Source organism: Pleomorphomonas sp. PLEO (assembly GCF_041320595.1).
GTDB lineage: Bacteria > Pseudomonadota > Alphaproteobacteria > Rhizobiales > Pleomorphomonadaceae > Pleomorphomonas.
Genome location: NZ_CP166625.1, coordinates 3,854,767 through 4,085,452, shown reverse-complemented (window position 1 = coordinate 4,085,452; position 230,686 = coordinate 3,854,767). Strand labels below are relative to the sequence as shown.

The window sequence follows — 230,686 nt, the reverse complement described above, 5'->3', positions numbered from 1 at the left end:
GGATCCGCGTGTTCCCGGACGTTCCGGTCACCGCTAAGCCGACCGAAGTCCGTATGGGTAAGGGCAAGGGTTCACCGGAGTTCTGGTGCGTCCGCATCAAGCCCGGCCGGATCATGTTCGAGCTCGACGGCGTGCCCGAGGAGGTTGCCCGCGAGGCGCTCCGTCTCGGCGCGGCCAAACTTCCGATCAAGACGCGCTTCATTCAGCGCATTGCCGAGTGATCCGCAGGGCGCCCGCCCGGAAGGTCGATAACCTTCCGGCAAGCGGGTGCCGATCGGAAGACCGGCCCTACTGTTAGGACGAGAAAACGATGAAGGCGAACGACGTTCGGGCCATGACGCCCGACCAGCTCGAGGACGAGATGGCCAAGCTGAAGAAAGAGCAGTTCAACCTGCGCTTCCAGAAGGCTACGGGCCAGCTCGAGAATACGTCCCGCGTGCGGGTCGTGCGTCGCGACATCGCCCGCATCCAGACGGTTCTGCGCGATAAGCGCGCGATTGCGAACGCTTAAGGAGAGACGAGTTGCCGAAGCGCATCCTGCAAGGCGTCGTCGTCAGCGACAAGACCGACAAGACGGTCGTAGTTAAGGTGGAGCGTCGCTTCACCCATCCGGTGCTCAAGAAGACCGTGCGCCGGACGAAAAACTACCAGGCGCATGACGAGACGAACCAGTACAAGGTCGGGGACGTGGTTTCCATCGAGGAAAGCAAGCCCATTTCCAAGACCAAGCGCTGGGTTGTGCTCTCCACCGCAAGCGCAAGCTGAGCGGGTGAGATAGCTGCCTCCGGCACCGACCGTGGTGTCGTGCGAGGTGGAAAGCTGCCAGAGACGGGCGCTTTTGGGCGATTGTCTCTAAATAGCATCCCCGGGTCATTGACTTCCGACTCGGAGAAGCTTATGCGGCAGACGCTAGTTTCAGAACGGAATGGCAGTCTATGCCGTTCCGTTTCGGATTGTTTAGTCGGGTAGCCTGAGGGCGCCACGACCTGACGGCGAAAACGAGACATCTAGCTTCGTTTTCCTGTCGCCCTAAGAGGCGGTGGGGTAGGAGCTAGGCCTCCCAGGCTGCGGATACGGCCAGGGACTGGGATGAACTCGAAAATGAGGGTCCGGCACGCCGTACCCCTATTTTCCGAGTTCCAAAACAAAGTCGCTGTCCATCTGCGTCTTCCGGCGCCGGTGGGCGCATGCATCAAGATAAGGCGGCCAAGTCATGATTCAGATGCAAACCAACCTCGACGTGGCGGATAATTCCGGCGCACGTCGTGTTATGTGCATCAAAGTGCTCGGCGGCGCGAAGCGGCGGTACGCCTCGGTGGGCGACATCATTGTCGTCTCCATCAAGGAAGCCATCCCTCGTGGTCGCGTGAAGAAGGGCGACGTGATGAAGGCGGTCGTGGTCCGCACGGCCAAGGACATCCGGCGCACGGACGGTTCGGTCATTCGTTTCGACAAGAATGCCGCCGTTCTCATCAATAACCAGAAAGAGCCGATCGGGACTCGTATCTTCGGACCGGTTCCGCGCGAACTTCGCGCCAAGAACCACATGAAGATCATCTCGCTCGCCCCGGAGGTTCTGTAACCATGGCCGCCAAGATCAAGAAGGGCGACAAGGTTGTGGTTCTCACAGGCAAGGACAAGGGCAAGACCGGTGAGGTCATTGAAGTCCGTCCGACCGAGAATCGCGCTTTAGTCCGTGGCGTCAACATCGTTCGTCATCATCAGAAGCAGTCGGCCAAGTCCGAGGGTGGCATCGTCGCGAAGGAAGCGGCGCTCGACCTTTCGAACCTCGCTGTTGCCGATCCCAAGGACGGCAAGCCGACCCGCGTTGGTTTCAAACTGCTCGACGACGGTCGCAAGGTCCGCTTCGCCAAGCGTTCTGGAGATGTGATCGATGGCTGATGCGGTTTACATTCCGCGCCTCAAGCGCACCTACGACGAGACCATCCGCGCGGCTCTCATCGAACAGTTCGGTTACAAGAACACGATGGAAGTGCCCGTCGTCGAAAAGATCGTCCTGAACATGGGCGTCGGCGAGACGGTTGCGGACGGCAAGAAGATCAATTCGGCCGTCGGCGATCTGACCCTCATTGCCGGCCAGAAGCCGGTGATCACCAAGGCTCGTAATTCCATCGCCACGTTCAAGCTGCGCGAAGGAATGAATATCGGTGCCAAGGTGACGCTTCGCCGTCAGCGCATGTACGAGTTCCTCGACCGCCTCATCACCATCGCCTTGCCGCGTGTGCGTGACTTCCGTGGTCTGAACCCGAAGTCCTTTGACGGCCGTGGCAACTTTGCCATGGGCATCAAGGAGCACATCGTTTTCCCCGAGATCGAGTACGACAAGGTCGATCAGGTCTGGGGTATGGACATCATCGTCTGCACCACGGCGAAGACTGATGACGAGGCGCGCGCGCTTCTCAAGGCCTTCAATTTCCCGTTCCGGCAGTGACGAGAAGGGTTCGGATTTAAATGGCTAAGAAGAGCGCCATCGAGAAGAACAAGCATCGCCAGAAGCTGGTGAAGCAGTTCTCCGCCAAGCGTGAGGCCCTCAAGGCTGTCGCGGGTGACAAGTCGCTGTCGATCGAGGAGCAGTTCGCTGCTCGCCTGAAGCTCGCCGAGCTTCCGCGCAACTCGTCGCCGGTGCGTGTCCGCAACCGCTGCGAAGTCACCGGCCGTCCGCGGTCCTATTATCGCAAGCTCAAGATGAGCCGTATCGCCCTGCGTGAGCTGGGGTCGCTCGGTCTCATCCCGGGCCTTGTGAAGTCGAGCTGGTAAGGAGAGCGGTCCCATGCCGATGACCGATCCTTTGGGTGATATGCTCACCCGCATTCGTAATGCCCAGATGCGCAAGATGTCGAAGGTGTCTACGCCGGCCTCCAAGCTGCGTAAGAACGTCCTTGATGTCCTGGTCGCTGAGGGTTTCCTGCGCGGTTACGCCGAGGTTGATGCCGAAGGCCGTACCGAGTTCGAGATCGAGCTCAAGTACTATGATGGCCTTGGTGTCATCCGTACCATCGAGCGCGTCTCCAAGCCGGGCCGCCGCGTTTACGCTTCGGTTAAGAACCTCCCCCGAGTTGCCAACGGCCTCGGCGTGTCGATCCTCAGTACCCCCCGGGGTGTGATGGCCGACCACGACGCTCGTGAGCAGAATGTCGGTGGTGAAGTTCTCTGCCGCGTCTTCTAACCTTCGACTGGAAACGGGTTAAAAACCATGTCGCGCATTGGCAAGAAGGCTGTTCCGGTCCCTTCGGGGGTCACGGCCGACATCGCTGGGCAGACCGTTTCGGTCAAGGGACCGAAAGGTACGCTCACTTTCGCTCTGAACGAGCATGTCAACGTCGTTAAGACGGAAGACGGTTCGATCAAGATCGATCCCAAGGACGAGTCCAAGCTGGCTCGCGCCAGCTGGGGTATGTCCCGCACGCAGATCGCCAACCTGATCAAGGGTGTGACGGTCGGCTTCGAGAAGAAGCTCGAGATTACAGGCGTTGGCTACAAGGCGGCGCTTCAGGGCAAGACCCTGCAGCTCTCGCTGGGCTATAGCCACGACGTCGCCTATCCGGTGCCGGAAGGCATCGCGATCGTCGTTCCGAAGCCGACAGAAATCGTCGTCTCCGGTATCGACGCCCAGCGCGTCGGTCAAGTCGCCGCCGAAATCCGCAAGTACCGTCCGCCGGAGCCCTACAAGGGCAAGGGTGTAAGGTACGCGGGCGAGTTTATCGTCCGCAAGGAAGGCAAGAAGAAGTAAGGGGACGATCATGGCTCACCTCACCGGCAACGATCGCCGCCGCGCCCGCGTGCGCCGCGCGATCAAGGCGGCGGCCAACGGTCGCCTCCGGCTCTCCGTGCACCGCTCGTCGTTGCACATCTATGCTCAAGTTATCGATGACGTTCAGGGTCGCACCCTGGCGTCCGCGTCGACTCTCGACAAGGACGTCCGCGACGCTCTGAAGACCGGGGCCAACGTGGCCGCGGCCGCCGTGGTCGGCAAGCTCATCGCAGAGCGCGCCAAGGCGGCGGGGGTGACTGCGGTCATCTTCGATCGTGGTCAGTTCCTGTACCACGGCCGCATCAAGGCGCTGGCGGATGCCGCCCGCGAGGGCGGACTCGACTTCTAAGGCCGGTCCCGATCGAGAGAGACAAAGACAATGGCTGAACGTGAACGCAACAACCGGGATCGCAACGACGAGCGCGACAGCGAGTTCGTCGATCGCCTGGTCCATATCAACCGCGTCGCCAAGGTGGTGAAGGGTGGTCGTCGCTTCGGCTTCGCCGCGCTCGTCGTCGTTGGCGATCAGAAGGGCCGGGTCGGCTACGGCCACGGCAAAGCGCGCGAAGTGCCCGAGGCCATTCGCAAGGCGACGGAAGCCGCCAAGCGTGCCCTCGTGCGCGTGCCGCTCAAGGAAGGCCGGACGCTGCACCATGACGTCGCAGGGCGTTGGGGTGCCGGTCGTGTCTACGTGCGCACCGCTCCGGCTGGTACCGGCATCATCGCCGGCGGCCCGATGCGCGCCGTGTTCGAAACGCTTGGCGTCCAGGACGTGGTGGCCAAGTCGCTCGGTTCCACCAATCCCTACAACATGATCCGCGCTACCTTCTCCGCTTTGGCGAACGAAGATAGTCCGCGGTCGGTTGCCGCCCGCCGTGGTCTCAAGGTTTCGACCTTGCAGTCCCGTCGTCGCGACATTGACCCGGAAGCTGCGGCGTCGGCCGAAGGCTGATGGATATCGAACGGGGGAGGGGGATCTCTCCCTCCTCATTCGTAAACTGGCTTTCGTAAGGTGAAAACCATGTCGACCAACAAGAAGTCGGGCAAGACCGTTACGGTCGAGCAGATCTATAGCCCCGTCCGCCGTCCCGCTGATCAGCGCGCGACGTTGGTCGGTCTCGGTCTCAACAAGCTGCATCGCACGTCGACGCTGGAGGATACTCCTTCGGTTCGCGGCATGATCGCGAAGGTCCAGCACCTCATCCGCGTCGTGGACGAGGCCTGAGATACCCGCCGGTCGAAAGGATCGATGAAATGAAGCTCAACGAGCTCAAGGATAACGAAGGCGCGACCAAGCCGCGTATGCGCGTCGGCCGTGGCATCGGCTCGGGCAAGGGCAAGACCGCCGGTCGCGGCGTCAAGGGCCAGACCTCGCGGTCGGGCGTTGCCATTGCCGGGTTTGAAGGCGGTCAGATGCCTCTGCATCGTCGTCTGCCCAAGCGCGGTTTTACGAATATTTTCGCCCTCGATCTCAACGAGATCAGCCTGACGAAAGTCCAGGCCGCCGTCGACGCTGGTAAGCTCGACGCCAAGGTGCCTGTGACTGTCGAGGCTCTGGTTTCGGCCGGTCTGCTGCGCCGTACGCTTGACGGCGTGCGGGTTCTCGGCGGCGAGATCAAGTCGGCGCTGACCTTCGAGGTCGTCGGTGCTTCAGCGCCCGCGATCGCGGCGGTCGAGGCTGCCGGTGGCAAGGTCACCGTGTCGGTGGCTGCCAAGAAGGCGTAAAGACAATGCCCCCGGGCAGATGCCGTCTTCACGTGATCGTTTGCGCGACGCGTGGGATTAGGTGTCTCCCGGGGGCTTATTTCGTCCGCGACTTGGGTCTATATAGCGGACGTTTGGATTAGCTTGTGCGCGGTTTGCCGCGCTTTGGCGGTCCGAAGCTGGAACAAGGCGCTTCAGCGAATCGCTCGAAGGCGCTAAGGCCAGCGGTATGAAGGGTGGAACGGTCTCGCGGCATGCGGGGCGGTGCGCCCCGAGGTTCCCCATTCGGGCGGAGTGAGACATGGCCTCTGCGGCAGAACAACTCGCTGCAAATCTGAATTTCGGCGCGCTCGCTAAGGCGGAAGAGCTCAAGAAGCGGATTTGGTTCACCCTTGGCGCACTTCTGGTGTATCGCCTCGGAACCTATATCCCGCTGCCGGGCATCAACCTGCAGGCGCTTGCCGATGCGTTCAAGCAGCAGAGCCAGGGCATTCTCGGCCTGTTCAACATGTTCTCCGGCGGCGCCGTCGGCCGCATGGCCATCTTCGCCTTGGGCATCATGCCCTACATCTCCGCCTCGATCATCATTCAGCTTTTGACGTCAGTCATTCCGGCGCTGGAAGCGGTGAAGAAGGAAGGCGAGTCAGGCCGAAAGAAGATCAATCAGTACACCCGCTACCTGACTGTGCTGCTCGCCGCGGTTCAGTCCTATGGCATCGCCGCCGGGTTGCAGGGGCAGGGTTCGATTGTTCTCAATCCCGGGCCGACTTTCATCATTTCCACCGTGCTGTCGTTGATGGGCGGCACGATGTTCCTGCTTTGGCTTGGCGAACAGATTACGTCCCGCGGCATCGGCCAGGGTACGTCGCTGATCATCTTCGCCGGCATTATCGCCAATCTGCCGCACGCCCTTGTCGGTATGCTGGAGCTCGGCCGTCAGGGCGCCCTTGCCACGCCGATCATCCTGGCCGTGCTGGTGCTGGCCGTGGCGGTCATTGGCGGCATCGTGTTCTTCGAGCGCGCCCAGCGCCGGTTGCTCATCCAGTATCCGAAGCGCCAGGTCGGGAACAAAATGTTCCAGGGCGAGTCGAGCCACCTGCCGCTGAAGCTCAATACGTCTGGTGTCATTCCGCCGATCTTCGCCTCGTCGATCCTGCTCATCCCCGGCACCATCACTGGCTTTGCCGGTGCCAACGCCGCAGGCGGCTGGCTGCAGACCTTCGGTACGCTGATGGCACACGGTCAACCGCTTTACATGCTGTCCTATGCCGCGATGATCGTGTTCTTCGCCTTCTTCTATACGGCTATCGTGTTCAACCCGACCGATACCGCCGAGAATCTCAAGAAGCAGGGCGGCTTCGTTCCCGGTATCCGACCGGGCGAGCGTACCGCCATCTACATCGACTATGTTCTGACCCGCATCAACGTCCTCGGTGCCATCTATCTCGTCGTTGTTTGTCTGCTGCCGGAGTTCCTGATCTCCACCACCGGTGTTCCGTTCTACTTCGGCGGCACGTCGTTGCTGATCGTCGTGTCGGTGACCATGGACACCGTGTCCCAGATCCAGGGTCATCTCCTCGCCCATCAGTACGAGGGGCTGATCAAGAAGAGCAAACTTCGGGGGAAGCGTAGATGAGGCTGATTCTTCTCGGGCCGCCGGGCGCCGGCAAGGGGACGCAGGCGCAGAAGCTGGTCGATCGTTACGGTATCGTCCAGTTGTCGACCGGTGACATGCTGCGCGCGGCTGTCGCTGCCGGCACCGAGATCGGCAAGAAGGCCAAGGCCGTGATGGACGCTGGCCAACTCGTTTCCGACGAAATCGTCATTGGCATCGTCTCCGACCGAATCGAAGAGCCGGACGCCAAGAACGGCTTCGTGCTGGATGGCTTCCCGCGCACCGTCGCTCAGGCTGAGGCGCTGGACAAGCTGCTGGCTGACAAGAAGCTCAAGCTTGACGCCGTGATCGAGTTCAAGGTCGACGCTGAAAAGCTCGTCGACCGGATCGTTCGCCGCGCCGAAGAAGCCAAGGCGGCCGGGCAACCGGTGCGCAAAGATGACAATCCGGAAGTGTTCCGCAAGCGTCTGGAAGAGTTCCGCGCCCTGACGGCGGCGCTGACGCCTTTCTATGCCACGAGCGGGTTGCTGAAGCCGGTTGATGGCATGGCGCCCATCGAAGAGGTTGCCGGCGCGATTCGCGCTGCCCTCGAGTGAGACGGACGTCCGGCGAGGAACGAGCGTTCCAAAGCTGGGCGATCGGTCGCCGACCGGGCTTTCCGGCGGCGATTTCGGCGACAAACCCGTGTCCGAAAGGTTGACGGAGAGGCCGGTTCCGGCTATTAACCGCCACCTATCCACGGGTTCTTCGTGCGATGGCCTGTATGCGTTTGCCCATGTTGGACGGAGCGCCATGGTTGTCGCGAAAATAACCCGGCCGGCGCCGCCTATGGAGCCGCCGTCTAGACACCGACCTCCACGGCTCGAACGGGGGAGGGAGCGATCCAAAAGGATCGCGACGACAGGAGTGAAGTGAAGTGGCCCGTATCGCTGGCGTCAATATCCCCACCGCCAAGCGCGCCCTGATCGCGCTGCAGTATATCCATGGCATCGGCCCGAGGTTCGCCGAGGAAATCCTGGGCAAGGTCGGTATCGATCAGGCCAAGCGCGTCAATGAGCTTTCGGATGCCGAAGTTCTGCAGATCCGCGAAGTGATCGACCGCGACTACGTCGTCGAGGGTGACCTTCGCCGTGAGACTGCGATGAACATCAAGCGTCTCATGGACCTCGGTTGCTATCGTGGTCTGCGTCACCGCAAGGGCCTGCCGGTCCGTGGTCAGCGCACGCACACCAACGCTCGTACCCGCAAGGGTCCGGCGAAGGCGATTGCCGGCAAGAAGAAGTGATTCCATTTCGTCGGTCCGGCGGTGCGTCGGTCCGGCGAAAAGGTTCGGTCATGGCGCCGGTTCCGTGAGCAATCGCGGACGGCGCTTTGTCCATGGCGGAAGGTCCGGCAGGACCGTTCGCCAATTTGGGGGGAAGGGCAGGGTGCTCTTCTCCGAAGTCGTTCCGGTGCGCTGAGTTTCTTTTGAAGGCGTGCGCTCCGGTGTAGCCGCTGGTATTACGGCGGTGAAGAGATCGAAAGCGAGAGAGTTAGAGAACATGGCCAAGGAAGCCGCAGGTCGCGTCCGCCGGAAAGAACGCAAGAACATCACGTCAGGCATTGCCCACGTGAATTCCACCTTCAATAACACGATGATCACCATCACCGACGCGCAGGGCAACACCATCTCCTGGTCGTCAGCCGGCACCATGGGCTTCAAGGGTTCGCGCAAGTCGACTCCGTATGCCGCCCAGATGGCCGCCGAGGATGCCGCTCGCAAGGCTTCCGAGCATGGCGTCAAGACCCTGGAAGTCGAAGTCTGCGGTCCGGGCTCCGGTCGTGAATCGGCGCTGCGCGCTCTGCAGGCCGCCGGTTTCCTGGTGAGCTCCATCCGCGACGTTACCCCGATCCCGCACAACGGTTGCCGTCCGCGTAAGCGTCGCCGCGTCTGACGCTCATCCGCGAACGTCCGGTGGCCGGAAAGGCGCCGGGCATGGCCCGTCAAGGCGGTGGTCCCTGCGGGGGATGCGGCCCGCGGCGAACCGCTTCACATGAAAGGGTATCAACGTGAGCATCCAGAAGAACTGGCAAGAGCTCAAGAAGCCGAACAAGCTCGAGGTCATCCCGAGCCGCGATCCGAAGCGCTTCGCGACTGTCGTCGCCTCGCCGCTCGAGCGTGGCTTCGGTCTGACGCTCGGCAACGCGCTCCGTCGTGTCCTCTTGTCCTCGCTGCAGGGTGCGGCGGTGACGGCGGTTCAGATCGACGGCGTGCTGCACGAGTTCTCCTCGATCGGCGGCGTGCGTGAGGACGTCACTGACATCATCCTCAACATCAAGGAAATCGCCGTCCGCATGCAGGGCCAAGGCCCGAAGCGGATGGTCGTGCGCAAGCAGGGTCCGGGCGTAGTTAGCGCCGGTGACATCCAGACCGTTGGCGACATCGAGATCCTGAATCCCGAGCTGGTCCTCTGCACCCTCGACGAGGGCGCAGAGATCCGCATGGAGTTCACGGTCGATACCGGCAAGGGCTACGTCCCGGCCGACCGCAACCGTCCTGAAGACGCTCCGATCGGTCTGATCCCGGTCGACAGCCTCTACTCGCCGGTTCGCAAGGTGTCATACAAGGTCGAGAACACCCGTGAGGGTCAGGATCTCGACCTCGATAAGCTGACGCTGACCGTCGAGACCGACGGCTCGGTGAAGCCCGAGGACGCCGTCGCCTATGCCGCTCGCATCCTGCAGGACCAGCTGGCGATCTTCGTCAACTTCGAAGAGCCGCAGAAGGACACCAAGGTCGAGACCGTTCCGGAGCTTGCCTTCAATCCGGCGCTGCTCAAGAAGGTCGACGAACTCGAGCTGTCGGTCCGTTCGGCCAACTGCCTGAAGAACGACAATATCGTCTACATCGGCGATCTGATCCAGAAGAGCGAAGCGGAAATGCTCCGCACGCCGAATTTCGGCCGCAAGTCGCTCAACGAGATCAAGGAAGTGCTGGCGCAGATGGGGTTGCATCTCGGCATGGAAGTCCCGAACTGGCCGCCCGAGAATATCGAAGACCTGGCCAAGCGCTACGAAGACCACAACTACTGAGCCGAAAAGCTCGCCGGAGGGCCAGGCTCTCCGGCTCGTTCTAAACAATCCTGCCCGGCGTGAGCCGCGCGAAGACAAATAGGAGTAGGCCATGCGTCACGGTAATGCGGGCCGTCGGTTCAACCGCACACAGAGCCATCGTAAGGCGATGCTCGCCAACCTCGCCATCTCGCTCGTCGAGCATGAGCAGATCGTCACCACCCTGCCGAAGGCGAAGGACCTGCGTCCGATCGTCGAGAAGCTGGTGACCATTGCCAAGAAGGGCGACCTCGCCGCTCGTCGTCAGCTCGCTGCTGAGCTGCAGAACAACGAGATCGCCGCCAAGAAGCTGTTCGACGTGCTCGGCCCCCGCTACAAGGCCCGCGCCGGTGGTTACACCCGCGTGCTGAAGGCTGGCTTCCGTCAGGGCGACTCGGCCGCTGTCGCCGTGATCGAGTTCGTTGATCGCGACGTCGCTGCCAAGGGCGCTGCCGACAAGGCCCGCCTGGCTGCCGCTCCGGCCGAGGCCGAGACGGTCGCCGCCTGATCGGTAGGCTTCGCTGAAAGTTGAGCAAGGGGCGGTCCATCGGGCCGCCCCTTGTTGTTTGAGCGTCCTTCCGTTGCCATATTCGGCGGCGTAAAAGAACGGCATGTCGACTGTGCGCTCTTGGAGTTACGCGATGCGACCGAACGGACTGTCTCGCCTTATCCTGGCTTTCGGCTTTGTGGCTTGCGTATCAACGGGGATGGCAACGGCGGCCGATCGGGCATTGCCGACCTCGGAGGCGCAGGTCAAATTGTCCTTCGCACCGGTCGCCAAGGTTGCTGGGCCGGCTGTGGTCAACGTTTATTCGACCAAGACCGTCAAGGTGGCCTCTTCGCCGCTGATGGACGACCCGTTTTTCCGTCAGTTCTTCGGCGGCGATATTCCCGGCATCGGTGGACAGCGCGAGCGGCACCAGCAATCACTCGGCTCCGGCGTCATCGTCGATCCCTCCGGCCTCATCGTGACCAATAACCATGTCATCGAGGACGGTGACGACGTGAAGGTGGCACTCGCCGACAGGCGCGAGTTCGAATGCGATGTGGTGCTGAAGGACGAGCAGCTCGATCTCGCCGTGCTGAAAATACGCAACCCCAAGGGTGAACTGCCGACATTGCCGCTGGCTGATTCCGATCAATTGCAGGTGGGGGACCTGGTATTGGCGATTGGCAATCCCTTCGGCGTCGGACAGACGGTGACGCAGGGCATCGTCTCGGCGCTGGCGCGCAGTCAGGTTGGTATTTCAGATTATCAGTTCTTCATCCAAACAGATGCCGCCATCAATCCAGGTAATTCCGGCGGTGCGTTGGTCGATATGGACGGTAAGCTGGCCGGCATCAACACGGCCATCTTCACCCGCGGCGGCGGCTCCAACGGCATCGGTTTCGCCATTCCCTCCAACATGGTGAAGGTGTTCGTCGATTCGGCCCGTCGCGGCGGCTCCGCTGTCGAGCTGCCGTGGATCGGCGCTGAGCTGCAGCCGGTCACCTCCGACATCGCCGAGAGCCTCGGCCTCGATCGGCCGTCGGGCGTGCTAATTACTTCGATACTGCGCAAGAGCCCCGCCGAGGAAGCCGGCCTCGACGCCGGCGACCTCATCGTTGCCGTCGATGGTGTCGAGGTCAGCGATCCGCGCGTCTTCAATTATCGTTTGGCCACCAAGGGCGTCGGCAACGTGGCCAAGCTCACTCTCAACAGAGCGGGCAAGCTGATTGAGGTGTCCGTGAAGCTGGTGACGGCGCCGGAGACGACGCCGCGCGAAACGCTGACGATCGATGCGCGTTCGCCCTTCCAGGGGGCGACCGTCGCCAATGTGTCACCCGCTGTCGCCGCCGAGATCGGGCTCGCCTATCGCGGCCAGACCGGTGTGGTGATCACCGCCGTTGCTGCCGGCTCTCCGGCCGATCGCATCGGCCTGCAACGGGGCGACATCGTGGTGTCGGTCAACGGTAGCGACATTACCGCGACAAAGGTCTTGGCCGACGTCGCCGGCTCCGATCCGATGTTCTGGCGCGTCGCCATTGATCGCAACGGCCAAGTCCTGCGCATGGCCTTCAGATGAGCGATCTGTTCGGTTCCAGCACGACGGATAATCGCGCCGGCCGTCCGCTGGCCGATCGTCTGCGTCCGGCCAACCTGTCGGAAGTGGTCGGTCAGGATCATCTGGTTGGGCCGAGTGGCACCATTACCCGCATGCTGGCCTCCGGGTCGCTCGGTTCGCTGATTCTCTGGGGGCCGCCCGGTTCGGGCAAGACCACCGTTGCCCGCCTGTTGGCGCATGAGACCAATCTCGCCTTCGAACAGGCCTCAGCCATCTTCACCGGCGTTGCCGATCTCAAGAAGCTGTTCGAGGCCGCTCGCCAGCGACGGGCGCTCGGCCGTGGCACGCTTTTGTTCATCGACGAGATCCATCGCTTCAACCGGGCCCAGCAGGACAGTTTCCTGCCGGTCATGGAAGACGGAACGGTGACGCTGATCGGCGCCACCACCGAGAACCCGTCTTTCGAACTCAACGCCGCCCTGTTGTCGCGCGCCCATGTGCTGGTCTTCAAGGCGCATGATGAAACCTCGATTGGCCAGTTGCTGGACCGCGCCGAGGCGGTAACCGGCAAGCCGCTGCCGCTTGACGGGGAGGCGCGGGCGGCGCTCGTTCGCATGGCCGACGGCGATGGCCGCGCCGCGCTGACGCTCGCCGAGGATGTCTGGCGGGCGGCCGGCGAGGATGAGGTGTTCGACGCCAAGACGCTGCAGGAGATCGTCCAGCGGCGGGCGCCGGTCTACGACAAGGCGCAGGACGGTCACTACAATCTCATCTCGGCGCTGCATAAGTCGGTACGCGGCTCCGATCCGGACGCGGCGCTCTATTATTTCTGCCGCATGATCGATGCCGGTGAGGACCCGCTCTACGTGATCCGCCGGGTGATCCGCATGGCCGCCGAGGATATCGGTCTTGCCGACCCGCAGGCGCTCTCCGTCTGCATCGCCGCTCAGGGCGCCTATGAAATGCTCGGCTCGCCGGAAGGCGAACTTGCCATCGCCGAGGCGGTCGTCTATGTGGCGACCGCGCCGAAGTCGAACGCTGTCTACACCGCCTTCAAAACCGCGATGGCGGCGGCCAAGGAATTCGGCAGCCTCGTACCGCCGCGCCGTATCCTCAATGCGCCCACCAAGTTGATGAAGGGCGAGGGCTATGGGGAAGGCTATCGCTACGATCACGATGAGCCCGACGCCTTTTCCGGGCAGGATTATTTCCCAGAGAAGATGGGGCGCCGGGCCTTCTACCAGCCGGTCGAGCGCGGCTTCGAACGAGAACTCAAGAAGCGGCTCGACTACTGGGCACGCCTGCGTAAGGAACGGCAGGGCGAGAGCTGACAGTGTTGTTTCCGCCCATCATCCGGTTGGAAGGGTGCAGAGGCGAGCAACGAGCTGCCGGACGAGCGGCGCCAGCACCAGCACCACTGGAAAGGCGACTGGCCAGGAACTCAGCCAGGCGGCGAACCAGTGGCCCGGGAGGTCAGGTGACAAGCCGGTCGTGCGCAAGGTAGACACGCCGGACACGACGAGCGACATCAGGCCCGACAGGACGAGGCCGAAGAGAAAGGGCGCAAAGCGCGCCGAAATGCGAAACATGGAAAGCTCCGTTAACGTCATGGGCCACCAAGACAGGCATAGAGGCCCTGTGGCGCGTTGGCTGACGTTAACGCTTACGGCTGCCGGGGCACCGACAGTCACGATTTAGGTGCCGTTCTTCCGCTTCGATGTCAAGATGGCAGCCTCGTTCGCCGCTTTGATGAGCGCCGGAGCTTGCGGAATTGGATCATTAACCATCTGTCTTCAGAGGTTTTTTAACCGGTTCCCTTAAGCTCGAAGTCGGAATTGTGGTGTAGCCTCCCCATAAGGGTAAGCCACTGGGAGCGGGGATCATGACCGACAGCGGAAAGACGATAGCGCCAGACGCCGCGCCGCTCGACGCTGTCGCTCTTTTGCGGGCCTCCGTTTATGCCGACGGCGCCGTCGATGCCGAGGAAGTCCGCCGTCTTTGCCGTCTCGCCGCCGAGGAGGGCTTCCCGACGGCGACCGGTCGTCAGCTCTATACTGAAGCTTTGACCGATTATGTCGCCCTGCAGACGGCTCCGAGCGGCCATGTCAGCGAGGAAATGGCCCGCTGGCTGATTGGTGTGCTCTCGGCCGACGGCATCACCACCGATATGGAAGTCGATCTTCTGGTCAACATCATGCGCCGGGCTGATTCGGTGCCCGTGGAGCTTTCCGCCTTCGCACTCGCAGAGGTGTCGCGGTCCGTACTGACTGGCGCCGAGGGTGGCATCATCTCCGCCGCCGACGTCGAACGCCTGCGCTCGATTCTCTACGCTTTCGGCAGCGAGCGGTCCGTCGGCATCAGCCGCGAAGAAGCGGAAGTGCTGTTCGACCTCAACGATCATAGCCGCGAGGCGGAAAACGATCCCGCCTGGTCCGATCTATTCGTCAAGGCGATCGCTTCCTTCCTGATGGCGGCGCGCGGCTATACGCTGCTATCGCGCGAGGAAACGCTCAGCCGCGATGCCTGGCTCGATGCCCCGACCGGCGGCGTCACCGCGCTGTTTGGCGACATGCTCTCGAGCATGCTGTCCAATGGCCTGCGGGGTGTCTGGTCAGCCTGGCGTCAGCAAGACGACACATCCTCAATGCTAAATGAGGCCGATGAGACCCGCATCCGCCAAGCGGAAGCGGTCACCTCGGAGGAAGTGAAATGGCTGGCTGATCGAATCGGCCGCGACGGGGTGATCCACGCCAACGAAAGGGCGCTTTTGAAATTCTTGTCCGAGGAAAGTCCGGACATCCATCCATCGCTGCGTACTTTGCTCGACACCGCTGCCTGACCCGGTCAAGAGCGCTTCCCCTACGCAGCGCCCTGCGCGCGGCGCCCGGACATCCCACCGGGCGCCGCGAAAATTTATGGCCCGCCGTCTTCTCTTGTTTCTGTTCTGGCTGCATTTTCGCTGGCAGTGGGCGAGACTTCTGGCCTCTCTTCGCCGGATATCCGGCGATCGAATTTTCGTTTCCATGACGCCTTGACTTGCCCCACCGAGGGCCCTTATATCGCGCCACCGCATCAAGGTTCGGGCGCGTAGCTCAGCCGGAAGGCACTTCGTTCAGACAAGTGTTCTCTTGCTTGAAAAACGTAGTCTCAGACTGTAGTAGGTTGGTTTAAGGTCGCTTAGCTCAGCGGGAGAGCATCGCATTCACACTGCGGGGGTCGTAGGTTCAATCCCTACAGCGACCACCATTCAACAAAAGGCTTAGCTGGTGACAGCTAAGCCTTTTGTTTTTTAAGCCTTGGCGGACGGATCAACAGCTCAACGCACGAGGCCATGTTGTGATGCCGGGCGGTCATTTTCGCCCTTTGTCTTCTACATGACAGACCCAGTCACCAATTCGGCGCGATGATCTCGACCGACGTTTCCCGACATCCGGCTGGATGGGAAGGAGCAGGAAGTGGAGGTCGTGATGGATGAAGTAACAGCGACCGTTCGCGATTATTATGGGACTCGGCTCAAGGGGCGAGACGACCTCAAGACGGGCGCCTGCTGTTCCACCGAGCCACTTTCTCCGAGACTACGGTCGATTCTCAATACCATCCATCCCGAGGTGTTGAACCGGTTCTACGGCTGCGGCTCGCCGATTCCGGACGATGTCGACGGCCTCACCGTACTCGACCTCGGTTGTGGCACAGGGCGCGACGTGTTCATGCTGTCGGCTCTGGTCGGGGAAACCGGTCGGTCGATCGGCGTCGACATGACCCCCGAGCAACTGGCGGTCGGCCGTGACCATCAGGCGGAACAGGCGCGCATCTTTGGGCACAAAGCATCCAACGTCAGTTTTCTCGAAGGTCGGTTCGAGGATTTGTCGGCTGTCGGTGTCGCCGATGGATCGGTCGATGCGGTGATCTCCAACTGCGCCCTCAATCTGTCTGCCGACAAGGCAAGGGTATTTGCCGAGATACGGCGGGTTCTGAAGCCGGGTGGGGAGCTGCTGTTCTCCGACATCTTCGCAAGCCGTCGTCTGCCGGCCGACGTGGCCGCCGACCCGCTGCTGGTCGGCGAATGTCTTGGCGGGGCGCTCTATGTGGAGGATTTCCGACGCCTGATGGCAGTTGCTGGCTGGCTGGATTTTCGATTGCTCGCCCGGCGAACGATCGTCCTCGACCACCCTTACATCGAGCTGCTGGTCGGTCCGACGACCTTCTCGTCGATGACAGTCAGGGCCTTCAAGCTCGACAACCTCGAAGACTGTTGCGAGGACTACGGTCAGGTGGCGACCTATCTTGGCACCGTGCCCGATGCCCCCGCCGGTTTCGTTCTCGACGATCATCATCGCTTCATCGCCGGCAAACCAATGCTGGTCTGCGGCAACACGGCCGCCATGGTCGGGGAAAGCCGCTTTAGGCGTCATTTCCGTGTCGATGGCGATCGAACCACGCATTTCGGTCGGTTCGAGTGCTCGCCATCCGGCTCGAGCGCTCAGACCGGCGGCGCCCCGATCTCGGGCTGCTGCTGAGCCCACCCTGTTTATCGTCATCAAGTGAAAGGTATTCGCGATGATCCCGCAAAAGGTTACGGACGGCATTTTCTCATATCGGGCGATCGACTGGGATCGTGAGCTCTTCGATGAGTTGGTTCCCCTGCCGGAAGGCACGACCTACAACGCCTATCTGGTCAAAGGCAGCGAAAAGACGGCGTTGATCGACACCATTTATCCGCCGAAAACAGCGGAATTCATCGCCGCGCTCAAGAAGTCCGGCATCGAGCGGATCGACTATATCGTCGCCAATCATGCCGAGCAGGATCACTCCGGCTCCATTCCCGCCGTCCTCGAGCTCTTCCCCGACGCCAAGGTGGTGACCAACGCCAAGTGCAAGCGCTTCATCCTCGATACTCTGCCGGTCAGTCGCGATGCCTTCATCACCGTCGGTGATGGCCACACCCTGTCGCTCGGCGACAAGACGCTGCAATTCCTGATGACCCCTTGGGTCCACTGGCCCGATACCATGGTCACCTACATCCCGGAATCGCGCATCGCCTTCACCTGCGACTTCCTGGGCGCCCACCTCGCCACCACCGATCTTTTTGCCGATGACGAAGCGCGGGTCGAGACGGCGGCCAAGCGCTACTATGCCGAGATCATGATGCCCTACCGGAGCTTCTCGAAGGAAGCTGGCGACAAGGTCCGGGCGCTGGAGCTCGACTTCATCGCCCCCAGCCATGGCCCGATCTACGCCCGTCCGCCCTTCATTCTCGACCTATATAGGTCCTGGACATCCGACGAGCCCAAGCCCTTCGTGGTCATCCCCTACGTGTCGATGTACGAGAGTACGGCGCTGATGGTCGGCTACCTCACTGACCGACTCATCGAGCGTGGAATCGGCGCCAAGCCGATCAACGTCGTCGATCTCGATACCGGCGAGTTCGCCATGAGCCTTGTCGAAGCGTCGACCGTGGTGTTCGCCTCGCCGACGGTGTTGTCGGGACCGCACCCCAGCGTCGCCTACGCGGCCCTCCTCGCCAACGTGCTCGGCCTCAAAGCCAAGTATGCGGCGGTGATCGGCTCCTTCGGCTGGGAGGGCAATCTGCCGGAGATCATCCAATCGATGCTGCCGAAGCTGAGTGCCACCTTCTTCGAACCGGTGATGGTCAAGGGCTTGCCGCGCGAAGCGGCGTTCGCCGAGCTCGACCGCCTCGCCGACGATATCGCCGCCGCGCATGCCGCCAAGCAGGCCGCGGCCTGATCGGCATTGCCGGAAGTCGGAGGAACCGATGGAAACGCAGCGCCGAGAGGTCCGCGTCGTCTATTTCGCCTGGGTGCGCGAGCGCATCGGTCTCTCCGACGAGCATCTGAATCTGCCTGACAACGTCCGGACAGCCGGTGAGTTGATCGCCTGGCTGTCCGGATGTGGCGACAACTATGCCTATGCGCTGGAGTCGCCATCGACCATCCGTGTCGCCGTCGACCAGTTGCATATCGAGCAGCACGAAGCACTCGGAGACGCGCGGGAAATTGCTCTCTTTCCGCCCATGACCGGGGGCTGAGGCTCATCTCCTGACGCACTTACGATGAGAGCGTGACGGCCCCCAATCATACTGTCCCACCTAAGCGGCCGCCTTGAACAAGGCGAGCCGCTTTTTCATATCAGCCGCGTACCCGTCATCCACGACCTTTCGAAGAGGCAAACAAGGTTTGTCGCCTATCCCATGCGTGATCATACGCATGTCGCTTCCTAATTGGGCGCTGGTGCCAGTAAGTCCCGGATTTCTGGCATTTTCGTTCGGTTCATATCGTTTGAACCGCCCAAAATCGTCGTGCAGGTGACAGCGATTTTAGGACCACGAGTCCTGTACCGGACAGATTTTCCCCTCGCATCGGCAGAGTCTCCTCAACATGGACAGGCCGCCACTCGCCGCTACCCCGAGGAGGAAAATCGGGTTTGGCAGGGGAGCAGGAGAGGGCGGCCGGTCGAGATTACAGCGTCTGCAGGCCGCCGGAGGACAGCATGGATATCTACAAGGAACTCATCCGGGAGCGCGATGCCGGTCGCCGCGCCGCGCTGGTTTCCATTGTTACCCAATCGGGGTCTACGCCGTCGGCGACGGCCGCCAAGATGCTGGTACGAGCCGACGGCACGATCGCCGGTACGGTCGGTGGCGGAGCCGCCGAGGGCAGGGCGATCATGATCGCCCGCGAGGTCATCGCATCAGGCCTGTCGCAGATGCTGGCCATCGATCTTCACAAGAATCCGACGCTCGATCTCGGCATGATCTGCGGCGGTAAACTGCAGTTTTACATCGAGGCAATCATGCCCAACCGGACCGTCTATATTTTCGGCGGCGGTCATGTCGGCCTGATGACGGAAACGATCTGCCGGACGCTGGGTTTCGAAACGGTGGTTGTCGACGATCGTGTCGAGTTCGCAAATGCCGAGCGCTTTCCTGCCGCCAACAGCACCCATGGCGGACCACTCGCCGAGACCACCACGCATCTGTCGCCCAACGCCTCGTCGCTGGTGTTCATCGCCATGCGCGGCCATGCCCTCGATCAGGAGGCGCTTGCCTGGGCGCTTGGCACGCCGGCTGGTTACATCGGCATGATCGGTTCGAAGCGCAAGGTGCTCACTGTCTACAAGAATCTCGTTGCCGCCGGCTTTGCCCCGGAAGCGTTTGGACGCGTCCACGCTCCCGTCGGTCTCGAGATCGGGGCCGAAGGGCCCGAGGAAATCGCGGTCTGCGTGACCGCCGAAATGATCGCCCACATCCGAGGTGTCGACAAGGCATGCCCGCTGACGCGGACCATGGACTGGTGTGGGGCTGTAGAGGAGGCGGCGCCTTTCGCTGCCGCCAGCTGAGTGCGGACGTCGGAACAGACAAGACGGCCTAGGAGGAAGACATGAAACGCATTTCTCTAAATGTGAACGGCGTCGAACGCTGGGTCGTTGCCGACCCAAAGCGTTCGCTCGCCGACGTGCTGCGCGAGCAGATGATGCTTACCGGCTGTAAGGTTTGCTGCGCTGACGGCCAGTGCGGTTCCTGCACGGTGCTGATCGACAGCAAGCCCATCCGTGCCTGCGTGACGCCGATGGAGAAGCTTGCTGCCGGCTCGAAGATCGTCACCATCGAAGGCATCGGAACCCCGGAGAATCTTCATCCGCTGCAGGTCGCCTGGATGGCCCACGGCAGCGCCCAGTGCGGCATCTGCTCACCCGGCTTCATCATGTCGGCCAAGGCGTTGCTGGACAAGAACCTCAACCCGACCCGCGAGGAAGTCCGCGCCTGGTTCCACCGCAACCGCAATCTCTGCCGCTGCACCGGCTACAAGCCGCTGATCGACTCGGTGATGGACGCCGCTGCCATCATGCGCGGTGAGAAGACCATTTACGACGTCATGCCGAAGGCCAAGGAAGACGGCTCCATTCTCGGCACCGAGTACATCCGTCCGTCGGCCGTCGCCAAGGTCACGGGTACGTGGGACTTCGGAGCCGACGTTGCGCTCAAGATGCCGGCCGGCACGTTGCGCCTCGCGCTTGTCCAGGCCGAGGTCAGCCATGCCCTCATCAAGGGCATCGATACGGCGGAAGCCGAGAAGATGGTCGGCGTCGAGCGGATCATCACCTGGAAGGACGTGGGTGGCAAGAACGCCATCACCGGCCTCATCACCTTCCCGACCAACAAGGGTGACGGTTGGGATCGTCCGATCCTGTGCAAGGAGAAGATCTTCCAGTTCGGCGATGCCATTGCCATCGTTGCCGCCGACACTGAAGAACACGCCCGCGCCGCCGCCAAGAAGGTCAAGGTCGACCTCGAAGTGCTGCCGGCCTATATGTCCGGTTTCGCGGCTCTCGCGCCCGACGCCATGGAAATCCACCCCGGCGTTCCCAATGCCTATTACGAGCAGGGCGTCGTCAAGGGTGCCGACACCAAGCCGCTGATGGCCAGCGCCGCCGCGGTCGTCGACATCACCACCTACTGCTCGCGCCAGCCGCATCTGCATCTGGAGCCTGACTGTGGCGAAGCCTTCGTCGACGATGACGGCGTGCTGACGATCCTGTCCAAGTCGATCGGCGTGCATCTGCATCACGCCATGATCTGCCCCGGCCTCGGCATTCCTCCCGAGAAGCTGCGGCTGATCCAGAACCCCACCGGCGGCACCTTCGGCTACAAGTTCTCGCCGACCATGGAAGCCCTGCTCGGCGTCGCCGCTCTCGTCACCAAGAAGCCGGTGTCGCTGGTCTACGACCAGTTCCAGAACATCACCTATACCGGTAAGCGCAGCCCGGCCAACATCAACATCCGCCTGGCCTGCGACAAGAACGGCAAGCTCACCGCCATGGAAACCGACTGGTGGCTCGATCACGGCCCCTATTCGGAATTCGGCGATCTGGTGACCCTGCGTCAGGCCCAGTTCACCGGCGCCGGCTACCATCTTGAAAACATCCGCGGCAAGGGCAAGACGGTTGCGACCAACCACGCCTGGGGCTCGGCTTTCCGTGGCTATGGCTCGCCGCAGGCCTTCTTGGCCGGCGAAATCGCCATGGACATGCTGGCCGAGAAGATGGGCGAGGATCCGCTCGAGTTCCGCTACAAGAATCTCTACAACGAGACGTCGACAACACCGACCGGCCAGAAGCCCGAGGTGCTGGTTCTCAAGCAGCTGTTCGACATGATCCGGCCGAAATACCTGGAAGCCAAGCAGCGGGCTGCCAAATTGTCGACGCCCGAGACCAAGCGCGGCGTCGGCATTTCCCTCGGCATCTACGGCTGCGGTCTCGACGGTCCCGACAGCTCGGAAGCTCGTGTCGAGATGACGCCGTCCGGCTTCATCGTCCATTCCGGTTGGGAAGACCACGGCCAGGGTGCCGATCTTTCCGCCCAGACCATGGCGCATGAGGTGTTGCGTGTGGCCGGCGTCAAGCCCGAGCAAATCGGACTTGTCATGGCCGATACCTTCGGGCCGAACGGCGGGCCTGCCGGTGGTAGCCGCTCCAACGTCTTCTGCGGCAATGCCATCCGCGTCTCGGCCGAGATGATGCTCAAGGCCATGACGAAGGCCGATGGCAGCTACCGGACCTACAAGGAGATGGTGGCCGAGAACATTCCGCTCGCCTACGACGGCAAGTGGGTGGCGGCGGCCTGCACCGACTGTTCGCCGGACACCGGCCAGGGAAATCCCTTCCCGATCTACATGTACGAAGTGTTCATGCCGGAAGTCGAAGTCGACGTGGAGACCGGCAAGGCGTCCGTGGTCAAGCTGACGACGGCCATCGACGTCGGAACCATCATCAACAAGGCCACTGTCGATGGTCAGGTTTATGGCGGTCTTGCTCAGGGTCTTGGTCTTGCCCTGACCGAGGACTTCGAGGATCTGGAGCTGCACACCACGCTCAAGGATTGCGGCATTCCCTATCCGAAGGATGTGCCGGACGATATCGAGATCCTCTATCTCGAAACCGCCCGCCCGCTTGGTCCCTTTGGTGCGGCAGGTGTCGGCGAAGCGCCGCTGACTGCTCTTCATCCGGCGATCCTCAATGCCATCTACAACGCCTGCGGCGTGCGGATATTCCGTATTCCCGCTCTGCCAGAGGCGATTAAGATGGGGCTTGAGGCGCAGGCAGGAGCGGCCGCGGCCAAAAAGGATCTCCAGCACCACTGAGGTGACATAAACGGGGAGCTTTCCCGCCCACTCCCCGAAATGCGGGCGGCCCGTCCTCTCCCGGGCCGCCCGTACCCAATTCGGGTCAATGACAACGTATCGAGACCATCATGGATGGCGATCAAATCAAGGCATGGGAAGCGCTCTGCATCGAGGAACAGCCACCGGCATGCGCCGCTGCCTGTCCACTTCGCGTCGATGCGCGCGGTATGGCCGAGAAGATGGCCGCCGGCGATTTCACCGCCGCCATGGCACTTTATAGTCGCGTTGTTCCCTTTCCGGCGATCATCGCTCATATCTGTGAACACCCGTGCGAGGCTGTCTGCCGCCGGACGGAGGCAGGCGGAGCCGTCCGCTTGGGCGCTCTCGAACGAGCGCTCGTCGAAGATGCCTATCCGACAATTCGCCGCACGGCCCAGCGGGCGCGCAAGCCCAAGACGATCGCCATCATCGGTGCCGGCCTCGCCGGCCTCACGGCGGCTTTCGACCTCGTCATGAAAGGCCATGCCGTCACCGTTTTCGAAGCCGAGGCACGTCCGCTCGAGCGACTGCGTCACGACATTGATGAAGCAACGCTACCGCCCTCGGCGATCGACGCCGACCTCGGCGCGCTCACCTCGCTCGGCGTCGATGTCCGGTGTCGGCAAAGGGTGACCGGTGGCGCCGGTTCGCCTGCGCTCGACGAGCTCATTGCCGGTCACGATGCCGTTCTTCTGGCGATCGGTCCCGGCCCGGCCAGCCAATTTGCCGGAACGCTCGGTCTTACCTCCGCCAATCGGCTCGATCTTGATGCGCTGACGCTGGCGACGTCGCGGCCAGGTGTTTTCGGCAGCTGCCTCCACACTGGCGATGTCGAAACCTATTCAGCCATCCTCTCGGTCCGCGATGGCCGACGGGCCGCCGTCTCCATCGATCGCTTCCTGCAGGGCGCCTCGCTGACGGCGAGCCGCGCCGACGACAATGCCACTGGCACGTGTCTTTACGTCAACACGGCCAGCCATGCTGTCGTGGCGCCCGTTCAACCATCCGACCCCGTAGCTGGATACAATCGCGCCGAGGCGATGAGCGAAGCGGCGCGCTGCTTTCCTTGTCATTGCCTCGAATGCGTCAAGGCGTGCGCCTATCTTGCCCACTACAAGACCTATCCCAAGCGGGCGGTGCGCGAGATCTACAACAACGACTCGATCATCATGGGCAATCGCAAGTCCAACCGGATGATCGATAGTTGCGCCCTGTGCGGACTTTGCGAGACGCTCTGCCCGAACGATCTCGCCATGGGCGATGTCTGCCTGGACGCACGGCAGAGCATGGTCGAACGCGATCACATGCCTGCCTCCCATCATGATTTCGCGCTGCGCGACATGGCTTTCAGTCGTTCCGACGAGGTCGCCTTCGTTCGCCATCAGCCGGGACATGACCGGAGCGCCGTGCTGTTCTTTCCCGGTTGCCAGTTGCCGGCCTCAGCGCCAGGGCAGGTCGAGGCGGTCTATCGCCACCTCTCGGAGCATCTGCCGGGTGGCGTCGGCTTCATGATGGATTGCTGTGGCGCTCCAGCCCACTGGTCGGGGCGCAAGGCGCTGCACAGGGAGGTGCTCGATCACCTTCACGCCGTCTGGGAAGAGCAGGGGAGGCCGCGCATCGTCACGGCCTGCTCGACTTGCCTCAAGCAGATCGACGAGTTCCTGCCGGACATACCGGTTTCGTCGCTCTGGACGGAGCTTGTGACGATCGGCCTGCCAGACGTCGCGGCACCGAGATCCGTCACCAAGCCGCTCGCCATCCACGATCCCTGCACTAGTCGACATGCCCATGATGTTCAGGCGGCGGTGCGTTCGATCGCCGCGTCCTTGGGAGCGGAAGTTCGAGAGCTGACGGGCGCCGAGAAGACCACCTGTTGTGGCTATGGCGGGCTGGTCTCCTTCGCCAATCCCGAGGTCGGAAACGCCTTCGTCGACCGGCGGATCGAGGAGAGCGAAGACGACTACCTCGCCTATTGCGCCATGTGCCGCGACAACTTTGCCCGGCGGGGCAAACGCGCCCTTCATCTCATTGACCTGATCTTCCCCGACGCCGACGATCCCGCGGCTCGCCCCGACCCAGGCTTTTCGGGACGGCGCGACAATCGACTACGACTGAGCCGGCGCATGCGGCGTGACCTCTGGGGAGAAAGTATGAGCGATCCCGCTTCATCCGTCACTCTCATCATCGTTGATGCCGTCCGGGCCGACATTGAGCGCAAGCTGTTGCTGGTCGACGATATCGCCGAGGTGATCGCAGAGGCGCAGCGGACTGGCAGTCAGTTCAAGGACCGGGTCAGCGGCCATTTTACCGCCTCTGGTCGCATCGGTACGGTCACCACCTGGGTCGAATATGAACCAACCGAAGCTGGCTTCATCGTTCATCGCGCCTATGGTCACCGCATGCAGGTCGAGGTGAAACCATGACCGGTACATCCGCCGATATTCCCGATCTGGTCTGTGCCCGCTGCGACAAGCCTTTGGAAATGCGGAAGGTAGAGGCGAGCTATCTTGGCCAGACATTCCCGGTCGAGCTTCCGTGCTGCCCCTCCTGTGGTTTTGTCTATGTCTCCGAGGAGCTTGCGTACGGCAGGATGCTCAAGGTCGAACAGGCTCTGGAAGACAAGTGATGGCGAAGTCCTCCCCGCTCCCCGGTCTGTTTGGTAGCGGTTGCGTCGAGGACGCCACCGGCGAACGGCTGCGGCCAGGCGACGGGGCGATCGTCAGGGAACTGTTCGAACGGTCTGGCCTGCGTCTCGGTGAGTTGGTGCTGGATGTCGGATGTGGCGCAGGTGAAAGCCTAGCTTGGCTTGAAAAACACGGCTTCATCGGCATCGGCGTGGACCGCGACGCAAGAACGCTGGCGATCGCTGCCTCGCGGGTCGTCTCGGCGCTGTTTCATGGCGATGGCGCGCGCCTGCCATTTGCCGATGCCTGCTTTGACGCGGTCCTCTCCGAATGCAGCCTGTCGCTGATGCCAGATCGTCGTGCGGCGCTCGTCGAATGGGCCCGGGTGCTGAGGCCGGGCGGGCGTTTGCTACTCGCCGATGTCGACTGGCCGTGCCGTGATGGGCGAGACGAGCTTGGCGAGGACATTTTGGCGGCCGGCTTTGCCATTCTTCGCGATGAAGACAGATCGGACGTGCTGGCTGGCTTTGTCGCACGCTTCATCTTTCACTACGGTTCGCTCGACGCGTTGTGGGGCGATTGTGCCTGCGCCGGGCAAACGGCCGGTCGGCCACGCTATCGGCTGATCGTTGCTGCGCGATCCGCCGAGCCGACGCCATCGAAAGGGAGCGCAAACCCATGAGCGAGGAGTCCTTCCGCGTTGCCGAGTTGCTGCTCGACGACTTCAAATGCAGCCACATCCTGATGCGGCTCGCCCTGGAGGCGCAGGGGCGCGACGATCCGGACTTGGTCCGGGCCATGTCCGGCCTCTCCCTCGGGATGGGACAGGGTTTCAATTGTGGCGCTCTATCCGCTGGCTGCTGCGTCATCGGCTATTATGCCGGACGTGGCGGCGATGGTGAAACCGAACACCCTGAGCTGGGGGGCATGCTCGACGACTTCGCCGGCTGGTTCAGCGCCGCTGCGACTGGCCAATACGGCGGCATCAATTGTTCCGACATCATGAAGTTCGACGAGTCCCTGAAGCGGCAACGTTGCCCGGCGTTGATCATCGCCACGTGGGACAAGATCAAGGAAACGCTCGCCGATCACGGCGTCGATATCACGGCTATTCCACCGGAGGAGAAGCCGTGAGTGATCCGGTCGAGGCGCCGCCGCCGAGCATTGCCGTGGTGATATTGGCGGCGGGCTGGTCGTCCCGCATGGCGGCGTTCAAGCCGCTGTTGCCCTTTGGCGATGACACCGTGCTCGGGCACGTGATCGCGACCATCACCGAGGCCGCCATCGGCAAGGCCTACGTCGTCGTCGGCAATGAGGCGGCCCGCATGGTTCCGGTCGTCGAGGCCCACGGCGCGGTGGCGGTGTTCAACGCGGCCTTCGCCGAGGGCATGATGTCCAGCATCAAGGCCGGGATCGCCGCGCTGCCCGAGACGGTCGAGGGCGCGATGATCCTACCGGTCGACATACCGCTCGTCAGGGCAGGCACTCTGGCGCAGATCGCAAGAAGCGTCGGGGAAGGGGAGGCCTTCGTTCTTCGCCCGACTTTTCGCGGACAGTCCGGTCACCCGCCTTTCATTCGTCGGCAGCTCTTCGCCGAAATCCTCGCGGCGCCGGCCGAGGTAACGCTGCGCGACATTCTTGAGCGGCACCAACGGCACGCCCAGTCCATCCCTGTCATTGACAGCGGCGTGCTGCGCGACATGGACTATTCCGACGACTACCGCCGTCTCACAGCGCTATTGCCGCATCGTCGCTATCCTGACGCGGCGGAGTGCGAAGCGATGCAAGATGCCATAGGGGCACCGGAGCCGACCCGCCGCCATTGCGCCGCCGTCGCTCGGCTGGCTCTGGAGATAGCCGAACGCCTGATCGCCAAGGGTCTATCGATCAATGCCGATGCCGTGCGGGCCGGTGCGCTGCTTCACGACATAGCCAAGGGCGAGCCTGATCACGCGGTCGCGGGGGGGCGGTATGTCGCGGCATTCGGCTTTGCCCATGTCGCCCAGATTGTCGCGACCCACATGGAAATGACTTTTGAGCCGGGCCAGCCGATCGACGAACGGCACTTGGTGTTTCTCGCCGACAAGCTGATCAAGGGTGAGCGACGCGTCGATCTCGAAGAACGCTTTGCGCCGGCCTTGGCCGCCTTTGCCGGGGATCCCGCCGCATTGGCCGGTGCGCAACGTCGACGCGCCGCCGTCGCAGCCGTCCTTTCCGCCGTCGAGGCGGTGGTCGGACCGCTCGGTCACATACCGGTGGCCGGTAGTCCCGCAGTACCGGTGGGAGGCTGACGATGACCGGCCCCGTTCGCCTGTCCCTTGGGCGTACCCTTAGCGTCTGTCCGGAGTGCCTCAAGACCATTCCGGCCGAGCGTTTCGCCGTCGGAGACACGGTTTATCTCGACAAGACCTGTCCCGAGCACGGTCACGTTGCTACGCCGGTATGGAGGGGGCTTCGCAGCTACGAGATCTGGTCTCGCAGTCCTCGCGCCACATCTCTGCCGGTCAGCGTCAAAACGGACATCGCCGAAGGCTGTCCCAGGGATTGCGGGCTCTGCGCCGATCATCGCCAGCAAGGATGCTGCGTGCTGATCGAGGTGACGTCGCGTTGCGATCTGATCTGCCCGGTCTGCTTCGCCTCTGCTGGTCGGCATGGCGTCGACATGCCGATCGACGAAATCGGCGTTGCCCTCGACGAGCTGAGGTCAAGTAGTGGGCAGGTGCATATCCAGCTGTCGGGCGGTGAACCCACGGTTCGCGATGATCTGCCTGAGATCGTCGCCTTGGTGCGGGGCAAAGGGTTCGATTTTGTCCAGCTCAACACCAACGGTCTCAGGATCGGCCGCGAGCCCGATTATCTCGCGGCTCTCGTCGATGCCGGTCTCGATTGCGTCTTCCTGCAGTTCGATGGTGTCAGCGATGCCGTCTATCGGCGGCTGCGTGGCCGCAACCTGTTGGCGGCAAAGCGCCTCGCCATCGCCAGCGCGCGTGCCGCGGGTATCGGCGTCGTGCTGGTGCCGACGTTGGTTCCCGGTGTCAATACGAGCGAAATCGGTGCCATCGTCGATTTCGCCAAGAACGAGATGCCGACGGTTCGGGCCGTCCATTTCCAGCCGGTATCGTATTTCGGGCGCAATCTCGGGGCTCCGAGCGACGAGAACCGCATAACCCTGCCGGAGGTGATGCAGGCGCTGATCGATCATGCTGGCGGCGCCATCAGGCTCGAGGACTTTCGTCCCGGTTCGGCGGAAAATCCCTTCTGCTCCTTCAGCGGTCGCTTCGCTGTCGATCGTTCAGGTCGATTCCGGTCCGATCCGGAATCCGGGGCCGGTTGTTGTGGTCCCGATGTCGAGAGTGCAACGAGCGAAGCGGATTGTTGCGACGTTTCGACGCGGCGCTCACCGACTGTTTCGCGCGCCCAGCGTTATGTCGCGGGCCAATGGACGAAGGCGCCCCAGGGGGCAACGCCGGTTACCGGCCTTGAGGCTTTCGATGTGTTTTTAGAGCAGCGGAGCCAGCGCCTGTCACTGTCCGGAATGGCCTTCCAGGACGCCTGGACGCTCGACCTCGATCGCCTTCGCCAGTGCCATATCCACGTGGCGAAGTCGGACGGCCGCGTTATCCCGTTCTGCGCCTATAATCTGACCGACCTCAAGGGGCGGTCGCTCTACCGCGAGCCGTCGACATGAATGGGTTTGGAACACTCGACGCTTGGGTGGGGCGGACGATTGGCCTTGAACACCTGCCGAGCCGTGCCGATATCGACGCCTATCAGCTTCGTTGCCTCAACGAGACGATCGCCTATGCGCGCTCCCAAAGCCCCTTCTACCGGCTGCGAACCACTTGGCCGGAGCGGCACGATCTTGTCAAACTCAGCGACATAGCCCGGTTGCCTTTGACGACGGCCGACGACCTTGTGCGCAATGATCCGTCCCTGATCGCCTTACCCATGCGCGACGCGGTGCGTCTGGTGACCATTCCGACGTCCGGCACCTCGGGCAGGCAGAAGCGCCTGTTCTTTACAGAAGCCGATATCGAGGCCACCGTTGCCTATTTCGAGCATGGCATGGCAACCATTGTTCGGCCTGGCAGCTGTGTGGCGGTGGCTTTTCCCGCCCAGCGGCCGGACAGCGTCGGCGATCTGCTGATGCGAGGCTTGACCCGGCTTGGCGCTTTTCCCGTGGCTTTGCCCGTCGATAGTTCGCTGGATGTGCTGGTGAGCGCGTTGCGCGAACTGCAGCCGGCCGCGATCGCCGGGATGCCCGTGACGCTCGGTGCCGCCGCCCGTCGGATGGAGACCGATGGTGGCGGGCAGCTCCGGATCGAGACGGCGCTGGTCAGCGCCGATAGCGTTTCGCCGAGCTTCAAGGCAGCGCTGGCCGTCCTTTGGGGAACCGAAGTTTTCGAACATTGGGGCATGACGGAGACAGGGTATGGCGGCGCGCTTTCCTGTGAGGCGCATGACGGTTTGCATATCCGGGAAACCGACCTTTATCTCGAGATTGTCGACGCCAATACCGCCGAGGTGTTGCCGGCCGGTCGGCAAGGCGAGATCGTCGTCACGTCTTTGCGGCGTCGCGGCTTGCCTCTCATCCGCTATCGCACCGGCGACAGTGGGTGCATCGCAGAAACCCCATGTCGTTGTGGATCGGTACTCCGCCGGGTGCGCCTCGGTGGGCGGATTGGCGAGCCGATCAGCTTCGGAGAGGGCGCGCGCTTTCCCGCTGATCTCATCGATGATGCAATCTTCGCGGTTGATGGCGTCGTTGATTTCTCGGTCGAACTGAGAACGGGTCGGCAAGCGTGTCTTGCGATCCATGTCATGGCGGAACCACGGACAATCGAGGATGTTCGGTCCGCACTTGTTCACCACCAGATTGTCGGCCCCTGGTTGCAGTCGGAAAAAGTTAACATTGCTGTTGAGTTAGCGTCTGGGTCAACTTTGTCTCTCTGTCGTAAACGGAAAGTGATGGTGACCCATGGGGAGGAATAAGTGACTGTAATAAAAAAACAAACAGGACCGCTATATAGTATCAGGTTATATCGACTGAAGGATCATAACGATTTAGCTCGGCAGAGCTTATGATCGAATTCATGACAGGAAAGCCCACTTTTACCTGAAGTCCGGTCTCGCTGCCGGGTGGCTTGTCTGAGGTGGTCTCGTCGCGAAAAAAACGCGAACGATGTCTTTGATACTTCAGCGGTGGATGCACCTGGAGGGGTGCTGAAATGGTCCTGCCTCAACGGCTCGATGCCGATAAATGTGCGATTCCGACGGGCGGACCGACCGCCTGCGGAACCTGCAGAACCACATCCGGACGACATGAGCGCGGTGCGCGGGCCTCTTCCCTTCCTGATCAGGGAGGGCTGCTGGCCGTTCGCTCGAAGTTCATGTCGGATGGTGTTGTGCCCGAGGGCATTCCGCTGCCGATTTTGCGCTCTTGGGAGCGCAGCGGCATGCACGGCTTGATCGACGGTACGCCGCGACGACACGAGGCGCGGCTGACGGAAACCGGCCTCAAGGAACTGAGGGAGCGTAACGAGGAGCTTCTGGTTTCCGCTTGGGGCGAGATTGTCACGCTCTGCCGCGAAACACAGCCGCTGGGTGGTGTCGTGGTGTTGACCGACCCCAATGGCGTGGTGCTGGTTCGCCTTGGCGACAACAACTTCAGCGACGAAGCGGAACGGCTCGGCCTGTGCGCCGGAGGTGACTGGTCGGAACAGGCCAGGGGCACCAATGCCATCGGGACGGCCGTGTCCGAGCGTTTCGCCCTGTCCGTGATTGGAGCCGAGCATTTCTGCAACGGCAACACGGACATCAGCTGTTCGGCTGTGCCGATCATCGATCCATGCGGCGCTCTGGCTGGCGTTATCGATCTTTCGACCTCGGTGACGGTTGCGCATGACTATTCGCTGCCGCTTTTGAAGCGCGCGGCAAATGAAATCGAGCGGCGATTATTTGAGCGCCGCTACGGCCGCTTCGAACAGATGCATCTGCATTCGAACCCGCGCCTGCTCGGTAGCCCCAACGAGGGGCTGTTGGCTTTCGACAGCGATCGCCTGATTGGAGCCAACCGCATGGCCATCGAGCTGATCGGCCTCAGCTGGTCGGCAATTGGCGTCGTGCATTTTCGGCAGCTTTTCTCGGTGCAGCATGCCAGCGTGACGCGGCAGGCCTCCACCGATGAGTGCGTGGTGCAGTCCGCCCAGGGATCGACCTTCTTCGCCCGCATGCAGATGCCGCGCAAAGCCCAAGGCGGCGCGGAGCCGAGTAGAACCATCGGGCCAGAACCGGTCCGGCCGGCGCTTGGTGAACCGGTTGGCAAGGATGCGCTGCCGCACGTGGTGCTCGAGACGCTGCAAACCGAAGGCGGCCCGAAGCTGCGCAAGATGAAGATCGGCCAACTCGTCTACGGCGCCAATCTGATGGATGAGATCGGCGAAGCCATCCTCATCGTCGCGTCAGGCCGCTACCGCTGCTTCGCCTCCCATGAGGGCAAAGAGCTCACGCTTTTCACGCTTGGCCCGGGTGACGCGGTGCCGCTCCAGCCGGAGATGGTGGTGGAGGTCCGCAAGGAGGGCGAGGCGGCCGTGATACCGCGCGCTCTGTTCCGGCGGCTGACCCGCGACCATCCTGAGTTCGGCATGTGCATTCTGCCGGCCGTCGAGAAGATGCTGAACCGGTCGCTCACCATGGTCGGCGAAATGGCCTTTCGCAGCGTTCGCTATCGGTTGATCCGCTATCTCTGCGAGATGGCCGAGCACGATGGCCGCCAGACCACGGCTGGAGTCGTCATCGACGCGGCACCTCACGGCGATGACCTTGCCATGGCCATCGGTGCGGCGCGTCAGTCCGTGTCGACGGTACTGGCCGAGCTTATCCGAACGGGCGACGTCCAGCGGCCGACGCCGCGCACCTTCGTCATCCCGGATATTGAAAGTCTCAAGGAGGAGCTGCGAGTTTTGCGCTGAGGCACAGACTATCACCGCCAGCCGCGTCGCGATGAGCGGCGCGCTCCTCCAACCGGCAACAACGGGCCGGTTCCAAGATAAGTTCAAGGCGTAGCAGCAACGATCATGAGCGTTTTTCTAACCGACGGCTATGGCCGAACCATCCGTTACCTTCGCCTGTCGGTGACTGATCGCTGTGACCTTCGCTGCGTCTATTGCATGACCGATGATGTCGTTTTTCTACCGCGGCGCGAACTGCTCAACTTCGAAGAACTCGACCGGTTGTCGTCGGCATTGATCGAACGCGGCGTCGACAAGATTCGCATCACCGGTGGTGAGCCACTGCTGCGCAAGGACATCCTGCAACTGTTCCAAAGCCTGGGGCGCCACCTCTCCAGCGGGGCCTTGCGCGAGCTGACGATGACGACCAACGGTACGCAGCTTGCCCGTTTTGCGCAGGCGCTGGCTGCCGCCGGCGTGCGGCGGATCAACATATCGCTCGATACCCTTGATCCAGCTCGCTATGCGGCCATCACCCGGCACGGCGATCTCGCCAAGACACTCGCCGGCATTGAGGCTGCACAGGCCGCCGGCCTCAAGGTCAAGCTCAACGCGGTGGCTTTGCGCGGCGTCACCGAATACGAAATCGATGACCTGATCGCCTTTGCTCACGGGCGGGGCATGGATCTCACGCTGATCGAGACCATGCCGCTCGGTCATCTCGACGTCGATAGAGCCGACCAATATCTGCCACTCGATGAACTGCGCAGTCGTATGGCAAAGCGCTGGACACTCGCCGAGGTCGATGAGCATACCGGCGGACCGGCCCGCTATATGCGCGTCGGCGAGACCGGCGGCCGCATCGGCTTCATCACGCCGATGAGCCACAATTTCTGCGAGACCTGCAACCGGATCCGCGTCAGCGCCACTGGCAGGCTCTACACTTGCCTGGGCGAACATGGAGGCGCCGATCTCCGCATGGCGCTCCGAGGTTCTGAAAGCGACGACAAACTGAACGCCGCCATTGATCGCGCCATCCTGCGCAAGCCGAAGGGGCACGATTTCGAGATCCGGCGCCATGGCGAGCCCGCTCTTGAAAGGCCGATGTCGGTTTTGGGTGGTTGATGACCGGCGATCAAGACCGGCCGGCCGCCATCTCAGGCGGCACCTGCGAGCAACATGTCGACAAGGCATTGCACGCTTTGTCCGGACTCTCCAGGGAGCACCAGATCGGCGGTCGCCTTCAGTTTTGGCGTGGCGTTGCCGACGGCCGCCTTGAGGGCGCAGCCGCTGAGGAGGTCGATGTCGTTCTCCTCGTCTCCGACCGCGACCACTTGGTCGCGTCGCAGTCCGAGGTCGGCGAGGGCGTAGGAGAGGCCGCTGCCTTTATTGACCCCGGCGGGCAGGACCAGCACTCGGCTGCCGCAGCCGACGATGTCGAGATGATAGCCGCCATGCGCGATCATCGTCTTGATGCGAGGCGTGTTCTTGGCGCCGATCGCGGCCATCGATCGTCCGACAAACAAGGGCTCATCCGGAAACTCCCGCTTGATGTCGTCAACGAAACGTTCGTCGAGTGGCGGCGCGATCAACTGCTCGGTATCGGTCGCCGGGCAGAACGTAACCGCTCCGTTTTCCAAAATGACCGCGTCAAACAGCTCGAGTACCCCGCAGATCTGCCGGATGTTTTCGAGCCGTCGGCCCGACACCAGGATCAACCGGAAACCGATGCCGCGCAACGACCGCAGCGCCGCTTCTGTCGCCGCGCTCATTCGACCATGTTCGGCGATGGTGCCGTCATAGTCGGCGGCAAGAACCCTAAGATTGGCCAGGACGTGCCTATGCGGGCTCGGCGGCGAAGGCTGGTACGGAATGTCTGTCACCGGCATTTCATTTGCTCTCGTTGCCTCAGCGTTCTCGAGCTAGAGGCCTACAAAATGGCATTGCCTCGAACCCGAGCCTGAGCCTCGATGGAGAAAAGCACATCATGAAGGATGGTCTCAGTCACCTGGACGACAAGGGCGCTGCCCATATGGTCGACGTGGGGGAAAAAGGCATTACGCAACGCGCTGCGACCGCCAGCGGTCGGGTCATCATGACGGCCGAGACGCTGGCGCTCATCGTCGACGGTCGGGTGCCAAAGGGCGATGTTATTGCCACCGCGCGGTTGGCCGGCATCATGGCGGCCAAGAAGACCGCCGATCTCATCCCTCTCTGTCATCCCCTGGCCTTGTCCGGCGTCGTGCTTGATCTTGAGCCGGATCCGGCATTGCCGGGTATCGCCATCTCCGCAACCGTGCGCTGCACGGGCAGGACCGGCGTTGAAATGGAGGCGCTCACTGCCGTTTCGGTCGCTTGCCTGACCATCTACGATATGGTCAAGGCCGTGGAAAAAGGCGTGTGTATCGAGGCCATCCGCCTCGTCGAGAAGAGTGGCGGCAAGTCGGGTCACTGGCTGGCCAATGCCTGACCTGTTTCAAAGACGTCGACAGGAGTTGTCATGACGCTGATTTCCGTTGAGGCCGCGCAGTCCGAACTCCTTTCAGCCCTCAAGCTAACGGGCGGTGAGCGGGTGCCGCTGAGCGAGGCGGGTGGTCGTGTGCTGGCCGCCGATCTTGAAGCACGCCGGACGCAGCCGCCCGTTTCCCTGTCGTCGATGGACGGCTATGCCATACGCGCGGCGATTTCGACCCGGGACGTCTGGCTTCGCGTTATCGGGGAATCGGCCGCCGGGCATGGCTTTGCCGGGGCGGTGAACGAGGGCGAAGCAGTTCGTATCTTCACCGGCGCACCGCTGCCATCGGGGACGGATTGCGTCGTCATCCAGGAGGACGCCGAACGAGACCTCGACCGTGTTCGTTTCAATGGAGTTTCCTCTCCTGGTCTTAACGTTCGACCGCGTGGCTTCGATTTCAACGAAGGGGACATCGGCCTTCAGGCTGGGGTACGCCTCGGCTTTGCCGCGCTTGGGCTGATTGCCGCCATGAACCACGAAAGCCTGTTGGTGCGGCGCCGGCCGCGTGTTGCGCTGATTGCCTCTGGCGACGAACTCGTGCCTCCTGGAGGTGACCCGCAGCCGAACCAGATTATCGCTTCGTCATCGGTCGCGCTCTCCCACTTGGTTCGGGAGGCGGGGGGAGAACCGATCGATCTCAGCATTGCTCCCGACGATCTCGGGCTGTTGCGCCGGCGTATACGGCGCGGCCTGGACGACGGCGCCGACATCGTGGTGGTGATTGGAGGCGCATCGGTTGGCGATCATGACTACACACGTGCCGCGCTCGAAGCGGAGGGGGCGGCGATCGGCTTCTGGAAGGTTGCCATGCGTCCGGGCAAACCGCTGATGCACGGCCGCATCGGAGAGTCCGAAGTGCTCGGCCTTCCGGGTAATCCAGTGTCGACGCTGGTCTGCGGCGTGCTGTTTCTGGCGCCGTTGATCCGCGCCATGCTGGGGCGGAACGACATTTTGCCCGAGATATCGGCTGCTATCGTGGAAAAAGCTCTCCAACCCAACGACATGCGGCGCGACTACCTACGCGGTCAGGCGCTGATGAAGGATGGACAGCTCCGCGTGACGCCACTCGCACGCCAGGACTCGTCCCTGATGAGGACTTTGGCGGCGGCCAATGCGCTGGTCATCCGGCCTGAATATGCACCCGCCATGTCAGCCGGGGAAACCGCTGACATAATCCGGCTCTAGGGCATCTAGGCGACCGCGTTTGCCTGTCGGCTAGGCAGCACCGGGGCCATCGTGTCGGGTCGCCGGCGGTAGCCGATGGTGTCGAACTTCATATCGCGGATGTCGACCATCAGCAGACGTCCGATCAGCGGCTTGCCGACGCCGGTGATCAGTTTCAGCACCTCGCAGGCCGCGAGGGTGCCGAGCACACCGACCACCGCACCAAGAATTCCAACTTGGGAGCAGGTCGGCACGTCGCCTTCAGGCTCGTGTGGCATCAGGCAACGCCAGCTCGGCGCGGGCTTGCCGTCGTCATCCAGCAAATACGGCTGAAGCGTCGTCACCGAGCCGTAGAACTCCTGAACAGCGGCCGAAACGAGCGGCTTTTGAAGCGCATAGGCGGTGTCCGCCACTAAAAAACGGGTCGGGAAATTGTCCGTTCCGTCGACGATGATGTCGAAACGACCGAAGATGTCGGCGATGTTGCCGCCATCAAGGCGAACAGGAAACAGCTCGGCTGCCACATGGGGGTTCAAGGCCGCGACCCGCTCGGCGGCGCTCTCGACTTTGGGTCTGCCAACATTGGCCGTGGAGTGAACGACCTGCCGCTGCAGATTGGAAAGCGACACCACGTCGTCATCGACCAGCCCGAGCGTGCCGACGCCGGCGGCGGCCAGATATTCGATGATGGGAGAGCCGAGCCCACCCGCTCCGACACACAGGACCCTGGCCGTCTTGAGCTTCTGTTGACCGGGACCACCGATGTCCCGCAGCAGCAAATGACGCGAGTAACGGCGGATTTCGTCCTGGCTCAGAGTGGGAGACATTGACGGCATTCCTTGATGGGCTTTCCTGGCAGCGCAGCCTGCATAGCCAAATATGGTTGCTCTGCTTACCAAATTGGCGGTCGCTTGACGGTAGGATCATCGCGTATCGGCGCAGGGGTTTCCAGCCCCATGATGATGGCCCTTCAAAGACGCGCGCCGTCACGATACTGGAGATGCTACAGGGCGAAGGCGGTGTTCGTGCAGGCCGCGCAAAAAAGCCCGCGGGAAACCTTTCGGCTTCTCGCAGGCCTTCTGATTTTTAGTTCGCCTCAGGCAGCTCGGACGGTTGCCAGGAAGCTTCTCACCTGTTCCTTCAACATTTCCGACTGCTGCGACAGTTCCGCTGACGAGCTCAGAACCTGCTCGGCCGCGGCGCTGGTGGCAGAGGCCGCTTGCGTGACCAGTACGATGTTCCGGGATACGTTGGTCGTACCAGTCGACGCACTCTGGACGTTCTGGGCAATGTCCTGTGTCGTTGCCGCCTGTTCTTCAACCGCCGCGGCGATCAGCGCGGCGATCTCGTCCATCTTCTCGATCGTCTTGGAAATGCTGTCGATCGCCGACACCGCCGTTCCGGTAGACGCCTGGATGCCGGAGATCTGGGCGCTGATCTGAGCCGTGGCCTTCGCCGTCTGGTCGGCAAGGTTCTTGACCTCGGAGGCGACCACGGCGAAGCCCTTGCCGGCCTCTCCGGCGCGGGCGGCCTCAATGGTGGCGTTGAGCGCCAGGAGGTTTGTCTGGCCGGCGACATTGCCGATCAGGTCGACGATCTCGCCGATACGCTGAGCGGCCTCCGACAGCTCCTTCACCGTCTTGGCCGTTCCGCCGGCTTCCTGCACGGCACTGGCCGCCATTCTGGCGCTTTCGGCGACCTGACGGCTGATTTCCTGCACGGAAACTGCCATTTCTTCGGATGCCGACGCTACCGTGTTGACGTTGGCAGAAGCTTCTTCGGACGCATGAGCGACCTCGGAGGAGCGCACCGAGGTATCCTCGGCGGTGCTGGTCAAGGTCTGGGCTGCCGACTGAAGCTGGGTTGATGCCGAGGAGACCGAACCAACGATGGCACCGACCGATCTTTCGAACTCATCGGCCATGCGGTCCATTGCAACCTTTCGCTCAGCGGCAATGCGCGCATCGTTCGCGGCGGACTGTTCGCTGGCGGCTCTGGCATCGACGACGGCATTCTCTTGGATGACGCCGACGGTCCGCGCCATGGCACCAATCTCGTCCTTACGGTCGGTGCCGGGCACGACGATTCCGGTCTTGCGACCCGCGAGCCCTTCCATGGCGGCCGTCAGACGCTGAATGGGCTTGCTGACCGACAGCGATACCATCCACATCACGATGATGCCGGCAAAGGCAACCACGATCGACACAAGGATTTGGTTGCTGGTGCTGTTGTTCTGCGCCGCGGCGGTTTCGGTGGCCAGCTTGGTAACATCCGACATGACCACGGCGCGCGGAATTCCGATAATCACCGACCAGTTCGTGCCGGTTCGGCCGAGTGGCACGGGGGCGAACACGCGCAGACGATCCGATGACTGATCGTAGTTGATCGCTTGTTTGCCGGTCGAGATTGTCGTCATGTCATCTTGCCAAGCGGTGTCAATCTTCGACAGAGGCCCGCCGATCGACGTGGGATCGAGGCTGGAAGCGACGATCAACCCCTTATCGGTCACGATACTGACTGCGCCCTCGCCGCCATAAATCTGACCGTCGACCGCTTCGGCCAGTTTCTGGATGGCGGCCAGATCGAAGTCAGCTCCGGCGACGCCGAGGAATTTGCCATTTACGGAAATCGGCACCGACATCGTGGACAAAAAGACCGCTTTGCCCTGAACGATATAGGGCAGGGGGGCGAGGATACTTTCCTTGCCCGTTTCCTGTGGGCCGATGAACCAGCCACCTTTCATGAGGCCATTTTCGTGGCTCTCGCGGCTATCGTATTCGACGAGAGGCTGAAGCGCGATCTTGCCGGCACTGTCGCGCGTCCAATATGGCAGGGCGCGCCCGGTTTGATCCGAGCCAATGTTCGCCTTGCCCTTGAATGCGGCGTCGTTGCCGTCGAGGCCGTCGACGACCCAGGCACTGTAGGTACCGTTGAAACGGGGGTTATCCTTGAGCACGTTGAGCAACGTGTCATTGAGCTGCGCCCTGCGCAGTTCGACCGGTGTTGGGGATTGGCCTTCGCCAGTCATCACCTCGAAAGCACGCGCCATGTTGCGGGCCGCCGCGAAGGCAGTGTCCACTTCAGCGCGAATGTCTCCGGCCTGGGTCGTAGCGATGGCCTGCAGGGCCTCTCGGGACTTGGCGTCAAGCAGTTGGGAGACGCTCTTGTCTGTTTGCTCATTGACCTTTTTGCTGGCGAACACGCCATAGCCAACGACGGCCGCGACGGTCGTCACGAGACAAACGACAGACAACGCGACGATCTTGACTTTAATCGATTGAATGTTCACCGGAACCCCCAGCTTTATTATCGCTGTCACAGAGGGCAGCCTCTTTTATCTAGTCGTGACCCGTTAACAACGCGAAAATATTTTCCTAGCAATAACCCTCATAGTCTTCGCTTAGACTATTGGCGTAACGGTACTGGTGCCCTAAGCAAAAATGGGTATTATCTCTTTGCTTTTTCTTGATGGATTTTACCAGTTCACTCGGGATTTATGCCGAGGTAAATGCGTACTAAACATTGATTGACGGGCGATGCCGCAATTTTTATTTGTGCAATCATGGCGCGTGTCTTTTTATCAATGCGTCGGCGGGAGTTTTTGAGCGGCATCACGCCAAGCCGAATCATTCGCGAGTCGGTATCTGTAAAGACCGTATGCGCCCCGCCCGGAACCGTTGCCCTGCCGGAACCTTGTCTACGAGGAGCTTCCGGAAAAGGACAATGCCGCAAAGCGTAATCAAGGAATTCAGCTTCGAATTCCCCCCGCCGATGGAGAGCTTGCTGATCAGAGCGCTCGGTGCGGCCTTGTTAGCATGTGGCTTTCCGGTGCCATCGGCCTCGCCGGCGGCCTTGGGATATGGTTCGTCGCGTCGGTTGCCAGTTTTGCCGGCGGTGTCGTTCTCTGGCTACTGCGCCATTTGCAGTATTCAGCTGGCCTCAAGAACGACTGGGGGGCGGGCTGATGCCCTATCGGTTCACCCTGCTTGGGTGATCGTAACGTGAGCGCCAAAGAACGGCTGATAGAACTTGGCGCATCCGCTAGCGGTTTTCTCGCCTATCTTGTCAGCAAAAGTGCTTCGAGGACTTGGTCCAGTTCTTCGTAATGGCTAATGACGGCGTCGGCGCCAAACTCGATTGCCGGGCGACCACCATAGCCGAAATCCACGGCGATTACCGGTACGCCGGCGGCTCGCGCGGTGGCAATGTCAGTCTCGCTGTCGCCAACCATCACTGCCATATCTGCTCGGCCGCCGGCCAGCGCGATTGCTTCCAGCAGCGGGCGTGGATGCGGCTTGTGCTCGGGCAGGCTATCGCCGCCGACCACGGCGGAAAACAGGGGGGAAAGGCCAGTCCCCTTGAGCACCGCATGGCTTAGGTCTTCTCGTTTGTTGGTGCAGACCGCCAGGCCAAAACCGCGGAGGGAAAGGCGCCTGAGCGCCGCAACGAGGCCAGGGTAGGGCCGCGTCTCGACAGCGATCTCGGCTGCGTAAAACGCCACGAATCGCTCGACCAGCTCTGGTAGCCGAACAGTGTCGAGCGGTCGGTTACCTATACGAAACCCTTCGCCGATCAGGGCTCGAGCCCCATGGCCGAACAGCCCCGCCACGTCGGCGCGCTGGACCGCGCAAAGGCCCTCATCGCTCAAAATCTGGTTAAGTGCCCGCAAAAGATCTGGTGCTGTGTCGAGAAGCGTACCGTCAAGATCGAAAACCACAACCGGACGCATTGGTCGCCCCGCTTTTCCTTAGGCTATATCGGGGGGTGTAGCACGCCGCTGGAGATAAGCCAGGGTCACTTGACCTTACCGACACCTGACACAGGTCGACCAAGGTCTCGTCTCTACGCAACGGGCTTGCGGCATCGGCCAGTTTGCGGCAAACCAGCGGGGGCCGTTTCCGGGGAAATGGGGCTTGATCGCGGCGGGCGCATCATTTCGCCAGAATTCGGTTTCACAGGCTGGGGCGACGACGCTTTCGATACGACTGGCACCGCCAACGATTCCATGATGGAGTGGAGTTGGCGCTGTGGTGGTCGTGCTGAAAGCTTGCCCTTCGGGACCAATGAAGCCAACGACGAAGTCGATATCGGAGATTTGTGTATGCACCGGACCCTGAACCTTCTCCGCCGTCCGCTGGCGGCGGCCATGGTGATCGCCGCGCTGGCGTCTCCGGCATTTTCTGAGGACTTCACCGAGTCCCACATCGCCGCGGCTCGCGAGACCATCGCCGCTGCGCATGCTTCCGAGCAGTTCAACGAAATTCTCATTACGCTTGCCGATCAGACCAAGGCGCTGTTCCAGCGCTCCAATCCTGGTGCCGCCAAGGATATTGAGGATGTCGTGAGTTCTGTTGCTCTCGACCTTGCCAAGCGCCGCCCAGAGCTCGATCGCGAGCTCGAGCGCGTTTGGGCCGGCCGCTTTAGCGAGGACGAACTCAAGCAGATCTCGGCTTTCTTCAAGTCGCCGGTCGGTGAGAAATACGGCCAGCTGGCGCCGGAGATCATTCAGGACTCGATGCGCTCTGCCGGCATTTGGCGCGACGCCATTTCCACCGAGATCGTCACCCGGTCGCGGGATGAGCTGAACAAGCGCGGCTATAACTTCTAAGTGACGCTGCTGGTTGCCACTATCGGTTCACGTCGTGATATGAGGACGGTGGTTCCTCGATACGGCGGTTGGTGATGGCATCCTTCGATTATGATCTCTTCGTCATCGGCGCGGGCTCCGGCGGAGTTCGCGCCGCTCGCATTTCCGCTGGGTATGGTGCTCGTGTCGCCGTCGCCGAAGAATCCCGGGTCGGCGGCACCTGCGTCATCCGTGGTTGTGTGCCGAAGAAGCTCCTGGTCTATGCCTCTCGATTTGCCGGCGAGTTCAACGACGCCGACGGTTTTGGCTGGACGGTTGGCGACCGGACCTTCGACTGGGCAGCGCTGAGGACGGCCAAGGAGCGGGAGATCACCCGTCTCGAAGGCATCTACATCGGCAATCTCCAGAGATCCGGCGCGGAGATCATCCGCGACCGCGCCGTCATCACCGGTCCCAACGAGATCCGTCTGGTGGCGGAGGGACGAACGGTTACCGCCGGCCGTATCTTGATCGCCACCGGCAACCGCCCCGTGCTGCCGGAGATCCCCGGCATGGAGCATGCGGTCACTTCGACCGATATGTTCGATCTGCCGGCGCTGCCGGAAAAGGCTGTGGTGGTGGGAGGCGGCTACATCGCCCTCGAATTCGCGTCGATTCTCAATGGTCTCGGCGTCGCCACCACCGTGCTTTATCGCGGCGAACAGGTTCTGCGTGGTTTCGACCGCGAGGTCAGGGACAAGCTCGCCGATGCCCTCAGAGGCCGTGGCGTTGATGTGCGTGTGAGCGTGCAGGTGCAAAAGATCGACAAAACGGCGGCGGGTCTGGCCGTACAGCTCGTCGACGGCGCCAATCTCGACACCGACCTCGTCCTAGCGGCCACGGGCCGCCGGCCCAACACGACGGGACTAGGCCTTGAGGCGCTGGGCGTGACGCTCGATCAGGACGGCGCCATCATCGTCAACGCGCTGTCGGAAACGTCAATACCCAACATCTACGCGGTGGGCGATGTCACCAACCATGCCCAATTGACACCGGTGGCAATCCGCGAGGGCCATGCCTTCGCCGACACGGTGTTCGGCGGCAAGGAGAGTTTCGCAGATCTCTCAGTGATCCCGACGGCGATTTTCACCACGCCGGAGGTTGGCACGGTGGGGCTTTCCGAGGAAGCGGCCTGCGCCGCCTACAAGGCGGTCGACATCTACAAGACCGAGTTCCGGCCGATGCGCAACATTCCCGCCGGCCGCGACGAGCGTACCTTCATGAAGGTGGTCGTCGATGCCATCACCGACCGCGTACTCGGAGTCCATATCATGGGCCCCGAAGCGGGAGAGATGATCCAGATCGTCGGCGTTGCCATGACGATGGGTGCGACGAAGCGTGACTTCGATCGCACCATGGCCGTCCATCCCACTGCCGCCGAGGAACTGGTGACGCTGCGAACACCCTCCATCCGGCACAGATAGGACCGGCGCCGCTCGGCGGCGGGCGACGCCGGATCTCGGTCAGGCGAGAGGGATCCAGATCTCTACCGTTCCGCTGCCGGTTTTCGGATCGAAGCGGTCATCGTAAAGCTCGAAGTCCGGCGTCTTGGCCGGCTTCAGGCCGGCATCGGGCAGGGCCTTGTTCCAGATGGTGTAGACGGTCTTGTTGAACGCCGAGATATGGCCGACGTGCTGGAAGACGGCATATCGGCTCGCCGGAATGTTCACGGCATCGAGCGCGTCCGGAACATACGCCGCCCTGGACTCCAGCCCGGCGACATAGCGGAAGTGGCCATCCGCCTCCATATCGCAGCACACGCCGTAGTACACATCGGGCACCGGGGAGGGCACCTCGTCGCTGCGCAGGTCGAAATCCTGCCATAGGCGGGGGATTACCACATTGGTTTCGAAGGTGCAGCGCGTCGAAAGACCAGTCACCTGGAAGGCTCCGCGCTCCCGAAACTCGGGGGCGCCAATGTCGACGATCATGTCCTTGTTCATGGTCCACGGCTCCATCAAAGAGAGATTGCAGGTCGTACGGGCCTGCCGGACTGTGCTCGGCAGTACGCCGAAACAGCCAGCAAAGGCTCGGGTGAACGCTTCGTGAGAGCTGTAGCCGGCATCGAGAGCGATGGGCAGGATCTCCTGCTCACCCTCCGCCAGCGTCTTCGCGGCGACGGTGAGCCGCCGCGCCCTCAGATAAGTCATCGGAGCGAGGCCGATGGCACCTTGGAAGAGACGCGACAGATGCCATGGACTGACGGCACAGAGGTCGGCGAGTTCGACAAGCGTCAACTGCCGTCCGATGTTCAGTTCCAGGTACCAGATCGCCTTTTCAAGTGCGCCCATGTCTTCCTCGCGACGTTGAGAAGCATCCCCTTCATGCCCGAGCCCCGAATTCGCCGCTTGATCGGGTTTGCCTGATTGTGCGCCTTTTGTGGAAACGGAAACGCCGCCCGAAGGCGGCGCTCGTGAAGCTTGTCAAGGAAAAGTCACGCGGCGATCGTTCTGCCATTCTCGTCGAAACGGTGAATCTTGGCCGCATCCGGCGTCGCATAAACGATATCGTCGGGCGCATAACGGTGCTCGCCGAATAGCCGCACGGTGACGAGGCCGGCTGTCTCGGTCTCCAGATAAAGGTTGGTGTCGGCACCAAGATGCTCGGCGTGAATCACCTTGCCACGGAAGCGTCCTTCTGATGGCGACACGCTGAGGTGTTCCGGCCGTATGCCGATGGTGGCGCCCCTCTCGCCCACCGGCGCGGCCTCGATGAAGTTCATCTGCGGCGAGCCTATGAAGCCTGCGACGAACGTGTTGGCGGGCCGATTGTAGAGCTCCATCGGCGAGCCGATCTGCTCGATGACGCCACCGTTCAGAACCACGATACGGTCGGCCAGCGTCATAGCTTCCACCTGATCGTGCGTCACGTAGATCATGGTGGCGCCGAGCCGCCGGTGCAGGCGGGCAATTTCGACGCGGGTCTGAACGCGCAGCGCCGCGTCGAGGTTGGACAGTGGCTCGTCGAACAGGAACAGCTCGGGCTCACGGACCAGCGCCCGGCCGATAGCGACGCGCTGACGCTGGCCGCCCGACAGTTCCGATGGCCGGCGCTTCAGATAGGGCTCCAGCGACAGCATTTCCGTCGCCTTGGCGACACGGAGGTCGATCTCGGCGGTCGGTGTGCCGGCCTGCCTGAGACCGAGCGCCATGTTGTCGCGCACGCTGAGGTGCGGATAAAGCGCGTAAGTCTGGAAGACCATGGCGATGCCGCGCTTGGCCGGCGGCGATACGGTCACGTCCTGGCCGTTGATCAGCACGGCGCCCGAGCTGACGTCCTCAAGGCCGGCGATCGAGCGCAGCAGCGTCGATTTGCCACAGCCGGAGGGGCCGACGAAGATGACGAATTCGCCGTCCTTTACCTGCAGGTCGATACCTTTCAGCACGTCCTGCGCGCCGAAGGACTTCCTGATGTTCCTGAGTTCCAGAGATCCCACGGGCCTGCTTCCTTACAGCTTGACCGGCTTGCCGGTACGAACGCTCTCGTCAGCGGCGAGGCAGACGGCCAGCGATTTCAACGCGTCGTTCATGTGTTGGGTCAGGTCGATATCCTCGACGATCGCCTTGAGCATATAGGCCTGCTCAAGCTCGCAGAGTTCCTGGTGCCCCGGCTCGCCAGCCATCTTGTGATCGACATCAGGCGCCAGAAAAGCGCCGTCGGAGCCAGTCGCTGCGCGGTGGATACGGATGGTCGAGGTACGGGTGTGGGCGTCGACGTCGTCCGACTTGCCTTCCTTCATGACGATGGAGGCCGAGCCGTTCGGGGAGATGATGTCTTTGACGAAGAAGGCTTGCTCCGACATCATCGGCCCCCAGCCGGCTTCGTACCAACCGATCGAACCGTCGGAGAACAGCACCTGCAAGTGGCCGTAGTTGTACATGTCGGGCGCGATCTCGTTGGAAAGCCGAAGCCCCATGCCCCGCACCTCTTTCGGCTCGGCGTCGGTCACCTGACACATGACGTCGATATAGTGGACGCCGCAATCGACGATCGGCGCCGTGGTGTTCATCAGCGCTTTGTGGGTCTCCCAGGTCTTGCCGGAGGACTGCTGGTTGAGATTCATGCGGAAGACGTACGGGCCGCCGAGCGCCCGTGCCTCGGTGATGAAGCGCTGCCAGGAGGGGTGGTGTCGCAGGATATATCCGACGACCAGCTTGCGCTTGTTGGCGATGGCGCAGTCGATGATGCGTCGGGCGTCGGCAACCGTGGTGGCGAGCGGCTTCTCCACGAAGACGTGGCACCCCTGTTCCATCGCCATCAGCGCGTAGTCGGCGTGGCTTTCAGAATAGGTGCTGATCGACGCCATGTCCGGTTTCAGCGCCTTGAGCGCCTCCGGAAAGGACGGGGCGATCTCATAGCCCTCAAGTTCGTCGGGCACCGCCACCTTGGTGCGGTTGACGAGACCGACGAGCTCAAAGCCCGGGTTGCGATGATAGGCGAGGGCGTGGCTTCGGCCCATGTTGCCGAGGCCGGCGGAAAGGACGCGAACCGGCGATGTCATTTGACCGCTCCCGAAGTGATGCCGCGGATCAGCTGTCGCGAGAAGATGACGTAGAGAACGAGCACCGGGAAAATGGCGAGCGATAGCGCCGCCAGCACGGCGTTCCAGTTGGTGACGAACTGGCCGATGAACAACTGCGCGCCGAGCGTCACCGTCTTGGTGCTCTCACTGGGCGCCAGGATCAGCGGAAACCACAGGTCGTTCCAGATGGGGATCATGGTGAAGACGGCCACCGTCGCCATGGCGGGCCGCACCAACGGCAGCACCAGGCGGAAGAAGATTGCGTATTCGCTGAGGCCATCGATGCGGCCGGCGTTCTTGAGGTCGTCCGACACCGTTCGCATGAACTCCGACAGGATGAAGATGGCGAGCGGCAGTCCCTGTGCCGTGTAGACGAGCACCAGCGCAGTCAGCGTGTTGACGAGGCCCGATGCTACCATGCCCTGCAGCAGCGCCACCGTGCCGAGGCGGATCGGAATCATGATACCGAGGGCGAGGTAGAGCCCCATTACCATGTTGCCACGGAACCGGTATTCGGCGAGCGCGAAGGCGGCCATGGCGCCGAACAGCAGCACCAGGAAGATCGACACCACCGTGACGATGGTGCTGTTCTGGAAGTAGGTGACGAAGTCGCCCTGTTTCAGCACTGTTTCATAGCCGATCAAGCTGAAGGTCGAAGGGCCGGGCAGGCGGAGCGGCTGGCCAAAGATCGCCTGCTTGCTCTTGAACGAGTTGACGATGGTGAGAAACACCGGAAACAGCGCCACCACCGTGTAGGCGATCAGCGCCAGATGAACGAGGCTGGTGCGCAGCGTCGATTGTCTTGCCTTGGACATTCCCCCGCCCTCCGTCAGAACTGGTAGCGGCGGATCCGCCGCTGGATACCGAACAGGTAGATGCAGACGCCGGTGAGAATGATCAGGAACATGATGGTGGCGATGGTGGCACCCATCGACTGGTCGCCGAGCTGCAGCTGGAAGCCGAAGAAGGTGCGGTAGAGGAAGGTGCCCAGGATATCGGTCGCCCCGTTCGGTCCAGCCAGCGCACCCTGCATGGTGTAGACGAGATCGAAGGCATTGAAGTTGCCGACAAAGGTCAGGATCGAGATGATGCCGATGGCCGGCAGCACCAGCGGCAGCTTGATCTTGAAAAACTGGCCCCAGCCGGTGATGCCGTCGATCTCGGCGGCCTCGATCACCTCCTCGGGAATGCTGAGGAGCGCGGCGTAGATCAGCATCATCGGAATGCCGATGAACTGCCAGACGGAGACGAGCGACACGGCGATCAGCGCCGAGCCGGGCTTGCCGAGCCAGGGTCCGAACGCGGCCTTCAGTCCGACGAGGTCCATCAGCCAGGGTGCGACGCCCCAGATCGGCGACAGAATCAGCTTCCAGATGAAGCCGACAATGACAAAGGACAGCAGCGTCGGGAGAAAGAAGGCCGTGCGATAGAAGGCGGCGAACCGAAGGCCTGGCAGTGATAGCAGCGCGGCGAGGGCGACGCCGATCGGGTTCTGCACCGCCATATGGATCACAAAGAAGATGAAGTTGTTGCGCAACGCGTTCCAGAAATCGGCGGACCAGCGCGGGTCTCCGAACAGTGTCGCGAAGTTCGCAAAGCCGACGAAGACGTGCTGGTCGTTCACGGTATTGAAGAAGGACTGCCGAAGCGTCTCGACCAACGGCAGGATCATCACCGCCGTGTAGATGACGACGGCGGGGGCAAGGAAGACGAGGATATGCCAGCGGCGCGGCCGCGAAGCTTCCCCGCCCTGTTCGGGTGCAAGGTCGGTCATGTCGATCTCTGTGGCGCCGGCAGCCTGTCGGCGAATGGCCGATGGGCGGAGGAGACGGCGGCGCGGAAGACCGCGCCGTCGCCGCGTTTCACATCACTTGGCCGGCTTGTACCAGCTGTCGAGGCCGTCTTGCAGCTTCTTGGCAGCAGCCTCCGGCGTATCGGTGCCGTTGATGACGTTGGCCGATTCCGTCCAGGTCTCGTTCTCGAGGTTGGGCGTGCCGCGCGACAGGATCTGGTAGGTCGAACGGATGGTCGGCTTGCAGGTCTCGCGCCAGGAAACGAATTCCTTGGCCAGCGGGTCGGTCATGTCGACGGCCGTCGAGTTCAGGCTGAAGAAGCCCGGCAGTGCGTTGGCGTAGATCGAGGCGAACTCCGGCGAGGCGACCCACTCGAGGAACGCCTTGGCCTCTTCCTTGTGGGCGCTGGCCGCGTTGAGGCCCATGGCGATGTCATTGTGGTCGGAGATGTAGCAGGCGTCTCCGTCCTTGACGACCGGCGGCGGGAAGGCGCCGAGCTTCAGGCCGGCGGTGTTGAACAGCGAGATCTCCCAAGAACCAGCCGGGTAGATGGCAGCACGGCCGAGCGTGAACAGGTTCTGGCTGTCGGGGTAGGTCTGCGCCTCGAAACCATCACCGAGATACGGCTTCCACTTGGCGAGCACGCGGAAGGGTTCGACCCACGGCTCGTCGGTCAGCTTCTGGGTGCCGGCGATCAGCGCCTTGCGGCCTTCTTCGCCCTTCCAGTAGGTCGGGCCGATATTTTGGTAGGCCATGGTGGCGGCTTCCCACATGTCCTTGGTGCCCATGGCCATGGGGATGTAGGTGCCGTCGGCCTTCAGCTTGTCGAGCACGGCGAAGAACTGATCGACCGTCTTCGGTACCTCGGCGCCGACCTTCGCGAAGGCGTCCTTGTTGTAGATGAAGCCGTGGATAACTGACGCCATCGGCACGCAGAAGGTCTTCTTACCGTCGTCGGTGCTCCAAGCGGCCTTGGCGACTTCGGAGAAGTTCTTCATGCCGGCGAGGCCGGTAAGATCCTCGAGTTTGCCCTTGTCGAACAGCTGTAGCGAGGTATCGAACGGCCGGCAGGCGACGAGATCGCCGGCAGAGCCCGCGTCGAGCTTGGCGTTGAGCGCGGCGTTGTATTCGGTCGGTGCGCTCGGCGAGAAGGTGATCTTGATACCGGGATGCTTGGCTTCAAACGCCGGAATGATCTTTTCTTGCCAGATCTGAAGGTCGTCGTTGCGCCAGCTCTCGATGTTGAGCGTGACGTCGGCCGCCGCGGCCGCGCCAACGCCGGCGAGAATGCTCGATGCCAGCAGGATACCCTGCAACGTGGTGCGATACATCGTCCGTCTCCCTTGTTCGCGCGCGAAGATGCGCGTTGAGAACCCCGATTATGATTTTGCGACGAACGACATCGCCCGACGCAGGTTTTGGCCGGCCTCGACGAGAGCGGCGTCCGCCGCCTCGATATCTCCCGCGCCGGCGGCGAGCAGAATGGCGTGTTTGACCGAGCCACGGCTCTCCCGAAGGAGTCCTGTTGCCGCCTCAGTCGTAATTCCTGTGATGTCAGTCACGATACGGGCAGCGCGTGCCCGGAGTTTGTCGTTATCGGCCCTGACGTTGACCATGTGGCCGTCGTGAACGTGGCCGAGACGAACGGCCATCAGCGTCGACAGCATGTTGAGCGCAATCTTCTGCGCCGTGGCGGCGCCCATGCGGGTCGAGCCGGATATCACTTCGGGCGGCGTCCTCAGCAGCACCGCCACGTCGGCGGCGAGCAGGAGAGGCGCGTCCTCGTTGTTGGCGATGCCGACCAGCGATGCACCGCGCGCCTTGGCGGCCCGAGCGGCGGCCAGCGTATAGGGCGTCGAGCCCGACGCCGAAACCGCGATCACGCAGTCGCCCCGTCCAATGCCGGCTGCTGCGAGGTCGGCGGCACCGGCCTCAATGTCATCTTCGCCCGCTCCCAGCATATCGACGAGGCTGTCGCGGCCGCCGGCCAGGATGACGATGGCCTCCTCGACACCGAGGCCATAGGTGCCTGGCAGCTCCAGGCAATCGGCAAGTGCCATCAGGCCGGAGCTTCCGGCGCCGACATAGGCAAGCCGATGGCCCGTCGCCAGCGCTCTGGCCGCGAGGTCGGCAGCCTGCGCAATGGCAGGAATGGCTGCCTCGACGCTATGGGCAGCAGCAGCCTGGGCGGTGGCCAGCACCTCGAGTATCCGCGTCGGCGGCAGGGTGTCGAACCCTTTCGCATGGCTATCGCGATCCTCGGTGCCGAGCCTTGCCGTCATCGTCCCACTCCCCACCATGCAATAATGCCAAAAAGCTACCACTTGTCCAGAGGTGTGATCATAATTCATTCATTTTTGCGAAAGCTGCGTCTGGGGAGCGTGTGTTAGGTGCGATTAATGTGTGCAATTTCAGCCAGATATTTTGATTTTCTCAAAAAATCAGAGAGTCCTACCAACATGCTAGTTGGCAAATGGTATTTTTTTGGTACTGTCGAAGGAAGGAGGGGCGATGGTGGATTTCGTGATCGGCGTCGACGGTGGCGGAACCGGGTGTCGGGCGGCGGTGGCGGGCCAAGATGGGCGCATCATTGCCACTGGCGCGGGCGGGGCAGCCAACGTCTTGAGCGATCGCGCTGGGTCGCTTCGCAACATTATGGTCGCCATCGACGCGGCTATCGCTGCCGCCGGGTTGGACAAGGCTACGCTCCAGCGTTCCGGCGTATTATTGGGAGTTGCCGGCAGCAATGTTGGCGACACCGGTGCCTTCATCGCTGCGTCATTGCCGGCCAGCCGGGTGGAAGTCGTCTCCGACGGCCTGATCGCCCTAGAGGGAGCCATCGGCAACGGGGACGGCGCTGTGGCCATCCTGGGCACCGGCTCGATCTTCTTCGCTCGACAGGGCGATGCGGTCCGCTCCTATGGCGGATGGGGCTTTGTCATCGGCGACTTCGGTTCCGGTGCCAGCCTCGGGCGGGCGGCGCTTGCCGCGACGCTGCTTGCCCACGACCGCATCATCGTGGCCTCGCCGCTGACCGACCAGTTAATGGCCGAGTTCGGCGGGGCGCCCGGCCCAATGGTCGAGTTTGCCCGAACGGCGACGCCGGGAGATTTCGGCCGTTTCGCACCGCCCGTCTTCGCCGCGGCTGAGAGAGGTGATTCCGTTGGGCTCGATATCATCAGGCAGGCGGCCGCGTCGGTCGACATGGCATTCGATCGCATCGTTGCCGACGGCGCGGATCGCATCGCTCTATTGGGCGGCCTTGCGCCACTCTATCCACCTTACCTTGCCGAGCGGCATCAGCCACGCCTGATGCCGCCTGCCGGCAACGCGCTGGCCGGCGCGGTGGCGCTTGCCGTGCGGCATTTCCTCGGACGTGGGGGAGGACGCGCATGAGCGGTGATATTTCCAGCATCCTTTCCGCCGCGCAGCTGCAGGCAGCCGGCACCGGGCCGCTCTACATGAAGCTGCGCCAGGCGATCGAGGCAGCGATCAACGACGGCCGGCTGAAGCACGCTGACGCTCTGCCGCCGGAGCGTGAGATCGCCGATTTCGCCGGCATCAGCCGCGTCACAGTCCGAAAGGCGGTGGACGATCTGGTCGAGGCTGGCTTACTGATGCGTCGTCACGGCTCCGGCACGTTTGTGGTGAAGCCGCTGCAGCGCGTGGAGCAGTCTCTTTCCTTGCTCACCTCCTTCACCGAAGACATGGCCCGGCGCGGTCTGAAAGCCAGCTCTCGTTGGCTCGACCGCGGCTTGCACCTGCCGTCGCCGGAGGAAGCGATGATGCTTGGTTTGGCCGGTGGCGGTCGTGTCGCGCGGCTCGAGCGTCTCCGGATCGCCAACGATCTGCCGCTCGCCCTCGAACGGGCATCGCTCTCGGCCGAGGTGCTTCCCGATCCCGGCGCTGTCGGAGGCTCGCTTTATGAGGTGCTGGCCCGGAGTGGTCACAGGCCGGTGCGCGCCGTGCAGCGTATTTCCGCTTGCAATATCGGAGGGCAGGACGCCGCGCTGCTTGGCGTGCAGACCGGCGATGCCGGCCTTTCCATCGCGCGCATCTCCTATCTTGCCTCCGGCCGGGTGGTCGAATTCACCCGGTCGCTTTATCGGGCCGACGCCTACGACTTCGTCGCTGAGCTGACGCTTCCCCAATCCTGATCCGTCACCATCATGGAGACGTTCCAATGTCCGCCCTTCTCATTCGTGGTGCCCGCCTGTTCGATGGCGATACCTGGCGCGACGACGCAGAAATCGCCGTGGTCGGCGGTCGCTTTGTTCCCGCCGCCAATGCACCGGCCGGAACCGAGGTGATCGATGCCGACGGTCTTCTCGTCGTGCCCGGTTTTATCGACCTACAGGTCAACGGCGGCGGTGGTGTCAACTTCAATGACGATCCGAGCGTTCCCACCATCGAGCGCATTTGCACGGCCCACGCCCATTTCGGTACCACGGCCCTGCTGCCAACCCTGATCACCGACCGTCGCGAGACTCGCACCGAGGCGATTGCCGCCGGCAAGGCGGCGCGGGCGGCGGACGTGCCCGGCTTCCTCGGTTTGCATCTTGAGGGCCCCCATCTCTCCGCTGCCAAGCGGGGTGTCCACGCAGCCGCCTACGTGCGGCCGATGGAGAACGTGGATATCAAGGAACTCGTCGGTGCGATCGTCGGTGCCGGCCCGACGATGCTGACTGTTGCCCCGGAGTCGACCTCGATCGAAGCGGTCCGGCGTCTGGTCTCGGCCGGCGGCGTCGTCAGCCTTGGTCATACCGATTGCGATTTTGATACGGCACTCGCCTACATCGCCGCCGGTGCGACCACAGCAACACATCTGTTCAACGCCATGAGCCCGCTCGGTCACCGCACCCCCGGCATGGTCGGAGCAGTGCTCGACAGCGGCATCTCCGCCGGTCTCATTGCCGATGGTATTCATGTGCATCCGGCGGCGGCGCGGATCGCCCTCAGGGCGAAGCGCGGCCCCGGCCGACTGTTCCTTGTTACCGATGCCATGTTGACCATTGGCACCGATCTGCCTGATTTCCAGCTCAACGGTCGTACCATCTTCCGCCGCGACGGTCGCCTGGCCCTTGCCGACGGCACGCTGGCCGGTGCCGACATCGATATGCTCTCCTCGGTGCGCTATGCGGCCGAGCATTTCGACATCGGCCTCGACGAGGCGATCCGCATGGCGACCGTCTATCCCGCCGAGGCCATGCGTGTCGGACATCGCAAGGGTAGGGTGGCGCCTGGCTTCGATGCCGATTTCCTGCTGCTGAGCAAGGATTTCGACCTCAAGTCGACTTGGATCGGCGGCGCGAAGGTGTACTCGGTCTAGCTTGGTCGCAGCAGCGAAGCCAAATGGCTCCGTCACAGCTTCCTGAGCATGACCTGCTCGATGGCGTGGTTGGTGCTCTTGCGCAACACGAGATCTGCCCGAAGGCGGGTCGGCTGAATGTTCTCGTGGAGGTTGGCGAGGTTGATGCGCGTCCATAGGCCGAGGGCGATTTCCAGCGCGTCCTCCTCGGAGATCTCCGCGTAGCGACGGAAATAGGACTGAGGGTCCCGGAAAGCGGTCTGCCTGAGGCGCAGAAAGCGCTCGACATACCAGCGCTGCAGGTCGGCTTCGTCGGCGTCGATGTAGATCGAGAAATCGAAGAAGTCGGAAACGAAGGGAATGCCGCGCCCGTCGCGTGGCAGCTTGCCGGTCTGAAGGACGTTGAGCCCCTCGAGGATCAGGATATCCGGCTGATCGACGACGATGCGCTCATCCGGCACGATGTCGTAGACCAGATGCGAATAGACCGGTGCCCAGACATTCGGCTTGCCGGCCTTGATGTCGGTGAGGAAGGAGAGCAGCGCCGCCCGATCGTAGCTTTCCGGGAAGCCCTTCTTTTCCATCAGGCCTTCTTCGCGCAACACCGCGTTTGGAAACAGAAAGCCGTCGGTGGTGACGAGGTCGACCTTCGGCGACGACGGCCACCGCGACATCATGGCCCTCAAGATACGCGCCGTCGTCGATTTGCCGACGGCTACCGAACCGGCGATGCCGATGATGAAGGGTTTCTTGGTGTCGGAACGCCCCAGGAAGCGACGAGCCGAAGAATGCAGCGATTGTGCCGATTCGACATAAAGTGACAGGAGGCGAGCGAGCGGCAGGAAGATGTCGGACGCTTCGTCGAGTTGCACCGGATCGTTCAGGGCGCGCAGTCGAATGACGTCGTCGAGTGTCAACGTCACCGGCATGCCGGCCCTGAGTTCGGCCCAGTCGGCTCGAGTGTAGACGTCATAAGGCGACAGCGCTTTCCGCGCGAACTGTTCCATTCGTCACCGTCTCCGGATCGCTGTCTGGCGAACCGCTGGTTTCAGATGCATGGCGGGAAATCGGCCACCGGCTAATGCCGGCGCGCCATGGTCTTAAGGTCAGTCGACCGGGCGGCTGGCCTTTTCCTGCAATCCGGACTGTGCCGTGCGGCGCTTGAGTTCGGCGAGCACGTCATCGAGCGGCACACCCTTGAGCGCCAGCACCACGACGAGATGATAGAGAAGGTCGGCGCATTCGTAGATCAGAGCGTCGGCATCGCCAGAAACAGCGGCGATCACGGTTTCCACCGCCTCTTCGCCGAGTTTCTGCGCCGCCTTGGCGGGGCCCTTTTCAGCCAGCTTGCGCGTGTAGGAGGAGGCATCCCCGTTCTTGAGGCGATCGGCAACGATCAGTTCAAGGTCGGAAAGCGTGAAGATGCTGTCAGCCATGCCGTTCATCCTTGGAGGCGGACGGGAACGCCGGCCGCGGCGAGATGCGCCTTGGCCTCGCCGATAGTGAAGGTGCCAAAGTGAAAGATCGACGCGGCAAGCACCGCGCCGGCATGCCCGTCGCGGATGCCTTCGACAAGATGGTCCAGCGTTCCGACGCCACCGGAGGCGATCACCGGGACCGACACCGCGTCGGCAATGGTACGAGTGAGCTCAAGATCGAAGCCGATCTTAGTGCCGTCGCGGTCCATCGAGGTCAACAGGATTTCGCCGGCGCCGAGCGATACGACTTCCTGAGCATATTCGACGGCGTCAATACCGGTCGCCTGCCGGCCGCCGTGTGTGAACACTTCCCAGCGCGGCTTTCCATCGTCCGAAGAGACGCGCTTGGCATCGATGGCGACGACGATACACTGGTCGCCGAACTTCTCCGAGGCGCGGCGCACCAGGTCGCGATCGCGTACGGCGGCCGACATGATGGAGGCCTTGTCGGCACCGGCCAGCAACAGCTCCCGGATGTCTTCGACCGAACGAACGCCACCGCCAACCGTCACCGGCATGAAGCAGCGCTCGGCGGTACGTCTGACAACATTGAGAAGGGTGCCCCGATTCTCGTGACTTGCGGTGATGTCGAGAAAGCAGAGCTCGTCGGCGCCGGCGGCGTCATAGGCGGCGGCGGCCTCAACCGGATCGCCGGCGTCGATAAGGTCGACGAAATTGACCCCCTTGACCACCCGGCCGTCCTTGACGTCGAGGCAGGGGATGACGCGCGCTTTCAGCATTGGGGCCACCGAAATTAAAAAGGCGCCCATTTCTTATACGGCTCCACGGATGGATGCCAGTCCCACGGAGCCGGACAGATCTGCGGCGGACGGGAGGCATGTAAATCCGTGCAACGCGTTGGGGGGCGAGTGTACGTCAGACTGCGCCTGCCAAAGGTCTTCACAAGGACCTCAGAAGAGATCCGCGGCGAATGGCACTCAAAAGTATGCTTTATGAAATGCAGTTATCGCAGGTAGCATAAACTATCCGTAAATGAATAGCCGATTAAGTGACAAGCCAATGTAACGGCTGATCATTTCCGATATTTTTGGTTCACATTTATTGTATGCGCGTTGCATATGAACCGGCCGATTTCTGAAATGATCGTTAAGTGCTGTTGGTCGGGTGGAGAAGGTGGGAGCAAGGATTTATGTGGCCCTTTTCAAATCATGAGGCCGCAGTCCTTGCGGCTCTCGATCGGTCTCTGGCGGTCATCGAGTTCGATCCGACCGGTAAGGTCATCACCGCGAACGCCAATTTCCTGAAGGTCATGGGCTATGAGCTTGCCGAGATCGTCGGCAAGCACCATTCGATGTTCGTCGATCCCAAGGAAGTTCAGAGCCCGAGCTATGCTGCGTTTTGGCGGGATCTTTCGGCTGGGCAGTTTATGTCAGCGGAGTTCAGGCGCGTCGCCAAGGGGGGGCGCGCTGTTTGGATCCAGGGCACCTACAATCCACTGCTGGACAAATCCGGCAAACTCTACCGAGTCGTCAAGTTTGCCTCCGATGTCACGGAGCGTAAGCTGAAAGACGCCAGGGTCCAGGGCGAGATCGATGCCATCAATCGCGCTCAGGCTGTCGTCGCCTTCGAGCCGGACGGCACCGTCATTGAAGCCAACGAGAACTTCCTGAAGGCGCTCGGTTACCGGCCGGAGGAAATTGTCGGCAAGCATCACTCGATGTTCGTCACGCCCGAGGAACGCAATAGCCCGGCCTATAAGAAGTTCTGGGAGGATCTCAGGTCCGGCCAGTTCAAGTCGGATGAGTTTCATCGCCTTGGCAAGGGCAATCGCGACGTCTTCTTGCAGGCGACCTACAATCCGATCTTCGATCTCAGCGGCCGGCTTATCCGCGTCACCAAATTCGCAACCGACATCACCGCCGTCATGGAACGGCGGCGCAAGCGGCAGGCCGCCCAGACCGAAATCAATCGGGAATTGGGTGAAGTGGCCGGCATGATCGCACGTTCCAACGCCGAGGCGGCCGGTGCCAACTCCACCGCCGGCACGACTGCCTCCAACGTGCAGGCGGTGGCTGCCGGCGCGGAAGAACTCGTGTCCTCCGTCGCCGAGATCAGTCGTCAGGTGAGTGTCGCCCTATCGGTGTCGCAAGACGCCGTTACTCAGGCCGATACGGCGACCAAGGTGGTCTCCGGGCTGGCGGTGGCGGCGCAGAAAATCGACCAGGTGGTCGAGTTGATCAACACCATTGCCGGCCAGACCAACCTTCTCGCGCTTAACGCCACGATCGAGGCGGCGCGCGCCGGCGAGATGGGCAAGGGCTTCGCGGTCGTTGCGCAGGAAGTCAAGCAACTCGCCGCCCAAACCTCCCGCGCCACTGATGAGATCGCCAGTGAAATCGCGGCGGTACAGACCATCTCGTCAAAGGCGGTCGAATCCATTGATGGCATTACCGCCATCATTGGCCGCATCAACGACATCTCGTCATCGATCGCCTCTGCCGTGGAGGAACAAGCGGCGGTGACGCAGAACATGTCAGGCAGCATGCACACGGCTGCGAGCGGCGTCGAAGAGATCGCCAAAGCGTTGGATGGCATCAGCCACTCGACGCAATCGATCGACGAGGCCGCCAACAAGCTGCAAAGGGCGGCGGCGACGCTCGCCTGAACGGCCTTTCTACGATCATCCGAGTCGCCCTCGTGACCATAGACAACGGCGGTTTGCTACTCAGCGCCAGCTTTCCTCCGCCCACATGCGGGAGAAAGCGGCGCGATAGTTGGGATAGGCGTAGGCAAGCCCGAGCGCCGACTTGCTCAGGCCGTTGGCGACCCGCTTGTTTTCGCCATAAAAGCTGCGGGCCATGGGCGACAGCTCGGCCGTCTCGAAGTCCTGTTCGGGCGGTGGTGCCATCCCCATCAGCTCGGCGGCGTAGGCGACGACGTCCTGTGGCGGTGCCGGTTCGTCGTCGGTTATGTTGAACAGGCCGCTGGCGCTTTTAGCGAAAGCGCCTTCCACGGCCGCCGCGATGTCCTCGACATGGATACGGTTGAACACCTGTCCCGGCTTGACGAGACGCCGGGCACTGCCTTCCGCGAGGTTGACGAAGCCATTGCGCCCCGGACCGTAGATCCCAGAAAGGCGCAGCACAGCCACTGGCACATCGATGCTTGCGCCAAAGGCGAGCCACTCGTTTTCGGCCTTTACCCGGGCCACCGACCGCGCGCTTTTCGGCCGGCAGTCGGAGGTCTCGTCCACCCAGGCGCCGTCGTGATCCCCATAGACCCCGACCGTCGAGAGATAGGCGATGGAGGCGAGCGATTTCTCGCCGGCGAGCGCTTCGGCGAGCACCGGCAAGACGCGATCGCCGCCATCCGGTCCCTCGGAAGGTGCGATGGAGATCAAGATGTGGGTGACACCGGACAGCGCCGGCCGCAGCGCTTCCGCCGTCTCGCGAGAGCCGTCGAAAAGGTGCATGTCGGCGAGCGGGGCGAGGGCAGCTGCCTTCGCCGCCGAGCGCGTTGTGCCAAGCGCCTCCTCCGGGGCGAGGCGGCGCAAGGCCGCCTTGGCGCTATAACCGAGGCCGAAGGCCATGAGCTTCATCGACAGATCTCCTGACGGTCGGGACGGTTTCGGAACCGTGATGTGGGCTGTGCCAGAGGCAAGTTGCATAGAGGCATTTCTGTCCTACATAAAGGCGTCATTCAGGGACGGTTTCCGCGCCACGGGCGGATGCCGTTGCCGCAAGGAGCATCTCATGATGGAACATACGAACCCGTCCACCTGGTACGGCACCACCATCGTATCGGTCCGCAAGGACGGCAAGGTGGTGATCGCCGGTGACGGGCAGGTCACGCTTGGCGCCACGGTGATCAAGCATACGGCGCGCAAGGTACGCCCGCTCGGGCGCGGTGACGTCATCGCTGGCTTTGCCGGCGCAACCGCCGACGCTTTCACGCTATTCGAGAGACTTGAAGCCAAGCTTGAGCAGTATCCAGGCCAGTTGATGCGCGCCTGCGTCGAACTCGCCAAGGACTGGCGCACCGACCGCTATCTTCGCAAGCTCGAGGCGATGATGATCGTCGCCGATGCGTCGATAACCTTGGTCTTGACCGGCACCGGCGACGTGTTGGAGCCCGAAGGCGGGATTGCCGGTATCGGTTCTGGCGGCACCTATGCACTCGCCGCCGCGCGGGCGCTCGCCGACAGTGATCGCGACGCCGAAGCCATTGCCCGCAAGGCGATGAAGATTGCCGCCGACATCTGCATCTACACCAACGAGAACGTGGTGGTCGAAAGCCTGCCCAAGGCCTGAATTCCATCCGTCCGGGTCGCTGGCCCTCGTGCGCCGCTCCGGATTGCTCCATCCAAGGATTAAAGTCATGCCCGATTTCTCGCCCCGCGAAATCGTCTCCGAACTCGACCGCCATATCGTCGGTCAGAAGGACGCCAAGCGCGCCGTCGCCATTGCGCTCCGCAACCGCTGGCGCCGTCTTCAGCTCGACTCTTCGCTCCGCGAGGAAGTGCTGCCAAAGAACATCCTGATGATCGGCCCCACCGGCGTTGGTAAGACGGAAATCTCCCGTCGTCTCGCCCGGCTCGTCAACGCGCCCTTCGTCAAGGTCGAGGCCACCAAATTCACCGAGATCGGCTATGTCGGCCGCGACGTCGAGCAGATCGTCCGCGACCTTCTCGAGGTTGGCATCTCGCTTGTCCGGGCGCAGCGCCGCAAGGACGTCGAGGCGAAGGCCCATCTCGCCGCTGAGGAGCGGGTACTCGATGCGCTGGTCGGTACGTCGGCGAGCCCATCGACGCGCGACGCTTTCCGCAAGAAGCTCCGGGCCGGCGAACTCGATGACAAGGAGATCGAGGTCGAACTGACGGCGACCGCCAGCGGTGCGGGTGGCATGGAGATCCCCGGCATGCCGGGCGGGCAGGTCATCAATCTCTCCGAAATGATGCAGAAGATGATGGGCGGTGTGAAGAAGACCCGCCGCGTCAACGTCAAGGACAGCCACGATCTGCTGACAGCCGAGGAGGCCGACAAGCTGATCGACCAAGACAAGATCGTTGCCGAGGCGATTGACTCTGTCGAAAACAACGGCATCGTCTTCCTCGACGAGATCGATAAGATCTGCGCCAAGGACGGTCGCGATGGTTCTGTGTCGCGCGAAGGCGTGCAGCGTGACTTGCTGCCGCTGATCGAGGGCACGACGGTCTCCACCAAGTATGGCTCGGTGAAAACCGACCACATCCTGTTCATCGCCTCCGGTGCCTTCCACGTTGCCAAACCATCGGATCTTCTGCCCGAGCTTCAGGGACGACTGCCGATCCGGGTCGAGCTGAAGCCGCTCGACAAGGACGATTTCCGTCGCATCCTGACCGAACCGCAGGCGAGCCTCATCAAACAGTATGTGGCGCTGATGCAGACCGAAGGCGTGACGCTGGTCTTCACCGACGATGCCATCGACGCCGTTGCCGAGATCGCCGTCCACGTCAACGCCACCGTCGAGAACATCGGTGCGCGGCGACTGCAGACGGTGCTGGAGCGTATTCTCGACGAGATCTCGTTCTCGGCGCCCGACCGATCCGGCGAGACGGTGACCGTCGACGGAGACGCGGTGAGGAAAGCGCTCGGCGACTTGGCCCGCAACACCGACCTAAGCCGGTTCATTCTCTAAGAGTGGCCTTCTCCGGGAACATCCGTTCCCGGAGGAAGTGCTTGCCGAGTTTACGGGTTCGTTCAACCTGGGCTCGACGGCGGCGTGCTTTCGAAGTTTTGACCGGCGGAGATGATTGCGAAACGCAACTTTCTTGTTGTTCTCAAGGGTTTTGCGTATATCGTTTCAACGAGATCGGTCGCATCAATTGAACTGATCGGTCGGCCGCTTGCCGGGGGGCATGGGCGGTGGACTTCCGGGTGGCGCTTGCCGGTTGCAGATCGGCGAGCGTCTCGCGGATTGAGGTTGCGATCTCGGGAAGAGAGACGCCGTTGTCCCTCGTCAGTACAGCCGGAGTTCCGGTGCATCGGACGGACAGATGGGTGAAAGTTCAACTTCGCAGAATAAAACCGTGAAGCTCGCCGACGTGGCGCGTGCCGCCGGCGTCAGCCAAGGAACGGTTTCCAACGTGTTCAACCGGCCCGGCCTCGTCTCCGAGCAGCTCCGCGAGCGGGTCGAGGAAGCGGCGCGATCGCTCGGTTACCGAGGTCCCGATCCGCGCGGTCGTCTATTGAGGGCGGGGCGTGTCAACGCCATCGGTGTTGTGGCCATCGGACCGCTCAATTGCTTTTTCGACGACCAGTACACACGCCTGTTCCTGTCCGGTGTCGCCCGGGCTTGCGAGGCGCGTGGCGCCGGCATCTCGCTGGTCTCGGCGACCGATGACGAAATCGCCGCGTGGAACATTCGCACCGCACTGGTCGACGGCTTCATCCTGCATTGCCTCAACGAGGGCAACACGCTGGTCGAACTGGCCCAAAAGCGCGGTCTGCCGTTCGTGGCCGTCGATTTCCCGGTCGGTCCTGGCCTCGACGTCGTGAAGATCGACGATTATCGGGGCGCTCGCGAAGCAGCGCAGCATCTCGTCGATCTTGGCCATCGGCATTTCGCCGTGTTCACCTTCGAAACCGAAAAAGAGGTGCGCGTTGGCTTCGTCGACGATCTCCGGGCCGAGCGTTCGTCTTTCGAGGTCGTGCGACGTCGTCTGTCCGGCTATCGCGACGTGTTCCAGGCAGCCGGCTTGCCGCCGCAGCCGGTTTTTGAAACCGGCTCGGACTACGACGGTGTTTGCACGGGCGTTGACGCCGTTCTCGCCGCTCATCCAGAGACCACCGCCTTCGTTTGCACGTCCGATCGTGTGGCCTTGCAGGTCATGACCTATCTTCAGTCACTTGGTCGCAAGGTTCCCGACGACTTCTCAGTGGTCGGATTCGACGGCATTGAGGAGGCCGCGAGCTTCCTGCCGCCGCTCACGACCATCCGCCAGCCGGCAATCGGCAAGGGCGAGGCGGCGGTAGAGCTGATCCTTGGAGAAAAGCCGGATGGCATCGGTGGCCGAGTGGTTGAACTGCCGATAGATCTGGTCATCGGTGGCTCGACGGCGCCGCCGCGCAAGGGATAAGACTTTCACTGTCCATCGGCCGCCGGCGATACTCACCTCGTCGGCGGCCTTGTTTTTTCCGTTAAGACGCCAATCCGAACAAGCTGAGATCGGCCGGGCCCAGGCGATCCTTCGCGGTCTGGATTTGATGCCAATACGGATAGAGGAGCGGCAGCGCGCTGATCTCGTCGAGCCGCGTCCGTTCGTCGGCTGAGAGCTGGAGGTCGGCGGCCTTGAGGTTGTCGGCGAACTGCGCTTCGGTGCGGCCGCCGATCACCACCGATGTGACACCCGGCCGGCCGAGCAGCCAGGCCAGTGCGACCTGAGCGGCACTGGCGTGGTGCGCATCGGCGATTTCCACCAGCACATCCACAATGTTCCAGAGCCGGTTCTCGTCGCGGATTGGCGGTTCCGTCCAGCCGGCAAGCTGTCGCGTACCCTCCGGCGCGGCGGCGTTGCGACGATGCTTGCCTGACAGGAGCCCCCCGGCAAGCGGGCTCCAGACCAGGATGCCGAGCCCCTGATCGAGCGAGATCGGCACCAACTCGTATTCCGCCTCGCGCGCCTCCAGGGTGTAGTGGATCTGCTGCGAAACGAAGCGCTGCCGATGCTCGGCGGTGGCGGCGCCGAGCGCCTTCATGACGTGCCAGCCGGAAAAGTTTGAACAGCCGATGTAGCGCACTTTGCCGGCGCGCACCAAGCTGTCGAGCGCTTCCATGAACTCTTCGACCGGCGTCAGGCCATCCCACTGGTGTACTTGGTAGAGGTCGATCGTCTCGGTCCTAAGGCGGCGAAGGCTCGCCTCGCAGCCGGCGATGATATGGTGGCGGCTGAGGCCGCGGTCGTTGGGGCCACTACCCATGGGAAAGCGGACCTTGGTGGCAAGGAGAATGCCCTTGTTCTTCCGCTCCAGCATGAGATCGCCGACGATCTCCTCGGAAAAGCCTTCCGAATAAACATCGGCGGTGTCGATCAGATTGACGCCGGCGTCGATGCAGAGATCAATGAGCCGCGCCGCCTCGGCGCGCCCCACGGCGCCGACCTTGGCAAAAGCGCCCCTTCCGCCGAAGGTCATCGTGCCCATGGTGAGCGCGGAGACCTTGAGACCCGAGCGTCCGAGCAGACGGTATTCCATTGGCTTTCTCCCTTGGTTATGGCCCTCGAGTCTATGTCAGGGCTGGGGAACTGTGAAGGCGACCGCCTGAGTCGGTTTTAACGAACGGCACATTTTTCGTTTGGCGCTTCGGTTCGCTGGTGTAAAAGCCGCTTGGTGGTTCGGTTCTGACTTTTGCGCCTGTCCAAGATCGGTTTCCAAGCAGATGTCGAGCCTAAAGGACCGCTAGCAAGTTATTGCTTCTAGTGGAGTTCCCGGGTTTGATATTTGATCTGGGTCCTGATGTCAGTCAGGCTTGTAGTGCAAATTCGCTCGACTAGGATCAGAGGGAGAGACCATGCCACTCAAGAGCATGACAGGATTTGCCCGTGTTGATGGCTCGGCGGCCGGGAATCGCTTTGCTTGGGAGTTGCGTTCCGTCAACGGGCGCGGACTTGACCTGCGGCTGCGCCTGCCAACCGGCTTCGATGCCGTCGAAGTAGCCGTACGCCGTAAGGCATCCGAAGCACTGGCGCGCGGCAACGTGTCGATCAACCTGACGGTGACGCGCGAAACCTCGGCCCAGACCTTTCGCATCGACGAGAACCTTCTCTCAGCTCTCATTGATACCGCGCGCCGCTATTCAGGCACGCCGGGGATTCGCGAAGCTTCACTCGACGGCCTGCTCGCCGTACGCGGCGTTGTCGAGTTGGTCGAGGCGGCACCGGACGAAGACAGCGCCAAGGCCTTCGAGGCCGAGCTGGTCGCCGCTTTCGGCAGAGTGCTCACCGATTTCCAAGCTTCTCGCGCTTCCGAGGGCTTGGCGCTCACCCGCATCCTTGGCGAGCAGGTCGACGAAGTCGCCCGTCTCGTCACTGAGGTCGAGGCTTTGCCGGCCCGTACACCCGAGGTGATCCGTGACCGCCTCGAAGAGCAGCTTGCCGCGCTGCTGTCGCGTGAGGATATCGATCCGCAGCGGCTCCACCTCGAGGCGGCTCTCATTGCCACCCGTGCCGACGTGCGCGAGGAGATCGATCGCCTCAAGGCTCACATCGCGCAGGCGCGTGAACTCATGGCGAGTGACGCCGCCGTCGGTCGCCGGCTGGATTTCCTGGCGCAGGAGTTCAACCGGGAATCCAACACCCTCTGTTCCAAGTCCAACGACACGGCCCTGACACGGATCGGCCTTTCCCTCAAGGCGGTGGTCGATCAGTTCAAGGAGCAGGTCCAGAACGTCGAGTAAGTCTCATGGTCGCCACAGATCAAAGGCATGTCCGCTTTCCCCGTCGCGGGTTGATGCTCGTCATTTCCTCGCCCTCAGGCGCCGGCAAGGGCACTTTGTCGCGCAATATTCTCGACACCGACCGCGACATGACGCTGTCCATCTCGGTGACGACGCGCGACCGACGCCCAAGCGAGATCAACGGCGTGCATTACCACTTCATCTCGCAGCAGCGTTTTCTGTCGATGCGCGACGGCGGTGAGCTGTTGGAATCGGCGGAAGTGCACGGCAACTACTATGGTACGCCGCAGGCTCCGGTGGAGGAGGCGCTGGCGTCCGGGCGTGACGTGCTGTTCGATATCGACTGGCAAGGCGCCGCCCAGTTGCGCGAGAAGATGCCCTCCGACGTCGTCTCGGTGTTCATTCTTCCGCCGTCAATGGCCGAGCTGCGCTCGCGCCTCACCCGCCGGGCGGAAGACGCGCCGGAAGTCATCGAAAAGCGCCTGGTCAATGCCCGTCGCGAGATCGCCGAGTGGCCGAACTTCGACTATGTCGTGGTCAACGACGATCTTGACGCTGCCTTCGCCGATCTCACCGCCATCCTGCGCGCCGAACGCAGTCGGCGATTGCGCGCTGCCGAGGGAATCGAGGGCTTCGTCGGCACGCTGTTGGCTTGACCGTCTAGAGCTTTTCCTGTGAATTCGGGTTCATCAAAAAGCTCTATCTCTTTGTTAAGGCGCAGTTCCGGACGCAAAACCGGTTCCCACTTTTGCTGGAACTGCTCTAGCGCATCGCCTTCCAGGCGTTGGCGAGATCGACGAAGCCTTTGACCGGGATCGTCTCGGCGCGTGCCGTTGGATCGATGCCGGTGGCAGCGCAAAGAGCTGCCGGATCGACGCCTAGCGCCTTCAGGCTTTGCCTCAGCATCTTGCGCCGCTGGCCGAAGGCGGCGGCGGTGACAGCCTCAAGGTCGGCCTGATCACAGGGCAGGGGCTCGGGCCGGGGCGCAAAATGTACCACCGTCGACGTTACCTTAGGCGGCGGCACAAAGGCTTTGGGCGAAATGTCGAACATCTGCGTTGTACAGGCGCGCCAGCCGCAGAGAACGCCAAGGCGACCATAGGCGTCGTCGCCAGCCTGTGCCGTGATGCGATCGGCCACTTCCTTCTGAAACATCAGCACCATCGCCGTCCAGCGTGGCGGCCAGGTTTCTGGCGAAAGCCAGCCGATAAGAAGTGGCGTTGCGATGTTGTAGGGCAGATTGGCGATGATCACTGGCGGCTCGTCGCCGAGCGCGGCGCTATCCATCGCGAGCGCATCGCCCTCGGTAATCTGCAATCGGCCGGGGTAATGGGCGGCGATCTCCTCAAGTGCCGCGATTGCCCGTCTGTCGCGCTCGATCACGTGGACCTTGGCTGCGCCAGCGGCCAGAATGGCGCGTGTCAGGCCACCGGGGCCTGGGCCGATTTCCACGACAGTCCGGCCTTCGAGGTTGCCCGCGGCGCGGGCGATACGGGCGGTGAGATTGAGATCGAGCAAGAAGTTCTGCCCAAGACTCTTCAGCGCCGATAGGCCATGCCGCTCGATGACATCGCGCAGCGGCGGCAGGTCGTCGATCTGGCTCATGTCGCTATCTCGGCCGCTGCCATGCGGCCAGCCATGGTGAGGGCGGCGATCATGCTCTGGGGATCGGCGACACCTCGGGCTGCTATGTCGAGCGCCGTGCCGTGGTCGGGCGAGGTGCGGATGAATGGCAAACCGAGCGTCACGTTGACGGTTTCGTCGAAGGCGATGGTCTTCACCGGGATCAGCGCCTGATCGTGATACATGGCCAGCACCACGTCGTAGGTCTTGCGGGCGGGAGCGTGGAACAGCGTATCGGACGGCAGTGGCCCACGCGCATCGATGCCTTCTGCTTGGAGCCGCTTGACGGCCGGCGCAACGATCTCCAGATCCTCGCGCCCCATCGCTCCTTGCTCCCCAGCATGCGGGTTGAGGCCGGCGACGGCAAGGCGTGGTCGGACAACGCCAAATTTGGCCCGCATCTCTCGGTCGACGATGTGGCCGATTGTGACGATCATGTCGGCAGTAAGCACATCAGGCACATCACGCAGTGCGATATGCACGGTAACCGGCACGGTTGCTAGCTCTGGGCCGGCAAGCATCATCACCGGCTCGTGCGGCATTCCGGGCCATAGTTGCCGGGCAAGCTCTCCCAAGAACTCGGTGTGGCCGGGGAACTTGAACCCGGCGGCGTAGAGGTTGGATTTTTGGATCGGCGCGGTGACGATGCCGTTCGCTCGCCCATCGTGAATATGCCGAACGGCTGTTTCTATGGCGCCAATGGTGGCAGCCGCCGTCGCCGCCGACAACTCGCCAGGTCTATCTTCCACCGGGCAGTCGAGATCGAACACGGGCAACGCGCCGACGAATGCATCCGCCGCGTTTTCGGGGGAGATCACCGCGATCGGCACTTCGAGGCCAAGACGAGCAAGACGGCTTTCAAGGAAGGCGGGATCGGCGATCACATAGAAGGTCGGGACCGCCTTCTCTCGCCTCGAAAGCCATGCTTTGGCGATGATCTCCGCGCCAATGCCCGCGGGCTCGCCGATCGATACCGCCAGGGTGCGCACCTGCATGATGGCTGACGTGTCTGGCATGGTCAACGGTAGGTGATGTTGGCTTTTTGCCTCAATTCCTGGGTGAGCTTCTTCGAGGTCTCCTCGCCACGCTTGTCGAGCGCCTCGGCGTCGAGGCCTGCGGCGATGGCGGCTTCGCCTGTCACCTCGATTTTGCTGCAAATCGCATACATCTCAAAGCCGAGATCGGAGCGCTGCGGCGACGTGAGGTGTCCCTCGGCCGTCTTCTCCAGCTCGTCTTTCAGGCCAGCCGGCACTTCACTCGCAAGTTTGCGACCAATGTTGATGGTCGCCACTTCGCGAAGGCCTTTGACCATGGCCAGTCCTTCGTTGCAGCTACGGAACTTGCTACGCAACGCCTCGGCTTCGACTTTGCGGCGGTTGACATCGGCCGGCGACGCACTCCGCTGTACCGCAAAAACAATGCGCTGAAGCATGTAGTCGCTGGCAGTGACGGAATCGGCATTCTTTTCGCGGTTGCGCATCTGCTGGATGAGGTCGGCAGATTCCGTCTTGATATCCTGCTGGATCTTGGCGCGAATGATCCGTCCCCAGACCATCTGGGCGCGAATGCGGTCCTTGAAGGTCTTGATCGGGACGCCGCCACGGCCGAGCGCCTGCTCGAACTGTGGGATCGTCATCTTGGAGCGGGCGGCGATGGAGGTGAGGGCGGCGACCACTGCGTCCTCACTGACGACGACGCCGCGCCGCGCTCCTTCCTGGAGCCGAAGCTGCTCGTCGATCAACTCGTCCTGCGCGGCCTTGGCAGCCGGACCGGGCGCAAGATGCATCGCGAGCTGCAGCAGTCGTGCGCGCGACTGTACGTCCATCGTCGTGATCGCCTGGTCATTGACGACCACCTTGATGTTATTGGCGGCTTGGGCGGAGGTCATGAAGACAGGACCGGCAGGCGACAGCGAAGCCACCGCGGCAATGGTCGCAGCCAAAAGCGCGCCCCGCATGTTTCTCGCAATCGTCACGATATTATACATGTCCAGCTTCTCCGCCCGTTTCTGTCCGAACCGTGGGCCTCTACCAAGAGAATTTGTCAAGTCGATGGTCCGCGCTGCAATTGGCTGCGCACCCTGACCGGAAGCGCTACTTGTCCAGACCGAATGACGTGCCAACCTCGCCGAGCGTCTTGAAGCCAGCCCTAAGATAGAAGGTCTGGTCGTTGGGAGTCGTCGTCAGGTCCTTCGAATAGGAGAAGGATATCGAAAACTCTTCCGTGTCATAGGCGAGACCCAGCGCATGCCGCACGAATTCATCGTTAATGAGATCATAGCGGCTCGAGGCGAAAGCGCGCCAGTTCTCGGAAAGCCTGAGGCTTGTGGCCGCCTGCACTTCGGAGCGATCTTCGTCGATACCGAGGTCGGGCTGCGAGCGGATATAGGCATAGGTCAACGCCGCGGTCAGCGGCCCGCCGATACCCAGAATCTGTCCGTCAAAGCGGTTGACGGCGAAACTATCATGATCGATGCGGACACCGGTGCTGGCCATGAACCCGGTCTTTGTGCTGAGACTGAGACCGGCAACGTAGTCCGACACGTCGGACTCAAGACCGGAATAAGCGCCCGTATCGTATTGAGTCGCCTCGGCAAACGAGTTGACACCGGCGAGCTGGAATGATTGGCCGAAGGTGCCGCTTACCCCGAACCCGTGGCTGAAGGAACCGGAATAACGCACGCCGACATTGGCGCGCGTTCCACCTTCGACGCGGTCATAGCCGGAGAATTTGTCGTAGTCGAACAGGCTATTGGCGTCGAAGACGAGGCTCTGCGAATCCTCGTTCGAAACGCGACCCGCTTCCGTCTCATCCGGGCGAACGATCAACTGCGCGATCGGCTCGATGATCTGGTTTCCTACCGGTGAGGTGATGGCCACCGGATAGCTGTATTCGAGGCCGGCGGCCGGCATCGCCCGCCCCAGAAGTCCGCTCGACGTCTCTGGCAGGACACTGCTGTTGTGAGGATCCGAGAAGATGGCGTCGCCGCGGAAATAGAGAAACGGCGTCAACACACCACCGGTCTGGTCGACCATCCGTCGGCGCCACATGGCGTCGATGCTCAGGCGATCAAAGGTACCGGCCGCGCCCCGTACGCGGGTCTTTTCGCCTGGATCAAAGACGCCGTTATTGTTGCTGTCGATCTGGTAGATGTCGTCCTTGGTACGGGTTAGACTGGTGAAATTGGTTGTCAGCGATGCTTCGCCACCCCACACGGGATCCTTGGCATAAACCTTGGAGTCGATCACCGGATAGACGTAAGGCTGTTTTTCCTGCAAGTCGTGATTTTGCGCCAGCCCTGATGTCTTGGAATCTTCCTGCTGCACGAAGAAACCGTAAGCCGCCATGTCGAAGCGGTTGCGATCGCGGGCGCCCGTCAGATAGATCTTGTTGACCGCAACGTCCGAATTTCCGGACTTGAGGTCATAGTTCTTCATGAAAGTCTTGTCGCTCGCCACCGCGAGGTCCCAGCCCCATGACCAGTCGTTGTTGATCGTAAAGCGGCCCGATGTTTCGACCGAACCGCGCCACATCTCATCACCGGACGTACCTGTATAGGCGGTTGGGTCGTTCTGATGAATGCCGGACAGAGTAACGGAATACCTTCCAGTATCCAGTCGCTGCCGCCACTCTGCCGAGAACAGCAGGCCCTGGCGCGAATAAACCGTCGGCGTCAGCGTCAGACCGTAGCTTGGGTCCAGTGAAATATAATAAGGCAGCTTGATCGAGTAGCCTTGTTTCGAGCTGCTCTTGACGCTCGGCATCAGCAGGCCGGTCTTGTTCTTTACCGACGGGTCCGCCTGGGACATCACGGGGACCCAGGCAAGCGGAACTCCCAGGAACTCGAAGGTGGCATTCTCATAGACGATCGTCTGGTCCTTCTGCTTATGCAGGATACGATTCGCCTTGATCTGCCAGATCGGTTTTTTGCCCTTCACGCCGTTACAGTCGACGCACGGAAGATAGGTGCCGTCATCGAAGACGGTCAGATCGCCGTTGGTTCGAGTCGCATGGCGCGAGGTGAAAGCGGAGTTATCGGACGTAACGAGCTCAAGGCCCTCCATGACGCCGTTGGCGAGGTCGTTATCGAGATCGATTCGGTCTCCGCGCGCGACGTTGCCGGAGGGATCGGTGATCTCGACGTTCCCAATCGCAGTGACTCGCTGAGTCTTGCGATTGACGGTCACCTCGTTAGCGACCACCACATTGTTGAGATAATAGATGACGACGCGCCCGGTCGCGGTGACCGAATCGGCGTCCATATCGTAGGCGACCGTGTCCGCCTCGATCATCATCTTCTCGTCGCGGCTTGGCTGCTTGGCAGAGCTGATCATGCTCGTCAGCGAGGTGTCCTTGACGATTTGAGCAAGGGCGCCAGCCGGCAAGAAGACGAGAATCGTCACCGCTACGCCGCACAGAAGGCGTGCGGCGGTTGTCGGCTCCGATGCCTGCGAAACGACAGATCTACGCACGCTCACCCATCCTCGCGGAACAACAGAACCGTGGAACCCAGCAGGATCGCCACGACCGAGGGCGCCCAAGCGGCGAGCACCGGCGATACCAACCCCTCGCTGCCCAGCGAACGGGCAACCTCGATGACGACATAAAGCACGAAGCCAGCGACGACGCCACCGAGAATCATCTTCTCGCCACCGCCGTACCTTGCAAATCCTAGCGACACTGTTGCAGCGATGAGAACCATGGACGCCAGCAGCAGTGGACGGGCCAGGAGCGATTGATACTGAAGGCTGAATCTGTTTGCCGGTAGCGATGAAGCGCGGGCTTGCGCGATCGCGCCAGGCAGCTGCCAGAAGGAGATGCTATCGGGTGAACCGAGGCCTCCGGCGACCTGTTCAGCCGTCAACGCCGTCGGCAGGAAGAAGCTGTCGTGATGCTCGGGAACCCCGCTGCTTTGAGTCACGATTGCGCCTGACAGACGCCACTGCCCCGGCTCGAGTCGGCCGACCTCGGCCTCGACTCGCTCGGAGAGCATGCCATCTGCGCCGAACACCCAAAACACCGGCTGTAAAATAGTGTTGCCTGCGTCAGTCACGCCTTCCGTGTGCAGCACCGCGTTGCCATCGCCGGTGCGCTGCCGCATCCAACTCGGTGTCGCCGAACTCGACAACAGCGCCGTCATCACGCTCGCACGCGAGCCAACCATGATGTCGCTCGACAGATTGCGAGCCCAAGTCGCAACCGGATTGTAGATCGTCGAGGTGACGATGCCGAGTACGAGGGCAAAGGCGAGGGCGGGCAGCGTAAATTGCCAGACGGAAAGACCGGCCGCCCGTACGATCATCAGTTCGGACCCGCGTGACAGTGTCACAAACGCGGCGATTGAACCGAGCAGTACCGCGAAGGGCAACACCTGTTCCATCAGTGCCGGGACACGAAGGGCCGAGGCGGCGATCACCAGCGCCACTGAGACGTCGTCGCGGCCGCCGCTCGAGCGCAACAGCTCGATGACATCGATCAGGAAGACCAGCAGGAAGATGCCGACGAACATGCCGAGAATCCAGACGGCAAAACGCACGGTAAAATAGGTTGCAAGCGAGCGGCCGATCATCGGGCTGTCTCCCGCCGACCAAGGATGGTTCGCCGCAGGCGATCGATCAGACTATCCACGAAACCGGTGGAAACGGTTGGATGGATGCCGATGATGATCATCATCGCAAAAACCGCGGTGAGCAGTGTTGGCGCGACGACTGCCATGACGGAAATCTCCGGCGTTCCCTTTGAAATCCCCATGACGGCGAAGCCAAGCACGCGCACCAGTGAACCCACGATAATCGCCATCGTCACCGGCAGCGTCTGGCCCCGGCGGTTGCTGGTTGGAAAACCCAGGAACAAGAAAACGGCTAACGTTTGGGCCAGGGGGTAAATTGGCTCGGCGAGGCGGTTCATGATTTCCGGAGCGATCTCCGGATCGTCGTCCGTCTTGCGGAGGGCGAGAAGTTCGCCCAGCGTCCGCTCCGACAGTCCGTAATTTGCGCTGCCCGTCTTCGCGCTGAACTGACTGAGATCGAAGGCGTAGGAGCCGAACGTGACGAAGGTGTTGGCGCCGCTGGTCTTTGCTTTCCGTTCGATCGTGCCTTGTTCCATCACGATCATCGAACGCCCCGACACCTCGGCAACCCTGCCGCGTTTGGCGGAATAAGTATAAGAAAATTCCGGATTGCGGTCGTCCAGGATGAACAGATCCAAAAGCGATCCGTCGCCGTCGCGGTTGCGAATATGAAACATCAGGCCGGTGTCGACCTGCGTGAAGCGGCCAGGTTGGATGACATTGGCGACAATGTCCGCCCGCACCGACTGCATCATGTCGACGACGGAGCGCGAGGCGCCCGGATTGAACCAAAAGGCCAGCGCACCGACGAACACCGAGACCATCAGCGCCGCGGCAATGAACGGTAGGGCGAGACGTCGCTGCGACACACCCGCCGCGGTGATCGCCACAATGCCGCTCTCTCCCTGCAAGCGCTGCAGGACCAGGACGAGAGCCACCACCAGCGCAAAGGGTGCCACCACTCCCAGAACGCGTGGCATCGACAGCATGGTAAGTCCAAGATAGACCGCGATCGCCTGCCCCTTGGCCGTCACCAGGTCGAAGCGACGCAGAGCCTGGGTCACCCACGCGATTCCGGCCAGCGTCAACATCACGCCGAGGAAGGCGTAAAGCGTCCGCGAGAAGAGATAGGTGCCGAAACGCCGCATCTTGAACCTGTTTCCAACTCGCCGAAGGCAAGAAAGCCGAGGCTAGCAGACCTATAGTGAATCCTTCCTTCCCGAAAAGGGTAAATTTTCGGGGACTTCGGAAGTCGTTCGACGTTCGTCGTCGCCGACCGCGTTAGAATGCAACTCCTGTCTTGCTCTCGCCTTCGTCAAGCGCCACATTCGGCCGGCAGATCCGGATTGCGCCCGCTCAGGGGTGCCCGGCAATCAGGAAGAAATCATGGCGGCCGCTCCAACTCTTTCTTTTTCCAAGACGCTCGAGGCCGATGCCCCGGTGCTGGTTGTTCTCGTCGATCCGGAAAATAAGGCCGGTGTCATGGGCAGCACTGTGCTCGATCAATTGACTGGTGGTCTCGACAGAGCCGTGGCGGCCACCGGCTTTTCGGGCAAGGCCGGTTCTTTCCTCGATCTCCTTGCTCCCGCCGGCCTGTCGGTCGGCCGGTTGATTCTGGTCGGCGTCGGACCGGTCTCCGAGTTCGACGATAAGGCGGCGCTGAAGCTGGGCGGCCAGATCTACGGCAAGCTGAAGGAGGTCAAGGCGAAGGCGGCGACGGTGATTCTCGAGACGACGGGCGGGGCGCTTGCCCCCGAACTCGGCGCCGAGTTCCTGCTGGGTCTCCGCCTGCGCGCCTATGAGTTCGACAAGTACAAGACGGTCAAGAAGGATGACGCGCCGGGTTCCGTTGCCGTCACGTTGGTGGCCGAACACGCTGGCAAGCTCAAGAAGGCTTGGGCCGAGACCGAAGCGGTTGCCGAGGGTGTGGTGATCGCCCGCGACCTCGTTCACGAGGCGCCCAACGCGCTGGGTCCGCAGGAGTTTGCCGCCGAAGCCGAGAAATTGAAGAAGCTCGGCGTCGAGGTCGAGGTGCTTGGCGAGAAGGATCTTCGCAAGATTGGCATGGGCGCCCTGCTGGCCGTTGCCCAAGGCTCCGTCCGGCCGCCGCGCGTCGTCGTCATGAAGTGGAACGGTGGCAAGGACGGTGACCGTCCGGCCGTGTTCATCGGCAAGGGACTCGTCTTCGATTCGGGCGGTATTTCCATCAAGCCGGCCTCCGGCATGGAAGATATGAAGGCCGACATGGGCGGCGCCGCCGCTGTAACCGGCCTGTTCCGGGCACTGGCTGGCCGCAAGGCCAAGGTCAACGCCATTGGCCTCCTCGGCATCGTCGAAAACATGCCCGACGGCGGCTCCTACCGCCCAGGCGATATTCTGACCTCGCTGTCTGGCCAGACCATCGAAGTGGTCAACACCGACGCCGAGGGCCGTCTGGTGCTCGCCGACGTACTGACCTACGCCGCCGATCGCTTCAAGCCGGCCTTCATGATCAATCTCGCCACGCTGACGGGGGCCATCGTGGTGGCGCTCGGTGCGCAGATCGCCGGTCTGTTCTCCAATGATGATCAGCTCGCCGGTGAGCTCGTCAAAGCCGGTGAGGATACCGGCGAGCGCCTGTGGCGCATGCCGATGGGCTCGGAATACGATAAGCTGATCGACAGCCGCTTCGCCGACATGAAGAACTCCGGCGGTCGCAATGCCGGTTCGATCACGGCGGCGCAGTTCCTGAAGCGCTTCGTCGGCGAGACGCCCTGGGCGCACCTCGATATTGCCGGTACCGCCATGTCGAGCCCCGAGACCGACATCAACAAGGCCTGGGCGTCGGGCTTTGGCGTGCGCCTGCTTGACCGCCTGGTGCGCAATCGCTTCGAGAGCTGATGGTCAAGAAGCGGCCGGTGCCCGCGGGCACCGGCCATCACCGTTGACGGGCCAACTGATCGATGACCGAAGCTCTATTCTACCATCTCGACGGTCAGCCGCTCGAACGGGTTTTGCCGGTACTTCTGCAGAAGTCGGTCGAGCGCGGCTGGCGCGTGGTGGTGGAGGCGGGAACGCCCGAGCGACTCGCGGCTCTCGATAGTCATCTTTGGACCTTTGACGACGCCGCCTTCCTGCCGCACGGCACCGCGGCCGATGGCCACTCCGCTCTGCAGCCCGTCTATCTAGTGGCCGGGCCGGAGGCGCCCAATGGCGCTACCGTGCGCTTTCTGATCGACCGTGCGCCGCTGCCCGACGACGCCGAACGCTACGAGCGTCTGGTGCTGATTTTCGATGGCACTGACGACGGGGCGCTGGCCGAGGCACGCGCGGCCTGGAAGACGCTGAAAGGTCGCGGGCTCGAGGTTACCTACTGGCAGCAGGATGGAGAGGGGCGGTGGGCACGCAAGGCATGATACTGGAACGAATGTGCCCTGCTTTTGTTATCTTCCCGAAAATGCCCTCTGACATTCGCATCCGGTCTCGGTTACAACCACGATCATGAACACCGTCGTCCGCTTCGCGCCGTCTCCAACCGGCAATATCCACATCGGCAACGCCCGTCCGGCCCTCTTCAACTGGCTGTTCGCTCTAAAGACCGGCGGCCAGTTCATCCTTCGCTTTGACGATACGGACCGCGCCCGATCCACCGAGGAGTTCGCGGCAAATATCGTCGCTGACCTTGCTTGGCTCGGCATCCGGCCGCACACGTCTTTCCGCGAGTCGGATCGGCTCGATCGCTACGCGGCCGCCAGGGCCGATCTCATTGCCAAGGGGTTGCTCTATCCCTGCTATGAGACGTCGGAAGAGCTGGAATATGCCCGCAAACGCCGGCTGGCCCGACACCTGCCGCCGGTCTACGATCGGGCGGCCCTGAAACTGACAGACGCCGATCGCGTTCGCCTCGAAGCGGAGGGGCGACAGCCGCACTGGCGCTTCTTGTTGCCCAATTTCGATGGCGATCCGCTGTCGCCGAGTCGCCATCTCGTGCATTGGCAGGATCTCTGCCGTGGCGAGGAAACCGTCGATCTCGCATCGCTGTCCGATCCGGTGCTCATCCGCGCCGATGGCACCTATCTCTACACGCTGACCTCGGTGGTCGACGATATCGACACCTCCGTTACCCACATTATCCGGGGCGGCGACCACATCACCAACACAGGCGTACAGATAGCTTTGTTCGAGGCTTTGGGCGGCGCTGTTCCAATCTTCGCCCACCATAACCTGCTCACCGATGCCACCGGCGAGGGCTTTTCCAAGCGGACAGGATCGCTGTCATTGCGCAATCTGCGCGCTGAGGGCTACGAGCCGGAGGCGGTAGCCTCGCTCGCCGTCAATGTCGGCACCTCGCACGCCGTCGAAAAGATTGGCTCGCTTGTCGATCTCGCCGCCGACTTCGACCTCGCCGCTGTCTCGCGCTCGCCGGCTCGGTTCGATCCGAGCGAACTCAAGGCGTTGAACGCCCGCATCATCCACGGTCTCGACTATCCTTCCGTCCAAAAGCGGCTGACCGATCTCGGCATCCCCGCCCATCCAGCCTTCTGGCAGGCGGTGAAGGGCAATTGCACGCGTATTGGCGACGCGGCCGAATGGTGGAAACTGATTACCGGCCCGGTAACGCCGGTGGTCGATGAGGCCGATCGCGACTATCTGACGGCGGCGCGTGACGTCCTGCCGCCCGAGCCGTGGACCGACGACAGCTTCAGGGAGTGGACAGCGGCGCTCAAAGCGAAAACCGGGCGCAAGGGGCGCGACCTGTTCCTGCCGCTTCGCAAGGCGCTGACGGGCTTGGACCATGGACCCGAGTTGGCACCGCTCCTGCCACTGATCGGCGCGGAGGCGGTGAGGGCGCGCCTTTCGGCTGCGATCGGAAATTGAAGGTCGGACAGTTCGGCGACCCGAATAAGGGGACGGCGATGCGATTGTCTGGTTTCGCGCTTGTTCTCGGCCTTCTGGCTGGTTTTTTGACGTTCCCCAAGGCTTGGGCGGATGAGTTGGCATGTGATCCCATCGCCATCGATCTTACGCAGACGCCCCAGCGGACGCCGAATTATCCGAACCTGAAGGAAACCCTCCAGGTGCAGGCAGCTCGTCCCGAGCGGGCCGATGTCGTACTGCTCGGCGATTCGCTGTTTGCCGGTTGGCGCACCGATTTGCCGTCGGCTTTTCCGTCGACCGTCATCTATGATTTCGCAGTTGGCGGCGATCGGACTCCTAATCTGCTCTGGCGCCTGGAAAAGACTGATCTGTCGCATCTCCGGCCATCGGCGGCCGTGCTTCTGATCGGCACCAATGATCTCGCCGCCGGCACACCAGCCTGCGCTGTGGCGGCTGGCATCGAGACGATCGTCGAAAAACTGCGCGCCTTGTGGCCGCAAACGGCAGTGCTCGTTCTGACCATTCCGCCGCGTGGCGCCGATTTCCACGCCCTCGACGATCGGCGGCTGGAAGTGAACCGCGCCATTGCCAAGCTCGCCGACCGCGTCGATAAGGTGCACGCCGTGACGATCGACGACGACACCTTCACCTGTGGCCAGCATGGCAAGCCACAGCTCGCCGAAGTATCTGAGACAACGCGGCTATCCTGCGACAACTATGCCGACGACAATCTCCATTTTTCGACGGAAGGATACGTCGTGCTCGGCCGCATCCTCAAAAGCGCCGCCATTCAGAGCCTTGATGGAAACGTCTTCCATTGACGGGCCTTGGCCGGCTGTAAAGGGCGCTTATATGTCCGGCGTGCGCGGCTGGAACCGATCCGGCCTGCCGAAGCGGGGTGCCCCCAACATGCGTGATGTCGCCAAGTCGCTTCTCGGTCTTGTGGCCTTGAGTTTCGTCGTCTTTCTTCCCTCGCTAGCCTCGGCGTCCGACGACCCTGAATTGATCTTCAAGCGGTCGACGGTCTGGCATTTCCTGACGCCTGATCACAAGCTTGCCGTCTACGCCATCGACGATCCCGTGGTGGATGGCGTCGCCTGCCATTTTACGCTGCCCGAGAAGGGGGGCGTCGAGGGCATGCTGGGCCTTGCCGAGGAGACCTCGGACATCTCGCTCGCTTGCCGACAGGTCGGCCCCATCAGCTTCAAGGAGAAATTCGAGCAGGGCTCCGACATGTATCGCCAGAGCCGTTCGCTGTTCTTCAAGAAAATGCAGATCGTTCGTGGCTGTGACGCCAAACGAAATGTCCTGGTCTACCTCGTCTATTCCGACAAGCTGATCGAGGGCAGTCCGAAGAACTCCACCTCCACCGTCCCGATCATGCCCTGGGGCGATACGCAGGCAGCAAAGTGCGGCGATTGGCTGAAATAGAGCCAAGACACATGTGAATTCGGCGAGCCGCCGTCCGTATCTCGCGGGCGGCGTTTTTTCATTGCTTCCCTTGACGGCGAACAGCGTTTGCAGGCATATCGGCGGCCATGTTCCGGGACGCGCGCATCACCATTACCGCCAACATTATTTGTGGCTGAGCTTTACGCTGGCCGCGGACGTCCCCGTCACGATCTTTCCGAAGACCTGAACGGATGATGGGTTTCCCCGGCCGGCCCGGCGGTGATCTATTTTTGCGTTCCATGGCGAAGGGGAGGCGGGCTTTTGGCACTCAGGCTCTACAACACGCTGACGCGTGGCAAGGATGATTTCGTTCCGATCGATGCCGGCAACGTTCGCATGTACGTTTGCGGCCCCACGGTCTACGACTTCGCCCATATCGGCAACGCCCGGCCGGTGATCGTCTTCGATGTGCTCTATCGCTTGCTGCGTTACCTCTATGGTGAGGCGCACGTCACCTACGTGCGCAACATCACCGACGTCGATGACAAGATCAACGCCCGCGCCGCCCGCGACTATCCAAGCGTGCCGCCCGTCGAGGCGATCCGCGATCTGACCGAAAAGACCTATGCCCAGTTCGAGCAGGACGTGACCGAACTCGGCTGCCTCAAGCCGACGGTAACGCCACGCGCCACCGAGCATATCGCCGAGATGATCGCCATCATCGAACGGCTGATCGCCGGCGGTTTCGCCTATGTCGCCGAAGGGCATGCGCTGTTCCACGTGCCGGCCATGCCCGACTATGGCACCCTGGCTCGCCGCTCTCTCGACGACATGATGGCCGGTGCCCGTGTCGAAGTGGCGCCTTATAAGCGCGACCCGATGGACTTCGTGCTGTGGAAGCCGTCCTCGAACGACGAGCCCGGCTGGGACAGCCCGTGGGGCAGGGGGCGTCCCGGCTGGCATATCGAATGCTCGGCCATGAGTTGGAAGCACCTTGGCGAGACCTTCGACATTCACGGTGGTGGCATCGATCTCGTCTTCCCTCACCACGAGAACGAAGTCGCCCAGTCACGCTGCGCCTTCCACAAGGACGTGATGGCCAACGTCTTCATGCACAACGGCTTCCTGCAGGTCGAGGGCGAGAAGATGTCCAAATCGCTCGGCAACTTCTTCACCATCCGCGAGCTGCTGAATGACTGGCCAGGCGAAGTGCTGCGTTTCAATATGCTGAAGACGCATTACCGCCAGCCGATCGACTTCACCATCAAGGGACTCGAGGACGGCTGGAAGACGCTCGACGATTGGTACGCTATCGCTGCCGACGCAGCGCCCGGCCGACCGTCCGAGGGACTGATCGAAGCGCTCAACGACGATCTCAATACAGCAAAAGCGATCGCCGAGCTGCATGCCGTCAAGGGCGATCCGGCGACGCTATCGGCATCGCTGCGGCTCCTTGGTTTCCTCGGTGACAGTGCCAGCGCGTGGACGGCTCGGCGCCCGGCCGCCAACATCGATGAGGGGCGGGTCAAGGCTTTGATTGCCGCCCGCATTGAAGCGCGCAAGACGAAGAACTTCGCCGAAAGCGACCGCATCCGCGACGAACTCGTCGCCATGGGGGTGGTGTTGATGGACGCCAAGAACAAAGACACTGGCGAGATCGAGACCACCTGGGACCTAAAAAGGTAAGGCTGCGCAAAGCATTGGGAAGGATTGCCATGACCATTCTCACCGGTGGCTGCCAATGCGGCGCCATCCGCTTTTCCTGCGACAGCGATAAGGTCTCCTCCGTATCGATCTGCCATTGCCGCATGTGCCAGAAGGCCGTCGGCAACTACTTCGCGCCTTTCGTCGCCGTTGAGGCGGGTGGTGTCAGTTGGACCCGCGGTAGCCGCAAAATCTACCGCTCGTCCAACCACGTCGCGCGCGCCTTCTGTGCCGATTGCGGCACGCCGCTCACCTACGAGGCCGATGGCTACGAACCGTCGCTCGCCGGCGGCGCTTTCGACAATCCCGCGGCCTTGCCGCCGACCGTCCAATATGGCGTCGAGGCCGAACTGCCCTTCACCTCGGACCTGCCTTCCTTGAAACGCGTCCGCACCGACGAGGGCTTCGAGGGCGCCGAATTCCTCGATAACGTCATTTCCAACCAGCATCCCGACCATGACACGTCTGTCTGGCCGGTGCCGAAAGCCTGAACGATGACCGAACTGCGCAGCTATTATCCCGAGATCGAACCGTTCGAGACCGGCATGCTCGATGTCGGCGACGGCCACCAGGTTTACTGGGAACGGGTTGGCCGGAAGGGTGGCAAGCCTGCCGTCTTTCTGCACGGCGGTCCGGGGGGCGGCTGTTCGTCCAACCAGCGGCGTTGCTTCGACCCTGCGAAATACGACGTCATCCTGTTCGATCAGCGCGGCTGCGGTCGCTCAACGCCGCATGCTTCGCTCGAGGCCAACACCACCTGGCATCTGGTCGAGGACATCGAACGCCTCCGCAAAATGATCGGCGTCGATAAGTGGCTGGTATTCGGCGGCTCCTGGGGATCGACGCTGGCACTCGCCTATGCCGAGAAACATCCCGAGCGCGTTACCGAGCTGGTCCTGCGCGGCATCTTCGGGCTGCGCGATTTCGAACTGAAGTGGTTCTATCAATACGGCGCCTCACTGATCCATCCCGAGAAGTTCGAGCCGTTCCGCGAGCATATTCCTCAGGCCGAACGGGGCGACCTGATCGCTGCCTATCGCCGTCGGCTGGTCTCCGAGGATCGCGCGACACGGCTCGCCGCCGCCCGTACCTGGTCGCTGTGGGAAGGTTCGACGCTGACGCTGTTCCCCAACGAGGACGTCACGTCCGGCTTCATTGATGATGAGTTCGCCTTGGCCTTCGCCCGGATCGAGAACCATTACTTCGTCCACGAAGGATGGATGCGCCCCGGCCAGCTGTTTGAAGACGCCGGCCGGCTGAAGGCGATTCCGGGTGTCATCGTTCACGGCCGCTACGATATGTGTACACCGCTGCAGAACGCCTGGGATCTCCATAAAGCCTGGCCGGAGGCGGACTTCCGCATCGTCGAGGGAGCGGGCCACTCGCTGGTCGAGCCTGGGCTGCTGCACGAATTGATCTCCGCCACCGACCGTTTCGCGGAGTGAATTGGACGGAACACCTCAAGGCGAGCGGCTGCCGCTCGCCACATGTTGAAACGAGTTCGCGACCATGACGGACAAAGCCCGCCTTTATCTCTACGATACGACGTTGCGTGACGGTGCCCAGACCTCGGGCATCGACTTCTCCGTCGAGGAGAAGATCATCGTCGCGCACCTTATCGAGGAGTTGGGCTTTTCCTACATTGAGGGCGGCTATCCCGGCGCCAACCCGACCGACGATGCCTTCTTTGCCGAAAAGCGGACAACCAAGGCGCGCTTCGCCGCCTTCGGCATGACCAAGCGTCCTGGTGTGTCGCTCTCCAACGATCCCGGCATTGCCGCGCTGCTCGCCGCGCCGGTCGACGCGGTGACTTTTGTCGCCAAATCCTGGGATTACCATGTCGATGTCGCCCTGAAGACGACGCTCGAAGATAACCTCGACTGCATTCGCCAGTCGGTGGAGGCGGCCGTGAAAGCGGGCCGCGAGGCCATCGTCGACTGCGAACATTTCTTCGATGGCTACAAGGCCAATCCCGATTATGCGCTCGCTTGCGCGAAAATCGCCTTCGACGCCGGTGCCCGTTGGGTGGTGCTGTGCGACACCAATGGCGGCTCCATGCCGTATGAAGTGGCCGGCATCGTTTCCGCGGTTGCGCAGGTGGTGCCGGGCGATCGGTTGGGCATTCATGCCCACGACGACACCGGGCAGGCCGTGGCCAATTCGCTTGCGGCTATTCGCGCCGGTGTCCGGCAAGTGCAAGGTACTCTCAATGGCATTGGCGAGCGTTGCGGCAACGCCAATCTCACCACCATCTTGCCGACGCTGGTGCTGAAGGACGAGTTTGCCAGCCGCTACGAGACCGGCGTGACGTCCGAGCAATTGAAGACGCTCACTCAGCAGTCGCGAGCCTTCGACGAGATCATCAATCGCGCGCCCAATCGCCATGCTCCCTATGTCGGTCTCTCCGCTTTTGCCACAAAGGCGGGTATCCACGCCTCAGCCATTCTGAAAGACCCGCGAACCTACGAACACGTGAGCCCGGAAAGCGTCGGCAACCGCCGCCGCCTGTTGGTATCCGATCAGGCTGGCCGCTCGAATTTGTTTGCCGAGCTCGATCGGCAGGGCATCGCCTATGCGAAGGATGACCGCCGTCTCACCGGTCTCCTGGCCGAGCTCAAGGAACGGGAGGCACGCGGCTATTCCTACGAGGCGGCCGACGCATCTTTCGAGTTGCTGGCGATGCGCCACCTCGGCAGCGTGCCGCATTTCTATGACGTGATCTCCTACCGCACCATGGTGGAAAGCCGCATCAACGCCATGGGCGAACGCGTAGTCGTCACCGAGGCGGTGGTGAAGGTGAAGGTGGATGACGAGATCCTGATGTCCGTGGCCGAAGGCAACGGCCCGGTCAACGCCCTCGACCAAGCGCTTCGCAAGGACATCGGCAAATACCAGGCCGAGATCGCCGCTCTGGAGCTGGTCGACTATAAGGTGCGCATCCTGAATGGTGGCACTGGCGCCGTGACGCGCGTGCTGATCGAGAGCCTTGATCGCGCCACCGGTCGCCGCTGGTCTACGGTCGGCGTGTCGGCCAACATCGTCGAAGCCTCATTCGAAGCCCTCGACGATTCCATCACCTATAAACTTCTCAAGAACGGTCACGCTGGGGCCTGAGGCTACATCTTGGCGATGGTTTCCGCGTCTCCGGCGACCTCGCCATTGTCGCCTGCCGCGGCAAGGACGGTCGGCAGAATATCGGCGGCCGTTCCGGCCACGTGATAGCGCACCTCGAAGCCCTCACGGATGAAGGCCTCGCGGTTCATGTGATGGATGACTTCGACGAGGGGCTGCCAGAAGCCGTCGATATCGGCCAGCACGATCGGCTTCTTGTGCCGGCCAAGCTGTGCCCAAGTCATTTGTTCGACAACTTCCTCCAGCGTGCCAATACCACCGGGCAGGGTCACAAAAGCGTCGGCCGCTTCGAACATCATGCGTTTGCGCGTATGCATGTCTGGCACGATGTGAAGGTCGTCGACGCCATCGAGCATACGTTCCCGGTTCATCAGAAATTCGGGAATAATGCCGGTCACTTTACCACCGGCAGCCATCACGGCGCGGGCGGTGGTGCCCATCAGCCCGACGTTGCCGCCGCCGTAGACGAGACGGATACCATGCGCGGCCATGTCGGCACCGAGCCGCTCGGCAGCGGCCACGTAGGCGGGATTGCGGCCGTTGGCTGAACCGCAGAAAACACAGATGCTATTGATTTTGGTCATGCTCTCGTTGTCGCACCGGCGCGTCTCGGCCGTCAAGCGGGCGCTGCCGCTGAAGATAATGTGCGACCATCAGAGCGACAGATCGTCTTCAATGATGGAAAATGCCGAAAGTGCGGCTTTCTTGCATCGGTCTTTGGGGAATCTGCGTTGGCTCTTTTGCTCATTGGAACCTGTAAAGAGCCGCACTTGTGAGCCTAACCATATGAGTATACAGCATGAAAAAAACTGCGCTGGCATGTTCAGGCATAGCCGTCGCAGAAGAGACGCCTTAATGGTAACTCAAATCATTGTGTTCGATTAGTCACGACTCGGTGGATCATCCCGGTGTGACTGTCGGTGGTGGATGGATCGACCGGTAGGCAGCAATCGGCGCGTTTGTCGATGTGACTCTTTTGTCGGCGAATCCGACGGGGGCGTGGACGGGTGATGAGCAACAGACTTCGCACAATTCTGATCGGCGCTGTCGGCGTGATCGTGGTTCTTCTGGCCGGTTTGTTCTCTGGTGCGCTCGATGGCGTGCTGCGCCAGCTCAACGTCCGGATCGCCGGTCATCCGACATCGGTCGCCTCGACCAATGTCGTCGCGACGCCGGCACCCGCCAAGACCGATGCCGCCTCAGCTTCTACCACTCCCTCGGGTGAAACGGTCGTCCCGATTTTCGATCTCGTCCGCGTCGAGCCGACGGGGGACGCGGTAATCGCCGGGCGCAGCGATCCCAACGCCAAGGTCGAAATTCTCTCCGGCAAGGATGTCGTCGCCGACGGCAAGGCTAACGATACCGGTTCCTGGGCGATCGTTCTCGCCGATCCGCTCAAGCCCGGCGCTCATGACCTGTCGGTGCGCGTCGTCGGCAAGGATGGCAAGATTGCCACCTCCGAGCAGTCGGTCGCCGTATCGGTGCCCGAAGGTGGGAATGGTGACGTGTTGGTGGTGCTGAACCAGCCGGGGTCGCCATCGACCGTTCTCCAGGTTCCCGGTCTCGAAGAAGCGCAGGCCAAGTTGGCCGATGCCGGTGTCGATCCCGCACAGGCTGTCGAGGCGACGCCGGCCGTTGTGCCTGAACCGCCAAAGGCCGCCGCTACGCCTCCGCCGGCCGTCGAACCGCCGACTTCGGCGAGCGCGACTGCCACCGCGATTGCTGGCAACGAGACTACCCCGGCCACCACTGCCGAACCCGCTCCCGCTGCCATGGCGGCTGAACCTGCTGCGCCGGTCGCTACGCCCACGCCGGCAACCGTACAGATTCCCGCGCCTCCGGCTGAAATGCTTGCCGCGGCCGCCAAACCGGCGCTACCCCCTGCGCCGGCGCCTGCCTCAGCGGTTCCTGCTACCGAACCGGCTGCGCCTCAAGCTGTTCAACCGGCGGCCGAAGCCACGCCGGCCCAAGCGGCACCAACTGCCGAACCTTCCGTTGCTCCAAAGGCGGAGCCCGCCGCCGTTCCGGCGCGGGTCGTCACCATCGACGCTGTCGAGCTTGAGAACGGCAAGCGCTTCTACGCTGCCGGCTCCGCTGAGAGCGGCGCCGTGATCCGTCTCTATGTCGACGACAAGTCGATCGGTGATACCAAGGCCGATAAGGGGCGTTGGCTCTATCAAGGCGAAGTTCAGCTCGCGCCGGGCAAGCACATCGTTCGCATCGACCAGATTGGTGCCAACGGTGCCGTCCTTGCCCGTGCCGAGGTGCCCTTCCAGATCGCGGAAGACGGCCTGACGGCTCCGACGCTCGCTTCCGGTGTGGGCTCTGCCCAGGCTGGCGCAGGTTCGTCCGGCGAGGCCAAGCCCGCGGAGCCGGCGACGCTGATCATTCGTCGCGGCGACAACCTCTGGGTGATTGCCAAGCGTCTCTACGGCAAGGGCATCCGCTACTCGACGATCTATCAGGCAAATACGGACCAGATCCGTAATCCCGACCTGATCTATCCCGGTCAAGTGTTCGTGGTGCCGGAAGGCGACTCCGCCTGGAAGCCCATGGGACAGTAACATTCCCGCCATTGTGTGCGCCGACCATGGTACACGGTGGAAAAAGAGACTATCTGAAGGACGGCAAGCCGCCCGGCGCGTTCGCGTCGGGCGGCTTTTTGAGCAACGTATTTCGGGTGGACCATGAGCCAAGTCGATCCCAGCGCCGGTGATAAGGCCAAGATCCGCGGCGATAAGTCGCTATGGACGACCCTCACTCAGCTTTGGCCCTACATGTGGCCGGAAGGGCGCGCCGATCTCAGGATGCGCGTCGTGCTGTCGATGGCCGCGCTGGTACTCGCCAAGGTGATCACCGTTCTGGTGCCCTATCTCTATGCCTTCGCAACCGATGCGCTGGCGCCCAAGTCGAATGTTCCCGAGCCGACGCTGATGTGGCTCACCTATCCGGTGGCCATGGTGGTGGCCTACAACATCGGCCGAATTCTTCTGAACGGTTTCAATAACTTACGCGACGGGTTGTTTTCCAACGTCAGCCAATACGCCGTCCGCCGTCTTGCCAATCTCACCTTCATCCATATGCATCGCCTGTCGCTGCGGTTTCACCTGCAGCGGCGCACAGGCGGCCTGACCCGTGTCATCGATCGCGGCGTCAAGGGCATCGAATCCATCGTTCGCTTTACCATCCTGAACGCCATGCCGACGGTGCTGGAGTTTGCGCTGTCGGCCGTCGTCATCGTCGTGAACTTCGGGGTGAGCTACCTTCTGGTGATCGGCATCACCATCTGGCTCTACGTCTGGTTCTCGATCCGCTATTCCGACAAGCGGATCGCCATCCGCCGTCGCATGAACGACAGCGACAACGACGCCAATACCAAGTCGGTCGACAGCCTCCTGAACTTCGAAACGGTCAAGTATTTTGGCAACGAGAAGATGGAGGCCGCGCGCTTCGACGTCGCCATGGAACGTTACGAGGTCGCCGCCAACGAGACTTGGTATTCGCTATCCTGGTTGAACATGGGACAGGCGCTGATCTTCACCGTCGGCGTCGCCCTGTGCATGGTGATGTCGGCGCATGAGGTAGTGGCAGGAACCCAGACGCTCGGCGATTTCGTGCTGATCAATACGCTTCTGATGCAGCTTGGCATTCCGCTTAATTTCATCGGCTTCATGTATCGCGAAATCCGCCAGGGCGTCACCGATCTTGAGCAGATGTTCGATCTCCTAGGCGAGCCGGCCGAGATCGTCGACGCGCCGAATGCCGGCTTGCTCAATGTGCAGGGTGGCTCGGTGCGCTTCGAGGACGTGCACTTTGCCTACGATCCCGACCGCCAGATCCTGAAAGGCATCACGTTCGAGATTCCCGCTGGCAAGACCGTTGCTGTTGTCGGACCGTCGGGCGCCGGCAAGTCGACGCTGTCGCGCCTTCTATTCCGCTTCTACGACGTCACCTCCGGCCGCGTTACCATCGACGGCCGGGACATCCGCGACGTGACGCAGGAATCCTTGCGCGCAGCCATTGGCATGGTGCCGCAGGACACGGTGTTGTTCAACGACACCATCTTCTACAACATCCGCTATGGTCGACCGGACGCCAGTGCCGATGAAGTGAGCGAGGCGGCGCGGCAGGCGCGCATCGCCAATTTTGTCGAGGGCCTGCCGAACGGCTACGAAACGCCGGTTGGCGAGCGTGGGCTCAAGCTTTCCGGTGGCGAGAAGCAGCGCGTTGCCATTGCCCGCACCATTCTGAAATCGCCGCCGATTCTGATTCTCGACGAGGCGACGTCGGCGCTCGATACCAACACCGAGCGCGAGATCCAGGCCGAACTCGACCGTGTCGCCGAGGGACGGACCACCATGGTGATCGCCCACCGGCTATCGACGGTGGTCAATGCCGACGAGATCATCGTTCTCGAAAAAGGCCGTATTGCCGAGCGTGGTTCACACTCCGAGCTGATCGACAAGGGTGGCCTTTACGCCACCATGTGGGCTCGCCAGCGCGAGGCCGACGAGGCAGAGGCGCGGCTTGCGCGCGTCAAGGCGGAGGACGACCTTGGCATTCTCGGTCCCGGCAGCAAGAACGCGCGATCGGACCAGCCGGCCTGACAGTCGTCGGTCGGATCGCGGGTGGGGATGGCATGCGAGCCTCGCCGCAATGCGATTGGGTTGTTCCGCTATCTCGCTAGGCTATGCGGCGCTTCCGGTGGCCCGGAACGCTCTCGATTTACATTGCCGGTTCATCACCATGAACCGTTCGATTGAAGCGAACGGTTCATGCATGACAATGCGTTGGTTTGCGCGGAACGCTTGAGCGATAGGAAATCCATCGCAATGGATGCCTAGGCAAGAGTAAAATGTTCCAACAGTCGATCGAAGCATCGAAACCCATTCCGGCCGTCGATCACTACGTCGCTATCGTCCGCCTGCTGCCCGGTATCGCTGTCTGCGCTGCCATTGCCGGTGTGGCCTATGGGTTCAGGACGCTGCCCGGCGTTCACAATTTCAGCCCGATGATCATCGCCATCGCCGTTGGTATCCTGATCCGCAACATTGTCGGTACCCACGCGGCGCTCACGGCCGGCATCGGTTTCTCGATGCGACGGCTGTTGCGCCTGGCGATCATCCTGCTCGGCGTGCAGCTCACCTTTGGCCAAGTGGCCGATACGGGACTGCGGGGCGTGGCCGTCATCCTTGTCGCCGTTGCATCGACCTTCCTGTTTACGCTGGCCGTGGGCCGGCTCATCGGTGCCGATCCGCGCCTCACCCGCCTTATCGCCGCGGGAACGTCGATCTGTGGTGCCTCGGCGGTGGCGGCGGCCAATTCGGTGGTCGATGCCCATGATGAAGACGTCGCCTATGCCGTCGCCTGTGTCACCGTATTCGGCTCCATTGCCATGTTCGCCTATCCGTTGCTGCAGGGCGTCCTCGATTTGGCACCGCGCGACTATGGCCTCTGGGCTGGCTCGTCGATCCACGAGATCGCCCAGGTGGTGGCGGCGACCTTCGCTGTCGGCCACGAAGCGGGCGACTTCGGCACCATCGCCAAGCTGACCCGCGTCATGACGCTGGCGCCGATGGTCTTCGCCATGGCCGCTTTCCTGCCGTCGCTTGGTGACGTTGGGGCGGAACGACCGAAGGCGCCACTGCCCTGGTTCGTGCTCGGCTTCATTGCGCTCGTCGCCGTCAACAGCGCCATCAGCATCCCTAACGGTCTCAAAGCGGAGACGAGCGTCGTCAGTACCTTCCTGCTGACCATGGCACTCGCCGCCATGGGGCTTGAAACCAGCATCGCCAAACTCAAGGCAAAAGGCTTGAAGCCGGCGCTGACGGGTGCGCTCGCCAGCCTTTTCATTGCCAGCCTGAGCCTGATGTTGATAAGGCTGACCTGACCTTTCGGGTACCAGCCATCCATGACCCTCGAACAGCTCCGCATCTTCATCGCCGTCGCCGAGCGCGAGCACGTCACTCAGGCTGCTCATGAGTTGCATCTGACGCAATCGGCCGTCAGCGCGGCGATCACTGCTCTCGAAAGCCGATACGACATAAAGTTGTTCGACCGCATCGGCCGCCGTATCGCGCTGACCGATGCCGGCCGGACCTTTCTGCAAGAGGCGAGAGCGATCCTTATTCGTGCCAACGACGGAGAAGCGGTGCTGTCCGATCTCGCCGATTTTCGTCGCGGAGAGCTGGCGATCGCTGCCAGCCAGACGATCGGTACCTACTGGATCCCGCGTGTCATTCAGGCCTTCACGGCTAGTTATCCGGGTATCCGTGTGACACTTGAGCTCGGCAATACGGAATTCGTTGCCGGTCGTCTGTGCGATGGCGCTGCGCTCATCGGTTTCGTCGAGGGACCTGTGGACGATCCACGCCTCTCTGTCGACCGCTTGTTCGACGACGAACTCGTGCTGGTGACGGCTCCCGCCGACCCATGGCTTGCCATTGGTGGAGACGTGGCAGAACGACTCAACGCCGCTCGCTGGGTGCTGCGCGAGAAGGGGTCGGGTACGCGCTTCGCGCTTGAACAGGCTCTCGCCCACTACGGCCTGGTGGCGGACGACGTCGAAGTGGCGCTTGAGCTGCCGTCGAACGAAACCGTTCGCACCGCCGTCGAGGCTGGCGCTGGGGTCACTATCCTGTCGCGTATGGTGGTCGAGGGCGCGCTGGCTACCGGAACGCTCGTCCATGTGCCGCTCGCTCTGCCCGGCCGCAGCTTCAACGGCCTTCGCCATCGGCAGCGCTATTTCAGCCAGGCAGCGGCGGCGTTTGTCGATCTCGCGCGACCGGGACCTTTTGACTCGTCGTCAGGGCGCGCTACAGGCTGATGTCAACGAGCTGGCCAAGACCTTTGCCGACAGCGGCCGGCGGCGATTTTGCCGAGGTATTTTGGACCTTTGCGTCCGCGTCGTCGCGGTCGCCGTCATTCTCCCGTTCGGACGGGTTGCTCTCCACGCTGGCTGTCTGGCTGGTGGGCGGGCTCGGGGTATAGGAGATCGGGTGGCTCGAGGTGGCACTACCAATTGTCATTGTCGTCCTCCTAGCACGGATGGGAAAGGATTCCACGCTTGAATATGACACGGCCACCGAGCTGTGTTAAGTTAAAAAATGGAATAATATCAATAGTTTGGTATGTATGCAAAGGCCGAGTTAACAAGCTTGTGAAAACAGGCCGTGCCTTGCACTTTTCAGTTACCTCCGATAGTCGTCGACACGGTTTCAAAAGAAAATGCGCGCCCCGAGAAAACAGGGCGCGCATCGATCCGGATCGAGCGATGGTGGATCGTTAGGCAACCATGTCGAGCTGCTGCCCGACACCGGCGGCAACCGATGCTTTTGCCGGCGCAGCCGTCGCTCCGACATCGTCGGCGTCGCCGTCATGATCAGGGCCGGGCGCCTCGGTTGCTTCGCTTGACCGAGCGGTTATGGGGGCCGGCGTCGGCCGGTAGCTCGTGGAAGAGACGTTCATGCGATACCTCCAGATGGCGAATCCAAGGGAGGTGCCGGATTCGCCCGTTTGCAGCGTACCTCGGCCAACCTGTCGAAAACCTGTCGGTCACTCCGGTTTGCCTCGTCCGCGATGACTTGCATCGTCTGCGACGGCGAACCATGATAGGCCAGCCCAGGCTGGCGGGAGGGACCCGCGCTTTTGGAAATCAGCAATGCCGCTTCACATCATCAAGCTCTGCGTCGGTGTCGAGACGGTCGAGGAACTCGACCAGTGGTATCGTGAAGAGGTGCTTGTTCATGCCGCTCGCGGCGAAACCTACGAACGCATCCACGTCACCCGGATGTTTCCGAAGCGGGTCGACGAGGTGCTTGATGGCGGCTCGCTCTACTGGGTGATCAAGGGCATCGTGCAGGTACGGCAGTCCATCCTCGATCTCCGACCCGTTCGCGGTGGTGACGGCATTGAGCGTTGCGGCATCGTGCTCGATCCCGAGCTGCACCGCACGGAATACAAGCCCTGCCGCGCCTTCCAAGGCTGGCGGTATCTCCCAGCTAAGGACGCTCCGGCCGACATCCGTCAGTCGGAAGTCGACGGCGATATTCCCGAGGGCATGCGCCGGGCGCTGAGGGAGTTGGCGTTGATCTGACGCTCCCTTGGTAGGGCTTTGCGCAATTTTACTTGACGTGATCGGCGGGCGATGGTTCTTGTCCGCCAACCTTGCTTCGGCAGTTTCTGCGGAAGCGCCCCGTCGGACGATATCCATGTTGCGCGCTCAGCACATCCGGACATCCTTGATCGCCCCGCTTTCGCGGGCCGCGGTTCCGACTTTCTACGGCTTTATGGGCTTTTATGCGTGGCATGCCGCTTCGGCGTGGCCGGTTCCGCAGCTGTCTGACTGACAGGCCCAGCGCGAGAACGAGCCCCGCCGAAAGGCGGGGTTTTTGCATTTGCGGCTCCGTGATCGCCCACTTCCGGCCTGGTGCCGGACGGGTGAAACGGAACCACCGCCTTCCGCACCGTCCCGCTGCGCGTCGCGCATTGGTGGTGGTGTCTCACCGGCGCCTCATGTACAAGGCGCCAAATTCGGACTGCTCCGCGGCGGTTTCCGCGGGGCGACGCATCGAGAAGAAGAGCCGCGTCATGCCCACCACCTGGAAGCCCGACTCCTGGCGTGCCCTGCCCGTTGAGCAGGTGCCCGATTATCCCGACCAGGCGGCGCTTGCCGCCGTCGAGGCGCATCTTTCGAGCTATCCGCCGCTGGTTTTTGCCGGCGAGGCGCGCAAGCTCAAGAAGTCGCTTGCCAAGGTGGCGGCCGGTGAAGCCTTCTTGCTGCAGGGTGGCGATTGCGCCGAGAGCTTCGCCGAGCATGGCGCCGACAACATCCGTGACTTCTTCCGCGTCTTCCTCCAGATGGCGGTGGTGCTGACCTATGGCGCCGCTCAGCCGGTGGTGAAGGTCGGCCGCATCGCCGGCCAGTTCGCCAAGCCGCGCTCCAAGTCGACCGAGACCATTGGCGGCATCGAGCTGCCGTCCTACCGGGGCGACATCATCAACGGCATGGACTTCACGCCGGAATCGCGCATTCCCGATCCGCAGCGCCAGGAAATGGCCTACCGGCAGTCGGCGGCAACGCTGAATCTGCTGCGCGCCTTCGCGAGCGGCGGTTACGCCAACCTCGACAACGTCCATAAGTGGACGCTTGGCTTCGTCAAGGGCACGCAATCGTCGCGCTATCAGGAATATGCCGATCGCATCACCGAGAGCCTCGCCTTCATGCGGGCCTGCGGCATTCATCCCGAAAGCGTCTCCGAGATGCGGACGACCGATTTCTACACCAGCCACGAGGCGCTGCTGCTCGGCTACGAGCAGGCGCTGACCCGCGTCGATTCGACGACCGGCGACTGGTACGCCACCTCTGGCCACATGATCTGGGTCGGCGATCGTACCCGCCAGCCCGGCCATGCCCATATCGAATACTGCCGTGGCATCAAAAACCCGATCGGCCTCAAGTGTGGCCCGTCGTTGGCGCCGGATGAGCTGATCCGCCTGATCGACACGCTGAACCCGGAGAACGAGCCGGGTCGGCTGACGCTGATCACTCGCTACGGTGCCGACAAGGTGGGCGACTACCTGCCGGCGCTCGTTCGGGCGGTTCAGCGCGAGGGGCGGTCGGTTGTCTGGTCTTGCGACCCGATGCACGGCAACACCATCACGCTCAACTCCTACAAGACGCGGCCGTTCGACCGTATCCTGAAGGAAGTCGGCGCCTTCTTCGACGTGCACGCCGCCGAAGGCACTCATCCGGGCGGCATCCACGTCGAGATGACCGGCCGCGATGTCACCGAATGCACCGGCGGCGCCGTCGCCATTTCCGGTGAGCAGCTGTCGGATCGCTACCACAGCCATTGCGACCCGCGTCTCAACGCCGATCAGGCGCTGGAACTGGCCTTCCTTGTTGCCGAACGCGTCAAGAAGACGCGCGAGGGGCGCGAGCCCATGGAATGGGCCATCGCTGGCGAGTGAAACGGAGTTCCTCGCAAAGGTGTTGATTGAAAAGAAAGGCGCTCCGAGAGGGGCGCCTTTTGCATTGATGGAAAAGAGGAATCCCGATCGCGATGGCAACCATTGAACTTTCCGCCCTACCGCCCACGGCGGAAGACTTCGCGCGGCTACGGGCTGCTTGTGGCTGGGGGGCTATCGATCTCGCAATTGCCGAACGCGCCCTTGCCGCTGGGCTCATTAGCGTCGTGGCGCGCGATGGCACCTGTTTGGCCGGCTTCGGCCGCGTTGTCGGCGATGGCGTCCTCTACTTTTATTTGCAGGACGTCATCGTTCATCCCGATTTCCGGGGGCAGGGCGTTGGTCGGATGGTTGTCGAGGCGTTGCTTGCCGAAGTGCTGAGGCGGGCGCCGATCGGAGCTACGATCGGTCTGATGGCGGCCGAGGGCAAGGAAGGCTTTTACGAGAAGTTTGGCTTTACCCGGCGCCCCACCGAAAGGCTGGGCGCCGGAATGACGCGTTTCGTGCTGGCGGAGATGGAAGGATAACGGCCTCAGCGGCCGTTCTCTTCTTTCAACGTTTCCTTCTGTGTGATGAGGCGCGCCGAATGCTGGCCCGACATGAAGATCCACAGCCAGCTCCAGGCCACCGCGAAGCGGCTGCGCGTGCCGATCAGGAAATAGATGTGGGCGATACCCCACACCCACCAGGCAACGGCGCCTTTCAGCTTGATCCAGCCGAAGTCGACCACAGCGGCGCTGCGGCCGATCGTGGCAAGGTTACCCTGATGGTGGTAGACGAAGGGCCCCGGCGCCGGCTTGCCGGCTAGCCGGCTCAGAATGACCCTCGCAACGTGGGCGCCCTGCTGCTTGGCGGCCGGTGCCACGCCAGGCACCGGCTTTCCCTCGGCCGTGGTTACTGAGGCGGTGTCGCCGATGACGAAAACATCCGGAGCGCCGGGTATGGAGAGATCGTGCTCAACGATCGCCCGCCCGGCCCGGTCGGCGGGTGCGTCGAGCCACTGCGCGGCGCGCGAGGCTTGCACGCCCGCTGCCCACAGCACCGTCTTGGTGGGAACGAATTCATCGCCGACGCGAACGCCGTCGGCTGAAATATCGGTGACCGGCGCACCCGTTCGCACGGTGACGCCGAGCTTTTCCAGTGCTTCACGGCCATAGTCGGACAGATCGGTCGTGAAGACCGGTAGAATGCGCGGCCCTGCCTCGATCAACAGGATACGGGCCGTGCGGGTATCGATTGCCCGGAACTCCTTGACGAGCGTTCGATGGGCCAGCTCGGCGATGATGCCGGCAAGCTCGACGCCGGTTGGGCCGCCGCCGATGATGGCGAAGGTGAGCAACGCCTGACGCTTTTCGGGATCGGTCTCCAGTTCCGCTCGCTCGAAGGCCAGCAACACGCGGCGGCGGATGGTCGTGGCATCCTCCAGCGTCTTGAGGCCTGGCGCGAAGGCTTCCCACTCGTCGTGGCCGAAATAGGCGTGGCGAGCGCCGGTGGCCAGCACCAACGTGTCGTAGGCAACGGCGCTGCCATCCCTGAGCTTGACTGTCTTTTCCTGCCGATCGACGCCGACGACGTGGCCAAGCACCGTCTTCACCTCCGGTCGGTCGCGGAACAGTCGGCGGATTGGCCAGGCAATCTCCGAGGTGGCCAGAAGCGTCGTCGCCACTTGGTAGAGAAGGGGCTGGAACAGATGATGGTTGCGCCGGTCGATCAGCGTGATGTCGACTGGCGCGCCCTTGAGGTCGAGCACAAGTTGTAACCCGGCAAATCCGGCTCCGACGACGACGACGCGATGGTTGACCATGAAGGCTTCCAGTCCATGAGATCCAAACGTGTCTCTCTATGGGCCCCATAGTTCCGCGAAGATCAATAAATATCGCCTTCACCGCAACTTAAGTCTTCCTGAAGGGCGACGGCGGAAGGAAAGGAACATGATATTTTGGACCTTCGGCGAGGGCTCACCTCGCCGCGCCGCGGGCATAGGCTCTCAACATATGGTCGATTGCTTCCTCTCGTAACTTTCCTTGCAAGTCGTCCGACAGTTGCCCGGATGTCAGAAGGTCGGCGAACCCGTGTACCAACGCCCAGGCTCCAAGCGTTACGCCGCGTGGCGTGGCCGGCGACGAGGGGAGGGCGGCCGTGAGCTGGGCGTAGGTTCGATCGGCCGCCGCTCCGAGCGCGGGAAAAGCCGCCTTGCGAACTTCGGATGAGAACATCAGCCGATAGAGCGAAGGGACCTCAATGGCAAAGGTGATGTAGGCGCGGCCGGTGGCGATCAGACGGTCGATGTCATTGGCATTGGCCTCCGTCGCGGCAATCCGATCCGAGAGGCGCTCGAACCCGTCGGTCGCAATGGCGGCCAGCAGCGCCTCGCGGCTTTCGAAATGCCGGTAAGGGGCATTGTGCGACACGCCGGCCGCCCTCGCGACCTCGCGAAGCGAAACGCCCGATGGTCCGCCCTCCGCCAGCAGCGTTTGTCCGGCAGCGATCAGGGCGCGCCTGAGATCGCCGTGGTGATAGGGACTGCCGTCGTGGGAAGCAGTCGAATCCGGGCCGGGCCGCTGCAAGTCTGTCCGCCCGGTTGCTTCACCGTCGTCCGTGCCGGTCTGATGACCGGATGCGGCGGAGGCACCTTTCTGACGACCTAGTTGCCGGTCTTTCGATGTTGACAATGTCCACACCCTCTTGCATGTTGATGGTGTCAACATTGAAATGGGCGGCCGGAAAGTGCAAGCCTCGAATGGAGATGTCGATGCTGTTTTTTGCCATGCTCACCGCGGTCTCAACCATGGCGATGCTGATCGGCTGGCTGGTCGGCCTGCCTCTCGATCCGGCCACGGCGGGGCGTTGGGGATTGTCGGCATCGCTGCTGTTTTTCGGCATCGATCACCTGATCACGCCGAAGCGCTACTTGCCCATGATGCCGCGGTTCGTACCGGCTCCCGCCTTTGTCGTTCTGTTCACCGGCCTTTGCGAGCTGGCGGGCGGCTTGGGACTTTGGGTTCCCGAAGTTCGGCTCATGGCAGGTTGGGCGCTCGCGATCTATTTCGTCTGCGTGTTCCCGGCCAACATCAAGAATGCGCTCGGCGGCCTGTCGGTCGATGGCTTGCCGTCGTCACAGCTGTATTATTGGCTTCGCCTCCCGTTCCAGCCGGTCGCCATCTGGGCGGCGCTATTTGCCTCCGAAGCGATTGGTTGGCCGCTGCGTTGAGGAAAGGTGCTGTCTTTGGAACGCAACCGCCGCCGGACGGCTCTTTCATTCCCGCCCCGAAGAGCGTCTTCTGCGCTTGCTCGGACAAGTCGATTCGAACCGTGGTCAAACGGTTCGCCTAAACCAATTACAATCTTGACATCCGTGCCAGTTCGCATCTTTGCAGCGTCACACTGACGGTCTATAGAACGCTCGGGTTCTCTAAGGAATTCGACCCCAATCCAACTGGGAGTGCATCGCACAATGACAGCCATCATCGATATCGTCGGTCGCCAGATTTTCGACAGCCGCGGCAACCCCACCGTCGAAGTCGACGTCGTTCTGGAAGACGGCTCCTTCGGCCGCGCCGCCGTTCCGTCGGGCGCCTCCACCGGTGCCCACGAGGCGGTCGAGCTGCGTGATGGCGGCTCCCGTTACCTCGGCAAGGGTGTGACCAAGGCCGTCGCCGCCGTCAACGACGAGATCTACAAGGCGATCGCCGGCATGGATGCCGAAGATCTCCTGGCCATCGACAAGGCCATGATCGAACTCGACGGTACCCCGAACAAGGCCCGCCTTGGCGCCAACGCCATCCTCGGCGTGTCGCTCGCCGTTGCCAAGGCCGCCGCTGAGGCCGCTGGCCTGCCGCTCTACCGCTACGTCGGTGGCCCGAACGCCCACATCCTGCCGGTGCCGATGATGAACATCATCAACGGCGGCATGCATGCCGACAATCCGATCGACTTCCAGGAATTCATGATCCTGCCGGTCGGCGCCGACTCCATCGCCGACGCCGTGCGCATCGGCACCGAGGTGTTCCACACCCTGAAGGCGGGCCTCAAGAAGGCTGGCCACAACACCAACGTCGGTGACGAGGGCGGCTTCGCTCCCAACCTCGGCTCGGCCGTCGAAGCGCTCGACTTCATCGTCGCCTCGATCGAAAAGGCCGGCTTCAAGGCTGGCAAGGACGTCTACCTCGGCCTCGACTGCGCCTCCACAGAGTTCTTCAAGGACGGCAAGTACAACTACGAAGGCGAAGGCAAGGTTCGTTCGATCGACGAGCAGGTCGAATACCTCGCCAAGCTGGCCGCCGACTACCCGATCATCACGATCGAAGACGGCATGTCGGAAGACGATTGGGCCGGCTGGAAGAAGCTGACCGACAAGATCGGCAGCAAGGTTCAGCTGGTTGGCGACGACCTGTTCGTCACCAACACCAAGCGCCTCGTACAGGGCATCAAGGCCGGCACCGCCAACTCGATCCTGGTCAAGGTCAATCAGATCGGTTCGCTGTCCGAGACGCTCGATGCCGTCGAGACCGCCCACAAGGCCGGTTACACCGCCGTCATGAGCCACCGTTCGGGCGAGACCGAAGACACCACGATCTCCGATCTCGCGGTTGCCACCAACTGCGGCCAGATCAAGACCGGTTCGCTGGCCCGTTCGGACAGAATCGCCAAGTACAACCAGCTCATCCGCATCGAGGAAGAACTGGGCACCCAGGCTAAGTACGCCGGCCGTAGCGTCCTCAAGGGCGCCTGAGCCTCTTCGGCTTTGGGCAATAAATGAGGAAAGGCCCGGCTCGCGCCGGGCCTTTTCCATGTGTACCCCATCGACAACGAGCTATACCAAGGTGCATTGAAAATGACTCTTGGTATTCTGCTTGCCGATTTCTTATACCCCTGATGCAAATGAGGAATCGGCAATGGCTTCAATGAGCGGATGCGTCAGCATCTTCGCGAATTGGAATTAGCGTCAGGCAGCCGTCGTCGCGAGCGGGTCCGCTCGTTCCATGGCGTCTTTGATAATTCTCGGCACGTCGTCTCGCAGCGACAGAGATGAGTGTTCGATCGTCTTGGTCACCTCGGCAACATCGGCCGACAGAGCATAGGTGCTTTCGACGGCGGCGTTGATGGCGCCGATCCGATGGCCGACGTCCGCGACAGCCATTTGCGCCTCGCGTAGCTTTGCCGAGAAATCGGCAACGGTCGCCCTCTGTCCGTCAACACGCGCCAGCATGCTGCTGTTGGTATCGCCCAACGTTTCCACCGTCTTGCCTGCATCGCGCAGAGCTTCTGCGACACGTCGCGTCGTATCCTGGATTTCCGTGATCTTGGCGGTAACCTCAAGGGTGGATTTTTCCGTCTGTGATGCCAGACTCTTGACCTCGCCTGCCACAACGGCAAATCCCCGGCCAAGTTCGCCTGCGCGCGCCGATTCGATGGTCGCGTTCAGAGCAAGCAGGTTGGTTTGTTTGGCGATCGTTGCGATCGTCGCGGCGATCTGGTCGATGTCGGAGGCGGCTCGCGACAGATCTTCGACGGCCGACCGAGCGGCGACCATCGACAACAGCGCCGAGCGGCCAACGTCGGCACTTCGGTGTACGTCATCGGATATGCCGTTGATGGCGGTTATTACCTGATCCGACAAGCTGGCGGCGTTCTCATTGAGAATCTGCGAGCGTTGCGCGGCGTCGGCGATTTGCTGCGAGGCAGCACGGACATCGCCGATAACCTGTGTCATGCCGGCGGTACGGGCCTCAAGAGATTCTGCTCCGTCAATAATGCGATCGAGGCCGGAACCGGTCGAGAGTTCCACCTCGGCGGCCATTTTGCGGAGGATCTCACGCTTCAGGGTTGCTTCATTGAGCCGCTCTTCGCTACGGAATTGTTCAATTTCGGCGAGTTCATGGGCTTGCTCTTCGAGGCGGTGCCGAAGGTCATGTTCGCTGGCCTCAGCGCGAGCTCGGTTGCGGCGGATCAGTGTCCAGATGAGGCCGGACACTAATATGCCCGCGATGTCGGCAGCAAGGCCGAACCAAAGCTGGTTCGTTATGTCGCGAACGTCGGTACTTGCCGCGAATTCAGCGTCGGGAAGGCCGACCCACAACATCCAGGGATGCTCGGCGTCGGCGGTGGATATGGGCAATACGAAGGAGGCAATTAGGGAGGGATCTGGAGCGCCCTTTTTGACGAAGTCCAGAGATGCTTCGGCCTGTCCAGGTGTCTTTGACAGGCCAACATAGCCATAGCTCGGGTTGACCAGTGCAAAATGTGCATCGGGCAGCATTGATCTGATGATATTGGAGAGTATGACCGTCGATACGGCCCCCCTTACTTTCCCGTCAGTGCCATAAATCGGCACGGAGAACACCAGTCCCGAACGCCCTTTGTCGTCACTTGCCGAGGTCATCTGCGAATTGTCGCAGGTGATAACCTCGGGGCCGGCTTGCAACGGAACCGCCATATCAGAAATCGCCGCCAGATCCGGGTGCAGAGTTTCGAACGCCTGAATCTGTTTGACGATCAGCGCGTACTCTTCGTCCTCTTCCTCCGGAACGCCGGCAATGTCGGCGGCGACCGCCGTCTGAGACCCGGACTTTTGGCTGCCATCGGTGATCAGCTCGTCCAGCATCAAGGCTGGCACCTGTTTCTTTCCCGTGGATGGATCGATGCTGTTCGGATCGAACGGCCCCGGGATCAAGTAGACCTCTGAGACGGCTACACTACTGGCAAGGTTGTTGTAGATTTGTTGGATCGATGCCAGAGCATCGTCGCTGACCGCCGCTCCGCCAGGTGTCATATGGCGGACACTCGGCAGAAAGCTGATCGTCCTGATGTTGCGGTAGATCTCGCCGAAATGTTCGCCGATGCGCTCCTGTGTGGGCTCGGCATCGGCTTGCATGGTCGCACGATAAGCCGTCTTGGCGGCGGCCAGATCGCTTCGTTCTTTTTGTAGAAGAAACACGGAAAAGGCGAGGCCGCCAATCAGAATGAGGGCATATCCAACAAACGTAGTTCTGCTCATGGTCGGTTCCATCCTGGGCAGACGTCAATATGGTATGCCGGAAATTAAACAATATTAACAAAGGAAGTCATTGCTGAAATTTTATTCTAAAATGAAACTTTACTGTCGAATGATGAACATAAATGTGAGAATTACCTAGGGATAAAAACTTGCGGAGTGCGACGTGTATTCTTTGGGAGGCTCGCTATATCGATCCTGAGATCCGGGTGCTCAGGCGGGCCACCTCATTTTCCGGCAACGTGAGTGCTTCGGGCTGCTGACATAAAACTGTCCAAAGCGGTGCGATAGTCGTCCATCGACGCCGCACGAAAGGACAGACCATGACCGCCAAGCGCATTGCCATCGTGCTGCTCGACGAATTTGCCGATTGGGAATTGGGTCCGTTCGCCGCCGCTGCGCGGGCGTGGCTCGGCGCTCGTGTCGACCACTACACACCTGGCGGGCGTGTCGTGCGGTCGATGGGCGGACTGAGCGTTACGCCGGGAGCGGCGCTGGAGGCGCTTGCGGCGCAGGATTTCGACGCGTTGGCGGTGATCGGATCGTCCGGATGGGAAGCTGCCGATGCACCGGATATTGGTGCCGTTATTCGTTCGGCGCTTTCGTCCGGCCGCCCGGTCGGTGCGATCTGTGGCGGGACGCTCGCCGCCGCGCGGGCTGGTGTTTTGCAACAGCGGCGCCATACCAGTAACGCGGCCGTCTATCTTCGGGATCATGTGCCGGACTACGACGGATCGCTTTATGTGGACTCGCCTCGCGCCGTGATCGACGGCATGCTGGTGACCGCGCCGGGTTCGGCGCCGGCCAGCTTTGCCACCAGCTTGCTGGGATTGATCTGGCCCGATCATCCATTGATCGACCAACTGGCCGTCATGATCTCCGCCGAACATCAAAACGCCTGATCTATCCTCCGTCAGTTGCCCCTGCGGCTTTGCGTGGCCGCGTCGCTTGCTCTATTGAGAAGCGATGACTTCTCCTGCCGAATCCGTTCCGCCGACCCTTCCGGCCGGGCGCCGCGCTGTTCTTGGCGTAACGCGTTCCGCGACCGATCGTCCCTGGCGCGACCGGCTGGATATGCGCGGCGCGGCGCTCGCTCGCCAGATCGCGCAGGAGGTCGGTCTGCCAGACGTCGTGTCGCGGCTGCTTGCCGCCCGCGACGTTCCAGCCGACGCCGCAGACGCCTATCTCAATCCGCAAATCCGGACACTGTTGCCCGACCCTTCGCTATTCACCGACATGGATGCGGCGGCCAGCCGCATCGCCGACGCTATCGAACACGGTGAAAAGCTGGCTGTCTTCGGCGACTATGACGTTGACGGCGCCACGTCGGTGGCTGTCTTCGTTCGCTATCTGCGCAGTCAGGGGCTCGACCCCGCCATCTACATCCCCGATCGCATCGTCGACGGCTACGGCCCCAATCCGCGCGCCGTCGGCGAGTTGGCGGCTGGTGGCGCCACGCTGCTCGTGACGCTCGACTGCGGCACGTCCAGCTTCGAGGCCTTCGACGAGGCGCGACGGCTTGGCCTTTCCGTGGTTACCCTGGATCATCACCAGGCCGGCGTGGAACTGCCGCCAACGCTGGCGTTGGTCAATCCTAACCGGCAGGACGATCTCTCCGGCCACGGCCATCTTGCCGCCGTCGGCGTTACTTTCGTGACGCTGGTGGCCGTCAATCGCGAGCTTCGGCGGCGCGGCTGGTTCGAGCGGCAGGGTACGCCGCCGCCAGATCTGCTGGCGCTGCTCGACCTGGTGGCGCTTGGCACCATTTGCGACGTGGTGCCGCTCATCGGTCTCAACCGCGCCTTCGTCGTGAAGGGGCTATCCGTCTTGCGCGCGCGCGGCAATCGCGGCCTCGCGGCGCTTGCCGATGTGGTCAAGCTCACCGGACCGCCGACGCCCTATAATCTTGCCTTCATGCTGGGGCCGCGCATCAATGCCGGTGGCCGTATCGGCGACAGCGGCCTCGGCGCTCGCCTGTTGACGTCCGACGATCATGTGGCGGCCGGTCGCATTGCCGTGGAACTCGACCGGCTCAATCGCGAGCGGCAAACGCTGGAAGCCGAAGCGGTGGACGCGGCCGAGCTGATGGTGGCGGCTCGGCTTGGCGGTGTGGCCCCGCCGGTGATCGTGGAGGCTTCAGCCGACTGGCATCCGGGTATCGTCGGCCTCGTCGCAGCCCGCCTCAAGGAGCGCTATCGCTGCCCGACGTTCGCCATCGCGATGGATGGTGAGGGTGGGGCGGTTGGTTCCGGTCGCTCGATTGTCGGCGTCGACCTCGGTGCCGTGGTGCGCCTTGCCCTTGAACGCGGCCTGATTACTAAGGGAGGCGGACATGCCATGGCGGCCGGCGTATCGCTGCCGGCGGAAGGCGTCGATGCATTCCGCGCCTTCGTATCGGCGGCTGTGGCCGACGGCGTAGCGATGGCCCGCGCCGCCGAGGCGTTGGAAATCGACGCGGCGCTGACCGCCGATGGCGCGACGCCCGAACTCATCGAAGCGATTGGGCGGGTCGGCCCCTTCGGGTCGGCTCAACCCGAGCCGCTGTTTGTCTTCCCCGCCCACCGTATCCTCTATCTCGATACTGTCGGGCGCAACCACCTCCGTTTGACTCTCGCGTCCTCGGCCGGCACCCGCGTCAAGGCCATGGCCTTCCGCGCCGCCGGTCAGCCGCTCGGCGACTTCCTGGCGGCGAGTCGCGGCGCGCCGGTTCATATCGCAGGTCACGTCGATCTCGACTGGTGGCAGGGTGCGCCGCGCATCAATATTCGGATAATCGATGCCGCAGACCCGACCAAGGCCACTGCCTGACGCCCCTGTCGACTCCTTCGCATCGGCAAACATCGCCTTTGGCCGAGTTGCCGACAGCCCATCCGCCGTTTATTGCTGATTTAGATCACTTCATCCTGCTGCCTTTGATTGATGTCATTGTCCGGCCAAAGGCCGGTTTCCGAGGGGGAGATCCATGGTGTCCGTTCGGCGTTTGGCGCGAGTTTTCGCGCTCGTGTGTCTTTCGGCAACAGGACTTGCCCTCGCTCAACCGGGCAATGCAGCCGAGCGGCGGGCGGTGATCACCGAGGGCGCCGATTATTTCGGCGAGGATATCGATACGCTGAAGGGTGTCGAACTCGGCGACTGCGAGGCGGCCTGCGTCGCTGACGATCGGTGCGTTGCTTTCACCTACAACACCAAAGCCAAATGGTGCTTCAAGAAAGCCACGGTTGGTGATCTCCGCACCTTCGCGGGCGCCGTGGCCGGTCGGATCGTCGCGTCCAAAGCAACCGATCCCTCGGTCACGGAGACCCGCCGCGATGAGCTCGGCTTCGTCGGGCAGAGCTTCATCGACGAAGCCCGCAAGCTCGAGGGGGACATTGCCGACGAGCCGGCTGAGGGCAAGCTCGACAAGCTGCTCGCCGACAGCGACAAAGCGATGGATGCCGGCGATCATCTGAAGGCCGCCGAAGATCTTCGCAAGGCCATCCGCCTGGACCCGGAGCGCAACGACCTCTGGTGGCGCTACTCCGACCAGGCGATCCTGGTGCCGGACACCAATGAGAAGCACGACACCTTTATTCAGGAGTCGACAGCCGCTGCCATCAACGCCTATCTCCGCGCGGCCGACGTCGACCAGCAGGTTGCGGCGCTGAATTCGCTCGCCAATTCCTTTGTGACACGGGAGAACTGGAACCTCGGCATCAAGACGCTGCGTCGTCGCCTTGCGCTACAAGACGATCCCGACTGGCGCTCGGCCTTCGATGATTGGATCGCCCAGCACGGTTTCCGCGTCGCCGACAATTCCGTGGACACGCAGTCATCGACGCCGCGCATCTGCGTCACCTTCTCCGACCCGATCGCCCGCAACGATCCGTCGATCACCGGCTATGTCGCCGTGGACGGCGGTGACAAGCTTGAGATTGAGGCCGAGGACAACCAGATCTGCGCCGCCGGTGTCGAATACGGCAACCGCTACCACCTTACCGTCCGCAAGGGCCTGCCCGCCAAGGACGGCGAAGAGGCACTGAACAAGACCGTCGAGCTCGACATCTACGTTCGCGACCGCGATCCGTCGGTGCGCTTTGTCGGCAAGGCCTACGTGCTGCCGAAGACGCCAAACGCTACCATCCCCGTGGTGTCGGTCAACGTCGATACGCTTGATGCCCGGGTGCTGAAGGTTGGCGACCGCAATCTCGTCAATACGGTCGGCGAGGATCGCTTCCTGAGCCAGCTCGACAAGTGGAGCGCCGACGCCGTCGCCGATCGCGAAGGGCGCGAGGTCTGGTCCGGCAAGATTGACATCAAGCGCGATACCAATCGCGAGGTGACGACCGCCGTTCCGGTCAGCGAACTGGTGAAAACGCTGGAGCCCGGCGTCTACGCGCTGGTGGTTCGCGACGTCAACAAGAAGGATGAATGGTCGGCCGACGCCACGCAGTGGTTCGTTGTCTCCGATCTCGGCCTTGCCACTATGACCGGTAACGACGGCTTGCATGTGGTGATCCACGCGCTGAGCGATACCAAGGCGGTCTCTGGCGTCGAATTGAAGCTGATTGCCGCCGACAACGACGTGCTCGGATCGGCCAAGACGGATGATCAGGGCTATGCTCGCTTCGATGCCGGCCTCATCAAGGGCACTGGCGGATCGGCACCGCAGCTTCTCCTGGCAACCAAGGACGGCGACTTTGCTTTCCTGAATCTGCAGAAGGCCGCTTTCGACCTGACCGACCGTGGCGTCGAGGGGCGCGACCCTCCCAAGCCGGTCGATGTGTTCATGACGACCGAGCGCGGCGTCTATCGGCCCGGTGAGACGGTGAATCTTACCGTGCTCGCCCGCGATCCGACGGCGGCGGCTTTGCCCGACGTACCGCTGACGCTGGTGGTCAGCCGACCCGACGGTAATGAGTTCGTCCGTCGACTCGCCGCCGACGAAGGCGCCGGTGGGCGCGACCTCTCGTTCGATCTGCCCGGCGAGGCGCAGCGCGGCACTTGGCGCGCCGCCGCCTATACCGATCCGAAGGCCGGCGCGCTGCAGGAGGTGACCTTCAAGGTCGAGGACTTCCAGCCCGAGCGCATCGACTTCGCCGTGAAGACCGATACCACGCTGCTGCATGCCGGCGATACGGTCGAAGCGACGCTGCATGCCGACTGGCTCTACGGCGCTCCGGCGGCCGGCCTCGCCATCGAGGGCGAGGTCTATGTGACGCCGGCCACCGATATTTCGGCGGCGCCGGGCTATCGCTTCGGTCTCCTCGATGACGACTTCACCTCCGCCGTCCAGGACGTTCAGTCCGATGGCACCGACGAGAACGGCGAGGCCACCGTCACGCTGGTGACGCCGGAGGTTGCCGATACGACCCGTCCGCTACAGGCTGCCGTGCACGTCCGTGTCCTCGACACCAACGGCCGGCCGGTCGAGCGTCGCATGACGCTGCCTGTCTCCACTGGGCACGAGAGGATCGGCGTCAAGCCACGGTTCGACGGAGCGGTCGAGGAGGGCGGTAACGCTGCCTTCGACGTCGCCGTGCTCGACGCCGATTATGCCAAGATCGGCGCCAAGGGGCTGTCCTGGACGCTGTCGCGCGTTCAGACGAACTACCAATGGTATCAGAGCGACGGCTCCTGGGATTATCACGCCATCAAGTCGACCAGCCGCATCGCCGACGGCAAGCTCGATGTCGATCCCGGTCAGCCGGCTCGTATCGAGGCGCGTGTCGAGTGGGGCGAATACCAGCTCACGGTCACCAGCGCCGACGGCGCGATCATCCCGGTGTCGACAAGCTTCGAAGCCGGTTGGTATGTGCCTGTCAAATCCGACGAGACACCCGATCTCCTGAAGATCACCCTCGACAAGCCGCGCTACAGCATCGGCGATACCGTCAAGGCGCACATCGAGCCGCGCTTTGCCGGTCTCGCCGTGGTGTCGGTGGTCGACGATCGCCTGATCGCCATGAAGACGGTGGAGGTGCCGGCTGGCGGTTCGACCATCGAACTGCCGGTCACCGCCGATTGGGGCCCGGGCGCTTATGTAACGGCGTCGCTGCTGAGGCCCCTCGACCTTGCCGAGAAGCGCATGCCGTCGCGCGCCCTTGGGCTGGCCTGGGCCGGCGTCGACCCCGGCGAGCGCCAGCTCGGCGTCGCCATCGACGCCCCAATGGACATGCGGCCTCAGACCGACCTCAACGTTGCCGTCAAGGTCGACGGAGGCAAGGCCGGCGAGGACGCCTATGTCACGATCGCCGCCGTCGATGTCGGCATTCTCAACCTCACGGAATTCAAAGCGCCGGCGCCGGAGGACTGGTATTTCGCCCAGCGTCGGCTCGGCATCGAGTTCCGCGATCTCTATGGCCAGTTGATCGACACCACGCTTGGCGCGCTTGGCCAGGTTCGTACCGGCGGTGATGGCGGCGGCATATCCAAGCTGATGGGGCCACCGCCTACCGAGCGGCTGGTCGCATTCTTCCAGGGCGTGACCAAGGTCGGTACCGACGGCTTCGCGCACGCGTCCTTCAAGATGCCCGACTTCAACGGCACGGTGAAGGTAATGGCGGTTGCCTGGTCGAAGACGGGCGTCGGTCACGCGTCGCGCGACGTGTTGGTGCGCGACCCGGTGGTTATCCAGGCCTCGCTGCCGAACTTCCTGGCGCCCGGCGACCGCTCGCGCCTCGCCCTCGACTTCACTTACCTCGAAGGTCCCACGGGTAACTTCGCCCTTGAGGTCACGACGGCCGGCGATCTTGTCGGTCTCGACGAGAAGCTCGCCAAGGCGACGGTTTCCCTCGCCGATAAGGGTAAGGCCCGCGTGCTGATCCCGATCACCGGCAAGGCCGTCGGCGACGAAACGATCACTGCCGCGCTGAAGTCGCCCGATGGCAGCGTGCTCACCAAGACGCTGACGCTCGGCGTGCGCGACAACGAACCGGCCGTCACGCGCGTCAGCGATTTCTCGCTGAAACCGGCGAGCGGTGAATTGAAGCTCTCAGCCGACCTGTTCGCCGATCTCAAACCAGCGACCGGGCGCGCAACGCTGACCGTCGGGACCGTCGCCGGCATCGACCTGCCGGGCCTCGTTCACGCGCTCGACAAGTATCCCTATGGCTGCTCGGAACAGATCACCAGCCGGGCGCTGCCACTGGTTTACCTCGACGATGTCATCCTGGCGGCGGGCCTTGCCGGCGAGGCGCCTGTTCATGACAGGGTGCAGAAGGCGATTGATGCGCTTCTGGTCAACCAGGGTTCGGATGGTTCCTTCGGCCTTTGGGGCCCGGGATCGGAAGATCTTTGGCTCAACGCCTACGTCGCCGACTTCCTGACCCGTGCCAAGGAGAAGGGCTATACGGTACCGCCGGTTGCCTATGACATGGCGGTGACCAATCTCAAGAACCGCGTCGCCTATGCCTCCGATTTCACTGATGGAGGCGAGGATGTCGCTTACGGACTGTACGTGCTGGCGCGCAACGGCCGCGCCTCGATCGGCGACCTGCGCTTCTTCGCGGAAACCAAGCTGGACTCCTTCGGAACCCCGCTCGCCCGCGCTCAGCTCGGGGCAGCACTCGCCCTTTACGGTGATAGCCAGAAGGCGTCCGGCGCGTTCCGTTCGTCGCTCGATCTGCTCAATGAGGGCAAGGACGGCGCGCGTCTCTGGCGTGCCGACTATGGCTCTGACCTCCGCGATGGCGCCGCCATTCTGGCGCTTGCTTCGGAATCGAAGCTGACGAGCTTCGATTATCAGGGGCTCAGCCGCGAGGTGGGCAAACTCTACAAGGCAAGCACCTATACCTCCACGCAGGAACAAGCCTGGATGCTGCTTGCCGCCCACGCCATGCTGAAAGACGGGCTGAAGCCGGAACTCGACGTGGCAGGCACTCCCCACGAGGGCGTTTTCACGGCGAAATATGAGCCGGGGGATGTTGCTACGGGGCTTGTCGTGAAGAATGTCGGCAAGACGGCGGTCGACGCCCGGGTGACCGTAACCGGCATTCCGGCGACACCGGAGCCGGCGGGTGGCAATGGCTACGCGCTGACGCGCACCTACTACGACCTCGACGGCAATGAGATCGATCCGTCGGCCGTCAAGCTCGGCGATCGCATGGTCGTGGTGCTCGGTGTGACGACGTCGCAGTCCGGTTGGGCGCGTCTCGTGCTGAACGATCCGCTGCCGGCGGGCTTTGCCATCGACAATCCGTCGCTGGTCCGCGCCGGTGATGTGGCAGCGCTCGACTGGTTGGCACCGCTCGATAACGCCGCTCACACCGAATACCAGACCGACCGCTTCACCGTGGCCTTCGATCTGAAGGACACCACGGAGTTCCAGTTCGCCTATATGGCCCGCGCCGTCGCTCCCGGCAGCTTCAACCTGCCGGCGGCGACGCTTGAGGACATGTACCGGCCGGAACGGCAGGCTCGCACCGGCGCCGGCCATGTCGAGGTGATTGGTCCGCTACAGTGATCGGGGGAGGAAAGGGCGGCGCGGCGGCCGCCCTTTCTATCCGAGCCGGTCTGCCGCTCGTCAGAGCGCCAGTTCCAGGATCTCAGCGGCGACTTCAGGTGTGACGTCGCGGTGTTCGCCAAGCGGCACTTGCCAGTGCTGGCGCAATTTCTCCGACACGACCGGTATGATATCCGCGTTGAGGCCGTAGTCGGAGAGCCTGGTCTTGACCCCCATCGCTTCGAAAAAGGCGCGCGTCCGCTCGATGGCAGCATCGATGCGTTCGTCTTCGCTGCCCGTCGTGATGCCGAATACCCGCTCGCCATATTGCAGCAGCTTCTCCCGCTTCTGAGCCCGCTTTACCTTGAGCAGCGACGGCAACACGACGGCCAGTGTCGCCGCGTGGTCCAACCCATAGAGGCCGGTCAGCTCGTGGCCGATGCGGTGCGTCGCCCAATCTCCCGGCACGCCACGCGACAGCAGGTCGTTGAGTGCCATGGTCGCCGCCCACATCAGGTTGGCTCGGACGGCGTAGTTGGTCGGTTCGCTGAGCGCCTTTGGCCCATCTTCTAGGATCGTCAGTAGAAGGCCCTCGGCAAAGCGGTCCTGTACCTTGGCGTCCACGGGATAAGTCAGGTACTGCTCCAGCACATGCATGAAGCTGTCGACGACGCCGTTGGACGTCTGGCGCGGCGGCAGCGAGAAGGTGGTCTCCGGATCGAGCACCGAAAAGCGCGGCATTACATGCACCGAGTTCATCGGCAGCTTGTCCTGCGTGCTGGCACGGGTGATGACGGCGTTGCGGTTCATCTCGGAGCCGGTCGCCGGCAGCGTCATGACGCAACCGACCGGCAGAGCGGCCCGGACGTTGGTGCCGCGCTCGACGAGGATGTCCCACGGGTCGCCTTCGAACAGCGCGGCGGCGGCCACGAATTTCGTGCCGTCGGCCACCGATCCGCCGCCGACCGCCAGCAGGAAATCGATCTTTTCGGCGCGCGCCAGCTCGCTGACCTTCACCAGTGTCTCAAAATGCGGATTGGCCTCGATGCCGCCGAACTCGATCACTGCGCGGCCAGCAAGCGCCGCTCGCACCTGATCCATGACACCGTTCTTCAGAACCGAACCGCCACCATAGGTGATGAGAACGCGGGCGTCGGCCGGCACTTCCTCGGAAATACGAGCGATCTGTCCCTTGCCGAAATGGATACGGGTGGTGTTCCAGTAGGTGAAGCTTTGCATGGCGTCCTCGAACAATCTAAGCGGCAAGTTCTATCGCGATGCGAGCCGGTCGACAAATTGGCGTTGCCGATGACACCACTCTCCGCGACCGATGAGCTTCAGGCGCACGGCTGGCTTGCCGGTCGACGCTGTTCCGCTTGCAGCCGAACCTGCTAGGCTCCGGGCAAAGTCAGGATGATCAAGGGGATTCCCATGGACTACACCAAGCTCGGCCGCACCGGCCTCGACGTCTCGCGCATCTGTCTTGGCTGCATGACCTATGGCGTGCCGGAGCGTGGCGCCCATCCGTGGACCTTACCCGAGGACCAGAGCCGGCCATTGATCAAGCAGGCCGTTGAGGCCGGTATCAACTTCTTCGACACGGCAAACAGTTATTCCGACGGTACATCGGAGGAGATCGTCGGCCGGGCACTCAAGGATTTCGCGCCCCGCGACGAGATCGTGCTGGCGACAAAAATCTACTTCCCGCTGGCCTTCAACGAGGCGAAGAAAGTGCCGAACGCCTCCGGTCTTTCCCGCAAGGCGATCTTCGCCGGCATCGACGCCAGCCTGCGCCGTCTCGGCACCGACTACATCGACCTCTACCAGATCCACCGGTGGGATTATGGCACGCCGATCGAAGAGACCATGGAGGCGCTCCACGACGTGGTGAAGGCTGGCAAGGCCCGCTATATCGGCGCGTCCTCAATGTTCGCCTGGCAGTTCGCCAAGGCGCTGCATGTCGCCGAGAAAAACAGTTGGACTCGCTTCGTCACCATGCAGAACCATCTGAACCTGCTCTACCGCGAAGAGGAACGCGAGATGCTGCCGCTATGCCGCGATGAAGGTATCGGGGTCATTCCCTGGAGCCCGCTGGCGCGCGGTCGCCTGACTCGCGACTGGGAAAGCGTCTCGCGCCGGCAGGAACTCGATGCCTTCGGCAAGACTCTCTATAACGGAACCGAGGAGTCCGACCGTCAGATCGTCGATGCGGTGGCAGCGATCGCCGCGGCGCGCGGACTGCCGCGCGCCCAAGTGGCGCTCGCCTGGGTGCTTCAGAAGAATGAGGTTTCCGCACCCATCGTTGGCGCCTCGAAGCCCGGCCAGATCGCCGATGCCGTGGCGGCACTCGATGTCCGCCTGACGGCCGAGGAGATCGCCGCGCTCGAAGGCCCCTATGTGCCGCACGCCGTGGCAGGTTTCAGCTGAGCGGTGCGCTGACCGTCACAGGACAGCGAGCGGTGCGTCGGTCGTCATACCGGCCGCCTCAGCGATCAGCGCAATCGACTTTAGCCGCCTCTTGTGATCGTAGACGTCGGAAACCAACATGATCTCATCGGCGCCCGTCTCCCCGACGAGATCGTCGAGGCCGCGTCGCACCGTCTCCGGCGATCCGATGATCGAGCGGGACATCATGCGGCCGACGTCAGCCTTCTCCTGCGGCGTCCAGAAGCTATCGATGTCGTCGATGGGGGGCTTGGACAAACCGCGCGCACCGCGCCGAATGCCGGCGAACGACATCTGCTGCGTGGTGAACAGCCGCCGCGCTTCCTCATCGGTATCCGCGGCGATGATATTGGCGCCGACCATGGCATAGGGACGCTCGAGCGTCGCCGACGGCTTGAAGCGGCTACGATAGATGTCGAGCGCCGGCAGCAGCAGGTCAGGTGCGAAGTGGGAGGCGAAGGCATAGGGCAGGCCGAGTTCGGCAGCCAGCAGAGCGCCGAAATGGCTTGAGCCCAAGATCCACAGCGGCACGCGCGTGCCGGCGGCCGGCACGGCTTCCAGCCTTTGGCCTTCCGCCGCCGGTTCGAAATAGGCCTGTAGCTCCAATACGTCTTCGGGAAAGTTATCCGCTGCCTCCGGTGGCCGCCGGATGGCGCGCAGCGTCAATTGATCGGTGCCGGGCGCCCGACCGAGGCCGAGGTCGATACGATCTCCGTAAAGGCGGGCGAGCGTGCCGAACTGCTCGGCGATGATGTAGGGGGCGTGATTGGGTAGCATGATGCCGCCGGCACCCACGCGGATGGTCGAAGTGCCGCCGGCTATATGGGCAATCACAACTGACGTGGCGGCGCTGGCGATGCCGCGCATATTGTGATGTTCGGCGACCCAGATACGTCGGTAGCCGAGGCTTTCGGCGTGACGAGCAAGGTCACGAGCGTTATCGAGCGCGCCCTTCGGATCGGTGTCTTCGGTGACGCGGGCAAGCTCGAGGATCGAAAGCGGCGGCATGAGGATCTCCTTGCGGTGATCTCCTATGTGCCGTCGCCTTTCGTTCGCATCAAGGGACGAAGCCGCCGCCGCTGATGACAATCGCGCGAGCGAAGATCAGCGGCGGCGGATGTTGGCAGCTGTGCCTGTTATTCCGCCGGCACGGCGACGGCGTCCGCTGTCGCAAGCTTGCTGTGACGAGCGCCGTAGGCAAGGTAGATCACCGCGCCGAGGATGCTCCACACGACGAAGCGGATCCAAGTGGCGCCCGGCAGGCTGAACATGATAATCAGGCTGCAGATGATGGCGAGCGGCGCGACCACCCAAGCGGCCGGGCAACGGAACGGCCGCTCGAGCGTCGGATGGGTCTTGCGCAGGATCAGCACGCACGCGCTGGTCACGATGAAGGCGAACAGCGTTCCGATGTTGCACATTTCGGCGACGATGCCGATCGGCGTGAAGCCGGCGATCAGGGCAATCATCGTTCCGACGAAGATCGTCGCGATATGCGGCGTGCCGAACTTCCGATGTACCTTGCAGATGCCCTCGGGGATCAGTCCGTCGCGGGCCATGGCGAAGAAGGCGCGCGTCTGGGCATAGATCAGCACCAGGCAGACCGTGGTCAGGCCGGCAATGGCGCCGACGCCGACGATGGCCGAGCCGAAGTTGTAGCCGATCTTGCGCAGAGCGTAGGTGACCGGCTCGGCGTTGTTGAGCTCGGCATAGGGGGCGACACCGGTCAGTACGGCCGACACGGCCATATAGAGCACGGTGCAGGCGACGAGCGAGCTGATGATGCCGATCGGCATGTTGCGCTGTGGGTTCTTCGTCTCCTCGGCCGCCGTCGCGAGTGAGTCGAAACCGATATAGGCGAGGAAGATGATCGCCGCGCCGGCCGTGATGCCGTTGATGCCGAAGGGCAGGAACGGCACCCAGTTCTGGGGATTGACCTGAGGCGTCGCCAGCAGCAGGAACAGGAAGATGGCGCCAAGCTTGATGAAGACGAGGATGCGCGACAGGCGCATGCTCTCTCTCACGCCGAGTACCAGCAGGAACGTCAGGAAGGCGATGATCAGCACGGCCGGCAGGTTGACGATGCCGCCATCGTGCGGCACGGCGGTCAATGCGTGCGGCAGCTCGATGCCGCCGGACTTCAGGATCCCGACGAAGTAAGCCGACCAGCCGGCGGCGACCGCAGAAGCGCCCACAGTGTATTCGAGGATCAGGTTCCAGCCGACCAGCCAGGCGACGAACTCGCCGGCAGCGGTATAACTGTAGGCATAGGAGCTGCCAGCGGCCGGCAGCGACGAGGCCAGCTCCGAATAGGCCAGGCAGATGAAGGCACAGGCCACCGCCGAGAAGGCGAAGGACAGGATGATCGCCGGGCCTGCGTAGGTGGCGGCGGCGACGCCGGTCATGACGAAGATGCCAGTGCCGATGATAACGCCGACACCCATCATGAACAGGTCGAATGCGCCGAGCGTCCGCGGCAGAGTTTTGCCGCCCGATTGCGCCATCAGTTCGGCGATGCTTTTCTTTCTCGCGAGGTTCAATCCAGCCCCCAGAAATATGGTTCTTGCTTATCCACCGGCCTGATGCCGGGGAAAGTGGGTCTTCGCCCAGGAGCCCTCGCTATTATCTTTACCGGACGGTCAAGAAAGATCGGGGAAATAACTAGAAGCGTTTCGTCCCATTCGATTTCGCAAGATTTCGCGAAAACCGCTCCGAAAGTCTCATTCGAAAAGACGCCGTGTTTTTACGAGTGCGTTAGCCGCCTTGCCGAAGGCCTTTCAGAAGACCGACTTTCATCAGCAAGCGAGGCGTAATTGAATCTACCTATCGGCATCCCAATATGGCAGTGAGCGGGGTCCGCCGTGGTCGGGACCGAGATGTATAAGGCAAGGGATCCGATCAATGACGGCCGGCAGTGAAGCTCGTGGTTACGCCTCGTCGATGCTTCATCGCATAGCCGCCGACATTTCAGATCGCGAACATGTGTCCCTTGGCGACCTTATTCATCGCCTCGGAGCAAGCGGGTTTGGCTTGGCATTGATCGCGCTGGCGTTGCCGGCGATGATTCCCATTCCCGGACCGTTTGGAATGGTGACCGGCAGTTGTCTGGTGCTCATCGCCTGCCAGATGTTGATCGGCTATCACCGCCTCGTCTTGCCGCGCTTCCTTGCCGATCGCCATGTCACGGCCAATGGGGTGAAGTCCGTCATCATGCGAGCACTGCCCTGGGTCAAGCGACTGGAGGCAATGGTGCGCGAGGGGCGATGGAGATCCCTGACCGGTCGATCAAGCCATATGCTGGTGGGCATTCCGGTGTTACTGCTTGCCGTGGTGCTGGCGTTGCCGATCCCCTTTGGCAATATCGGGCCCGTAGCCAGCTTGCTGGTGATTGGTCTGTCGCTGGTAGCTCGCGACGGTCTTGCCCTGATGCTCGGCCTTGTCCTGTCGCTTGCGACGTTTATCTGGACAGGCGTGCTGATTTTCGCCGGCGCCCAAATCGCCACCTATCTCGCCAGCTTTTTTGTCTGACATCAAATGGATCGACGCGCACTCATTTTGGCCAACCCACACAGTCGCTCGGCTGGCGTCGGGGTCGATGCGGCGGTTGCCGAACTGCACAAGGCCGGCATCGACGTGCTGCGGCCTGCATGGCGCGAGGGCGAAACGCTTGCGGCGGCCATTGCACGCTATGGCGATAGGGTCGATTTTGTGGTGATAGCCGGCGGCGACGGCAGTCTCAACGCCGCGGCTCCGGCGCTGATCGACAGCGGTCTACCTCTTGGCATCCTGCCGGGCGGCACCGCCAATGATCTGGCTCGTACGCTGGGCCTACCGCTCGATATGGTCGGCGCGGCGCGGATCATCTCCGCCGGCCGGATCAAGGCGATCGACGTCGGCGACGTCAACGGTAAACCATTTTTCAATGTGGCCAGCCTTGGCATGAGCGCCAAACTCGCCGACCGGCTGAGCCGGGAGACGAAGCGTCGCTGGGGACGGCTCGCCTACGCGTTGACCGCCACCGAGGTGCTGATCGAGGCCCGGAGATTCGGCGCGGTCATCCGCTCCGACGATGGCGAGGAAGCGACGGTCCGCTCGTTTCAGATCGCGGTCGGCAACGGCAAGCATTATGGCGGTGGTATGATCGTGGAGGAGACGGCCGAAATCAACGATGGCCGCCTTGATCTTTATTCCCTTGAATTCAGGGACGTCTGGAAGCTGCCCTTCATGGCGCTAGCCTTCCGACAGGGGCGGCAAGGGCTGAGCGACGAGGTGCGGACGATGAGCGGCACCCGCTTTGAGATTCGTACGCGCCGGCCGATGCCGATCAATGCCGACGGCGAGATAGTCACTGAGACCCCTGCCGTCTTCAGCATACGCCCTGGCGCTGTCCGGGTTTTTGCACCCTAGGCATTCCGCCGATTCAGCCCTTGAACCAGGAAAACAACGACGCGACCTTGGGTTCGCTCTTATTGCCTAGGCGTGGCACCACCACCATCTGCCTGACCTCGCCTCGCTTGAACGCGGCCAGGAAGCGCGCGTAGTCGCGGAACGAAACGCAGCCGTTGGACTCGCCGGGCTTGCGGAGCATGTAGGTGTGAGCGAGCAGGCCATCGCGGCCGAACGGCTTCTTGCCGTCGGCGGGGGTGAGGCGGATGGCCTCGACGCCGTGGAACAGGCTCTCGCGCATGGTGAGCTTGTAGGTCCCCGGCGGCGTCGGTCCGCGCATCTTGACATGGATGTAGCGCGTGTCGTCCATCATGTCGCCGAGGCCGGAGTGGGCCTCGAGTTTTTCGCCGTTGGGCATGTGAACGACGCCAGCTGCGATGTCGTAGAGGGCGACGCCCGGCCTACGGAACGGCTCGACAATGGCGACCTCCGCCTTGGGCTTGGGATCGACGAGGACAGCCGGTTTTTCCTGTTTTTCTGGCAACGCCGGAGGAGCGACGACCGCCACGGGCGGAGCTGCAACGACCACCGGCGGCGCAACGGCTGCGACCTTGGGCGCCTCCGGCACAACTTCGACGGGCTTGGCCGGAAGAGCTGGGCGCGGCACCGGCATCGGGATTTCGGCCACCACCACCGGCGAGCGCAGCCCGGCGTTGGGGGCGGCGAGCCGGTCATGCCGAACCGCCAGAGCAGCCCGTCGTTCCAGCGAGATGTTCAATTGGAACCGCGCCTCGAACTGCTGCTGCCTCAAGCCTGCGGCCACTTCTGCAAGGCGCACGGCAACGGCGGCGGTCGCCTTGTTTTGGCGAGATAACAAGATGGCATCAGCCGAGAGGGTGCTTGCGGCCTCTTCCGTGATCGAGGGGAGTTTTTCGAATTTGGTCGGCTTTTTCGCCGGAGCCAGAGTTGCCGGCAGCGGGCGGACCGAGAGACCGGAATCGTAAATCGACTGGCGAGCAGCCGACAAGTTTTCGCTGACGGTACCGACGGCCGTAAGGCTGAGCCCGATCCACACCGCCGCCGCGGCGGTTACCGCCACGAAGGCGGCGGCGGCCGGCAGACCCGCGAACCCGATTGACGATCTGATGGAGATCGGCTCGTAACCGCTCGAATACGCTGCCAACGTCGCCATGCCAACACTCACTCAACGCCTACTCACGAAGTCCACGCGCCGACGCCCATATCAGGGCGGCGGCGGCGGAAAAGCTCCGTTCCGAGGTCAGGATCGCAAGTTATGGTAAGGAAAGTCTTTACAGCCGGGCTTTGACGAGCTTGGCCAACTCTTCCGACAACGCCTCAACCTCCGCCCAGTCGGTATACTCAACAACGGTGGTCGGGTCGGTAGGGCCGCCCGTAAGGGTCATGATCGCCTGGATCATCGTTCGGTCGAACCAACGGTAGGCGGGATAGTCGAGCCGGCCGGCAACGGCGGCGGCGAGGGCAGGGCGAAGGCCGGTCCGCTTCAGCCAATTGCGCAGGTAGACGTTACCTTCAGCGGTCTGCCGCCCAGGTTTGCGCGCCGTCAGATTGACGGAGACCACCGCAATGCGCGTTTCGGGGACCTCTGTCCGTAGTTGGGCGAGGAAACGCCGCGCAGGGGGCAGGTGGAAGCCATAACGGATAGCCGAGGCCAGCAACACGAGGTCAGCCTCTGCGTCGATGACGGTCGACACGCTGGCTGCAAGGTCGGTTACAGTCGCGCCAACGCCACGCCTATCGAGGTGTTCGGCGAGGCGTTCGACGATCTTACGGGTCTGCCCGTCGCGGCTCGCGAAATAAATGGCAATTCTCGGTCGCTCCGACGTCATGGCTTGTTTCCCGATCGGTGTCCTCATGGCACGACTCGCCATCCGCCGACCGAAGCCTAGACCAAAAAGTCGCTAGTTGGATCGGAGCTTTGCTCAACCCTTTGTTTTCAGGCTTTTCTTCCAGGGAAGCCTCAGCTTTTCGCGGAAGTCTTTCGCCGCGGGCGCTGGACGAAGTCCAGCAGTCCCAGCCGTTCAAGAGCACACTTGATCCGCGGCTTGAGGTCGAGAAGGGAGAGCACCAGACGGCCGCTGAGCGTTAATGGCTGGCGGAGTTCGAGCAGGCCGATGCTGTCGGCGCCGAACAGCTGTTTGTAGGATTCATCACCGATCGTCAGGTCGAAAACGGTGAGTCCAAGGTCGGCGACAGCGGCGATGCAGCTCTCGACCATCAAGAGGCCAGGGGCCCAGTTGGCAAAATTTATGCTGTAGGCAATGACCAGAACGTGGATGCCGTCGTCATCGATGAGGCCGAGGCAACCGGCTATCAGCTCATCGTCGAGACGCAGTCGGCCGACACGTGCCTGTGCCCCTTCCTCGACCAGCCGACGGTAGAAGCTGCGCTGGATAGCTGCGTCCCTGTCGTCGTTCACATCCTTGAAACGTTGATGGCGCCAATCGAGGAGGCTTTCAAGGTCAGGCAAAGCCTCCGGCCCGCTGATCAAATCGAAGGTCAGCCGTCCCTTGTTTTCGAGCTTGCGGCGGTTCTTGACGAGCCGACGGGCAGTGGATGCATCGAACCGGCGCTCGCGAAGCGCCGCGAAATCGGCATCGATCGGCACTGCGTGGGCCGAGTAGCTGGACGGACGCATCAGTTGCGCGATTCGCATTCGCTCAGCGGCTTCCGGCGGCACCCGCTCGATCGACAGGATGTCGGCCGGGGGCAACATTGCCACGAGAGCGCCCCAGAGGCGCGCCATTGTTTCCTGATCCGGTGCGAACTCTGGACTGACGAGGGCTGAATGATAGTCGCTGATACCCCGATCGGGCAGGGTCAGCATGGTAACGCCGTGGCATCGTTCGCGGACCAGCGGCAGCAGGAACAGCGGCTGGCCGCCGTCCGACTCGCGGATGACGCCGAGCCAGCAGTCCGTGCCGGATGGTTGCAAAACAGCGAACCAGGCTTCGAGCCAGCAGGGCGATTGGAATGGTGTCCGCTTGAGGCCGGGAGTGGCAAGCAGAGCGGGGATGGCGGCATTATCGGAGAGGACTGCGATCTCGTATCCTGACAAAGCGCCCATCTCGTCCCCGCTGTGCCGCCGATACAGTAGGCGATAGACTAAGTTATACAACTGACCAAACAGTTTATAAACGCGCTAGGTAAACTCGCCGAAAGCGCGGTTGGTTTTGGCGATGGAGGAACACGCGGACATGGCGGATCGGACATCGAGCGTCCCCACGCTCACGGCGGATATCTTGCTCAAGGCCTATGCGGTCGGCATGTTTCCGATGGCCGAGAGCGCCGACGATCCCAACCTGTTCTGGATCGAGCCGGAATGGCGCGGCATCATTCCGCTCGATGGCTTCCGTGTTCCCCGGCGCCTTGCCCGCACTGTTCGCAAGGACGGCTTCGAGGTACGGGTCGATGCCGACTTCTATGGTGTGGTCGAAGGGTGCGCCGCTCCGGCTCCGGGACGCGAGAAAACCTGGATCAACGCTACCATCCGCAAGCTCTACGGTGAGCTGTTCCGGCGGGGAAATTGCCATACCGTCGAAAGCTGGCAGGATGGCAAGCTCGTCGGCGGCCTCTATGGCGTGTCGATTGGAGGCGCTTTCTTCGGCGAGAGCATGTTCTCGACGGTAACCGACGCTTCCAAGGTGGCCTTGGTGCATCTGGTGGCGCGCCTCAGGGCTGGCGGCTATCAGTTGCTCGATACCCAGTTCGTTACCGATCATCTCGCTCGCTTTGGCACGACCGAAATCCCAAAGCGTATCTATGGGCAGAGGCTGACGGCCGCGCTGGGCACGCAAGGCGATTTCCATGCCTTGCCATCGTCCATCTCCGGGGCCGAGGCCCTTCGCTGGCTGCCGACGCAGGAGTCTGCCGATCAGACGTAGTGGCGCAAACTTCATGCGACACCTTCTAAAGGGGTCGCAACGGGTTGATGATTCTGAATGAAAAGTAGTTTAGCTAAGACGGCACATCAGTCTAGGATTTGGCCGTCGGTGCCTTCGCCCGCGGGGGCTTCAGCTGGCGCATCCGTCGGCGCATCTTCCATCATCATGCTGGGGACGGCGGGCTTGTCCGGCGGAATCGGAATCCCGCCAATAAAACTGAGCACGACCGGAGCGCCATCATCAACGCTGCCGGCGCCGCTGCTGGCTTGATTGGAGACCGCGACGCGCACGTCGGCGCTGCTGGCGACCGGCGGCGGAATGTCGCTGTCCATGCGGCAGCCTATCAGCCAGACATCGTAGACTGGATGCTCAACCGCGTTGAGACCTGGGCTTGCAGCGAACATCCAGCCAGAAAAGATGCGCTTGATCTCGTTATCAAGGGTGATCTCTTCCACGTCGACGAAACCATCGGTCTCAGCTGCCTCGGTAGCCGGGCGGCTATAGCAGACCTTGGGTGTGACGCGCAGCGTGCCGAAGCGAACGGTCTCATCGACATAGACGTCGAAATCGATGGTCCGGCCGGTGATCTTGTCGAGCCCGGTAAAGACGGCCACCTTGTTGGCAATCTTCTCAGCCGAGGCCGGTCCGACGAGAGCGGTCGTCAGGCCGAGGGCGGCAAGCGGAAGGATGATCTTGAACGTCATGGATCGCATCTGACTGGCGTGGCTCTCGGCTTGGCGCGGTGCGCTGGGCGCCTTTGTCGCACCCAACACGCCAAATGCGGCAAGCTCTTGGCATCCCCTTATCAGGGCAGGCGCCGGAATGCTTCCAGAATCAGCTCGAAGAACCCCTCGGCGTCGATTTTGGTGATCCAGGTGGCGTTCTTCTCACGCCCGGTCACCGCCCAGCGGTCGACCACCGTCTGGCCGAAACAGAGGCCGGGGGTGGTTTCGATCTCGACATTGACGAATTTGCCCTCGAACAGATCCGGTTTCAACAGGTAGGCTAGGGTCGTCGGATCATGCAGCGGGCCGCCGTCGGAACCGTATTTCCGCTCGTCGAAGCGTTCGTAGAACGAGAGGAGGCCGACGAAAGCCTCGGCGGCTTTGCGTTTCAACGCACCGAGATCGGCCAGCCATGCCTTGCGGATCAGAGCCTGATGGGTGACGTCGAGCGACATCACCACGATCTCGGCGCCCGAGCGGAACACGCGTTGGGCGGCGTGCGGATCGACCCAGATGTTGAACTCGGCGGCCGGCGTGGAGTTGCCGCCTTCGATGTTGGCGCCGCCCATCAGCACGATCTTGTCAAGCCGCGTGGCGATGCGCGGCTCCTTGGCAATTGCCATCGCGACGTTGGTCAGCGGACCGAGCGGTACCAGCGTCACCGATTTTTCCGGCCGACTCATCACGCAGTCGACAATGAAATCCGGCGCGAACTCCGGGCGAAGAGGCGTTACCGGATCGGGGAAAGTCCAGCCATTGAGGCCAGTCTCGCCGTGAACATATTCGGCGGTCTCGAGCTTGACGGCGAATGGCGCCGATGCACCGGCGAACACGGGAACATCGGCGCGGCCGACGAGCTCCAAAAGCTTCAGCGCATTGGCCGACGTCTTGGAAAGACCGACGTTGCCGGCGACCGTGGTAATGCCCAGCACGTCGATCGTCTCCGGAAAGGCGAGCGCCAACATGAAGGCGACGGCGTCGTCCTGGCCAGGATCGGTGTCTATGATGATCGAGCGTGGAGACATCAAAGAAAATCCTTCGTTCACCGCCCTCTCTGGCGAGCGGATTGACTAACCTATTTGAATCGCGACCTTATCGCTTCCGCTTGGGGAGTCCAACAGCGCCGGCCGCCTCAACTGGCTTTTCCGCCGTCCAATGAAAAACGGGACGGAGCGATCCATCCCGTTGTCTGTCCGGTGTGCGAGAAAGCGGCCCCTGAACTAGGCCCCTGGCGTCCAGGCATCGTAGTCGCCCGTCACGGCCGGCCGGCCCTCCGACGAGGCGAGCGATCCCTTGGGCCTATAGGCTGCAGCCGAGCCGGTCAAATTGGGCTGATGCGGCTTCTGCCAATCGCGTGGCCGATAATGCTCGCTGGTCGGCGGTTCGTTGGTGCGATGATGCATCCAGCCATGCCAGCCGGGCGGGATCTTCGAGGCCTCGGCCTCACCCTTGTAGGTGACCCAGCGGCGGGCGCCATCCTTCGTCTGGTAATAGATGTTTCCCAGTTCGTCCTCGCCGACGCGCTGTCCCTTCTTCCAGGTGTAGAAGCGGGTACCCAGGGTTTGCCCGTTCCACCAAGTGAAGACTTCGGTCAGCAGTTCCTTGAACGTCATGATCTCCGAACCCATCGCACAGGCGCGGCCAGCGGCCTCGCCATCCACGTATTTGCGCGGACTATGGCGAGGTAGCGGGGGCTTGTCCAGAGCCGCCTTCGGCTTTTTGCGGAAGTAGCTTCACCCTCGGCGGAGCGCAGTCCAGGCTGGTTTGGCCGCCGACTTCTCCGTCGGCGCGGCGTTGTCTGGTTTGAGACCCGCCTTGCGCTCGAGCTGTTCCTTGGTGCGCAGGAAGGCTTGCCACTGGTCGACTGCCATGGTTCCGTTGTCGGGAGCTTCCTTGGCAACGGCGGGTGGTGGCAGTGGCGCCGCTTCAGGCTTGCGAATCGGCTTGGTGTTTGCCGCCTTGCGGACCGCGGCGGCCCGCTCTTTCTGAGCCATCATGGATTCCCGCACGCCTTCGATCTCAAATGAGCCGCGCGGTCCGAGAACCAGCTCGCGCTGGTCGCGCTGCAACCAGGCGACGCGCTCCTGCAGCACCGCCGGCGAGATCGGTTTGACGACGATAAGATTCGCACCGGCCGCCATGGCCTTGTCGATGATGGCGCGCGTCGGCGTTGCCGTCACGATGATGACCGGAACATAGCAGAGCGGTTCCATGAAGCGAGCCCGCACCATGCGCAGCAACTGGTGTCCGCTGACAAGTCCGGCCCGCCATTCGCAGATGATGAGATTTGGCGGCTCGTGCAGCATGGCGTGCAGGGCTGCTTCGGTGCTGTCGAACAACCGGATGCGCCGCACCTTCATGGCGTTCAGCATCGAGCGGATGATACCCTGCATGGTCTTGGAGTCGTCGATGACCGCGACATCCAGCTGCTCGTTGGGAACGGCATAGGTGGCGTGATGCGGCATGACGTGTCGGCTCCGGAACTCGTGTACGGCGGCGCGGTTTATCAGGACGGGCGCGCCTTTGATGGCAATGACGCCGAGCAGACCACAAAAGCCTCAAGAACCGTTGAATCGATATGGTTTAGGTCGTCTGAATCCTTTTGCTAGAAGCGTAGGGAAATCAGAATTTCCTACATATAGTATGTTGAGATCACATTTTAGCTACATGATGTTGTCATGAAGGCGTGAGTGGTTTAGCATCTGCCTTCGTTGCCAGTGAGTCCCGCCCACCCTTCCGAGGCGGCGGAATCACCGGTGACGGCGTCCATCGCCGGGTTGATTGGCGTTGAGAGGCAAGCTTCCGCCGACCCTGCGAATCGGTTGCCGGCAAAGCACCGTCAAGACGAAACTCTTCATCGAGATGCGAATTCCGGACTGGCCGGAGAAGACTGTTGAAAGCTTCCGAAGGTTGGGGAAAACGCATTAACACTTAATTTACGGAATCGGCGGAACCCTACATGTAGGGGCCAGTTGAACGGGGTGGACACTAGATGAAGTGCGGAGCCGGCGAATAACCCGGAATTCCGCGTCATTCGGCAAATGGTGTTCACGGACGTAAAATGGACCAGATCAGGAAATCGAGCGCGTCTGCGCTGCGTGTTTCCAACAAATTTCAAGGGGCTAAACAATGTTGTTCGAGCGGCGCTTTACCAAGGAAGGGCACTCGCCATACGACGGGATCGAGTTCCGCGTGGCGGTCAGCGAGATCCGCAATCCCGACGGGTCCGTCGTCTTCCGTGCTGCCGACATCCACGTGCCGGCCGCCTGGAGCCAGGTGGCGAGCGATATCCTGGCCCAAAAGTATTTCCGCAAGGCTGGCGTGCCGGCCGTGCTGAAGCGTGTCGAGGAGAACTCCATCCCCTCATGGCTGTGGCGCTCCGTGCCCGACGAGGAAGCACTCGCCAAGTTGCCGGAAGCCGAGCGCATGGTCGGCGAGACCGACGCGCGCCAGGTTTTTGATCGCCTTGCTGGGACCTGGACCTATTGGGGCTGGAAGGCCGGTCATTTCTCTTCGGAAGAGGCGGCACAAGCCTTCCATGACGAACTCCGCTACATGCTGGCCACCCAGCGCGTCGCGCCGAACTCGCCGCAGTGGTTCAACACCGGCCTCCATTGGGCCTACGGCATCGATGGCCCGAGCCAGGGGCACTATTACGTCGACTTCAAGACCGGCAAGCTGGTCCGCTCAGCCACCGCTTACGAGCATCCGCAGCCGCACGCCTGCTTCATCCAGTCGGTCGAGGACGATCTCGTCAACGAGAACGGCATCATGGATCTGTGGGTCCGCGAGGCGCGCCTGTTCAAGTACGGCTCCGGCACCGGTTCCAACTTTTCCAAGCTGCGCGGTGTGGGCGAGAAACTCTCCGGCGGCGGCAAATCGTCGGGCCTGATGAGCTTCCTGAAGATCGGTGACCGCGCCGCGGGCGCCATCAAGTCGGGTGGCACGACGCGCCGCGCCGCCAAGATGGTGGTGGTCGACATCGACCATCCCGATATCGAGCAGTACATCAACTGGAAGGTCAAGGAAGAGCAGAAGGTTGCGGCGCTGGTTACCGGCTCCAAGATCTGCTCCAAGCACCTGACCGCCATCATGACGGCCATCACCGCCGAGACGGCGTCGGGCGACGATCGCTTCGACCCGCTGAAGAACGTCGGCCTCAAGCGCGAGCTGCGCGCCGCCAAGCGAGCGCTGGTGCCGGAGAACTATATCCGCCGCGTCATCCAGTTCGCCAAGCAGGGCTACACCTCGGTCGAGTTCCCCGTCTACGACACCGACTGGGATTCGGAAGCTTATCTCACCGTCGCCGGCCAGAACTCCAACAATTCGGTGCGCGTCACCGATGCCTTCCTCCGTTCCGTCGAGACTGACGGCAAGTGGAACCTGACAGCCCGCAAGGATGGCAGCGTCGTCAAGACGCTCGAAGCGTCGGACCTTTGGGAAAAGATCGGCTATGCCGCCTGGGCGTCGGCCGATCCCGGCATTCAGTATCACACCACCATCAACGACTGGCACACGTCACCGCAGTCGGGTGAGATCCGCGCCTCCAATCCGTGCTCGGAATACATGTTCCTCGACGACACGGCCTGCAACCTAGCCTCCGTCAACCTCTTGCCCTTCCTCAACGCCGACAAGAGCTTCGACGTCGAGGGCTTCAAGCACGTCTGTCGCCTGTGGACGGTGGTGCTCGAGACGTCGGTGACCATGGCGCAGTTCCCCTCGCGCCAGATTGCCCAACTGTCCTATGAATTCCGCACCCTCGGTCTCGGCTACGCCAACATCGGCGGCCTCTTGATGTCGTCGGGCATTCCCTATGACAGCGCCGAGGGACGCGCCATCTGCGGCGCCATCTCCGCGGTGATGACCGGCATCGCATACGCCACCTCGGCCGAGATGGCGAAAGAACTCGGCGCCTTCGCCGGTTACAAGAAGAACGCCCAGGACATGCTGCGCGTCATCCGTAACCACCGCCTCGCCGCTCATGGCAAGGCGACCGGCTACGAAAAGCTCAATACGTTGCCGGTGCCGCTCGACCACGCTTCGATCAAGGACAAGCCGCTGCTCGACGCCGCGATTGCCACTTGGGACGCAGCGCTCGCCCTCGGCGAGAAGCACGGCTACCGCAATGCGCAGGTTTCGGTGATCGCGCCGACGGGCACCATCGGTCTCGTCATGGACTGCGACACCACCGGTATCGAACCCGACTTCGCGTTGGTGAAGTTCAAGAAGCTGGCCGGTGGCGGCTACTTCAAGATCATCAACCGCGCCGTGCCGGATGCGCTGCGCGCGCTCGGCTACACGGAAAGCCAGATCGCCGAAATCGAGGCCTACGCCGTCGGCCACGCCTCGATCGATCAGGCGCCTGCCGTCAATACCGGCTCGCTCCGGGCCAAGGGCATGTCGGACGCCGCCATCGACAAGATCAAGGCTAGCCTCAAGAGCGCCTTCGATATCAAGTTCGTGTTCAATCGCTGGACGCTCGGCGACGACGAAATGAAGAAACTCGGCGTCAGCGATGCCCAGATGAACGATACGTCCTTCGAGCTGCTCGCCCACATGGGCTTCTCCAAGGCCGACATCGAGGCCGCCAACACCCATGTCTGCGGCGCCATGACTCTGGAGGGTGCGCCGCACCTCAAGGCCGAGCACCTGCCAGTATTCGACTGCGCCAACGCCTGTGGCCGCACCGGCAAGCGCTTCCTGTCGGTCGAGAGCCACATCCGGATGATGGCGGCGGCGCAGCCGTTCATTTCTGGTGCCATCTCCAAGACCATCAACATGCCGAACGACGCCACCGTCGACGACTGCAAGGAAGCCTACATGCTGTCCTGGCGTCTGGCGCTCAAGGCCAACGCGCTCTATCGCGACGGCTCCAAGCTCAGCCAGCCGCTGAACTCGCAGCTTCTCGCCGATGACGACGATGAGGCCGAGGATGCGGCCGAGATGCTCGCCGCCCTGCCGGCCGCCGCGCGGGCGGCGCTGATCTCCGAAAAGATCGTCGAGCGCATCGTTGAGAAACACGTGCGCGACCGCGAGCAGGAGAAGCTGCCGACCCGCCGCAAGGGCTACACGCAGAAGGCCAAGATCGGCGGCCATACGCTGTTCCTGCGCACCGGCGAATATGATGACGGCCGCCTCGGCGAGATCTTCATCGACATGAACAAGGAAGGTTCGGCGCTCCGGGCTCTCCTCAACAACTTTGCCATCTCGGTGTCGCTCGGCCTGCAGTGGGGCGTGCCGCTCGAGGAATATGTCGATGCCTTCACCTTCACCCGCTTCGAACCGGCGGGCATGGTTCAGGGCAACGAGATGATCAAGAACGCCACGTCGATACTCGACTATGTGTTCCGCGAACTCGCCGTTTCCTACCTCGGTCGCTACGAGTTGGCGCATGTGGTGCCGGACGACCTGAAGCCGACCGGCGGCGAGGGCAGGGACACCAGCGGCCGTGGCGGCGAGATGGCTGTTTCCAAGGGGCTTGTGCGCGGCAAGCAGTTGAAGCTCGTCTCCGCCATGCCCGAGCCAAAGGGATCGGCCGCCACTGGCGCGACCGGCTCCAACGTCTCAGCTTTCGCGACGGCACGGGCCGGCGCGGCGGTGACCGGTGTCGCCGGCTCGGCCGCCACCGCCCTCCGCCGCGATGCCGAGGAAGCGCAGGCTCCATCATCGGTCGGCACCACCCAGGCCCAGCCCGACTATGCAACGCGAGTCGCCCACGCCCGCATGAAGGGCTACGAGGGCGAGTCCTGCTCGGAGTGTGGCAACTTCACCATGGTGCGCAACGGCACCTGCCTGAAGTGCGACACCTGCGGCGGCACTAGCGGCTGCAGTTGACGTCGCGCACTATCTATAGCTGCTAAACACGAAGCCCCGGATATCCAGTGATATCCGGGGCTTCGTGCCATTTGCGGAAGGCATTGTTTTGCGTCGGGTGCGAGCCCTGGCTTCGTGTTGTGACGCAAGCATGTTTCAGGATCGGACCGGCGCCTGGGATCCAAGCCAATGGTGAGATCATCGCTCTCGAGAAAGCCACCTCACGATTGTGCGTAGCGGTTCGCTTTCTCGCAAAGCAACTCGTTGAGCTTGCCAATGAGTCCGTCCTCATCCAGCGGACGATTGGTGTCGATATCGATCACTGGCCAGCGGCCGATAGGCGTGGCGCGAGCGGCGAGGTCGGCGAGTTCCTCGGCATAGCTGGCTGCTGGATGGCCGGGATGGCGTTGGCCGGCTCGCGCGCGATAGCGCTCGGCGCAAACCTCGGGCGGCGAATGGCACCAGATTTCAATGACCGGTGCCGCCTCCGCTCGGATGAGATGACCTTCGAGCAGATCAAGCGGTACGAATTTATGCCAAGCGTCGACGATGGCACCGAGCCCGTCGGGAAAGGCGGCAATGGTGGCGAAGATGGCTTGGTAGCTGGCGCGGCCGAGTTTGCGGCTGTAGTCGCGGTCGCCAATGCCCAGGTGGTCGAAGAAGGCTTCCTTGACGGTATCGACGGCAAGAATCGGCAGTCTCAGTCGGCGCGCGATCGCCGCGGCGACGGTGGACTTGCCGCTGGCCGGCACACCATTGACGAGAAGTATGGGATGCATGACGGCTTGCTTCAAAAGAGGGCGGGCTGAGGAGCGGCGACCGATGTCCGCCGAGGGCTTGCCACGTTTTCGATCCGGCCAAGGGCGCACAGCGCGGCGCCGATGACGCCGGCATCATCTCCGAGTTCGGCCGCCCGGATATCGTAGTGGTACCAGCTCTCCTCCGGAGGGAGCCGCTCAAGGGCTCGAACCATGGCTGTGCCGAGACCGCCCCCAAACAGGACGACATCCGGATCAAAGGCTGCCGCCATAGAAGTCGCCGCGTCGCGCATCGGCGCGGCCCAGGCCGAAAGAACGCTGTCCGCGACCTTGTTGCCCCCTTCGGCCGCGATGAAAAGGTCATCCACCCTAGTATCGGAGGCAAGCCCAGCTTCTTGGATGTGCCGCCCGAGTGCCGTTCCGGAACTCGTCGTCTCGACGCAGCCTCGACGGCCACAATTGCAAAGCTCGCCGCCGGGCCTGACCGTGATGTGGCCAAGCTGGCCGGCGGTCGCCCGGCCGTGGACCGGTCGGCCGTTTTGAGCGATGGCACCGCCGATTCCGGTGCCAATGGTGAACATCACAACATTGGACTCACCACGCGCCGCGCCAACCGCGCATTCGGCGATCAGCGCCATGGTGCAATCATTTTCGACGCTAACCGGCAGGCCACTGGCCGTTGCGAGCAAATCGGCAAGCGGCAGACCGCCGAGGTCGAGATAGCCGGCGGAGAGCACTCGGCCGGCGGTTGCGTCGACGCGGCCGGGCATGCCGACGCCGATAGCCTTGACGTCCGGGCTCCGCCTCGCCGCGACAATTTCGATGAGACGGGCCATGAAGGCCTCTCGCCCCTTGGTAACGCGTTCAGCATGATGCCATCGTATGACGCCGGCCGCGTCGACCTCTGCGACACGGAGATTGGTACCCCCGACGTCAAAGCCGAGCGCTGTTGGTTTGCTTGTCATGAATTGCCTCCCGTCGCGGATATCGGCTGGCCGAAAGGCTGGCGGATGGAGTTGTGCCCCGGCGGAAGCGGTCTTTCGACCGCTCCTTTAGTTGAGGCATCAGGCCAGCTCGGGAACTCGCAGCGCAAATTTGTCGAGAACATCCTGAATCTGCCGCAGACGCGGCGTCGCAACGGTGGCGAGCCGGTCCTGCTCGACCTTGCGATCGAGCGAGATGCAGTCCTTCCACAGCGCGCGGCCGGCGATGACGCCGGAGGCGCCGTTCTGCATCGCCGTTTCCACTTGGCCGAGGAATGTCTTGTGGTCGACGCCCGCCGACAGCACGGCCCAGGGTACATCACCGGCCATGTCGGAAATGGCGCGGCAGGAGGCGGCGCTGCCGGGGAACGGCAGTTTCAGAACCTTGGATCCGTTATCGAGCGCGATGCGGGCGCAGCCTTCGATCAATTCGCCGAACTTCGCCTTGTAGGCCGCCTCGTCCTCGCCGTCGAAGGCATAGGTCAGGATCTCGACGACCAGGAGCAGATCTTCCTTGGCGAAGTCTGCGACGCAATCGCGGATGGTCTTGATGTTGTGCGTATTGGCCTCGGGGCGGTCGGGGCGCAGATAGACCATCAGTTTACCGCCGGTACCGCCCAATTCGCGGACCCGACGGGCATCGACGCCCGGCACCAGCTTGGAGAGGCGATAGCCCTTGGCATCCAGATCCCAGCCGGACGCATCAAGCCCGATCAACAGCGCGGTGTTGCGGCCGAGAACGCCGTCGTCAATGACGCGGGGCACGGCGCAAACCGGATCGAGCAGCACGCAGGAGGCTGAGTTGGCGAGATAGGCGACAATGTCGGACTTGACGTCGCCGAGCTTGTTTTCGTCGATTTTGGCCCGCTCCTCGGGGGTGGATGCGAGGATCTGGCGCATGGCGCCACGCTGGTCGCAGGCAACCACCATCATGCGGCCGTTGGTGCCGCAAATCTGCTGGTAGCCGCGATACTCCGCGGTTGTCATCCTGTTGGACATTTTGATTTCCCTGTTCGGTGTTGGTTGGATTGGGCGGACGGCGATCAGCCGACCATCAGGCGGACGACTTCGTTGGCGTTGGTGTCGGCGGCCCTGAGGTCGGCGACGGCACGGCCGCGGCGCATGATGAACAGCCGGTCGGCGACCTCGAAAACGTCCTGCATGTTGTGGGAGATGATGATCACCGGCACGCCGCGCGACTTCAGCGTCTCGATCAGCGACAGCACCTTCTTCTGCTCGGGAACACCGAGCGCGGCGGTCGGCTCATCCATGATCATCAGCTTGGCTTTCCAGTAGACAGCGCGTGCGATGGCTGTCGCCTGACGCTGTCCGCCGGACAGCGTGCGAACCGGAGCTTCGAGATTGCGGATATTGATGTGCAGTTCCGACAGGACGGCTTTCGCCTCGGAACGCATCTTGGCGTTGTCGAGGCCAGGCAGGAAACCATAGGCTTTGCCCGGGACCTCGCGGCCGAGGAAGATGTTCTCCGCCGCGCCGAGGTTGTCGCAGAGCGCCAGATCCTGGAACACCGTCTCGATGCCGAGGTCGCGAGCCTGCAACGGCGAGGGGATGTCGACTTCCTTGCCATCGAGTTCGATGGTGCCGCCGTCCGGCCGGTGAACGCCGGCGACCGTCTGGATCAGCGTCGACTTGCCGGCGCCATTGTCGCCGAGCAGGGCGATGGTCTCGCCGGGGTAGACGTCGAAGTCGACCTGATCGACGGCGATAAGACCGCCGAAGCGCTTGGTGATCTTGCGGCAGCGCAGGACCGGAGTGAGGCCTTCGGGATGTGGTGCCTGAGGGATCGACGCGGCGCTGGAGATGGGGTGGGATGCGAGCATGGTCATGGGAAGAACCTCCCCTTGGCCTGATCCACCAGGACGGCCATGATGATGACGGCGCCGACGGCGACGTATTGCCAGAAGGGGTCGATGCCCAGGATGACGAGGCCGTTTTGGATGACGGCGATCACCAGGGCGCCGACGACTGTGCCGAGGATGCGTCCTTGGCCGCCCAGCATCGACGCGCCGCCGATGGCGATGGCTGCGACCGACGACAGCATCAGCGCGTCGCCGGCATTGGCGACACCGCCGTTGAAGCGCAGCACATAGAGAAAGCCGGCCAGCGACGCCGAGACCGCGCACAGCACGTAGATCTTGAACAGCGTCCAGCCGAGCGGAATACCGGCCCGTGAAGCGGCCTTGGGATTGCCGCCGACGGCATAGACATGCCGGCCAAACCGGGTGCTACCGAGCAGCCAGCCACAGAACGAGGCGAGAATGACGATGTAGACGACCTGTAGCGGAAAGAAGCCGAGAACATCGCGCACGGCCGTTCCCGTCACGCCGCTCGGCATGGACAGGAAGCTGAGGCCGGCATCGGGATGGAAGTAAGCCAGGAAGCCGTTGCCGAAGAAACCCAGACCGCGCGTGCTGATGGAGACCGGCGGACCGCCGGACAGCACATAGGCGGCACCTTCAGCGACCGACAGGGAGCCGAGCGTGGCGATGAACGGCGGCACGCGCATGTAGGCGACGAGAACGCCGTTGACCGCGCCGGCGGCAATGCCGATGAAAAGTGACGTCATCAGGCCGAGCACGATGATCACCGGCAGTGGGTAGCCAGTCAGCGATTGCATGACGATCGCGCTGGCGACGCTTGAAAGCCCCATGACGAAGCCGGTCGACAGGTCGATGCCGGCCGAGATGATGACGAAGGTCTGCCCCAGGCCGAGCACAAGCAGCACAGCCATATTGGCGCCGACCGCCTGAAAGTTGAAAAGGTCGAAGAAGCCCGGTGCCGTGATCGAGAAAAAGACGATCAGGGCAATCAGAAAAAGAACGGCCCACATGCGGCCGGCAAAGGCGACGAGATTGGAGGGCGCCAGGACTTCGTCTTGCACCGTGGAGGCGTCTGGGGCCGAGGACGAAAGGCTGGTTGATTTGGCACTCATGGAGCGCGTCCTTGAGCTGGAAGGTGGAAAGGGGGCGCGCACCGCGCCGAACGCCATCGACCTGTCGATGGGCGTGTCAGGCCGCCGAGGCGGCACCGGTCGCTGCTTGAAAAAAATGACCCGGCGCCGCGCTTGGGCGGTCGTCTGGGAGAGTGGAGTCTCCCAGACGGGCCTTGCAGTGTTATTTGGCCTTGTAGATCGCAGACTGCGCTTCCGGACTGTCGACGTTGTCGCGGGTAATCGTCACGAAGGGGACGGCGACCTTGGCGGCGATGTCGGTCTTGCCCATGAGAGAGTCGTAGACCGACTGAACGGCGACGGCGCCAATCTGGCCGGGCTGCTGAGCGATGACGATATCGATCAGGCCGTCTTTCAGGCTGGCGATGGCTTCCTCGGGCGCGTCGAAGCTGGCAATCTTGACCGTGCCCTGCAGGTTGGCCGTGCGAACGGCAGCGGCCGCTCCCTGAGCGCTGAACAGATTGCCGCCGAAGACGGCGCCAATGTTCTTGTCGCGCTGCAGCGCGGCCTGCGTCAGGTTGGTCGCCGTCGTGGCGTTGCTCTGGGTGTAATCGACGCCAGCCAGCTTGACCGCGCCGTTGGTCGCTTCGACGGCGGCTTTACAGCCATCGCGGCGCAGTGTGTCCGAAGGAACATTCGGCGTCGAGACGAGCACGTAAAGCGAGCCCTTGCCGCCCATGCCGTCGATCAACGCCTTGCAGGCTGTCTCGCCACCGGCGAAGTTGTCGGACGAAACGCCTGCCACCGGGAAGGTGACGGTGCCCTTCTTGTAGTCGCCATCGCCGATGAACGTGTCGGCCGTAGCGATGGTGATACCAGCCTGAGAGGCGCGCTCAAGCACGGCGATCATGGCGGTCGGGTCGTTGGGCACGGCCACCATGCCATTGACCTTCTTGGCGATCATGGCGTCGATCAGCGGCGTCTGAAGCTGCGGGTTCCACTGGGAGGGGCCATCGGCAACCAGGGTGATGCCGAGCTCCTTGGCCTTGGCGCGCGCGCCCTTTTCCATGGTGACGTAGAAGGGGTCGCCCTTGATGCCGTAGATGAGGGCGATGGTGACGTCGGCGGGCTTCAGCGAAGCCGCCGTGACGGCGGTCGACGAAACGAGAACGGCGGCGAGCGCGGCTGCAAATTTCTTCATGTGTCTCCTCCCAAATCCGGCAGCTGCTCCTCGGGCTGGCCACCGGGCCCGGACGGTCATGATGACCCTCCGTGTTTGGCAGGAATCGTGTAACATCTTTCCGTAACAAATTTCAATAGACGATGACGATAATTTCATTCAGCATAAATTACTCCTGAAATAAGTTGCAAGCCGCAATTCGGCAACCAAAAGCTACGGAAGTTCCTCCTCATGAGTCGCCGATACGGTCTCACTGAGACGTGGAAATGCCGCGTCGAAACCGACGCTATGGTTAGATGGGAAGGGGGCGTTCGGTGGCGGCTCAGTCGCAGAGGTCGAGAACGGCCTGCGCGGTGCGCACGTCGGTGACGAGGATATTTATCAGCCGCGACCGTGCCGCGCCGATAATGGCCGCGGCCTTGGCGGTCGAAACGGCGACGCCAATAACCGACGGGATTTCCCTCAGTTGCTGCACCGACAAAGCAATCAACCGATCAGCGCCACTCCAGGAGATGAGCTGTCCGTCGATGTCAAAATAGTGGCGAATGACGTCGCCCGCGGCGCTGGTCAGCTGACGCTCGTCGGGTGTTACGCCCAGTTGGCCCGGTGTCGCGCTGACGTGCGGCAGGCCGATGCCGACAAGGGCCGCTTCCGCCGTATCCCACAGGGAGATGGTTTCGCGGATGCCGGGGTCGATAAGGAAAGCTTCGCGCAAATTGGCCGACGGCAGGTAGGGCGCATGCAGGAATCGAGGCGTCCCTCCCATCTGTTCCGCCGCCAGGCGAACAAACTCGTTGATCTGGAAATGAGAGGCTGTTTCCTGCATGCCGCCGTTGGCTGGCACGGTGATAACGCCGGGAATTTTCTCCAGGCCGGCTTGGATGATATCCCGAACGGCTCTTCCCCATCCGATCGCCACGACAGAACCCGGATGAAGGCCGGCATCCGTGAGGCAACTGGAAACAGCCCCGGCGAGCGAAGTGACGGCGTTGGCTTCGGGAACGTCGGCGACGACGGCGCGCTTCAACCCAAGTTTCGTCTCAAGATCGTGCGCCAGTTCCTCCGGCCCCACTAAATCCCGGACTTCGATCCGCACAATACCATCTTCGCGCGCGCGCTTGAGCAGCCGCGAAATGGTTGCCGTCGAGAGGCCAAGCTGTCTTGAGATCTCATTCTGGGGAATATTCGACAGGTAGTACAGCTTGGCGACGGTGTGCAGGAGAGCGCGCGACGATCCCGGCTCCTGCCCGCTGAAATCGGACAGATCAACCTCCCTGAAAAAGATTACAGGTCTCCTTAGCATCGCAGGAAATTTATTGAAACTGTCAATCCTACGAATAGGGACGCTTTTGATCCATCTAGGAAATTGATCCCCGGCGATGGGGGCCGGCGGGTTGGGTTGTAAGACAAAAAGCCCGGTCTATTCGCGGCCTTGAAAAACCAACCGGGGCTCAAGCTTCTCCGGAACCGCATTTCCCGCTTGCGAGTTTCCTGCTTCGATAGAAGGCGCCGACCCTGCGCCGCATCCTCCAAAGCGGGACGAGACGCGCGGACCCTTTCGGACTCGCTGGTGGCCGGTCCCATGGTCACGGGACAGGTGACGAGCGAAAGCTTGAGGTAGCCCTTCCAGAAGGTATGAGACGCCATTGATGGTCCTCCGGCTGCCCGAGGAAAACAACCGAAGGAGGAGCGCGGTTCCGTTGCGACGTTTGCATTCCCTTTGGATCACGGCACCGTCAGCACGCCCTCGAGCGACAGGCTTTCAAAATCGCTGATGAGCACGCTGAGCCGCAGGACCCAGGCGCCGCCGGCTGGGAAAATCAGGCCATCGACAAGCCAGTGTCCGTCCGCCACAAGCGTTGCCTGCCGCTGCAAGGGTTCAATGCCGGCGGCGGGGTTGGCGAGGCTGAGCCGCACCTCACGTGCCACCCACGGTCGGCCGTTGGCGTCGCTCAGGCGAATATCGAGGTCACCGTGGTCGCCGAGCTGGATCATCGCCATGCCGCGTGCCGTATGGATGTGCAGCATTGAGCGGTGGCGAAGGGCCGCCTCGGCGGCGGCGATGCTGCGGCGCGGCGGCGTAAAGCGCCAACCCGCGACGACGGCGAGCACGGCCAACAGCAGGCAGGCATCCACAGCAAGCACTTGGCTCAGCCGTTTGAGATGCATCCCATCACCCGTGGCGGCTCGCGGCACAAGAATGCGGCGGTTCAGGGCGCCGATGCCTAACATGACCAGCACCAGCACCAGTTTGGCGGTCAACAGGCGCCCGTAGTCCGTTCCTGTCAGGGTCGCCACGGCCACCCCTTGCAGGAGGGCGAGCGTCAGACCCGACAGTGCCAGCAGAGCGACAGTCGGCAACAGCAGAGCCGACAGCCGCAGCGCGGTCCGGCCTGCGTGCTCATGGCGCGTCGCAACGAGGATCAACAGCGGAAGCAGCGATCCGCCCCAAAGCGTTGCGGCGATGCCGTGCAGGGCGAGGGCAGGGCGCGCCACCCAGACGGGCGCCGCGGTGCTGGCGTGGCCGCTCAGAGTCAAGGCAAAGGCCACCGTAAGAAGCGCCGCCGCCGCCGATCCAATCGTGAGCCTGCCTGCGGGACGGCGCAGGGCGACGCCTGCGAGGATCAGCGCCACGATGCCAAGGACAAGTGTCTCGCCGTAGCGGGATTGCACACCCGCGAGCCAAGGGGCGGCGCCACCAAGAGTAGCGAGGTTTCCTCCAAGTTCGTCGAGCCCCTGCAGACCGAAGGAAAACGCCGTCGCCACGGCGCCAAGGCCAAGAAGAGCGGCAATCGTACGATCGGCAAGGGTCGGGCGCTGCCCGGCGGCAACAACTGTCAAAAAGAATGCCCCGCCGACACCGCCGATCCAGCCAAGATAGACGCCGATCCGGGCAAGCCAGATGAGGAGCGAGACGGTGAATGCCCGAACCACCGCCGCTTGCGGAGCGGCGCGATGGCTGGGGCGGCCAACGGAGAAGATCGATGTGCCGCCGACCGGATGGCCGTCGGCGGAAGCGACGCGCCAACTGAGGGCATAGGTGCCTTCTTCGGCAGCGGCGGGAAGCTCCACGATGACGTCATTATCCCGAGCGTTTGCCGCAACGTTATGGCTCCGACCATCGGGATCGAAGAACTTGAACGCCAGCGGAGTAACCGGCTCGTTGAAGGAAAGCCGAACATTCCCTGGCGTTATGGCAATGACGCCACCTTCGGCGGGATCGCTTCCAACGAGAGTGGCATGAGCAAAGCACGGATCGGCCAGCAACGCGCAGCCGACGACGATCAGGGCCAATCTTGAAAGGAAACGCAGCATCGGAGCGTCCTTTGAAAAGGCGGCGCGGTATTGGCGCGCCGCCCGTTCGATCACTTGGCGGGCGCGACGATTTTGACGCTTGGCGCCGGCGACTCGTAATCATCCGAGGTCTTGCCATCGGCAGGCACCTCGATCCAGCGCTCAACCTTGCCACCTTCGCATTCCTGAACCACTGGGAAGTAGACCGTGGCGCCTGCGGCAAACGCTTTAGTCAGCGTGCCGCGGAAAACGAACTCGTCGTAATAGTCATCCGGCAGGTTGCCCGTCCAAGAGAGCTCCTTTACGCCCTCGGTGACTGCGCTGCCGTGAAGGTCGTAACTGCCTTCGTACTTGCCTTTAGTGATGTCGAGAGTCCATCCCGCCTTGGGCATCGGTTTCACGCCAATGAATCCTTCGGGCATCTGCACGCGGACTTTCAGCGTCGCGGCGCCAGCGCAACCATGGGGCACACGGAGCACGGCTTTGTAGGTGGAACCGGCGGGTGCCTGCGGTGCCTCCAGCGTGATATGAGCGAGGGCGGCAACCGGGGCGGCAAGCAGCAGCGTGGCGGCTCCAAGAGCGGCCAGTTTGGTCTTGGTCATGGAATAGAGTCCTTGGGATCGAATGATGGGTATGGTCCAATCACGCGATTTCCGGCGGTGCTCTTGCGCCAACTGGCCCAGCCCTTGGACGGCTGACATTGTGTCTGAAATCGATGGAAATGACGAAGATGGCGACCGGCGATACGGTGCGTCGCGGCAGGTCGGCGACCGGGTCGAGTGGCCCTATCGCCGTGCCGAGCTTGCCGCAAAGCATGCACCAGTCGCAGCCAGCCCGACCGGACGGAGCGCCATGTTTGCTATCGTGGTGGTGAGCCGTGGGGTCTGAATGGCAAATGTCGGCGGCGTTGGCTGCGGTGGCAGCCGGCCGTGGCATCGGCAACATGAGTTGCAGCGCCAGGGCTATCGCAGCCACCAGCGCCAGCAGACTCCTTGCCCTTTGCTCCCACCGACCCACGGTGCCATCCCAGCTTCAGTTGCAAACGATTCTCAGTTTGTCCTAGGCCGGTTCAATGTTCTTTGTTCTATCGCAAACTCAAGTTTTGACGCGTCATCGGCGGTGGCTTTTCCTCCGAAAGTCTTCTTGAGGATTGATCCTGCTCCCCTGCCGCTCGTAAACTGGGTGCTTCGCCGGGGTCTTCGGACCTTCCATCGACATGAGGTGCCTTTAAGCGGCCGGAGCGAATGAAGCTAAAGCGTTATTTCTGGCCGGTGGTGGCGACAGCGACAATTGTGCTTTCCGTCTGGCTTCTTCTGCGGGAACTGCACGGGCTCTCCCTGGAAAAGGTTGGCGATAGCCTTGCCGCGATTCCCGCCCTGCATTGGGTTTTCGCGGCCATATCAACGTTGGTCGCTTACGCGGCGCTCGCGGGGTACGACCGGGTGGCGCTTCTGCATCTCGGCAGGCGAATCGATTGGCTGTTCATCACCATCTGCTCGTTCACCACCTATGCGTTGTCGCACAATATCGGTGCCTCGGTCGTCTCTGGCGGCGTGGTTCGCTATCGTGCCTATTCGACCAAGGGGCTGTCGCCAGCCGAGATCGGTCTCCTCGTTGCTTTTTGCTCGTTCACCTTCATCCTCGGCACGGTGACACTGATCGGCTTCGTCCTGGTGCTCGACCCGGACATCGTCCTTCGCTTCGGTGACCTTTTGCCCCTCACCGCGTCGCGGGCGACGGGTGTTTTTCTTCTGCTGCTGGTGGCGCTCTACCTGATCGGCAGTCTCCTGCGACTGCGGCCGCTCCATATTGGCCGCTTCGCTATCGTCTATCCGTCATTGCATGTGACGCTGTCGCAGATAGCCGTCGCGGCCAGCGAATTGCTGGGGGCGGCCGGCATTATCTATTTCGCCCTGCCGGAAGCCGGCAATCCCGGCTACTTCATTGTGCTCGGTATCTTCCTGATGTCGTTTTCGGCGGCATTGATCTCGCATGTGCCCGGCGGCCTCGGCGTGCTGGAACTGGTGTTCGTCATGGGGCTACCGGATATGGCCGGCGCTGACGTGATCGCCGCGCTCCTGGTGTTTCGCCTTTTTTATCTGATCGTTCCCTTGATGATGGCGCTGGTGGTGGTGCTGCTGTTCGAGCGGTCGCGCTTCCGTTCGGAACAGGTCTCCGAGAAAACATGACAACGCTCTGCGGGAACATGACGCAGAACTTCAGGTTTCTCGTTTTTTCGTCTCGAATGCGCTATTGTTAGCCGCCGCTGGCGCAGTCGGACGCCGGACGAAGGAGGCGAGACGATGAGCATCTCCAGTCTGCCGTTCTTGGTTCGCTTCTTGATGCGCCATGCCGCGATTGGTTTTGGCGTCGCCGTATTTTTCGTCGGGTTGCTGTTGGCGTTCGATATCGGCGGTATCGCGACGCTTATTTTTGCCTCGTCATCGGCCGTGCTGGCGCTGGCAGTTCTCACCTTTTCGGTCGGGCTCACTTTTTCCAGCGTGCAGATGGGCTTCGCGGTGATGTTCCTGCGCGACGACAGCTGACGGCGGTCCTTGCCGGTATGCGTCTTTCCCAACTCGTTTTTCCCGGCATCTCCTCTAGGGATGACGCCTCCGGGGCTCGTGGCGGACGCTGATGCGCGCCAGTGAGCGCCGGCGCCTGCCAACTCCTGCCCGGATGATTCCAATGAGCTCCGCCCATTCGACCGATGCCACCGCCAATCCAGCCCCGCTCGGGCTTATGGGCTTCGGCATGACCACCTTGCTTCTCAATTTCCACAATGCCGGCTTCTATCCGATGGACACGATGATCCTCGCCATGGGCATCTTCTATGGCGGTCTCGCCCAGATGATCGCGGGCATCATGGAGTGGAAGAAGGGCAACACCTTCGCCGCCACCGCTTTCACCAGCTACGGCATGTTCTGGCTGGCGCTGGTTGGCCTCATCGTTCTCCAGAAGACCTCGCTCGGCATCGCCGGCCCGTCGCCGGACGCCGCCATGCCGGCTTTCCTCGGCATGTGGGGTGTGTTCACGGCCATCATGTTCATCGCTACGCTGCGCCTCAATCGCGCGCTGCAGGTGGTGTTCGGCTCGCTGACCGTGCTGTTCGCACTGCTCGCCATTGGCGATGCCACCGGTAACGAGGCGATCACCCACCTCGCTGGCTGGGAGGGCCTGTTCTGCGGCGCCTCGGCCATCTATGCCGGTCTGGCACAGGTGCTGAACGAGGTCTACGGCCGCACTCTCTGGCCGATTGGGCCGGTAAAGCGCGCCTGATCAACTGAACGGGAGGCGGGAGAGGGCGCTCTTCCGCCTCCTTGAGATCGCGACCCTCCCCCTTTCGGTGGGAAAACGACGCCGAGATCGGCTCCACTCCGGACAAGCTACCTGGCTCCTACTTATTTTCCGGTCTTGCTACCGCCCCAATATTTCAGTAACTGCGTATATATGCACTACATGGAATGGAGTCGGGCATGAAGATCATCATCGTTGGCGGCGTTGCCGGTGGCGCCACCGCTGCGGCTCGCCTGCGCCGCCTCGACGAGAAAGCGGAAATCGTCCTTATCGAGCGCGGCCCTTACATCAGCTTTGCCAACTGTGGGCTGCCCTATCACATCTCCGGCGCCATTCCCGAGCGCAACAAGCTGTTGGTCACCTCGGAGGCGGGGTTCGAGGCGCGCTATCACGTTGATGTCCGCTCGCGTACCGAAGCGATCTCCATCGACCGCGCCGCCAAGACCGTGACGCTGCGCAATCTCGACAGCTGCGAGGAGATGACGGAGAGCTACGACCGCCTGCTGCTATCGCCCGGCGCCGAAGTCCTGAAGCCGCCGACCCCCGGCATTGGCTCGCCGCGCATTTTCACGCTGCGCAACATTCCCGACCTCGACCGCATCATGGCCTCCCTTGCCGAAAACAAGCCGCGTAGGGCGGTAGTGATCGGCGGCGGCTACATCGGCCTCGAAGTCGCCGAAAACTTCCATGAGCGTGGCCTGTTCACAACCGTTGTCGAGGGGGCTCCGCATGTTCTTGCTCCCTTCGATGACGAGATGGCGGCCATCGTTCATGCCCATATGCGCGACAAGGAGATCGAACTTCACCTCGACGACAAGGTCGAGCATTTCGAGGATCGGCCCGATCACACCATCGTCTTCCTGGCCTCAGGCAAGCGCATCCAAGCCGACATCGTCGTACTGGCCATCGGCGTTCGCCCCGAGGTGAAGCTCGCTCGCGACGCCGGTCTTGAGCTCGGTGCCGTCGGCGGCATCAAGGTCGACGAGCATCTTGCTACCTCCGACCCCGATATCTTCGCGGTCGGCGACGCCATCGAGGTGATGAACAGGGTGTCCGGCCGCATGGCGCTGATCCCGCTGGCCGGTCCGGCCAACCGGCAGGCGCGTATCATCGCCGACAACATGCTGTCCGCCGATCCCGCCGATTACAAAAGCTATGGCGGCACGCTTGGGACCGCGATTTTGAAGGTGTTCGACCTCGCAGCTGCCTGTACGGGCCTCAATGAGGCAGCGGTGAAGGCGCTCGGTATTCCCTATCGGGCCAGCATCACCCACTCCGGCTCGCATGCGTCCTACTACCCCGGCAGCCAGCAGATCAGCCTCAAGCTGGTCTACGGCCTTGATGGTACGATCCTCGGTGCTCAGGCCGTCGGCGTCGATGGTGCCGACAAGCGCATCGACATTATTGCCACGGCGATCCGCGCCGGTCTCAAGGTGACCGATCTCACCGAACTGGAACTCGCTTATGCGCCGCCCTTCGGCTCGGCCAAGGATCCGGTCAACATCGCCGGCTATGTCGCCGAGAACGTGCTCAACGGCAGCCACGAAATCATCGGCTGGCGCGACCTGCGCGACCTCCTGCGAGATGCTCCCACGTCCGTCCAACTCGTTGACGTTCGCACGCCGGAGGAATTCTCGATCCGTACGCTGCCGGGCGCGCGCAACATCGAACTCGACCATCTGCGCGAGCGGCTCGGTGAACTCGATCCGAAACAGCCATTGATTGTCTTCTGCCAAGTTGGACTTCGTGGTTACCTCGCCTATCGCGTCCTGAAGCAGGCCGGCTTCAAGGATGCTCGCAACCTGACCGGCGGCTTCAAAACCTACTCTTGGGCGACTGAGAAGCAATCGAGCACGGATATCTTCGACTATGAAGACATTCGTCGACGCGATCCTTCGGAAGTCGAGCCCCAAAAGGGCAGTTGCCGTGTGGGCGTTACGGATGGCGTGCAAACGCTTGACGTTACCGGCCTGCAATGCCCTGGCCCCATCCTCAAAACCTTCCGCGCCATCGAGGCGATGGAGGCTGGTGACCTTCTGGAGGTACGGGCGTCGGACCCCGCCTTTGGCCGCGATATCCGCGCCTGGGCCGACAAGACCGGCCATCAGTTGCTCGGCGTCGGCACCGAGAAGGGCGTGATCACCGCCCGCATCCGCAAAGCGGCGCCGGCTCTGGTTCCGGCCGACGTTGGGGTGGCTGCGGCACCCCGTGATGGCGCGACGCTGGTGGTGTTCTCCGGCGACCTCGACAAGGTGATGGCCTCGCTGATTATCGCCAATGGTGCCCTTGCCATGGGGTCGAAGGTCACGCTGTTCTTCACCTTCTGGGGGCTCAACGTTCTGCGGAAACCCGACGCGCCGAGTCCACGAAAACCAATGATCGATGCTGCCTTCGGCTTCATGTTGCCGAAAGGGGCGGGCCGGCTCAACCGCCTGTCCAACATGAACTTCGCTGGTCTCGGTGGCAGGCTGATGCGCAAGGTTATGGGTGACAAGCACGTTGACAGCCCGGCGAGCCTGCTTGCTTCGCTGGTCGATGGTGGTGCCACTCTGGTCGCCTGTCAGATGTCGATGGACGTCATGGGCATCCGTCGCGAGGAGCTGATTGACGGTGTTGAGATCGGCGGCGTTGCGACATTCCTCGGGCGGGCGCAGCAGTCGGCGACCACGCTATTCATCTGACTGGCGATAAAAAAAGCGGCGCGGCCTCATTGAGACCGCGCCGTTTGGTATTTCTCGTAAGCAGCAGTCGATTATTCGGCGGCGGCAGTCCGCGCGTTACCGCGGAACATGAAGCCGACGTAGAGGACGATCAGCCAGACCGGCAGGACGAGAACCGACATGCGCATGTCCGGCATCTGGGTCATCACCACGATGATCATGGCCATGAAGGCGACGCAGAAGTAGTTGGCGATCGGGTAGAAGGGCGCCGGGAAGGTCAGCTTGCCGGCGTCCGCCGCATGCGCCTTGCGGAACTTCATGTGGACCAGCACGATCATCACCCAGGTGATGGTGGCGGCAGTGGTGGCAAGAGCCATCACCTGCATGAAGGCTCCCTCGGGGACCAGGTAGTTGATGAGGACTACGACGAGCGTGCAGGCCGACGAGAACAGGATCGCCACATAGGGGACCTTGTTGCCGCCGAGCTTGGTGAACACCTTCGGGGCGTTGCCCTGTTCGGCAAGGCTGTAGAGCATGCGGCCGTTGGAGTAGATGCCGGAGTTGTAGACCGAGACGGCGGCCGTCAGCACCACGAAGTTCAGGATATTGGCAGCGGAGCCGATGCCGAGCTTTGAGAAGATGGTGACGAACGGGCTGCCTTCCATGCCGACCTGATCCCACGGGAAAATGATCATCATCACGGTGAGGGCGCCGATGTAGAAGATCAGGATACGCCACATCACCTGACGGATGGCCTGGGGGATCGACTTCTTCGGATCGTCCGCTTCGCCGGCAGTGATGCCGATCAGTTCCGTGCCGCCGAAGGAGAACATCACCACGACGAGTGACAGCAGGAGCCCCCAGACGCCGTTCGGCAGGAAGCCGCCATGCACCCAAAGGTTCGACAGGCCGGTTGCTTCGCCGCCGAGGCCGAAGACGATCAGCACCAGACCGAGGACGATCATGCCGATCACCGCCAGCACCTTGATGATGGCGAACCAGAATTCGGCTTCGCCATAAAGGCGGACGTTGATCAGGTTGATGCCGGTGATCGAGACCAGCACGATCAGCGATGTCAGCCAATGTGGAAAGTCGGGGAACCAGTAGGCAACGTAGATGCCCACCACCGTCAGTTCGGCCATCGAGACGAGGATGTAGAGGAACCAGTAGTTCCAGCCGGCCAGGAATCCGGCGAACTCGCCCCAGTATTTGTAGGCGAAGTGGCTGAAGGCGCCGGCGACCGGTTCTTCGGTCGACATCTCACCGAGCATGCGCATGATGAGATACATCACGAAGCCGCCGATGATGTAAGAGACGATGATGCCGGGCCCGACCAGCTTGATCGAGGCAGCCGAGCCGTAGAACAAGCCCGTGCCGATCGCTCCACCGAGAGCGATCATCTGGATGTGGCGGTTCTTGAGACCGCGCGCGAGATGCGATTGCGTTTCCGAAGACATCTTGTCCTCCCGTTAAGCCGGATAGCATGGGTCGTGACGGCCCGTTATCCGGTCTATCCCCCTACGGTACGAGCGCCGCCGTCCCTCCTCGGCCCGCGGCGCCCGCTTGCTTGTTCCGGTCAGTCCGCCGTCACTGGGCGGCGACCGTGTATTCCTATTGTTTCACCCGCTTGGCGTCCGTGGCGATCGGCTCGAGATGCGCCTGGAAGTGCCTGAGAATTGGCGGCTCCCAGGTGATGCGATAGCCGCGCGTGATGGTGTGGGCGCGCTGTTTGATCTCGATCAGGGCCTCGGCCATGATGTCGATGTGGGCCTGCGTGTAGACCCGGCGCGGAATGGCGAGGCGGGTGAACTCGAAATCGGCCTTGAGCTGCTTGCCCGTGTCCGGGTCGTTGCCCAGCATGTAAGAGCCGATGTCGCAGGAGCGGATGCCCGCTTCCTTGTAGAGCTCGATGGCCAGCACCTGGCCGGGGAACTCGTTGTAAGGAATGTGCGGCAACATGGCGCGGGCGTCGACGAACACACCATGGCCACCGGCCGGGGTCTGATAGCCGATGCCGGCGTCGTCGAGGCGAGCGGCGAGGTACTCCACCTGACCGATGCGGTAACGCAGGTAGTCGTTGTCGATACCCTCGTAGAGGCCGATGGCCAACGCTTCGAGGTCGCGGCCGGCGAGGCCGCCATAGGTGAAGAAGCCCTCGTAGGAGATGCAGTTCGCCTTGATCTTCAGGATCAGTGGCGAGTTGGCATCCTTGACGCCGATCAAGCCGCCGATGTTGACGATGGCATCCTTCTTGGCCGACATGGTGAACATGTCGCCGTAGGAGAACATCTCGCGGATGATCTCCTTGATCGACTTGTTCTGATAGCCCGGCTCGTCACGCTGCACGAAATAGGCGTTCTCGGCATAGCGGGCGGCGTCGATGTCGAGCGTGATGCCGTTGGCCTTGGCGATCTCGGCGACCTCGCGCATGTTCTGCATCGACACCGGCTGGCCACCGGCCGAGTTGTTGGTGATCGTCATGACGATCAGGCCAATGTTCTCGGCGCCCAGCTCGGCGATGGTCTTCTTCAGTTTCGCAACATCCATGTTGCCCTTGAAGGGCGCGCGGTGCGACGGATCCTTGGCGACCGCGACGACGCAGTCGATGCAGCGGGCGCCGGTCAGTTCGACATGGGCGCGCGTCGTATCGAAGAACATGTTGGAGATGGCGAACTTGCCCTTGCCGAGCAGGATCGGGAACAGCACCTTCTCGGCGGCCCGGCCCTGGTGCACGGGCTGGATGTAGCCGTAATTGAAGATGTCCTTGCCCGCCTCGAGCAGCTTGTAATAGCTCGACGAACCAGCGTAGGCCTCGTCGCCGCGCATTACGCCGGCCCACTGCTCCTGGCTCATGGCGCCGGTGCCGCTATCGGTCAACAGGTCGATGTAGCAGTCCTCGCCGGCAAGGTTGAAGACGTTGTAGTGCGCCTCGGCGATCTTCGCCGCGCGCTCCTCCGCCGAGAGCATCCTGAGCGGTTCCACTGCCTTGATGCGGAACGGTTCGGGGAAATACTTGATAGCCATTGTCCGTTACCTCCTACAGACCATTGGGCACCCCGGTCGTCGCATGCGACTGGCGGACAGCGTCTCTAGGAATCTGCAAACATTTTCTCACATGAGCGAGAATTTGACGCTCATGTGTTCATATCTGTGGCATTTCGACCGATAAGTGTCAATTAATTTACATTATCCTAGGGTTTCCTCGGATTTCCGGACTCGAATGTGTGGATATTTTTGCAATCGGCGCGCGTGTTGAAAATTATGTTGCGCTAAGGCGCCTCTGGGATTCCCGATAGTTGCGCGGACAGACGGGGTCATCAGGACATGGCGAAGGACCGGTTCCCTCATGCTGCCTAGAACCCGGATTGACAAAAACAGCGCGACCACCCCAAGTCGGGCGGAAAGGCCGGATGGAGTCCGGCGGGGAGACGTGCCGATGGCGGGTGGTTGGATCCAGCGCTACATGAAGCTGACGGAGTTTCTCGGCTCCGTGTTGGGGCCGGATTACGAAGTGGTGCTGCACGATCTCGGCGATGCCGACAAATCGATCATCGCCATTGCCAACGGTCACGTCAGCGGCCGCACCATCGGTGCACCACTCACCTCGGTGGCGCTGCAGTCGATTATCAACCACTCCTATGAGACGCAGGATTATCGCCTCAACTATGTTGGTGTTGCCGGTACCAAACTGCTGCGTTCCTCGACATTCTTCGTCAAGGACGAGGAGGGGCGCCTCGTTGGCATGCTATGCATCAACTTCGACGACAGCCGCTACCGCGAGCTGTCCGACCGCATCCTGAAGCTGCGCCACCCCGACATCTTCGTCGAGACCAACTTCGCTTATGACGAGGATGCGGCGGCCGTGCGGGCTACGCCCCCGTCGGTCGAGAGTAGCGAGAGTTTTCCCAATTCCCTGACCGAACTCACCGACCATCTGCTCGATGAAGAGTTGCGGTCACGCGAGGCGGCCGGCGAACGGCTCAGCCACAAGGACAAGCTCGCCTTGGTGGGGGTCCTCAACGCCAAGGGTATCTTCATGATGAAGGGCGCCGTCAAATACGTCGCCGAAAAGCTCGGGTGTTCGCAGACCACAATCTACCGCTATCTCAACCGCATGAACGGCGGGGCGGAGGACGGCAGCGAAACCTGAGAGTTTTGGTTGTCAGATAGCCGATAAAGGCGCGAAAGCAAGATGGCCCGCCGTGCGGACCATCAATTGGTCTTGCAAATTCTCGCCGTTAGCCGACGACGAACTGTCCGTCTCCGGCCGCGCCCTTGTGGCTGATTCTGGCAGTCATTGCCTTGAAGTCGACGTCGAGCGCGGCGTGCTCGTCGCCCCTTGTCCAGCTTAGCACCAGGCGGTTCGACGACGGCTGCTCCACGGCAAAGTCACCATTGAAGGCCGGATGGCTGTTGCGGAAACGCGCGAGGTCGAAGAGCTTCTTGACCACCGGCTTTTCGAGCGCCGCCGTCACTTCCGCCGGCTTGTAATAGTGGCGATTGATGTCGCGGCCGACCTTGGTGTGTTGGAGAAGCTCCATGTCGTTCACGCCGCCCAGAAGGCCGACATAGTAGACCTGGGGGATGCCGGGCGCGAAGAACTGCAGGGCGCGGGCGATGAGGTATTCGCTGTCGCGCTTGCCGAGCGCGTCGTAGTAGGTGCAGTTGACCTGATAGAGATCGAGATTGGAGGCCGCGGCGCCCGTTGCCTGCCGGCTTTCACCGCCAGAACGGTCGTGCATCGTCTCTACCAGCGCGTCGAGCGCGGCGGGGGCGAGCAGGCCTGGCCGACCATCCGTGGCCGCGCCCACGTCGATGACGCCGATGCCGTCATGGGTGTCGAGCACGGTGATGGCATTGCGTGGGCTGATCTTCAGCCATTCGGCCAGCGGTCCCGCTTCGCAGGTGAACAGGGCATGCAGCACCAGCGGCGGCAGCGCAAAATCGTAGACGCGGTCGACTTTCTTGGCGATTTCGATCTGGTCGCGGTAGTAGCTGTGGATCTCGACCAGCACCTCCATATCGAGGCCGCGCGCCTTCTCCGCCAACTCGCCGAGGAAGGCATAAGTCTCCGGAATCATGAACGAGCTCGTTCCCGGCTTCTTGACCGCATAACCGGCAGCGTCGAGCCGGATGGCGGTGATGCCACCTTCCTTGAAGCTGGCAAAAATGGCGTCGAGATAGGCGGCGCCATGTTTTGAGAAGACGTCGATATCAATCTGCTTCGGCGTGAACGTGGTCCAGATGAGGCGCTTCGAGCCATCGCCAAAGGACGTCTTGTTGAAGGGAAAGCCAGGGCGAGGCCGATAGATAGCGAGCAGGTCCTGCTCGGAGGCGCCGTTCGGGAACACCTTGCCGAAGGTCAGGAACATATCGGCGAAGTCGGAGGCATCGCCCTTTTCGAGGAAGTCCTTGAAGGCCGGCGAGTCGGCCGAGACGTGGTTAACGATCATATCGGCCATGATGTCGACCGACGCCGAAAGCGCGCGGACGTCGTTCCAGTCACCGAGGCGCGGATCGACCAGCGTATGATCGATCGGGTCGAAGCCAGCATCGGCGCCATCGATCGGGTCGAAGAAGGGTAGGGGATGGACACCGCCGATCACACCCTTGAGTGGACCGTCGACGAGTGCCTTGAGATCGGAGAAACCGCCGGCCGTCAGCCGGTCGACATAGGTGATGAGCTGGACTTGGTTCTTCACGATGCTGTTCCCCGGGGGATCGCTCGCTCCCGGGCTCGCAACCAGCGGGCCAAGGGTGGGCGCTCCAGATTGTCTTGGCGGAACATCCGGCCCGGTCAGGCCTAATACGGTCCGACCGGCGGATGCTTGTCAGGAAAAATGAAAATCACTTCCGGGCAGGCCCGGAAGTGATGCGGTTGACCAGCCGCCGCCGATGGCGGCGGGGCAAAGTCATGCCGGCACGAAGCGGCGGGCGTAAGCGTTGCCGTCCGCACCGAACAGATGGCAATCCTCGCCGGAGAAGATGAACTGGCGCAGTTCGCCCGCCTTGACCGGTACGTCGCCATCAAGCACGGCGATTAGCGGCGTCTCGTCGTCGCCGCGATGGGCCTGCACGATGGTCTGGTGGCCGAGGCGCTCGACGAAGGTGACGGTGACGGGCAGGCCGCCCTCCATGCCGAGCTTGATGTGTTCCGGACGGATGCCCAGCGTTCCGTCCTCGCCAACGGTCGCCCCGGTGGTTTCGACCGCCACCTTCAGGGTCGGCACCCCATCGCCGGCAACGGTGATGCCGTCGGCATCGACCGCGCTCGCCTTCACCTTCAGGAAGTTCATCTTCGGCGAACCGATGAAGCCGGCGACGAACAGGTTCTGCGGTTTGTGGTAGAGTTCCAGCGGCGCGCCCACCTGCCGAACGTTGCCTGCATCCAGCACGACGATTTTGTCGGCCAGCGTCATGGCCTCGACCTGATCGTGCGTCACGTAGACCATGGTCGAGCCGAGGTCTTCATGCAGCTTGGCAATCTCGGCGCGGGTCGAAACGCGCAGCGCCGCGTCTAGGTTGGACAGCGGCTCATCGAACAGGAAGATCTTCGGCTCGCGAACGATGGCGCGGCCGATGGCAACGCGCTGGCGCTGGCCGCCGGAAAGCTGGCCGGGCTTGCGGTCGAGCAGATGCTCGATATGCAGGATCTTGGCGGCCTTGGCGACTTTATCGGCGATCTCGGTCTTTGAGAAACCGGCGATCTCCAGCGCGAAGGCCATGTTGGCGTAGACCGACTTATGCGGATAGAGCGCGTAGGACTGGAACACCATGGCGATGCCGCGGTCCTTGGGGGCAATGTCGTTGCACAGCTTGTCGTCGATCAGGATCTCGCCGGAGGTGATCTCCTCGAGACCGGCGACCATCCTGAGCAGCGTCGACTTGCCGCAGCCGGACGGGCCGACGAAGACGACGAATTCGCCATCGCCGATGTCCATGTCGACGCCCTTGATGATATCCACCCGTCCGAAGCTCTTGCGCACGTTGCGCATCGTGAGGCTGGCCATGTGGTACTCCCTTGTTTCCTTGACACCGGCGGGTTCCGTCTTCCCAGAACCGCACGCGCGGGTATTGCCTAATGTTCAGCCGATCACTTCACCGAGCCGGCCGTCAGGCCGCGGACGAAGTAGCGCTGGAGCGAGAAGAAAACGATCAGCGGCAGCAGCATCGACACGAAGCCGCCGGCGGTGAGCAGATGCCAGTCGGAGCCGCGTGAACCCACCATATCGGCAAGCCGCATGGTCAGCACCTGTACGCCCGGTACGTTGCCAATGAAAATCAGCGCCACCAGGTAATCGTTCCAGACCCACAGGAACTGGAAGATGGCAAAGGAGGCGAGGGCTGGCGTCGACAGCGGCAGTACCAGCCGCCAGAAGATCTTGAAGTGCGATGCGCCATCGACGATCGCCGCCTCCATGATCTCGCGCGGCAGCGTCGAGATGTAATTGTAGAGAAGGAACACCGCGAGCGGCAGGCCGAAACCGGTATGCGCCAGCCAGACCGCCATGTAGGTACCGTTGAGCCTCAGGTGGACGTAGTCGGTGAGGACCGGCACCAGTGCGATCTGTAGCGGCACCACGAGAAGCGCCACCATCAGCGCGAACACCAGCTTGCGGCCGGGAAAGCGCATCCAAGCGAAGCCATAGGCGGCGAAGGCGGCCATCAGGATCGGGATGACCACGGCGGGGAAGGTGACGGCCATCGAGTTGATGAAGGCGTCGGACATGTCCTCACCCCGGCGGGCCGCCTCTTCGCCGTTACCCTCAATGGTAACGCTCTTGCCGGCCAGCACGTCGTGATAATTCTGCAGTGTGGTGGCCGGCACGCCGGTCCACTCTTTCTCCTGCACCTGCACGGTTCCGGCGCGTCTGTTGCCGATCCAGATGACACGCTTGCCGTCGGGCGACTCCACGCCCTGGCGAAGCTGCTCGAAGGTGCCGGTAGCGCCCTCGAAGTTCATGACGCCGCTACGATCGATCGATGGATCAGGCGTGAACTGCTCGGTCGTCACCCAGACGCGGTGCGGCAGGATGGTCCACCAGCCCGATGACATGATCTCGTCGCGCGGACGGAACGAGGAGACGAACAGGCCGAGCGTCGGGATCAGCCACAGCAGGCAGATGACGGCCAGCGTGGTGTTGACGAAGACGCGCGGGTAAGGGCTGCCCTTTGACTTGGCCATCACAGGGCCTCCCTCTTATTGAACTGGCGCAGGTTGTAGACCATCACCGGAACGACGGTCAGCAGCAGGATGATGGCGATTGCCGAGCCGAGGCCAAAGTTACGGTTGACGAAATACTGGTTGTAGAACTGGGTGGCGATCACATCGGTGCCATATTGGCCGCCGGTCATCACCAGGACCACGTCGAAGATCTTCAGCGTGAAGATGATGACGGTAGCCGACACGGTCACGACGGTGCCCATGATCGAGGGAATGATGATCGAGAAGAAGATCTTGAACTCACCGGCGCCATCGACGCGGGCGGCCTCGATGATATCGGTCGGCACAGACTTGATGGCGGCCGAGAACAGCACCATGGCATAGCCGGTCTGCATCCAGACGACGATGACGATCAGGAACAGATTGTTCCAGGGCTGCAACATGGCGATCCAGGCCTGCGGCTCGCCGCCGAGCGCGACGACGATGGCATTGAGCAGGCCGATCTGCACGTCGGCGGGGTCGCGGACAGCGTAGATGAACTTCCAGATCACGCCGGCACCGACCAGCGAGATGGCCATCGGCATGAAGATGATGGCTTTGGCGAGGTTCTCGAACTTACTGCGATCGGCCAGCGCCGCCACGAGCAAGCCGAACACGATGGTGAAGCTGGCGCCGAACACGATCCACAGCACGTTGTTGCGGAAGGTGACCAACATGAACGGCTCGGTGAACACCGTTATGTAGTTGGCAAGCCCGACAAAATTGGTGCCGTCGCGATCAAACAGGCTGGCGATGAACGTTCGCACGGCCGGCAGAGCGAGGAAATAGACCACAAAGGCGATCGCCGGAAAGACGAAGACGATCGGCGTGAGGCGCCGTTGCCACTGCGATGACGTGAACTCCACCAACTGGTTGGCGACCAGATAGAGGATCGCCATGCCGCCGCCGCCCCATATCATGGCGAACAGGGCAACCACTAGCTTCGGCGCCTGGCTGTCGCGCAGCACGAAGAAGCCCTCGAACAGCACGAGTGCCGCGACGATGCCGCCAAAGAGGGTGAGAAGTGCGCGATTTCGCCGTCGGCGGGCGCGCGCAAGTTCAGCGGAATGCTCGTCCGCGTCGGGATTGAGAAGCGTCATGTCTGTCCCCCGGAGCGCGACCCCGTGGCGGCCGGCTCTTGCCTGTGCAGTGCGGCGTTTGAAAAGCCGGGTACTTCGACCAGACCTTCCCAGTCTGGTTTCGACCCGATCGACGGATTCCGGCCAGATACCCAGCTTGGAGACCGGCATTGGCCAGGACGTAAGGCTTCGCTCCGTCCGATAAACCCGCATGAAAGGTCGGTTTGGAAGAAGACGCTTGCTGCAAGCATCGTCATGCTCCGTCCCGCCTTTGAGGTCGCGGCCCCCACATTTTTGCGAGCGGGGGCACGCTTGTCGTAAGTCTTAACCGAAAGTCAACCTTGTTGACCATTCGGATTAAGTCGAGGACTTACTTCTTCGGCCAGGAAGCGTCGATGTCCTTGAGGGCGGTGTCGAGATCGGTCGTACCGGACACCCAGGCGGTCATCTGCTTCCAGAACGAACCGGCGCCGACTTCGCCCGGCATCAGATCCGAACCGTCGAAGCGGACGGCGGTGGCGCCGGCCAGGATCTCGGCGACGCCCTTGTCGACGTCGTTCTTGTACCAGGAGAGATCGGCATCCTTCTGCGGGGCGATGGCGCCGCCAACGGCGAGCCAGGACTTCAGATGCTCGGCCTTGGCGAAGTACTGCATGACCGCTTTGACTTCTGGACGGTCATTGAAGGCACCCCAGATGTCGCCACCAACTTCCACCGGCTTGCCATAGGCAGGATCGATACCCGGCAGGTAGAAGAAGGAATAGTCGACGCCAGCCTTGGCCTTCTCAGGGAAGAAGGCGGTGATGAAGTTGCCCTGCTTATGCAGCCAGCACTTCGGCGGATCGGAGAACATGTTGACCGGCGAGTCGCCGAAGCTGGTCGATACGATGCCCTTACGGCCGCCGTAGACGTACTTCTCGTCGAGCCAGATCTTGCCGATCAGTTCGGCAGCGTGCTTCACCTCGGGCGAGGAGAAGGGCAGTTTGCCTTCGGTCCACTTGTCGTAGTTTTCGAGCGAGGTCGTGCGCAGCAGGAACTCCTCGAGCCAGTCGGTCGCCGGCCAGCCCGTGGCGGCACCAGACTCGATACCCACGCACCACGGCGTATCGCCATCGGTGACGATCTGGTTCTGCAGAGCTTCAAGCTCGGTCCAGGTTGTCGGCACCTTGTAGCCGGCAGCGTCGAAGGCCTTCTTGGGATACCAAACCAGGCTCTTGACGTTCACGCGCTCCCACACGCCGTAGAGACCGGGCTTGCCGTCCTTGCCTTCCTTGGTCGCCATGTCCACCCAGCTGGGGATGTACTGCTGCAGGAAGTAGTCCTTGTTGCTGGAAAGGTCGACCAGCTTGCCGGCCTTGGCGAAGTTGGCGAGCAGACCGGGCTGCGGGAAGTCGGCGATGTCGGGCGGGTTGCCAGCGTCGGAACGCGTGGCGATCGTCGCCTCGAACTGCTTCGAACCCTCATACTGAATGTCGATACCGGTGGCGTCCTCGAAAGCCTTGACGGTATCGTTGAAGCGGACTTCGTCGCCAGCGGTGAAGGGGCCAAAGGCCGTGACCTTGGTGCCCTTGAATTTGCCGGCGAAGGCATCGGCCAGTTCCGACGGGGAATTGTCCGCGGCGGCGGCGGCCGTGACGACGGCGAAAGCGGCGAAAGCTGACGCCATCAAGCAAGCGTTAAGCGATTTCAGTTTCATGCAAACCTCCCAACTCGGGTCCTAAAGAACAATCGCGCACCACGCGCGATTTTGACGCCTTCCCCTCGACGGAAAGCGGCGGCGTCATCAGCGTGGCGGAGCAGTCGTCCTGCGCACGATGAGTTCGACGGGCAAAAAATCGCAGATTGGTGCCTCCTCCGGCTCCTCTATTCGCCTGAGAAGGGCCTCGACGCTGCGACGCCCAGATTCAAAAAGGAGCTGACGGACCGTCGTCAGCCCCAGGAAATCAGACATCTCGATGTCGTCATACCCAACGATCGACAGATCGCCGGGAACATCGAGTCCCAAATCGCGGGCAGCCTCGAGCACGCCCAGAGCTTGGGTATCATTGGAGGCGAAGATCGCCGTGGGCCTTTCGGAAAGGCTCAGCATCTGATGCGCGAGCTCCCGGGCGACTTCGCGGCCAAAGCGACCGTCGAGGTGATACTCAGGACGGAGAGCGATGCCCGCCCCGGCCAGCGCCTGGCGGTAACCTTCAAAACGGTCTTCACTCGACGTGAAGTTGAATCCTGCCTGTGGAATGTCGCCGATATAGCCGATAAGCCGGTGTCCGAGATCGATAAGGTGTTGAGTAGCCATACGGCCACCTTCAATGTCGTTAATAACGATACGGTCAAAGGGCTCGCAAATCGGGTTGCTGACGTCGACGAAGACAATCGGAACGGACGACCGCTGAAAGCGCACGACATCCGGCACCAACGGCGGCAGAGAAATGACAATGACGCCGTCGATGCGACGCGGATCGGGAACGGTTCGAAAGTAGCGGTCTCGCTTCTCCGCGGCGTCGACATTGTAGATGACGACGTCATATCCGTTGGCCGATGTGGTTTCTTCAATGCCGTGCAGCCGCTCGACGAAAACCGAACGCGTAAAGAAGGGCGCAATGACAGCAACGCTCTGCGTTTTGCCTAGCGACAACCCCCGCGCGGCCAAGCTGGGCACGTAATTGAGGTCCTGAACTGCCCCCATGACTTTGGCACGTGTTGTTTCGGACACGCGCGGATTGTCATTCAGCACCCGCGAGACGGTGCCAAGGCCGACTCCAGCTCTCTCAGCTATGTCTTTGATGGTCGGGCGCATGTGGACAAACATGTTGTGGAAGCGTTTCCATGGGGTAACACAGGAGGCGTCGCTGAGCAATAGACGCAACTTCGACTTAGGTCCAAGAGGGTAGTTTGCGAGGGTCGTGGGTCTCCTGGGGCTGGGTCGTTGAAAATTCAATACTCTTTGGCAAAGCCACTGAAAACGATACGACTAAAGGTCTAGGCCCTTTTCTGGGTTGGATGCAAGCTCACCTTGGGTTTGTACGTAGGCCGATGGGATGCCTCGCCCAAGCCGGCGCGGTTTACGGCGCTTTCGATTGCGTGTGATCAGTCGCTTTTCCCGTTTTGTCCGGTAGCAGGCATGCCTGTGTGGTGGAACAAATTTTGTGGATTTGAAACGTTGTCGGCGAACGAGTATCGTCTATTGCGGTGGGCGCGTCATTTGCCCGGTTGGCCAAATTGAGCCGCCGGCGCGAAATCGTCCAAAGATAGAGTCTGTGGAATTTGACAATCAAAGGTAGATCGAACCGGTGATATGCTCGGCTTTAGCAAGGACGAGGGGCTGGCCGATTACCTTTTTCGGTTGTCGCTGCTAGTCCGATTCTCGCTGCGATGGGCAAAAGGGGGAGGTTGCCCTGGGCGTTCGAAGAGACCACCGTGCGGCTCTGTTTCGACTTACGAGTTGAAATCGGTAGACAAGCAGCCGAGCGGTGTGAGGCGTCGGAGCGGCCTCGGTATGGCCGCAGGGAGGGGAGCGTGGTGTTTGGACATTTCAGAGGACGTTCGCCGCTGCGACGGGTTTGGAACCGGTCGGACGTCGAGCCGGAGTCCCTTCGAGAATATGATGCCTTCGGGCCGTGGCTTTTGCAGGTCAAGTCGGCCGCCGAAATGCCCCGGCGGTTCCGGTCGGCTTACGCGGGACTCTCGGACGCTGACTATCTGATCAAGATCCCACGTTCCATCGACCGGCGTGATGCCTATCCCGGCGCGGATCTCTATGGTGAGGTTTTCGCGTTGGATGCGGACGGCTTTACTCTTCTTGAGGCCGTTGACGATGCGGAAGGATTTGTCAGTCGTCAGGTCACCTGGGACGATGTGGCCGCTGTCAGGGTTGTGAGCAACCTCCTGCATGCCGATTTCGCGTTGCTTCTCAAGGAGGGCGACGCCTTGACGGTGACCTATAATTCCGTCTCCGCCGATCTGATGACCCGAGTCATAGCCTTCGTCCGCCAGCATTGCGTGGAGCCGGACGATTTTGCCTCCAGTTCGACCAACGACGCCGAAGAGTTTGAGGATTTCTTTTTCAACGCCATGCTGGCCGAAGAGCGTCACGGCGGTCAGTTCATGTTGCCGGTTCACTTCGAAGCGCCGGGAAAAGCCTGCCGCAATGCGCAGAACCGGCGTCGTGTGACCACCGGTTTGCTGATCCTGTTGTCGGCAAGCGAACTCGTGGTCATTGATCGAGATACGCCGATGAGGCGGCGCTTTTTCGCCCACTACATTTACCGCAAGACTTACCTCAATTTGAACTCCGTCCGGGCGTTTCGCCTTCAGCCGCCGCCCGACAGCGTGCCTGGGCATTTCATGATGCTGGAGCTGATCCTCGAGCAGCAGCGCTTGGGCATTCCCTGTTTCAAAACACCGGATCGGGTGATCGAGCTTCTGCGCCGGCGTGGCATCGTTCGGCTTTGAGGCGAGGTCGCCTCATCCGGCTCTCCGCCGGACGAGGCTGATGATTTGCAGCAGGGTGGCAACGAGCCCGAAAGCTGCGCCAAGCGTGGAGACAGCAAACCAGCCTCCTTGGGGCCAGACGGCGCTCGCAAGTGCGGAGCCCGCTGCTCCACCCAGGAACATCAGCCCCATGAAAAGAGTATTGATGCGGGCGCGCGCCTCTGGGCGCAGAGCGTAGATGATGTGCTGGTTGGAGATGAGTGCGCTCTGAACGGCGAAATCGAGCACCACCACTCCCACGACGAGGCCAAGGACCGACGACCATAGGCCAAAGACGGCCCACGCAGCCAACGTCAAGGCGGCGCCGAGAGCGATGACCCCGTGAGGGCCGCGCCGGTCCGCGACATGGCCAGCCAGAGGTGCGGCCAGGATGCCGACAAGCCCGACGACACCGAACAGCCCGGCGATATCGGCGCCAAAGCCGAAGCGCGGATCCTCAAGGCGAAGGGCAAGCACCGTCCAGAAGGCAGAGAAGGCGGCGAACAACAGGGCCTGTGTGACGGCTGCCAGGCGCAGTTCGGAGAACTCGCGGAAAAGATGGACGAGCGAAACCATCAGACGGCGGTAGCCGAGGTCGCCGCCGGGCTGGCTCTTGGGGAGACGGAGGCCCATCCACAGCGCAGCGCCGAGGGCGAGAGGGACGCCGAGCCAGAACATGGCGCGCCAACCGGCGTGCTCGCCAACGAATCCGGCCACCGTACGGCTGAGCAGAATGCCGGAGAATAGACCGGCCATCACCGTGCCCACGGTGGCGCCTCGCCGTTCCGGTGCCGCCAGATGAGCGGCGAACGGTACCACTTGCTGAGCGACCGTTGCTGCGAGGCCGACCACAAAGGAAGCGGCCAGCATCAGCGCCGCGCTGGGGGCCATCGCCGTCGCGGCCAGCGAGACCGCCAGCAAGAAAAACTGCCCAACGATCAGCGCTCGCCGTTCGAGAATGTCGCCAAGCGGCACCAGAAGGAACAACCCGGCTGCGTAACCCAACTGGGTCGCGGTTGGGATGTAGGGTGTGAGTGGACTCTGCAGGTCGCTTTGCATCACGCCGAGCAGCGGCTGGTTGTAGTAGATATTGGCGACCGCGATCCCGGCGGCGGCGGACATGGCAATGGTGAGGCCGCGGGAGAGCCCGTGCACTGTAACGCCAAGGGTATGGGTGGAGGAGGTCATGGTGGACTCCGCGCCATTTGGCGCTGGTGTGGGAGGTGGAAGCTGTCGTTGATGGTACAAATCATAACGGGATTGCGTATAGTGCGATCCATCGATAGGCCCGCATAACGGAAATCGATAGAATGAATGTGGACTGCGTTGCCATTTTCGTAGAGGCGACCCGGACTGGCAGCTTGGCCGCGGCCGCTCGCAAGCTTGGACTGGCGCCGATGGCAGCCTCTCGTCGGCTCGCCGCGCTCGAAGCCGAACTCAGCGTTCGGCTGGTCCACCGCACGACGCGGGCACTGGCATTGACCGTCGAGGGCGAAGCCTTTCTACCCTATGCCGAAGCTATGCTGGAGGACGCAGCCAACGCCCGCGCCGCTGTCCGCCCCTCGGCTACTGGCGCTGCCGGGCTTCTGCGTGTCACGGCCTCGGTCCCGTTCGGCCGCAAGGTGGTCAGCGCCATGCTGCCGGCCTTTCTCTTTGCCAATCCGGATCTTAGCGTCGACTTGCTGCTCACCGACAGTGTGGTGGATATCGTATCGGCCGGTGTGGATGTTGCGATCCGCATCGCTCCATTGCGCGACAGCACGCTGGTCGCCCGTCGTCTCGCCGACAGTCCGCGCCGTCTTTATGCCTCGCCCGGCTATCTCGCCGCCTCCGGCACACCGCGCCGACTCATCCAACTCGATGAGCATCAATGTCTGATGCTGTCCGGTGCCACGCATTGGACCTTCACGGTCGGCGGGCGAATGCGGCGAGTACGCGTGGCAGGACGTTGCTCCAGCAATTCGATAGACGCGCTCCATGAAGCCTGTCTTCGGGGGCTGGGTGTGGCGTTGCTTTCCGAATGGAACGTAACCGACGACGTCGCCACCGGTCGGCTCGTGCCGGTGCCGCTAGAAGATGCCGAGCCGGAGACCCTTGGTATTTGGGCACTTTATCCGACGGCGAGGCTGGTCCCGCCAAAGGCTCGGGCATTCGTCGAGGCGCTGAAGCTACATCTTGAACGGGGCAGGGTATAACCGTGCTCGGTTGAGGGAATGAAGCGAAACCATCTAATTTTATTGAAATGCCTCTTGCGCCCGTCTGGCTACCGGCCTATACGCCGGCCGCCTGGGCAGCTACGCCCGATGCAAGGATGGACACCGCAATGAATGACAGCCTGATCGCAGATCTTATTTTCCCTGCCATCAGGACTCGTATTCATGCCCGTTTCCATCACGCTTTCCGGTCTCAGCTATTCTACGCCTGACGGCCGTTCTCTCTTCGATAATCTGAACATCGTTTTCGGCGCTGAGCGCACCGGTCTTGTCGGTCGCAATGGCGTGGGCAAGTCGACCTTGCTTCGGCTGATCGCCCACGAACTGCCTCCGCGCTCCGGCAGCATAGCGGTCGGTGGACGTCTTGCCGTGTTGCGCCAGATCGTCGCGCCACCGCCCAATATGAGCATTGCCGATCTGTTCGGCGCTCGCGAAGGATTGGCCCTGCTCGATCGAGCTGAAGCCGGCGAGGCGAGCCTTTCCGAGCTGGCCGCCGCCGACTGGACGCTGCCGTCGCGTCTGGAGGCAGCACTTTCTCGATTGAACCTTGTCGTTCGGCCGGATACGCCGCTCGCCGCACTATCGGGGGGCGAGACGACGCGGGCGGCCTTGGCGGCGCTCGTCTTTGATGAGCCGGACATGCTTCTGCTCGATGAGCCGACCAATAATCTCGACCGCGATGGTCGGCAGGCGGTGGCCGACCTGCTGGCGGGCTGGCGTGGCGGAGCGGTCGTCGTCAGTCATGATCGCGACCTGTTGGAAAGCATGGACGCCATCGTCGAGCTCACCTCGCTCGCCGCCAGCCGCTATGGCGGCGGCTGGAGCGCCTATCGAGCGCGCAAGGCCATTGAGCTGGCGGCCGCCCGTCATGATGTTGACGATGCCGAACGACGGCTTCTTGGCGAGCGACAAGCCGCACAGGCTCAAGCGGAAAGACAAGCGCGGCGGGCCGGGGCAGGCGCGCGCAAGGCGGCGAGGGGAGATATGCCGAGGATCGTGACCGGCGGTCTCGCGCGTAAGGCCGAGGAGACGCGGGCCGCCGATGCTCGTCTCGCAGAGCGTCACATGGCAATGGCTACCTCGGCCGCGGAGGAGGCCCGCGGCAAACTCGAAGTCCTCGTGCCATTCTCCGTCAGCTTACCGCCATCCGGCCTCGTTGCCGATCGCCTTGTGCTCAGGCTCGACCATGTCTGTGTCGGTCATGGCAGTCGAATGCTCGTCCGCGACCTGTCGCTGGAGGTAAGGGGGCCGGAACGCGTTGCCATCACCGGTCCCAACGGCTCCGGCAAGACGACGTTGCTGCGAGCGATCACTGGTGACCTCGCCCCACTTTCTGGCACAGTTGACCGGCGCGTCGACTTCGCCTTTCTCGACCAGGGAGTCTCTCTGCTCGACGAGACGACGACGATCCGCGACAATTTCCGACGCCTCGATCCTGGCGCCGGTGAAGAGGCCTGTCGAGCCAGTCTGGCCCGGTTCAAGTTCAGGGCCGACGCGGCTCTCAGAACGGTTGGCAGCCTGTCGGGCGGCGAGCGGCTGAGGGCAGGGCTCGCCTGTGTGCTCGGCCGCGCCCGGCCGCCGCAACTCGTCATCCTCGACGAGCCAACCAATCATCTGGATGTCGAGTCGATCGAGACCGTCGAGGCTGGCCTTCGCGCTTATGATGGATCACTTCTGGTTGTGAGCCACGACGAAGCCTTTCTCAAGGCAATCGGCATCACCCGGCGGATCGGCCTCGCTATCGAGGGAGAGGATAGGCGTCCAACGTGAGCCGGCGGTACGACCTCGGTATGGGAATCATAATCGATTGAATCCCCTCGATCCGGGCATTTGGGTTAGATAATTGCTTGGCGGGCGATCGTCTGGGAATGCTTTTGCGCCCGACTTAGTATAAACTACGTATTGGATACGTAATGGCGCGTAGAACTTTTGGTGAAAGTCGTAACCGGATCGTGAGCGATAGGAAAAAGCGCGGAAATTAGCCGAAATGCTCAGTTGACGGACTTCTAAAGCGAGATTTGTTCGCGTTTTGTTCCTTCGTTTCCGCCTATCCGTTAGCTTCCTTGTACGGTCTTACAACGATTGATCCCTCATACTTCAGTCGGTATTGTCTTTTTCAGGAACGCTAATCCGGGCCGCTCGGTTATGGGTGCCGGGCGTTGGAGAGACTGGTAGGAGAGTTGACTGTCATGGGGTTGTCTGATGGGGCCGTATGGTTCCCGACGATGCTCTTTTGTGGTGTAGTCGCCAGGACAGATGTCTCTTTCTTCAGGCTGCGGACCTTACCCACACCTGTCGGCGCATCGTCTCATAAGTCCTCTCTCGCAAATGAGACCGGAACGGGCGGCGATATGTCCATCGGAGAAAGCTGATGTCACAAGCTCCTACCAAGAATGCCAAGCTGATTGCCTGGGTCGACGAAGTCGCCAAGTTGACGACCCCGGACCGCATCTACTGGTGCGATGGTTCGCAGGAAGAATATGATCGTCTCTGCCAGGAGCTGGTTGACGGCGGCACCTTCACGCGCCTGAATGCCAAGAAGCGCCCGAATAGCTTCCTCGCTCGTTCCAATCCGTCGGACGTCGCTCGCGTCGAGAGCCGCACCTTCATCTGCGCCAAGACCAAGGATGAAGCCGGCCCGACCAACAACTGGGCTGATCCGGCCGAGATGCGCGCCACCATGACAGGCCTGTTCAAGGGCTGCATGAAGGGCCGTACGATGTACGTGATCCCCTTCTCCATGGGTCCGCTCGGCTCGAAGATCGCCCAGATCGGCGTTGAGATTAGCGATAGCGCCTATGTCGCCGTGCACATGCGCATCATGACCCGCATGGGTACCAAGGTGCTCGACGTGCTCGGCAACGCCGACTTCGTCCCTTGCATCCATTCGGTCGGCGCGCCGCTTCAGGCCGGCCAGAAGGACGTCGCCTGGCCTTGCAACGACACCAAGTACATCGTCCACTTCCCCGATACCCGTGAGATCATGTCCTACGGTTCGGGTTATGGTGGCAATGCGCTGCTCGGCAAGAAGTGTCTGGCGCTCCGCATCGCTTCGGTCATGGCCCGCGACGAGGGCTGGCTGGCCGAGCACATGCTGATCCTCGGCGTCAAGAACCCCAAGGGTGAAAAGGCCTACGTCGCCGCCGCCTTCCCGTCGGCTTGCGGTAAGACCAACTTCGCCATGATCATCCCGCCCAAGGCCTATGCCGGCTGGGAGATCACCACCATCGGCGACGACATCGCCTGGGTGAAGCCCAACGCCGATGGCGAGCTGCGCGCCATCAACCCCGAGAACGGCCTGTTCGGCGTTGCCCCCGGCACCAACGAAGTGTCGAACCCGAACGCGCTGCGCACGCTGCATGCCAACTCCATCTTCACCAACGTCGCGCTGACCGACGACGGTGACGTGTGGTGGGAAGGCATGACCGACGAGGCTCCTGCCCATCTCATCGACTGGACCGGTCAGGACTGGACCCCGGGCTGCGGCCGTCCCGCCGCTCACCCGAACAGCCGCTTCACCGCTCCGGCGAGCCAGGTGCCGTCGATCGATCCGGACTGGGAGAACCCCGCCGGTGTGCCGATCTCGGCCTTCATCGTTGGCGGCCGCGTCGCCACCGCCTTCCCGCTGGTCATGCAGTCGTTCAGCTGGAGCCACGGCGTCTATCTTGCCGCCACCATGGGTTCCGAGCAGACGGCAGCGGCCGAGGGTACCGGCATGCGCCGCGATCCCTTCGCCATGCTGCCCTTCTGCGGCTACAACATGGGCGACTATTGGGCGCACTGGCTCGACATGGGCCGCAACCTGCCGAAGGCGCCGGGCATCTTCCGCGTCAACTGGTTCCGCAAGGACGACAACGGCAAGTTCATGTGGCCCGGTTACGGCGAGAACATGCGCGCCCTCGAGTGGATCGTCGGTCGTGTCAAGGGCGAGGCTGACGCAGTCGAGTGCCCCTATGGTCTGGTGCCGCGCTACGCCGACCTCAACATGAAGGGCATCGACTTCTCCAAGGCCAAGTACGACGCCATCCTCAAGGTCAACAAGACCAAGGCTGTCGCCGAGGCTGAGGACCAGGGCAAGTACTTCGCCCAGTTTGGCGCTCATCTTCCCAAGGAAGTGGAGCTTGAGCGTCAGCTGTTCGCAGCCCGTCTCGACCGTTCGCCCGACGTTTGGGAAATTAAGGACTGATAGGCAGGCACTAAGCCAAACCTATCCTCTGACAATATAAAGGACGGCCCCTGGAAGCGGGGGCCGTCCTACTTTTGAAAGGGGGACTGGTGCAATTCTCGATATGCGCGATTGCCGCTGTTTTGTGCCTTAGGGCGCCTACCGAAGCTGTCCCAAACCTTGGGTGGTAAAGGCGTCAGTCCACCGTGTCCCGATCCGTCCGTTGCGAGAAAACCTCCTTGGCCGCGAACAGACCGTTGAGCGCTGCCGGAAAACCAGCGTAGACGGCCATCTGCATGATGACTTCGGTGACCTCAGAGCGGGAGAGGCCGACGTTCAAACCGGCCTCTATATGGACTTTCAGTTGCGGCGTGGCGTTGCCGAGTGCCGTCAGCGCGGCGATGGTGGCAATTTCCCGCGCTTTGAGATCGAGACCGGGGCGGCTGTAGATGTCGCCGAAGGGAAACTCGAACAGGTAGGTTGCGAAATCGGGGGCGATGTCGGCAAGCGCGCTGATCACCTTGGCCCCGGCCTCGCCGTCGATTTCAGCGAGCGCGCGCTGTCCGCGTTCCAGCCGGCTTTCGCCGCCGTTCCGGTGGTGTTGCGTCATAGTTTAGCGTCCTCTGTTGCTCGTCGGCATATCCGGCGATCTTGGTGTCGAGGACGAGAAGGCAGGCTTGGAGTTCAGCCAGATGAGCGCGAACGCGTTCACGATGCTGTTCCAGCAATTCACGACGTTCGGCTTCCGTGCCGACGCCACGCTCCCTGAGGGCGGCATAGCGCAGCATCTCCCGGATCGGCATTCCAGTCGTTTTCAGACGACCGAGAAATTCGATCCAGATCAGGATGGATGCGTCATAGTCCCGTTGGCTCAATTGGTTCCGGTCGGCATAGGGAAGCAGCCCGATCCGCTCGTAATAGCGAATGGTATGAGCCGATAGCCCCGAACGCCTGGCCAGTTCACCGATCTTCATGAGCACCTGTTTCGTCACGACGCATAGGAAGCTACTTGTTAGAGTGCACTCTAAGTCAAGCGTGTTTTTGAGCTCTGGAAAAGGTAGGCATTCCCTACGGCGCGCGTGCGGCTGCGCTGAAACCATAGCCAAGGCAGTTTTCGCCATCCGGTTTAACACGAAGGCGAGGAGGCCGTGTCCCCGCGTATATCAAGGATGGCATCGGGGCCGTTGCTGAGGAGATGACGGTGAGCAGACTCAATCGCGAATGGCATGAGGCCAATCCCATGCCCAAAAACCCAACACCCGAGCAACGCATGGGCTGGCACGCTGGGCACGCCGCCCATTGTGCCTGCCGCGCCATGCCGGCCGGGGTAGTCCGGCTGTTCACGGAAAGAGGTGTGCCGCTTCCCGCTCAGCAAGGCGACAGCGCGCCGGCCGACCCGAAAGGCTGAACTGCTAGGCACCGCAACCGGCGAGAGATTTCGCTTTGGCCTGTTATTGATCTATACAGTAGATCAATCGCGCAGTCGTGATCGCTCGAGTCCCGCTCAACCGATGATTTTTCCTGGAACCTTTTTGGATTTCGGACATATTTATGAACGGGCCGCCGACAGGGGCCGCCGTCCGCTTCTGGCGGACCCGGCTCCGGACCAGACTCATTTTGGTTGCGTTGATCCTCTACGGCCTCGGTTGCAGTTTCAGTTGGTGCCATCGGACGTCTATGAGTTCGGCCTTGTTGAAGACCGCGAAACCGATGCCACCGCGATAGCGTAGGTGGGGGACCATGCGATGGTCTGGGCGGAAAACATTCTCCGCGGCCTGCTGAACAAGCTGGTGACGCGCGGTTCGTTCGAAGTCGAACTTTATAACGGAACACGTTGGACGTTTGGCGATGGCAGCGGCAAACGCATCGTCATCCGATTTGCCGACCGTAAAGTGGCGGCGGAGCTGATCCGAGATCCGGAAGTACGGTTTGGTGAACTCTACATGGATGGCCGGCTCGACCTTGTCGAGGGGACGCTTTACGAGATGCTCGACCTGCTGCTCCAACACGGCGTTGGCATGCGCAGGTTCACCGGCCGCAAGCTGTTTCTAATGGCCCGCAAGATGCGGCAAGTCCTGTTTGGCCGCAACACGCTGCTGCGCTCGCGTCGCAACGTCGTTCATCACTATGATCTCAACGCCGCTTTCTACGATCTGTTTCTCGATGCGGATCGTCAGTATTCCTGCGCTTATTACGCTGCGCCGGATATGACTCTCGAAGAGGCGCAGCGTGCCAAGTGCCGACATCTCGCCGCCAAGCTTCTGATCGATCCCGGTATGAGCGTGCTCGACATCGGCTCCGGCTGGGGCGGGCTTGGCCTCTATCTCGCCGAGGTGGGCGAGGCCCGTTGCGTCAAAGGCGTGACCCTTTCTGATGAACAGCTCGCGGTTGCCAGAAAGCGTGCTGCCGACAAGGGCTACGAACACGTGAAGTTCGAGCTTCAGGACTACCGCAACACGCGCGGCACCTTCGATCGCATCATCTCGGTTGGCATGTTCGAGCATGTTGGCCCCGAGAACTACGATACCTTCTTCCGCAAGACAGCGGATCTCCTGGCTGATGATGGCGTGTTCATGCTGCACACCATCGGCCACACCTCGACCCCTGGTCTCACCAACGGCTGGATCACCAAGTATATATTCCCCGGTGGCCATCTGCCGGCGCTGTCGGAAGTGGTGACCGCCGTCGAGAAGTCCGGCCTGATGATGGCCGACGTCGAAGTGCTGCGCCATCATTACGCCGATACGTTATGTGAGTGGCGCGCCCGTTTCATGGCCAAGCGCGACAAGGCACTTGCTCTTTACGACGAACGGTTCTGCCGTATGTGGGAATGCTATCTCGCCATGAGCGAAGCGGCGTTCCGTTTCCTTGATGTGGTCGTCTACCAGTTCCAGCTCACCCACAGAAACGATGTGGTTCCGATCACCCGCGACTATATCGCCCAACGCGAAGCGGCTCTATTCGCCCGCGAGAAGGCCCTGGGTGAGCCGACGGCGGCGGGGTCCTGGCGCGACCTGGCCACGGTAATCTCCGGCGGGTAAACAATAAAAAGCGTTCTCACCGCTCTCCCTCTTCTCCCCGTGGGGAAGGGCTGGAGAGAGGTGAGAGTGCATTATCGCATCGGCTGGCAGCCATTCGGCGTGTTAGCTCGTAAAGCGCGATGCCGCTGGTGGTTGCGACGTTGAGACTGTCGAATCCGCTGGCCATGTCGATGCGCACCGTCTCGGCTCCGGCCATTTCCAGGTCCGGCAGTCCCGGCCCCTCCGCTCCCAGAAGCAACGCCAGCGGCCTGTCAGTTGGCACCTCATCGAGCCGCCTGGATCCACGCGGTGAAAGGGCCAACACCCGATAATCCTGGGCGGATAGAGTGGCTGCGACGCTCGTTCCTGCGTCGAGGCGCAGGAACGGCACCTTCAGCGTGCCACCAACAGATACCCGGATCGCCTTGCGGTAGAGCGGATCACAGGAGGTTGCGTCGAGCACCATTGCGCCGACACCGAAGGCGGCGGCGTTGCGGAAGATGCCGCCCATGTTGTCGTGATTGGCGATGCCGACGAGACCGACCACGACGGGTGGACGGCTGGCGAGCAAGTCGGGGAGGGCAGGGGAAGAGGCGCGGCGGCCGAGGCCAAGGAGGCCGCGGTGAATGGGAAAGCCAACAATTGAGTCCATCAAGCCCTGATCGGCAACGAAGATCGGCAGGTCGTCCGGCGGCGCCCAAGCGAGTGCCGTATCGATCCGGTTGGCGGCGATCAGCAAGGCTTCCGGGCGAAAGAGCGAGCCCTTTGACAGGAAGACGGCGAGCACGCTCTCACCCTCAGCGATAAAGGCGTCACCGTGGGTCTGCCGAAGATCGCGATCGCGGACATTCATGAACGGCGCAAGGCGGGGGTCCGCTGCATCGACGATTGGAATGAGCATGGTTTAGCGTTTCGCTGTTTGGCGGCTGGACATAGGAGCGACACCGTTATTAGCTGAAGGGCGAGGAAGCCAGAAGATCATGCCCAGAGGATAATGAGATGTCCGCCCATCGACTGATCGGATTGTCCGCGGGAATTGCCGGCGCGGCCGGCGTGGCGACGCTTGCCGTCGGTGCGCACGCCTTCACCGGCGCCAACCTTGACGTGGCAGGAAACATCCTGTTGTTCCACGCCGCCGCGCTGTTGACTCTCGCCAACGCCGATGTCCAGCGGTTGCGGGGACTGTCGGCGCTGCTGTTTGTCGCCGGTTGCCTGATGTTCTCCGGCGACCTGATCTTCAAGGCGGTAACGACCAGAAGCCTGTTCCCATTGGCGGCACCTTCGGGTGGTGTCGCGCTGATCCTCGGTTGGCTCGTGGTTGCCATCGGGGCGTTGCTGCCGCGTCGGCTGTGAGGGCCGTTTTTCCCCGGATTCCGGCGGTGCGGCCTTGACTCTTGGACGGCCAGATGGTCGTGTCCGCCCCGAAAACTATTGAGGAAAGCCAACAGATGACCAACGCCTTCGTGTTTCCCGGTCAGGGCAGTCAGGCCATCGGCATGGGCAAGGCCCTCGCCGATCATTATGCCGCCGCGCGGGCGGTGTTCGATGAGGTGGACGAAGCTCTCGGTGAGAAGCTGTCCGACATCATCTTCAACGGCCCTGAGGACCAGTTGACGCTGACCGCCAACGCCCAACCGGCGCTGATGGCTGTCAGCCTGGCCGCGCTCCGCGCCTTGGAAGCCGAAGGAATCACCATCAAGCAGCATGCGGCCTTCGTTGCCGGTCATTCGCTTGGCGAGTATTCGGCGCTGGCCGCCGCTGGTGCGCTGACCGTGACCGACGCCGCCCGCCTGCTGCGCACGCGCGGTAACGCCATGCAGAAGGCCGTGCCGGTGGGCGAGGGCGCCATGGCCGCCCTGCTCGGTCTCGACTTCGACGCGGTGGTCGCTATCGCCAAGGAAGCCGCGCAGGGCGACGTCTGCGAGGCAGGCAACGACAACGCCCCCGGTCAGGTGGTGGTGTCCGGCACCAAGCTCGCCGTCATTCGCGCCGTCGACATCGCCAAGGCCAAAGGCGCCAAGCGCGCCATGCTGCTCAATGTCTCCGCTCCCTTCCACTGCCGGCTGATGCAGCCGGCCGCCGAGGCGATGGCCGAGGCGCTCTCCACGGCGACCATCACCGCGCCGATCGTGCCGATCTTTGCCAACGTGACCGCCGCGCCGACCTCCGATCCCGAGGCCATCCGCAAGCAGCTCGTCGCGCAGGTGACCGGAACCGTTCGCTGGCGCGAGAGCGTGTCGGCCATGGCTGGCGCCGGCGTCGACAAGTTCGTTGAAGTTGGCGCGGGCAAGGTGCTGTCGGGCCTTATCCGCCGCATCGCGCCGGCTGAAGGCGTGATCGACTTTGGCAAACCTTCCGACATTACAGACGTCAAGGCGCTTCTCGGTTTCGTCTGAGAGATCAAAATCACGCGGTATCTAAATACCGCATTGATTAAGTCATTGATTTATATGAATGGTGTGCCGCTCGTTCTGCTTGACAAACGAGCGGCATTTCCATATTTGAAGGCGCGACGGCGGCGCCCGGCAACGGGAGCCGCCCTTTCGTATCGGCAACGGTGCGAAAGATGAGACGAACCGGCCGCCTTTTCGGGGGCGGCCCAACCGGAAGACGGTAACGCCCATGACGACCTATACGGCGAAGCCGGCGAACATCGAGAAGAAGTGGGTCTTGATCGACGCCGAAGGCCTCGTGGTCGGCCGCCTCGCGACTGTAATCGCGATGCGCCTCCGCGGTAAGCACAAGGCCACCTACACCCCGCACATGGATGATGGCGACAATGTCATCGTCATCAACGCGGGCAAGGTGGTGCTGACCGGCCGCAAGTACACTGACAAAACCTACTACTGGCACACCGGCTACATCGGCGGCATCAAGGAGCGCAAGGCGCGCCAGATCCTCGAAGGTCGCTTCCCGGAGCGCGTGCTCGAGAAGGCTGTTGAGCGCATGATCCCTGAGGGTCCGCTTGGCCGTCGCCAGCTTTCCAACCTCCGCGTCTATGCCGGTTCCGAGCATCCCCATGCCGCCCAGCAGCCGGAAGTCCTCGACGTCAAGTCGATGAACAAGATGAACACGAGGCCTTGATCCATGGCTGAGCTCTCCTCTCTCGCTGAACTCGGCGCTGCTGACGTCGCTCCGGTGGCCGTGGCCCCGGTGTACGTCCAGAAGCTCGACAAGTTCGGCCGCGCGTATGCCACCGGCAAGCGCAAGAACGCCATCGCTCGCGTCTGGATCAAGCCGGGTTCCGGCAAGATCATCGTGAACGACAAGGAGTTCACCGTTTACTTCGGTCGTCCGGTGCTTCAGATGATCGTCCAGCAGCCGATTTACGCCGCTGCGCGTGACGGTCAGTTCGATATCATCGCCACCGTTGCCGGCGGCGGACTCTCCGGCCAGGCCGGTGCGTTGCGTCACGGCATCTCCAAGGCGCTGACCTACTACGAGCCGGGCCTGCGTGGCGTGCTCAAGAAGCTCGGCTTCCTGACCCGCGACAGCCGCGTCGTCGAGCGCAAGAAGTACGGCAAGCGCAAGGCTCGCCGGAGCTTCCAGTTCTCGAAGCGCTGATCCGGTTTTCGGATTTGCAATATGGAAAGGGCGGTGCCACTGGCGCCGCCCTTTTTTTCGATCATCAGCTTGGAAGGTTGAAGACGTCAGTCCTTCATCTTCAATCCCGGCGGGTCCGGCGGCAGCGGAATGAATTCCGTTTCGCCGACGATTTCCGGGAAGCGACGAGCACGCCAATCGGCCTTGGCAGATTCGATGCGCTCTTTCGACGATGAGACGAAGTTCCAGTAGATATGCCGCTTCTCGGGAAAAGGTTCGCCGCCGATAAGTACGAGACGTGTCGGTTCCGACGCCACCAGGATCACTTCGGCGCCCGGCTGGAAGACGACGAGCTGGCTTGGCGGAAAGACACCTTCCTGTCCCTCGATCCCCACACCGCCGTTAATCACATAGGCGGCGCGTTCGACATGGTCGGCCGGCACCTTGAAGCGTGCGCCGGCTTCGAGATGGACGTCGGCATACATCAGGTCTGAATAGACTGGCACAGGCGAGCGAGTGCCAAAGCCGTCACCAGCCACGAGCGTCATCCGTACGCCTGTCTCGGAGAGGGTGGGGAGAACAGCTTTGTCATGATGGCTGAAAAGGGGGGCTATTTCCTCGCTCGCCTTCGGTAGCGCCACCCAAATCTGTGTGCCAAACAGGCTGCCACCGGCCGTGTGCACCGCGGTCGGAAAACGCTCGGAATGGACGATGCCGTTGCCGGCCGTCATCCAATTGACCTCCCCGGCCCGGATGGTCTCCTTGTGGCCGGCGCTGTCGCGATGGATCATCTCGCCATCGAACAGGTAGGTGAGCGTCGACAGGCCGATATGCGGGTGCGGCCTCACGTCCTCCGCCTCCCCAGCACCGAACATCACAGGTCCCATCTGGTCAAAGAAGATGAACGGCCCAACCATGCGCCGCTGAGCCGATGGCAATGCGCGGCGCACCTTGAAGCCACCGAGGTCGCGGACATTCGGCAGAATGATTTCTTCAATTCGGTCGTTGCCGACCTTGCCGGGAATGCTCATGGCCAGTCCTTTCCTGTTGACGGATAGGATAGGTGGTTCTTCGCATGAACGGTAGTTGCCGTTTGTTGAACGGTGTTTTTATAGGCGCGGACAGACGAACCTGAAAAATAGGGGAGGCAATTCCAATAGCAACAAATAAAAAAGCAGGGCCGAAGCCCTGCTTTTTAGTTCCGCGTGTCAGCCCATAAAGCCTACAGATAGAAAGACCTCCCAATCCATCCGCTGGCGGCAGCGTTTTCCGCGCCTATATGGGTTTTCCCTCCCAAGACTCAGACCGCGATAACTGGAAGGCATTCTATATTTGCCTATTTTGACGGCCCCATTTACTGAAGCATTTCGTCTTTTGGCTGTGCCTTCCTTGTTTATGGCCGGTACCATACACTGCGATTTTTGGTTTGTCATCCATTTGTGCATAGGCTGCATGCTTGTTCAGCATGGGCATATTGGTTAGCAGTCCTTACGATGGAAATCGAGAAATATCGCTATATCAATGGGTTGTTGGAGGCGTCTGGAGCGGTTCCGAATTGGTGCCCTATGTGGGATTAGCCTCATAGACTAAAGTCATAGCGCTTAGCCGGACATCGCGTTGCTTTCGGCCTATCGGTGACCGATCGGTCTTGTTTTTTCAGGGTCGATGCGCTTTGAGTAGCGCGCTCATCCCAAAGCGCGAGAGGATTCCATGCGTCTCAGCCGGTATTTCCTGCCCATTCTCAAAGAGGCGCCTAAAGAGGCGGAGATCGTCTCGCATCGCCTAATGCTGCGTGCCGGCATGATGCGCCAGCAGAACGCTGGCATCTATTCCTGGCTGCCGCTCGGCCTCAAGGTGCTGAAGAAGATCGAGGCGATCGTCCGTGAAGAGCAGGATCGCTCCGGCGCCGTCGAGATCCTGATGCCGTCCATTCAGCCGGCTGACCTCTGGCGCGAAAGCGGCCGCTACGATGCCTACGGCAAGGAGATGCTGCGCATCATCGATCGCCATGAGCGCGAGATGCTCTACGGTCCGACTGCCGAGGAAGTGGTCACCGACATCTTCCGTACCTATGTCCGTTCCTATCGCGATCTCCCGCTGAACCTCTACAATATCCAGTGGAAGTTCCGCGACGAGGTGCGCCCGCGCTTTGGCGTGATGCGCGGCCGCGAGTTCCTGATGAAGGATGCCTATTCCTTCGATGTCGATCAGGCCGGCGCGCTGCGCGCTTATCACAAGATGTTCGTCGCCTATCTCCGGACCTACAAGCGGCTAGGGCTTACCGCCATCCCCATGCGCGCCGATACCGGCCCAATCGGTGGCAAGCTCAGCCATGAGTTCATTATCCTGGCTTCGACCGGTGAAAGCGCCGTGTTCTGCGACAAGGACCTGCTGGACCTGCCGGTACCGGGCGAAGACGTCGATTTCGCCGGCGATCTTTCGCCGGTCGTCGATATGTTCACCAGCCGTTACGCTGCCACCGACGAGATGCACGACGAGGCGGCCTTCGCCGCGCTGCCCGAGGAACGCCGCGTGTCGGCGCGGGGCATCGAGGTCGGCCACATCTTCTCCTTCGGCACCAAATATTCGGAGCCGATGGGCGCCAAGGTAGCCATGCCCGACGGCAGTGAGCAGCCGGTGATCATGGGCTCTTACGGCATCGGTGTATCGCGCCTCATCGGTGCCATCATCGAGGCGAGCCACGACGATGCCGGCATCATCTGGCCTGAGAGCGTCACACCCTTCGGTGCCGGTGTCATCAGCCTGCGCCCCGACGATGCGGCGGTCTCCGCCGCCTGTGAAGACGCCTATGCCAAGCTCTCCGCCGCCGGCAAGGATCCGCTCTATGACGACACGGCTGCGCGTCCTGGCGCCAAGTTCGCTTCGATGGATCTCATCGGTCTGCCTTGGCAGATCATCATCGGCCCGAAGGGCCTCGCCGACGGTGTGGTCGAGCTGAAGCGGCGCGCCACGGGAGAGAAGGAACTGGTGTCGCTGGAGTCGGCTATTTCCCGCGTCACAGAAAAGGCCTGATTGTCGCTGAAGAGGGGCGGTAATGTGCCGCCCCTTGTGGCTGTCCGATTCCGTCTGGAAAACGCGGAAACAGCAGCTTGCCAGCGGACGGAATTTGCTAGTCTCACGCGTCGCCGCTCGGTGGCGTCCGCGAGTCGGCCATCGGTCTTCGTGGCCGCGGCGCGGCGTTCCGGCGTTTGGAGGTCTTTGGATGAGCGAGGCGAAAGCGGGGCGTCCCTTCGCTCCCTTCGAGTGGAAACTGGCCGGTCGTTATCTGAGGTCTCGTCGCAAGGAAGCCTTCATCTCGGTGATCGCCGGCTTCTCTTTCGTGGGCATCATGCTGGGCGTTGCCACGCTGATCATCGTCATGGCGGTGATGAATGGCTTTCGCGGCCAGCTGATGGACAAGATCCTTGGCATCAATGGCCATGCCGTTGTCCAGCCGATCGATAGCCCGCTCACCGATTATGCCTCGGTAGCCGATCGACTGGCCGGGGTTGAAGGCGTCAAGATCGCCATGCCGTTCGTCGAAGGGCAGGTGCTGGCCTCCGGCCCATCCGGCGCTTTTGGCGTGTTGGTGCGTGGCGTGCGTAGCGCCGACCTTCAGAAGTTGCCGCTCGTCTACAACACCGTGCAGATCGGCTCTTTCGACAAGTTCGACGAGGGCGTTGGTATTGCCATCGGCCAGCGCCTCGCCGAGAGCCTTGGCGTGACGGTCGGCGACAAGGTCACGCTGGTCAGTCCCAAGGGCAATGTGACGGCTCTCGGCATGACGCCGCGCGTCAAGGCCTACCCGGTCGCCACCATCTTCAAGATCGGCATGAGTGAATACGACGGCACCTTTGTGTTCATGCCGATCGCCGAGGCCCAGAAATTTTTCATGATGGAGGACAAGGCTACCGCCATCGACGTCTTCCTCAACAATCCCGACGACATTGGGACGATCAAGGACAAGTTGACCGTCGATGCCGGGCGGCCGGTGCTGATCACCGACTGGCGACAGCGCAATGTCACCTTCTTCTCGGCCCTCGAAGTCGAGCGCAACGTGATGTTCATGATCTTGACGCTGATCGTGCTGGTGGCGGCGCTCAACATCGTCTCGGGCATGACCATGCTGGTCAAGGACAAGAGCCACGACATCGCTATTCTTCGCACGATGGGAGCGAGCCGCGGAGCTATCCTGCGTATCTTCCTGATCACCGGCTCGGCGATTGGCGTTGCCGGCACAATAGCCGGTTTCGGACTGGGGCTTGTCGTCTGCCTCAACGTCGAGAAGATCCGGCAGTTCGTGTCCTGGCTGACGTCGACGGAACTTTTCTCACCCGAACTCTACTACCTCAGCCAGCTTCCCGCCGATATGCAGATGCACGAGACGATCAGCGTCCTTATCATGGCGTTGGTGCTGTCGTTCGTCGCCACCATCTATCCCGCCTGGAAGGCGGCCCGTCTCGATCCCGTCGACGCGCTGAGGTACGAGTGATGCCGGCCATTGAAACCCTCATCACCGGCGTCGAAGATCCGGTCCTGAAGCTGGTCGGCATCGAGAAGTCCTACAAGGAGGGCACCGGCACGCTGCCGATCCTTCGTGGTTGCGACTTCAATCTGTTTGCCGGCGAATTGACCGCGCTGGTCGCTCCGTCCGGTGCCGGCAAATCGACGCTTCTTCACATAACGGGCCTGCTGGAAAAGCCTGATGCCGGTGAGGTTTTCATCGGCGGCAGATCCTGCGGTACGCTCGACGACGCCAACCGCACCCGCCTTCGCCGCACCGAGATCGGCTTTGTCTATCAGTTCCATCATCTTCTGCCGGAATTCAGCGCGCTTGAGAACCTGATGATCCCGCAGATGATTGCTGGCCTCGACCAGAAGGAAGCTGCCAAGCGCGGCAAGGATCTGCTTTCTTATATGCGGCTTGAGAAGCGGGGAACCCATCTCCCCTCGCAGCTTTCGGGTGGCGAGCGGCAGCGCGTGGCAATTGCCCGCGCCGTTGCCAATGCCCCAAAGGTGCTGCTCGCCGACGAGCCGACGGGCAACCTCGATCCGAAAACATCCCATTATGTATTCGACGCGCTGGCTGCGCTGGTGAGGGCCACTGGGCTCGCCGCCATCATCGCCACCCACAACATGTCGCTGGCCGAACGAATGGACCGGCGCATCACCCTCGACGAAGGGCGGATCGTCGAACTCGAGTGATCTTATAACCGCTTGCCGTATAGTTCTGGAGAGCCGGCCATGTCCCGCATCACCTACGTCAATGGGCGCTACGTTCCGTCGCGGGAGGCCGTCGTCAGCGTCGAGGATCGGGGCAACCAGTTCGCGGATGCCGTCTATGAGGCCTGTCAGATCAAGGATGGCGCCATCATCGATCTTCGCCGCCATCTCGACCGGCTCGACCGGTCGCTGGCCGAACTGAGGATTGCCGCGCCGATGAGTCGGGCGGCGATGACCCATGTGCTGCGGGAGGTTGCTCGTCGCAATCGGGTCGAGAATGGCTATGTCTACTGGCAGATCTCCCGTGGTGCCGCGCCGCGCGATCATGCCTTTCCCGTCGGCGTGAATCCGACCTTTACCGCGACGGCCAAGTCGCTGGACGTTGCCGCGGCTGCTCACCGCTATGAGAAGGGCGTGCCCGTCATCACCCTTCCCGACAACCGCTGGGAGCGCGTGGACATCAAGACGGTTGGCCTGCTGCCCAACGCGCTCGCCAAGCAGGCGGCGCGCGAGGCTGGCGCCTTCGAAGCGGTGTTCGTCGACGCCGAGGGATTTGTCACCGAGGGATCGTCCGCCAATGTCTGGCTAGTCGACGAAGAGGGCAGGATCGTCACCCGCCCGGCCGAGCGAGGCATTCTCCGTGGCATTACCCGGTCGGTCTTGATGGAGGTGGCGGCCGCCGAGGGTGTTCCGGTCGTCGAACGTCACTTCACAGTGGCCGAGATGAAGGCGGCACGGGAGGTATTCTTGACGTCGGCCGGCGCGATTCTTTGCCCCGTCGTGAGCATCGACGGCGAGGCGGTCGCCAATGGCGCTCCTGGCAGCGTCGCCGCCGGTCTGAGGCGGCGCTTCCATGATATCGCCGAGCGCACACCGATTTGACGGCCAAGGCCGCCTTGGGCAAAATTGTCACATGCTCTCCGAAACACGGATAGCACGAGCCCACCGACCGTGACACGCATTCGAAATGGACTGGTAATTTCCGACGCGCCCGGCGTAACCATAAGTCCGGGCGACGCGTAGCGTCGGTGTGGCGTTTGCCCCTCACAAAAAAACGAAGTCGAAAAGGCCGAATAAAATGGCGGACAAAGCCCAAAATCTTCAGGACACCTTCCTTAATCACGTCCGTAAGAATAAGATTTCGCTGACGATTTTTCTGATCAATGGCGTCAAGCTACAGGGCGTGGTCACCTGGTTCGATAACTTCTGCGTCCTCCTGCGGCGCGACGGGCATTCCCAGCTCGTCTACAAGCACGCCATTTCCACCATCATGCCGGCTCAGCCTTTGGCCCTTTTCGAAGGTAGCGAGGAACCGAACTGAGTCCGATGGGTTCCGTTGTTGTCCGCTCATGGATCGCTCCATGGGCGGCTTATCACGGAAATCAGTTATTGGCCGCGCGCGGCGCGGTTTTCGGGAGGTTAAGTGACCGACGAACAGGATCTTGAAGAGGGCGGCCGTCCTCGCAAGAAGAGTGTCGATCGCATCGATGAGCCGGCGAGGGCATTGGTTCTTGTGCCCGATCTGCGTCAGCGGGGGGGCAGGGACGACGCTGCCACAATCACCCAGCGCGATCTTGAAGCGCGGCTTGAGGAAGCCTCCGGCTTGGCCTTGGCCATCGATCTCAATGTGCGCGCCACCCTTCCCGTGCCGGTCAACCAGCCGAAGCCGGCAACGTTGTTTGGCTCCGGCAAGGTGGAAGAAATCGGCGAGAGGGTAGAGGCCGAGGAGATCGACCTCGTCATCGTCGATCATGCGCTCACGCCCATTCAGCAGCGCAACCTGGAAAAAGCCTGGAAAACCAAAGTTATCGATCGTACGGGGCTCATCCTCGAAATCTTTGGCGAACGGGCACGGACGCGCGAAGGGCGACTGCAGGTGGAACTTGCCCACCTCAAGTACCAGAAATCGCGCCTCGTCCGCTCGTGGACTCACCTTGAGCGGCAGCGCGGTGGTTTCGGCTTCCTGGGTGGTCCCGGCGAAACGCAGATCGAAGCTGACCGGCGCCAACTCCAAGATAAGATTACGCGCATTGAGGCCGATCTCGAACAGGTCAAACGTACGCGAGATTTGCACAGGCGACAGCGGCGCAAGGTGCCGCATCCGGTGGTGGCGCTGGTTGGCTACACCAACGCCGGCAAATCGACGCTGTTCAATGAGCTGACCGAAGCGGATGTGTTCGCCAAGGATCTTCTGTTTGCAACGCTCGATCCTACGCTTCGCCGCATCAAGCTGCCGCACGGTACCGATGCCATTCTGTCGGACACCGTGGGATTCATTTCGAACCTGCCGACGCACCTCGTCGCGGCCTTCCGGGCAACGCTTGAGGAGGTGATCGAGGCGTCGATTATCCTGCATGTGCGAGACATTTCTCACAAGGATACCGAGGCGCAGGCGAGCGACGTTGCGGAAGTGCTGAAGCAACTCGGCCTCAATCCCGAGGATCGCGACCGCATCATCGAAGTGTGGAACAAGATCGACCTTGTCGACGACGCGCGGCGCGACGTTCTGCTGGCGCAGGCAGAGACCGAATCCCCTGGCGGGCAGGAACGGCACGTTGTCTCGGCCGTCACCGGAGCGGGTTTGCCCGAACTGTTGGCAGCTATCGAAGCAAGGGTGGTTGGTACCAGGCCGGTGCACGAACTCGCCCTCGATCCTTCCGACGGCGCCGGACTTGCCTGGCTCTACGATCATGGCGAAGTACTCGAACGGCACGAAGGCGATGACGGCACGCTACGCCTGACGGTGCGCATCGCCGACAAGTCGATGACCACCTTTCATCAGCGCTATGGCGAACGCATTCAGCATCCGCTCGCGGAAAACTGATCTCAGCCGGGCAAGTTTAGCAACATGACTAGAGTATTGTGCGTTCATCAGGTTGACTGAATGCCACCGTCGAATCAGCAGAAAGTGGAGACTATGAACCTACCGTCCAGGCGAGCCTTTCTCGGCGCGCTGCCTCTTGTCCTTGCCGCTTGCGTTACGAACCCCGGCGTGCCGGCGATGCCGCCGCTCATCGATCCAACCAAGCCGAAGCGCTATCCTTTGCCGTCCGCTGAGTATGTCGCGATGTACGGCGAGATTAAGGACGGCGGGTTCACTGTTCCCGCGGTGGATCTGACGCGGGTCAATCCGGCGTTCCTGCGCCGGGAGGTCGACTATGTGACCGACGAGCCGGCGGGCACCCTCATCGTCGATACACCCGCCCGCTACCTCTATCTGGTGCTGGGTGACGGCCGGGCGATGCGCTACGGCATCGGCGTCGGTCGCGAGGGATTTGCCTGGGCCGGTTCCGCCGTCATTCGTCGCAAGGCAAAATGGCCGTCGTGGCACCCGCCGGTGGAAATGCAGGCGCGCGATCCCAACTCTCGCAAGTGGGCTGGTGGCATGCCCGGCGGTCCGGACAATCCGTTGGGCGCCCGTGCGCATTACCTTTATCAGGGCAACATCGACACTCTCTATCGTATCCATGGCACGGTGGAGCCTTGGACGATCGGCAGCAACGTCTCCTCCGGGTGCATCCGCCTGATCAATCAGGATGTCATTGACCTGTTCGAAAGAGTGCCGGTTGGCACCGTTGTCAAGGTGTTGGAACGCCCGACGGTTCCCGCCGTCTGAGTCTTGCGACGCCCCGCCGTACGTGCGGGGCGTCCGCCTTTCGCTTCGCCGTCCCGACGCGCTTTTTGTCAAGAGTTTGAATTCCTTCGCAGCCAAAATAGGGGGAAGACAAATTAACCCTCCCGCGCCATAGTGCCCTTACGTCGAGCCATAAGGACGAACGGGGCGGGGAAGAAGCGCCAGCCGTTTGTCTCAGGTTCCGTTCCGGGCCGGCAGTGCCGGCAGCGCCATCGAGGGAACCGGGCCGACGGCGGAAGAAGTCGGGAGGATACCATGATTGACAGTTCTTACAGCAATCGGCGGCTGGCACGCGAAGCGATGGCGTTCGTGCTGGCCGGGGGACGGGGCAGCCGTCTTAAAGAGCTCACGGACCGCAGGGCTAAGCCGGCGGTTTATTTCGGCGGCAAAAGCCGCATTATCGATTTCGCTCTTTCCAACGCGCTCAACTCAGGCATTCGCCGCATATCTGTGGCCACTCAGTACAAAGCGCACAGTCTTATCCGTCACCTCCAATACGGCTGGAACTTCTTCCGCCAGGAGCGCAACGAGAGCTTCGACATCCTTCCCGCTTCGCAGCGCGTTGCCGAGGATAAATGGTACGTCGGAACCGCCGACGCAGTGACCCAGAACATCGACATCATCGAAGCCCATAACATCGAATACATCATCATTCTGGCTGGCGACCACATCTACAAGCAGGACTATGAGATCATGCTTGATCAGCATGTCTCGTCCGGCGCCGATGTGACCGTTGGCTGCATCGAGGTCCCGCGCATGGAGGCCTCCGGCTTCGGCGTCATGGCGATCGACGAGACTGCCCGGATCATCGAATTCGTCGAGAAGCCGGCCGATCCGCCGGCCATGCCCGGCCGCCCGGATATGGCGCTGGCCTCGATGGGAATTTACGTCTTCAAGACTAACTTTCTGATCGATCTGCTGCGCCAGGATCAAGACGATCCGAACTCCAGCCACGATTTCGGCAAGGACATCATCCCGGCCATCGTGAAGGGGGGCAAGGCGATCGCGCACAAATTCTCCGACAGTTGCGTCCGCTCAACTTCGGAAGATGAGCCTTACTGGCGCGATGTCGGCACGATCGATGCCTTCTGGGAAGCCAATATCGATCTCACCGATTTTATCCCGGCCTTGGATCTTTATGACCACAAGTGGCCGATCTGGACGTATACCGAGCTGACGCCGCCGGCCAAGTTCATCCACGATGAGGACGGTCGGCGCGGGGCAGCCACCAGTTCGCTGGTGTCCGGCGGATGTATCATCTCCGGCTCTCGTGTCGACAAGTCATTGCTGTTCACCGGGGTGCATGCCCATTCCTACTCCGATGTCGAGCACTGCGTCGTGCTGCCCTATGTCAACGTTAACCGCGGCGCCCGCCTCACCAAATGCGTCATCGACAAGGGAGTGATCATTCCCTCTGGGCTCGTGGTCGGTGAGGATCCGGAACTGGATGCCAGCCGCTTCCGTCGTAGCGAAGGCGGCGTCTGTTTGATCACCCAGGATATGATCGATCGGCTGCAGCTCTGATTGCGGCGTTGAAAGAAGCTTCGGGGCGTGGCAAGAACCGCGCCCCGATATGGTTCGAATATATGCGCCGCTGCCGGCAAGCCGCCGAAGGCGGCGCCTCCATGTGGATTGGGCGCAAGCCGGTTCGCCGCGATGCGGACAATATTGGGTGTCGTTGGTGATGGCGCCGTGTTTTTCGGTTCATGAATTTCTCATGCCTTTGACGCAGATGAGAAATTCGTGATGACTTCAACGAGTGGATGCGTCAGCATCCCTGCGAGTTGGTATAACCAGTCGGAGTGATCAAGTGCGCGTCCTATTCGTTGCCTCCGAATGCTACCCGTTGATTAAAACGGGCGGTCTTGCCGACGTCGCAGGGGCGCTGCCGTTGGCGCTTGCCAGCCTCGATTGCGATGTTCGCGTGCTGATGCCTGCCTATCCCGGCGTATTTGGTCATCTTCAGGGCATCCAGGAGATAGCCAGCTACCCGGACGTGTTCGGCGGACCGGGCCGTTTGCTGGCCGGGCAAACGGCCGAGGGCCTGAAGGTGTTGGCGCTCGAGGCTAGCCACCTTTATGAGCGGCCCGGCAACCCCTATCTCGGACCCGATGGCAACGATTGGTGGGACAACGTTCGCCGCTTTGCGGCGCTATCGGCGATCGGGGCGGCCGTCGGCCGCTTTGGCGTCGGCGATTGGAAGCCGGATGTTGTTCACTGTCACGATTGGCAGACCGGACTCGTTGCGCCTTATCTTCTGGCTGGCCCGTCGGAAGGGCGGCCGAAGACGGTCTTCACCATCCACAACGTCGCCTTCCAGGGTATCTGCGGGCGTTCCGACTTCGATACCTTTGGTCTGCCGTCGAGCTTCTACACACCGGCGGGGCTCGAATATTACGGGTACTGTTCCTTCCTGAAGGGCGGGTTGGTCTTCTCGGATCGGCTCACAACGGTGAGCCCCACCTACGCACGCGAGCTGCGTACCCCGGAATTCGGCTTCGGCATGGAGGGTGTGCTCAACGAGCGCGCCAATGTGTTGAGCGGCATCGTCAACGGCATTGATGCGAAGATATGGGATCCGGCGACCGATACGCTCATCGCCGCCAATTACAGCCAGCGCAAGATGGCCGGCAAGGCGGCCTGCAAGACCGAGCTGCAGCACCGCATGGGGCTCAGGGTCGATCCTGACGCGCCTTTGATGATCGTGGTGAGCCGCCTCACGGGCCAGAAGGGCCTCGATATGCTGCTGCCAAACCTCGATGAGATCGTGCGACGGGGTGGGCAGCTTGCCATTCTCGGGGCTGGTGAGCACAGCATGGAGCGCGCCTTTGTCGAAGCCGCGGCGGCCAATCCGGGCGCCGTTGCCGTCCATATTGGCTATAGCGAGCCGCTCAGCCACGCCATGCAAGCCGGCGCCGACGCCATCCTCGTTCCCTCGCGCTTCGAGCCCTGCGGCCTGACCCAGCTCTATGGTCTGCGCTATGGCACCATTCCAGTGGTCGCGCGCACGGGTGGTCTTGCCGACACGGTGATCGACGCCAACGATGCATCGGTTCGCGCGGGGACGGCGACGGGCATCCAGTTTGCGCCGATCTCCGCGAGCGGGCTCGGCTTTGCCATCGAGCGCCTGTTCGATCTTTTCCATAACAAGAAGGTCTGGCGGGCGTTGCAAGCGCGGGCGATGGCCCATCCGGTCGGGTGGGAGGATTCCGCACCCGATTATGTCGCGCTCTACCGCGACCTGACGGTCGAGGGCGTCTGAAGTCCGATGACTTTGTCGATCCGGTCCGGCCGGCCGTATCCTTTAGGTGCGCAGTTCGACGGGGAGGGCGTTAATTTCGCCCTTTTCTCGGCCAATGCGACGCGCGTCGACGTGTGCCTGTTCGAGCCGCTCACCGGCTTCGAGCATGCGCGCCTGACGCTGCCGGAATGCACCGATGAGGTATTCCACGGCTACGTTTCCGGCATCGGCATAGGCACCGCCTACGGCTTTCGCGTTCACGGTCCTTACGATCCGGAGCACGGGCACCGGTTCAACCCGCATAAACTGGTCATCGACCCCTATGCCAAGGTGTTGAGCGGGCGCCTGCGTGCGAGCGACTTGATGGCGGGCTATCAGCCGGTCACGCTCGACGATGCCAGCTTCGATACGCGCGACAGCGCCCGCGTCGTCCCCAAGGCTTTGGTGACCGATTCCAAAGTTCCACCGTGCGTAAGCTTCCGGCCGGCCCGGCCGTGGCGGGATACCGTCATCTACGAGGCCCACGTTCGTGGGTTGACCATGCACATGCCGCGGCTGCCACGAGCCAAGGCCGGCACCTACGAGGGGCTCGGTGCGCCGGAGACCATCGAGCATCTGACAAAGCTCGGCATTACGGCGATTGAGTTGATGCCCATCCAGGCTTTCATGGATGATGGCTTCCTCACCCGAAAGGGGCTCGTCAATTATTGGGGCTACTCGCCGCTCTGCTACTTTGCGCCGGAGCCGCGCTATGACCACGGTTCGCGCGGTGTCTCTGTAATTGAGCGTGTGCGCGACATGGTGCGCGCATTGCACGAGGCGGGCATCGAGGTATTGCTGGACGTCGTCTATAACCACACCGGCGAGGTCGATCAGTTCGGCCCCACTCTCAGCTTCCGGGGCATCGACAACGCCAGCTACTACCGCCTGAATCCCGACCGCCCGCGCTGGTACATCAACGACACCGGAACCGGCAATACGCTCAACGCCGGCCACCCGCGCGTAACGCAGATGATCCTCGACTCGCTCCGCTACTGGGTTGAGGCAATTGGCGTCGACGGTTTCCGCTTCGACCTTGCCACCTCTGTGGGGCGAGAGCCGCAAGGCTTTGATTCGGAGGGACGCTTCCTGACAGCGCTTAGGCAGGACCCGCTCCTGTCGACCGTAAAGTTGATTGCCGAGCCTTGGGACATCGGTCCCGGCGGCTATCAGCTCGGCAATTTCCCGCCCGGCTTTTCCGAGTGGAACGACCGCTACCGCGACACGGTACGTGCCTTTTGGCGTGGCGATGAACTGGTGGCGCCGGAACTGGCGGCGCGCTTGCTCGGTTCGCCGGATCGCTTCGACCGCTCCAACCGGCGACCGTCGGCATCGATCAACTTTATCACCGCGCACGACGGATTCACGCTGAGGGATGTTGTCTCCTACGCGTCAAAGCACAACGAGGCCAATCTCGAAGACAACCGAGACGGCCATTCCGACAACCACTCGGCCAATTATGGCATCGAGGGCCCTTCGACGGATCCTGCCGTCTTGGCCACGCGCAAGCGGCAGATGCGCAATATGCTGGCAACGCTGCTTCTGTCGCAGGGAACGCCCATGCTGCTTGCCGGCGACGAACTGGCCAATAGCCAGCTCGGCAACAACAATGCCTACTGTCAGGACAATCCCGTCGGCTGGGTCGCATGGAACCGCGCCGACGATGCCGAGCTCGCCGACTTCGTCGCCTACGTCGTCCGACTTAGGCAGTCCCATCCGGTCTTTCGCCAGACGCGCTTTCTTCATGGGACACAGCGGCCAGAGGACGGGCTGGCCGACGTCGAGTGGATTGCGGTGTCCGGGCGACCGATGACGGGTGATGACTGGAACAGCCGCGAATGTAAGGCCTTCGGATTTTTGATGCGCGATTCGGCGCTGCCGCATGCCGAAGCGGACGGCGAAGCCGTGTATCTCATGCTGAACGCCCACCGCGCCAACCGCCGCTTCCACTTGCCGCCGACGCGCGAGGGCCACAGCTGGAAGCCGATCCTGAGTTCCGACATGCCGACCGGCCGGCCCGCCGCTGCTACACCGCGCCGCGCTTGGCAAGCGGTAGAAGTACCGGGCCGCACCTTCCTCGCTTTCGTCGAGGTAAGAGCTTGAGTAAAGTGATTTCGCCTCTCGGGGAGTGACAGCGAATGCAGATCAAGACAATTGCTACCAAGCCGATTGACGGCCAGAAGCCGGGAACCTCCGGTCTCCGGAAAAAGACCCGGGCCTTCATGCAGCCCGGCTATCTTGAGAACTACGTTGAGGCGATTTTCGCCGGCGTCGGCGGCGTCGACAGCAAAGTGTTGGTCATCGGCGGCGACGGCCGCTTTTTCAATGACAAGGCCATTCAGACCATCATCAAGATGGCGGTCGCTCATGGCGCCAAGAAGCTGGTGATTGGCAAGGGCGGTCTGTTCTCGACGCCGGCTGCCTCCAACGTCATTCGCAAGCTCGGTGCCTTTGGTGGCATCGTCTTGTCGGCCAGCCATAATCCCGGTGGGGAGGATGGTGACTTCGGCATCAAGTTTAACGGGGCGAACGGTGGGCCGGCACCCGAGAATGTCACTGACGCCATTTTCGCGGCGACCAAGACCATCACTGAATATCGGATCGCCGATATTGCCGACATCGACCTCAATCGCCTGGGCGCTTCCAAGGCTGGCGACACCGAGATCGAAGTGGTTGATCCGGTTGCCGACTATGTCGAGCTGATGGAAAAGCTGTTCGACTTCGACAAGATCGCCGCGCTGATCAAGTCGGGCTTCACGCTGCGCTTTGATGCCATGCACGCTGCCACCGGCCCCTATGCCAAGGCAATCCTCGAAGGCAAGCTGGGCGCCGCCGCCGGTAGTGTCATCAACGCCGTGCCGCTGCCCGACTTTGGTGGTGGTCATCCCGACCCGAACCCGATCTACGCCAAGGAACTCTACGATTTCATGGCCTCGCCCGAGGCGGCTGATTTCGGTGCTGCCTCGGACGGCGACGGCGACCGGAACATCGTCATCGGCCGCGGTGCGGTGGTGACGCCGTCGGACAGCCTGGCGCTGCTCGCCGCCAACGCCCATCTTGCCAAGGGCTATGCCCGGGGTCTTGCCGGCGTCGCCCGCTCTATGCCGACCTCCGGCGCCGTCGACCGCGTCGCGGCGAAAAAGGGCCTCGACTGCTACGAGACACCGACCGGCTGGAAGTTCTTCGGCAACTTGCTCGACGCCGGCAAGGTGACGCTGTGCGGCGAGGAAAGTGCCGGAACCGGCTCCGATCATGTGCGCGAGAAGGACGGTCTTTGGGCCGTTTTGCTATGGCTCAACATTCTCGCCGTGCGTGGCGAGAGCCTCAAGGATATCCAGGACAAGCACTGGGCCGAATACGGTCGCACCTTCTACACTCGCCACGACTACGAAGCGGTGGAGACGGCTGCTGCCGAGGGGCTGGTGAACAGACTGCGTGACATGCTGCCGACGCTGCCGGGCACCAAGGTTGCCGGCCTTGAAGTGGTGAGCGCCGACGATTTCGCCTACAACGATCCGGTCGATGGCTCGGTGACCAAGAAGCAGGGTATCCGTATCCTGTTCAAGGGTGGCGAGCGCGTCGTGTTCCGTCTTTCGGGTACCGGTACCGAGGGGGCGACGCTTCGCGTGTACCTGGAGAGCTTCGAACCCGATGTGACCAAGCATGGCCAGGATGCGCAGGTGGCGCTGGCCAAGGTGATCGAGGCGGCCGATACGCTGGCGGAGATCAAGGCGCGCACAGGTCGTCAGGCGCCGGACGTCATCACCTGAGGCAGGGCGCCATTTGTCCAGTGAACGAAGCCCGGGCAAGCCCCGGGCTTTTTCATCAGTGCGACAGGAAGACGCCGCTGTTCGTTGTGGTGGTCGTCGTTGTGCCGTTGGAGATGGCCGAGGTGTCCGGCGACAGGTTCCAGGTGGTCTGGTTGAGGATCAGCGAGTCGGCGACGACGGTGACATGGTCGAGCGCGGCTGTCATGCCGGAATTCATGGTGAGTTGCCGGCTCGGCAGATGAATGAGGCCGGAGAGCGCGTGACCAGGGCTGTCGTTCCACGGCCATTGCGACACGTTGGTGTTGCCGGTGGTCTCATACATCAGAATGTTGGCGTAGGTGCCTGTGGTTGGTGCCTTGAGATAGGCAGCGGCGCCCGAATTGAACTGGAACTTCGAGGTATCGGCGAAATAGAAGGTGACGTCGGTGCCCTGTAGGGTGCCCTGGACGTTCCAGTCGCCGCTCTTGATGATGTAGAGGCCGGGGCTGAAGGTCGAGACGGTGTTGGAGTTGTTGAAGTTGACGCCGCCGCAATGTACGCCGGGCTGGAAGGTATAGGTGGCGGCATCGATATTGCGGCTGTTGTAGTTGCAGCTACCTACGGTAACGGCGGGCAGTGTGGACGCATAGGGATCGCTCGCCGGTGAGCAGCTCTTCTCAAGGTTGGGGTGTGTGCCGCCGTTGTCGATGATACTGGCGCTCTTGATGCAGATCTTCTTCGAATTGATCGTTGTGCCAGAGTTAAAAACAGCCGCGCCACTGGCGCTCGACTGCACGTGAATCTCGCAGTTCGAGGCGTTCACGACGGCACCCGAGTTGACCAATAGAGCCTGGGAATTCCTCGAGGTCAGAAGGATGCAAACGGTGCCGGCCGCCGCTGTGGTGGCGGTGCTGGTCTTGGGCGTCGCCTTGGCGGTGACGCCGACGGACATGTCGTTTTTGCCGACAATGCCCATGAATGACAACGGGACCGTGATTGTCGCCGAGCCTGAAACGCTGCCGTCGCTGTTGCGGATGAAGCTGGAGTTGAGATTTTCCTCGGCAACGCCGGTGTTTGTCAGGTTGGCAGCCAGAGCGGCCTGACCGGCGGCATCATAGCCTGAACCTGTCGTGAGGGCTGCACGGATTGTCGCCTGGTCGAGGGATCCCTGGAGGATTTCCCGCGCCCTCAGCGCCTGGGCGAGATCCACCGCGGCACCGACCGCCACCACCAGTACTACCAAGGCGATGGCCATGATTACGCCAATCGAGCCATGGACGTCTGTCGCCAGCCGACGGAGGCGTAAAAGCGTACCGGAACGTTTGCGAACACGGTAGCCAGACATCATTCCAACCTCATACAGTTTCCGGGTTTGCAAACGATTTGTTGCAACCGTAGAGACATCGTTTCTAATCCCGCAAACAAAGCCGCGCAGACCCTGCTTTTGTCGCATGTAGAACGTTACGACATGAATAATTCTCATGCTTAAAAGTTAGGTTTTTATGCGATTGCCAATAAAGACGCGGTGACGTGGTGCGATGCTTGGTGGCAGGCGCGGGGGCTGCTGACCGGCTTTTTCGCAGTCTGCCCAATTCTTGGGTGACAAAGGGTTTTTAGCGGCATTAAAAGGGCGCACCAGACGGAGATCGCTGGAGGGAACATTGCCGCTTGAAACCGTGACCACGATCGCTGAACTCCGTGAACGGCTTAGGCCGGCTCGGCGGACGGGAAAGAGCGTCGGTCTGGTGCCGACCATGGGGTATCTTCACCGTGGCCACGCTACCCTCGTAGATCGGGCTCGGGCCGAAAACGACATCGTCGTGACATCGGTCTTCGTCAATCCGCTGCAGTTCGCTCCGAGCGAGGACTTCGCCCGCTATCCACGCGACCTCGACGCCGATCGCAGCCTGCTGGGTGCCCATGGTGCCGACATCGTCTTTGCGCCGCCGGTCCAGGAAATGTATCCCCAGCCGATCGCTACGCATGTTGAGGTGGAAGGCCTTTCTGTTCGCCTGGAGGGAGAGCGTCGTCCGGGTCATTTTCGCGGTGTTGCAACGGTCGTCGGCAAGCTGTTCAATATCGTCCAGCCAGACCGAGCCTACTTCGGTGAGAAGGACTACCAGCAGCTTCAAGTGATCCGCCGCATGGTGGCCGATCTATCCTTCCCCTTGGAAATCGTCGGAGTGCCGACCGTGCGCGACGTTGACGGGCTGGCGCTGTCGTCGCGCAATATTTATCTATCACCGACGGAGAGGGCTGCGGCGCCGGTGCTCAGCCGCTCACTCGCGGCCGCCGCCGAGGCCATTGGTGGCGGGACCGTGGATCCACGGAAGATCGAGGCGGCCATACGGGCTGTACTCGCCACCGAGCCGCAGGCCGAACCAGATCTTATCGCTGTTGCCGAGGCCAACACCTTAGAACCAGTCGACCCGAAGGCGCCGCCGCCAGCCATTGCGCTGATGATTGCCGTTCGTGTTGGTCGCACGCGCCTTATCGATCAGCGCGTCGTCGCCGTTCCTTGAAGGAACACGGCCTGGACCGTCGTCCTGGAGGTTTTGATATGAGTGCTCCCGTCCGCTCCCGCCGTACCTCGGTCGCCGACATTAAGGCGCTGAAGGGCGTGCGCCCGATCGTCAGTCTTACGGCCTATACGGCGCCGATGGCGGCGCTGCTCGACCCACATGTCGACTTCCTCTTGATCGGCGACTCGCTCGGCATGGTGGTCTACGGCTTCGAGACGACGTTGCCTGTGACGCTCGACCTTATGATCGCCCACGGCGCCGCCGTCGTACGCGGTTCGGTGACGTCTCTGGTGGTCGTCGATATGCCCTTTGGTTCTTATCAGGAAGGACGGGAACAGGCCTTCCGTTCGGCTTCGCGCATTCTCGCCGAGACCGGCGCCCAGGCCGTGAAGCTCGAGGGCGGCGAGGAGATGGGCGAGACCATTCGCTTTCTCACCGAGCGTGGTGTGCCGGTACTCGGCCACATCGGCCTGACGCCGCAGATGGTCAACGTCTACGGCGGCTACAAGACGCAGGGGCGCAACCAGTTCCAGGCTGCGAAGATCAAGGCCGACGCCCGCACGGTCGCCGAGGCCGGCGCTTTCGGTTTCGTGCTCGAAGGCACCATGGAACCACTCGCCCGGGAGATTACCTCCGAGTCGCCGATTCCCGTGATCGGCATCGGGGCGTCGCCACAGTGCGACGGACAAATCCTTGTCAGTGAGGATATGCTCGGTCTCTACAACCAATTCATCCCGCGCCACGTCAAGCGTTTCGCCGATTTGGGCGCGGAGGTATCGAAAGCCGCCGCCGCCTATGCCGAGGAAGTCAAGGCGCGCAGCTTTCCTGGCCTTGAGCATACCTTTCAGCCAAAGGCCTGAGACCAACTTGGACCAAGTGATGAGTGACGATCCGGGCGCCGGCGGCCGGCTGCGGCCTGCCGCCGGTGAACATTGCCGTGCGATTTGCGTGCTCGGCGCGGATGAACGTAGCGCGCATTAAGTTCATCGATCGTCTACGTGAAAATACGAGACGCTTTGTGCCCAATCTTGGCGAATTGCTTCGGGCTATTTTTCGGTTTGCGCGAACACATGTTGCAGCTTTTCTTAAGTAACCTACGAGCTGGGCAAAAAATAACCTACCTGCTTATTTCATGAGCGGCGTTTCGCTTATCATTTGCGCATGTGTAATTTGTGGTCAATTTAAGGCGCTTTGCGATTGACCATCGGCATAATTTGTAATCTAGTGATCGAGAAGCCCGTTGGTTCGGCGGGTGCGGAGTGGCTGCCAACAGGTTTCTGTCCCTCGGACTTGTTTGCTGTGGATTAGCCTTTGGGAGTCGCTTCGAAATCGGGCTTGGCGGATCGCGCGCGCTTCGGCGTTCCGACGATCAGGATGGGTGTCCAAAACAATAAATGCACCCACGCGCCCGGCCTTGGTGGTCATCAGGGGAGACATTCATGCGTTCCAACACATTCAAGACTCTGCTGCTCGGCGCCGCTTTCGTGGGGGCTGGTGCCGTCGCCGCTTCGGCCGGCACGCTCGATGAGGTCAAGGCCAAGGGCTTCGTGCAGTGCGGTGTCAACGGCACCGGCCTTGCCGGCTTCGGTGCGCCGGATGACGCTGGCAACTGGAAGGGCCTCGACGTTGACGCTTGCCGTGCTGTCGCCGCCGCCGTATTCGGCGATCCGTCGAAGGTGAAGTTTACGGGCCTCTCGGCCAAGGAGCGCTTCACGGCCTTGCAGTCGAAGGAAATCGACATGCTGGCCCGCAACTCGACTGCCACGATGAGCCGCGATACGCAGCTCGGCATCACCTTCACCGGCATCAACTACTACGATGGCCAGGGCTTCATGGTGAAGAAGTCGCTTGGCGTGTCGTCGGCCAAGGACCTCAACGGTGCCTCGGTCTGCGTCCAGTCCGGCACCACCACCGAGCTAAATCTCGCCGACTACTTCAAGTCGAATGGCTTGACCTTCAACGCTGTGGTGTTCGAGAAGCAGGAAGAGGCGGATGCCGCCTATGACGCCGGTCGCTGCGATGCCTATACGACAGATGCTTCCGGCCTTTATTCGATCCGCCTGAAGATGACCAAGCCGGACGATAGCTTGGTGCTGCCGGAGATCATCTCCAAGGAGCCGCTTGGGCCGGCCGTTCGTCAGGGCGACGACCAGTGGGAGTCGGTTGTTCGCTGGTCCCACTATGCCATGCTGACCGCCGAGGAGTTTGGCGTGACGCAGGCCAATGTCGACGAGATGAAGAAGTCGGAAAATCCTGAAATACAGCGTCTGCTCGGCGTTGGTGAAGGTGTCGATTTCGGTACGCCGATCGGTCTCAACAAGGATTGGGCCTATAGCATCATCAAGGGTGTCGGCAACTACGGCGAGTCCTTCGAGCGTAACGTCGGCGCGGGGTCGCCGCTGAAGATCGCCCGTGGTCTCAATGCCCTGTGGTCGAAGGGTGGCCTGCAGTACGCCCCGCCGATCCGTTGATCGAACAGGCGAGGGAGGCGCCCTGAACGGGCGCTTCCCTATTCTTCGAATTAAGGACGCGCCGGCTGATGCTGGTCGTTGGCAAGGATTGCTCCTTGTCGGCACAGCAGACGTGCGGGGCGAGCCCGTTGCTCTGCGAGTGCAGGGTTTCGCGCCAGCGGCGCCTTCTCTTCATGACATAACGCGTTTTTTGGCGCCGCTTGGCGTCCTTTCTCGAGGCCAGACATGACGCTCCGAGACGAAACGGCAGACGATTCACCTCGCTCCTGGGTTCGCGCCGTTCTCTATGATGCAACGATCCGTGGCTGGGTGTTCCAGGGGCTGGTTCTAGTCTTCCTGGTTTTGTTTGCCGCTTGGATCATTCACAACACGGCCGTCAACCTGCATGCCGCCAATATTCCCTTTGGTTTCGACTTCCTCAACATGCGGGCTGGCTTCGACATTTCGCAAAAGCCCATAGCTTACACGCTGGATTCTTCGCACCTACAGGCGTTCAAGGTCGGTCTTCTCAATACGATTATTCTCTCGGTGCTCGGCATTTTCTTTGCGACGATCATTGGGTTCGTCGTTGGTGTTTCACGACTATCCAGCAACTGGCTGTTGGCGCGAGCCGCGACGGTCTATGTCGAAACGCTGCGCAATGTCCCGCTGCTGCTGCAGCTTCTGTTCTGGTACAAGGCCGTGCTTTCGGTGCTGCCGGGGCCGCGCCAGGGCTATATGCTGCCCCTGTCTATCAACCTCTCCAATCGTGGTCTGACCATGCCGCGCCCGATCATTGGCGAGGGCTTCGAGATCGTGTTGTGGACCGTGCCGGTTGCCGCCGCAGTGGCTTGGGCCGTGGCACGTTGGGCCAAGCGTCGGCAGGTGGCCACCGGCCAGTCATTCCCGGTCTTCCGGGCCTCGCTCGGCATCATCATCGGGGTGCCGATTGTCGTCTTTCTGGCTCTCGGCGCGCCGCTTACCTTCGAGCTTCCCGAACTCAAGGGGTTCAACTTTGTCGGCGGCATGGTCGTTCACCCCGAACTGACCGCCATGCTGTTCGGTATCTCGCTTTACACGGCGACTTTTATCGCCGAGACGGTACGCGCCGGTATTCTGGCCGTCTCCGCAGGGCAGAGCGAGGCCGCCTTTTCGCTCGGTCTGCGTCCCAGTCAGACCATGCGTCTCATCGTGGTGCCGCAGGCTATGCGCGTCATCATTCCACCGCTCACCAGCCAGTATCTCAACCTCACCAAGAATTCGTCGCTGGCGCTGGCCATCGGCTATCCGGACCTGGTGGCGGTGTTCGCCGGCTCCACGCTCAACATTACCGGCCACGCCATTGAGGTTATCGCCATCACCATGGCGGTCTACCTCGTGCTGAGCCTCATCACCGCCGCGCTGATGAACTGGTTCAACGCCCGTGTGGCGCTGGTCGAACGCTGAGAGGACGGTCATGAGCCGCATCGAAACCGACACCGTCTTCGTTCGCCGCGACTTCCTGGAGCCGGAGGCGCCGCCGCCGTCGCTGGGTGGCTTCCCCGGCTGGGCGCGCAGGAACCTGTTCTCCTCGCCCGTCAACATCACGGTCAGCCTGTTGATGCTATTCCTGCTGGTCTGGTGGTTGCCGCCGCTCTTCAGATGGCTGTTCATCGACGCTGTCTGGACAGGCACCGACCGTGAAGCCTGCCTGCCGAAGGATGGCGAGACCGTTGGCGCGTGCTGGGCCTTCGTCAACGCCAAGCTGGCTCAGTTTACCTTCGGCTCCTATCCGGCCGACCAGCGCTGGCGCCCGGCTCTGGTGATGATCGCCTTCGTCCTTGGCCTTGCCTGGGTGGCGATTCCGAAGATGCCGCGTCGGCGTGAAGGCATTTGGCTGATGCTCACGGCTTTCCCGATTCTGACCTTCTGGGTGCTCTACGGCGGTCTGGGGCTGCCGGTTGTCGAGACGTCCAACTGGGGCGGGCTTCTGGTGACATTGGTTGTGGCGGTCACCGGCATCGTCGCCTCGCTGCCGCTCGGCATTCTTCTGGCGCTTGGCCGGCGATCGAAGCTGCCGTTCATCAAGATCGTGTCGGTGGTGTTCATCGAGGTCTGGCGCGGCGTGCCGCTCATCACCGTGCTGTTCATGGCCTCGGTGATGTTGCCGCTGTTCCTGCCCACCGGCGTCAACTTTGACAAGCTCCTGCGTGCCCTGATCGGCGTCGCTCTGTTCACCGGCGCCTACATGGCCGAGACCATCCGCGGCGGCCTGCAGGCCATCCCGAAAGGCCAGTATGAAGGCGCTGCCTCTCTGGGGCTCAGCTACTGGCAGTCGATGCGGCTGATCATCCTGCCGCAGGCGCTGAAGATCGTCATTCCGGGCATCGTCAACAGCTTCATCTCGCTGTTCAAGGACACCTCGCTGGTGATGATTATCGGCCTCTATGATCTCCTGGGGTCGATCCAGCGAAACTTTTCCGATGCCAGCTGGTCGACGCCGTCGATCGCGCCCACCGGCCTGATCTTCGCCGCCGCCGTTTTCTGGGTTTTCTGTTTCTCGATGTCACGCTATTCCATGTACATGGAGAGAAAGCTCAACACCGGACGCAAGCGATAGCCGGCCGTCGTTGCCGCCGCCCCGCCTGCCGCCAAAGGGACCCTATTCATGGCCGATATTGCCTTAGCCGCCACGCCCGCTTCCGAAACCGCCGTCGAAATGATCGGCGTCAACAAGTGGTTTGGCGAGTTCCACGTGTTGCGCGACGTCAATCTCTCGGTCAAGCGGGGGGAGCGCATCGTCATTTGCGGGCCATCCGGCTCCGGCAAGTCGACGACCATCCGCTGCATCAACCGCCTGGAGGAGCACCAGAAGGGCAAGATCATCGTTGATGGTATTGAACTCACCAACGACCTCAAGCGGATCGACGAGGTGCGGCGCGAGGTTGGCATGGTGTTCCAGCACTTCAACCTGTTCCCGCACCTGACCATTCTCGAGAATTGCACGCTGGCGCCGATCTGGGTGCGCAAGATGCCCAAGAAGGAGGCCGAGGAGGTGGCGATGCACTTCCTCACCCGCGTCAAGATCCCCGAGCAGGCGCATAAGTATCCCGGCCAGCTCTCTGGCGGTCAGCAGCAGCGCGTCGCCATCGCTCGCTCGCTGTGCATGCGCCCGAAGATCATGCTGTTCGACGAGCCGACCTCAGCCCTCGACCCCGAGATGGTCAAGGAGGTGCTCGACACCATGGTCGGTCTCGCCGAGGAAGGCATGACCATGATCTGCGTGACCCATGAAATGGGCTTTGCCCGTCAGGTCGCCAACCGCGTCATTTTCATGGATCAGGGTCAGATCGTCGAGCAGAACGAGCCGGAAGCCTTCTTCTCCAATCCGATGCACGAGCGCACCAAGCTGTTCCTCGGCCAGATCCTCCACTGATTTTTCCGCGGGCGCCGGCGGCCATTCTGCCACGGCGCCCGTGCCATATCCTGATTCCTGACTTTCAGAAGTCTCTCGATCGGTTTGTTTTTTCATACTATTCTTCTGCCGGCCTATCGAGGTTTCGGCTGGAAAAGCAATGACTGGTTGGTCCGTTTCCGGAAATGGGCCTTCCTAAAGGCGAAAAGTCGTGCCAGACAAAACGTCTGCGACACAAGCCGGCTTTCTGCTGGCTCCAACAGGGAAGGGTTGAGCGTTGGCTGAGGGGCGTATGACGACCCATGTGCTCGATACGGCGTCGGGCCGGCCGGCCGCCGGTGTCAAGATCGAACTCTGGGCGGTTCGCGCCGACGGCGGCCGCGATCTCGTGCGCGAGGCGATCACCAATCAGGATGGCCGTATCGATGGTGCGCTGTTTCAGGGCGCCGGGTTCTCCGTTGGTACTTTCGAGCTGGTCTTTCATGCCGGCGACTACTTGCGCGCCGCGGGCCACACCCTTACCGAGCCTGCCTTTCTTGATGTCGTCCCCATCCGTTTCGGCGTTGCCGACGCCTCGGCCCACTATCATGTGCCGCTGCTGATCTCGCCTTACGGATATTCAACCTATCGCGGGAGCTGAGCCCATGCGCGACTCCATCCGCATCGTCCGCAGTGGGCGGATCGTCGAGATCGATGAGGTCAAGCCGACCGAAACGCTGCTCGACTACCTGCGCCTCAGGGAGCGCGCCACCGGCACCAAGGAAGGTTGCAACGAGGGCGACTGCGGCGCCTGCACCGTGGTCATTGGCGAATGGCGCGACGGCCGGGTCATCTATCGGCCCGTCAATTCCTGCATCCAGTTCCTTGGCGCAATGGATGGCAAGGAGGTCGTCACCGTCGAGGACCTCGCCTGGCCGGACGGCCGGCTGCATCCGGTGCAACAGGCGATCGTCGATGCTCACGGGGCGCAATGCGGTTTCTGCACGCCGGGCATCGTCATGAGCCTGTTCGCTCTTTACCACCGCGAGGGTCGTGACGGCCCGCCGCCGCGCGAAGAAATCATCACGGCACTCGCCGGGAACCTGTGTCGCTGCACCGGCTATCGGCCGATCGTCGACGCGGCGCTCGCCGCCATGGCCGAGCCGCCAGCCGATAGCTTTGTCGAGGCGATGAGCCAGACCGCGGGTCTGCTGCAGTTCCTGGCCGATGGTCAGGACGTGTTCATCGGCTCAAACAGCGCCTTCTTCGCGGCTCCCGCCAGCCTTTCGGTCCTCGCACAGCTTGTGGTGAAATACCCCGAAGCGACGCTGCTGGCCGGTGGCACCGACGTTGGTCTGAAGGTCACCAAGGGAATGCGGCCGATCTCGCAGGTGATCCATGTCAGCCGCGTCGCCGCTCTTCGGCAGATAGAGGATGTCGGCGACGCGTTGATCCTAGGCGCCAGCGTTACCTATGAGGACGCAGCGCCAGTTTTTGCCGACCTCGATCCCGACCTCGGCGAACTCGTCCGGCGCCTCGGTTCGAGGCAGGTGCGCTCCGTCGGCACCATCGGTGGCAACATCGCCAATGGGTCGCCGATCGGCGACATGCCGCCGGCTCTTATAGCCCTTGGCGCGACTCTTGAGCTCGCCCATGGCGAGGAGGGGCGGGCGCTGCCGCTCGAGGACTATTTCATCACTTACGGCAAACAGGACCGGCAGCCCGGTGAGTTCGTCGCCGGGCTGTTGGTGCCGAAGCTTGCGCCGAACCAGGTGTTTCGCGCCTACAAAATCACCAAGCGGTTTGATGAGGACATTTCTGCGGTGATGGGCGCGTTCCGCTTCACGATAGAAGACGGCGTCATCACCGAGGCGCGTATCGCCTATGGCGGTATGGCGGCAACGCCCAAACGGGCACTTCATGCCGAGGCACGCCTTAACGGTGCTCAGCCGGCGCGGGCCGCGAGCTGGGGGGCGGCGATCGAAGCGCTCGGCGAAGACTACGCGCCGATCTCCGACATGCGCGCTTCCGCAGCCTATCGCATGGAGACGGCCAAGGCACTGCTCGCCAAGGCACTCGTCGAATGCGCCGGTGCGCCGACGAGCCGTACCCGCGTCATCGGCCGCCGCGAGGCGCCGGAAACCGAGGTGGCCTGATGAGTGCGCCCGAATCTGAACGCTCCGACGGTGTGGTCGAGCGAGTAATCCATCGCTCGACGCCACATGACAGCGCCGTGCTGCACGTCACGGGGCGCGCCGTCTACATCGACGATATGGTCGAGCCGACCGGCACGCTGCATCTGGCCCCTGGCTTCTGCCCGGACATGGCGCGCGGCCGCATTCGCGATATTGATCTCTCCCGTGTTCGGCAGGCGCCAGGCGTTGTCGCGGTGCTGACCGCCGCCGACATTCCCGGACGCAACGACTGGTCGACGTCCATCGGTGGCGATCCGATCCTCGCCGAGAAGGAAGTCGAGTTCTGGGGCGAGGTTCTGTTCTGCGTCGTGGCGGAAACGCGCGACGCGGCCCGTCGGGCAACACGGCTCGCATTGTTCGAAGGCGAGGCGGAGACACCGGTACTTGATGTCGAGGAGGCAAAGGCCAAGGGGCTGCGCGTGCTCGACGACTACGGCTACGGCCGTGGCGATGTCGCTCGTTCCTTCGCCAGTGCTCAACGCCGGTTCGACGGTGTCATCCGCAATGGCGGGCAGGAGCACTTCTATCTCGAAGGTCAGATCGCCTTGGCGATTCCCGGCGAGATGGGCGATATGCACGTCCATTCGTCGACCCAGCATCCCTCCGAGGTGCAGCACTGCGTTGCCCACATGCTCGGGCTGCCGAGCGCCATGGTGACGGTGGAAGTGCGGCGCATGGGTGGCGGCTTCGGTGGCAAGGAAAGCCAAGCGAGCCAATGGGCATGCCTCGCCGCGCTGGGCGCTCGCGTCACCGGTCGGCCATGCAAGCTCCGGCTCGATCGTGACGACGACATGGTGATGACCGGCAAACGGCACGATATGACGACGGCTTTCTCCGTCGCCTATGACAGCTCTGGCAAAATTCTGGCGGCCGACATCGACTTCATGGCGCGCTGCGGCTATTCGGCCGACCTCTCTGGGGGCGTCAACGACCGTACGCTGTTTCACGCCGACAACGCCTATTATTACCCGAACGTCGTCCTGAAGTCGGAGCGGCTGAAGACGAACACGGTAACCAACACAGCCTTCCGGGGCTTCGGCGGGCCGCAGGGCATTCTTGCCGCCGAGCGCATCATGGACACGCTGGCCATCGTCACCGGTATCGATCCGCTGGAGGTCCGGAAACGGAACTTCTACGGCCCAGGCCGCGACGTGACGCCCTATGGCCAGAAGGTCGAAGACAACATCCTGCCGGAACTGGTCGCCGAGCTTGAGCGATCCTGCGACTATCCAAAGCGCCGGCAGGAGTGCCGCGCCTTCAACACCAAAAATCGCATCCTTCGCAAGGGCATCGCCCTGACCCCGCTGAAGTTCGGCATTGCCTTCACGCTGACCCATCTCAATCAGGCCGGCGCTCTCGTGCACGTCTATGCCGACGGTTCGGTTCACCTGAACCACGGTGGTACCGAGATGGGGCAGGGGCTCAACACCAAGGTGGCGCAGGTCGCCGCCGACGCTTTCGGCATTCCCCTTGATCTGGTGCGCATCACCGCCACCAATACATCCAAGGTGCCGAACACCTCGGCGACCGCCGCGTCGTCCGGCTCGGATCTCAATGGTATGGCGGCGCTCGCCGCTTGCGACGAGATCAAGGAGAGGATGGTTGCTCATCTGGTTACAACCACCAATTCCGCGCCCGAGAGCGTTGTATTCGCTGGCGGCCGGGTGAGCCATGCCAGCGGCTCGCTGTCCTTCGCCGATCTCGCCAAGGCCTGCTACGAGAACCGCGTCCAGCTGTCCGCTGCCGGATTCTACTCGACGCCCAAGATCCACTGGGACCGCCAGAAGGCGGAGGGGCGGCCATTCCTCTATTTCGCCTACGGCGCCGCCTGCGCCGAGGTGACCATCGACACCATGACCGGCGAGATGAAGGTCGACCGGGTGGATATCCTTCACGACTGCGGCCGCTCTCTCAACCCGGCGATCGATATCGGCCAGATCGAGGGGGCCTTCGTCCAGGGCATGGGCTGGTTGACCACCGAGGAACTGGTATGGGACGACAAAGGGCGGCTTTCGACGCATGCTCCGTCCACCTACAAGATCCCGACCGCCGGTGACGTACCAGCCATCTTCAACACCAGCCTCTGGGACGGCGCCAATCGCGAGGAGACCATCCATTCCTCGAAGGCCGTCGGCGAACCCCCCTTGATGCTGGCCTGTTCGGTGTTCTCGGCGATTTTCGACGCCATAGCCAGCTTGAAGCCGGGCGCCGTGCCGCCGCTCGATGCGCCGGCGACGCCCGAGTCGATCATGCGGGCAGTGTCCTTCATGCGACGGAGCGAGGCATGAGAGACGTTTTCGCCCCGCTTCATCGTCTCATAGCCCGCGACGGTGTCGCTGCGCTGGTGACGGTTGTCGGGGCGAAGGGGTCGACACCGCGCGAGGCCGGGGCCCGCATGGTGGTGTCGGTCGACGGCGCCATCTCCGGCACGATCGGCGGCGGCAGGCTGGAACTTGACGCCATGGAGCGCGCCATTGCCGCGCTGCATGAGGGGCGCGACGGCAGCGAGCGTCTCGATTTGGCGTTGGGCCCGTCCATCGGCCAGTGTTGCGGCGGCGCCGTCAGTGTGATGATCGAGACCTTCACCGCCGCCCGGCTGGCGGCGGTCGCCTATCTGGCCGAGGTGGAGGCAAAGGGGCCGTTTCAGACCTCTGCCGCCAGCGTCGGAAACGCACCGATCGACCGCCATGTCGTGAGCGCGGAGCAGTCGGGACCGACCGCATCCATCGACGCGAACGGCCGGCTCGACGAAAGCTTCGGCGACGCGATGCGCGAGCTGCTGTTGTTCGGGGCTGGGCACGTCGGCCGGGCCGTGATCCTGGCGTTGGCGCCGCTGCCGTTTCATATCCGCTGGATCGACGCCCGCCGGAGCGCCTTCCCCGATCTGCCGCTCGCGCGGCTTGAACAAGTGGTTACCGGTACGCCGGCGGCGGAGCTGAAAGCAGCTGCCGCCGATGCCTTCGTGCTGATCATGACCCATGATCATGGACTCGATCTGGATATCCTCCACGCGGCGCTGACCGAAGATCGCTTTCCTTACGTCGGCCTGATCGGCTCGCGCACCAAGCGTGCGCGCTTCGAACATCGTCTTGCCAAACTGGGACATTCTGAAACAGCCATCAGGGCTTTCACCTGCCCGATTGGTGTGCCGGGGATAACCTCCAAGGAACCGGCGCATATCGCCATTTCGGTGGTGGCTGAGCTGTTGATTGTGGACGAGAAACTTCGTAGGACCCCCGCCGGAGAGTCCGTCGCTGGCCGATCGGTCGATAGCTTAGAAAATAGGCAGATTGCCCATTTATTCGGACATTCCGGCTGAATCTTTTGGCGCGTCCGGTTGGCGAAATCGTGCTTGTATGCTGCACAGAAAATAGACAAAGCGCGGTGAAACGGGGACTACGGCTCTGATGGGCGAGGGGACTGGGGACAGCACCGGAGAAAGACTCCGTCGGGTTGGGGGCGAAACGCCGCTTCTCGAGGTCCGTCATGTTATCAAGCGCTTTGGCAGCTTCGCCGCCAATGATGACGTGTCCCTGAGGATCATGCCGGGCGAAATCCACGCGCTGCTCGGCGAGAACGGCGCGGGCAAGTCGACGCTGGTCAAGATCATTTACGGGTCCCTGCAGCCCAACGCCGGAGAGATTCTGTGGAAGGGTAAGCCGGTAACGGTGACCTCGCCCGCTGAAGCGCGAGCGCTGGGCGTCGGTATGGTGTTCCAGCACTTCTCGCTTTTCGAGGCGATGACCGTGGCCGAGAACATCGCGTTGGCTCTGCCCAATTGCAAGGCGACGCGCGAACTTGGCGATACCATTGCCCGTGTTTCAGCCAACTATGGTCTGCCGCTCGATCCGAATGCCCATATCGCCGATCTCTCGGTGGGTGAACGGCAGCGCGTCGAGATCGTTCGCTGCCTCCTGCAGAACCCCGAACTGATCATTATGGACGAGCCGACCTCGGTGTTGACGCCGCAGGAGGCCGACCAGTTGTTCGTGACGCTGAGGCGTCTCGCCGAGGAGGGCTGCGCCATCCTCTATATTTCGCATCGACTCGAAGAGGTGAGGGCGCTCTGCCATCACGCGACCATCATGCGCCGCGCGAAAGTGGTGGCTGAGGCCGATCCGGCCCACGAGACGGTGAATACGCTCGCTCAGCTGATGGTTGGAAACGAGATTACCCGCGTTATTCGCGAAAAGGGCAAGCTCGGACCGGAAGCCATTCTGCTCAAGGGGCTCAAGCAAGTCTCGCAGGATGCGTTCGGCGTGTCGCTGAAGGACGTCAACCTGTCCGTTCGCTCCGGCGAGATTGTCGCCATTGCTGGTATCGCCGGCAACGGCCAGACGGAGCTGTTCGACGCGCTGTCGGGCGAGCATCTGGCCGAGAACGAAGGCATGGTGATCTTCGCCGGTGAGGCTGCCGGCCTGTTGGACATCAACGAACGCCGTCTTCTCGGCGCGGCCTTCGTTCCGGAGGAGCGCCTCGGTCACGGCGCGGTGCCGGCGCTGAAGCTGTCGGAGAATGTCGTATTGACCCGCCATGGAACTGGCGAAGGCATAGCCCGGCGCGGCTTCACCCGCTTCGGCAAGGCTGGCCGCATCGTCGAGAAGGTGACGAGCCTGTTCGACGTTCGAAAGGGCGTCGTCGATCCTGAGGCGCGCGCTCTGTCGGGCGGCAATCTGCAAAAATTCGTTGTCGGTCGCGAGGTCGAACGTACGCCAAAAATCCTGATCATCGCGCAGCCCACCTGGGGCGTCGACGCCGGCGCGGCGGCGGTGATCCGCCAATCGCTGATCGATCTGTCGCGCAAGGGCGCCGCCATCGTGGTCATCTCGCAGGACCTCGACGAAATCTTCGAGATCGCCGACCGGATCGCGGTCATTTCGCGCGGCCATCTCTCGAAAGCGGAGGACGCCAACACGCTGACGCCGGAAAAGGTCGGCTTGCTGATGGCCGGTGGTGCTGAGAAAAAGGGAGCGGCCGCGGCATGATACGCCTCGAACTGGTCAAGAGGTCGGAAAAAAGCCGGGTGATGAGTGTGTTGTCGCCAGTGGTCGCCGTGGCGCTGACGGTCGTGTTCGCCGGCATCGTCTTCGCGGCGCAGGGGCACAACCCCTTTACCGGCATATGGTATTTCTTCCTTGAGCCGATCACCTCGCTATGGGGCGTCGAGCAACTGATCACCAAGGCGACGCCGCTGATCATCATCGCGCTCGGTCTCTCGGTCTGCTACCTCTCCAACAACTGGAACATCGGCGCCGAGGGGCAGCTCACCATCGGCGCCATCGTCGGCTCGATCCCGCCGATCGTTTTTCCGGACTTCGTCAACCCGGTGGTGCTGCCGCTGATGCTGCTCATGGCCATGGCCGGCGGCGCATTGTTTGCGCTCATCCCCGCCAAGCTCAAGACCAGCTTCGGCACCAACGAGATCCTGACCAGCCTGATGCTGGTCTACTGCTCCAACCTGTTTCTCGACTGGATGGTGCGCGGTCCCTGGCGGAGCCCGCAGGGCTACAATTTCCCGATCACCATCGACTTCCATGAATGGGCCGTGCTGAACGCAGTGGACGTTGGCGGCATCAATATCAATCTTTCGGCGCCAATCGCCCTTCTTCTCGTCGTCGTGCTGTCGGTGGTGATGCGCTCGACGCTGAAAGGCTTTGAAATCCGTGTGCTGGGCCAAAGCCCGCGCGCCGGCTCCTTTGCCGGCTTTTCAAACCGTCGGATGACGGCTTTCGCCTTTGCGCTGTCGGGCGCCTTGGCCGGGCTCGCCGGTATGATGGTGGTGATGAGCGAAATCGGCAAACTGCAGCCGGTGATCTCGCCGGGCTATGGTTTCACGGCGATCATCGTTGCCTTCCTTGGCCGCCTCAATCCGGTAGGCATTCTGATCGCCGGCCTCGTCATCGCCTCCTCCTATCTCGGCGGCGAGGCCATCCAGACTTCCTTGCAGATGTCGTCGAAGCTTGCCACGGTCATCCAGGGTGTGCTGCTGTTCTTCGTGCTCGCTGCCGACACGCTGATCCTTTACAAGGTGAGGCTGGTAACCGGCCGCGAGGGGGAGCGCGCCCATGCTTGAGGCCATCATCCTCACGATTATCACCGCGGCGACACCGCTGCTGCTGGCCGCCACCGGCGAACTGGTGGTTGAAAAGTCGGGCGTACTGAACCTCGGCGTCGAGGGCATGATGGTGATGGGCGCCGTCGCCGGCTTCGCCGTTACGGTTTCCACCGGCAGTCCGCTGCTCGGCATTGTCGGCGGGGCTTTCGCCGGTGTTCTGGTCTCCTTGCTGTTTGCCTTTGTCACGCTGACGTTGGTTGCCAACCAGGTGGCGTCTGGCCTGGCGCTGACGCTGTTCGGCCTTGGCCTGTCGGGCTTGATCGGCGAAAGCTTCGTCGGCCAGCCAGGCATCAAGCTCGCCAGCCTCGACATTCCCGGCCTGACCACGCTCCCCTTTGTCGGCAAGGTGCTGTTCGGGCAGGATATCCTCGTCTACCTGTCGTTTGCGGCGGTGTTAGCCGTCTCCTGGTTTTTGAATCGGACGCGCGCCGGTCTGATCCTGCGCGCCGTCGGGGACAATCACACCTCGGCCCACGCCCTCGGCTACTCGGTGATTGGCGTCCGTTACCTCGCGGTGATGTTCGGCGGCGCCATGGCAGGCCTGGGCGGTGCCTATCTATCGGTCGCCTACACACCGCTCTGGGTGGAAAATATGACGGCGGGCCGTGGCTGGATCGCGCTGGCATTGGTGGTGTTCGCCTCGTGGATACCCTGGCGGGCGGCGGTCGGTGCTTACCTGTTCGGCGCAGTCACCGTGCTGCAATTTCATGCGCAGGCGTTTGGTCTTGGTTTTCCATCGCAATTCCTGGCGATGCTGCCTTATCTCGCCACGATCATCGTGCTGGTCGCCATTTCCGGCAACCGGCGGGCGACGCTTTTCAATACGCCCAGCAGTTTGGGTAAGTCCTTCGTGCCCGATCGTTGAGGCGGGTCATCGAGAGACAAGCGTCGGCGGTACGGTCGGCCGGCGCCTCATTTCAAGACCGTGACAGACCGTGGGAAAACCCACACCAGGGGAGAATGAACATGAAGAAACTCGCGCTTCTTGCCGGCACGGCCCTAGCGCTCGCTATCGGTGCCGTCTCTGGCGCCTCGGCCGCCGACAAGCTGAAGGCCTGCTGGGTCTACACCGGCCCGATCGGCGATTTCGGCTATTCCTATCAGCATGATCAGGGCCGCCTCGCCGTCGAGAAGGAACTGGGCGACAAGGTCCAGACCGCCTATGTCGAGAACGTCGCCGAAGGCCCGGATGCCGAGCGCGTTTTCGAGCGTTTCGCCCGTGAAGGCTGCGGCATCGTCTTCGGCACCTCGTTCGGCTTCATGGATGCCGAGCTGAAGGTGGCCAAGAAGTTCCCGAAGGTGAAGTTCGAGCACGCCACCGGCTACAAGAGCGCCCCCAACATGGGCCTCTACAACGCTCGCTTCTACGAAGGCCGTTACATTCTCGGCCAGATCGCGGCCAAAGAATCGAAGAAGGCCCTCGCCGGCTACATCGTTTCCTTCCCGATCCCGGAAGTGGTGATGGGCATCAATGCCTTCACTCTCGGTGCACAGTCGATCAACCCCGACTTCAAGACCAAGATCGTCTGGGTGAACTCCTGGTTCGACCCGGGCAAGGAAGCCGACGCCGCCAAGGCGCTGTTCGACCAAGGCGCCGACATCATCGTTCAGCACACCGACTCGACCGCTGCCATCCAGGTTGCCGAGGAGCGCGGCCTCAAGGGCTTCGGCCAGTCGTCCGACATGATCAAGTTTGCGCCGAAGGCGCAGATGACCGCCATCGTCGACAACTGGGGCCCGCACTATATCAAGTCGGTCAAGGCCGTTCTCGACGGTACGTGGAAGGCTGACGACGTGTGGGAAGGCATCAAGGACGGCACCGTCCACATGGCCGACTATGCCAACATGTCCGACGAGACCAAGAAGCTCGCCGAGGAAACGCAGGCCAAGATCGCCGGTGGCTGGAACCCCTTCACCGGTCCGATCGCCGATCAGACTGGCAAGGAGCGTTACGCGGCTGGTGTGGTCGCTCCCGATGGCGATCTGCTCGGCATGAACTGGTACGTCAAGGGCGTCGACGACAAGCTGCCGCAGTAAGCGTCTGCCTGATTGCATAACCCAGCTTTGCGCGGGGCCGCCTCAGGGTGGCCCCGTTCTGTTTGAAGGCGTCTTTCAAGCTGCCGGAAATATTGGCATTTCCGTCGGCTGGCCAGCTTGCCTTGGTTGGGCTGGAGAGGCTAGATTACGGCTAAATGCGTATGGATGCGCCATGCCTTCTTGTTAGGCCGGGCGAAGTCCGTCTCGAGGTACATGATCCCAGATGCTGAGCTTTGCCATCGAGTGGCTGCACATTCTGATCCGTTGGTTCCATCTTGTGGTCGGCATCGGCTGGATCGGCACAAGCTTTTTCTTCATCGCGCTCGACCTCAGTCTTCGCAAGCGGGAGAAGATGAACCCTGGTGTCTACGGCACCGCGTGGCTCGTGCATGGTGGCGGCTTCTACAATGTCGAGAAATACGCGGTGGCGCCTGAAGAGCTGCCGGAGGATCTCGTCTGGTATCGTTGGGAGGCCTATCTCACCTTCGTCTCCGGCTTTCTGCTCCTGACGACGGTCTATTATTTCAACGCCCGTGCCTATCTCATCGATCCCTCGGTTGCCGACCTAGCGCCGTGGCAGGCGATTGCCATCTCGATGCTCTCGCTGCTCCTCGGCTGGATCGCTTATGACGGGCTGATGAGGCACACGACCAATGATCATCCTGGCCTCGTCGTCCTCTGTGTCTTCCTGATGATCGTCGGCTTCGCCGCGCTGTTCAGCAACGTCTTTTCGGGGCGTGGCGCTTTCATTCATGTCGGTGCGCTGGTTGGCACCATGATGGCCGCCAACGTGTTCCGGGTGATCATTCCGAACCAGAAGAAGATCGCCGCCGCGTTGATGGCCGGCGAAAGGCCCGATCCGGCGCTGGGATTGCAAGGTCGGCAGCGTTCGCTCCACAATAACTACCTGACGCTACCTGTCTTGCTGATGATGGTGTCCAATCACTATCCGCTGCTCACCGGCCATCCGCATGGCTGGCTGCTGGTGGCGCTGATCCTCGTCATCGGCGGCATGGCGCGTCATATCCTCAACCGCCACGAGGCGGGCGATCCTTTCCGGAAATACTGGTGGGCACTGCCGGGCGCGGCGGTTGCCCTTGTCGTGGCAATCCTCGCAACCGCGCCGCTACCGCGATCCGAAACCGCTGCCGATGCGTCCGTCGTCACCGATGCCGATGTGCTTCGACTCACCGCGACGCATTGCGTGATGTGCCATTCCGCCAAACCGACCCATGAGGGATTCACCGAACCGCCGAAGGGGCTCGTCTTCACCGATATCGAGCATATTCGTCGCTACGCGCCGCTGATCAAGATGCAGGCGGTCGATTCGGAAGTCATGCCGCTTGGCAACGAGACGGGCATAACGCGTGGGGAGCGGGACGCGCTGGGCGCCTGGATTGCCGCCAACGGCGGTTAGGCCGCGTCAGCTTTGATCCTTGTCTCGACGGTCCGAGCCGATGCTTTGAGTTGCGTACATGCCGGTGGTGCGAAACTCGGTGGGACTGGCTCCGAAGAAGCGACGGAACACCTTCGAGAAATAGTTGGGGTCGGAGAAGCCGGTCAACGTAGCGACCTCCTTGACCGAGATCTCCGTGTTGACGGCGAGCAGCTTGGCGGCGCGGCGCATCCGCTCGGCCAGCACATATTCCGACGGTGGCCGCCCTTCAGTGGCCGTGAAAACACGGCTGAAATGAGCGCGACTCAGCCCGGCGACGCCGGCCAGTTCGTCGACCGACAAGTCACTCTGGAGGTTGTTGAGAATGTGCCGAATCACCGGCGCCATGGGGCTCGCCTGGGTAGCATCTGAGTAAGTGCCCGCGAACACGTCGTCATAGAGGGCCATGGCCGCGCGGTAAGCCAACGCGGACGCGGCGCCCGGCGTTTCGCCTTCACCTTCCATCATCCTGAGGCTGCAATCGGCCAGCGTTTCCACGGTGCGGGGCTTCAAGTGAAGGACTGGCCCGGTCACCGCCAATACCGAGCGATGCAGTCTCAGGGCCTCCTCGCCGTTCATGGAAATCCAGAAGAACTCCCAACGCCCGCCATCCTCCAGCCAGTACCGGTGATTGTGCGGCACGAGTACCAGCATCGCCTCTCCCTCGCCGATGCGATAATGCTTGTCTTCGTAGCGCAAATTTCCATGCCCGGAAATTGTATGCTGGAGAACCGTGAACGGCGTCTGTCCTCGTTTTCTGCCGTCCCACGAATATTCCTTTGAAGTTTGAATATCATAGCCTGTACTGGTCGGCATTGTGTGCAGCAGATTCCGCCCGCGAGGCAATGACATGGTCGTCATTCCCGGTCCATTTTGCCGGAGTTTCTCGAGCATAGAATTACCCATCGAAGCACAATCCTCGTCTGGCCTTGGCAGCCATATTACGTCTTAATGCGCCCAACAAGAAGAACGGAACGGGCGCAGCCAAGGACTTACCCCTGAGCAAGATGTCGGGCGCAGAGCGACAGTGTCGGCTGCGTAATACTTTCGTATTGCCTGGACGTATCCTTCAGCCGGTCGATTTAGGCGAGTGAACGAGGACAGCATGGCAGCCTTCAAAGTTGCGATCATCGGCGCGGGTAGCGTCGGCTTCACCAAGAAGCTTTTCACTGACATTCTCTGTGTACCAGAGTTTGCCGACGTCGAGTTTGCGCTGACCGATATCTCGGAGCACAATCTGACGATGATCGCGACGATCCTGAGAAAGATCGTCGAAGTCAACAAGCTGCCGGCAACGGTCACAGCCACCACCGATCGCCGCAAGGCGCTCGAGGGCGCGCGCTACGTGATCTCGTGCGTCCGCGTTGGCGGGCTCGACGCCTACCAGGATGACATCCGCATTCCGCTCAAATATGGCGTCGATCAATGCGTCGGCGACACGATCTGTGCTGGTGGCATCCTCTATGGCCAGCGCAATATTCCGGTGATCCTCGATTTCTGCAAGGATATCCGCGAAGTTGCCGAGACCGGCGCCAAGTTCATGAACTACGCCAATCCAATGGCCATGAACACCTGGGCTGCCATCGAATACGGCAAAGTCGATACCATCGGTCTCTGCCATGGCGTGCAGCATGGCGGCGAGCAGATCGCCGACATCTTCGGCGTCGGCCATGACGAGGTCGACTATATCTGCTCAGGCATCAATCATCAGACTTGGTACGTCGACGTCCGCGTTCGTGGCCGCAAGGTGAGCAAGGACGAAATCCTGGCCGCCTTCGAGGCGCACCCGGTTTATTCCAAGCAGGAAAAGGTGCGCATCGATGTGCTGAAGCGCTTCGGCGTCTACTCCACGGAGAGCAATGGGCATCTGTCGGAATATCTGCCTTGGTACCGCAAGCGGCCGGGCGAGATCATGAACTGGATCGACATGTCGGACTGGATTCATGGCGAGACGGGCGGTTACCTGCGCTTCACCACCGAACAGCGCAACTGGTTCGAGACCGAGTTCCCGGAGTTCCTGAAGGAAGCCGAGGAGAAGATCGATCCCAAGCGGCGGTCGAGTGAGCACGCCAGCCACATCATCGAGGCGCTGGAGACGGGCCGGGTCTATCGTGGCCACTTCAACCAGAAGAACCTGGGCGTCATAACCAATCTGCCTGATGACTGCATCATCGAGTCGCCCGGCTTTGTCGATCGCTTCGGCATCAACATGGTGGCCGGCATTACGCTGCCGGAGGCTTGCGCGGCCACCTGTCTGGCATCGATCAACGTTCAGCGCATGTCGGTGCACGCGGCGGTAACCGGCGACGTCGATCTCCTGAAGCTTGCCGTGCTGCACGACCCGCTCGTCGGTGCAATCTGCACTCCGGAGGAAGTTTGGGCGATGGTCGACGAAATGCTGGTCGCTCAAGCGCGCTGGCTGCCGCAATATGCCCACGCCATCGATGCGGCCAAGGAGAGGGTCGCGAAATCGACGGTCAAGACGGGCAATTGGCAAGGGGCGGCCCGTCGTGAGGCGCGTGGCATCGAAGAGATCCGCGAGGAGAAGGCCCGCACCAAGGTCTGACGAGACCTCGGGCCGTCTTCAAGAATTCTCCGGCGCGGATCGCCCGCGCCGGACGCGGCAGGCCTCGTTGACTGTGACTGCCGTAAAGGGGAAAGCCGATCGGGCAATTGAGGAAACCGGTCGACTTGGGAAGAGAGCGCGGGGGGATGCGTTCCGACGCTGACCATCGCATTGGCCGTTTCTGGCGCAAAGCCGGTGATCGGCTCCATGAGGGAGGACATGACGGAATGACTTATCGGATGAAATTGACGTCGGCTCTGATGCTCGGTGCGTCGCTCTTTGCGACCGCCGCATTCGCGTCTGAGCTGACCGTCGTGCCGGAAGCCCCGGTATTCCAGGGCCAAGGCAAGGTCAACTATGTCGCGCGCGGTGACCTGTGGGAGTATAAGGCACTCTCCGCCTACCATGAGCCCGAGTACATCACCAAAAACTTCGTCGACAAGGGGCGTCTGCCGCCGGTCAAGGACCGTCTGCCGAAAGAGCCGCTCGTCTTCAAGACTGGCAACATGCCCAATGGCATTGGTGTCTACGGTGACGCGCTTCGCCATGTCATCGGCGGTCGTCCCGAGGGCTGGAACTATCAGGCCGGTCAGGTCCAGGGCTGGGGCGGTATCGACATCGGCATGTATGAGTGCCTGACGCGTACCGCGCCGCTGTTCCAGATCAAGGCCGAGGATATGGAGCCGCTTCCCAATCTCGCCAAGAGCTGGGAATGGTCCGAGGACGGCCACAAGCTGACCATGCACCTCATCGAGGGTGCTAAGTGGTCGGATGGCGTGCCCTTCACGTCCGAAGACGTGATGTTCTACTGGGAAGACAATGTCCTTGACCAAAATGTGTCGCCGACCAACGGAGCGAGGCAGGCGACTTTTGGTGAAGGAACAACGCTGAAGAAGATCGACGATTACACGGTCGAATGGACCTTCAAGGAAGCCTTCCCCAAGCAGTATCTCTACAATATGGCCTACGGCACTTTCTGCCCTGGTCCTGCCCATATGCTGAAACCCCAGCATCCGAAGTATTCCAAGAATACCTATGAGCAGTACAAGAATTTCTTCCCACCGAGCTACCTGAATTGGCCGGTGATGGGCGCTTGGTCTCCTGTTCTCTATCGTCCGGACGACATCATTGTTCTTCGCCGCAACCCCTACTACTGGAAGGTCGACGAGAACGGCAATCAGCTGCCTTATCTCGATGAAGTCCACTTCAAGCTGTCGACCTGGGCGGATCGCGACGTGCAGGCGGTGGCCGGCTCGGGTGACATCTCCAACCTGGAGCAGCCGGAGAACTTCGTTGAATCGTTGAAGCGAGCCGCCCAGCCGACCGCGCCGGCCCGCCTCGAGTTCGGTCCGCGTCTCATCGGCTATAACCTCTATATGAACTTCTCGGCCAACGGCTGGGGCGAGCCAGACGCGCGTGGCCAAGCGGTGCGTGAGCTGAACCGCAACGACCATTTCCGCAAGGCCGTGACCATGGGTCTCGACCGTCAGAAGCTCGGCGAAGCGCTGGTGAAGGGGCCGTTCACGGCCATTTACCCCGGCGGCATCTCCTCCGGCTCGAGCTTCTATGATCGCCAGAGCACCTTCTTCTATCCCTTCGATCTCGATGGGGCCAAGAAGGAACTGGAAGCCGCTGGTCTCAAGGATACCGATGGCAACGGCGTCGTGAATTATACGGATGGCCCGATGAAGGGCAAGGACGTCGAGATCACGCTGCTCGTCAGCGCCGACTACTCTACGGACAAGAACCTCGCCGAAGGCGTGATCGGCCAGATGGAAAAGCTCGGTCTGCGCGTCGTCCTGAATTCCCTGGACGGCAAGCAGCGCGACAACGCCAACTATGGCGGCAAGTTCGACTGGACGATCAACCGTCATGGTCCAGAACTGACGGCCGTTGTGCAAAACACCGAGCAGTTGGCTCCGGTCGGTCCGAAAACGTCGTGGTTCCACCGCGCACCGGAAAGCGGACAGCTCGACCTGATGCCGTTTGAGAACCAACTCGTCGACATCATCAACAAGTTCATCGCCACCCAGGATGTCACGGAACGCGCCAACCTGATGAAAGAGTACAACAAGGTCGCGACGACCAACGTCAACAGCGTCGGTCTGACCGAATACCCTGGCGCTCTGATCATCAACAAGCGTTTCGACAACGTTCCTCCGGGAACCCCAATCTTCATGTTCAACTGGGCTGAAGACTCGGTTCTGCGTGAGCGCTTGTACGTTCCCGCCGACAAGCAGGGTGATTTTGAGCTGGCCAAGGACACGTTGCCTGGCAAGCCAGGCGACCAGGGTCCTGTCGAGTAATCTTCCCACTCGAATGGCCAATCGTCCCGGCGGTGCCCCCCGCCGCCGGGACACCTCTTCCGAGACCTCCGCGGAATTGTCCGGGAGTCTGAGGGAGCCTACGATCTCAAGCCGTCCATGACGACGATCCAAGCCAGCCCGTTTCATGTGAGGCGGGTCCTTCATATCCATGACAAGAGTCAGGAAGTCTCAGACCGATGTTTCGCTTCTTGCTCATCCGTATCGCCTCGGCGATCCCGGTGCTCTTCATTCTAAGTGTCGTCACCTTCGCCATCATTCAGGCGCCGCCGGGCGACTACAGCGATTTCATTCGCTCTCAGCTTATCAACCAAGGTGGTGCGACCTTCGAGGCCGCCGACGCGCAGGCCAAGGCCTACGCTCACGCCCATGGCCTAGATAAGCCGATCCCTGTCCAGTACATCAACTGGGTGGTTGGCATGGTCACCGAAGGCGATTTTGGCCGCAGTTTCTTCTACAATCGACCTGTGGCCGATGTGGTTGGTGAGCGTCTGCCGCGAACGCTGCTTCTGGCGCTGACCTGCCATATCCTGGCGTCGGTCATCGGCATATCCTTCGGCATTATCGCGGCGACGAAGCAGTATTCCTGGATCGACAGCCTGCTGTCCTTCATTTCGTTCCTGGGTATGACGGTACCGCGTTTCCTGATGGCGCTGGTCATCGTCTACATCATGGTGTTCCACTTCAACGTCAACGAAATCAATAGCTTCTTCTCTCCACGATATGGCGGGGCGCCATGGTCATGGGGCAAGTTCGTCAATCTTGTGCAGCACGTCTGGCCTGTGGTCGCCATCGCCACCTTCGGCGGTCTCGCCTACAACATGCGCGTGATGCGCGGCAACCTGCTCGATACGCTCAACGCCCAGTATGTCGAAACCGCGCGCGCCAAGGGACTTTCGGAGGGCGCGGTGATCCTGCGCCACGCTGTACCCAATGCGTTGCATCCGCTGGTCATGTATCAGGGCGTGGTGTTGCCCTACATGCTGACGGGTGAAATCGAGACGGCCATCATCTTCGCTCTTCCGACCGTCGGCCCTGCCATCGTCGGCTCGATGAGTGTCGGTGACGTCTATGTCACGGCGACCTTCATGCTCGTCCTTTCGGCGACGCTGATCGTCGGCAATATCATCGCCGACATTCTGCTCGCCCTTCTCGACCCCCGCATCCGTCTCGGCGGAGGAGCCAACTGATGCTTGTCCCTGGCGAATCCACCCTGAACGGCACCGCCGCCGAGATTGTCGAACAGCATGGCAGTGAAAGCTATATCGCCCTGGTCTGGCGGCGCCTGAAGCGCTCATGGACAGGTATGGCCGGCTTGATCATGGTCATCTTGCTGATCTTGATCGCTCTGTTTGCCGATTTTCTGTCGCCGGTCGACCCGAAGTTCACCGATGTCGGTTATTCGAGCCCGGAAGCTATCTCCTTTACCAACAAGGACGGTGGCTGGGCGCTGAGCCCACGCGTCTATCCCATGGTGGAGGGCACCGAGCTCGACCCGATCACCTACCAGCCGCTGATCGGGCCGGACTATGACAACCCGCGCTACCTTGGATTCTTCGTCAAGGGCGCTCCCTACCAGCTCCTCTGGCTAATCCCGGTAGAGAGGCATCTGTTCGGTGCCATCGATGGCAAGCCGGTGCATTTCCTTGGCACCGACAAGTTCGGCCGCGACGTGCTGTCGCGCGCGCTCTACGGCTCGCGCATCTCGCTGATGATCGCGCTGACCGTGGTATCGATCATTACCGTTGTCGGTACGACGGTCGGCATGGTGTCCGGCTATTTTGGCGGCCGCTTCGACATCTGGATGCAGCGCTTCGTTGAGCTGGTACTGGCCTTTCCGCAATTGCCGCTCTATCTCGCGCTTACCTCGCTCATTCCGGTGACGGCGGCGACGTCGGTGTTCCTAGCCTTCGTTATCTTCGTGATGTCCGCGCTCGGCTGGGCTCAGCTCTCTCGTGAGGTTCGCGGCAAGACGCTGGCGTTGGCACGCATCGACTACGTGCGGGCGGCGATCGCCATCGGTGCCCGTGACCGGCGCATCATCTTCCAGCATATCTTCCCCAACGTTATGAGCCACGTCATCGTCGCCGTGACGCTGGCAATCCCCAACGTTGTGCTGCTGGAGAGCTTTCTCGGCTTCCTAGGCTTTGCGGTGAAACCACCACTGATCTCCTGGGGCCTGATGCTGCAGGACACCTCCAATTACTCGGCCATTGGTTCCTACCCTTGGATCCTGACGCCTGTGGCCTTCGTCTTCGCAACTGTCTTTGCCTTCAACGCCCTTGGCGACGGTCTGCGCGACGCCATCGATCCCTATTGAGGAAGCCGACCATGGACAGAGACGAAAACCTCGCTCCGGATGTCCGGCTCGATCATGACAGCCGAACGGGAGAGCCGATCATCGATTGCCGCGACGTCGCCGTCCGCTTCAAGGTGGAGGACGGCGAGGTAGAGGCGGTGAAAGGCGTGTCGATGCAGCTCTATCGCGGTGAAACGATCGCCGTGGTGGGCGAAAGTGGTTCGGGCAAATCGGTCACGGCGCGGACCATCATGGGCCTGTTGTCGAAGCGCGCGCGCGTTGCCACTGGCTCCAGTATCCGCTTCGATGGCAACGACGTACTGAAGTGGTCGCCGCACCGCCGCCGCATGCTGCGTGGCAATCGTATCTCGATGATTTTCCAGGAGCCTCTCTCCTCGCTGAATCCGGTCTACTCGATCGGTGCGCAGATCATCGAAGCGATCCGCATTCACCAGAAGCTGTCGAAGGCCAAGGCGCGGGAAAAGGCGATCGATTTGCTGCGCGAAGTGCATATTCCCGACCCGGAATCGCGCATCAATCAATATCCGCATCAGCTGTCCGGCGGCCAACGCCAGCGCGTGATGATCGCCATGGCGCTTGCCAACAATCCGGAAGTGCTGATCGCCGACGAACCGACCACGGCACTCGACGTGACGGTGCAGGCGCAAATCCTGCAGCTTATTCGCGATCTGCAGCAGCGCCACGGTATGGCGGTGATCCTGATCACCCACGACCTCACGGTGGTGCGCAAATTCTCCGACTACGTTTATGTGATGCAGAAGGGCGAGGTGAAGGAGCACAACACCACCGAAGCCTTGTTCGGCAACCCGCGGCACTCCTATACCCGGCATCTTCTGGCCTCGGAGCCACGTGGCCACGCCAACCCGCTGCCCGCGGAGTCGCCGGTGATCCTCGAAGGCAAGGATGTTCGCGTTGCCTTCATGTTGAAGAAGGGCGGCTTCTTCAACGCCGAGTTCCACGAGTTGGTGGCCGTCGACAATCTCAGTCTGACGCTGCGCCGGCACGAGACGCTGGGCATCGTTGGTGAAAGCGGCTCGGGCAAGACCACCTTCGGCCAGGCGCTGATCCGTCTCTCCAACCCCGACAGTGGCGAGATCTACTTCGACGGCAAACCCATCCATGGCAAGAGCCGCGAGGAGCTGAGGCCGCTCAGGTCGCGCATGCAGGTGGTGTTCCAGGATCCATTCTCGTCACTCAATCCACGCATGTCGGTCTGCCAGATCATCGAGGAAGGACTGATCGTCAACAGCATCGGTGCCAACCACGCCGAGCGGCTTGATCGGGTGCGCGACGCACTGACCGCCGCTGGTCTTCCAACCAACATTCTTTCCCGGTTCCCGCACGAATTCTCGGGTGGGCAGCGGCAGCGCATCGCCATCGCCCGCGCCATCGCTCTCGAGCCGGAATTTATTCTGCTCGACGAACCGACGTCGGCGCTCGATCTATCCGTGCAGGCGCAGATCATCGACCTCTTGCGTAAGCTGCAGGACGAACGCGGGCTCAGCTATCTCTTCATCTCCCACGACCTGAAAGTCGTCCGGGCGCTCTGTCATCGCATCATCGTCATGCAGAACGGGCGGATCGTCGAGGAAGGCCCTGTAGAGGAAGTCCTGTTCAAACCGAAAACCGCTTACACCGAAAAGTTGGTGAAGGCTGCCTTCGAGGTGGCTGCGTAAGCGGCGGAAGTCCGGGTTTCGCTTTGCTTTTCAGGCAGGCGAAGGCCGAAAAAGGATCCGGGGCGGCCGACGTGGCGGTCTCGGGCTCCTGAAAAAGCGAGAAAACATCAGACCTGTTCGCGATGGTGGACCGGCATTGCCGGTTTGCACCGGATATCTGTTTGCTTGGAGGAAAGCGAAATGGTGGCAAATCCCAAGATCACCTTCATCGGTGCCGGTTCGACGGTGTTCATGAAAAACATCATCGGCGACGTTTTGCATCGGCCGGCGCTCAAGGGCGCTACCATTGCCCTGATGGATGTCAACGAAAAGCGCCTTGCCGAAAGCGAGATGGTCGTTGGCCGTCTCGTCAAGCTGCTCGATGCGCCAGCGAAAGTCGAGACCTACACCGATCGCCGCAAGGCGCTCGAAGGGGCCGATTTCGTCGTTGTTGCCTTCCAGATCGGCGGCTACAAGCCGGCTACCGTCACCGACTTCGAGGTTCCCAAGAAATACGGCCTTCGTCAGACCATCGCCGACACACTCGGCGTTGGCGGCATCATGCGCGGCGTTCGTACCGTACCGCACCTCTGGGCCATCTGCGCCGACATGATGGAAGTCTGTCCGGATGCCATTCTGCTTCAGTACGTCAACCCGATGGCCATCAACACCTGGGCGATCTCGGCCAAGTACCCGAAGGTCCGCCAGGTCGGCCTCTGCCATTCGGTGCAGCATACCGCCGAAGAGCTGGCTCGTGACCTCGAAATCCCTGTGTCGGAAATCCGCTACCGGGCAGCCGGCATCAACCATATGGCCTTCTACCTGAAGTTCGAGCATCGGCAGGCCGATGGCAGCTATCGCAATCTCTATCCGGATCTCGTCCGGGGGTATCGTGAAGGTCGCTATCCCAAGCCGTCGAGCTGGAATCCGCGTTGCCCCAACAAGGTGCGCTACGAGATGCTGACACGGCTGGGCTATTTCGTCACCGAAAGCTCCGAGCATTTCGCCGAGTACACGCCGTGGTTCATCAAGGAGGGCCGCGACGACCTCATCGAGAAGTTCGAAATCCCGCTCGATGAATATCCCAAGCGCTGCGTGGAGCAGATCGCTCGCTGGGAGAAGGATCTTCAGGACCTCAAGGCGTCCGACACGGTCGAGGTGAGGGAGAGCCACGAATATGCCTCCCAGATCATCAACTCGGTCTGGACTGGTGAACCGTCGGTCATCTACGGCAACGTCCGCAATAACGGCTGCATCACCTCGCTACCGGACTATTGCGCCGCCGAGGTCCCTTGCCTCGTTGATGCCTCCGGCATTCAGCCGACTCATATTGGCGATCTGCCGCCACAGCTCACCGCGCTGATCCGCACCAATGTCAACGTGCAGGAGCTGACGGTAGCAGCCTTGATGACCGAGGACCGCCAGCACCTTTACCACGCGGCGATGATGGATCCGCACACGGCGGCCGAGCTCGATCTCGACCAGATCTGGTCGCTGGTCGACGATCTTTGCCGCGCGCACGGTGACATGCTGCCGAAATGGGCTCGGGTCGGCTGAAGCGACACCAAGGCCGGAGCGGGGAACTGCCCGCTCCGAAGCTTCTTCCCGGCGCTCGGCCCTATTCCTCCCCGAGAGAACGCCGGCTCCAGCGACGCGGGACGCTAGCACTTGGGCTGGCGTCTCGCGTCTGTGTTTTTCGCCGTTCTGGCCGCCCCCAAGATCACGGTCCTGCTTGTTCGACAGTGCCTTCATCCCTTAGTCGGGTTCGGAGCCGGCTGCCGTTTGCCCGTATTGCCAAGCCTTGAAAACGGGCACATTCTCGGCTCGTCGGGTATCCGAGGAGGGGTGCCCGATCCGAACATGAACCGTCCGCAGTCCCGATAATCGGGGGCTGCGGAATTGGACAGGCGAGAACATAACGGAAACATATCTGGAGGTCAGCCATGTCAGGACATACCGGAACATCCGCCAACGGCAGAGCAGTCGGCCCCCGTTGCGTTGCCATCGTGGGGCCTCACGGCAGCGGCAAGACGACGCTTCTCGAGGCGATCCTCGAGCGGACGGGGGCAATTCCGAAGGCCGGTAACGTGGCAGCTGGCACTAGCGTTGGCGATCGTTCCAAGGAAGCGCGCGCCCATGGCATGGGCGTCGATCTCAACTCCGCCGACGCCGAATTTCTCGGCGATCGCTATACCTTTCTTGATTGTCCCGGTTTTGTTGAATTCGCTTTCGAGATGCAGCCCGTTCTCGCCGTTGCCGACGTTGCGGTCGTGGTCTGCGAAGCCGACGAGAAGAAGATTCCGGCACTGCAGCTCGTTCTCCGGCAGCTCGAAGCGGCCGGCGTTCCGCACGTGCTGTTCATCAACAAGATCGACAAGGCCGACGCGACGCTGCGCGACACCCTCAAGCTGATGCAATCGGCGTCGACCACGCCACTGGTGCTGCGCCAGATTCCCATCTGGAAGGATGGCATCACGGTTGGCACTATCGAGTTGGCGCTCGAACGAGCCCTGGTCTATCGTGAACACGCCGAAAGCCAGGAAGTTCCCATTCCCTCCGATCATCAGGCCGACGAACTGGCTGCTCGCTACGACATGCTGGAGCGCCTCGCCGACTATGACGATGAGCTGATGGAAGAGCTTCTGTCCGATGTCGCCCCCGACCGCAGCCAGATTTTCGAGGACTTGCGCAAGGAAATGCGGTCTGGCCTGATCACCCCGGTATTCATTGGCTCGGCCGAGCGCGGTAACGGCATTACCCGTCTTCTCAAGGCATTGAGGCATGACGCTGCCGGGATCGAGGAAACGCGCACCCGTCTTGGCGTTGCTGCTGGCGCGGACGCCATCGTTCAGGTGGCCAAGACCGTGCAGACCTCGCATGCCGGCAAGCTGTCGATCGTTCGCGTCCTGGCCGGAAAGCTGACCGACGGTCTGGCTCTCACCGCGGCGGATGGCACCCTCGGTCGCATATCCGGGCTCTACGCGTTGGGAACGGGAACGCCGACCAAGATGTCGGAGGCGGTTGTTGGCGCGGTTGTCGGTATCGGCAAAGTCGATCCGGCCGAAACCGGGTCGACGCTCACCTCCGGCAAGGCGCCCCCCAAAGCACTGGCACCGCTCGTGCCGCCGCCGCCTGTGATTTCCATGGTGGTGGCGCCAAAAGAGGCCAAGGACGACGTCAAACTGTCGACCGCGCTCAGCCGTCTCGCCGAGGAAGATCCATCGCTGGTGGTTATCCAGGACGCAGACACGGCGGAAACCCGCATCGAGGGGCAGGGGGAAATGCACCTCCGGGTTCAGCTCGAGCGCTTGCAAAGCCGGTTTGGCGTCGCCGTGGTGACGCGCGATCCCATCATTCCCTATCGGGAGACCATCAAGACCTCGACCACGGTGCGTGGTCGTCACAAGAAGCAATCAGGTGGACACGGCCAATTCGGCGACTGCGTGCTGACCATTGAGCCGCAGGGGCGAGGCAAGGGGTTTGCCTTTGCCGAAGTGGTGACCGGCGGCGCTGTGCCGAAGAACTTCTTCCCAGCCATTGAGGAAGGCGTGGTCGATAGCTTGAAGCGTGGCGCGTTGGGCTTCCCGCTGGTCGATGTCAAGGTGACACTGTCCGACGGGTCGTTCCATCCGGTCGACAGCTCGGACATGGCGTTCAAGATGGCCGCCGGTATCGGCATGCGCGAGGGGCTGCCACAGTGCTCACCGGTCCTTCTCGAACCGATCCTCAAGGTGAAGTTCTATGGGCCGAGCGAGTTCACCGCCCGAGTCAACCAGATCGTCACCGGCCGGCGCGGTCAGCTCCTCGGCTTTGATGGCCGTGAAGGCTGGCAGGGTTGGGACGTGACGGAAGCACTGATCCCGCAGGCCGAGATGGGTATGCTGATCGTCGATCTCCGGTCGGCGACCGCCGGCGTCGGCACCTTCGAGGCCGCATTCGACCATCTGCAGGAGATTACCGGTCCGGTGGCGCAGAAAGTCGTCGAAAAGCGCAAGGGTGAACTCGCAGCCGCCTGAGCTGTCCGAGGAGCGAAATGGGAGCGCTTCGGCGCTCCCGGCTTTTGCGACCAAAGCTTCGAGTCGAAAAAGAAGGTCCGGAACCGTTCCCAGTTCCGGACCCTCTTTTCAATGAATGATCAGATCGGTCTCAACCTGCCTTCAGGCCGTGGTTGCGGAAGATCGAGCGCACCTCTTCGACCAGTTCGCGCGCCGGCGCCTCGGTATCGGCCAGCTTGTAATCGCGGCCACATTCCTTCCACTTGAACTCACCGAGCTTGTGGAAGGGCAGCACGTCGACCCGCTCGACCACGCCGAGTTCGGCAGCGAAGGCGGCGAGGCCCTCGATCTCGTCCAGCTTATCGGTGAGACCCGGCACCAGCACGTAACGCAGCCAGATCTTCTTGCCCTTGGCCGAAAGGCGGCGGGCAAAGTCGAGCGTCGGCTGCAACTGGGCACCGGTCACCTCGAAATAGGTTTCCTCGGTGAAGGCCTTGATATCGAGCAGTACGAGGTCGATGTCCTCAAGCATCTCGTCACTGACGCGTTTGCCGAGAAAGCCGGAGGTATCGAGGGCCGTATGAAGGCCCATCGCCTTGGCGGCGTGGAATACCTCTCCGACAAATTCCACCTGCGTCAGCGGCTCTCCACCGGAGATGGTGATGCCACCCTTGGCGCGCTTCAGGAAGTTGGAGTAGCTGGCCATCTCGGCCACCACCTCGCGCACCGAGGTCTCCTTGCCCTTGCGCATGTGCCAGGTGTCGGGGTTGTGACAATATTGGCAGCGAAGCGGGCAGCCGGAGACGAACAACACGTAGCGGATGCCTGGCCCGTCGACGGCGCCGCCGGCATCCTTGGAGTGAACGAAACCATGGGCCACCGGACGGTGGGCAAGGTGTCCACCGTCGGCGTGGACGCCCGGGGCGCGCTGAGCGTCCCGGAGGTCGAGGAGGTTAGTTTGTTGCGCCATGGAAGGTCCGGCTGATGACATCCAGTTGCTGCTCGCGCGTCAGCTTGATGAAGTTCACCGCGTAGCCCGACACGCGGATGGTCAGCTGCGGATAGAGCTCGGGGTGCTCCATGGCGTCGACCAGCGTCTCGCGATCGAACACGTTGACGTTGATGTGGTGGCCACCCTGCATGAAGTAGCCGCTGAGCAGATTGTCGAGGTTTTCGACCCGGTCTTCGTCGGTGGAGCCGAGAGCCGACGGCACGATCGAGAAGGTGTAGCTGATGCCATCCTGCGCATGAGCGTAGGGGAGCTTTGCCACCGAGGCCATGGAGGCGACGGCGCCATTCTTGTCGCGGCCATGCATCGGGTTGGCACCCGGTGCGAAGGGCTGGCCGGCCTTGCGGCCGTCAGGCGTGTTGCCGGTCTTCTTGCCATAGACGACGTTGGAGGTGATCGTCAGGATCGACTGGGTCGGCATGGCGTTGCGATAAGTCTTGTGCTTGCGAATGCAGCCCATGAACGTTTCGGTCAGCCAGACGGCGATGTCATCGACACGGTCGTCGTTGTTGCCAAAGGCCGGATAGTCGCCCTCGATCTCGAAGTCGGTGGCAAGACCGCGCTCGTCGCGGATGATCTTCACCTTCGCGTACTTGATCGCGCTGAGGCTATCCGCCGCGACCGACAGGCCGGCGATGCCGCAGGCCATGGTCCTGAGGATGTCACGGTCGTGCAGCGCCATCTCGATCCGCTCGTACATGTACTTGTCGTGCATGTAGTGGATGGAATTGAGCGCGTTGACGTAGACGCGGGCAAGCCACTCCATCATCGGCAGGAACCTAGTCTTGACGTCCTCGTAGTCGAGATAGTCGCCGACCACCGGAGCGAGGGCGGGACCAACCTGGGCGCCGCTCTTCTCGTCGCGGCCGCCGTTGATCGCATACAGCAGCGTCTTGGCGAGGTTGGCGCGAGCACCGAAGAATTGCATCTGCTTGCCGATGCGCATGGCGGAAACGCAGCAGGCGATGCCGTAGTCGTCACCCCAATAGGGGCGCATCAGGTCGTCGTTCTCGTACTGGATCGACGAAGTCTTGATGGAGGTCTCGGCGCAGAAGTCGCGGAAGCCCTTCGGCAGGTTTTCCGACCACAGCACCGTAAGGTTCGGTTCGGGGGCCGGGCCGAGGGTGTTCAGCGTGTTGAGCATGCGGAATGAAGATTTGGTCACCAGCGGGCGACCGTCAATGGCCATGCCACCCAGCGACTCGGTGACCCAGGTCGGATCGCCCGAGAACAACTGGTCGTATTCCGGTGTCCTCAGGAAGCGGACGATGCGGAGCTTCATCACGAAGTGGTCGAACAGCTCCTGCGCCTCGGCCTCGTTGAGCTCGCCTTCGACGATATCCCGCTGGATGAAGATATCGAGGAAGCTGGAAACGCGACCGAGCGACATGGCAGCGCCGTTGGCTTCCTTCACCGCCGCGAGATAGGCGAGGTAGGTCCACTGCACCGCCTCGCGGCCATTCATGGCCGGGCGGGTGAGGTCGAAGCCGTAGATCTCGCCAAGCTTGACGAGTTCCTTCAGCGCCTTGATCTGCTCGGCCGTCTCTTCCCGGGAGCGCAGTACCTCTTCGTCGATGGTGGCGAGCTCGAAGCTCTTGAGCTGGGCCTGCTTGTCCTCGATCAGGCGATTGACGCCGTAAAGAGCGACCCGGCGATAGTCACCAATGATGCGGCCACGGCCGTAGGCGTCCGGCAGGCCGGTGATAATGCCGGACTTGCGGCAGGCCAGCGCCTCGGGGGTATAGACATCGAAGACCGCGTCATTGTGGGTCTTGCGAAGCTTGGGGAATATCTTGTCGAGGGAAGTGTCGGGCTTGAAGCCAAAGGCTTCGAGGCCGTTCTTGACCATGCGATAGCCGCCGAACGGCATGATGGCGCGCTTCAGCGGCGCATCGGTCTGCAGGCCGACGATCTGCTCAAGATCCTCGGCGATGTAGCCGGCCTTGTGCGAGGTAATGGAAGACGGGGTGGAGACGTCGACGTCGAGCACGCCGCCCTTGTCGCGTTCGGCCTTGAGCTGAACCTTCAGCTTTTCCCACAGGTCGGCGGTGCGCGGCGTGATGCCAGCCAGAAAACCGGCGTCGCCCACATAGGGAGTTACGTTGGCGATAATGAAGCTGCGGACGTCGATCTCACGCGTCCACGTGCCGGGAAGAAAGCCGCGCCAGGGGTCCTGGGCGGTGAGCTCCGTGTCGAGTGTATCGAACGGTTCGCGCGCATAGACGTTCATGGCTTTCTCTCCAGTTCTATCACCAGCTCGATGGCCGGAAAGTTATGCGTTCGAGAACGTATAACATAAATTACTTACGTGGTCCTGCTGAATCACGGTGATTTGCAGGTGCCCTGCACCCTTCATGTAATATATGAGTTCAAAGGTTAAGTAAGTAATCCTGCTCTATTGCCGAGCTTCTTGGCGGGGCGTGCGCGTGGGGGAGATCAGCCCACCCGGATATGCATGCAGCTTTTGGTTGCGGTTGCCTGCGTGCTTGGTGCTTCCTTCTCGTCAAGGCAAAAAGCGGAGAAGAAACTGAAACCTTTTAGAAAATCGCCAAATAGTGCGACTTTTAAAAACATGAAGGAAAACAGCCAATTTTACGGCTGTGGGAATGCGTCGCAACAGTATTTGGACGTCTCTCGATATTTTCAGTTGCCCGGGTCGTTGCAACTAAAAAGAGAGGGGCCTGTCGGGGCCCCTCGAGATCACGTTGAAGCTTTTGTCCAAGCCATGCAGGCCCGCGCAGCAGCGTTGCATCCTATGCAGCGCCAGCCAGCCGAACAATTCCAAACGGTTATCCATTCCTGGAAGATCTGCCCTGCATTTGGTGCTGTTCTTTGGTGGAGAGCGGCGTCAACCCGCCCAGAGCCTTGCGATAGACCAGCCAGTAGAGGCCGCCGACGAATCCGGCGCCGCCAACGATATTGCCAAGCGTGGCGGGTATGAGGTTGTGAATGATCGCACCAAAGGTCAGCACCGACACGTCGACGCCCTCGGGGGCGTGGCCGGTCTGAACCAACACCCAGGCGTAGGGCAGAATGAACATGTTGGCGACGCAGTGCTCGAAACCGGCGGCGATGAAGGCGGTAACCGGCAGTACCATGCCGAACAGCTTGTCGGTCACCGAGCGACCGGCATAGCTGAGCCAGACGGCGAGACAGACCAGGATATTGCAGAGCACGCCCTTGAAAAAGATGGTCACGGCATCGGGTGCCACCTTGCCGGCGGCGAGCTTGATCATGCCGTTGCCGAAGGCGTCGTTGTTGAGCGCCGCCGTGTGAGCCATATAGACGAGGAAGACGAGGCCGAGCGCGCCCAGAAGGTTGCCGAACCAGATGATTGCCCAGTTGCGGAGCACTTCGCCGGTGCCGAGCTGACGGTTGGCCCAGGCCATGACGATCAGGCAGTTGCCGGTAAACAGCTCCGCGCCGCCAATCATCACCAGCGCCAGACCGAGGGTGAAGACGAGACCACCAAGCAGGCGCTGAGCTGCAAAGCCGAGCGTTGGGTCGGCCAGCACAATGCCGAAGAACAGCGCGCCGAGGCCGATCGATCCGCCGGCAACGACCGCCAACGACAAGCTGGCGAGCATCGGCATGCGCGCCTTCTTGACGCCTAGCTTTTCGACCTTCTCCTGGATCTCGGCCGGTGCGTAGGCATCGAGGCCAAGGATTGTGTTGGCCTGTCCGGGCACATTGTCCGCCATTTGGGGTATCTCCGGTTCAACTTATTCCGCGCCAGCGATACCGCTCGGCGCATAAATGTAAAGAGGAGAGAATTACGCAGGTTTCGGTCTGGCAATGGCCTCAGCCTTGCCGATCCGCGGCCTGCCGCCGCGCTTCAGCCGGCGAAATCGCGCGCCGACGCGCCTGCTACAACAAGTTTAGCGCTCCCCTTAGCGAGGAACGCGGACAACACATGGCAAATAACGCGTCGTTGGCGGCGGCGTCAGCGGCTCAGAAAGCCGCCTCGCCGACGGTGACGATGCGCAACACGTTTGTTGAACCTGGCACGCCTTCGCCGGCGGTCACCACCAGCGTATCGCCGAACTTGGCAATGCCGAGGTCACTGGCCAGTGCAACACCCGTGTTCACTTTGTCCTGGAAACGACGGAACGGCGGGCTCGGGATGACCAGCACGCCATAGGCGAGCATCAGCTTACGAGTCTTGATGAGGTCTGGCGTCACGCAGAGCACTGGCACGCCCGGCCGCTCGCGGGTAACGCGCAATGTCGTCGAGCCGGTGGCAGTGTAGGTGATGATAGCCTTGGCACCGAGGGCGCTGGCGATCTGATTGGCAGCGTGGGTGATGGCGTCCGAAGAAGTTTCGGCGCCGAAGGGCAGGCGCTGCGCTTCGATGATTTGGCGGTACAAAGGGTCATGTTCGACGCGTTGGGCAATGCTGTCCATGATCGCCACGGCGGCCACGGGGTAAGCACCAGCGGCCGTTTCAGCTGACAACATGACCGCGTCGGCACCGTCGAATACCGCGGTGGCGACGTCGGAAGCCTCGGCCCGGGTGGGCGCCGGGCTGGTCACCATCGATTCCAGCATCTGCGTGGCGACGATGACCGGCTTGCCGGCCTGGCGCGCCTCGCGGACGATGCGCTTCTGCAGCGTCGGCACGTCCTCCGGGCGCATCTCGACACCGAGATCGCCGCGCGCCACCATGACGCCGTCGGCGAGTTCGATAATGGCGCTCAGACTGTCGATGGCCTGCGGCTTTTCGATCTTGGCAAGCAGCGCCGCGCGGTCACCGATCAACGCACGGGCCTCGATGAGATCCTCCGGCCGCTGGACGAAAGAAAGCGCGATCCAGTCCACGCCGAGTTTCAGCGCAAAAGTAAGGTCTTTGCGATCCTTTGGCGTCAGTGCGGAGAGTGGCAGCACCACGTCCGGCACGTTGACGCCCTTGCGGTTGGAGAGGGCGCGACCGCTGACCACCGTGGTGATTGCGTGATCGTTGGCGCAGCTCACGACATGCAGGCGGACGCGGCCGTCGTCGAGCAGCACGTCGGTGTTGGGCTGGAGGGCGGCGAAGATCTCGGGATGCGGCAGGCCAACGCGAGTGGTGTCGCCGGGCTCGGCGGAGAGATCGAGTCGGAAGGTCTGGCCTTCGACAAGATCGATCGATCCGTCGGTGAAGGTTGAAATGCGCAGCTTCGGACCTTGCAGATCGGCCATGACGGCGATTGGGCGGCCGGTCTCGGCTTCCACCTGCCGCAGCATGTCGAAACGGGCGCGATGTTCGTCATGCGCGCCGTGGCTGAAATTGAGACGGAACACGTCGGCGCCGGCTGCGACCAATTCGCGGATCACTTCGATGGTGCCGGAGGCCGGCCCCAGGGTGGCGACCACCTTGGTTTGACGCCGGCGGATCTTGGGATTGGTGCCCGTTTGCGAGGATGCCGGCGCGCTCATGTCTGCTCCTTGACGTCTGTCGACCCTGGGATTGTCCGACCGGAAAATCTCTTCGGGTTTGGCCCTTAAGGGAAACCCCTCGCGAGCGTTGCCTTCGTATACACGCAAGGCCGCTGCAAGGGGAAGGGCCGCTTCCGTCGCAGTGTCGCAAGGCAGCCCCGCAAACAACTCGCAGCCGGAAAAAAGAACCCCGCCTTTGCGGGCGGGGTCCTCGAATTTTAACCTGGCGGTCTATCTCAGAGGGTCTTGCCGATGGCGACCGAGGTGTCGGCCATGCGGTTGGAGAAGCCCCACTCGTTGTCGTACCAGGAAAGGATACGCACGAGGGTGCCGTTCATGACCTTGGTCTGATCCATGTGGAAGATCGACGAGCGCGGGTCGTGGTTGAAGTCCGACGACACGTTCGGCTGATCGGTGAAGCCGAGCACGCCCTTGAGCGGGCCAGAGGTCGCGGCGGCCTTGATGGCCTCGTTGATCTCGGCGACCGAGGTGGCGCGCTTGGCGTTGAAGACCAGGTCGACGACCGACACGTTGGGGGTCGGCACGCGGATGGCAACGCCATCGAGCCTGCCCTTGAGCTCGGGCAGCACCAGGCCGACGGCCTTGGCGGCGCCGGTCGAGGTCGGGATCATCGACAGGGCAGCGGCGCGGCCGCGATAGAGATCCTTGTGCAGCGTGTCGAGCGTCGGCTGGTCGCCGGTGTAGCTGTGGATCGTCGTCATGAAGCCGGTATCGATACCGATGACGTCGTTCAGCACCTTGGCGACCGGGCTGAGGCAGTTGGTCGTGCACGAGGCGTTCGACAGGACGATGTGGTCCTTGGTGATCTTGTCGTGGTTGACGCCGTAGACGACCGTCAGGTCGGCGCCATCGGCCGGGGCCGAAACCAGCACGCGCTTGGCGCCGGCCGTCAGATGCATCGACGCCTTGTCCTTGGCGGTGAAGATGCCGGTGCACTCGAGGGCGACGTCAACACCCAGTTCCTTCCACGGCAGCGTGGTCGGGTCCTTGATGGCGGTGACCTTGATCTTGCCGGTGCCGACGTCGATCCAGTCGGCGCCCGTCGTCACTTCGTGCGGGAAACGGCCGTGAACGCTGTCGAAGCGGATCAGGTGGGCGTTGGTCTCGACCGGGCCGAGATCGTTGATGCCAACAACCTCGATGTCATTGCGGCCGGACTCGACGATCGCGCGCAGAACGTTACGACCGATACGACCAAAGCCGTTGATGGCGACCTTTACTACCATATTCATCTCCCAAACGATCTGTTTATCTTTCGCGGCATCGATGGATCCTTGCGGAGAGCCTTGAGATGCTCGTGAAAAGTTGTCCGAAATCCGGATAAGCTTGGTGTACGCCGGTGGGGGCGGGTTGTCACTTCAGAAGGATTGAAGGCTTCCGAAAGCAAAACGGAGGCGGGTTGCCCCGCCTCCGTTGGTCTATGTTTAACGCTTATTCCGCGGCTTTCTTACCTTTGGAAGGCTTCATCGCCGCGACAGGCTGAGCCGCCTCCTCCGTCTCGGCGTGTTCGGACGCCTCGTCATAGGCACGGCCGTAGTAGCTATCGAGCAGGATCTGCTTCAGCTCCGAGATCAGCGGGAAGCGCGGGTTGGCGCCGGTGCACTGGTCATCGAAGGCCTCGACGGCGATCTTGTCGACCTTGGCGAGGAAGTCGGTCTCCGACACGCCGGCCGCCTGGATGGAGGCGGGAATGTCGAGCTGCTTCTTCAGCTCTTCGACCCAGGCGATCAGGTTTTCGACACGCTGCTGCGTCCGCTCGCCGCCGAGACCAAGGTGCTGGGCGATCTCGCCATAACGAGCCCGAGCCTTCGGGCGGTCATACTGGGAAAAGGCCGTCTGCTTGGTCGGGTTGTTGTTGGCGTTGTAGCGGATCACGTTGGAGATCAGCAGGGCGTTGGCAAGGCCGTGCGGGATGTGGAAGGCCGCGCCGAGCTTGTGGGCCATGGAGTGGCAGACACCCAGGAAAGCGTTGGCGAAAGCGATGCCGGCGATGGTGGCGCCGTTGTGCACCTTCTCGCGGGCGATCGGATCGTTGGCACCTTCCTTGTAGGACGCCGGCAGATACTCCTTGAGCAGCTTCAGCGCCTGCAGAGCCTGGCCGTCGGAATACTCGTTGGCCAGGACCGAAGCGTAGGCCTCCAGAGCATGGGTGACGGCATCGATGCCACCGAAGGCGGTCAGCGACTTCGGCATGTTCATGACGAAGTTGGCGTCGATGATCGCCATGTTCGGGGTCAGCTCGTAGTCGGCGAGCGGGTACTTCATGCCGGTGGCGTCATCGGTGACGACGGCGAACGGCGTCACTTCCGAACCGGTGCCGGAGGTGGTCGGGATAGCGACCAGCTCGGCCTTAACACCCAGCTTGGGGAACTTGTAGATGCGCTTGCGGATGTCCATGAAGCGCAGCGCGAGGTCCTCGAAGTGGACTTCCGGATGCTCGTACATCACCCACATGATCTTGGCCGCGTCCATGGCCGAGCCGCCGCCGAAGGCGACGATCACGTCCGGCTTGAAGGATACGGCGCGCTCGGTGCCCTTGCGGACGGCCGTGAGCGTCGGATCGGCCTCGACGTCATGATAGGTCTCGACGTCCATGCCGTGCTTCTTCAGGAGCTCAATGACGCCATCGGCATAGCCGTTGATGAACAGGAAGCGGTCGGTAACCACCAGCGCGCGCTTCTTGCCCTCGAGGTCCTTGAACGCTTCGGCGATGGCGCCGCGGCGGAAGTAGATGGACTTGGGGAGCTTGTGCCAGAGCATGTTTTCGGCTCGCTTCGCGACGGTCTTGCGATTGATGAGGTGCTTCGGGCCGACGTTGTCGGAGATCGAATTACCACCCCAGCTGCCGCAACCCAGCGTCAGAGACGGTGCCAGGTTGAAGTTGTAAAGGTCGCCGATGCCGCCGAGGGCGGCCGGTGAGTTGATCAGGACGCGGGCCGTCTTCATCCTGTCGCCAAACCGGGAGACGCGCTCCTTGTGGCTGTCCTGGTCGGTATACAGCACCGAGGTGTGGCCGATACCACCGAGGACGACGAGGGCCGCGGCGGCGTCGACGGCGGACTCGAAGTCCGGACGCCGGTAGAGGGCCAGTGTCGGCGACAGCTTCTCGTGGGCGAACGGCTCGCTCTCGTCGACGCTTTCAACCTCACCGATCAGGATCTTGGTGTCGTTCGGCACGGTGATGCCGGCGGAAGCGGCGATCTTGATGGCAGACTGGCCGACGACATCGGGGGAGAGGTGGCCGCCGGGGAATACGACGTTGCGCACCGCGCCCAACTCGTTGCCGCTGAGGATGTAGCCGCCGTGGCTGTGGAAGCGCTCGCGCACCGCGTCATAGACGCTGTCGACGGCAATCACCGCCTGCTCGGAGGCGCAGATCATGCCATTGTCGAAGGTCTTGGACATCAGGATCGAGGCGACAGCACGCTTGATGTCGCCGTACTCGTCAATGACGACCGGGGCATTACCGGCGCCGACGCCGATGGCGGGCTTGCCGGAGGAGTAAGCCGCTTTCACCATGGCCGGGCCACCGGTGGCCAGGATCAGGTTGACGTCGGGGTGACGCATCAGGGCGTTGGACAGCTCGACCGACGGGGTGTCGATCCAGCCGATGATGTCGGCCGGGGCGCCGGCGGCGACGGCGGCGTCAAGCACCAGCTTTGCGGCGGCGCAGGTCGACTTCTTGGCGCGCGGATGCGGAGAGAAGACGATGCCGTTGCGGGTCTTCAGGCTGATCAGCGCCTTGAAGATGGCGGTCGACGTCGGGTTGGTGGTCGGCACAATGCCGCAGATCAAACCGATCGGCTCGGCAATGGTGATGGTGCCGCCTAGCTCATCCTCTTCGAGCACGCCGCAGGTCTTTTCGTCCTTGTACTTGTTGTAGATGTACTCGGAAGCGAAGTGGTTCTTGATGACCTTGTCTTCCACCACGCCCATGCCGGTTTCCTCGAACGCCTGCATGGCGAGCGGGATACGGGCGGAGGCGGCGGCGAAGGCTGCCTGACGGAAGATCAGGTCGACCTGCTCCTGGGAGAACGTCGCATAGATCTGCTGGGCGCGCTTAACGCGGGAAACCAGCGCGTCGAGATCTGCCGGGCTATTGATTGGCATGTTCTTCTCCTGTCTTCCAAGCATTCGTCCCGAAGGTTTTCTCTTCGTTCGACCGGCGCCACCATTTTCTGGCATTTGCCGGCCGGGCTGTCTGACCCCGAGGGCGAGGCGGGTTGTTGAGGACCTTTTCGATGGTCCGCTTTATTGTGTCCCGCTACATATGGGATCGTTTTCAGTTCAATGGTCAAGCGTTGAACCGATTAAGTTTTCAGTGCGTAGTGGTACTACAGACCGGCCAAAATTCTTCTGAAGAGCATTGATAGAAAAGGTGAAATCCGCAGGATACGCAGAGTTTGGCCACAGTCTTCCCAAGGGGTACTAAACCATTCAGGAGACATATCAGAAAAAGTACTGATTTCAAATTGGTGCGGCTAAGCGAGCCTCATGTAATCCTTTTCAATGGTTTCGAGGGCGGAGGAGGGCGCGCTCGGAAAGCATGGTTGAGGTCTTGGGACCTTCAAAAAATGGCTGTTAGTATCAAGGACGTGGCCCAGCGGGCCGGTGTGTCGGTGGCTACCGTGTCACGCGTGTTCAGCAACGGTCCGGTCAGCCCGGAGCTGCGCGAGCGGGTGGAAAAAGCTATCGCCGTCACCGGCTACCGACCCAACCTTTCGGCCCGTCGGCTGCGCTCGCAGCACTCCCAGACCATCGGTCTCATGGTGGCCGACATTCGCAGCCCGTTCTTCACCTCGCTGAGCCGGGTGGTCGAGGACGAGGCCTATCGCAACGGCATGCGCGTCATCCTCTGCAATACCGACGAGAGCGCCGAGCGCGAGGCGATGTATCTGCGCCTGATGGAGGAGGAGCGGGTCACCGGCCTAATCTGGGCGCCGACTCGCGGTAGCCTCGAACGATTGGCCGACGATGATCTGCCGTTTCCGGCGGTACTGGTGGATCGTGGCGGGCCGGTCGGGCGCCATGACAGCGTCGTGCTCGATAATTATCAGGCGACGGTGACCCTGGTCCATCACCTCCATACCATCGGCCGCAGCCATATCGTCGGCCTGTTCGGCAACACCTCGTCGACGGCGGTTGACCGCCATCTCGGCTATCTCTCAGCCACGGCATCGCTTGGCCTGTCGTCGGAAGCCTTTTTCGTCGCCCCCAATGCCGAAGCGGCTGAGCGCGAGATCCTCAAGGTGTTTTCTCGCCCCGACCGTCCGGATGGCGTCATCGCCTCGAGCAACGCCATGCTGCTCGGCGTCGTCAAGGCCATGCGGCGACTGGAGCTGAAGACCCCCGACGACGTGGCCATCGCAGGCTTCGACAACGAGACCTGGTCGGAGTTGGTTGGACCGGGCCTTACCGTCATCGAACAGCCGGTCGGCGACATCGGCCGCATGGCGATGACGCTGCTGTTCGATCGCATGAAGACGCCCAAGGCTCCGGCCCGCAAGGTCACGCTGTCCGGCAAGCTGATCGTGCGCGGCTCGACGGCGCCGGTGACTGGCCTCGTCGACGAGCCGGTGGATTAATCTTCATCGATCGGATGAAAATGCACATGGTCGTGCCGGTGCTGATGCCGATGTGCCACCGCCGGCTTCAGCTGTCCGCCTTCAAGCAGCACCGCCCGTGTCGACAGGCTCGCGAGGAAATGCGCGTCATGCGACACCAGGATCATCGCCACAGGTAGTTCGGTGAGAATGGCGGTGAGACGGGCGAGGTGTGCTTCGTCGAGCGCGTTGGTCGGCTCGTCGAGCAGCAGGACATCCGGATCCATGGCCAGCACGCCGGCCAGCGCTACCAACCGCTTTTCGCCGCCGGAAAGATGATGGGTGACACGCTGTTCAAGCGACAGCAGGTCGAGATCGGCGAGCACCTTGCGCGCCCGTTCGATCGCCTGGGCCGGCGTGAAGCCGAGGTTGAGCGGGCCGAAGGCGACGTCCTCGATTACTGTAGGCGCGAACAACTGGTCGTCGGAATCCTGAAACAGGAAGCCGACCCGTTGGCGTAGGTCGCGGAAGTCATGCTCATCGCGCCGAGGGCGGCCGAAGGCGACGATTTCGCCGGCGTCAAGCGCTTCCAGCCCGACCAAGGCGCGCAGCAAGGTGGTTTTTCCTGCTCCGTTGGCGCCTGCCAGCGCCAGCCGCTCACCGCTTTCGAGCCGAAGGTCGATCCGGTCGAGCACCAGCCGGCCACCACGCCGGACGCTGAGACCGGAAAGATCCAGGAGTGCGGTCATCAAAGGCGATCCATCACGAGGAGAGTGCAGGCAAGGAGCACGGTCAGCCCGGCGGCGCCAATGTCGACAGTGCCGAACCGCTCCAGGGTAACAAGCGGAAACCGCCCCGCGAAGCCCCGGCAGCGCATCGCTTCGTTCACCCGTTCGGCGCGCTCGACGGCGCGCACCAGCAGTTGGCCGATAAAGTGGCCGTAGGTTTTAAGGGTATGAAGGTTGGTGCCCGGCACAAAGCCGCGCAGCCGCATGGCGTCATTGAGGCGCCGCGCTTCCGCGCGCAGCAGTTCGATATAGCGGATGGAGAACAGAAAGACCTGGACGAGGCGCGGCGGCAGACCAAACCGGCCGAGCGCGTGACCGAGGCGGATCGGTGTCAGGCCGGCGATGAGTGGCAATACGACGAGCGCCGCCGCCGTAATGCGGAGAGCCAGTGTTACCGCCCGCTCAAGACCGGGCAGGGACAGGCTGATTGGCCCTATCGCCACAAAAGGCGGAAGCCGTGTCGTCAGCGGCAGTGCGACGAACAGGATCAGCAGGAAGCCCTCGACATGCAACAGGCGGCGGACCATCTGCCGTGGGGATAGGCCGGCGAGCGTCGTGAGCAGGATGCCGAGAAGGATCGCCATACCGAGCAATGTCCAGGCCCTGAGGCTGACAAGCACCAGCACGAGCGTTACAGCGGCGGCGATGCGCGTGCGCGTGTCGAGCTTGTCGAGAGGCGATACGCGGGCACCGGCGTCGGCCGTGTCAGTCGCCATGTCCGCTCCGTCGCGAGCGGAACCAGGCCCAGAGGCCGGCAAGACCAACGATCCAGCCAAGGCCACCGAGGAGGTCGTTGAAACGCACACGGCCTTCGGCGGCATCATAAGCTTCGAGCAGCGGCTTGATCTGACGCGCCACCGCTGCGTCGACCGCTTGAGCAATGCGGGCATCGAGGTCGGTCGGAACGGCCGCCGCCGATGATGTCGCCGTAACGGCCGCCGCGGCGGCTGGTATTCCGTCGGTCGAAATATCCAGTTCGGCAAAATGACCATCTCCCGCGGCCAGCTTCAGGTGGAAGCGGCCGGGCGATGGCGGCGTAAAGCTGAAGCCACCATCCTCGCCGGTCTTGAGACGGCTCACCTCTTTGCCATCCGGCGTCGCAACGACCAGGTCGGCGCCCTGCGGACGGCCACCGCCGATATAGAATCCGTAGCCGGAAATGGTTGCTCCGGTGACTTGCGCGAAAAGCTTGAGACGGTGTGCCTCGGCCGGCAAGGCGAGGAAGAGCAGGGCGGCGATGGCAGGGGCGAGGCGGCGGATCACGAGGAGGATCCGATGAAAGCGGACGCCCCGATCATCTCGGGTTTGACCTTGAGAAGATAGAGCGTCACGAAGGCGGTCACCACGGCCTCTATGGCCGCGAGCGGCAGATAAGCGGCTGCCATCAAGCCGACAGCGGGCGAGAAGGCTGGCTCCGACAACGCAATCTCCACACCGACCAGTCCGGCGGTGACGATCACCGAGAGCGCCGCCACGGCGCCGGCGAGCGCCGCCGACCGGGCAGGATGGTGAGCCCGGATGAATGGTCGAATA

At 62.1% G+C, this 230,686-nt stretch carries 198 protein-coding genes, 1 tRNA gene and 2 pseudogenes (2 of these 201 running past the window's edge); 126 read left to right on the top strand and 75 right to left on the bottom strand.

Features of this window, described 5'->3' with window-relative positions:
- From rplP to AB6N07_RS18850, 21 genes are all read left to right on the top strand, one after another.
- Positions 1-221, top strand: the 3' portion of a protein-coding gene (gene rplP, locus AB6N07_RS18950; protein ID WP_370674620.1) for a 50S ribosomal protein L16. It extends 193 nt beyond the left edge of the window; only the last 221 of its 414 coding nucleotides appear in the window; its start codon lies off the left edge, out of view; the stop codon is at positions 219-221.
- A gap of 89 nt (positions 222-310) precedes the next feature.
- Positions 311-511: a 50S ribosomal protein L29 gene (gene rpmC, locus AB6N07_RS18945; RefSeq protein WP_370674619.1), complete on the top strand. Its 201-nt coding sequence runs from the start codon at positions 311-313 to the stop codon at positions 509-511.
- Between the two features lie 11 nt (positions 512-522).
- The gene (gene rpsQ / locus AB6N07_RS18940; RefSeq protein WP_026791940.1) at positions 523-765 is read left to right on the top strand and encodes a 30S ribosomal protein S17; all 243 of its coding nucleotides are present in this window, start codon (positions 523-525) and stop codon (positions 763-765) included.
- 448 nt (positions 766-1,213) lie between these two features.
- Positions 1,214-1,582: a 50S ribosomal protein L14 gene (rplN, locus tag AB6N07_RS18935; protein WP_026782414.1), complete on the top strand. Its 369-nt coding sequence runs from the start codon at positions 1,214-1,216 to the stop codon at positions 1,580-1,582.
- 2 nt (positions 1,583-1,584) lie between these two features.
- Positions 1,585-1,902, top strand: coding sequence for a 50S ribosomal protein L24 (gene rplX, locus AB6N07_RS18930; RefSeq protein ID WP_370674618.1), 318 nt, complete (start codon positions 1,585-1,587; stop codon positions 1,900-1,902).
- Positions 1,895-2,452 (top strand): 50S ribosomal protein L5, encoded by a 558-nt coding sequence (gene rplE, locus AB6N07_RS18925; protein ID WP_370674617.1) that lies wholly within the window; start codon positions 1,895-1,897, stop codon positions 2,450-2,452. Before rplX ends, rplE begins: the two co-directional genes overlap by 8 nt.
- 20 nt (positions 2,453-2,472) lie before the next feature.
- Positions 2,473-2,778, top strand: a complete 306-nt coding sequence (gene rpsN / locus AB6N07_RS18920; protein ID WP_370674616.1) for a 30S ribosomal protein S14 — start codon at positions 2,473-2,475, stop codon at positions 2,776-2,778.
- A 13-nt stretch (positions 2,779-2,791) separates the two neighbouring features.
- Positions 2,792-3,187 (top strand): 30S ribosomal protein S8, encoded by a 396-nt coding sequence (gene rpsH / locus AB6N07_RS18915; protein WP_026791936.1) that lies wholly within the window; start codon positions 2,792-2,794, stop codon positions 3,185-3,187.
- 27 nt (positions 3,188-3,214) lie between these two features.
- Positions 3,215-3,751, top strand: coding sequence for a 50S ribosomal protein L6 (gene rplF, locus AB6N07_RS18910; RefSeq protein ID WP_370674615.1), 537 nt, complete (start codon positions 3,215-3,217; stop codon positions 3,749-3,751).
- A 10-nt stretch (positions 3,752-3,761) separates the two neighbouring features.
- The gene (gene rplR / locus AB6N07_RS18905; protein ID WP_370674614.1) at positions 3,762-4,121 is read left to right on the top strand and encodes a 50S ribosomal protein L18; all 360 of its coding nucleotides are present in this window, start codon (positions 3,762-3,764) and stop codon (positions 4,119-4,121) included.
- Positions 4,122-4,151: 30 nt separating this feature from the next.
- A complete protein-coding gene (rpsE, locus tag AB6N07_RS18900) occupies positions 4,152-4,724 on the top strand; it encodes a 30S ribosomal protein S5 (protein WP_370674613.1) in 573 nt (190 codons plus the stop codon).
- A 69-nt stretch (positions 4,725-4,793) separates the two neighbouring features.
- Entirely contained in the window at positions 4,794-4,997 is a 204-nt protein-coding gene (gene rpmD, locus AB6N07_RS18895; protein ID WP_370674612.1) for a 50S ribosomal protein L30, read from the top strand.
- A gap of 29 nt (positions 4,998-5,026) precedes the next feature.
- Complete coding sequence (rplO, locus tag AB6N07_RS18890; RefSeq protein WP_370674611.1) at positions 5,027-5,497, top strand: 50S ribosomal protein L15; 471 nt, start codon at positions 5,027-5,029, stop codon at positions 5,495-5,497.
- A 280-nt stretch (positions 5,498-5,777) separates the two neighbouring features.
- Entirely contained in the window at positions 5,778-7,112 is a 1,335-nt protein-coding gene (gene secY, locus AB6N07_RS18885; protein ID WP_370674610.1) for a preprotein translocase subunit SecY, read from the top strand.
- Positions 7,109-7,687 (top strand): adenylate kinase, encoded by a 579-nt coding sequence (locus AB6N07_RS18880; protein WP_370674609.1) that lies wholly within the window; start codon positions 7,109-7,111, stop codon positions 7,685-7,687. The genes secY and AB6N07_RS18880 overlap by 4 nt, the downstream gene beginning before the upstream one ends.
- A 320-nt stretch (positions 7,688-8,007) precedes the next feature.
- Positions 8,008-8,376 carry a 30S ribosomal protein S13 gene (rpsM, locus tag AB6N07_RS18875; RefSeq protein WP_370674608.1) on the top strand — a complete coding sequence of 123 codons (369 nt, stop codon included), beginning with the start codon at positions 8,008-8,010 and terminating at the stop codon, positions 8,374-8,376.
- Positions 8,377-8,632: 256 nt separating this feature from the next.
- Positions 8,633-9,025 (top strand): 30S ribosomal protein S11, encoded by a 393-nt coding sequence (gene rpsK / locus AB6N07_RS18870; RefSeq protein WP_370674607.1) that lies wholly within the window; start codon positions 8,633-8,635, stop codon positions 9,023-9,025.
- A 115-nt stretch (positions 9,026-9,140) separates the two neighbouring features.
- Entirely contained in the window at positions 9,141-10,163 is a 1,023-nt protein-coding gene (locus tag AB6N07_RS18865; RefSeq protein ID WP_370674606.1) for a DNA-directed RNA polymerase subunit alpha, read from the top strand.
- A 91-nt stretch (positions 10,164-10,254) separates the two neighbouring features.
- On the top strand, positions 10,255-10,689 hold the full coding sequence (rplQ, locus tag AB6N07_RS18860) for a 50S ribosomal protein L17 (protein ID WP_370674605.1): 435 nt from the start codon (positions 10,255-10,257) through the stop codon (positions 10,687-10,689).
- 133 nt (positions 10,690-10,822) lie between these two features.
- A complete protein-coding gene (locus tag AB6N07_RS18855; protein ID WP_370674604.1) occupies positions 10,823-12,247 on the top strand; it encodes a DegQ family serine endoprotease in 1,425 nt (474 codons plus the stop codon).
- On the top strand, positions 12,244-13,557 hold the full coding sequence (locus AB6N07_RS18850) for a replication-associated recombination protein A (protein WP_370674603.1): 1,314 nt from the start codon (positions 12,244-12,246) through the stop codon (positions 13,555-13,557). The genes AB6N07_RS18855 and AB6N07_RS18850 overlap by 4 nt, the downstream gene beginning before the upstream one ends.
- An 18-nt stretch (positions 13,558-13,575) precedes the next feature.
- Here the strand turns inward: AB6N07_RS18850 and AB6N07_RS18845 are convergent, their stop codons facing one another.
- Complete coding sequence (locus AB6N07_RS18845; RefSeq protein ID WP_370674602.1) at positions 13,576-13,815, bottom strand: DUF2798 domain-containing protein; 240 nt, start codon at positions 13,813-13,815, stop codon at positions 13,576-13,578.
- Positions 13,816-14,108: 293 nt separating this feature from the next.
- Between AB6N07_RS18845 and AB6N07_RS18840 the strand changes: the two genes are divergently transcribed.
- The 16 genes from AB6N07_RS18840 (at position 14,109) to moaA (ending at position 33,103) form a co-directional block, all read left to right on the top strand.
- Positions 14,109-15,065 carry a hypothetical protein gene (locus AB6N07_RS18840; protein ID WP_370674601.1) on the top strand — a complete coding sequence of 319 codons (957 nt, stop codon included), beginning with the start codon at positions 14,109-14,111 and terminating at the stop codon, positions 15,063-15,065.
- Between the two features lie 332 nt (positions 15,066-15,397).
- A tRNA-Val gene (locus AB6N07_RS18835) sits at positions 15,398-15,472 on the top strand.
- A 221-nt stretch (positions 15,473-15,693) separates the two neighbouring features.
- The gene (locus tag AB6N07_RS18830) at positions 15,694-16,743 is read left to right on the top strand and encodes a methyltransferase domain-containing protein (protein WP_370674600.1); all 1,050 of its coding nucleotides are present in this window, start codon (positions 15,694-15,696) and stop codon (positions 16,741-16,743) included.
- A gap of 40 nt (positions 16,744-16,783) precedes the next feature.
- Positions 16,784-17,971, top strand: coding sequence for an FprA family A-type flavoprotein (locus AB6N07_RS18825; protein ID WP_370674599.1), 1,188 nt, complete (start codon positions 16,784-16,786; stop codon positions 17,969-17,971).
- Positions 17,972-17,999: 28 nt separating this feature from the next.
- Entirely contained in the window at positions 18,000-18,272 is a 273-nt protein-coding gene (gene moaD, locus AB6N07_RS18820) for a molybdopterin converting factor subunit 1 (RefSeq protein WP_370674598.1), read from the top strand.
- Between the two features lie 461 nt (positions 18,273-18,733).
- Complete coding sequence (locus AB6N07_RS18815; protein ID WP_370674597.1) at positions 18,734-19,582, top strand: XdhC family protein; 849 nt, start codon at positions 18,734-18,736, stop codon at positions 19,580-19,582.
- Positions 19,583-19,623: 41 nt separating this feature from the next.
- Complete coding sequence (locus AB6N07_RS18810; protein ID WP_370674596.1) at positions 19,624-22,383, top strand: molybdopterin-dependent aldehyde oxidoreductase; 2,760 nt, start codon at positions 19,624-19,626, stop codon at positions 22,381-22,383.
- 110 nt (positions 22,384-22,493) lie between these two features.
- Positions 22,494-24,827 (top strand): pyridine nucleotide-disulfide oxidoreductase/dicluster-binding protein, encoded by a 2,334-nt coding sequence (locus AB6N07_RS18805; RefSeq protein ID WP_370674595.1) that lies wholly within the window; start codon positions 22,494-22,496, stop codon positions 24,825-24,827.
- A complete protein-coding gene (locus tag AB6N07_RS18800) occupies positions 24,824-25,030 on the top strand; it encodes a DVU_1557 family redox protein (protein ID WP_370674594.1) in 207 nt (68 codons plus the stop codon). The genes AB6N07_RS18805 and AB6N07_RS18800 overlap by 4 nt, the downstream gene beginning before the upstream one ends.
- Entirely contained in the window at positions 25,030-25,710 is a 681-nt protein-coding gene (gene trsM / locus AB6N07_RS18795) for a DVU_1556 family methyltransferase (RefSeq protein ID WP_370674593.1), read from the top strand. The genes AB6N07_RS18800 and trsM overlap by 1 nt, the downstream gene beginning before the upstream one ends.
- Positions 25,707-26,162: a DVU_1555 family C-GCAxxG-C-C protein gene (locus tag AB6N07_RS18790; RefSeq protein WP_370674592.1), complete on the top strand. Its 456-nt coding sequence runs from the start codon at positions 25,707-25,709 to the stop codon at positions 26,160-26,162. The genes trsM and AB6N07_RS18790 overlap by 4 nt, the downstream gene beginning before the upstream one ends.
- Complete coding sequence (locus AB6N07_RS18785) at positions 26,159-27,319, top strand: DVU_1551 family NTP transferase (protein ID WP_370674591.1); 1,161 nt, start codon at positions 26,159-26,161, stop codon at positions 27,317-27,319. The genes AB6N07_RS18790 and AB6N07_RS18785 overlap by 4 nt, the downstream gene beginning before the upstream one ends.
- A 2-nt stretch (positions 27,320-27,321) precedes the next feature.
- The gene (gene trsS, locus AB6N07_RS18780) at positions 27,322-28,716 is read left to right on the top strand and encodes a radical SAM (seleno)protein TrsS (RefSeq protein ID WP_370674590.1); all 1,395 of its coding nucleotides are present in this window, start codon (positions 27,322-27,324) and stop codon (positions 28,714-28,716) included.
- Positions 28,713-30,020, top strand: coding sequence for a DVU_1553 family AMP-dependent CoA ligase (locus AB6N07_RS18775; RefSeq protein ID WP_370674589.1), 1,308 nt, complete (start codon positions 28,713-28,715; stop codon positions 30,018-30,020). Before trsS ends, AB6N07_RS18775 begins: the two co-directional genes overlap by 4 nt.
- 398 nt (positions 30,021-30,418) lie before the next feature.
- A complete protein-coding gene (locus AB6N07_RS18770; RefSeq protein WP_370674588.1) occupies positions 30,419-31,999 on the top strand; it encodes a helix-turn-helix domain-containing protein in 1,581 nt (526 codons plus the stop codon).
- Positions 32,000-32,104: 105 nt separating this feature from the next.
- Positions 32,105-33,103, top strand: coding sequence for a GTP 3',8-cyclase MoaA (moaA, locus tag AB6N07_RS18765; protein ID WP_370674587.1), 999 nt, complete (start codon positions 32,105-32,107; stop codon positions 33,101-33,103).
- A 32-nt stretch (positions 33,104-33,135) separates the two neighbouring features.
- On the opposite strand, the gene AB6N07_RS18760 is transcribed toward moaA, so the two are convergent.
- On the bottom strand, positions 33,136-33,861 hold the full coding sequence (locus tag AB6N07_RS18760; RefSeq protein ID WP_370674586.1) for an HAD family hydrolase: 726 nt from the start codon (positions 33,859-33,861) through the stop codon (positions 33,136-33,138).
- 104 nt (positions 33,862-33,965) lie between these two features.
- Here AB6N07_RS18760 and moaC point away from each other — a divergent pair, with 104 nt between their 5' ends.
- Both moaC and glp read left to right on the top strand, forming a co-directional pair.
- A complete protein-coding gene (moaC, locus tag AB6N07_RS18755) occupies positions 33,966-34,448 on the top strand; it encodes a cyclic pyranopterin monophosphate synthase MoaC (RefSeq protein ID WP_370674585.1) in 483 nt (160 codons plus the stop codon).
- 30 nt (positions 34,449-34,478) lie between these two features.
- Entirely contained in the window at positions 34,479-35,678 is a 1,200-nt protein-coding gene (gene glp / locus AB6N07_RS18750) for a gephyrin-like molybdotransferase Glp (RefSeq protein ID WP_370674584.1), read from the top strand.
- A gap of 5 nt (positions 35,679-35,683) precedes the next feature.
- Here the strand turns inward: glp and AB6N07_RS18745 are convergent, their stop codons facing one another.
- Together AB6N07_RS18745 and AB6N07_RS18740 are read right to left on the bottom strand one after the other, a co-directional pair.
- Positions 35,684-36,484: a ThiF family adenylyltransferase gene (locus AB6N07_RS18745; RefSeq protein WP_370674583.1), complete on the bottom strand. Its 801-nt coding sequence runs from the start codon at positions 36,482-36,484 to the stop codon at positions 35,684-35,686.
- Between the two features lie 269 nt (positions 36,485-36,753).
- Positions 36,754-38,946 carry a methyl-accepting chemotaxis protein gene (locus tag AB6N07_RS18740; RefSeq protein ID WP_370674582.1) on the bottom strand — a complete coding sequence of 731 codons (2,193 nt, stop codon included), beginning with the start codon at positions 38,944-38,946 and terminating at the stop codon, positions 36,754-36,756.
- A 526-nt stretch (positions 38,947-39,472) separates the two neighbouring features.
- On the opposite strand from AB6N07_RS18740, the gene AB6N07_RS18735 reads away from it, so the two are divergent.
- Positions 39,473-39,622 (top strand): hypothetical protein, encoded by a 150-nt coding sequence (locus tag AB6N07_RS18735; protein WP_370674581.1) that lies wholly within the window; start codon positions 39,473-39,475, stop codon positions 39,620-39,622.
- Positions 39,623-39,714: 92 nt separating this feature from the next.
- Here AB6N07_RS18735 and AB6N07_RS18730 read toward each other — a convergent pair whose 3' ends face one another.
- Positions 39,715-40,326: an HAD-IA family hydrolase gene (locus AB6N07_RS18730; protein ID WP_370674580.1), complete on the bottom strand. Its 612-nt coding sequence runs from the start codon at positions 40,324-40,326 to the stop codon at positions 39,715-39,717.
- Between AB6N07_RS18730 and AB6N07_RS18725 the strand changes: the two genes are divergently transcribed.
- Both AB6N07_RS18725 and gor read left to right on the top strand, forming a co-directional pair.
- Entirely contained in the window at positions 40,246-41,265 is a 1,020-nt protein-coding gene (locus AB6N07_RS18725) for a DUF2059 domain-containing protein (RefSeq protein ID WP_370674579.1), read from the top strand. The genes AB6N07_RS18730 and AB6N07_RS18725 overlap by 81 nt on opposite strands.
- A gap of 74 nt (positions 41,266-41,339) precedes the next feature.
- Complete coding sequence (gene gor / locus AB6N07_RS18720) at positions 41,340-42,707, top strand: glutathione-disulfide reductase (RefSeq protein WP_370674578.1); 1,368 nt, start codon at positions 41,340-41,342, stop codon at positions 42,705-42,707.
- Between the two features lie 39 nt (positions 42,708-42,746).
- On the opposite strand, the gene AB6N07_RS18715 is transcribed toward gor, so the two are convergent.
- From AB6N07_RS18715 to AB6N07_RS18685, 7 genes are all read right to left on the bottom strand, one after another.
- On the bottom strand, positions 42,747-43,574 hold the full coding sequence (locus AB6N07_RS18715; RefSeq protein ID WP_370674577.1) for a GyrI-like domain-containing protein: 828 nt from the start codon (positions 43,572-43,574) through the stop codon (positions 42,747-42,749).
- Between the two features lie 143 nt (positions 43,575-43,717).
- Complete coding sequence (locus AB6N07_RS18710; RefSeq protein ID WP_370674576.1) at positions 43,718-44,719, bottom strand: ABC transporter ATP-binding protein; 1,002 nt, start codon at positions 44,717-44,719, stop codon at positions 43,718-43,720.
- 12 nt (positions 44,720-44,731) lie between these two features.
- Positions 44,732-45,784: a Gfo/Idh/MocA family protein gene (locus AB6N07_RS18705; RefSeq protein WP_370674575.1), complete on the bottom strand. Its 1,053-nt coding sequence runs from the start codon at positions 45,782-45,784 to the stop codon at positions 44,732-44,734.
- Positions 45,781-46,620: a carbohydrate ABC transporter permease gene (locus tag AB6N07_RS18700; protein ID WP_370674574.1), complete on the bottom strand. Its 840-nt coding sequence runs from the start codon at positions 46,618-46,620 to the stop codon at positions 45,781-45,783. Before AB6N07_RS18700 ends, AB6N07_RS18705 begins: the two co-directional genes overlap by 4 nt.
- A 14-nt stretch (positions 46,621-46,634) precedes the next feature.
- Complete coding sequence (locus AB6N07_RS18695) at positions 46,635-47,579, bottom strand: carbohydrate ABC transporter permease (RefSeq protein ID WP_370674573.1); 945 nt, start codon at positions 47,577-47,579, stop codon at positions 46,635-46,637.
- 93 nt (positions 47,580-47,672) lie between these two features.
- Positions 47,673-48,929, bottom strand: coding sequence for an ABC transporter substrate-binding protein (locus tag AB6N07_RS18690; RefSeq protein ID WP_370674572.1), 1,257 nt, complete (start codon positions 48,927-48,929; stop codon positions 47,673-47,675).
- 48 nt (positions 48,930-48,977) lie between these two features.
- A complete protein-coding gene (locus AB6N07_RS18685) occupies positions 48,978-49,880 on the bottom strand; it encodes an N-acetylmuramic acid 6-phosphate etherase (protein WP_370674571.1) in 903 nt (300 codons plus the stop codon).
- A gap of 229 nt (positions 49,881-50,109) precedes the next feature.
- On the opposite strand from AB6N07_RS18685, the gene AB6N07_RS18680 reads away from it, so the two are divergent.
- Genes AB6N07_RS18680 through nagA form a run of 3 tightly spaced genes read left to right on the top strand, consistent with a single transcriptional unit; the run spans position 50,110 to position 52,927 of the window.
- Positions 50,110-50,994 (top strand): BadF/BadG/BcrA/BcrD ATPase family protein, encoded by an 885-nt coding sequence (locus AB6N07_RS18680; protein ID WP_370674570.1) that lies wholly within the window; start codon positions 50,110-50,112, stop codon positions 50,992-50,994.
- Complete coding sequence (locus AB6N07_RS18675; protein WP_370674569.1) at positions 50,991-51,755, top strand: GntR family transcriptional regulator; 765 nt, start codon at positions 50,991-50,993, stop codon at positions 51,753-51,755. Before AB6N07_RS18680 ends, AB6N07_RS18675 begins: the two co-directional genes overlap by 4 nt.
- Before the next feature lie 26 nt (positions 51,756-51,781).
- A complete protein-coding gene (nagA, locus tag AB6N07_RS18670; RefSeq protein ID WP_370674568.1) occupies positions 51,782-52,927 on the top strand; it encodes an N-acetylglucosamine-6-phosphate deacetylase in 1,146 nt (381 codons plus the stop codon).
- Positions 52,928-52,959: 32 nt separating this feature from the next.
- Here the strand turns inward: nagA and coaA are convergent, their stop codons facing one another.
- The 3 genes from coaA to hisF all read right to left on the bottom strand — a co-directional run bounded on the left by coaA (position 52,960) and on the right by hisF (position 55,124).
- Complete coding sequence (coaA, locus tag AB6N07_RS18665) at positions 52,960-53,913, bottom strand: type I pantothenate kinase (protein WP_370674567.1); 954 nt, start codon at positions 53,911-53,913, stop codon at positions 52,960-52,962.
- A 99-nt stretch (positions 53,914-54,012) separates the two neighbouring features.
- Positions 54,013-54,342, bottom strand: coding sequence for a phosphoribosyl-ATP diphosphatase (locus AB6N07_RS18660; protein WP_370674566.1), 330 nt, complete (start codon positions 54,340-54,342; stop codon positions 54,013-54,015).
- Positions 54,343-54,347: 5 nt separating this feature from the next.
- Positions 54,348-55,124: an imidazole glycerol phosphate synthase subunit HisF gene (hisF, locus tag AB6N07_RS18655; protein ID WP_370674565.1), complete on the bottom strand. Its 777-nt coding sequence runs from the start codon at positions 55,122-55,124 to the stop codon at positions 54,348-54,350.
- A 410-nt stretch (positions 55,125-55,534) separates the two neighbouring features.
- Here hisF and AB6N07_RS18650 point away from each other — a divergent pair, with 410 nt between their 5' ends.
- Positions 55,535-57,010, top strand: coding sequence for a PAS domain-containing protein (locus AB6N07_RS18650; protein WP_370674564.1), 1,476 nt, complete (start codon positions 55,535-55,537; stop codon positions 57,008-57,010).
- A gap of 60 nt (positions 57,011-57,070) precedes the next feature.
- Here the strand turns inward: AB6N07_RS18650 and AB6N07_RS18645 are convergent, their stop codons facing one another.
- A complete protein-coding gene (locus AB6N07_RS18645) occupies positions 57,071-57,943 on the bottom strand; it encodes an SDR family oxidoreductase (RefSeq protein WP_370674563.1) in 873 nt (290 codons plus the stop codon).
- A gap of 154 nt (positions 57,944-58,097) precedes the next feature.
- Between AB6N07_RS18645 and hslV the strand changes: the two genes are divergently transcribed.
- From hslV to AB6N07_RS18630, 3 genes are all read left to right on the top strand, one after another.
- Positions 58,098-58,655 carry an ATP-dependent protease subunit HslV gene (gene hslV, locus AB6N07_RS18640; protein ID WP_370674562.1) on the top strand — a complete coding sequence of 186 codons (558 nt, stop codon included), beginning with the start codon at positions 58,098-58,100 and terminating at the stop codon, positions 58,653-58,655.
- Positions 58,656-58,722: 67 nt separating this feature from the next.
- Entirely contained in the window at positions 58,723-60,021 is a 1,299-nt protein-coding gene (gene hslU, locus AB6N07_RS18635; RefSeq protein ID WP_370674561.1) for an ATP-dependent protease ATPase subunit HslU, read from the top strand.
- 358 nt (positions 60,022-60,379) lie between these two features.
- A complete protein-coding gene (locus AB6N07_RS18630) occupies positions 60,380-61,462 on the top strand; it encodes a LacI family DNA-binding transcriptional regulator (protein ID WP_370674560.1) in 1,083 nt (360 codons plus the stop codon).
- A gap of 61 nt (positions 61,463-61,523) precedes the next feature.
- Here the strand turns inward: AB6N07_RS18630 and AB6N07_RS18625 are convergent, their stop codons facing one another.
- Positions 61,524-62,576 carry an aldo/keto reductase gene (locus AB6N07_RS18625; RefSeq protein ID WP_370674559.1) on the bottom strand — a complete coding sequence of 351 codons (1,053 nt, stop codon included), beginning with the start codon at positions 62,574-62,576 and terminating at the stop codon, positions 61,524-61,526.
- A gap of 316 nt (positions 62,577-62,892) precedes the next feature.
- Between AB6N07_RS18625 and AB6N07_RS18620 the strand changes: the two genes are divergently transcribed.
- Both AB6N07_RS18620 and gmk read left to right on the top strand, forming a co-directional pair.
- Positions 62,893-63,777, top strand: coding sequence for a YicC/YloC family endoribonuclease (locus tag AB6N07_RS18620; protein WP_370674558.1), 885 nt, complete (start codon positions 62,893-62,895; stop codon positions 63,775-63,777).
- 5 nt (positions 63,778-63,782) lie between these two features.
- Positions 63,783-64,433, top strand: a complete 651-nt coding sequence (gene gmk / locus AB6N07_RS18615) for a guanylate kinase (protein ID WP_370674557.1) — start codon at positions 63,783-63,785, stop codon at positions 64,431-64,433.
- Positions 64,434-64,539: 106 nt separating this feature from the next.
- On the opposite strand, the gene rsmA is transcribed toward gmk, so the two are convergent.
- The 6 genes from rsmA to AB6N07_RS18585 form a co-directional block, all read right to left on the bottom strand.
- The gene (rsmA, locus tag AB6N07_RS18610; protein ID WP_370674556.1) at positions 64,540-65,382 is read right to left on the bottom strand and encodes a 16S rRNA (adenine(1518)-N(6)/adenine(1519)-N(6))-dimethyltransferase RsmA; all 843 of its coding nucleotides are present in this window, start codon (positions 65,380-65,382) and stop codon (positions 64,540-64,542) included.
- A complete protein-coding gene (pdxA, locus tag AB6N07_RS18605; RefSeq protein ID WP_370674555.1) occupies positions 65,379-66,416 on the bottom strand; it encodes a 4-hydroxythreonine-4-phosphate dehydrogenase PdxA in 1,038 nt (345 codons plus the stop codon). Before pdxA ends, rsmA begins: the two co-directional genes overlap by 4 nt.
- A 2-nt stretch (positions 66,417-66,418) precedes the next feature.
- A complete protein-coding gene (locus tag AB6N07_RS18600) occupies positions 66,419-67,387 on the bottom strand; it encodes a SurA N-terminal domain-containing protein (RefSeq protein ID WP_370674554.1) in 969 nt (322 codons plus the stop codon).
- A 106-nt stretch (positions 67,388-67,493) separates the two neighbouring features.
- Entirely contained in the window at positions 67,494-69,872 is a 2,379-nt protein-coding gene (locus tag AB6N07_RS18595; protein ID WP_370674553.1) for an LPS-assembly protein LptD, read from the bottom strand.
- 2 nt (positions 69,873-69,874) lie between these two features.
- Entirely contained in the window at positions 69,875-70,969 is a 1,095-nt protein-coding gene (lptG, locus tag AB6N07_RS18590; RefSeq protein WP_370674552.1) for an LPS export ABC transporter permease LptG, read from the bottom strand.
- Positions 70,966-72,117 carry an LptF/LptG family permease gene (locus AB6N07_RS18585; RefSeq protein WP_370674551.1) on the bottom strand — a complete coding sequence of 384 codons (1,152 nt, stop codon included), beginning with the start codon at positions 72,115-72,117 and terminating at the stop codon, positions 70,966-70,968. Before AB6N07_RS18585 ends, lptG begins: the two co-directional genes overlap by 4 nt.
- Positions 72,118-72,355: 238 nt before the next feature.
- On the opposite strand from AB6N07_RS18585, the gene AB6N07_RS18580 reads away from it, so the two are divergent.
- The 9 genes from AB6N07_RS18580 to cimA all read left to right on the top strand — a co-directional run bounded on the left by AB6N07_RS18580 (position 72,356) and on the right by cimA (position 82,036).
- Positions 72,356-73,849 (top strand): leucyl aminopeptidase, encoded by a 1,494-nt coding sequence (locus AB6N07_RS18580; RefSeq protein ID WP_370674550.1) that lies wholly within the window; start codon positions 72,356-72,358, stop codon positions 73,847-73,849.
- A gap of 62 nt (positions 73,850-73,911) precedes the next feature.
- A complete protein-coding gene (locus tag AB6N07_RS18575) occupies positions 73,912-74,364 on the top strand; it encodes a DNA polymerase III subunit chi (protein WP_370674549.1) in 453 nt (150 codons plus the stop codon).
- Between the two features lie 85 nt (positions 74,365-74,449).
- Positions 74,450-75,826: a glutamate--tRNA ligase gene (gene gltX / locus AB6N07_RS18570; protein WP_370674548.1), complete on the top strand. Its 1,377-nt coding sequence runs from the start codon at positions 74,450-74,452 to the stop codon at positions 75,824-75,826.
- 38 nt (positions 75,827-75,864) lie between these two features.
- Positions 75,865-76,647, top strand: a complete 783-nt coding sequence (locus AB6N07_RS18565; RefSeq protein WP_370674547.1) for a GDSL-type esterase/lipase family protein — start codon at positions 75,865-75,867, stop codon at positions 76,645-76,647.
- A gap of 88 nt (positions 76,648-76,735) precedes the next feature.
- The gene (locus AB6N07_RS18560) at positions 76,736-77,257 is read left to right on the top strand and encodes a CreA family protein (protein ID WP_370678278.1); all 522 of its coding nucleotides are present in this window, start codon (positions 76,736-76,738) and stop codon (positions 77,255-77,257) included.
- A gap of 282 nt (positions 77,258-77,539) precedes the next feature.
- Entirely contained in the window at positions 77,540-78,904 is a 1,365-nt protein-coding gene (cysS, locus tag AB6N07_RS18555) for a cysteine--tRNA ligase (protein ID WP_370674546.1), read from the top strand.
- A 29-nt stretch (positions 78,905-78,933) separates the two neighbouring features.
- Positions 78,934-79,413 (top strand): GFA family protein, encoded by a 480-nt coding sequence (locus tag AB6N07_RS18550; RefSeq protein WP_370674545.1) that lies wholly within the window; start codon positions 78,934-78,936, stop codon positions 79,411-79,413.
- Positions 79,414-79,416: 3 nt separating this feature from the next.
- Positions 79,417-80,367 (top strand): prolyl aminopeptidase, encoded by a 951-nt coding sequence (gene pip, locus AB6N07_RS18545; RefSeq protein WP_370674544.1) that lies wholly within the window; start codon positions 79,417-79,419, stop codon positions 80,365-80,367.
- Positions 80,368-80,431: 64 nt separating this feature from the next.
- A complete protein-coding gene (cimA, locus tag AB6N07_RS18540; protein ID WP_370674543.1) occupies positions 80,432-82,036 on the top strand; it encodes a citramalate synthase in 1,605 nt (534 codons plus the stop codon).
- Between the two features lie 2 nt (positions 82,037-82,038).
- Here cimA and AB6N07_RS18535 read toward each other — a convergent pair whose 3' ends face one another.
- Positions 82,039-82,638, bottom strand: coding sequence for a TIGR00730 family Rossman fold protein (locus AB6N07_RS18535; protein WP_370674542.1), 600 nt, complete (start codon positions 82,636-82,638; stop codon positions 82,039-82,041).
- Between the two features lie 426 nt (positions 82,639-83,064).
- On the opposite strand from AB6N07_RS18535, the gene AB6N07_RS18530 reads away from it, so the two are divergent.
- The 4 genes from AB6N07_RS18530 (at position 83,065) to AB6N07_RS18515 (ending at position 88,880) form a co-directional block, all read left to right on the top strand.
- Positions 83,065-84,618 (top strand): LysM peptidoglycan-binding domain-containing protein, encoded by a 1,554-nt coding sequence (locus tag AB6N07_RS18530; protein ID WP_370674541.1) that lies wholly within the window; start codon positions 83,065-83,067, stop codon positions 84,616-84,618.
- A gap of 123 nt (positions 84,619-84,741) precedes the next feature.
- Entirely contained in the window at positions 84,742-86,661 is a 1,920-nt protein-coding gene (locus tag AB6N07_RS18525; RefSeq protein ID WP_370674540.1) for an ABC transporter ATP-binding protein/permease, read from the top strand.
- A gap of 248 nt (positions 86,662-86,909) precedes the next feature.
- On the top strand, positions 86,910-87,944 hold the full coding sequence (locus AB6N07_RS18520) for a YeiH family protein (protein WP_370674539.1): 1,035 nt from the start codon (positions 86,910-86,912) through the stop codon (positions 87,942-87,944).
- 21 nt (positions 87,945-87,965) lie between these two features.
- Complete coding sequence (locus tag AB6N07_RS18515) at positions 87,966-88,880, top strand: LysR family transcriptional regulator (protein ID WP_370674538.1); 915 nt, start codon at positions 87,966-87,968, stop codon at positions 88,878-88,880.
- Here AB6N07_RS18515 and AB6N07_RS18510 read toward each other — a convergent pair.
- Both AB6N07_RS18510 and AB6N07_RS18505 read right to left on the bottom strand, forming a co-directional pair.
- Positions 88,870-89,082, bottom strand: a complete 213-nt coding sequence (locus AB6N07_RS18510) for a hypothetical protein (RefSeq protein ID WP_370674537.1) — start codon at positions 89,080-89,082, stop codon at positions 88,870-88,872. The genes AB6N07_RS18515 and AB6N07_RS18510 overlap by 11 nt on opposite strands.
- Before the next feature lie 256 nt (positions 89,083-89,338).
- Complete coding sequence (locus AB6N07_RS18505; RefSeq protein WP_370674536.1) at positions 89,339-89,521, bottom strand: hypothetical protein; 183 nt, start codon at positions 89,519-89,521, stop codon at positions 89,339-89,341.
- 193 nt (positions 89,522-89,714) lie between these two features.
- Here AB6N07_RS18505 and AB6N07_RS18500 point away from each other — a divergent pair, with 193 nt between their 5' ends.
- From AB6N07_RS18500 to AB6N07_RS18490, 3 genes are all read left to right on the top strand, one after another.
- Positions 89,715-90,149, top strand: coding sequence for a DUF1489 family protein (locus AB6N07_RS18500; RefSeq protein WP_370674535.1), 435 nt, complete (start codon positions 89,715-89,717; stop codon positions 90,147-90,149).
- A 494-nt stretch (positions 90,150-90,643) separates the two neighbouring features.
- On the top strand, positions 90,644-92,026 hold the full coding sequence (locus AB6N07_RS18495) for a class II 3-deoxy-7-phosphoheptulonate synthase (RefSeq protein WP_370674534.1): 1,383 nt from the start codon (positions 90,644-90,646) through the stop codon (positions 92,024-92,026).
- Between the two features lie 92 nt (positions 92,027-92,118).
- Complete coding sequence (locus tag AB6N07_RS18490; RefSeq protein ID WP_370674533.1) at positions 92,119-92,550, top strand: GNAT family N-acetyltransferase; 432 nt, start codon at positions 92,119-92,121, stop codon at positions 92,548-92,550.
- Between the two features lie 5 nt (positions 92,551-92,555).
- Here AB6N07_RS18490 and AB6N07_RS18485 read toward each other — a convergent pair whose 3' ends face one another.
- Together AB6N07_RS18485 and AB6N07_RS18480 are read right to left on the bottom strand one after the other, a co-directional pair.
- Positions 92,556-93,827: an NAD(P)/FAD-dependent oxidoreductase gene (locus tag AB6N07_RS18485; RefSeq protein ID WP_370674532.1), complete on the bottom strand. Its 1,272-nt coding sequence runs from the start codon at positions 93,825-93,827 to the stop codon at positions 92,556-92,558.
- 154 nt (positions 93,828-93,981) lie between these two features.
- Entirely contained in the window at positions 93,982-94,590 is a 609-nt protein-coding gene (locus AB6N07_RS18480; RefSeq protein WP_370674531.1) for a TetR/AcrR family transcriptional regulator, read from the bottom strand.
- 185 nt (positions 94,591-94,775) lie between these two features.
- Between AB6N07_RS18480 and AB6N07_RS18475 the strand changes: the two genes are divergently transcribed.
- Both AB6N07_RS18475 and eno read left to right on the top strand, forming a co-directional pair.
- Positions 94,776-95,234 (top strand): hypothetical protein, encoded by a 459-nt coding sequence (locus AB6N07_RS18475; protein WP_370674530.1) that lies wholly within the window; start codon positions 94,776-94,778, stop codon positions 95,232-95,234.
- Between the two features lie 243 nt (positions 95,235-95,477).
- On the top strand, positions 95,478-96,755 hold the full coding sequence (gene eno / locus AB6N07_RS18470) for a phosphopyruvate hydratase (protein ID WP_370674529.1): 1,278 nt from the start codon (positions 95,478-95,480) through the stop codon (positions 96,753-96,755).
- A gap of 213 nt (positions 96,756-96,968) precedes the next feature.
- Here eno and AB6N07_RS18465 read toward each other — a convergent pair whose 3' ends face one another.
- Positions 96,969-99,032, bottom strand: a complete 2,064-nt coding sequence (locus AB6N07_RS18465) for a methyl-accepting chemotaxis protein (protein WP_370674528.1) — start codon at positions 99,030-99,032, stop codon at positions 96,969-96,971.
- A gap of 308 nt (positions 99,033-99,340) precedes the next feature.
- On the opposite strand from AB6N07_RS18465, the gene AB6N07_RS18460 reads away from it, so the two are divergent.
- From AB6N07_RS18460 to AB6N07_RS18450, 3 genes are all read left to right on the top strand, one after another.
- A complete protein-coding gene (locus AB6N07_RS18460; RefSeq protein WP_370674527.1) occupies positions 99,341-99,919 on the top strand; it encodes a DJ-1/PfpI family protein in 579 nt (192 codons plus the stop codon).
- A gap of 64 nt (positions 99,920-99,983) precedes the next feature.
- Positions 99,984-101,825 carry a single-stranded-DNA-specific exonuclease RecJ gene (gene recJ / locus AB6N07_RS18455; RefSeq protein ID WP_370674526.1) on the top strand — a complete coding sequence of 614 codons (1,842 nt, stop codon included), beginning with the start codon at positions 99,984-99,986 and terminating at the stop codon, positions 101,823-101,825.
- A gap of 154 nt (positions 101,826-101,979) precedes the next feature.
- Entirely contained in the window at positions 101,980-107,457 is a 5,478-nt protein-coding gene (locus AB6N07_RS18450) for an MG2 domain-containing protein (RefSeq protein WP_370674525.1), read from the top strand.
- Positions 107,458-107,517: 60 nt separating this feature from the next.
- On the opposite strand, the gene AB6N07_RS18445 is transcribed toward AB6N07_RS18450, so the two are convergent.
- Positions 107,518-108,675 carry an iron-containing alcohol dehydrogenase gene (locus tag AB6N07_RS18445; protein ID WP_370674524.1) on the bottom strand — a complete coding sequence of 386 codons (1,158 nt, stop codon included), beginning with the start codon at positions 108,673-108,675 and terminating at the stop codon, positions 107,518-107,520.
- A gap of 192 nt (positions 108,676-108,867) precedes the next feature.
- On the opposite strand from AB6N07_RS18445, the gene AB6N07_RS18440 reads away from it, so the two are divergent.
- On the top strand, positions 108,868-109,863 hold the full coding sequence (locus tag AB6N07_RS18440) for an aldo/keto reductase (RefSeq protein ID WP_370674523.1): 996 nt from the start codon (positions 108,868-108,870) through the stop codon (positions 109,861-109,863).
- A 15-nt stretch (positions 109,864-109,878) separates the two neighbouring features.
- On the opposite strand, the gene AB6N07_RS18435 is transcribed toward AB6N07_RS18440, so the two are convergent.
- Together AB6N07_RS18435 and AB6N07_RS18430 are read right to left on the bottom strand one after the other, a co-directional pair.
- On the bottom strand, positions 109,879-110,889 hold the full coding sequence (locus tag AB6N07_RS18435) for an LLM class flavin-dependent oxidoreductase (RefSeq protein WP_370674522.1): 1,011 nt from the start codon (positions 110,887-110,889) through the stop codon (positions 109,879-109,881).
- Between the two features lie 128 nt (positions 110,890-111,017).
- Complete coding sequence (locus tag AB6N07_RS18430) at positions 111,018-112,421, bottom strand: amino acid permease (protein ID WP_370674521.1); 1,404 nt, start codon at positions 112,419-112,421, stop codon at positions 111,018-111,020.
- 361 nt (positions 112,422-112,782) lie between these two features.
- Here AB6N07_RS18430 and AB6N07_RS18425 point away from each other — a divergent pair, with 361 nt between their 5' ends.
- Positions 112,783-113,409, top strand: a complete 627-nt coding sequence (locus AB6N07_RS18425) for an exopolysaccharide biosynthesis protein (RefSeq protein ID WP_370674520.1) — start codon at positions 112,783-112,785, stop codon at positions 113,407-113,409.
- A 6-nt stretch (positions 113,410-113,415) separates the two neighbouring features.
- On the top strand, positions 113,416-114,288 hold the full coding sequence (locus AB6N07_RS18420; RefSeq protein ID WP_370674519.1) for a lipid kinase: 873 nt from the start codon (positions 113,416-113,418) through the stop codon (positions 114,286-114,288).
- Between the two features lie 13 nt (positions 114,289-114,301).
- On the opposite strand, the gene AB6N07_RS18415 is transcribed toward AB6N07_RS18420, so the two are convergent.
- The 3 genes from AB6N07_RS18415 to AB6N07_RS18405 all read right to left on the bottom strand — a co-directional run bounded on the left by AB6N07_RS18415 (position 114,302) and on the right by AB6N07_RS18405 (position 117,373).
- A complete protein-coding gene (locus AB6N07_RS18415; protein WP_370674518.1) occupies positions 114,302-115,459 on the bottom strand; it encodes a tlde1 domain-containing protein in 1,158 nt (385 codons plus the stop codon).
- A gap of 118 nt (positions 115,460-115,577) precedes the next feature.
- Positions 115,578-116,135, bottom strand: a complete 558-nt coding sequence (hemG, locus tag AB6N07_RS18410) for a menaquinone-dependent protoporphyrinogen IX dehydrogenase (RefSeq protein WP_370674517.1) — start codon at positions 116,133-116,135, stop codon at positions 115,578-115,580.
- A gap of 131 nt (positions 116,136-116,266) precedes the next feature.
- Complete coding sequence (locus AB6N07_RS18405) at positions 116,267-117,373, bottom strand: GNAT family N-acetyltransferase (protein WP_370674516.1); 1,107 nt, start codon at positions 117,371-117,373, stop codon at positions 116,267-116,269.
- A 130-nt stretch (positions 117,374-117,503) separates the two neighbouring features.
- Between AB6N07_RS18405 and aat the strand changes: the two genes are divergently transcribed.
- Positions 117,504-118,190, top strand: coding sequence for a leucyl/phenylalanyl-tRNA--protein transferase (gene aat, locus AB6N07_RS18400; RefSeq protein WP_370674515.1), 687 nt, complete (start codon positions 117,504-117,506; stop codon positions 118,188-118,190).
- Positions 118,191-118,276: 86 nt separating this feature from the next.
- Here the strand turns inward: aat and AB6N07_RS18395 are convergent, their stop codons facing one another.
- From AB6N07_RS18395 to AB6N07_RS18380, 4 genes are all read right to left on the bottom strand, one after another.
- The gene (locus AB6N07_RS18395; RefSeq protein WP_370674514.1) at positions 118,277-118,894 is read right to left on the bottom strand and encodes a DUF2155 domain-containing protein; all 618 of its coding nucleotides are present in this window, start codon (positions 118,892-118,894) and stop codon (positions 118,277-118,279) included.
- A gap of 101 nt (positions 118,895-118,995) precedes the next feature.
- Positions 118,996-119,943, bottom strand: coding sequence for a nucleoside hydrolase (locus tag AB6N07_RS18390; RefSeq protein WP_370674513.1), 948 nt, complete (start codon positions 119,941-119,943; stop codon positions 118,996-118,998).
- A gap of 192 nt (positions 119,944-120,135) precedes the next feature.
- Positions 120,136-120,528, bottom strand: a complete 393-nt coding sequence (locus AB6N07_RS18385) for an NADH:ubiquinone oxidoreductase subunit NDUFA12 (RefSeq protein ID WP_370674512.1) — start codon at positions 120,526-120,528, stop codon at positions 120,136-120,138.
- A 120-nt stretch (positions 120,529-120,648) separates the two neighbouring features.
- Positions 120,649-121,380: a PleD family two-component system response regulator gene (locus AB6N07_RS18380; protein WP_370674511.1), complete on the bottom strand. Its 732-nt coding sequence runs from the start codon at positions 121,378-121,380 to the stop codon at positions 120,649-120,651.
- Between the two features lie 664 nt (positions 121,381-122,044).
- Between AB6N07_RS18380 and AB6N07_RS18375 the strand changes: the two genes are divergently transcribed.
- The gene (locus tag AB6N07_RS18375) at positions 122,045-125,749 is read left to right on the top strand and encodes a vitamin B12-dependent ribonucleotide reductase (RefSeq protein ID WP_370674510.1); all 3,705 of its coding nucleotides are present in this window, start codon (positions 122,045-122,047) and stop codon (positions 125,747-125,749) included.
- Between the two features lie 200 nt (positions 125,750-125,949).
- Here AB6N07_RS18375 and AB6N07_RS18370 read toward each other — a convergent pair whose 3' ends face one another.
- From AB6N07_RS18370 to AB6N07_RS18320, 11 genes and pseudogenes are all read right to left on the bottom strand, one after another.
- On the bottom strand, positions 125,950-126,507 hold the full coding sequence (locus AB6N07_RS18370) for an AAA family ATPase (protein WP_370674509.1): 558 nt from the start codon (positions 126,505-126,507) through the stop codon (positions 125,950-125,952).
- Between the two features lie 11 nt (positions 126,508-126,518).
- Positions 126,519-127,451, bottom strand: a complete 933-nt coding sequence (locus AB6N07_RS18365) for an ROK family protein (protein WP_370674508.1) — start codon at positions 127,449-127,451, stop codon at positions 126,519-126,521.
- 99 nt (positions 127,452-127,550) lie between these two features.
- A complete protein-coding gene (locus AB6N07_RS18360; protein WP_370674507.1) occupies positions 127,551-128,468 on the bottom strand; it encodes a tagatose-bisphosphate aldolase in 918 nt (305 codons plus the stop codon).
- 44 nt (positions 128,469-128,512) lie between these two features.
- Positions 128,513-129,310 carry an ATP-binding cassette domain-containing protein gene (locus AB6N07_RS18355; protein ID WP_370678277.1) on the bottom strand — a complete coding sequence of 266 codons (798 nt, stop codon included), beginning with the start codon at positions 129,308-129,310 and terminating at the stop codon, positions 128,513-128,515.
- A 2-nt stretch (positions 129,311-129,312) separates the two neighbouring features.
- A complete protein-coding gene (locus AB6N07_RS18350) occupies positions 129,313-130,422 on the bottom strand; it encodes an ABC transporter permease (RefSeq protein WP_370674506.1) in 1,110 nt (369 codons plus the stop codon).
- A gap of 181 nt (positions 130,423-130,603) precedes the next feature.
- A complete protein-coding gene (locus AB6N07_RS18345; protein WP_370674505.1) occupies positions 130,604-131,581 on the bottom strand; it encodes an ABC transporter substrate-binding protein in 978 nt (325 codons plus the stop codon).
- Between the two features lie 301 nt (positions 131,582-131,882).
- A complete protein-coding gene (locus AB6N07_RS18340) occupies positions 131,883-132,863 on the bottom strand; it encodes a sugar-binding transcriptional regulator (protein ID WP_370674504.1) in 981 nt (326 codons plus the stop codon).
- A 245-nt stretch (positions 132,864-133,108) separates the two neighbouring features.
- Positions 133,109-133,207: pseudogene (locus AB6N07_RS18335) on the bottom strand (Ku protein); the annotation flags it as partial.
- A 78-nt stretch (positions 133,208-133,285) separates the two neighbouring features.
- Complete coding sequence (locus tag AB6N07_RS18330; protein WP_370674503.1) at positions 133,286-134,875, bottom strand: copper resistance CopC/CopD family protein; 1,590 nt, start codon at positions 134,873-134,875, stop codon at positions 133,286-133,288.
- Positions 134,876-134,925: 50 nt separating this feature from the next.
- A complete protein-coding gene (locus AB6N07_RS18325) occupies positions 134,926-135,456 on the bottom strand; it encodes a YcnI family protein (RefSeq protein WP_370674502.1) in 531 nt (176 codons plus the stop codon).
- A 40-nt stretch (positions 135,457-135,496) separates the two neighbouring features.
- Positions 135,497-135,829, bottom strand: coding sequence for a hypothetical protein (locus tag AB6N07_RS18320; protein ID WP_370674501.1), 333 nt, complete (start codon positions 135,827-135,829; stop codon positions 135,497-135,499).
- Positions 135,830-136,098: 269 nt separating this feature from the next.
- On the opposite strand from AB6N07_RS18320, the gene AB6N07_RS18315 reads away from it, so the two are divergent.
- The 4 genes from AB6N07_RS18315 to AB6N07_RS18300 all read left to right on the top strand — a co-directional run bounded on the left by AB6N07_RS18315 (position 136,099) and on the right by AB6N07_RS18300 (position 140,832).
- A complete protein-coding gene (locus AB6N07_RS18315) occupies positions 136,099-137,043 on the top strand; it encodes a lysylphosphatidylglycerol synthase domain-containing protein (protein WP_370674500.1) in 945 nt (314 codons plus the stop codon).
- A gap of 114 nt (positions 137,044-137,157) precedes the next feature.
- Positions 137,158-137,400 (top strand): hypothetical protein, encoded by a 243-nt coding sequence (locus tag AB6N07_RS18310; protein WP_370674499.1) that lies wholly within the window; start codon positions 137,158-137,160, stop codon positions 137,398-137,400.
- Positions 137,401-137,542: 142 nt separating this feature from the next.
- Entirely contained in the window at positions 137,543-138,133 is a 591-nt protein-coding gene (locus AB6N07_RS18305) for an acetate uptake transporter (RefSeq protein ID WP_370674498.1), read from the top strand.
- 197 nt (positions 138,134-138,330) lie between these two features.
- Positions 138,331-140,832 (top strand): FAD-dependent oxidoreductase, encoded by a 2,502-nt coding sequence (locus AB6N07_RS18300; protein ID WP_370674497.1) that lies wholly within the window; start codon positions 138,331-138,333, stop codon positions 140,830-140,832.
- A gap of 71 nt (positions 140,833-140,903) precedes the next feature.
- Here the strand turns inward: AB6N07_RS18300 and AB6N07_RS18295 are convergent, their stop codons facing one another.
- Positions 140,904-142,268, bottom strand: a complete 1,365-nt coding sequence (locus tag AB6N07_RS18295) for an amino acid permease (RefSeq protein ID WP_370674496.1) — start codon at positions 142,266-142,268, stop codon at positions 140,904-140,906.
- A 154-nt stretch (positions 142,269-142,422) separates the two neighbouring features.
- Positions 142,423-143,835 (bottom strand): tryptophanase, encoded by a 1,413-nt coding sequence (locus AB6N07_RS18290; protein ID WP_370674495.1) that lies wholly within the window; start codon positions 143,833-143,835, stop codon positions 142,423-142,425.
- Between the two features lie 412 nt (positions 143,836-144,247).
- Here AB6N07_RS18290 and AB6N07_RS18285 point away from each other — a divergent pair, with 412 nt between their 5' ends.
- A complete protein-coding gene (locus AB6N07_RS18285) occupies positions 144,248-144,961 on the top strand; it encodes a transcriptional regulator (protein ID WP_370674494.1) in 714 nt (237 codons plus the stop codon).
- A gap of 88 nt (positions 144,962-145,049) precedes the next feature.
- Here AB6N07_RS18285 and gtfA read toward each other — a convergent pair whose 3' ends face one another.
- The 6 genes from gtfA to AB6N07_RS18255 form a co-directional block, all read right to left on the bottom strand.
- Positions 145,050-146,513: a sucrose phosphorylase gene (gtfA, locus tag AB6N07_RS18280; RefSeq protein ID WP_370674493.1), complete on the bottom strand. Its 1,464-nt coding sequence runs from the start codon at positions 146,511-146,513 to the stop codon at positions 145,050-145,052.
- A 210-nt stretch (positions 146,514-146,723) separates the two neighbouring features.
- Positions 146,724-147,821 (bottom strand): ABC transporter ATP-binding protein, encoded by a 1,098-nt coding sequence (locus AB6N07_RS18275; RefSeq protein ID WP_370674492.1) that lies wholly within the window; start codon positions 147,819-147,821, stop codon positions 146,724-146,726.
- A gap of 83 nt (positions 147,822-147,904) precedes the next feature.
- Positions 147,905-148,996 (bottom strand): carbohydrate ABC transporter permease, encoded by a 1,092-nt coding sequence (locus AB6N07_RS18270; protein WP_370674491.1) that lies wholly within the window; start codon positions 148,994-148,996, stop codon positions 147,905-147,907.
- Entirely contained in the window at positions 148,996-150,114 is a 1,119-nt protein-coding gene (locus tag AB6N07_RS18265) for a carbohydrate ABC transporter permease (RefSeq protein ID WP_370674490.1), read from the bottom strand. Before AB6N07_RS18265 ends, AB6N07_RS18270 begins: the two co-directional genes overlap by 1 nt.
- Before the next feature lie 349 nt (positions 150,115-150,463).
- Positions 150,464-151,789, bottom strand: coding sequence for an ABC transporter substrate-binding protein (locus AB6N07_RS18260; protein WP_370674489.1), 1,326 nt, complete (start codon positions 151,787-151,789; stop codon positions 150,464-150,466).
- Positions 151,790-151,876: 87 nt separating this feature from the next.
- Positions 151,877-152,902, bottom strand: coding sequence for a LacI family DNA-binding transcriptional regulator (locus AB6N07_RS18255; RefSeq protein WP_370674488.1), 1,026 nt, complete (start codon positions 152,900-152,902; stop codon positions 151,877-151,879).
- Between the two features lie 707 nt (positions 152,903-153,609).
- Between AB6N07_RS18255 and AB6N07_RS18250 the strand changes: the two genes are divergently transcribed.
- Positions 153,610-154,545 carry a hypothetical protein gene (locus tag AB6N07_RS18250; RefSeq protein WP_370674487.1) on the top strand — a complete coding sequence of 312 codons (936 nt, stop codon included), beginning with the start codon at positions 153,610-153,612 and terminating at the stop codon, positions 154,543-154,545.
- 12 nt (positions 154,546-154,557) lie between these two features.
- Here AB6N07_RS18250 and AB6N07_RS18245 read toward each other — a convergent pair whose 3' ends face one another.
- Positions 154,558-155,751 carry an MFS transporter gene (locus AB6N07_RS18245; RefSeq protein WP_370674486.1) on the bottom strand — a complete coding sequence of 398 codons (1,194 nt, stop codon included), beginning with the start codon at positions 155,749-155,751 and terminating at the stop codon, positions 154,558-154,560.
- Positions 155,752-155,873: 122 nt separating this feature from the next.
- Here AB6N07_RS18245 and AB6N07_RS18240 point away from each other — a divergent pair, with 122 nt between their 5' ends.
- The 3 genes and pseudogenes from AB6N07_RS18240 to AB6N07_RS18230 all read left to right on the top strand — a co-directional run.
- Positions 155,874-156,758, top strand: coding sequence for a LysR family transcriptional regulator (locus AB6N07_RS18240; protein WP_370674485.1), 885 nt, complete (start codon positions 155,874-155,876; stop codon positions 156,756-156,758).
- 183 nt (positions 156,759-156,941) lie between these two features.
- On the top strand, positions 156,942-158,546 hold the full coding sequence (locus AB6N07_RS18235; protein ID WP_370674484.1) for an ABC-F family ATP-binding cassette domain-containing protein: 1,605 nt from the start codon (positions 156,942-156,944) through the stop codon (positions 158,544-158,546).
- Between the two features lie 592 nt (positions 158,547-159,138).
- Positions 159,139-160,962, top strand: a pseudogene (locus tag AB6N07_RS18230) (phosphoenolpyruvate carboxykinase (GTP)); the annotation flags it as partial.
- Positions 160,963-161,137: 175 nt separating this feature from the next.
- On the opposite strand, the gene AB6N07_RS18225 reads toward AB6N07_RS18230, so the two are convergent.
- Both AB6N07_RS18225 and AB6N07_RS18220 read right to left on the bottom strand, forming a co-directional pair.
- Positions 161,138-161,551 (bottom strand): carboxymuconolactone decarboxylase family protein, encoded by a 414-nt coding sequence (locus AB6N07_RS18225; RefSeq protein ID WP_370674483.1) that lies wholly within the window; start codon positions 161,549-161,551, stop codon positions 161,138-161,140.
- Entirely contained in the window at positions 161,487-161,915 is a 429-nt protein-coding gene (locus AB6N07_RS18220; RefSeq protein WP_370674482.1) for a MerR family transcriptional regulator, read from the bottom strand. The genes AB6N07_RS18225 and AB6N07_RS18220 overlap by 65 nt, the downstream gene beginning before the upstream one ends.
- A 227-nt stretch (positions 161,916-162,142) precedes the next feature.
- Between AB6N07_RS18220 and AB6N07_RS18215 the strand changes: the two genes are divergently transcribed.
- Positions 162,143-162,349 carry a hypothetical protein gene (locus AB6N07_RS18215; RefSeq protein ID WP_370674481.1) on the top strand — a complete coding sequence of 69 codons (207 nt, stop codon included), beginning with the start codon at positions 162,143-162,145 and terminating at the stop codon, positions 162,347-162,349.
- Positions 162,350-162,686: 337 nt separating this feature from the next.
- Complete coding sequence (locus AB6N07_RS18210) at positions 162,687-163,982, top strand: class I SAM-dependent methyltransferase (RefSeq protein WP_370674480.1); 1,296 nt, start codon at positions 162,687-162,689, stop codon at positions 163,980-163,982.
- Positions 163,983-163,998: 16 nt separating this feature from the next.
- On the opposite strand, the gene AB6N07_RS18205 is transcribed toward AB6N07_RS18210, so the two are convergent.
- Positions 163,999-164,862: a TrmH family RNA methyltransferase gene (locus AB6N07_RS18205; protein ID WP_370674479.1), complete on the bottom strand. Its 864-nt coding sequence runs from the start codon at positions 164,860-164,862 to the stop codon at positions 163,999-164,001.
- A gap of 98 nt (positions 164,863-164,960) precedes the next feature.
- Between AB6N07_RS18205 and AB6N07_RS18200 the strand changes: the two genes are divergently transcribed.
- The 4 genes from AB6N07_RS18200 (at position 164,961) to rpsI (ending at position 167,525) form a co-directional block, all read left to right on the top strand.
- A complete protein-coding gene (locus AB6N07_RS18200; RefSeq protein WP_370674478.1) occupies positions 164,961-165,314 on the top strand; it encodes a DUF423 domain-containing protein in 354 nt (117 codons plus the stop codon).
- A 95-nt stretch (positions 165,315-165,409) separates the two neighbouring features.
- Positions 165,410-166,357, top strand: coding sequence for an ACP S-malonyltransferase (gene fabD / locus AB6N07_RS18195; protein ID WP_370674477.1), 948 nt, complete (start codon positions 165,410-165,412; stop codon positions 166,355-166,357).
- A gap of 226 nt (positions 166,358-166,583) precedes the next feature.
- A complete protein-coding gene (gene rplM / locus AB6N07_RS18190; protein ID WP_370674476.1) occupies positions 166,584-167,045 on the top strand; it encodes a 50S ribosomal protein L13 in 462 nt (153 codons plus the stop codon).
- Positions 167,046-167,048: 3 nt separating this feature from the next.
- Positions 167,049-167,525, top strand: a complete 477-nt coding sequence (rpsI, locus tag AB6N07_RS18185; RefSeq protein WP_370674475.1) for a 30S ribosomal protein S9 — start codon at positions 167,049-167,051, stop codon at positions 167,523-167,525.
- An 86-nt stretch (positions 167,526-167,611) separates the two neighbouring features.
- On the opposite strand, the gene AB6N07_RS18180 is transcribed toward rpsI, so the two are convergent.
- Positions 167,612-168,535: a pirin family protein gene (locus AB6N07_RS18180; protein WP_370674474.1), complete on the bottom strand. Its 924-nt coding sequence runs from the start codon at positions 168,533-168,535 to the stop codon at positions 167,612-167,614.
- 679 nt (positions 168,536-169,214) lie between these two features.
- Here AB6N07_RS18180 and proS point away from each other — a divergent pair.
- From proS to AB6N07_RS18125, 11 genes are all read left to right on the top strand, one after another.
- The gene (gene proS, locus AB6N07_RS18175; RefSeq protein WP_370674473.1) at positions 169,215-170,537 is read left to right on the top strand and encodes a proline--tRNA ligase; all 1,323 of its coding nucleotides are present in this window, start codon (positions 169,215-169,217) and stop codon (positions 170,535-170,537) included.
- A 190-nt stretch (positions 170,538-170,727) separates the two neighbouring features.
- Positions 170,728-171,996 carry a lipoprotein-releasing ABC transporter permease subunit gene (locus tag AB6N07_RS18170; protein WP_370674472.1) on the top strand — a complete coding sequence of 423 codons (1,269 nt, stop codon included), beginning with the start codon at positions 170,728-170,730 and terminating at the stop codon, positions 171,994-171,996.
- Entirely contained in the window at positions 171,996-172,709 is a 714-nt protein-coding gene (locus AB6N07_RS18165; RefSeq protein ID WP_370674471.1) for an ABC transporter ATP-binding protein, read from the top strand. The genes AB6N07_RS18170 and AB6N07_RS18165 overlap by 1 nt, the downstream gene beginning before the upstream one ends.
- A 39-nt stretch (positions 172,710-172,748) precedes the next feature.
- A complete protein-coding gene (locus tag AB6N07_RS18160; RefSeq protein WP_370674470.1) occupies positions 172,749-173,609 on the top strand; it encodes a D-amino-acid transaminase in 861 nt (286 codons plus the stop codon).
- A gap of 196 nt (positions 173,610-173,805) precedes the next feature.
- Entirely contained in the window at positions 173,806-174,048 is a 243-nt protein-coding gene (gene hfq / locus AB6N07_RS18155; RefSeq protein WP_026791804.1) for an RNA chaperone Hfq, read from the top strand.
- Positions 174,049-174,210: 162 nt separating this feature from the next.
- Positions 174,211-175,551: a GTPase HflX gene (gene hflX / locus AB6N07_RS18150; protein ID WP_370678276.1), complete on the top strand. Its 1,341-nt coding sequence runs from the start codon at positions 174,211-174,213 to the stop codon at positions 175,549-175,551.
- A gap of 93 nt (positions 175,552-175,644) precedes the next feature.
- Entirely contained in the window at positions 175,645-176,343 is a 699-nt protein-coding gene (locus AB6N07_RS18145) for a L,D-transpeptidase (RefSeq protein WP_370674469.1), read from the top strand.
- 273 nt (positions 176,344-176,616) lie between these two features.
- Complete coding sequence (glgC, locus tag AB6N07_RS18140) at positions 176,617-177,885, top strand: glucose-1-phosphate adenylyltransferase (protein WP_370674468.1); 1,269 nt, start codon at positions 176,617-176,619, stop codon at positions 177,883-177,885.
- Between the two features lie 286 nt (positions 177,886-178,171).
- Positions 178,172-179,623: a glycogen synthase GlgA gene (gene glgA, locus AB6N07_RS18135; protein ID WP_370674467.1), complete on the top strand. Its 1,452-nt coding sequence runs from the start codon at positions 178,172-178,174 to the stop codon at positions 179,621-179,623.
- A gap of 6 nt (positions 179,624-179,629) precedes the next feature.
- On the top strand, positions 179,630-181,744 hold the full coding sequence (gene glgX / locus AB6N07_RS18130; RefSeq protein WP_370674466.1) for a glycogen debranching protein GlgX: 2,115 nt from the start codon (positions 179,630-179,632) through the stop codon (positions 181,742-181,744).
- A gap of 35 nt (positions 181,745-181,779) precedes the next feature.
- The gene (locus AB6N07_RS18125; RefSeq protein WP_370674465.1) at positions 181,780-183,411 is read left to right on the top strand and encodes an alpha-D-glucose phosphate-specific phosphoglucomutase; all 1,632 of its coding nucleotides are present in this window, start codon (positions 181,780-181,782) and stop codon (positions 183,409-183,411) included.
- A gap of 55 nt (positions 183,412-183,466) precedes the next feature.
- Here the strand turns inward: AB6N07_RS18125 and AB6N07_RS18120 are convergent, their stop codons facing one another.
- Complete coding sequence (locus AB6N07_RS18120) at positions 183,467-184,738, bottom strand: pilus assembly protein TadG-related protein (protein ID WP_370674464.1); 1,272 nt, start codon at positions 184,736-184,738, stop codon at positions 183,467-183,469.
- Positions 184,739-185,051: 313 nt separating this feature from the next.
- On the opposite strand from AB6N07_RS18120, the gene panC reads away from it, so the two are divergent.
- The 15 genes from panC to AB6N07_RS18045 all read left to right on the top strand — a co-directional run bounded on the left by panC (position 185,052) and on the right by AB6N07_RS18045 (position 203,499).
- Positions 185,052-185,912, top strand: a complete 861-nt coding sequence (panC, locus tag AB6N07_RS18115; RefSeq protein WP_370674463.1) for a pantoate--beta-alanine ligase — start codon at positions 185,052-185,054, stop codon at positions 185,910-185,912.
- 38 nt (positions 185,913-185,950) lie between these two features.
- The gene (panB, locus tag AB6N07_RS18110) at positions 185,951-186,772 is read left to right on the top strand and encodes a 3-methyl-2-oxobutanoate hydroxymethyltransferase (protein WP_370674462.1); all 822 of its coding nucleotides are present in this window, start codon (positions 185,951-185,953) and stop codon (positions 186,770-186,772) included.
- A gap of 579 nt (positions 186,773-187,351) precedes the next feature.
- Positions 187,352-188,383: an amino acid ABC transporter substrate-binding protein gene (locus AB6N07_RS18105; RefSeq protein WP_370674461.1), complete on the top strand. Its 1,032-nt coding sequence runs from the start codon at positions 187,352-187,354 to the stop codon at positions 188,381-188,383.
- A gap of 225 nt (positions 188,384-188,608) precedes the next feature.
- Positions 188,609-189,808, top strand: coding sequence for an amino acid ABC transporter permease (locus AB6N07_RS18100; RefSeq protein WP_370674460.1), 1,200 nt, complete (start codon positions 188,609-188,611; stop codon positions 189,806-189,808).
- Between the two features lie 10 nt (positions 189,809-189,818).
- On the top strand, positions 189,819-190,961 hold the full coding sequence (locus AB6N07_RS18095; RefSeq protein ID WP_370674459.1) for an amino acid ABC transporter permease: 1,143 nt from the start codon (positions 189,819-189,821) through the stop codon (positions 190,959-190,961).
- A gap of 48 nt (positions 190,962-191,009) precedes the next feature.
- Positions 191,010-191,777 carry an amino acid ABC transporter ATP-binding protein gene (locus AB6N07_RS18090; RefSeq protein WP_370674458.1) on the top strand — a complete coding sequence of 256 codons (768 nt, stop codon included), beginning with the start codon at positions 191,010-191,012 and terminating at the stop codon, positions 191,775-191,777.
- 271 nt (positions 191,778-192,048) lie between these two features.
- Positions 192,049-192,396, top strand: a complete 348-nt coding sequence (gene uraH / locus AB6N07_RS18085) for a hydroxyisourate hydrolase (RefSeq protein WP_370674457.1) — start codon at positions 192,049-192,051, stop codon at positions 192,394-192,396.
- A gap of 4 nt (positions 192,397-192,400) precedes the next feature.
- Positions 192,401-193,891: a xanthine dehydrogenase small subunit gene (xdhA, locus tag AB6N07_RS18080; RefSeq protein ID WP_370674456.1), complete on the top strand. Its 1,491-nt coding sequence runs from the start codon at positions 192,401-192,403 to the stop codon at positions 193,889-193,891.
- Positions 193,891-196,218, top strand: a complete 2,328-nt coding sequence (xdhB, locus tag AB6N07_RS18075; protein ID WP_370674455.1) for a xanthine dehydrogenase molybdopterin binding subunit — start codon at positions 193,891-193,893, stop codon at positions 196,216-196,218. Before xdhA ends, xdhB begins: the two co-directional genes overlap by 1 nt.
- Positions 196,215-197,249, top strand: coding sequence for a xanthine dehydrogenase accessory protein XdhC (xdhC, locus tag AB6N07_RS18070; RefSeq protein WP_370674454.1), 1,035 nt, complete (start codon positions 196,215-196,217; stop codon positions 197,247-197,249). The genes xdhB and xdhC overlap by 4 nt, the downstream gene beginning before the upstream one ends.
- Before the next feature lie 88 nt (positions 197,250-197,337).
- Positions 197,338-198,915: an ABC transporter ATP-binding protein gene (locus AB6N07_RS18065; RefSeq protein WP_370674453.1), complete on the top strand. Its 1,578-nt coding sequence runs from the start codon at positions 197,338-197,340 to the stop codon at positions 198,913-198,915.
- Positions 198,915-200,003, top strand: coding sequence for an ABC transporter permease (locus tag AB6N07_RS18060; RefSeq protein WP_370678275.1), 1,089 nt, complete (start codon positions 198,915-198,917; stop codon positions 200,001-200,003). Before AB6N07_RS18065 ends, AB6N07_RS18060 begins: the two co-directional genes overlap by 1 nt.
- Positions 199,996-200,910: an ABC transporter permease gene (locus AB6N07_RS18055; protein WP_370674452.1), complete on the top strand. Its 915-nt coding sequence runs from the start codon at positions 199,996-199,998 to the stop codon at positions 200,908-200,910. Before AB6N07_RS18060 ends, AB6N07_RS18055 begins: the two co-directional genes overlap by 8 nt.
- Positions 200,911-201,011: 101 nt before the next feature.
- Positions 201,012-202,082 (top strand): BMP family ABC transporter substrate-binding protein, encoded by a 1,071-nt coding sequence (locus AB6N07_RS18050; RefSeq protein ID WP_370674451.1) that lies wholly within the window; start codon positions 201,012-201,014, stop codon positions 202,080-202,082.
- Positions 202,083-202,305: 223 nt separating this feature from the next.
- Entirely contained in the window at positions 202,306-203,499 is a 1,194-nt protein-coding gene (locus tag AB6N07_RS18045) for a urate hydroxylase PuuD (RefSeq protein ID WP_370674450.1), read from the top strand.
- A 6-nt stretch (positions 203,500-203,505) separates the two neighbouring features.
- On the opposite strand, the gene AB6N07_RS18040 is transcribed toward AB6N07_RS18045, so the two are convergent.
- Positions 203,506-204,423, bottom strand: a complete 918-nt coding sequence (locus tag AB6N07_RS18040) for a helix-turn-helix domain-containing protein (RefSeq protein ID WP_370674449.1) — start codon at positions 204,421-204,423, stop codon at positions 203,506-203,508.
- Between the two features lie 199 nt (positions 204,424-204,622).
- Here AB6N07_RS18040 and AB6N07_RS18035 point away from each other — a divergent pair, with 199 nt between their 5' ends.
- The 7 genes from AB6N07_RS18035 to AB6N07_RS18005 all read left to right on the top strand — a co-directional run bounded on the left by AB6N07_RS18035 (position 204,623) and on the right by AB6N07_RS18005 (position 216,398).
- Positions 204,623-206,083, top strand: a complete 1,461-nt coding sequence (locus AB6N07_RS18035; protein WP_370674448.1) for an alpha-glucosidase/alpha-galactosidase — start codon at positions 204,623-204,625, stop codon at positions 206,081-206,083.
- Between the two features lie 227 nt (positions 206,084-206,310).
- Positions 206,311-208,389, top strand: coding sequence for an ABC transporter substrate-binding protein (locus AB6N07_RS18030; protein WP_370674447.1), 2,079 nt, complete (start codon positions 206,311-206,313; stop codon positions 208,387-208,389).
- Between the two features lie 197 nt (positions 208,390-208,586).
- Entirely contained in the window at positions 208,587-209,597 is a 1,011-nt protein-coding gene (locus AB6N07_RS18025) for an ABC transporter permease (RefSeq protein ID WP_370674446.1), read from the top strand.
- A complete protein-coding gene (locus AB6N07_RS18020) occupies positions 209,597-210,727 on the top strand; it encodes an ABC transporter permease (RefSeq protein WP_370674445.1) in 1,131 nt (376 codons plus the stop codon). Before AB6N07_RS18025 ends, AB6N07_RS18020 begins: the two co-directional genes overlap by 1 nt.
- Positions 210,728-210,738: 11 nt before the next feature.
- Entirely contained in the window at positions 210,739-212,403 is a 1,665-nt protein-coding gene (locus tag AB6N07_RS18015; protein ID WP_370674444.1) for an ABC transporter ATP-binding protein, read from the top strand.
- A 180-nt stretch (positions 212,404-212,583) separates the two neighbouring features.
- Entirely contained in the window at positions 212,584-213,939 is a 1,356-nt protein-coding gene (locus tag AB6N07_RS18010) for an alpha-glucosidase/alpha-galactosidase (RefSeq protein WP_370674443.1), read from the top strand.
- A gap of 386 nt (positions 213,940-214,325) precedes the next feature.
- A complete protein-coding gene (locus tag AB6N07_RS18005) occupies positions 214,326-216,398 on the top strand; it encodes an elongation factor G (protein ID WP_370674442.1) in 2,073 nt (690 codons plus the stop codon).
- 130 nt (positions 216,399-216,528) lie between these two features.
- On the opposite strand, the gene pflA is transcribed toward AB6N07_RS18005, so the two are convergent.
- The 6 genes from pflA to adhE all read right to left on the bottom strand — a co-directional run bounded on the left by pflA (position 216,529) and on the right by adhE (position 226,932).
- Positions 216,529-217,347, bottom strand: a complete 819-nt coding sequence (pflA, locus tag AB6N07_RS18000) for a pyruvate formate-lyase-activating protein (RefSeq protein WP_370674441.1) — start codon at positions 217,345-217,347, stop codon at positions 216,529-216,531.
- A complete protein-coding gene (gene pflB / locus AB6N07_RS17995; RefSeq protein WP_370674440.1) occupies positions 217,331-219,616 on the bottom strand; it encodes a formate C-acetyltransferase in 2,286 nt (761 codons plus the stop codon). The genes pflA and pflB overlap by 17 nt, the downstream gene beginning before the upstream one ends.
- A gap of 559 nt (positions 219,617-220,175) precedes the next feature.
- On the bottom strand, positions 220,176-221,087 hold the full coding sequence (locus AB6N07_RS17990; RefSeq protein WP_370674439.1) for a formate/nitrite transporter family protein: 912 nt from the start codon (positions 221,085-221,087) through the stop codon (positions 220,176-220,178).
- A gap of 250 nt (positions 221,088-221,337) precedes the next feature.
- Positions 221,338-222,801, bottom strand: coding sequence for a pyruvate kinase (gene pyk / locus AB6N07_RS17985; protein ID WP_370674438.1), 1,464 nt, complete (start codon positions 222,799-222,801; stop codon positions 221,338-221,340).
- 236 nt (positions 222,802-223,037) lie between these two features.
- Positions 223,038-224,048: a type I glyceraldehyde-3-phosphate dehydrogenase gene (gene gap / locus AB6N07_RS17980; protein ID WP_370674437.1), complete on the bottom strand. Its 1,011-nt coding sequence runs from the start codon at positions 224,046-224,048 to the stop codon at positions 223,038-223,040.
- A gap of 205 nt (positions 224,049-224,253) precedes the next feature.
- On the bottom strand, positions 224,254-226,932 hold the full coding sequence (gene adhE, locus AB6N07_RS17975; protein ID WP_370674436.1) for a bifunctional acetaldehyde-CoA/alcohol dehydrogenase: 2,679 nt from the start codon (positions 226,930-226,932) through the stop codon (positions 224,254-224,256).
- A gap of 464 nt (positions 226,933-227,396) precedes the next feature.
- Here adhE and AB6N07_RS17970 point away from each other — a divergent pair, with 464 nt between their 5' ends.
- Positions 227,397-228,407 carry a LacI family DNA-binding transcriptional regulator gene (locus AB6N07_RS17970; RefSeq protein ID WP_370674435.1) on the top strand — a complete coding sequence of 337 codons (1,011 nt, stop codon included), beginning with the start codon at positions 227,397-227,399 and terminating at the stop codon, positions 228,405-228,407.
- Here the strand turns inward: AB6N07_RS17970 and AB6N07_RS17965 are convergent.
- The 4 genes in view from AB6N07_RS17965 to cbiM are tightly spaced (each overlapping or abutting the next) and all read right to left on the bottom strand, a layout consistent with a single transcriptional unit that may run on beyond the window.
- Positions 228,404-229,114 (bottom strand): energy-coupling factor ABC transporter ATP-binding protein, encoded by a 711-nt coding sequence (locus AB6N07_RS17965; protein WP_370674434.1) that lies wholly within the window; start codon positions 229,112-229,114, stop codon positions 228,404-228,406. The genes AB6N07_RS17970 and AB6N07_RS17965 overlap by 4 nt on opposite strands.
- On the bottom strand, positions 229,114-229,869 hold the full coding sequence (gene cbiQ / locus AB6N07_RS17960; RefSeq protein ID WP_370674433.1) for a cobalt ECF transporter T component CbiQ: 756 nt from the start codon (positions 229,867-229,869) through the stop codon (positions 229,114-229,116). The genes AB6N07_RS17965 and cbiQ overlap by 1 nt, the downstream gene beginning before the upstream one ends.
- On the bottom strand, positions 229,859-230,425 hold the full coding sequence (locus AB6N07_RS17955; protein WP_370678274.1) for a cobalamin biosynthesis protein CbiM: 567 nt from the start codon (positions 230,423-230,425) through the stop codon (positions 229,859-229,861). The genes cbiQ and AB6N07_RS17955 overlap by 11 nt, the downstream gene beginning before the upstream one ends.
- Positions 230,413-230,686: the 3' end of a cobalt transporter CbiM gene (cbiM, locus tag AB6N07_RS17950; protein WP_370674432.1), read on the bottom strand. Its footprint extends 353 nt past the window's final position; only the last 274 of its 627 coding nucleotides appear in the window; the start codon falls outside the window, past its right edge — the gene reads right to left on this strand; it ends in the stop codon at positions 230,413-230,415. Before cbiM ends, AB6N07_RS17955 begins: the two co-directional genes overlap by 13 nt.

Coding starts and splice junctions, on each gene's coding strand:
- rpmC (WP_370674619.1), top strand. CDS start 311: ATGAAGGCGAACGACGTTCGGGCCATGACGCCCGACCAGCTCGAGGAC.
- AB6N07_RS18510 (WP_370674537.1), bottom strand. CDS start 89,082: ATGACAATTGGTAGTGCCACCTCGAGCCACCCGATCTCCTATACCCCG.
- AB6N07_RS18360 (WP_370674507.1), bottom strand. CDS start 128,468: ATGTCCAACAGGATGACAACCGCGGAGTATCGCGGCTACCAGCAGATT.
- AB6N07_RS18020 (WP_370674445.1), top strand. CDS start 209,597: ATGCTTGTCCCTGGCGAATCCACCCTGAACGGCACCGCCGCCGAGATT.
- AB6N07_RS18160 (WP_370674470.1), top strand. CDS start 172,749: ATGTCCCGCATCACCTACGTCAATGGGCGCTACGTTCCGTCGCGGGAG.
- AB6N07_RS18145 (WP_370674469.1), top strand. CDS start 175,645: ATGAACCTACCGTCCAGGCGAGCCTTTCTCGGCGCGCTGCCTCTTGTC.
- rplX (WP_370674618.1), top strand. CDS start 1,585: ATGGCCGCCAAGATCAAGAAGGGCGACAAGGTTGTGGTTCTCACAGGC.
- AB6N07_RS18505 (WP_370674536.1), bottom strand. CDS start 89,521: ATGAACGTCTCTTCCACGAGCTACCGGCCGACGCCGGCCCCCATAACC.
- AB6N07_RS18345 (WP_370674505.1), bottom strand. CDS start 131,581: ATGAAGAAATTTGCAGCCGCGCTCGCCGCCGTTCTCGTTTCGTCGACC.
- AB6N07_RS18435 (WP_370674522.1), bottom strand. CDS start 110,889: ATGCCGCCGCTTTCGATCCTCGAGCTTGCCCGCGTCACCGAAGACACC.
- AB6N07_RS18125 (WP_370674465.1), top strand. CDS start 181,780: ATGCAGATCAAGACAATTGCTACCAAGCCGATTGACGGCCAGAAGCCG.
- AB6N07_RS18700 (WP_370674574.1), bottom strand. CDS start 46,620: ATGTCCAAGGCAAGACAATCGACGCTGCGCACCAGCCTCGTTCATCTG.
- AB6N07_RS18725 (WP_370674579.1), top strand. CDS start 40,246: ATGGCCGAACAGCCCCGCCACGTCGGCGCGCTGGACCGCGCAAAGGCC.
- pflA (WP_370674441.1), bottom strand. CDS start 217,347: ATGGCGCAACAAACTAACCTCCTCGACCTCCGGGACGCTCAGCGCGCC.
- AB6N07_RS18300 (WP_370674497.1), top strand. CDS start 138,331: ATGAAGATCATCATCGTTGGCGGCGTTGCCGGTGGCGCCACCGCTGCG.
- xdhA (WP_370674456.1), top strand. CDS start 192,401: ATGCGCGACTCCATCCGCATCGTCCGCAGTGGGCGGATCGTCGAGATC.
- AB6N07_RS18840 (WP_370674601.1), top strand. CDS start 14,109: ATGACCGACAGCGGAAAGACGATAGCGCCAGACGCCGCGCCGCTCGAC.
- AB6N07_RS18105 (WP_370674461.1), top strand. CDS start 187,352: ATGCGTTCCAACACATTCAAGACTCTGCTGCTCGGCGCCGCTTTCGTG.
- AB6N07_RS18485 (WP_370674532.1), bottom strand. CDS start 93,827: ATGGTCAACCATCGCGTCGTCGTCGTCGGAGCCGGATTTGCCGGGTTA.
- AB6N07_RS18275 (WP_370674492.1), bottom strand. CDS start 147,821: ATGGCCAGCCTCACGATGCGCAACGTGCGCAAGAGCTTCGGACGGGTG.
- AB6N07_RS18210 (WP_370674480.1), top strand. CDS start 162,687: ATGGTCTGGGCGGAAAACATTCTCCGCGGCCTGCTGAACAAGCTGGTG.
- uraH (WP_370674457.1), top strand. CDS start 192,049: ATGACGACCCATGTGCTCGATACGGCGTCGGGCCGGCCGGCCGCCGGT.
- AB6N07_RS18290 (WP_370674495.1), bottom strand. CDS start 143,835: ATGGCTATCAAGTATTTCCCCGAACCGTTCCGCATCAAGGCAGTGGAA.
- AB6N07_RS18715 (WP_370674577.1), bottom strand. CDS start 43,574: ATGGGCGCACTTGAAAAGGCGATCTGGTACCTGGAACTGAACATCGGA.
- AB6N07_RS18625 (WP_370674559.1), bottom strand. CDS start 62,576: ATGGAATACCGTCTGCTCGGACGCTCGGGTCTCAAGGTCTCCGCGCTC.
- AB6N07_RS18650 (WP_370674564.1), top strand. CDS start 55,535: ATGTGGCCCTTTTCAAATCATGAGGCCGCAGTCCTTGCGGCTCTCGAT.
- AB6N07_RS18325 (WP_370674502.1), bottom strand. CDS start 135,456: ATGACCAAGACCAAACTGGCCGCTCTTGGAGCCGCCACGCTGCTGCTT.
- AB6N07_RS18585 (WP_370674551.1), bottom strand. CDS start 72,117: ATGCGGCGTTTCGGCACCTATCTCTTCTCGCGGACGCTTTACGCCTTC.
- AB6N07_RS18660 (WP_370674566.1), bottom strand. CDS start 54,342: ATGGCTGACAGCATCTTCACGCTTTCCGACCTTGAACTGATCGTTGCC.
- AB6N07_RS18090 (WP_370674458.1), top strand. CDS start 191,010: ATGGCCGATATTGCCTTAGCCGCCACGCCCGCTTCCGAAACCGCCGTC.
- cimA (WP_370674543.1), top strand. CDS start 80,432: ATGACGGACAAAGCCCGCCTTTATCTCTACGATACGACGTTGCGTGAC.
- trsS (WP_370674590.1), top strand. CDS start 27,322: ATGACCGGCCCCGTTCGCCTGTCCCTTGGGCGTACCCTTAGCGTCTGT.
- AB6N07_RS18475 (WP_370674530.1), top strand. CDS start 94,776: ATGCTGTTTTTTGCCATGCTCACCGCGGTCTCAACCATGGCGATGCTG.
- AB6N07_RS18100 (WP_370674460.1), top strand. CDS start 188,609: ATGACGCTCCGAGACGAAACGGCAGACGATTCACCTCGCTCCTGGGTT.
- AB6N07_RS18285 (WP_370674494.1), top strand. CDS start 144,248: ATGGCGGGTGGTTGGATCCAGCGCTACATGAAGCTGACGGAGTTTCTC.
- AB6N07_RS18790 (WP_370674592.1), top strand. CDS start 25,707: ATGAGCGAGGAGTCCTTCCGCGTTGCCGAGTTGCTGCTCGACGACTTC.
- coaA (WP_370674567.1), bottom strand. CDS start 53,913: ATGGAACAGTTCGCGCGGAAAGCGCTGTCGCCTTATGACGTCTACACT.
- AB6N07_RS18530 (WP_370674541.1), top strand. CDS start 83,065: ATGAGCAACAGACTTCGCACAATTCTGATCGGCGCTGTCGGCGTGATC.
- rplO (WP_370674611.1), top strand. CDS start 5,027: ATGAAGCTCAACGAGCTCAAGGATAACGAAGGCGCGACCAAGCCGCGT.
- AB6N07_RS18120 (WP_370674464.1), bottom strand. CDS start 184,738: ATGATGTCTGGCTACCGTGTTCGCAAACGTTCCGGTACGCTTTTACGC.
- lptG (WP_370674552.1), bottom strand. CDS start 70,969: ATGATCGGCCGCTCGCTTGCAACCTATTTTACCGTGCGTTTTGCCGTC.
- AB6N07_RS18645 (WP_370674563.1), bottom strand. CDS start 57,943: ATGAAGCTCATGGCCTTCGGCCTCGGTTATAGCGCCAAGGCGGCCTTG.
- rplE (WP_370674617.1), top strand. CDS start 1,895: ATGGCTGATGCGGTTTACATTCCGCGCCTCAAGCGCACCTACGACGAG.
- AB6N07_RS18805 (WP_370674595.1), top strand. CDS start 22,494: ATGGATGGCGATCAAATCAAGGCATGGGAAGCGCTCTGCATCGAGGAA.
- AB6N07_RS18245 (WP_370674486.1), bottom strand. CDS start 155,751: ATGACCTCCTCCACCCATACCCTTGGCGTTACAGTGCACGGGCTCTCC.
- AB6N07_RS18560 (WP_370678278.1), top strand. CDS start 76,736: ATGCGTGATGTCGCCAAGTCGCTTCTCGGTCTTGTGGCCTTGAGTTTC.
- AB6N07_RS18380 (WP_370674511.1), bottom strand. CDS start 121,380: ATGCCGCATCACGCCACCTATGCCGTTCCCAACGAGCAGCTGGATGTC.
- AB6N07_RS18315 (WP_370674500.1), top strand. CDS start 136,099: ATGAAGCTAAAGCGTTATTTCTGGCCGGTGGTGGCGACAGCGACAATT.
- AB6N07_RS18065 (WP_370674453.1), top strand. CDS start 197,338: ATGGGCGAGGGGACTGGGGACAGCACCGGAGAAAGACTCCGTCGGGTT.
- glgC (WP_370674468.1), top strand. CDS start 176,617: ATGATTGACAGTTCTTACAGCAATCGGCGGCTGGCACGCGAAGCGATG.
- glgX (WP_370674466.1), top strand. CDS start 179,630: ATGACTTTGTCGATCCGGTCCGGCCGGCCGTATCCTTTAGGTGCGCAG.
- AB6N07_RS18500 (WP_370674535.1), top strand. CDS start 89,715: ATGCCGCTTCACATCATCAAGCTCTGCGTCGGTGTCGAGACGGTCGAG.
- AB6N07_RS18405 (WP_370674516.1), bottom strand. CDS start 117,373: ATGGGCGCTTTGTCAGGATACGAGATCGCAGTCCTCTCCGATAATGCC.
- AB6N07_RS18490 (WP_370674533.1), top strand. CDS start 92,119: ATGGCAACCATTGAACTTTCCGCCCTACCGCCCACGGCGGAAGACTTC.
- AB6N07_RS18055 (WP_370674452.1), top strand. CDS start 199,996: ATGCTTGAGGCCATCATCCTCACGATTATCACCGCGGCGACACCGCTG.
- rpmD (WP_370674612.1), top strand. CDS start 4,794: ATGTCGACCAACAAGAAGTCGGGCAAGACCGTTACGGTCGAGCAGATC.
- pdxA (WP_370674555.1), bottom strand. CDS start 66,416: ATGCCAGACACGTCAGCCATCATGCAGGTGCGCACCCTGGCGGTATCG.
- AB6N07_RS18220 (WP_370674482.1), bottom strand. CDS start 161,915: ATGAAGATCGGTGAACTGGCCAGGCGTTCGGGGCTATCGGCTCATACC.
- recJ (WP_370674526.1), top strand. CDS start 99,984: ATGACTTCTCCTGCCGAATCCGTTCCGCCGACCCTTCCGGCCGGGCGC.
- gor (WP_370674578.1), top strand. CDS start 41,340: ATGGCATCCTTCGATTATGATCTCTTCGTCATCGGCGCGGGCTCCGGC.
- AB6N07_RS18200 (WP_370674478.1), top strand. CDS start 164,961: ATGTCCGCCCATCGACTGATCGGATTGTCCGCGGGAATTGCCGGCGCG.
- AB6N07_RS18855 (WP_370674604.1), top strand. CDS start 10,823: ATGCGACCGAACGGACTGTCTCGCCTTATCCTGGCTTTCGGCTTTGTG.
- proS (WP_370674473.1), top strand. CDS start 169,215: ATGCGTCTCAGCCGGTATTTCCTGCCCATTCTCAAAGAGGCGCCTAAA.
- hslU (WP_370674561.1), top strand. CDS start 58,723: ATGCCCGATTTCTCGCCCCGCGAAATCGTCTCCGAACTCGACCGCCAT.
- AB6N07_RS18270 (WP_370674491.1), bottom strand. CDS start 148,996: ATGGCCAAGTCAAAGGGCAGCCCTTACCCGCGCGTCTTCGTCAACACC.
- AB6N07_RS18440 (WP_370674523.1), top strand. CDS start 108,868: ATGGACTACACCAAGCTCGGCCGCACCGGCCTCGACGTCTCGCGCATC.
- fabD (WP_370674477.1), top strand. CDS start 165,410: ATGACCAACGCCTTCGTGTTTCCCGGTCAGGGCAGTCAGGCCATCGGC.
- pflB (WP_370674440.1), bottom strand. CDS start 219,616: ATGAACGTCTATGCGCGCGAACCGTTCGATACACTCGACACGGAGCTC.
- AB6N07_RS17990 (WP_370674439.1), bottom strand. CDS start 221,087: ATGGCGGACAATGTGCCCGGACAGGCCAACACAATCCTTGGCCTCGAT.
- AB6N07_RS18465 (WP_370674528.1), bottom strand. CDS start 99,032: ATGGAACCGACCATGAGCAGAACTACGTTTGTTGGATATGCCCTCATT.
- AB6N07_RS18170 (WP_370674472.1), top strand. CDS start 170,728: ATGAGCGAGGCGAAAGCGGGGCGTCCCTTCGCTCCCTTCGAGTGGAAA.
- AB6N07_RS18040 (WP_370674449.1), bottom strand. CDS start 204,423: ATGGGTAATTCTATGCTCGAGAAACTCCGGCAAAATGGACCGGGAATG.
- AB6N07_RS18375 (WP_370674510.1), top strand. CDS start 122,045: ATGTTGTTCGAGCGGCGCTTTACCAAGGAAGGGCACTCGCCATACGAC.
- AB6N07_RS18800 (WP_370674594.1), top strand. CDS start 24,824: ATGACCGGTACATCCGCCGATATTCCCGATCTGGTCTGTGCCCGCTGC.
- AB6N07_RS18010 (WP_370674443.1), top strand. CDS start 212,584: ATGGTGGCAAATCCCAAGATCACCTTCATCGGTGCCGGTTCGACGGTG.
- AB6N07_RS18035 (WP_370674448.1), top strand. CDS start 204,623: ATGGCAGCCTTCAAAGTTGCGATCATCGGCGCGGGTAGCGTCGGCTTC.
- AB6N07_RS18815 (WP_370674597.1), top strand. CDS start 18,734: ATGGATATCTACAAGGAACTCATCCGGGAGCGCGATGCCGGTCGCCGC.
- AB6N07_RS18690 (WP_370674572.1), bottom strand. CDS start 48,929: ATGTATCGCACCACGTTGCAGGGTATCCTGCTGGCATCGAGCATTCTC.
- hemG (WP_370674517.1), bottom strand. CDS start 116,135: ATGACGTCGGAGCGACCGAGAATTGCCATTTATTTCGCGAGCCGCGAC.
- AB6N07_RS18295 (WP_370674496.1), bottom strand. CDS start 142,268: ATGTCTTCGGAAACGCAATCGCATCTCGCGCGCGGTCTCAAGAACCGC.
- AB6N07_RS18180 (WP_370674474.1), bottom strand. CDS start 168,535: ATGAGCATTCCCGGCAAGGTCGGCAACGACCGAATTGAAGAAATCATT.
- AB6N07_RS18495 (WP_370674534.1), top strand. CDS start 90,644: ATGCCCACCACCTGGAAGCCCGACTCCTGGCGTGCCCTGCCCGTTGAG.
- secY (WP_370674610.1), top strand. CDS start 5,778: ATGGCCTCTGCGGCAGAACAACTCGCTGCAAATCTGAATTTCGGCGCG.
- rpsI (WP_370674475.1), top strand. CDS start 167,049: ATGGCTGAGCTCTCCTCTCTCGCTGAACTCGGCGCTGCTGACGTCGCT.
- glp (WP_370674584.1), top strand. CDS start 34,479: ATGACGCTGATTTCCGTTGAGGCCGCGCAGTCCGAACTCCTTTCAGCC.
- AB6N07_RS18330 (WP_370674503.1), bottom strand. CDS start 134,875: ATGCTGCGTTTCCTTTCAAGATTGGCCCTGATCGTCGTCGGCTGCGCG.
- rpsN (WP_370674616.1), top strand. CDS start 2,473: ATGGCTAAGAAGAGCGCCATCGAGAAGAACAAGCATCGCCAGAAGCTG.
- AB6N07_RS18705 (WP_370674575.1), bottom strand. CDS start 45,784: ATGACATCGCCGGTTCGCGTCCTTTCCGCCGGCCTCGGCAACATGGGC.
- AB6N07_RS18830 (WP_370674600.1), top strand. CDS start 15,694: ATGGATGAAGTAACAGCGACCGTTCGCGATTATTATGGGACTCGGCTC.
- AB6N07_RS18260 (WP_370674489.1), bottom strand. CDS start 151,789: ATGAAACTGAAATCGCTTAACGCTTGCTTGATGGCGTCAGCTTTCGCC.
- aat (WP_370674515.1), top strand. CDS start 117,504: ATGGCGGATCGGACATCGAGCGTCCCCACGCTCACGGCGGATATCTTG.
- AB6N07_RS17965 (WP_370674434.1), bottom strand. CDS start 229,114: ATGACCGCACTCCTGGATCTTTCCGGTCTCAGCGTCCGGCGTGGTGGC.
- rplR (WP_370674614.1), top strand. CDS start 3,762: ATGGCTCACCTCACCGGCAACGATCGCCGCCGCGCCCGCGTGCGCCGC.
- AB6N07_RS18620 (WP_370674558.1), top strand. CDS start 62,893: ATGCCACTCAAGAGCATGACAGGATTTGCCCGTGTTGATGGCTCGGCG.
- rplM (WP_370674476.1), top strand. CDS start 166,584: ATGACGACCTATACGGCGAAGCCGGCGAACATCGAGAAGAAGTGGGTC.
- AB6N07_RS18680 (WP_370674570.1), top strand. CDS start 50,110: ATGGTGGATTTCGTGATCGGCGTCGACGGTGGCGGAACCGGGTGTCGG.
- AB6N07_RS18520 (WP_370674539.1), top strand. CDS start 86,910: ATGTTCCAACAGTCGATCGAAGCATCGAAACCCATTCCGGCCGTCGAT.
- moaC (WP_370674585.1), top strand. CDS start 33,966: ATGAAGGATGGTCTCAGTCACCTGGACGACAAGGGCGCTGCCCATATG.
- adhE (WP_370674436.1), bottom strand. CDS start 226,932: ATGCCAATCAATAGCCCGGCAGATCTCGACGCGCTGGTTTCCCGCGTT.
- AB6N07_RS18370 (WP_370674509.1), bottom strand. CDS start 126,507: ATGCATCCCATACTTCTCGTCAATGGTGTGCCGGCCAGCGGCAAGTCC.
- eno (WP_370674529.1), top strand. CDS start 95,478: ATGACAGCCATCATCGATATCGTCGGTCGCCAGATTTTCGACAGCCGC.
- trsM (WP_370674593.1), top strand. CDS start 25,030: ATGGCGAAGTCCTCCCCGCTCCCCGGTCTGTTTGGTAGCGGTTGCGTC.
- AB6N07_RS18355 (WP_370678277.1), bottom strand. CDS start 129,310: ATGCTCGCATCCCACCCCATCTCCAGCGCCGCGTCGATCCCTCAGGCA.
- AB6N07_RS18005 (WP_370674442.1), top strand. CDS start 214,326: ATGTCAGGACATACCGGAACATCCGCCAACGGCAGAGCAGTCGGCCCC.
- AB6N07_RS18235 (WP_370674484.1), top strand. CDS start 156,942: ATGCCCGTTTCCATCACGCTTTCCGGTCTCAGCTATTCTACGCCTGAC.
- AB6N07_RS18460 (WP_370674527.1), top strand. CDS start 99,341: ATGACCGCCAAGCGCATTGCCATCGTGCTGCTCGACGAATTTGCCGAT.
- rpsK (WP_370674607.1), top strand. CDS start 8,633: ATGGCCAAGGAAGCCGCAGGTCGCGTCCGCCGGAAAGAACGCAAGAAC.
- AB6N07_RS18825 (WP_370674599.1), top strand. CDS start 16,784: ATGATCCCGCAAAAGGTTACGGACGGCATTTTCTCATATCGGGCGATC.
- AB6N07_RS18425 (WP_370674520.1), top strand. CDS start 112,783: ATGACGGCCGGCAGTGAAGCTCGTGGTTACGCCTCGTCGATGCTTCAT.
- AB6N07_RS18745 (WP_370674583.1), bottom strand. CDS start 36,484: ATGTCTCCCACTCTGAGCCAGGACGAAATCCGCCGTTACTCGCGTCAT.
- cbiQ (WP_370674433.1), bottom strand. CDS start 229,869: ATGGCGACTGACACGGCCGACGCCGGTGCCCGCGTATCGCCTCTCGAC.
- AB6N07_RS18025 (WP_370674446.1), top strand. CDS start 208,587: ATGTTTCGCTTCTTGCTCATCCGTATCGCCTCGGCGATCCCGGTGCTC.
- gap (WP_370674437.1), bottom strand. CDS start 224,048: ATGGTAGTAAAGGTCGCCATCAACGGCTTTGGTCGTATCGGTCGTAAC.
- AB6N07_RS18770 (WP_370674588.1), top strand. CDS start 30,419: ATGTCGGATGGTGTTGTGCCCGAGGGCATTCCGCTGCCGATTTTGCGC.
- pyk (WP_370674438.1), bottom strand. CDS start 222,801: ATGAGCGCGCCGGCATCCTCGCAAACGGGCACCAATCCCAAGATCCGC.
- hisF (WP_370674565.1), bottom strand. CDS start 55,124: ATGCTGAAAGCGCGCGTCATCCCCTGCCTCGACGTCAAGGACGGCCGG.
- AB6N07_RS18450 (WP_370674525.1), top strand. CDS start 101,980: ATGGTGTCCGTTCGGCGTTTGGCGCGAGTTTTCGCGCTCGTGTGTCTT.
- AB6N07_RS18850 (WP_370674603.1), top strand. CDS start 12,244: ATGAGCGATCTGTTCGGTTCCAGCACGACGGATAATCGCGCCGGCCGT.
- AB6N07_RS18265 (WP_370674490.1), bottom strand. CDS start 150,114: ATGACGCTTCTCAATCCCGACGCGGACGAGCATTCCGCTGAACTTGCG.
- moaA (WP_370674587.1), top strand. CDS start 32,105: ATGAGCGTTTTTCTAACCGACGGCTATGGCCGAACCATCCGTTACCTT.
- AB6N07_RS18580 (WP_370674550.1), top strand. CDS start 72,356: ATGGCGGCCGCTCCAACTCTTTCTTTTTCCAAGACGCTCGAGGCCGAT.
- AB6N07_RS18880 (WP_370674609.1), top strand. CDS start 7,109: ATGAGGCTGATTCTTCTCGGGCCGCCGGGCGCCGGCAAGGGGACGCAG.
- AB6N07_RS18420 (WP_370674519.1), top strand. CDS start 113,416: ATGGATCGACGCGCACTCATTTTGGCCAACCCACACAGTCGCTCGGCT.
- AB6N07_RS18045 (WP_370674450.1), top strand. CDS start 202,306: ATGCTGAGCTTTGCCATCGAGTGGCTGCACATTCTGATCCGTTGGTTC.
- AB6N07_RS18630 (WP_370674560.1), top strand. CDS start 60,380: ATGGGTGAAAGTTCAACTTCGCAGAATAAAACCGTGAAGCTCGCCGAC.
- AB6N07_RS18695 (WP_370674573.1), bottom strand. CDS start 47,579: ATGACCGACCTTGCACCCGAACAGGGCGGGGAAGCTTCGCGGCCGCGC.
- AB6N07_RS18550 (WP_370674545.1), top strand. CDS start 78,934: ATGACCATTCTCACCGGTGGCTGCCAATGCGGCGCCATCCGCTTTTCC.
- pip (WP_370674544.1), top strand. CDS start 79,417: ATGACCGAACTGCGCAGCTATTATCCCGAGATCGAACCGTTCGAGACC.
- AB6N07_RS17970 (WP_370674435.1), top strand. CDS start 227,397: ATGGCTGTTAGTATCAAGGACGTGGCCCAGCGGGCCGGTGTGTCGGTG.
- AB6N07_RS18310 (WP_370674499.1), top strand. CDS start 137,158: ATGAGCATCTCCAGTCTGCCGTTCTTGGTTCGCTTCTTGATGCGCCAT.
- moaD (WP_370674598.1), top strand. CDS start 18,000: ATGGAAACGCAGCGCCGAGAGGTCCGCGTCGTCTATTTCGCCTGGGTG.
- AB6N07_RS18095 (WP_370674459.1), top strand. CDS start 189,819: ATGAGCCGCATCGAAACCGACACCGTCTTCGTTCGCCGCGACTTCCTG.
- AB6N07_RS18365 (WP_370674508.1), bottom strand. CDS start 127,451: ATGACAAGCAAACCAACAGCGCTCGGCTTTGACGTCGGGGGTACCAAT.
- rplN (WP_026782414.1), top strand. CDS start 1,214: ATGATTCAGATGCAAACCAACCTCGACGTGGCGGATAATTCCGGCGCA.
- hfq (WP_026791804.1), top strand. CDS start 173,806: ATGGCGGACAAAGCCCAAAATCTTCAGGACACCTTCCTTAATCACGTC.
- AB6N07_RS18340 (WP_370674504.1), bottom strand. CDS start 132,863: ATGCTAAGGAGACCTGTAATCTTTTTCAGGGAGGTTGATCTGTCCGAT.
- AB6N07_RS18015 (WP_370674444.1), top strand. CDS start 210,739: ATGGACAGAGACGAAAACCTCGCTCCGGATGTCCGGCTCGATCATGAC.
- AB6N07_RS18205 (WP_370674479.1), bottom strand. CDS start 164,862: ATGCTCATTCCAATCGTCGATGCAGCGGACCCCCGCCTTGCGCCGTTC.
- rplQ (WP_370674605.1), top strand. CDS start 10,255: ATGCGTCACGGTAATGCGGGCCGTCGGTTCAACCGCACACAGAGCCAT.
- AB6N07_RS18225 (WP_370674483.1), bottom strand. CDS start 161,551: ATGACGCAACACCACCGGAACGGCGGCGAAAGCCGGCTGGAACGCGGA.
- AB6N07_RS18030 (WP_370674447.1), top strand. CDS start 206,311: ATGACTTATCGGATGAAATTGACGTCGGCTCTGATGCTCGGTGCGTCG.
- AB6N07_RS18810 (WP_370674596.1), top strand. CDS start 19,624: ATGAAACGCATTTCTCTAAATGTGAACGGCGTCGAACGCTGGGTCGTT.
- AB6N07_RS18305 (WP_370674498.1), top strand. CDS start 137,543: ATGAGCTCCGCCCATTCGACCGATGCCACCGCCAATCCAGCCCCGCTC.
- hslV (WP_370674562.1), top strand. CDS start 58,098: ATGATGGAACATACGAACCCGTCCACCTGGTACGGCACCACCATCGTA.
- gltX (WP_370674548.1), top strand. CDS start 74,450: ATGAACACCGTCGTCCGCTTCGCGCCGTCTCCAACCGGCAATATCCAC.
- rsmA (WP_370674556.1), bottom strand. CDS start 65,382: ATGAGCCAGATCGACGACCTGCCGCCGCTGCGCGATGTCATCGAGCGG.
- AB6N07_RS18515 (WP_370674538.1), top strand. CDS start 87,966: ATGACCCTCGAACAGCTCCGCATCTTCATCGCCGTCGCCGAGCGCGAG.
- AB6N07_RS18565 (WP_370674547.1), top strand. CDS start 75,865: ATGCGATTGTCTGGTTTCGCGCTTGTTCTCGGCCTTCTGGCTGGTTTT.
- rpsE (WP_370674613.1), top strand. CDS start 4,152: ATGGCTGAACGTGAACGCAACAACCGGGATCGCAACGACGAGCGCGAC.
- panB (WP_370674462.1), top strand. CDS start 185,951: ATGAGTGCTCCCGTCCGCTCCCGCCGTACCTCGGTCGCCGACATTAAG.
- AB6N07_RS18415 (WP_370674518.1), bottom strand. CDS start 115,459: ATGGCGACGTTGGCAGCGTATTCGAGCGGTTACGAGCCGATCTCCATC.
- AB6N07_RS18240 (WP_370674485.1), top strand. CDS start 155,874: ATGAATGTGGACTGCGTTGCCATTTTCGTAGAGGCGACCCGGACTGGC.
- gmk (WP_370674557.1), top strand. CDS start 63,783: ATGGTCGCCACAGATCAAAGGCATGTCCGCTTTCCCCGTCGCGGGTTG.
- AB6N07_RS18395 (WP_370674514.1), bottom strand. CDS start 118,894: ATGACGTTCAAGATCATCCTTCCGCTTGCCGCCCTCGGCCTGACGACC.
- AB6N07_RS18165 (WP_370674471.1), top strand. CDS start 171,996: ATGCCGGCCATTGAAACCCTCATCACCGGCGTCGAAGATCCGGTCCTG.
- AB6N07_RS18735 (WP_370674581.1), top strand. CDS start 39,473: ATGTGGCTTTCCGGTGCCATCGGCCTCGCCGGCGGCCTTGGGATATGG.
- AB6N07_RS18525 (WP_370674540.1), top strand. CDS start 84,742: ATGAGCCAAGTCGATCCCAGCGCCGGTGATAAGGCCAAGATCCGCGGC.
- AB6N07_RS18445 (WP_370674524.1), bottom strand. CDS start 108,675: ATGCAAAGCTTCACCTACTGGAACACCACCCGTATCCATTTCGGCAAG.
- AB6N07_RS18050 (WP_370674451.1), top strand. CDS start 201,012: ATGAAGAAACTCGCGCTTCTTGCCGGCACGGCCCTAGCGCTCGCTATC.
- AB6N07_RS18685 (WP_370674571.1), bottom strand. CDS start 49,880: ATGACGGCAAGGCTCGGCACCGAGGATCGCGATAGCCATGCGAAAGGG.
- xdhB (WP_370674455.1), top strand. CDS start 193,891: ATGAGTGCGCCCGAATCTGAACGCTCCGACGGTGTGGTCGAGCGAGTA.
- AB6N07_RS18675 (WP_370674569.1), top strand. CDS start 50,991: ATGAGCGGTGATATTTCCAGCATCCTTTCCGCCGCGCAGCTGCAGGCA.
- AB6N07_RS18775 (WP_370674589.1), top strand. CDS start 28,713: ATGAATGGGTTTGGAACACTCGACGCTTGGGTGGGGCGGACGATTGGC.
- nagA (WP_370674568.1), top strand. CDS start 51,782: ATGTCCGCCCTTCTCATTCGTGGTGCCCGCCTGTTCGATGGCGATACC.
- AB6N07_RS18845 (WP_370674602.1), bottom strand. CDS start 13,815: ATGTTTCGCATTTCGGCGCGCTTTGCGCCCTTTCTCTTCGGCCTCGTC.
- xdhC (WP_370674454.1), top strand. CDS start 196,215: ATGAGAGACGTTTTCGCCCCGCTTCATCGTCTCATAGCCCGCGACGGT.
- AB6N07_RS18350 (WP_370674506.1), bottom strand. CDS start 130,422: ATGAGTGCCAAATCAACCAGCCTTTCGTCCTCGGCCCCAGACGCCTCC.
- AB6N07_RS18575 (WP_370674549.1), top strand. CDS start 73,912: ATGACCGAAGCTCTATTCTACCATCTCGACGGTCAGCCGCTCGAACGG.
- AB6N07_RS18255 (WP_370674488.1), bottom strand. CDS start 152,902: ATGTTTGTCCACATGCGCCCGACCATCAAAGACATAGCTGAGAGAGCT.
- AB6N07_RS18535 (WP_370674542.1), bottom strand. CDS start 82,638: ATGACCAAAATCAATAGCATCTGTGTTTTCTGCGGTTCAGCCAACGGC.
- rpsH (WP_026791936.1), top strand. CDS start 2,792: ATGCCGATGACCGATCCTTTGGGTGATATGCTCACCCGCATTCGTAAT.
- AB6N07_RS18600 (WP_370674554.1), bottom strand. CDS start 67,387: ATGTATAATATCGTGACGATTGCGAGAAACATGCGGGGCGCGCTTTTG.
- rplF (WP_370674615.1), top strand. CDS start 3,215: ATGTCGCGCATTGGCAAGAAGGCTGTTCCGGTCCCTTCGGGGGTCACG.
- AB6N07_RS18385 (WP_370674512.1), bottom strand. CDS start 120,528: ATGACGTTCAAGGAACTGCTGACCGAAGTCTTCACTTGGTGGAACGGG.